At 53.8% G+C, this 161,517-nt stretch carries 122 protein-coding genes and 1 pseudogene; 69 read left to right on the forward strand and 54 right to left on the reverse strand.

Going from position 1 to position 161,517, the window contains the following annotated elements; all coding sequences use genetic code 11:
- The first annotated feature begins 29 nt into the window (after window positions 1–29).
- The 5 genes from KM934_RS00665 to KM934_RS00680 all read left to right on the forward strand — a co-directional run bounded on the left by KM934_RS00665 (window position 30) and on the right by KM934_RS00680 (window position 7,038).
- Window positions 30–461, forward strand: coding sequence for a type II toxin-antitoxin system death-on-curing family toxin (locus tag KM934_RS00665; RefSeq protein ID WP_262898215.1), 432 nt, complete (start codon window positions 30–32; stop codon window positions 459–461).
- Window positions 462–1,136: 675 nt separating this feature from the next.
- Window positions 1,137–2,279 (forward strand): phosphoethanolamine transferase, encoded by a 1,143-nt coding sequence (locus tag KM934_RS00670; RefSeq protein ID WP_215758661.1) that lies wholly within the window; start codon window positions 1,137–1,139, stop codon window positions 2,277–2,279.
- 643 nt (window positions 2,280–2,922) lie between these two features.
- Complete coding sequence (locus KM934_RS00675) at window positions 2,923–3,834, forward strand: MraY family glycosyltransferase (protein ID WP_317192653.1); 912 nt, start codon at window positions 2,923–2,925, stop codon at window positions 3,832–3,834.
- Window positions 3,835–3,843: 9 nt separating this feature from the next.
- The gene (locus tag KM934_RS13105) at window positions 3,844–4,008 is read left to right on the forward strand and encodes a hypothetical protein (RefSeq protein ID WP_252344827.1); all 165 of its coding nucleotides are present in this window, start codon (window positions 3,844–3,846) and stop codon (window positions 4,006–4,008) included.
- 174 nt (window positions 4,009–4,182) lie between these two features.
- Window positions 4,183–7,038 carry a hypothetical protein gene (locus KM934_RS00680; RefSeq protein ID WP_252344828.1) on the forward strand — a complete coding sequence of 952 codons (2,856 nt, stop codon included), beginning with the start codon at window positions 4,183–4,185 and terminating at the stop codon, window positions 7,036–7,038.
- 158 nt (window positions 7,039–7,196) lie between these two features.
- Here the strand turns inward: KM934_RS00680 and crcB are convergent, their stop codons facing one another.
- On the reverse strand, window positions 7,197–7,571 hold the full coding sequence (gene crcB, locus KM934_RS00685; RefSeq protein WP_215758663.1) for a fluoride efflux transporter CrcB: 375 nt from the start codon (window positions 7,569–7,571) through the stop codon (window positions 7,197–7,199).
- A 248-nt stretch (window positions 7,572–7,819) separates the two neighbouring features.
- Between crcB and KM934_RS00690 the strand changes: the two genes are divergently transcribed.
- From KM934_RS00690 to KM934_RS00715, 6 genes are all read left to right on the forward strand, one after another.
- Window positions 7,820–8,068, forward strand: coding sequence for a hypothetical protein (locus tag KM934_RS00690; protein WP_215758664.1), 249 nt, complete (start codon window positions 7,820–7,822; stop codon window positions 8,066–8,068).
- 133 nt (window positions 8,069–8,201) lie between these two features.
- Window positions 8,202–9,164, forward strand: a complete 963-nt coding sequence (locus KM934_RS00695; protein WP_394369474.1) for a porin — start codon at window positions 8,202–8,204, stop codon at window positions 9,162–9,164.
- A gap of 136 nt (window positions 9,165–9,300) precedes the next feature.
- Window positions 9,301–11,553, forward strand: a complete 2,253-nt coding sequence (locus KM934_RS00700) for an inorganic phosphate transporter (protein ID WP_215758668.1) — start codon at window positions 9,301–9,303, stop codon at window positions 11,551–11,553.
- 1,511 nt (window positions 11,554–13,064) lie between these two features.
- Entirely contained in the window at window positions 13,065–13,253 is a 189-nt protein-coding gene (locus KM934_RS00705) for a DUF4250 domain-containing protein (protein WP_215758670.1), read from the forward strand.
- A 190-nt stretch (window positions 13,254–13,443) separates the two neighbouring features.
- Window positions 13,444–15,354, forward strand: a complete 1,911-nt coding sequence (gene glmS / locus KM934_RS00710) for a glutamine--fructose-6-phosphate transaminase (isomerizing) (protein ID WP_215758671.1) — start codon at window positions 13,444–13,446, stop codon at window positions 15,352–15,354.
- A gap of 11 nt (window positions 15,355–15,365) precedes the next feature.
- Window positions 15,366–16,268: a GYF domain-containing protein gene (locus KM934_RS00715; protein ID WP_215758673.1), complete on the forward strand. Its 903-nt coding sequence runs from the start codon at window positions 15,366–15,368 to the stop codon at window positions 16,266–16,268.
- A 23-nt stretch (window positions 16,269–16,291) separates the two neighbouring features.
- On the opposite strand, the gene KM934_RS00720 is transcribed toward KM934_RS00715, so the two are convergent.
- Window positions 16,292–16,537, reverse strand: coding sequence for a hypothetical protein (locus KM934_RS00720; RefSeq protein ID WP_215758674.1), 246 nt, complete (start codon window positions 16,535–16,537; stop codon window positions 16,292–16,294).
- Window positions 16,538–16,790: 253 nt separating this feature from the next.
- Here KM934_RS00720 and KM934_RS00725 point away from each other — a divergent pair, with 253 nt between their 5' ends.
- From KM934_RS00725 to KM934_RS00750, 6 genes are all read left to right on the forward strand, one after another.
- Window positions 16,791–17,087, forward strand: a complete 297-nt coding sequence (locus KM934_RS00725; RefSeq protein WP_215758676.1) for a nucleotidyltransferase family protein — start codon at window positions 16,791–16,793, stop codon at window positions 17,085–17,087.
- 232 nt (window positions 17,088–17,319) lie between these two features.
- Window positions 17,320–17,454 (forward strand): HepT-like ribonuclease domain-containing protein, encoded by a 135-nt coding sequence (locus KM934_RS13305; protein WP_369425856.1) that lies wholly within the window; start codon window positions 17,320–17,322, stop codon window positions 17,452–17,454.
- Between the two features lie 60 nt (window positions 17,455–17,514).
- Window positions 17,515–19,032 carry an alpha-L-fucosidase gene (locus KM934_RS00735; protein ID WP_215758678.1) on the forward strand — a complete coding sequence of 506 codons (1,518 nt, stop codon included), beginning with the start codon at window positions 17,515–17,517 and terminating at the stop codon, window positions 19,030–19,032.
- 69 nt (window positions 19,033–19,101) lie between these two features.
- On the forward strand, window positions 19,102–20,058 hold the full coding sequence (locus tag KM934_RS00740; protein ID WP_215758681.1) for a hypothetical protein: 957 nt from the start codon (window positions 19,102–19,104) through the stop codon (window positions 20,056–20,058).
- Window positions 20,059–20,281: 223 nt separating this feature from the next.
- Window positions 20,282–21,859, forward strand: coding sequence for a sulfatase family protein (locus KM934_RS00745; RefSeq protein WP_215758682.1), 1,578 nt, complete (start codon window positions 20,282–20,284; stop codon window positions 21,857–21,859).
- A 431-nt stretch (window positions 21,860–22,290) separates the two neighbouring features.
- Window positions 22,291–26,421, forward strand: a complete 4,131-nt coding sequence (locus KM934_RS00750) for a hybrid sensor histidine kinase/response regulator transcription factor (RefSeq protein ID WP_215758684.1) — start codon at window positions 22,291–22,293, stop codon at window positions 26,419–26,421.
- Window positions 26,422–27,108: 687 nt separating this feature from the next.
- On the opposite strand, the gene KM934_RS00755 is transcribed toward KM934_RS00750, so the two are convergent.
- Window positions 27,109–30,885 carry an ATP-binding protein gene (locus tag KM934_RS00755; protein WP_215758685.1) on the reverse strand — a complete coding sequence of 1,259 codons (3,777 nt, stop codon included), beginning with the start codon at window positions 30,883–30,885 and terminating at the stop codon, window positions 27,109–27,111.
- Window positions 30,886–31,060: 175 nt separating this feature from the next.
- Entirely contained in the window at window positions 31,061–32,047 is a 987-nt protein-coding gene (locus KM934_RS00760) for a hypothetical protein (RefSeq protein WP_215758687.1), read from the reverse strand.
- A gap of 454 nt (window positions 32,048–32,501) precedes the next feature.
- On the opposite strand from KM934_RS00760, the gene KM934_RS00765 reads away from it, so the two are divergent.
- The 4 genes from KM934_RS00765 to KM934_RS00780 all read left to right on the forward strand — a co-directional run bounded on the left by KM934_RS00765 (window position 32,502) and on the right by KM934_RS00780 (window position 39,253).
- Window positions 32,502–33,689, forward strand: a complete 1,188-nt coding sequence (locus KM934_RS00765) for an ATP-binding protein (RefSeq protein ID WP_215758688.1) — start codon at window positions 32,502–32,504, stop codon at window positions 33,687–33,689.
- A gap of 128 nt (window positions 33,690–33,817) precedes the next feature.
- Complete coding sequence (gene nifJ / locus KM934_RS00770; RefSeq protein ID WP_215758689.1) at window positions 33,818–37,423, forward strand: pyruvate:ferredoxin (flavodoxin) oxidoreductase; 3,606 nt, start codon at window positions 33,818–33,820, stop codon at window positions 37,421–37,423.
- 313 nt (window positions 37,424–37,736) lie between these two features.
- A complete protein-coding gene (locus KM934_RS00775; RefSeq protein ID WP_215758692.1) occupies window positions 37,737–38,549 on the forward strand; it encodes a hypothetical protein in 813 nt (270 codons plus the stop codon).
- A 209-nt stretch (window positions 38,550–38,758) separates the two neighbouring features.
- On the forward strand, window positions 38,759–39,253 hold the full coding sequence (locus KM934_RS00780) for a 3'-5' exonuclease (RefSeq protein ID WP_215758694.1): 495 nt from the start codon (window positions 38,759–38,761) through the stop codon (window positions 39,251–39,253).
- A gap of 220 nt (window positions 39,254–39,473) precedes the next feature.
- Here the strand turns inward: KM934_RS00780 and KM934_RS00785 are convergent, their stop codons facing one another.
- From KM934_RS00785 to ftsY, 13 genes are all read right to left on the reverse strand, one after another.
- Window positions 39,474–39,926: a DUF4293 domain-containing protein gene (locus KM934_RS00785; protein ID WP_215758696.1), complete on the reverse strand. Its 453-nt coding sequence runs from the start codon at window positions 39,924–39,926 to the stop codon at window positions 39,474–39,476.
- Entirely contained in the window at window positions 39,923–40,264 is a 342-nt protein-coding gene (locus KM934_RS00790) for a DNA-directed RNA polymerase subunit omega (RefSeq protein ID WP_215758698.1), read from the reverse strand. The genes KM934_RS00785 and KM934_RS00790 overlap by 4 nt, the downstream gene beginning before the upstream one ends.
- A gap of 52 nt (window positions 40,265–40,316) precedes the next feature.
- Entirely contained in the window at window positions 40,317–41,153 is an 837-nt protein-coding gene (locus tag KM934_RS00795; RefSeq protein WP_215758699.1) for an outer membrane protein assembly factor BamD, read from the reverse strand.
- Window positions 41,154–41,919: 766 nt separating this feature from the next.
- Complete coding sequence (leuB, locus tag KM934_RS00800) at window positions 41,920–42,981, reverse strand: 3-isopropylmalate dehydrogenase (RefSeq protein WP_215758701.1); 1,062 nt, start codon at window positions 42,979–42,981, stop codon at window positions 41,920–41,922.
- Between the two features lie 15 nt (window positions 42,982–42,996).
- Entirely contained in the window at window positions 42,997–44,607 is a 1,611-nt protein-coding gene (locus KM934_RS00805) for an alpha-isopropylmalate synthase regulatory domain-containing protein (RefSeq protein ID WP_252344836.1), read from the reverse strand.
- On the reverse strand, window positions 44,607–45,197 hold the full coding sequence (gene leuD / locus KM934_RS00810; RefSeq protein ID WP_215758703.1) for a 3-isopropylmalate dehydratase small subunit: 591 nt from the start codon (window positions 45,195–45,197) through the stop codon (window positions 44,607–44,609). Before leuD ends, KM934_RS00805 begins: the two co-directional genes overlap by 1 nt.
- Window positions 45,198–45,312: 115 nt before the next feature.
- Window positions 45,313–46,713: a 3-isopropylmalate dehydratase large subunit gene (gene leuC, locus KM934_RS00815; protein WP_215758705.1), complete on the reverse strand. Its 1,401-nt coding sequence runs from the start codon at window positions 46,711–46,713 to the stop codon at window positions 45,313–45,315.
- Between the two features lie 22 nt (window positions 46,714–46,735).
- Window positions 46,736–48,235, reverse strand: coding sequence for a 2-isopropylmalate synthase (locus KM934_RS00820; protein WP_215758706.1), 1,500 nt, complete (start codon window positions 48,233–48,235; stop codon window positions 46,736–46,738).
- 988 nt (window positions 48,236–49,223) lie between these two features.
- Window positions 49,224–50,744, reverse strand: a complete 1,521-nt coding sequence (gene dnaB / locus KM934_RS00825; RefSeq protein ID WP_215758708.1) for a replicative DNA helicase — start codon at window positions 50,742–50,744, stop codon at window positions 49,224–49,226.
- A gap of 84 nt (window positions 50,745–50,828) precedes the next feature.
- The gene (locus KM934_RS13110) at window positions 50,829–52,484 is read right to left on the reverse strand and encodes an HU family DNA-binding protein (protein WP_252344829.1); all 1,656 of its coding nucleotides are present in this window, start codon (window positions 52,482–52,484) and stop codon (window positions 50,829–50,831) included.
- An 11-nt stretch (window positions 52,485–52,495) separates the two neighbouring features.
- Window positions 52,496–52,774, reverse strand: coding sequence for an HU family DNA-binding protein (locus KM934_RS00835; protein WP_215758710.1), 279 nt, complete (start codon window positions 52,772–52,774; stop codon window positions 52,496–52,498).
- Window positions 52,771–54,102 carry a 30S ribosomal protein S12 methylthiotransferase RimO gene (gene rimO / locus KM934_RS00840; protein ID WP_215758712.1) on the reverse strand — a complete coding sequence of 444 codons (1,332 nt, stop codon included), beginning with the start codon at window positions 54,100–54,102 and terminating at the stop codon, window positions 52,771–52,773. The genes KM934_RS00835 and rimO overlap by 4 nt, the downstream gene beginning before the upstream one ends.
- Window positions 54,103–54,110: 8 nt before the next feature.
- Window positions 54,111–55,058, reverse strand: a complete 948-nt coding sequence (ftsY, locus tag KM934_RS00845) for a signal recognition particle-docking protein FtsY (RefSeq protein WP_215758714.1) — start codon at window positions 55,056–55,058, stop codon at window positions 54,111–54,113.
- Between the two features lie 1,067 nt (window positions 55,059–56,125).
- On the opposite strand from ftsY, the gene KM934_RS00850 reads away from it, so the two are divergent.
- The 9 genes from KM934_RS00850 to KM934_RS00890 all read left to right on the forward strand — a co-directional run bounded on the left by KM934_RS00850 (window position 56,126) and on the right by KM934_RS00890 (window position 64,835).
- Window positions 56,126–56,398 carry a co-chaperone GroES gene (locus KM934_RS00850; RefSeq protein ID WP_215758715.1) on the forward strand — a complete coding sequence of 91 codons (273 nt, stop codon included), beginning with the start codon at window positions 56,126–56,128 and terminating at the stop codon, window positions 56,396–56,398.
- Window positions 56,399–56,459: 61 nt separating this feature from the next.
- Window positions 56,460–58,079, forward strand: a complete 1,620-nt coding sequence (groL, locus tag KM934_RS00855; protein WP_215758717.1) for a chaperonin GroEL — start codon at window positions 56,460–56,462, stop codon at window positions 58,077–58,079.
- Between the two features lie 392 nt (window positions 58,080–58,471).
- On the forward strand, window positions 58,472–58,711 hold the full coding sequence (locus tag KM934_RS00860; RefSeq protein WP_215758718.1) for a hypothetical protein: 240 nt from the start codon (window positions 58,472–58,474) through the stop codon (window positions 58,709–58,711).
- Window positions 58,708–59,172: a LexA family protein gene (locus KM934_RS00865; protein ID WP_215758719.1), complete on the forward strand. Its 465-nt coding sequence runs from the start codon at window positions 58,708–58,710 to the stop codon at window positions 59,170–59,172. The genes KM934_RS00860 and KM934_RS00865 overlap by 4 nt, the downstream gene beginning before the upstream one ends.
- Window positions 59,173–59,212: 40 nt before the next feature.
- On the forward strand, window positions 59,213–60,766 hold the full coding sequence (locus KM934_RS00870) for a RapZ C-terminal domain-containing protein (RefSeq protein ID WP_215758720.1): 1,554 nt from the start codon (window positions 59,213–59,215) through the stop codon (window positions 60,764–60,766).
- A 39-nt stretch (window positions 60,767–60,805) separates the two neighbouring features.
- Window positions 60,806–61,636 carry a sugar phosphate nucleotidyltransferase gene (locus KM934_RS00875; protein WP_215758721.1) on the forward strand — a complete coding sequence of 277 codons (831 nt, stop codon included), beginning with the start codon at window positions 60,806–60,808 and terminating at the stop codon, window positions 61,634–61,636.
- Window positions 61,637–61,691: 55 nt separating this feature from the next.
- Window positions 61,692–63,302 (forward strand): glutamine-hydrolyzing GMP synthase, encoded by a 1,611-nt coding sequence (guaA, locus tag KM934_RS00880; RefSeq protein ID WP_215758722.1) that lies wholly within the window; start codon window positions 61,692–61,694, stop codon window positions 63,300–63,302.
- 32 nt (window positions 63,303–63,334) lie between these two features.
- Complete coding sequence (locus KM934_RS00885; RefSeq protein WP_215758723.1) at window positions 63,335–63,484, forward strand: hypothetical protein; 150 nt, start codon at window positions 63,335–63,337, stop codon at window positions 63,482–63,484.
- Between the two features lie 82 nt (window positions 63,485–63,566).
- Window positions 63,567–64,835, forward strand: coding sequence for an acyloxyacyl hydrolase (locus KM934_RS00890; protein WP_252344830.1), 1,269 nt, complete (start codon window positions 63,567–63,569; stop codon window positions 64,833–64,835).
- Window positions 64,836–65,321: 486 nt separating this feature from the next.
- On the opposite strand, the gene mscL is transcribed toward KM934_RS00890, so the two are convergent.
- A complete protein-coding gene (gene mscL, locus KM934_RS00895; protein WP_215758724.1) occupies window positions 65,322–65,747 on the reverse strand; it encodes a large-conductance mechanosensitive channel protein MscL in 426 nt (141 codons plus the stop codon).
- A gap of 419 nt (window positions 65,748–66,166) precedes the next feature.
- Between mscL and gap the strand changes: the two genes are divergently transcribed.
- The 6 genes from gap to KM934_RS00925 all read left to right on the forward strand — a co-directional run bounded on the left by gap (window position 66,167) and on the right by KM934_RS00925 (window position 74,910).
- Window positions 66,167–67,201 carry a type I glyceraldehyde-3-phosphate dehydrogenase gene (gene gap / locus KM934_RS00900; protein ID WP_215758725.1) on the forward strand — a complete coding sequence of 345 codons (1,035 nt, stop codon included), beginning with the start codon at window positions 66,167–66,169 and terminating at the stop codon, window positions 67,199–67,201.
- A gap of 104 nt (window positions 67,202–67,305) precedes the next feature.
- Window positions 67,306–68,226 carry a tRNA (adenosine(37)-N6)-dimethylallyltransferase MiaA gene (miaA, locus tag KM934_RS00905; protein WP_252344831.1) on the forward strand — a complete coding sequence of 307 codons (921 nt, stop codon included), beginning with the start codon at window positions 67,306–67,308 and terminating at the stop codon, window positions 68,224–68,226.
- A 62-nt stretch (window positions 68,227–68,288) separates the two neighbouring features.
- Entirely contained in the window at window positions 68,289–69,221 is a 933-nt protein-coding gene (locus KM934_RS00910; RefSeq protein WP_252344832.1) for a diacylglycerol/lipid kinase family protein, read from the forward strand.
- Window positions 69,222–70,097: 876 nt separating this feature from the next.
- The gene (locus tag KM934_RS00915) at window positions 70,098–72,041 is read left to right on the forward strand and encodes a glycogen debranching enzyme N-terminal domain-containing protein (RefSeq protein WP_215758726.1); all 1,944 of its coding nucleotides are present in this window, start codon (window positions 70,098–70,100) and stop codon (window positions 72,039–72,041) included.
- Window positions 72,042–72,060: 19 nt separating this feature from the next.
- Window positions 72,061–73,329 (forward strand): glycosyltransferase family 4 protein, encoded by a 1,269-nt coding sequence (locus tag KM934_RS00920; protein ID WP_215758727.1) that lies wholly within the window; start codon window positions 72,061–72,063, stop codon window positions 73,327–73,329.
- A 132-nt stretch (window positions 73,330–73,461) separates the two neighbouring features.
- The gene (locus tag KM934_RS00925) at window positions 73,462–74,910 is read left to right on the forward strand and encodes a glycoside hydrolase family 57 protein (RefSeq protein ID WP_215758728.1); all 1,449 of its coding nucleotides are present in this window, start codon (window positions 73,462–73,464) and stop codon (window positions 74,908–74,910) included.
- Between the two features lie 417 nt (window positions 74,911–75,327).
- Here the strand turns inward: KM934_RS00925 and KM934_RS00930 are convergent, their stop codons facing one another.
- Genes KM934_RS00930 through KM934_RS00940 form a run of 3 tightly spaced genes read right to left on the reverse strand, consistent with a single transcriptional unit; the run spans window position 75,328 to window position 79,017 of the window.
- Window positions 75,328–75,876 carry a hypothetical protein gene (locus KM934_RS00930; RefSeq protein WP_215758729.1) on the reverse strand — a complete coding sequence of 183 codons (549 nt, stop codon included), beginning with the start codon at window positions 75,874–75,876 and terminating at the stop codon, window positions 75,328–75,330.
- Window positions 75,877–75,893: 17 nt separating this feature from the next.
- Window positions 75,894–78,104 (reverse strand): hypothetical protein, encoded by a 2,211-nt coding sequence (locus tag KM934_RS00935; protein WP_215758730.1) that lies wholly within the window; start codon window positions 78,102–78,104, stop codon window positions 75,894–75,896.
- Window positions 78,052–79,017: a hypothetical protein gene (locus KM934_RS00940; protein ID WP_215758731.1), complete on the reverse strand. Its 966-nt coding sequence runs from the start codon at window positions 79,015–79,017 to the stop codon at window positions 78,052–78,054. The genes KM934_RS00935 and KM934_RS00940 overlap by 53 nt, the downstream gene beginning before the upstream one ends.
- A gap of 734 nt (window positions 79,018–79,751) precedes the next feature.
- On the opposite strand from KM934_RS00940, the gene KM934_RS00945 reads away from it, so the two are divergent.
- Together KM934_RS00945 and KM934_RS00950 are read left to right on the forward strand one after the other, a co-directional pair.
- Window positions 79,752–81,296, forward strand: coding sequence for a chitobiase/beta-hexosaminidase C-terminal domain-containing protein (locus KM934_RS00945; RefSeq protein WP_215758732.1), 1,545 nt, complete (start codon window positions 79,752–79,754; stop codon window positions 81,294–81,296).
- 270 nt (window positions 81,297–81,566) lie between these two features.
- Window positions 81,567–83,549: a tetratricopeptide repeat protein gene (locus KM934_RS00950; RefSeq protein WP_215758733.1), complete on the forward strand. Its 1,983-nt coding sequence runs from the start codon at window positions 81,567–81,569 to the stop codon at window positions 83,547–83,549.
- Window positions 83,550–83,733: 184 nt separating this feature from the next.
- Here KM934_RS00950 and KM934_RS00955 read toward each other — a convergent pair whose 3' ends face one another.
- The 4 genes from KM934_RS00955 to KM934_RS00970 form a co-directional block, all read right to left on the reverse strand.
- Window positions 83,734–85,020: a serpin family protein gene (locus tag KM934_RS00955; protein ID WP_252344833.1), complete on the reverse strand. Its 1,287-nt coding sequence runs from the start codon at window positions 85,018–85,020 to the stop codon at window positions 83,734–83,736.
- 238 nt (window positions 85,021–85,258) lie between these two features.
- Window positions 85,259–87,040 carry a di-heme oxidoredictase family protein gene (locus KM934_RS00960; RefSeq protein ID WP_215758734.1) on the reverse strand — a complete coding sequence of 594 codons (1,782 nt, stop codon included), beginning with the start codon at window positions 87,038–87,040 and terminating at the stop codon, window positions 85,259–85,261.
- 99 nt (window positions 87,041–87,139) lie between these two features.
- The gene (locus KM934_RS00965; RefSeq protein ID WP_215758735.1) at window positions 87,140–88,492 is read right to left on the reverse strand and encodes an imelysin family protein; all 1,353 of its coding nucleotides are present in this window, start codon (window positions 88,490–88,492) and stop codon (window positions 87,140–87,142) included.
- 45 nt (window positions 88,493–88,537) lie between these two features.
- The gene (locus KM934_RS00970) at window positions 88,538–89,842 is read right to left on the reverse strand and encodes a hypothetical protein (protein WP_394369475.1); all 1,305 of its coding nucleotides are present in this window, start codon (window positions 89,840–89,842) and stop codon (window positions 88,538–88,540) included.
- Between the two features lie 591 nt (window positions 89,843–90,433).
- Between KM934_RS00970 and KM934_RS00975 the strand changes: the two genes are divergently transcribed.
- Both KM934_RS00975 and KM934_RS00980 read left to right on the forward strand, forming a co-directional pair.
- Window positions 90,434–91,390, forward strand: coding sequence for a LuxR C-terminal-related transcriptional regulator (locus KM934_RS00975; RefSeq protein WP_215758737.1), 957 nt, complete (start codon window positions 90,434–90,436; stop codon window positions 91,388–91,390).
- 107 nt (window positions 91,391–91,497) lie between these two features.
- Window positions 91,498–92,088 (forward strand): response regulator transcription factor, encoded by a 591-nt coding sequence (locus KM934_RS00980; protein WP_215758738.1) that lies wholly within the window; start codon window positions 91,498–91,500, stop codon window positions 92,086–92,088.
- Between the two features lie 204 nt (window positions 92,089–92,292).
- On the opposite strand, the gene KM934_RS00985 is transcribed toward KM934_RS00980, so the two are convergent.
- The 3 genes from KM934_RS00985 to kdsA all read right to left on the reverse strand — a co-directional run bounded on the left by KM934_RS00985 (window position 92,293) and on the right by kdsA (window position 95,476).
- A complete protein-coding gene (locus tag KM934_RS00985) occupies window positions 92,293–93,564 on the reverse strand; it encodes a phospholipase D-like domain-containing protein (RefSeq protein WP_215758739.1) in 1,272 nt (423 codons plus the stop codon).
- 60 nt (window positions 93,565–93,624) lie between these two features.
- Window positions 93,625–94,602 (reverse strand): KpsF/GutQ family sugar-phosphate isomerase, encoded by a 978-nt coding sequence (locus KM934_RS00990; protein ID WP_215758799.1) that lies wholly within the window; start codon window positions 94,600–94,602, stop codon window positions 93,625–93,627.
- 118 nt (window positions 94,603–94,720) lie between these two features.
- Window positions 94,721–95,476: a 3-deoxy-8-phosphooctulonate synthase gene (gene kdsA / locus KM934_RS00995; protein WP_215758740.1), complete on the reverse strand. Its 756-nt coding sequence runs from the start codon at window positions 95,474–95,476 to the stop codon at window positions 94,721–94,723.
- Between the two features lie 228 nt (window positions 95,477–95,704).
- Here kdsA and KM934_RS01000 point away from each other — a divergent pair, with 228 nt between their 5' ends.
- Together KM934_RS01000 and KM934_RS13240 are read left to right on the forward strand one after the other, a co-directional pair.
- The gene (locus KM934_RS01000) at window positions 95,705–96,244 is read left to right on the forward strand and encodes an outer membrane beta-barrel protein (RefSeq protein WP_215758741.1); all 540 of its coding nucleotides are present in this window, start codon (window positions 95,705–95,707) and stop codon (window positions 96,242–96,244) included.
- A 264-nt stretch (window positions 96,245–96,508) separates the two neighbouring features.
- The gene (locus KM934_RS13240) at window positions 96,509–96,634 is read left to right on the forward strand and encodes a hypothetical protein (protein WP_262898216.1); all 126 of its coding nucleotides are present in this window, start codon (window positions 96,509–96,511) and stop codon (window positions 96,632–96,634) included.
- Window positions 96,635–96,859: 225 nt separating this feature from the next.
- Here KM934_RS13240 and KM934_RS01005 read toward each other — a convergent pair whose 3' ends face one another.
- Together KM934_RS01005 and KM934_RS01010 are read right to left on the reverse strand one after the other, a co-directional pair.
- Window positions 96,860–99,397: a mechanosensitive ion channel family protein gene (locus tag KM934_RS01005; RefSeq protein ID WP_215758742.1), complete on the reverse strand. Its 2,538-nt coding sequence runs from the start codon at window positions 99,395–99,397 to the stop codon at window positions 96,860–96,862.
- A gap of 163 nt (window positions 99,398–99,560) precedes the next feature.
- On the reverse strand, window positions 99,561–100,472 hold the full coding sequence (locus tag KM934_RS01010) for an AEC family transporter (RefSeq protein WP_252344834.1): 912 nt from the start codon (window positions 100,470–100,472) through the stop codon (window positions 99,561–99,563).
- Between the two features lie 386 nt (window positions 100,473–100,858).
- Here KM934_RS01010 and KM934_RS01015 point away from each other — a divergent pair, with 386 nt between their 5' ends.
- From KM934_RS01015 to KM934_RS01060, 10 genes are read left to right on the forward strand one after another with little or no spacing between them, the layout of a single operon-like run.
- Window positions 100,859–101,224 carry an NADH-quinone oxidoreductase subunit A gene (locus KM934_RS01015; protein WP_215758743.1) on the forward strand — a complete coding sequence of 122 codons (366 nt, stop codon included), beginning with the start codon at window positions 100,859–100,861 and terminating at the stop codon, window positions 101,222–101,224.
- A complete protein-coding gene (locus KM934_RS01020; protein ID WP_215758744.1) occupies window positions 101,215–101,979 on the forward strand; it encodes an NADH-quinone oxidoreductase subunit B in 765 nt (254 codons plus the stop codon). The genes KM934_RS01015 and KM934_RS01020 overlap by 10 nt, the downstream gene beginning before the upstream one ends.
- Window positions 101,980–101,993: 14 nt before the next feature.
- Window positions 101,994–103,568, forward strand: a complete 1,575-nt coding sequence (locus KM934_RS01025) for an NADH-quinone oxidoreductase subunit D-related protein (protein ID WP_215758745.1) — start codon at window positions 101,994–101,996, stop codon at window positions 103,566–103,568.
- 43 nt (window positions 103,569–103,611) lie between these two features.
- Window positions 103,612–104,697 carry an NADH-quinone oxidoreductase subunit NuoH gene (nuoH, locus tag KM934_RS01030; protein ID WP_215758746.1) on the forward strand — a complete coding sequence of 362 codons (1,086 nt, stop codon included), beginning with the start codon at window positions 103,612–103,614 and terminating at the stop codon, window positions 104,695–104,697.
- 41 nt (window positions 104,698–104,738) lie between these two features.
- Entirely contained in the window at window positions 104,739–105,305 is a 567-nt protein-coding gene (locus KM934_RS01035) for a 4Fe-4S dicluster domain-containing protein (RefSeq protein ID WP_215758747.1), read from the forward strand.
- A 6-nt stretch (window positions 105,306–105,311) separates the two neighbouring features.
- Entirely contained in the window at window positions 105,312–105,842 is a 531-nt protein-coding gene (locus KM934_RS01040) for an NADH-quinone oxidoreductase subunit J family protein (protein WP_215758748.1), read from the forward strand.
- On the forward strand, window positions 105,839–106,147 hold the full coding sequence (nuoK, locus tag KM934_RS01045; RefSeq protein ID WP_215758749.1) for an NADH-quinone oxidoreductase subunit NuoK: 309 nt from the start codon (window positions 105,839–105,841) through the stop codon (window positions 106,145–106,147). Before KM934_RS01040 ends, nuoK begins: the two co-directional genes overlap by 4 nt.
- Window positions 106,148–106,156: 9 nt before the next feature.
- Window positions 106,157–108,115: an NADH-quinone oxidoreductase subunit L gene (gene nuoL, locus KM934_RS01050; protein ID WP_215758750.1), complete on the forward strand. Its 1,959-nt coding sequence runs from the start codon at window positions 106,157–106,159 to the stop codon at window positions 108,113–108,115.
- 32 nt (window positions 108,116–108,147) lie between these two features.
- Window positions 108,148–109,671 (forward strand): complex I subunit 4 family protein, encoded by a 1,524-nt coding sequence (locus KM934_RS01055; protein ID WP_215758751.1) that lies wholly within the window; start codon window positions 108,148–108,150, stop codon window positions 109,669–109,671.
- A 31-nt stretch (window positions 109,672–109,702) separates the two neighbouring features.
- Window positions 109,703–111,172 carry an NADH-quinone oxidoreductase subunit N gene (locus KM934_RS01060; RefSeq protein WP_215758801.1) on the forward strand — a complete coding sequence of 490 codons (1,470 nt, stop codon included), beginning with the start codon at window positions 109,703–109,705 and terminating at the stop codon, window positions 111,170–111,172.
- A 694-nt stretch (window positions 111,173–111,866) separates the two neighbouring features.
- Here the strand turns inward: KM934_RS01060 and KM934_RS01065 are convergent.
- A complete protein-coding gene (locus KM934_RS01065; RefSeq protein WP_215758752.1) occupies window positions 111,867–112,268 on the reverse strand; it encodes a hypothetical protein in 402 nt (133 codons plus the stop codon).
- Window positions 112,269–112,669: 401 nt separating this feature from the next.
- On the opposite strand from KM934_RS01065, the gene KM934_RS01070 reads away from it, so the two are divergent.
- The 3 genes from KM934_RS01070 to KM934_RS01080 all read left to right on the forward strand — a co-directional run bounded on the left by KM934_RS01070 (window position 112,670) and on the right by KM934_RS01080 (window position 116,247).
- On the forward strand, window positions 112,670–113,620 hold the full coding sequence (locus KM934_RS01070; protein ID WP_215758753.1) for an alpha/beta hydrolase: 951 nt from the start codon (window positions 112,670–112,672) through the stop codon (window positions 113,618–113,620).
- Window positions 113,621–113,842: 222 nt separating this feature from the next.
- Window positions 113,843–115,624: a translation elongation factor 4 gene (gene lepA / locus KM934_RS01075; RefSeq protein WP_215758754.1), complete on the forward strand. Its 1,782-nt coding sequence runs from the start codon at window positions 113,843–113,845 to the stop codon at window positions 115,622–115,624.
- 32 nt (window positions 115,625–115,656) lie between these two features.
- Window positions 115,657–116,247, forward strand: coding sequence for a Crp/Fnr family transcriptional regulator (locus KM934_RS01080; RefSeq protein WP_215758755.1), 591 nt, complete (start codon window positions 115,657–115,659; stop codon window positions 116,245–116,247).
- Between the two features lie 732 nt (window positions 116,248–116,979).
- On the opposite strand, the gene KM934_RS01085 is transcribed toward KM934_RS01080, so the two are convergent.
- Genes KM934_RS01085 through KM934_RS01110 form a run of 6 tightly spaced genes read right to left on the reverse strand, consistent with a single transcriptional unit; the run spans window position 116,980 to window position 121,721 of the window.
- Window positions 116,980–117,465 (reverse strand): hypothetical protein, encoded by a 486-nt coding sequence (locus KM934_RS01085; protein WP_215758756.1) that lies wholly within the window; start codon window positions 117,463–117,465, stop codon window positions 116,980–116,982.
- A 12-nt stretch (window positions 117,466–117,477) separates the two neighbouring features.
- A complete protein-coding gene (locus tag KM934_RS01090; protein ID WP_215758757.1) occupies window positions 117,478–118,959 on the reverse strand; it encodes an ATP-binding cassette domain-containing protein in 1,482 nt (493 codons plus the stop codon).
- A 1-nt stretch (window position 118,960) separates the two neighbouring features.
- Window positions 118,961–119,533, reverse strand: a complete 573-nt coding sequence (ruvC, locus tag KM934_RS01095) for a crossover junction endodeoxyribonuclease RuvC (protein ID WP_215758758.1) — start codon at window positions 119,531–119,533, stop codon at window positions 118,961–118,963.
- Between the two features lie 18 nt (window positions 119,534–119,551).
- A complete protein-coding gene (locus KM934_RS01100; protein ID WP_215758759.1) occupies window positions 119,552–120,199 on the reverse strand; it encodes an MBL fold metallo-hydrolase in 648 nt (215 codons plus the stop codon).
- 34 nt (window positions 120,200–120,233) lie between these two features.
- On the reverse strand, window positions 120,234–120,854 hold the full coding sequence (gene rsmG / locus KM934_RS01105; RefSeq protein WP_215758760.1) for a 16S rRNA (guanine(527)-N(7))-methyltransferase RsmG: 621 nt from the start codon (window positions 120,852–120,854) through the stop codon (window positions 120,234–120,236).
- Window positions 120,855–120,863: 9 nt separating this feature from the next.
- Window positions 120,864–121,721: an RsiV family protein gene (locus KM934_RS01110; protein ID WP_215758761.1), complete on the reverse strand. Its 858-nt coding sequence runs from the start codon at window positions 121,719–121,721 to the stop codon at window positions 120,864–120,866.
- A 79-nt stretch (window positions 121,722–121,800) separates the two neighbouring features.
- Between KM934_RS01110 and KM934_RS01115 the strand changes: the two genes are divergently transcribed.
- Both KM934_RS01115 and KM934_RS01120 read left to right on the forward strand, forming a co-directional pair.
- Complete coding sequence (locus tag KM934_RS01115) at window positions 121,801–122,436, forward strand: HAD family hydrolase (RefSeq protein ID WP_215758762.1); 636 nt, start codon at window positions 121,801–121,803, stop codon at window positions 122,434–122,436.
- 150 nt (window positions 122,437–122,586) lie between these two features.
- Window positions 122,587–124,119: a carbon-nitrogen hydrolase family protein gene (locus KM934_RS01120; protein ID WP_215758763.1), complete on the forward strand. Its 1,533-nt coding sequence runs from the start codon at window positions 122,587–122,589 to the stop codon at window positions 124,117–124,119.
- Between the two features lie 133 nt (window positions 124,120–124,252).
- Here the strand turns inward: KM934_RS01120 and KM934_RS01125 are convergent, their stop codons facing one another.
- From KM934_RS01125 to KM934_RS01140, 4 genes are all read right to left on the reverse strand, one after another.
- Complete coding sequence (locus tag KM934_RS01125; RefSeq protein ID WP_215758764.1) at window positions 124,253–125,044, reverse strand: hypothetical protein; 792 nt, start codon at window positions 125,042–125,044, stop codon at window positions 124,253–124,255.
- A 19-nt stretch (window positions 125,045–125,063) separates the two neighbouring features.
- Window positions 125,064–126,341 (reverse strand): Na+/H+ antiporter NhaC family protein, encoded by a 1,278-nt coding sequence (locus KM934_RS01130; RefSeq protein WP_215758765.1) that lies wholly within the window; start codon window positions 126,339–126,341, stop codon window positions 125,064–125,066.
- Between the two features lie 189 nt (window positions 126,342–126,530).
- A complete protein-coding gene (locus KM934_RS01135; protein WP_215758766.1) occupies window positions 126,531–128,036 on the reverse strand; it encodes a UxaA family hydrolase in 1,506 nt (501 codons plus the stop codon).
- Window positions 128,037–128,094: 58 nt separating this feature from the next.
- The gene (locus KM934_RS01140; protein WP_215758767.1) at window positions 128,095–129,159 is read right to left on the reverse strand and encodes a LacI family DNA-binding transcriptional regulator; all 1,065 of its coding nucleotides are present in this window, start codon (window positions 129,157–129,159) and stop codon (window positions 128,095–128,097) included.
- Window positions 129,160–129,357: 198 nt separating this feature from the next.
- Here KM934_RS01140 and KM934_RS01145 point away from each other — a divergent pair, with 198 nt between their 5' ends.
- The 5 genes from KM934_RS01145 to KM934_RS01165 all read left to right on the forward strand — a co-directional run bounded on the left by KM934_RS01145 (window position 129,358) and on the right by KM934_RS01165 (window position 136,015).
- Window positions 129,358–130,383: a sugar kinase gene (locus tag KM934_RS01145; protein WP_215758768.1), complete on the forward strand. Its 1,026-nt coding sequence runs from the start codon at window positions 129,358–129,360 to the stop codon at window positions 130,381–130,383.
- A 78-nt stretch (window positions 130,384–130,461) separates the two neighbouring features.
- Window positions 130,462–131,133, forward strand: coding sequence for a bifunctional 4-hydroxy-2-oxoglutarate aldolase/2-dehydro-3-deoxy-phosphogluconate aldolase (locus tag KM934_RS01150; protein ID WP_215758769.1), 672 nt, complete (start codon window positions 130,462–130,464; stop codon window positions 131,131–131,133).
- A 178-nt stretch (window positions 131,134–131,311) separates the two neighbouring features.
- Window positions 131,312–134,656: an ATP-binding protein gene (locus KM934_RS01155; RefSeq protein ID WP_215758770.1), complete on the forward strand. Its 3,345-nt coding sequence runs from the start codon at window positions 131,312–131,314 to the stop codon at window positions 134,654–134,656.
- A gap of 8 nt (window positions 134,657–134,664) precedes the next feature.
- Entirely contained in the window at window positions 134,665–135,390 is a 726-nt protein-coding gene (locus KM934_RS01160; RefSeq protein ID WP_215758771.1) for a DUF5932 domain-containing protein, read from the forward strand.
- Window positions 135,380–136,015, forward strand: a complete 636-nt coding sequence (locus tag KM934_RS01165) for a tellurium resistance protein TerC (RefSeq protein ID WP_215758772.1) — start codon at window positions 135,380–135,382, stop codon at window positions 136,013–136,015. The genes KM934_RS01160 and KM934_RS01165 overlap by 11 nt, the downstream gene beginning before the upstream one ends.
- A gap of 127 nt (window positions 136,016–136,142) precedes the next feature.
- Here the strand turns inward: KM934_RS01165 and KM934_RS01170 are convergent, their stop codons facing one another.
- The 4 genes from KM934_RS01170 to KM934_RS01185 form a co-directional block, all read right to left on the reverse strand.
- A complete protein-coding gene (locus KM934_RS01170) occupies window positions 136,143–137,381 on the reverse strand; it encodes a tetratricopeptide repeat protein (RefSeq protein ID WP_215758773.1) in 1,239 nt (412 codons plus the stop codon).
- Between the two features lie 93 nt (window positions 137,382–137,474).
- On the reverse strand, window positions 137,475–140,129 hold the full coding sequence (gene gyrA, locus KM934_RS01175) for a DNA gyrase subunit A (RefSeq protein WP_215758774.1): 2,655 nt from the start codon (window positions 140,127–140,129) through the stop codon (window positions 137,475–137,477).
- Window positions 140,130–140,344: 215 nt separating this feature from the next.
- Window positions 140,345–141,154, reverse strand: coding sequence for an alpha/beta hydrolase family protein (locus tag KM934_RS01180; RefSeq protein WP_215758775.1), 810 nt, complete (start codon window positions 141,152–141,154; stop codon window positions 140,345–140,347).
- A 111-nt stretch (window positions 141,155–141,265) separates the two neighbouring features.
- Entirely contained in the window at window positions 141,266–143,356 is a 2,091-nt protein-coding gene (locus tag KM934_RS01185) for a family 43 glycosylhydrolase (RefSeq protein WP_215758776.1), read from the reverse strand.
- Between the two features lie 62 nt (window positions 143,357–143,418).
- Here KM934_RS01185 and KM934_RS01190 point away from each other — a divergent pair, with 62 nt between their 5' ends.
- Window positions 143,419–143,679 carry a hypothetical protein gene (locus tag KM934_RS01190; RefSeq protein WP_215758777.1) on the forward strand — a complete coding sequence of 87 codons (261 nt, stop codon included), beginning with the start codon at window positions 143,419–143,421 and terminating at the stop codon, window positions 143,677–143,679.
- A 347-nt stretch (window positions 143,680–144,026) separates the two neighbouring features.
- Here the strand turns inward: KM934_RS01190 and KM934_RS13310 are convergent.
- From KM934_RS13310 to KM934_RS01205, 4 genes and pseudogenes are all read right to left on the reverse strand, one after another.
- Window positions 144,027–144,101, reverse strand: a pseudogene (locus KM934_RS13310) (cell filamentation protein Fic); the annotation flags it as partial.
- Between the two features lie 91 nt (window positions 144,102–144,192).
- Window positions 144,193–145,668: an ATP-binding protein gene (locus KM934_RS01195; RefSeq protein WP_215758778.1), complete on the reverse strand. Its 1,476-nt coding sequence runs from the start codon at window positions 145,666–145,668 to the stop codon at window positions 144,193–144,195.
- Window positions 145,669–145,795: 127 nt separating this feature from the next.
- Window positions 145,796–145,969 carry a hypothetical protein gene (locus tag KM934_RS01200; protein ID WP_215758779.1) on the reverse strand — a complete coding sequence of 58 codons (174 nt, stop codon included), beginning with the start codon at window positions 145,967–145,969 and terminating at the stop codon, window positions 145,796–145,798.
- A gap of 892 nt (window positions 145,970–146,861) precedes the next feature.
- On the reverse strand, window positions 146,862–148,178 hold the full coding sequence (locus KM934_RS01205; RefSeq protein WP_215758780.1) for a DUF4424 domain-containing protein: 1,317 nt from the start codon (window positions 148,176–148,178) through the stop codon (window positions 146,862–146,864).
- 414 nt (window positions 148,179–148,592) lie between these two features.
- Here KM934_RS01205 and KM934_RS01210 point away from each other — a divergent pair, with 414 nt between their 5' ends.
- From KM934_RS01210 to hisS, 5 genes are read left to right on the forward strand one after another with little or no spacing between them, the layout of a single operon-like run.
- Complete coding sequence (locus KM934_RS01210; RefSeq protein WP_215758781.1) at window positions 148,593–149,801, forward strand: replication initiation protein; 1,209 nt, start codon at window positions 148,593–148,595, stop codon at window positions 149,799–149,801.
- A gap of 34 nt (window positions 149,802–149,835) precedes the next feature.
- On the forward strand, window positions 149,836–150,354 hold the full coding sequence (locus KM934_RS01215; protein ID WP_215758782.1) for a DUF4494 domain-containing protein: 519 nt from the start codon (window positions 149,836–149,838) through the stop codon (window positions 150,352–150,354).
- On the forward strand, window positions 150,354–151,028 hold the full coding sequence (locus tag KM934_RS01220) for a YggS family pyridoxal phosphate-dependent enzyme (protein WP_215758783.1): 675 nt from the start codon (window positions 150,354–150,356) through the stop codon (window positions 151,026–151,028). Before KM934_RS01215 ends, KM934_RS01220 begins: the two co-directional genes overlap by 1 nt.
- Window positions 151,029–151,076: 48 nt before the next feature.
- Window positions 151,077–152,354 (forward strand): adenylosuccinate synthase, encoded by a 1,278-nt coding sequence (locus KM934_RS01225; protein ID WP_215758784.1) that lies wholly within the window; start codon window positions 151,077–151,079, stop codon window positions 152,352–152,354.
- Between the two features lie 12 nt (window positions 152,355–152,366).
- On the forward strand, window positions 152,367–153,731 hold the full coding sequence (gene hisS / locus KM934_RS01230; protein WP_215758785.1) for a histidine--tRNA ligase: 1,365 nt from the start codon (window positions 152,367–152,369) through the stop codon (window positions 153,729–153,731).
- Window positions 153,732–153,974: 243 nt separating this feature from the next.
- On the opposite strand, the gene KM934_RS01235 is transcribed toward hisS, so the two are convergent.
- Window positions 153,975–154,238 (reverse strand): GlsB/YeaQ/YmgE family stress response membrane protein, encoded by a 264-nt coding sequence (locus tag KM934_RS01235; protein ID WP_215758786.1) that lies wholly within the window; start codon window positions 154,236–154,238, stop codon window positions 153,975–153,977.
- A 39-nt stretch (window positions 154,239–154,277) separates the two neighbouring features.
- Window positions 154,278–155,201 carry a hypothetical protein gene (locus KM934_RS01240; RefSeq protein WP_215758787.1) on the reverse strand — a complete coding sequence of 308 codons (924 nt, stop codon included), beginning with the start codon at window positions 155,199–155,201 and terminating at the stop codon, window positions 154,278–154,280.
- A 147-nt stretch (window positions 155,202–155,348) separates the two neighbouring features.
- On the opposite strand from KM934_RS01240, the gene KM934_RS01245 reads away from it, so the two are divergent.
- Complete coding sequence (locus KM934_RS01245; protein ID WP_215758788.1) at window positions 155,349–155,633, forward strand: putative quinol monooxygenase; 285 nt, start codon at window positions 155,349–155,351, stop codon at window positions 155,631–155,633.
- Window positions 155,634–155,757: 124 nt separating this feature from the next.
- Here the strand turns inward: KM934_RS01245 and KM934_RS01250 are convergent, their stop codons facing one another.
- Genes KM934_RS01250 through KM934_RS01260 form a run of 3 tightly spaced genes read right to left on the reverse strand, consistent with a single transcriptional unit; the run spans window position 155,758 to window position 161,258 of the window.
- A complete protein-coding gene (locus KM934_RS01250) occupies window positions 155,758–158,565 on the reverse strand; it encodes a hypothetical protein (protein ID WP_215758789.1) in 2,808 nt (935 codons plus the stop codon).
- Window positions 158,566–158,575: 10 nt separating this feature from the next.
- Window positions 158,576–160,666, reverse strand: a complete 2,091-nt coding sequence (locus tag KM934_RS01255; RefSeq protein WP_215758790.1) for a carboxypeptidase-like regulatory domain-containing protein — start codon at window positions 160,664–160,666, stop codon at window positions 158,576–158,578.
- Between the two features lie 37 nt (window positions 160,667–160,703).
- The gene (locus tag KM934_RS01260) at window positions 160,704–161,258 is read right to left on the reverse strand and encodes a DUF3575 domain-containing protein (protein WP_215758791.1); all 555 of its coding nucleotides are present in this window, start codon (window positions 161,256–161,258) and stop codon (window positions 160,704–160,706) included.
- Between the last annotated feature and the right edge of the window lie 259 nt (window positions 161,259–161,517).

Consider the following 161,517-nt stretch of genomic DNA (forward strand, 5'->3'; position numbering starts at 1 on the left):
CAAGATGCCGAAAGAAACGCTGACAAGAGTTGAAAAGAATCCATAAGATCCTAACAATTCACCTGTTTCGGTCTAATGATCGATTGGGGTTGAAGGTTAAGTTTGGTGGAAGCCAATGGTTTGCAAACGAGAAAGACGAGTCGTTCAAGAGTAGTATCGGACAGATTTATCAAACGTTTGATGGGCAGGAACTTTACCCTTCCGTAGAGGAGAAGGCGGCCATGCTGCTTTATCTCGTGGTGAAGAACCATTCGTTCAGCGACGGAAACAAGCGCATTGCGGCCATGCTCTTCCTGTGGTTTCTCAACAACAATCATGTGCTCTATGCCGAAGATGGTCACAAACGCATTGCCGACAACACGCTTGTGGCCCTCACTTTGATGATCGCAGAGAGCCGAACGGAGGAGAAGGACGTCATGGTGAAGGTGGTGGTGAACCTGATCAACAAAGACAACCAATAGGCGTGGACCTTGAAGTGGTAGTATAGATAATCATCATAGCATAGGTAAATGATTTCAAAACAGCGCATAAGCCATTTCTTGCAATCGTTAGGCGGCATTCTGATGCGGCCTATTGGGGAGAGCTTGGCTTTCTTCATCTCCATGTATTTGTTGGGAGTCGTATGTGTGTTGTTTGTCCCTTACGATAGCAGTCGGTTGGTTGGGGTGTTCCAACTCTTTGCCGACCTGTACCTGTTGTGCGCTTTTCTGCTCTTGGTTCCGCAGCGCTTTCGGCCCTTTACGAAAGGTGTGTTATATGCGTTGTTCTACGTTGTTGCCTTGATTGATGCCTTTTGCTATGCCCATCTTGGTACCGCTTTCTGCCCAACGTTTCTGCAACAGGTCATCTATACGAATCCACGCGAATGTTCGGAGTTCCTTTCGCTTATCACGTGGAGCGATCTGTGGTCGCCTTTCGGGTTGGTTCTGACGCTTCTTGGAGCCCACATCCTTTTAGCCATTTGGCCTCGGAAACCCAAATGGATGGGGTTGGCCCAGATGCGGAACCTATGCAAGCCCGTCTGTGCCGTTCCCGTATGTTGCCTTTTCTTTGTAGGATTTTTTGCCACAATCGATAGTCGCGAGTATGTCTTTTATCGTGTAATATGTGGTCTCGACGAACTGAACGTGCAGCGAATGAAGGACTTTGAGCCCAAGACGAAATACTATCTGCCCATCTATCGCTTGGCTTATTCGGTTTCGGAGAATATCCAGCAAGCTGCCATCTGTCGCGATCTTGCGAAGTCGTTGGACAAAGCGGTGGTGACGTCGCGCCTTTCTTCCGGGCCCCATATTGTCCTTATTATTGGTGAGAGTTGCAATAAGCGACATTCCTCGTTGTATGGTTATGACAAGTTGACTACGCCTTGTCAGCAGCGAATGTATGATACCGGACGACTGGCGGTATTCTCCGACGTGGTGAGTCCGTGGAATGTTACATGTGAAGCCTTCCAATCGATCATGACCACCCATTGCATAGGCATGGACGGCACGTGGGCGTCGCAGCCCTTGTTCCCGCACCTGTTTCGTCTGGCAGGCTATCATACGGAGTTCTTCAGTAATCAATATTTGGCCAATACCGTAGGTTTTAGCGCGTTTAAGGAGGAGATCTTTATGAGCAACGCGCGCTTTAGCCATGCCATGTTTGATGTTCGCAACGATTCGCTCCATCGCTTCGACGATGGGTTGATTGACGATTATCGTGCTCTGACGGGTAAGTCGAACAAGCCAAAACTGAGTGTTTTTCATTTCTTAGGGCTCCATTTCGATTTTAGTCAGCGGTATCCGGCCTCACGGGTCGTGTTTGCGGAAACCGATTATAGCCGCAAGGACTTAAACGCCGAACATCTTAAGCTCTTGGCAGATTACGACAACGCCTATCGTTACAACGACTCTATCATAGGCGAGATCGTGAAGATGGTTGATCAGGAGGAGGCGATTGTAGTGTTTCTTTCTGACCATGGCGAGCGCATTTTCGATGACAACACACAGGAATGGGGCCGTACCTTGGAGTGGAGTGCGGCCAATATACGTCAGCAATACGACATCCCGTTTTGGATTTATGTCACCGAGAGGTACAAGTCGTGCCATCCCCGGATGTGGCATGACATACAAGACGCTCGGCGCCGACCCTTCATGACCGACGCGGTTTCGCACGTGTTGTTGCATTTGGCAGGCATTCAAACGCCATGGTATTCGCCCGTTCATGATGTGTTGAGCCGCAAATACAATCCGCAAAGACCACGAATCCTCAATAGGGAACGAAAATATGCTTATTGACAAGGGCGTCTTCGGTGGGAAGAAACCGGACGAACCGGCAATCTGTTAGGTTGGTTTTCCCCTTTAGAACACACCATGTTGCCAATTGGTTAGGTTGGTTTTTCCCTTTGGAACACACCATGTTGTCAATTGGTTAGGTTGGTTTTTCCCTTTGTAATAGTCTCTGGCGTCCGTCGGTTTTAAGGGTTTTGTCATTCGTGGGCCGCGTTTATGCGTCCTTGCGCTTTCCCCATGAAAGTTCCCTTTTTTACAGCCGGAGCCCCCTGGACTTGCCCATCGTTGCTTTTTGTCGCTTTTCTCATTATGTGATCGCACCCAATGTTTTCTGCAATATCATTGTAACTCGCTTGTAACAAGGGCTTAACCGATTGGAACCAACTAGTCGTTGTTAGGTCGAGAAATGTGGAATTATGGAGGACAACGTCGGAATATTTGTTGTTATTACCCTAATATTAATTAATTTTTTGTATCTTTGCGAATATTATCTCACTAAGACAGTCGCATGATAGAACGCTTGATAGATAATTTATGCTATTCCTTAGATGGCATGTTTAGTTACATGACCCCAAGGCTGTGGATGCTTGGCGTTGTGTTACCATTCTTTTTGGCCATGTGCTTTACGGCCCTTGTTCACCCTTTGATCGTGAAAATGGCCGCCAGCCGCAATATGTTTGATGTTCCCGACAGCCGCAAACTGCAGTCGCGTCCGGTGCCTGTGATGGGCGGAATGGCCGTGTTCTTCGGTATCGTGGTGGGCGCGGGAGCCACCAGTGTGTTCTTCAACAGTTACGCCCTTTTCACCTGTATCATTACGCTCACGGTGATGATGTATGTCGGTATGGTCGACGATCTGCTGGGGCTCAGCCCCACTCTCCGTCTCATCATTGAGATATGCTTGGTAGGTTTCATTGTTTACATGGACAAAACCAATATCAATGACATGCACGGGTTGTTTGGTATAGGCAAGCTACCCGTGTATCTCAGTCTGCCGTTGTGTGCCGTTTCGTGCGTGGGTATCATCAATTCCATCAACCTCATCGATGGTGTCGATGGTCTCTCGAGCGGCATCTGCATATTCGCTTGCTTATGTTTCGGCATTGTGTTTTGCTCATCTTATGATGGCACGATGGCCGTCATGGCCTCTCTGGCGGCTGGAGCGTTGGTGCCATTCTTCTTCCACAATGTGTTCGGATTGAAGAGCAAGATGTTTGTTGGCGACTCGGGCACATTGATGTTGGGCATGTTGATGAGCATCTTCTGCATGCGAATGATCGACAACACGTCGCTGGCGGCCTTGAACCACCCGCGCCTTGGCGTTGTGGCATTCTCGTTGAGCGTGCTCTCCGTGCCCGTCTTCGACACCTTGCGCGTTATGTTTGGTCGCATCTTTCGCGGCATATCGCCGTTCCATCCCGACCGAAGCCACCTTCACCACCTGTTCATTGAGTTGGGCTTCTCGCATATTGGCACTTCCGTTTCGGTCATTTCCCTCAATGCGTTCAACGTGTTTTGTTGGCTCCTTTGCTACCTCTTTGGCGGCGATGCCACTGAGTAGTTCATCGTTGTGGTCGTAGTTGGTCTGCTCAACACCATTGGCTTCTACTATTCCGTGCGCAAGATGAACCACCAACGCGCACCCTATCGTGCGCTCCGTTGGCTCGCCCGCAAGAGCCACACGGAAGTGGGGCGCCCCTTCATGACCATGCGCCGACTGATGGACTCAATCTAACTCGTGCGTGACCTTTGCGCTCAGTCGCTTTGGTTGCTGACCAAATGGTGGCATATGCGCTCTCTTTGCGTTAAACTTGTATAATTTTTGGAGCCAGAGATTGACGATTGTTTGCTTTTTGTTCATTATTTATTACTTTAGCGGAATCAAACAATCGTCAATCCCTTTTGCCCTATGAAATGTGCTTTACGATACTTATTGACGGCGCTCCTCTTATGGATGCCGTTGTGTAGTGGCCTTCTTCGTGCCGACAATCTCGATGCGTTGGAGAACCGTCTGCGCCAAAATCAACAGATACAAGAGAAGGTTTACGTCCACACCGACAACACTTGTTACTTCATTGGCGACACCATCTGGTACAAAGCCTACGTGGTTCGCGCCGACAACCTGCACCCCACCGACATGAGCAAGATGCTCTATGTGGAACTGTTGGCCCCCGATGGCGTGGTGGTCGACCGCCAACGCGTGGTGGTAAGCGACAAAAACTACACCTGTGGACAGTTTGCCCTCAAAGACAGCCTGTACAGTGGTTACTACGAGATACGCGCTTACACCCGTTGGATGCTCAATTTCAACGTCAAGTTACGTCCCTATACCCGCGACGATCGCGCCCTGTTCTACAATTATCAGATGGCCGCCGACTATTACCGCGATTGGGAAGACCTGTACAGTCGTGTGGTTCCCGTGTATAGCCGTCCCCGTGAGGCAGGCGACTATGATGGCAAATACATGTACGCCCGCCCCAAGCGTGAGGCTCCGTTTGTAAAGAAAGACAAGCTCCTCTGCAAGTTCTTCCCCGAGGGAGGCACGCTCGTCGAGGGTCTTAAGAGCCGAGTGGCGTTTGAGGTGACCGACCAAGACGGTCAGGCGCTTACCATTGGCGGCACGCTCGACGGCAAAACCAAGTTTAAGCCCACCCACATGGGGCGTGGCACGTTCTACTATACGCCTTCAGATAGCACACATGGGCGGGTGACGTTCCAATGGAAAGGCGACAAATACAACTTCCGATTACCCAAGGCTGAAGAAGCCGGCGCCGTGCTTGAATTGCAAAATCCCGACTTCGACGGTCACACCCAGAGTCCTACGTTCGCCTTGCGCAGCCGTGGTTGCGCACCAGCCGCCTACGCCGTGTTGTGCCGAGGCAAGTTGCTTCAGTTCCAACGCCTGCAGGGCTCCACTACTGTTACGCCCGATGTAAGCCAGTTGCCCACTGGCGTCAACGAGTTGATGATATTCGATGCGGAAGCCAACGTGCTTGCCGACCGTCTCTTCTTCGTGAACCATCACGACATGGGCACGCCGCTGCAGGTAAGCACCGATAAGCTCGACTATAAGCCTTACGAGCCCATCCAGCTCCATATTGCCGCCACCGATGGCACGTCGGGTATGCCCGTTTCCGTGTCTTTGCGCGACACTCGCACCGACGACTCGTCGTACGACGATGGTAACATGCTCACCGACCTGTTGCTTAGCAGCGACCTGAAGGGCTTCATTGCATCGCCCGCCTACTATTTTGCAGGCCACGACGCTGAGCGTCGGCAGGCCCTCGACGTGCTGATGTTGGTGCAGGGATGGCGCAAATATACGCCGCTCGCCACCGATAAGAAACAGGTGGGACTGGGCCAGATGGTGTTTCACCGCCTGCGCTATACGCCAGAGAAGACCCTTACCGTGGAAGGCATCGTTCGCAAGCAGCTCGATGTGCCCATGCTGTTTGTCGATGATGTGCAGGGTCTCAGTTCCGGAACGAGCGTTGCGAGCCTGATGGCCGAGAAGGCCGCCAATGCCGTGAGCCAAGGAAGCATCACCATGAGTGGTTGGAACGCAGGCAACAATGTGGCCGAGGGAAGTCTCGAAGACACCGAGAACTCTCAGCCCGACGGCAGCTCGTCGACCGACGACGCATCTTCCGACGCCAATGCCACGCAAACAGGCACTTCCGAGGGTAGCTACTTGGGCGTCAATCAGCGTTCCATCAAGCACGAGGTGCTCATCGAGGCCGAGGTGGAAAAGGATGGAATGAGCGCCGGCAGTGTGCAGGAGACCCACGACGGAGGCCAATTCCTCTTCCAGATACCCCCATTCTACGATAAGGCCGTGCTGTTCCTCACCGCTTACGACCGTAAGGATTCGCTGAAGCGTTGCCTCACGGCCGGTCAGGATAAGTATCGTTTCGATGAGGAGAGGTACCCCGATTATTATGTCACTCGCCATCTGTTTTATCCCGTTTTTGCCCATCCCTACAACTATTATCAGACCCACCTGCCTGATATTGGCACCTCATTGGTTATCGGTGAGGACAGCATCGACAATAGCTCGTCGGATGGCGCTCGCACGCTTCGCAACATTAGCGTGAAGGCCAAGCGTCGCACCCGTCGCGCCCTCGACTACTCTAAGCCCGCCTATGTGGCCGACGCCTACGACATTTACAATGAGGCTACCGACCGCGGACTGTCGTGGGGTGTGATCAACATGGGCGCTTTTCCACCCACGGCCTGCCAAACCGTCTACGGCAACATGAACCGTTACCGCTCTTACAATGTGGTAGGAAAGCTCGATCGTTACACGTTCTACACCAATTTCATCCCCATGCAGGATATCATCAAGAACCGTTCCGATGCGGCCCTGTTCAAGGACCTGCACCTCAACCGTGTAGACAGCATCAGGTTCTATACCGACTTTGAGCCACGCAACTACACCGATCGTCATACGGAACAGCTCAATCTGGAGGATGTAGTGGTCGTTTATGTGCCCGTTGCCGACGATGGCAAGCGCTTCACCTATCGTGATCGCCGCATCATGTTGGATGGATTCACCTATCCCGAGGAGCATTACAGTCCCGACTATAGTACGCAGAAGCCCGCCGAACCTACCGATTACCGTCGCACACTCTATTGGAACCCCAATGCCGTGCTCGACGAGAATGGTGAGTTTACCGCCACGGTTTACAACAACAGCAAGGACACCCGTGTCAAGGTCTCGGCCGCTGGACAAGCCGCCGACGGCAAGTTCTTCGTGCAAGAGTAGGCTGCGCACCCCGCCCCTCATAACGCCTCACCCATACGGCCGCCGCAATGATTGCAGCGCAAGCCGTATGGCGTGAGGCGTTTGCGTAAATGCGAAGTCGCACCAACAACATGAGGGCTCAACGCGCTTGTGCGAACGAGCCCTTGTAGCTTTACTGTTTAACAACTCTTGGCCAACAAATGGCCGGCCACTACGGCCACAAAGCCCACGGCAACGCTGCCCGCCACGTAGAGCAGCGTGGTGAGCGAGTCGCCTCCTTTGGCAAGCGAAGCGCTTTCGTTCATGAAGGTGGAGAAAGTGGTGAATCCGCCACAGAAGCCTGTGGTGAGCAATAGCTTGGCCGAGGGCGACAACCATCCGCTACCCACATTCAGTCCGGAAAGGAACCCCAGTAGCAGACAGCCCAGCACATTGACGGTGAATGTGCCCAATGGAAAGTTGAGGCTTGCATGCGTGGCAATTAGTTTCGAAACACCGTAACGCATGCCGCCGCCAAAGAAACTGCCCAAACTCACAATCAATAACTCTTTCATATTATTATAATAGGTGTAAACCAACGTTTTCTTTCTTCTTGCAAAATTACGCTTTTTCGTCCACAAGACGTTGCCATAGCCCATGTTTTTGTTTTCCACACGGTTTTGTAACACCTATTTTGGCTCGTAGGGAAGGGCAACAAGCATGCGTTGTGATTGTCATACTATTGTAATATGCCTGCAAAACCCCTGTAACATGATCGTCGTAATTTTGCCACCATATTAAAATATGGAGATCCGTCGACGAGGTGTTTGCCCGTTTGGCCGACAACGGCATACGCCTTGTCGACGAGACGCAGCTCACCGACGACCAGAAGGTTTACCTCCGCCAGTTCTTCTACGACAAGTTGAACGGACTGGTCAACCCCATTGGGCTCAACGAGATCGACAACCTCGGACGCCTTGAGGACAACCGCATCTACCTGTTGGTGGAGCGCAAGGAAGCTGGCGACGACGGCATGACCCGCTACGCCATAGTGAAGACTTCACCCTCATAGCCGACTGTGCGAAGGCCAAGCGCATCATTGTGCCCAATATGGGACTGGCCGATGGAATGATCAATGAAATGATAATAGGATTGAAATGAAAAAGATTGCATTCTTGTTGCTGAGCCTTGTTGCTGCGGCACCTATGGAAGCGCAGAACGTTCGCGTAGGCGGAACGCTGCGAGGCAAGTACGAGTACCAAACCCACGAGAAGGAAGGCCGTTTCGAGGTGCGCACGGCACGTGTCAACGTGTCGGGCGACATCAACCCCATGGTGTCGTACAAGGCCGAGATCGACTTATGCGACGAGGGCAGCATCAAGATGCTCGACGCTTACACCAAGATAAAACCGTGGCGCACGCTCGACTTTACCATTGGTCAGATGCGCGTGCCCTTTACCATCGACGCCCATCGCTCGCCCCACCAGCAGTACTTTGCCAACCGCTCTTTCATCGCCAAACAGGTTGGCAACGTGCGCGATGTGGGTGCGAGCCTGGGCTACACTTTCGGCGTGGGATTCCCGATCATTGTGCAGGCTGGTATGTTCAACGGGTCGGGACTCACCAACCAGAAGGATTTCTGGACCCATCAGGTGAACTTCTCAGCCAAGGCCCAGTTTCTGTTGCCTTTCGGTCTCGACGTGGTGCTCAGCGCCCAGAAGGTGAAACCCGACACCGCCACCGTCATGATGTACGACGCCGGCCTGACCTATCACCGCCGAGGCTTCATCGCCGAGGCCGAGTATCTCTATAAGCATTATGCCGACGGCGCCTTCCATCCGGTGCATGCCTTCAACGGCTTCGTGAGCTACGACATTCCCCTTCGCAAGTGCCTGTTCACCAAGGTGTCGCCCCTGGTGCGCTACGATTATATGAGCGACCACAGCGATGGCAAGCGCTACCTCGACGGCAAGGCCAACACCGACGGCAAGCTCATCATCAACGACTACAAGCGAAGCCGCATCACGGCCGGCGCCACGCTGAGCTTCGACAAGCCGTTTGTCTCGGAGATACGCGTCAACTACGAGAAATACCTCTACCGCCAAGACGCCCTGCCGAAGGTGAGCGAGCGCGATAAGATTGTGGTGGAGTTCATGACCCATTTCTAACACACAGGTCATCCCCAATCGCTTTGGTTAGCGGTTGGGGACTAATTGTAACCATATTGTAACATGGTTGTAAAAACTGTGTAACACGCACAACCTAATTTTGCAACCTGAAAGAACCAATCAAACAAAAGATTCAATGGAAACCATTTATCTTTGCATCGTTATTTTCCTGCTCTGCCTGGCCGTTTTCGACCTTTTTGTGGGTGTGAGCAACGATGCCGTCAACTTCTTGCAGTCGGCGGTGGGTGCCCGTGTGGCCGCCTTTCGCACAGTGTTGATTATTGCCTCCGTGGGTGTGGTGCTCGGGGCGGTGCTCTCCTCGGGCATGATGGATGTGGCGCGCCACGGCATCATGATGCCCGACCGCTACTCGTTCCACGAGGTGATGACCATCTTCTTGGCCGTTATGGTGACCGATGTGATCGTGCTCGACGTGTTCAACACGCTCGGCATGCCCACGTCAACTACCGTTTCGCTTGTGTTCGAGCTTTTGGGTGGTACGGCCATGCTGGCCATGCTCAAGGTAATGGCCGACCCCGACCTCGACTATGGCATGCTGCTCAACTCCAGCAAGGCCCTGCAGGTTATTATAGCCATCTTCGTTTCGGTGGCCATATCGTTTGTCGTGGGTATGGTGGTGATGTGGATCAGTCGTGTGGTGTTTACGTTCAATTACGGCAAACACTCGCGCTACAGCATCGCCATCTTCGGCGGCATAGCCTTCACGGCCCTGAGCTATTTCATCTTTTTGAAGGGTGTGGGCAAGAGTCCCTATCTGAGCGACGGCGTTCGCGACTATATCGACACAAACACAAATATGCTCTTGGTGCTGACGTTCATCGTCTCCACCATCGTGATGGAGGTGCTCCATCTGATGAAGGTCAACATCTTCCGCTTCACGGTGCTCATGGGCACGTTCGCCCTGGCCATGGCTTTCGCCGGCAACGATCTGGTCAACTTCATCGGTGTGCCGTTGGTTGGTCTCGATTCTTACCAGGATTATGTTGCCAACGGCCATGGTGTCGGCATCGATGGCTTTATGATGTCGTCGCTCATGGAGAGCGCAAAGACCCCGCCTTTCTACCTCATGGCCGCCGGAATCATCATGATTGTGGCGATGGCTACCTCTAAGAAGGCCCAGAACGTTATCAAGACGTCGGTCGACCTGGCCCGTCAGGACGAGGGCGATGAGATGTTCGGTTCAAGTCGTGCCGCCCGCGCCATCGTGCGTTTCTGCCAAAGCATGATCGAGATGGTGGTGGCCATCTTCCCCGTAGGCTTGCGTAAGTGGATCAACCGCCGCTTCAATGCCAACGACGTGGAGCTGAAAGACGACAAGGCCGCCTTCGATGTGGTGCGCGCTGCCGTGAACCTCGTCATTGCCTCCATGCTCATCACCTTCGGTACCAACCACCGCTTGCCCCTCTCTACTACCTACGTTACCTTCATGGTGGCCATGGGTACGAGTTTGGCCGACCGCGCCTGGAGCCGCGAGAGCGCCGTGTTCCGCATCACGGGTGTGCTGAGTGTGATTGGTGGATGGTTCCTCACGGCTGGTGTGGCCTTCCTCGCCTGCGCCTTGGTTTGCCTCTGCATGTGGTATGGCGGCATCGCCGTGCAGGTGGCCTTCATCGTGCTGGTTATCTTCTTGCTCATACGCAGCAACCGCCAGTACAAGCGCAAGCAGGAGACGACCAAGAAAGACGACGACAACTTCCGCCTCATGATGCGTACCCGCGACCCCGAACTGGTGTGGGAGATGCTTCGCAACCATGTGCGCAACACGCAGTCGAAGGTGTGCCGTTTGGCCTTGGAGCAATATAACGCTGTGCTCGACGGCTTCAACACCCAGAACGTGAAGATGCTGCGTGGTAGCGACAAGACCCTGCGCCGCGAGCTCGACGTGCTGAAGAAATACCGTCGCCAGGAGTTGCTCGGCTTGAAGCGCTCGCCCATGGAGATTGCCATTGAGCGCAACACGTGGTTCCATGTGGGCATCAACTCCGACCAACAGTATATCTACACCTTGCGCCGCATGATGCTGCCTGTGAAGGAGCATGTGGACAACAACTTCACCCCGGTGCCCGCAGCTTACATCAGCGAGTATGAGCCCGTTCGACGCCGTGTGAACGACCTGATGAAGATGACCTGCGAGGCCATTGAGACCAACCGCTACGAGCAGTATCGCGGTGTGCTGGCTGAGGCCGATGTGTGCAAGGACGACCTCTCGGTCATTCGTAAGATCCACATCAACCGCATGCAGAAGAGTGGCACCAGCAAGATGATGCAGGTCGACATGGTTTACCTGAACCTCTTGCAGGAGACCCAGCAGCTGCTCAGCGTGATGCGCCACCAGTTGCGCTCCGCCAAGAAGTTTATGGAGGATTGATGTAAACCTCAGGACAATGGGTTGAAAGATTCATGAACATGTTTATGAGGATTTAGGATGATAGCTGGTTGCAAACCAGCATGGTGAAGGGCAAGCTACAGAGGTGGTTTGCCCTTTCTGCCGCTTGGGCGATGGGTGGGGTGGGTAGCGTTTCTGAACGTGAGAACTGCCACGGACAACCTTGTGGCCCCTGAAAAAGGTTGGCATGTATCCCCCTTTTTTAACACTTATCCGCCAACAAGGAAGCTCTTGGTTGCAAATACGCGATTCTTGTGTGTTTTATGCAAATGGCTAATAATAAGGCACTTGCGATTACGCGTGGCGTTTCCCCTCCCCCGATTCCACATTTTTTGCCATGAAACATGCCTAACCGAGGTGCGAAACATGGTCTTTCGACGCTCGAAACATGCCCGATCGAGGTGCGAAACATGCCAAACCTCAAGAAGAAACATGCCTAACGGTGAGCCCTGCTCTTAGATTTCATCTCGCCAAACCGTAAAAACGCCATTTGGGTTCTCTATCTCGCGCAAAATCTCCACACAACTTTTTAACCAAAAAACGATACAAAACAGGTTGCCATAGGGATGATGCGCTCATGGGCCTATGGCTTTGTCGTGATGGGGTGGGGGCGATAAGCGAGCGAGGAGGTGGGCCGAGGGCGTTGGGTAAAGGCTTGGATGTTTGTGCAAAAGATGACGTTGGGGCACAAAAAAACTGATTACCGGCATATCTGCCAAGTAATCAGCTTAAAGAGTTTTGGCCCTTAGCCTTTCAAGAAGGCCAACGAGCACCAGCGATGGTTAGGCCTTCTTGGCCTTCTTCTCTGCCAAGGCGGCGCGACGGCTGCTCAGCATCATAGAAACCTTGAGGTCAATCTGGCGACTGCTCAATTCGTTCATCGTTGTCAATTTGTCATTCATACTACAATCTTTTTATCCTTTAATACGTCCGCAAAGTTAATCAGGTGGTGCGATATATCCGTCATCTGAAACGAAAAAAATGGGTTCGCACTTAATTATTTGATATACGTCAATTTTACACTTGATGTAAATCAATTTGGCTATTTGGTGGAGAATTCTTCTTTTTTGTTTCGTTCCGTTGACCCATGTCAAGAAGAACGATCCATGGGAACATTTGCTTGTGGAATGGTTGCGTGGGTCGGAAAGAGTCAGTACCTTTGCAAGGTTAGCTTGAAAGCAACCTGCTGTTAAGGAGTTTTGTCAATGAAGGCAAAAGGTAAGCATGGTTGGCTTTTCTCCAACCGAACAGATGTTTTTATTATAAAGAAAGGTTTCAATATGATGATTTATGTAGGATTCGCCGCCATTGTCATGGCCCTCGTGTGCACCATGGGCATCCTGTGCGGTAAGATTGATCTCGGCAAGTAGGCCGATTTCAATCTTTTTTCGTTTTCTACGGATCTGTTTTTCAGTACGTATCAACATTCCATTCATCAGCGTTCCGATTCCTCATTCTATCGATTCACAACGCATCACTAAAATATTTAAGCTATGGATTATCTTCCTCACGACCCAGCCATTTTGGTTTCGAGCATCAATCTCTATCTCCGTGACGAGATGTACGACACCCTGGAGGCCCTTTGCTACGCTTACGGGCGCGACCCCGAAGAGCTGAAGGCTTATCTGCGCGACAACGGCTATTATTACGACGAGAGCCAACGGCAGTTTAAGGTGGCTTAAGGCGGGGTGCCGCTACACCTTATTATATATGTAACCCTCGCTCCCCCAATGAATCCCCGAAGTGCCCTATGTTCCCCCCCTTGGAGGGGGTTGCGGTTACGTTATGTTAGAAATGTAACAAAAAACATAGCAAAATGTTGGGTTTGCTCAATTACTTTTTGTAATTTTGCCGCCATAATTTTAGTAGATTATGTGTGGAATAGTAGGTTACATAGGGCATCGTGATGCCTTCGACATCTTGGTGAAAGGACTTCATCGTTTGGAATATCGTGGTTACGACTCGTCGGGAGTGGCACTCGTCAATGGTGCCGACGAGTTGCATGTGTATAAGGCAAAGGGTAAGGTGAGCGACCTGGAGCATGCCGCCGAAGGCAAAGACTGCAGCGGCACGGTAGGCATAGCCCACACCCGTTGGGCCACCCATGGTGAGCCGTCGGTGCGCAACGCCCATCCCCATGTTTCCAACTCAGGCAATCTTGTCATCGTTCACAATGGCATCATCGAGAACTTCGCCTTGCTTCGCGACCAGTTGAAGCAGCGTGGGTTCCATTTCAATAGCGACACCGACACCGAGGTGCTCGTCAACCTCATCGAATATGCGCAGCAAACCCACCATTGCAACCTCGCTGAGGCGGTGCGCCATGCCCTGCGCAAGTGTATCGGCGCTTACGCCATAGCCGTGCTCGACCAGCGCGATCCCCGCACCTTGGTGGCCGCACGCAAGGGCTCGCCTATGGTGATTGGCATTGGCGAGAACGATAGCGAGTTTTTCATCGCCTCCGACGCCACTCCCATCGCCGAGTACACGAAGAATGTGGTGTATGTGGATGATGAGCAGATCGCCGTTTGTCATCCCGGTCAGCCACTCGACATAACCGACCTCAGAAACCAGCACGTAGACGTGTCGGTGAAGACCATCGACATGGATCTCGACATGCTCGACAAGGGAGGATTCCCCCATTACATGCTGAAGGAGATATTCGACCAGCCCAATTGCCTGCGCGACTGCATGCGTGGCCGACTCTTCGCCGAGGACGACATGGGTGGCAACGACGCCTACGACCCCTCGACAGGTTACGCCGACCCCAATGTGCACAACGATGTGGTGCTGAGCGCCGTGCGCAACAACCGCGACCGTCTGCTCTCAGCTTCGCGATTCATCATTGTGGCGTGTGGAACGTCGTGGCACGCTGGCCTCATAGGCAAGCAGCTCATTGAGCACTACTGCAAGATTCCGGTGGAGGTCGACTACGCGTCGGAGTTCCGCTATCGCGACCCGGTGATCTATCCCACCGATGTGGTGATAGCCATCTCACAGAGTGGTGAGACCGCCGACACGCTGGCAGCCATCAAACTGGCCAAGGAGAAGGGCGCTTGCATCTTCGGCATCGTCAACGCCGTGGGCTCGAGCATCGCACGCGAGACCGACACGGGCATCTATATCCATGTGGGACCGGAGATTGGCGTGGCTTCCACCAAAGCCTTCACGGGGCAGCTCACATGCCTCATCCTCCTGGCTTTGGCCCTCGGACACACCAAGGGCACCATCGATGAGAAGGAGTATGTGGATATGATTCATGAGCTTAACGCCATCCCCGCCAAGATCGAGGAGGTGCTGAAGCACAATGAGGACATTCGACTCCTGGCGCGTACCTACACCTACGCCACCAATTTCCTCTACCTCGGACGAGGTTGGAACTATCCGGTGGCCCTGGAGGGAGCGCTCAAGCTGAAGGAAATATCATACATCCACGCTGAGGGATACCCCGCAGCCGAGATGAAGCACGGCCCTATCGCTTTGGTCGACAACATGATGCCGTGCCTCTTTGTGGCCACGCACCACAAGGGATACGAGAAGATCATATCGAACATGCAGGAGGTGAAGGCGCGTGGCGGACGCATCATCGCTGTGGTGTCGGCCAACGACGATGAGGTGAGCAAAATTGCCGACGCCGTCATTGAGGTGCCCGACACGTTGGCCCCGCTGGCCCCGCTGCTCTCCGTCATCCCCTTGCAGATGTTGGCTTACCACATCGCCGTGGAGAAAGGACTTAATGTAGACATGCCACGAAACCTCGCCAAGAGTGTCACCGTGGAATAACCGATTCTGTCATGAACTATTTTATCATTGAAAACGATGCTCAGCAAGGACCGTTCTCGGTGGCTGAGCTGAAACTGAAAGGCATTGGTTCAGACACGCTGGTCTGGACTGATGGAATGGCTGAGTGGGCTCCCGCTTGGCAGGTGGAGGAGTTGCGCCCTCTTTTTGAGAACCAGACGGCTGGAGCGTCGGTGCCGCCACCACCTCCCATCTCTTCGGTGGGTGGCTCTCAGGCGCAACCCACCGCGGCGCCTGGCAATGGGGCACAGCAGCCCGCTTCCCGTCGCCGCAACCAGCTTTGGGCATTGGTCGTGCTGCTGATTACCGTCGTGGTGCTGGCCGTGTCGAACCCGTCGGAGCGGGCGCACAAGCGTGCCATCATGAAAAACATTACCAACGGCCTCGAACAAGCCATGGACAATGGCGACAGCGACCCCCTTTCGCAGGGTATCAACCTCTTTGGTAAAGTTGTTGGCAATAGCGTTGCCGAGATGGTGATTGACCAAACGATCGAGTATCACAACTATTTCCTGTTCTCTACCACCACGCTTCAGGTTGGACCGAAGGACATAGGCGTGTCGCTGGGATTCCTCGGCAACGTGTTTACGGCCGATGAGGACAAGGTGGCCAGCGCCATTAAGAAAGCGGTGCTGAAAGGTGCCGGAAGTTTCTCGCTGGGCGATGAGGATGCGTCGGCCGACGACCAGACCGATCCCGACCAGGATGTTCAGGTGCAGCGTAGCGAGAAAGACACCACGATTGTTGATGAGGCTGGTCGCGCCATTGGTCGCGCCGTGGTGAAGCAGGTTACCAAAACCGTGAAGCAGAAGGTGAATGAGAGCACCGACAGCGCCACCTCGAAGGGGGTGGGCCACATCATCGACGAAGTGGAAAAGTTGATTAACGGCAACTAATCTGTCGCTTTCCAGTACCCCTGTCATAAGGAGCCTCGTCCCAAGCGTGATTCGTCGCGTGGGCGAGGCTTCTTGTGTTGCTGGGCGAGGCTTCTTGTGTTGCTGGGCGAGGCTTCTTGTGTTGCTGGGCATGGCTGGCTCGTCGGGGTGCGAAAAGCCTCGGCGTAGCGTGTGGTTTCTGTCTTCTTGCCCGCCCATCGAACGTTTCTTGCCTTGCCGTCGCCCATATATCGACAGTCCTTTGCCTGATATTCTCCTTCCCTTCTCATCCCGTCGTTCTGCCCTTGCGCCTGCTCTTGTTCCGTCCTGGTGCTTTTCTCCTGTTCCGTGGGGATATATGGTCTATAACCCTACGTTCTGCCATTTGGATAGGATAATTGTTCTACGACCATGTTTTTTTCGGTTATCACAACCGAAATGTCAATCCTTTGTCGTACCTTTGCATACGAATAGACCTAAATAAATGACAATAACGCATTGCCCCAATTACCTCTTTAAAGCAGTTTTGCAAAGAATACCTTTATGAAGACCACCAAGGAATACATATCACTGATTGCTTCACATGCCGAAGAGCTGAAAACATTGTTCGGCGTTAAGTCGTTGCGCATATTTGGTTCCGTATCGCGAAATGAGCAAAATGACGGCAGCGACATTGATGTGTGCGTGGATATGGAACCTAAAATTTACATGATGGTTCGTTTGAAGCGCTTTTTGGAAGATCTGCTTCAGTGCTCGGTTGATGTGGTGAGAATCCACAAACACATGAATCCTTTCTTACTTGAGGAAATAAATAAAGATGGTATCTATGTCATTGAATAGAATAAGAGGGCTTTTCAACCAAATCAGGCAAGCAATCCTTCACCTAAAGGAATGGAATCAAGACATACTCAGTTCTGACGACTATTACTGTTCACCCGAGGGAATGAAGGTGCTTGCGGCGAGTTGTATGCTAATAGAAGCTATCGGTGAGAGCGTTAGGCAGATTGATAAAATATCCCAATCGAAGCTACTATGTGAACGTCCCGAAATACCTTGACAAGACGTAATCGGTATTCGTAACCATATTGCGCATGGCTATTTTGACATTGACGGTGATATGGTTTTGGATGTCGTGAAAAACGACTTGGATGATTTGTTGACTGCCGTAGAATATTTCGTCGATAAGTTTCAGGTCGAAGACCAGTAAACATAGTCTCCACTACTACCTAAATTCTGCAACATCATTATCTTCATATATTATCTACCTATGACCAAACCCATTCTGGCCTTTGTGGCCTGCCTACTTTTCCCCATGGCCATCCATGCCCAGTCGACGCCCTTCGACATGACGCCGCAGCAACTGGCTAACCCCGACAATGAGCCGGCTTACGTCTTTCCTGTGCCCACGCGCCGACAGATGAGCTGGCAGGAGACGGAGTTTTATGCCTTCTTCCACTACGGCATGAATACCTACACCAACCGTGAGTGGGGACTGGGAAGTGAGGATGAGCGCACGTTCGCTCCCACCTTGCCACCCAATCCCAAGCAATGGCTCGAGGCCGTGAAGGCCGCTGGCATGAAGGGTGGTATTGCTGTGGTGAAGCATCACGACGGTTTCTGCCTGTGGCCCACGGCTACCACTACCCACTCGGTGGAGTTGGCGGGCAACGAAAACGGCCGACAGACCAATATTCCACGCGACTTTGCCAAGGCGGCACGTCAGCTAAAATTGAAATATGGCTTCTATGTGTCGCCATGGGATCGCCACAACCTGCACTATGGAACCGACCGATATGTCAACGATGTGTTCCTGCGCCAGTGTGCTGAGCTGGCCCAGTATGGCGACGATCAGTTTGAGATGTGGTTCGATGGCGCCAATGGCGGCGACGGATACTATGGCGGACGCAACACCACGCTGAAGGTGGACCGCTCCACGTATTACGACATTCCCAACTTGCGCGACTCCATTCATAAGGTCTGCCCCGATATCATCTTGTGGGGTGTGGGCGGTGAGGCCCGATGGATTGGCAACGAAGAGGGCTGGGCAGGTGAGACAAACTGGTCGGCTGAGGAAGTGGGCTACGCCCCAGAGAACAATGGTATGTACGGCACCGAGGACGGATGGGCCTGGGAGGCGGGCGAAAGCGACGCCAAACTGACCGACCACGGATGGTTCTGGCATAACGGAGAGAAGCCCATGTCGGCCGAACGACTGTTCCGTATGTATCTTGAGACGGTGGGACGCAACTCAACGCTCATCCTCAACTGCCCTCCTGGACCCGACGGACGCCTGCCCGAGGCCGACGTTACGGTGCTGAAGGAGTTTGGAGTGATGCTCAAGAGTCGCTTGGGCAACGACTTGGCGCGCAAGGCCAAGATACAAGCCACCAATACAAGGCAGGCGGGGCGCAAGCGCAACTATGGTGTGAAGCACCTCACCGACGGCAAGACGCTCACCTATTGGGCAACCGACGATGATGTGAAAACGGCTACGCTCACCCTCACCTGGAGCCGCCCGCAGACGGTGCGCTACGTGGATCTCATGGAGCATATACGTCGCGGACAGCGTGTTAGGGCCTTCCACATTGAGGTTTCGACCGATGGACAGCAGTGGAAACGTGTGGCCAACGGCTGCAAGACCACAACCATCGGCTATCGTCGCATAGTGCCTCTCAACGGCAGCACGGCCAAGAGCTACGACCAAGGCTTGACGGTCAAGGCCCTGCGCATCGTCATCGATGATAGCAAGGCGTGCCCGTTGCTGCAGAAGGTGGCCGTTTACTAATCGTGTGTTCGTGCCATTACATGTGTCAATCATCTGTTTACACCCCCTTCGCATACCACATTTCACATCATGAAAAATAGCATATTCCTATTCATATCGTTCCTTTGCGCCATGCCTGCCATGGCCCAGCATATCGGCTTTGAGCAGAAAGATTATCGCGCCATCGGCGTTTACGACCGTTGGGAGGACTCGCCTTTCCGCGATGGAAGGCTCGAAGGTCACACCGCCATCACAACGAACCCCGATCGTCGGGGCAACACCAGCGATAAGGTTGTGGCCTTCAGGCGTTCGCATCTGGCATCTAACATCTATGGTGTGCGCATCGATCTCGCCAAGCCCTTTGCCCTTACGCCCCAAGGAAAGGTAGTTCACGTGCTCGTTAACCGCCCGCAGGGCGGTAGGGTGATGCTCGTGGGACTTGGCAAACGCCACGACCGAGTGGGCCAAACCGCCGATGTGGAGCAGTTCTGGGTCTACTCCACGACCGACGTTCCTCATGGACAGTGGGCCGATGCGGTGTTCCCTATCAAGAGTGCCAATGGCGTAGACATCCACAGTTTGGTGCTGGTGCCCGACGCCGAGTCGACACACACGCTGGCTGCCGACTGGATTGCTTATGTCGACGACATCCTCGTGGACGACAGCAGCGAACCTCGCATCAGTCTTAATAGCGCCAAGGGTGCCGCCGCAGAGGCCGCCGACGCCCAGCAAACCACAGCCAGCGTAACGGCTGCCAGTCGCAATGGTACCGTGGTGGCTGCCGATGGGCAGACGCTCAACAACTTCCTCGCTGAGAAGAACAAGGCTCTTGTCGTGAAGGTTCTGCCTGCCCCCGGCTTCGGCTGCAAGGGCTTGCGCGTGAGGTTTGGTCATAAGCTTGCCGGTCCTCAGAAGGTAGGCGGCCAACAGATGTGGCAAGAGGCGTATATAGGCGATAAGCAATTCAACAACGGCCAGTGTGTGATCCCAGCCGAATACATCGTCGGCGAAGTGGAAATTGAGGGCGACTTCATCTCGGTGAAGTAACCTGTCGGCCCATCGCTCGGCGCCCGACGGTCTGCCGTCTCGGAGGTCTTGCCCAATGGTTTTGTGCGTCTTGTGCGCTCACTCAACGGGGCTTGATTGGGGCCTAAGCGGGGCGCGTTCTCTCAGACAACGCGCCTTGGCTTGTCGCGTCAAACATCAAAAAGAGCATGTCGGGGGTGCTCGATCCTCGGCAAACAACCTATTCTATCACCAACAAATCATTATGAAACATCAAGAAGAGAGCAACGTCCTCTTGGCTTCGGCGTTACTCATGCCGTTGGCACTCACCGCCACGGCAGCGCAAAAGTCGCATCACCAACGCACCGACAAGCCCAACGTCATCTTTATCGTGGCCGACGACCTCGGTTATGGCGACCTTGGATGCTACGGGGCTCAGGGCGTGTCCACGCCTAACGTGGACAAGTTGGCCAAGGAGGGTACGCGCTTCACCGACTGCCATGCCGTGGCGTCGATCAGTACACCATCGCGCTACTCGCTGCTCACGGGCGAATATGCTTGGCGTCGTCCCGACACCGATGTGGCTCCGGGCAATGCGGCAATGATTATCAAGCCCCAACAGCTCACCGTGGCCGACCTTTTCAAGAGTCGCGGCTATGCTACGGCTGCCATAGGAAAGTGGCATCTCGGCTTGGGCGACAAGACCGGCGAGCAGGATTGGAACGCTCCGCTTGCTGCCGGACCGGGCGATCTGGGTTTCGATTACTCGTATCTCATGGCCGCCACGTCGGATCGCGTGCCATGTGTGTTCATCGAGAACGGCATCGTGGCTAACCACGACCCATCGGCTCCCATTGAGGTGAGCTATCGCAAGCCGTTCGAAGGGGTGCCGACAGGGCAGACAAACCCCGAGCTGATGTATAACCTCAAGCCGAGCCATGGCCACAACATGGCTGTGGTAAACGGCATTGGCCGCATCGGATACATGAAGGGCGGTGGCAAGGCCCTGTGGAAGGACGAGAACATTGCCGACTCGATTACGACCCATGCCTTGAACTTCATCAAGCGTCATGCCGACGAACCGTTTATGATGTATCTTTGCACCAACGACGTTCACGTGCCCCGCTTCCCGCATCAGCGCTTCCGCGGCAAGAGCACCATGGGCCTTCGTGGCGACGCCATCGCGCAGTTCGACTGGACGGTGGGGCAGGTTACGAGCCTCTTGAAGAAGCTTGGCCTCGACGAGAACACGCTTGTCATCCTCACCAGCGACAATGGTCCGGTGCTCGATGATGGTTATCAGGACCGCGCTGAGGAACTTCTGGGCAACCATAAGCCCTCGGGACCGTTCCGCTCAGGTAAGTATAGCAGCTTCGAGGGAGGAACGATGGTTCCGTTTATCGCCAGGTGGCCGAAGACCATTGCTGCTGGACAGCAGTCGGATGCGCTCATCAGCCACATCGACCTGATGGCCACCATGGCCAGCCTGTTGAACGTTCCCATCCCACAGCGCGAGGCCGCCGACAGTCGCGACCAACTACAATCGTGGCTTGGCAAGGACAAGGTTGGCCGCGACTATGTGGTGGAACAGAGCACCTCACGTGTGCTGTCGGTCAGAACCAAGCAATGGAAGTACATTGAGCCCAGCAATGGTCCGAAGATGATTACTTGGGGTCCGAAGATCGAGACGGGCAACGACAAGCTACCACAGCTCTACAACCTCAACGGCAATCCGTATGAAACGACCAATGTGGCCGCCGAAAACCCAGAGATCGTGAGCCAGATGCAGGCCATCATCCAAAAGGAACGCACCGCCCACAAGGCGTCTGTCCAAGTGAAATAAGCGCTTCGCCAACATTCGGTAGCGCATTAACCCGACTGCCGCCTCACCCATGCCATCGACAAGATCATGGGCGAGGCGGCTTTGTTTTTGGTAGAATGGTGTTTCCCAATGCAAGAAACGTTGGCAAGAATCAACCACATCCTTATCTTCTTCCCGTTCCGTTACAATGACCGATAGGGACTCGTCGAATGTGGGTGAGAAACGAACCGTTAAACAACGATAATGGTCTTTTGGCATCTTTCTCGACGAAAAAGTGGGGCGTTCATCCCTTTTCATGTAGAAAAATGTGTATATTTGCACCTATGTAGATAGAGAATGGGCGCTTGCGGAATGGGCGCCCAATACATGATTTGGCCATGCGGAATGGCCGTGGCCATATCATCGGTTTGTTGGCCGATGCAGGCTAATCTCCCAAAACGGAACATAACGGAATGAAAACCCTAATAACTCGCAACCCCTTGGGGCGTTGGATGTGCATGCTCATGGCCAGCCTGTTGTTGTGTGTCCTTACGATTCAAGGCCAGTCGTTGGCCCAAATGCGCCTTGTACCTATCGACTTGTCGGAGACCATCCCCGACAACGACATCACCGCACTCTACCAAGACCACGACGGGTTTGTGTGGATTGGCACATCCAACGGCCTTTACCGTTACGACGGCCGTCATGTGCAGTGTTATCGCAACACGCTGCTCTTCCCACACCTGCTTCCCTCCAATGAGATCACCTGTATGCTTGACGATGGCAACAACCGCCTTTGGATTGGCACGCGCCAGGGGGTGTGCCGCATGAACCTGAAGGATGGGAGCACCCAAAGCTATGACTTCAAGGACTTCGCCAATAGCAACATTGTGAAATGTATGCTCTTCACCCGCGACGAGACGCTGTGGATCGGAAGTGAGGGAGGACTCTACCGCTATCAGCCGAAGGACGACACCTTTGTGCTTCAATGCAGCGAAAGGGGCAATGCCAAGGTGCCACAAGCATCCATCACCACGTTGTTTGAGGACCATAAGGGATATGTCTGGATTGGCACGTGGGACCACGGGCTCTACCGTTACAATCCATCCGATAAGAGTTTCTACGCCATGCCCTCGTTTAATCCGCAACAATCGGCTCATGTCGTGTATGAGAGCAATGGGGTGTTGTGGGTTGGAACATGGGGCAGTGGACTCTATAAGATCAGCAATCCTTACGACACCAACAAGCCCCTGAGGCTCACCCAGTACACCTTGGTCAACACAAACGGACGGTTGCAGTCGAATATTATATGGGACATCAACCGTGACCAGAACACGGGACTGCTCTGGGTGGGAACCAACGAAGGCCTTACACTTGTGGAGAATGCCGACCAGCCCCATAGCAACCTGTTGGCCTTGCCGGCTTCCCTGAATCCGGAGCCCGATTATTTTGGCAGGGGTGCCTCATGTTTCTTATGCGACCGCGACAACCAGATGTGGGCGGTTGCAGGTCAGCATGGAATGGTTCTGGCTCAAACCAACCCTTTGTTTTTCAGCCAACGCTTGTTGCCCCCGCGCTATTTGTACAATGATGTCATTACGTGTCTTGAGGTCATGCCCAACGGAAACGTGTGGGTGGGATTGCGACGCAAGGGACTTCTCGTTTATCCTGACAACAAGAAGGACAACTACTCCCTGGTGTCTTTACCGTCGTCCGCCAGTTTCATCAAGCTCCTGACGGCTAACGCCGCCCTTGTGGGAACAGAGTTTGCGGGACTGTATGTCGTTGAGAATGGCAAGATTACGCGGCAATTCAACAAGGATAATTGCCCTTTCATCAAGACGGACAATATCTACTGTCTTGCTTTCGACAAACATTCCAACTGGCTCATAGGCACCTATCAAGGTTTGAGCGTGCGCTTTGCCAATGGAAAGGGGGTACATGTGGAGGGCAAGCAGCTTGGCTTGCTCGCCAATTCTGACATCCGATCCATCACGAGCGCCCCAGACGGAACCATCTGGCTGGGCACTCGCAAAAACGGACTGCTTAGGTTGCGGGGCGACCTAAGCAAACCAAACGACATGACGTTGCGTCAATACACTCGATTGGCCGACACCGAACTGGAGTTGCGCAACGTGTTCAAACTGCTCGTCGACCGCCGCGGACGCCTCTGGGCCTGCACCAAAGAGGCGGGCCTGCTTGTTTACGACGCCAAGAACGACAGGATGATGAGTGCAAGCAGTCGTTATGGAATCCCCGACAAGGAGGTGTATAGCATCGAGGAGAGCGCCAATGGCAACCTCTGGATTTCCATGCGCAACGAACTGATATGCCTGTCGTTTGACGCCGACGGGATGGTGGGTGGCATGCGCACCTACCAGCGCCGCATGGTCATCGGATCGCAATACTTTGGCTACGGGCAGTCGTCGGCCAACAACGCCGACGGCATCGCGTTTGGTTTCAACACCGGATTTGTCTCGTTCCCCGACCTGCTTCCCGCGAGCGAGAGCAATCCCTTCCGCCCCATGATCACCGACATCTTGGTAGACGGCATGCCCATCAGCCTCATGAAAGAGGACGAACGCAACGATGTCAGCCCACTGCTGCCTCCCTACACAGAGACGCTTACACTTGCGCCCATGCAGCGTGAACTGACGCTAAGGTATTCCTCGTTCAACTACAACAGTGAGACCTGTCCGCGTTTCTCTTACCGATTGGAGGGCTACGACGACGATTGGATGTATCCCGACGCCAGTCAGAGCGAGGTGGTGTATAGTAATCTGACACCGGGAAGCTATACCTTCCGCCTGCGCCATACCGACGCATCGGGCAACTGGAGCGCCGACGAGCAGGTTATACACATCCATGTGTTGGCGCCCTTCTACCTGCGCTGGTATGCGTGGGTGGTCTATGTGATCCTGATGGGGTGTGCCATCTACATGGTGGTGCGCTATTTTAAGAACAAGGAAGAAGTGAACCGCCAGTTGCAGTTGGCACACATGGAGCGCCATAACATTGAACAACTGAACCACAAGAAGCTGCAGTTCTTCACCAATATCACCCACGACCTGATGACGCCGCTCACCATCATATCGGCCACTATCAGCCAATTGGTGCAAACCTACCCCGAGGCGAAGGACGATTGCCGAACCATCAATAGCAACGTGAACCGCCTGATGCGCTTGTTGCAGCAAATCCTGGAGTTCCGTAAGACCGAGACGGGCAACCAGCACCTGCGTGTGTCGCAGGGCTCTGTGAGCGATTTTGTGCGCAATGAGGTGGAGAGCATCATGCCCATCACGTACAAAAAGAACATCCGGTTGTCGGTAAACTGCCAGCCCGAACACATTGTGGGCTACTTTGATTGCGACAAGCTCGACAAGATACTCTACAACCTCATTTCGAACGCCACGAAGTATAATCGTGAGGATGGCCACATCGAGGTGTCGCTCACCTGCGACGACGGCCAATGGGCCATCATCCGTGTGAAGGACGATGGCGCGGGCATTGCCGCCGACAAGTTGCCTTCGCTCTTCCAACGGTTCTACGAAGGCGAGCACCGCCGCTTCAACACCTATGGCATGGGCATTGGCCTGTCTCTGGTGAAGGACCTTGTGACGCTTCACCATGGTACGGTTGCGGTGGAGAGCGAGTTGGGAAAGGGCAGCACCTTCACGGTGACGCTCCCCATCAATCGTGATGCCTTTGCGGAGGAAGAGATTGAAGACTCCATGCAGATGATGGTGGCCAACATGAGTACCACTGCCGACACCAAGCCCGTGAGGCCGGCCAACAAGCAGGCACCTACCATTCTCGTTGTGGAGGACAATGAGGAATTGTTGCTCCTGCTCAAGCGCTTGCTCGAAGCCAACTACCAAGTGCTCACCGCCTACAACGGGCGCGAGGCCATCGAGGTGGCCGACAACGAGAAGGTGGACCTCATCCTGACAGATGTCATGATGCCGGTGATGGACGGCATAGAGATGACGCGGGAGCTGCGCAATAGGCCGGACGCCCCCAACTGCCCCATCATTATGCTTACCGCCAAGCACGACGACGAGGCGCGCGCTGAGGCTTACCAGGCAGGTGCCGACGCCTACATCACCAAGCCGTTCAACACGTCGGTGCTGCAGGTGCGCATCAAGAACCTGTTGCAACACAAGGAAAAGGCCGACAAGGAAATCAGCGACAAGCTCTTTGGAGGCATCAAGGATGTGAAGATAGCGGGCTCCGACCAGGAGTTTCTCAATAAATGCATCGAAATGGTGCAGCAGCATCTCGACAACGCCGATTTCGATTTGCCCACCTTCGCTGAACTGATGAACACGAGCAAGTCGACGCTTTACAAGAAGCTGCGCATGATAACGGGCTTGAGTACCTCGGCTTTCATACGCTCCATCCGCATGAAATCGGCCATCGAGTTGCTGCGCAAGAATCCCAATGCCCATGTGTCCGACATAGCCTATGCCGTGGGCTACAACGACCCCAAGTATTTCTCATCGTGTTTTAAGAAAGACTTCGGGTGTCTGCCCACCGAGTATGCCAAGCGCGAGGCGTCGGCTTCATCGCAGGGCGAAACCGAAGATGCGCCCAGCAAAGCCTAATGGCGTTGGCTGAGGCGAATGGTAACGAAGACGCGCCTGTCGTGTTTTTTGGTTAGAAACTTGTGTCGTGATTTTGCGCGAACCATGAAGCCACAATGCCGTTTTGGTGGAATCGGAACGGCCTTTTCGCCCCGACGTTTTGCGAAAAGGCATGTTTCGAGTTGAGGTTTGGCATGTATCGCATCTCGAAAGACCATCGATCGTGTTGCGAAAGACCATCTATCGCACCTCGAAAAGGCATGTTTCGCAGCGTGGAAGATGGAAGACGGAGCGCAGAGAAGATGCGGGTTGTGTTAAGGCGTTGATTGACAGGCGTTTGCAAATATCGCTGAGAATTGCGTATTTGAGGGCGAGGGTGCTTGTCGTTGGGAATAAGTGTTAAAATAAGGAGAGGCCTGTCGGCTGTTTTCAAGGTGCCAAAGCCTGAAGGAATTGGGGGTTGAGGCTGGTTGCCTATCGGCTATGTGATAGGCGCGTGGTTGCGAAGTTTTTGTGCGAAACATACAATAGACCATAAATTAACCATGAACGATTCATCAAAAGAATCCTTTTGCGTCCAAGCGAACACTCTCGTGTGTTCTTGGATAAAGACTGAAATATAGAATCATTCGTGGTTAATTTATGGTCATTTTTGCTGAACGATAAACACCTGTAGTGTATGATAGAGGCATCAATGCCTACACCTTATTAAAAGGTAGGAGGCAAGGGTAGCGCATTTTTCACGTCGGGCGACATGGTGGCAATGGGGAATCCCAGGGTGCGTGCGTCGCGGTCGAGGATGGTCTTGGCCTGCTCGAATACTGAGGCGGGCGCAATTTCGTAACCCAAGGCACACTCGGCAATGCCCTCGTTCACCAGTCGGTCGCCGCGGTTCGACAGTCGGCACTCGGCGATGCGCCCGATGGTGTCGAGGCGCACCATGACACGGCCGCCCGTCTTGCTCTCGCGCGTTACGCTGACAAGGCCGTCGTCGTTGGAGGCGATGGCGGCAAAGAGTAGGCGCGAGCCGGTGTAACGGTTGTAGGTTATGTAGTCGTCAACCTTTATCAGTTCTCTGATGGGCACCTTGCCTATGGTGAAATCCTCGTAGCCCAGTATCAGGTAGTGGTCGCGCAGGTCGTCCTCGTAGACGGGCAGCGTTAGCTCCGAGGTGTCGTCAAAGTCGTAATCGGTAATCTTGCAGAACTTGCCGTTGGGCATAAACTTCAGACATGCCTCGTAAGGCAGGAATCCCTCGGCATATTCCACCAACACGTTCTTGCGCCCACTGCTGGTAAGAATTGTCGGCGCTGTTGGCGCAGGGGCCTCTGGTTGAGGCGCGGCTAACGGCGCTTGTACGGCCGTGGCCGGTTGGGGGGCTTCCTCAGGCTTGGCGATTGGCGTCGTTGGAGCCTCGGTCGTTGGGGTTGTGGCCTGTAGCTCCTTGGCGCGTTGCTCCTGTCGGCGCGCGTTGTACTGCTCAAATTCGACCTTCGTTAGGTGGCGGTTGCCACTGCCGTTGCGGTACACCCACTTGCCGTCGATGTCGACGCCAGGTGCGTAGGCATTGACCGTAACCACCAGCACGTCCTTGCCGCTGGTGTTGTCGGTGTCCCAGGCGGCACTCACAAACGACGCCACACTGTTGCCCCAGGTGAGCGCCACGCCATCGAGCACGGCGCGCTGGTACTTGTCCTTGTCGCCGTGAAACTCCTTGTAGCACAAGTCGTCGTACACACCCACACCCGCACCGCTGTCGTTGGCGCCGATGTAGAGCGTGCCGCCGTCGGTGTTGAGGAATGCTGCGATGACGGTGAGGATGGTGCGCATCTGTCGCGCCATGTCGGGATAAGAGTCGTTGTCGGGTGGATAGACGATGGATGTCTTAAACTCCACCGTTTGCGACTCGATGCCGCCTCCGTATGTCTTCAGGTGCGACTCGTAGCCGTTGAGGCGCAGGGCGTTCTTTATGCGGTTCAAGATGTCGTTGGCCTGCGGCTCCATGTTGTTCTCGCGCAGAATGTTGTAGGCCATGGCGAGCGAGGCCATCTCGCGCGTCAGGCCCTGCGTGGTGGCGCGCAGATGCTGCAACTCATCGTCGTGCACTTGGTAGCCCATGTAGCTGATGATGCGCAACTGCTGTAGTTTGTCGCGCAGGGGCGTGTCCTCGGCGAAGAGTTCGCCGTCCTCGCTCTGCAGACGGTCGAGCTGAGCCGCGTCGACCGTGTCGTTCACGGCAAAGTCGTAAAGCATCTCGATGAGTTGCTTGCGGCCGCGATAGTAGTCGGCGCGCGCCTCGCCATCGGGCATCATCAGGCAGAGCACGCGTGCGTAGGCAATGTAATTGTAGGAGCGCACATAGTCGGCGTCGATGGCCGCCATGCGATCAAGTATGCGAATGAGTTCTTTCACATAGGTGGCGTCGAGCAACTTGGCGTCGCTCTCCACGTCGGTTGCGGTAGGTTGGGTGTCGGGCTGGGGAACGGTGGGCTCGTCGAGGGTTTGGTCGTCGCCCACCGCATATTCGAGGAGCAGCTCGTGGAAGGCCACCATCGGGTTCACCTTCTCGCCGTCGGCGCGGTCGACAATGCGGCAACGAATGTGGAAGGCGTCGTCGGCCTTGCTCTCGTAGATGGCGTTCACCAAGTCGCCACGCTGCAAGTCCTCGTCGAAGGAGCCCGTGAGGCTGACGCTCTCGCCGTAGACGCTGATGGCCGGAACGTAGGGCTTGTTGGATGAGGCGCTACGGGCCGTGCCCAGCGAGCACACCACGGGGTCGCCGGGATTGTAGTTTTCGCACACGAAGTCTTTGATCAGCTCGTTCATCGAGAGGCGGAACAGGCCGTCGCTGTCCTCGTCGACGATGCGTGCTTCGAGCACCAGTGGGTGGCCAGTGGTGCCTTCAAACATCCACAGAGTCACATGGCGCAGGTATCCCACCACGTCGTGCTGGTATAGATAGCCACGCTCCTCGCGTTCGCCCTCGAAGGAGCAGTAGAGCAAGTCGTCGTCGTCCACGCCCTCTTCCACACGTCGGATGCAGACGTTCACCCTGTCGCCCACGCTATGGAGCGACTTTGGCTTGGCTGCTTGGGCAGAGGCTGTGGGGCTGACCGATGAGGCGGCGTTGGCCGTGAAGAGGTCGCGCTCGATGGCTTCCCATAGGCGCTTGCTGTCCTTCACGGTGATGTCGCCCGAGAGCGAGGGCATGGCGCGGCGGTCGGCAATGACCTGCAGATGGCCCCAGAGCGCTATCTGGTCGGGCAGAACCGTCTTGGCTTTCGGGTTGTCGGTCTGTAGGGTGATGCCTTCTGGGCCGACATTGAGGCGCACCTGACCGTCGATGTAGCAACTGTTGGTGCCTATGGGCCATGACGATGCGTTGGCCGGACTGCGTTTCAGGGCATAGGCCACATGGTCGCCAGCCGTTTCGGCCAGCGAGTATTTGGGACGGTAGAATCGGTTGCCCAGCAAACTGTTGATGGCAACATTGAGCAATCCCTTGTTGTTGAAATTGTCGATGTAGGTGGAGAGCACGCAGAGACGTGAGAGGTTCACGCGCTCGTCGAGGGTGGGTGGGGTGGCGTCGTTGGTTTGCTCGCCCAACAACAGGAGTATGCTAAGCGCCTGCATGAGGTTGCGTACGAGGCGGCCGTTCTCGGAACTGCGGTCCACGCGCCCAATGTTCTCGTCGATATACAGTTGCAACGTCCTCAACAGGGTGTTGTTGAAGGGTGGTTTGGTCCAGATGGCAAGTGGCCAGCGGCGCACCACGTCGAACAGACGGCCAATGCAGTTGTCCACAAGTGAGCGGTCGATCAGGAAGAGACAGGCAAGTATCCGGAAGTTGGTGTCGGGTTGATACACGTATCCGGCCTTGTCGAGCTTGTCTAACAATTGGTCAACAAACTGCATGGCGTTGCCCTCGTCGAGCAAGTCGCTGGCGCGAATGTATCCGTCGAGCGTGTCGATGGCCTCGGTGAGACGCTGCTGGTAGGTGTCGCGCTCGGCGGGCGTGCAGAGGCCGAGAAAGTCGGTTTCCTCCATAAAGCGCGTCACGGCCTGCCGAACGGCCGTAAGGTCGCACTCGTCGGCCATGAGCTTGTCGATCCATTGGCGGCAAGCGGCGGTATAGGTGAGGTCCTCCACCTCGCTCATCAGCAATAGCGAGGCAAAGCCAGCGCCGTTCCAGTCGCCCCGAACGGTGTCGAGAAGCGTGTTGATGGCCTCTTCGGAGACTTGGCTGTTGGAGGCGGCAAGGGCTTCTTCCTCGTCGAGCTCAACCTTCGGGCGAAACTGCCCTTTGGCGGTGACTCGGCAACGAATGGCCTGGCCTTTGGTGATGTGGAGGCCGGCGGTGTGCTTCAGATAGACGTGCAGACCTGCGTCGTCGACCAGGTCGCAGAGGTCGTCGTGGAGGGTGTGGACGGTGAACACGTAGGTTTCGCCCACCTCGTAGGGTATCGGTTCGTTTTGTTTAGGCATAGCTGTATGCTTGTTTGCTGTGCTGCGGCATGCGCAATGGGGGAGGAGCGTAGCCGTCAGACTGGTTGGATGTGTATCCTTCTTATTCTGTTAATCTTTGTAAAGTTACAAAGAAATGACACAACACGCCGTATTCTGCCTTAAAATATAGGAATGATTAACACATCGAACCTCATCAGACGAGCAATGCCACGTGGCCCATAGTGGCGCGTAGGTTCATCTCTACGCAGGGGTGCAACAGCAAGGTGTCGTCCTGCCGCACCACCATCATGTCGATGCCCAGCGGTCCGGCGTAGACGTTGCGCAGCGCGTCGCCCAGCAAAAGGCACAGGCGGTCGATGAGGTGGGTCAGCGGTTGGCGGTCGATGTAGGCGCTGAGCAGTTGCCATTTGGCCGATTCGTCGATCACGAGGTTGCCCACATAGGCGCCATGTTCGGTGTAGAAAAGCGAGAGGCCGTTGAAATGGACCGAGCCGTGGCCGTCGCTCGTCAGTTCAACGCCGAAGTCCAACACCTTATTATAATAGGGCTCTATCATCACGGCGCCCTGGTCGGCGATGATGCGGGTGAGCCACCCTTGTGTTGAAGGTGTCAGGTCATGGACCGACAACGGTCTGACTCCGCGCCCGCTGCTGCTCCAAGGTGCCTTCGCCATAACGTTGCTGTGGCGTTGCAAGAGGTTGAGGCAGCTGTCGAGAGTGGTTGCTGCATGGCTCTCGCCAATCGTTCCGGGCGCTTCGCGTAGGGGAGTGAGCAGGTTTTCAGCCGCCCAGGCGCGGTGGCTCATGCGGCGAATGGCATCGAGTTGGACGTCGGTGGGAAGCCATTCGGAGGCCACTCCTATCTCGCGAAGTTCGCGCACGATGGAGCGATCCCACCCCCAAGGGCGTAGGCGAAGCTCGGATGGCGGCACGGAGCGTAACAGTTGGCGCGCCATGTGGCGGTCGGCCAATGTGGCTTGTAGCTCGCGTCCTGTTGCCGCAAAGGCTTCGTGGGCAAAGGAAGCGTCGTCTACCAGCACCACATCGCCCTTTTGGGCCCACAACGCAGGCAGGAAACCAAGGTCGTGGCGCAGCTCGCGAGCGGCTCGTGGGGGTGTCGTCCGGTCGCGGTTGGCCGCCAGCATGATGTCGTGTTCGGGGTTGAAAATATATAAATCCATCGTTTGTCAGGGTTCAATTGGTTAGCGCAAAGTTACGAAAAAAGGGCCAACGGGAGGACGAAAGCGTCAACCTTTTGCGGTAAGAAGCCCATTCTTTTGCGGTAAGAAGTCCTTTCTTTTCTGGGTGCCCTGGCTTTCTTTTGGAGTGCTTGGTGGGTTCTCCGGCATTCGCAGGGTTGGCTTGTCGCCTTTGTTCGTCGATGTTTCTGACGACTTCGAACCATGGCTTACTTCGCATTTTGTGCATCTTTTGCCATGGATGCCTTGTCGAATTGTTTGCATCGCCCCGTTTGCCGACGCTCTCCGCCCCAATGTTGCATAGGAGCGGCTCCTCACGAGCGTTCCAATAAGAATAAAAAATATAAAATGCGAAACTTTTGCAACCTTGACTTTGCAATAATAAAATAAAGTATTATCTTTGCATCGAATTACCGAGCTAATCAAAAAGATCGCTATGGAGGTTTTCTTTCGTACACACGCCTACCTCGTGGAGCATAACAAAGCGACAGTCAAGCGCGTCCTCATGGACGAGATTGACTGGAGTGAACGGCTCATCGGTATTAAGGGAACGCGCGGAGTGGGAAAGACTTCGTTCCTGTTGGAATATGCCAAGGAAAACTATGGCAAGGAAGACCGTAAGTGTCTCTATGTCAACATGAACAACTTCTACTTCCAAGGACGTGGGTTAGCCGATTTCGCCGAGGATTTTGTGAATCAAGGTGGACGGGTGTTACTCATCGACCAAGTGTTCAAACAGCCCAACTGGAGCCGTGAACTGAGGTTGTGTTACGACCGTTTCCCACAACTCAAAATCATCTTCACGGGATCGAGTGTCATGCGATTGAAAGAGGAAAACCCAGAGATTGGCGGCATCGTAAAGAGCTATAACTTGCGCGGTTTCTCGTTTCGCGAGTATCTGAACCTCATGACTGGAGAGAATTTCCAGCCCTATACGCTCGACGAAATCGTAAATAACCACGAGCATATCGTTAAGAAAATCCTGCCCAGTTGTAGTCCGGCTCGCTATTTTGGCGATTATTTGCACCATGGATTCTACCCATTCTTCCTGGAAAACAGTAACTTCTCGGAGAACCTGCTCAAGACTATGAACATGATGACCGAGGTGGACATACTGCTCATCAAGCAGATAGAACTGAAGTATCTCACAAAAATCAAGAAGCTGTTTTACTTGCTCGCTGTCGACGGGCCGCAGGCGCCCAACGTCTCGCAATTGGCTCAGCAGATCGATACCAGCCGCGCCACGGTGATGAACTACATCAAATACCTGGCCGATGCGCGGCTCATCAACATGATTTACTCGCCAGGACAAAGGTTCCCGAAGAAGCCGGCAAAGGTCATGATGCACAACCCCAACCTGATGTACGCCATCTATCCCATCAAGGTCGATGAGCAAGATCTTATGGAGACGTTCTTTGTCAACACCATGTGGAAGGACCATCTCGTCAACCAAGGCACCAAAAACCAGTTCTACCTCATCGACGGAAAGCAGAAATACCGAGTGTGCGACGCCCGAGCCACAGGCAAAGTGAGATACACGGGCGACACCATCTACGCGCGATATAACACGGAGGTGGGCCGCGACAACCAAATACCGCTCTGGCTCTTCGGCTTCCTTTATTAGCAAATGGCTAACAATGGAGTCGCCGAAAACCATAGCTTAGGTTGCCACAAACCACCGACCAACACCCCAACGATACTTTACAATAAAATAAAACGATACATAAACATTAATCATCTATTTTAAGAAAAATGGCAAAAGAAAAGAAATTCATGACATGTGATGGTAACACCGCTGCCGCGCACGTGAGCTACATGTTCACCGAGGTTGCTGGTATCTACCCCATCACCCCGTCTTCTCCTATGGCCGAGCACGTCGACGAATGGGCTGCCAAGGGGCGTAAGAATCTTTTTGGTCAGACTGTCAGCGTACAGGAGATGGAGTCTGAGGGTGGCGCCGCTGGCGCTGTTCACGGCTCACTGCAGGCCGGTGCCTTGACCTCTACGTACACAGCTTCGCAGGGCTTGCTCCTGATGATCCCCAATATGTACAAGATTGCCGGTGAGTTGCTGCCTTGCGTATTCAACGTTTCCGCTCGTACGTTGGCCAGTCACTCACTCTGTATCTTTGGTGACCACCAGGATGTTATGGCTTGCCGCCAGACAGGTTTCGCCATGTTCTGCTCAGGCTCTGTGCAGGAGGTGATGGACCTCTCTGCTGTGCCTTACCTCTCCACGCTCGAGAGCTCAGTGCCTTTCATCAACTTCTTTGATGGTTTCCGCACCTCCCACGAGTATCACAAGGTTGAGGAGATGGACATGGAGGACATCCGCCCGCTCGTTAATCCTGAGTGGATTAAGCGTTTCCGCGACCGTGCCATGTCGCCTGAGCGTCCCGACACACGTGGTACCGCTGAGAACCCTGAGACATTCTTCACACACCGCGAGGCTTGCAACAAGTATTACGAAGCCATCCCCGCCATCGTGGAGAAGCACTTGGCTGAGATTTCAAAGATCACCGGCCGCGAATACCACCTCTTCAACTACTACGGTGCACCCGATGCAGAGCATATCATCGTGCTCATGGGATCGGCTACCGAGGCCGCTCGTGAGGCCATAGACTTCCTCACCAAGCAGGGCAAGAAGGTCGGTATGGTCGCCGTTCACCTCTATCGTCCGTTCAGCGTGGAGGCCATCCGCAAGGCTATCCCCGACACGGTGAAGCGCATTGCCGTGCTCGACCGCACCAAGGAGCCTGGAGCCGATGGCGAGCCTTTGTATCTCGACGTGAAGGCTGCCCTCTACGACGATCCTCGCAAACCGCTGATCGTTGGTGGCCGCTATGGTCTCGGTTCATCAGACACCACACCCGCCAAGATCATCTCTGTGTTCAACAACCTCGATCTTAACACTCCGAAGGATCACTTCACAGTGGGTATCGTAGACGATGTTACGTTTACCAGCCTGCCTGAGGTGGAGGAAATCCCCATGGGTGGTGACTCATTGTTCGAGGCTAAGTTCTTCGGCTTGGGTTCAGACGGTACCGTTGGTGCCAACAAGAACTCGGTGCAGATCATTGGTAACAACACCAACAAATATTGCCAGGCATACTTCTCTTACGACTCTAAGAAGTCGGGAGGTTTCACTTGCTCACACTTGCGTTTCGGCGACGAGCCCATCCACAGCGCATACCAGGTGAACACGCCAAACTTCGTGGCTTGCCACGTACAGGCTTACCTGCACATGTATGATGTGACACGTGGCCTTCGCGACGGTGGTACATTCCTGCTCAACACAATTTTCGATGGCGATGAGCTCGTCAACTTCATCCCCAACAAGGTGAAGCGCTACTTCGCTAAGCACAACATCACGGTGTATTACATCAACGCAACGAAGATTGGACAGGAGATTGGCCTTGGCAACCGCACCAACACCATCCTGCAGTCAGCATTCTTCCGCATCACTAAGGTGATTCCTACTGAGCTCGCTGTGGAGCAGATGAAGAAGTTCATCGTGAAGTCTTACGGCAAGAAGGGTGAGGATGTGGTCAACAAGAACTACGCCGCCGTTGATCGCGGTGGCGAGTATAAGCAGTTGGCTGTTGACCCCGCTTGGGCAAACCTCGCTGATGACGCAGTGGTCGAGGACGACGCTCCCGCATTCGTGAAGGAGATTGTTCGCCCGATGAACGCTCAGGCCGGTGACCTGCTGAAGGTTTCTGACTTCGTTAAGTTCAACACTACTGACGGTACATGGCAGACAGGCACAGCCGCTTACGACAAGCGTGGTGTGGAGGCATTCGTTCCTGTTTGGAATGTGGAGAACTGTATCCAGTGTAACAAGTGTTCGTTCTGCTGTCCTCACGGCTGTATCCGTCCGTTCGTTCTCGACGAGCAGGAGGCTGCTGGCTTTGATGGCGAGACTCAGGACATCTTGGCTCCGAAGGCAATCAAGGGTATGAAGTTCCGTATGGAGGTTTCTGTGCTCGACTGTCTGGGTTGCGGCAACTGTGTTGACGTTTGCCCGGGTAAGAAGAACAAGGAGACAGGCAAGGTTGAGAAGGCCCTGAAGATGGTTCCTTTCAACGTGGACGATCCCGCAATGAAGAAGGAGGTTGACAACTGGACTTACCTCGTGAAGAACGTGAAGTCAAAGCAAGACCTCATCGATATCAAGCAGAGCCCGAAGAACTCTCAGTTCGCCGACACTCTGTTTGAGTTCTCTGGTGCATGCGCTGGTTGCGGTGAGACTCCGTATGTGAAGCTCATTAGCCAGCTTTTCGGTGACCGTGAGATGATTGCCAACGCTACAGGTTGCTCAAGCATCTACTCTGCTTCTGTACCTTCTACTCCTTATTGCAAGAACGACAAGGGTCAGGGTCCTGCCTTCAACAACTCTCTGTTTGAGGACTTCTGTGAGTTTGGTCTGGGTATGTCACTGGCCAACAAGAAGATGAAGGAGCGCATCTGCCAATTGCTCAATGAGGCCAAGGGCAACGAGAATGTTCCTGAGGAGTTCGTAGCAGCCGCCGACAACTGGATGGCCAACATGAACGACGCCGACGGCTCTAAGGCCGCAGCTGCCGAATTGAAGCCGCTGATCGCAGCTGGCGCAGAGAAGGGCTGCCCCATTTGCGCTGAGTTGAAGACCCTCGACCACTACCTCGTGAAGCGTTCACAGTGGATCATCGGTGGTGACGGTGCTTCTTACGATATCGGTTACGGTGGTCTCGACCACGTGCTTTCTACCGGTGAGGACGTGAACATCCTGGTGCTCGATACCGAGGTTTACTCTAACACAGGTGGTCAGTCGTCTAAGTCTACTCCTATCGGTGCCATTGCACAGTTTGCCGCCAGCGGTAAGCGTGTGAGCAAGAAGGACCTCGGTTTGATGGAGACCACTTATGGTTACATCTACGTGGCTCAGATTGCTATGGGTGCCGACAACGCTCAGACCTTGAAGGCTATCCGTGAGGCTGAGGCTTATCCCGGACCATCGCTCGTCATCGCTTACGCTCCCTGTATCAACCACGGTATTAAGGGTACGAAGGAGGAGAAGCGTAACATGGGTCGCTCACAGCACGAGGAGGCTCTGGCCGTTGAGTGCGGTTACTGGCACCTCTGGCGTTTCAATCCTGAGCTCGCCAAGGAGGGCAAGAATCCGTTCCAGCTCGACTCTAAGGCTCCGCAGTGGGATAAGTTCCAGGATTACCTCATGGGCGAGGTTCGCTTCTCTTCATTGAAGAAGGCCGATCCCGAGCACGCAGAGGAGCTCTTCAGCGAGACGGAGAAGAGCGCTAAGCGTCGCTACCAGGCTTACGTCCGCAAGAGCCAGGAGGATTGGACGGAGATTATCTAATCCCATTCCCAGCTAATGTTCTCCCGTCATAGGGAGCAATCATAATGATCCCCGCAAGTGGCTCAAGGTCTGCTTGCGGGGATTTTTTGTTAAATCGACTTAACAAAACACGATGCTACACGCTTTTTCTATTATCTTTGTAAAAGTGCGTGTTCGCATGACGTGATACCAGGGCTGTTTCATGTTATGTTGCGCTGCCATGATTGCAACCCGCTGATAATCTTGCAAAATGACGATGCAACGACATCGCCTTGACCCAATAATTTAAGGAAACCACAAACAACATTTATAACACATTAATCTTAACTACATCATGAAAAAAGGATTTTTAGCCATCGCTGCAGCTGCTGCCCTTGTGCTGAGCAGTTGCGGAGACACCAAAAAGAACGCAGAGGCTGCCGCTGGTGCCGCCGATCAGGCCGCTGCCGTAGAAACTGTTGATACCGCCGCTCTCAGCGACAATACCAATGCAGCCATCGCTACGCTTACCGCCCAGGTGGAGCAGGCTGTGAAGAACAAGGATCCGAAGGTCCTCATCACCTCACTCGCAACGTTGCAGGCCACCTACAAGGCCCTTGTCAATGCCGGTCAATTGGATGAGGCCAAGGCCTACGGCCAGTCGATCAAGAATTTCCTGGCAGAAAATGCCGAGAGCATCAAGACTGTGACAGATGGCAATACCACCATAGCCAACTTGGTGAATGGCATAAAGAACCTGCCTACCACCGCAGAGACCACTGCTGAGCAGGCCAAACAAGCCGTGACTGACGACGCTGTGAACCTTGCCGCTCCTTATATCCAGAAGGCTGCTCAGACTGCCGCTACCGTTGAGGCTGCGAAGGCTGCCTTGCAGAGCGCTCCCGAGGCCGCTAAGAAGATCGTGGAGAATGTGCCCGAGGCTGCCAAGGAAGCAGCCAAGACTGCCGCCACAAAGGCTGTGAACAACGCCAAGGCTGCCGCAGAGAAGAAAGCCAATGAAGAGGTAACCAAGGCGCAGAACAAGGCCAATGAGAAGGTGAACGAGGCAAGAGAGAAGGCTGCCGAAAAGGTGAAAGAAGGACAGAAAAAACTCAACGACAAGGTGAACGAGGCTGCTCACAATGCTTTGAAGAACCTTGGCAAGTAATCGGCGTGTAAGGCGCGATCTCATGTCGCCCTGCTAACCTAAGCGTTGGTGGGGCGATTTGAACCTAAAATGGGCATATGGCCGAAATGGGAATATAACGAGTTTGTTATTGTTTCTTTGCAACCCTTGTCAGTGTTTCTTCCGGCATCGTGCTTCCATTCGCGTTTTGGCATAATGGGATATGCCCTATCATTTAACCCATACAATCGATGAAAGATTTTGCAGCCATAGATTTTGAGACGGCCAACCAGTACCGCAGTAGCGTTTGCAGTGTGGGAGTGGTGATTGTAAGAAACGGCGAGGTGGCCGAGAAGTTCTACAGCCTTATCTACCCCCGCCCAGATTTCTTCACCTATTTGACCACCCAGGTGCATGGTTTGACCATGCTCGATGTGGAGGATGCACGTCCGTTTCCCGATGTGTGGCAGGTTATCGCCCCTAAATTGGAAGGCTTACCCTTGGTGGCCCACAACAGTCCGTTCGATGAGAGTTGCTTGAAGGCTGTATTTAAGGAATATGGCATGGATTACCCCAACTATGAGTTCCATTGTACCTGTCGTGCCTCACGTAGGCAGTTGGCAGGCATATTGCCCAATCATCAGTTGCAAACCGTAGCTCGCTATTGTGGCTACGATCTCACCAACCACCACCACGCCTTGGCCGATGCCGAGGCCTGCGCTGTCATAGCGCTCCACTTGCTCTGAACGTAAGTCTCTGTTTTATGCCAACGTTTGATAGGTTGCGAATGCTATTGTTGACGCAGATGGCTTTGCTTATTTAGTTTGCGCCCACTTGTCGTAAGTACATTTGTGCCAAAAAACAATAGCCCGAACTCTCAGGGTTCGGGCTATCATTCATAACGGTTGTTTTAATATTTTGTGCAAAGAGTTATTGCTTTGCAATGAGCTTGGCGCTTTAGCTCGTTTAGCGAATGCGGTCCATGCTCTTCACGAGACGGTCATCGGCCTTGATGCCACGATGAGCCATCATCAGCAGGATGATGGCGATGAGCGGGAGGCAAGCGCCGAATGCCACATGGAATGTGGCACCGTCGACAGGCAGAGCCACGAAAGCGCAGTAAGCATAGTAAGCATACCACAACAGGCAGAGCACTACGCTCACCGTGCACAAACGCATTTGCAGAGCGCGGCGCTTGAACATAAACACGGTGACGAGCGACAATGCCGCTGTAATCACCAGGTCGGCAAGCAGCAATGGGTAGGCCGTGAAATTCTCTCCTTGGTACAGGCCCAGGTTAAACATCTTGGCCGAAACACCCATTCCCTGAGGCTCCACACTACCAATAGGCATGGCCAGGCAGCTTATGAGCACAGCCACAGCCAACATCAGGTAGAGGGTTTGAATGCGCTGAATCATTGTGCCTCTTCCTCTTGGTTGTCCTGTGAGGGATCGCGCCAATAGATGTTGCCCTCAATAAACTCCTGGGTAGCCAGCAGTGTGGGTTTCGGCAACTTCTCGTAGTAGCGGCTGATCTCGATCTGCTCACGGTTTTCGAACACCTCGTCCAACGAATCGTTGTAAGAAGCAAACTCCTGCAACTTCTTGTTCAGGTCTTGCTTAATCTCCACACCGATTTGGTTGGCGCGCTTGCCGATGATGGCCACGCTCTCATAGATGTTACCAGTGCTCTTCCACAACTCGGGAAGCTCGCGAGTCTCGGTGTTTACCGGAGCTTTTGACTTCTTATAATCCATATCTGATTGAAAAATATTGATTTTTGATATTGCTAATTCTGATGGTTGACGCTTACTCGTCGACGACCGTACTGGTCACCTTCTTGCATTTGTTCACATACTCCTCGGCCAACTTACGCGACTTGGAGTCGGGATATTCGTTGATGAATCCGTAAGCCTCGTCTTCCGCATTTTGGAATCGTTCCACGCGTTTTTCCTCTACGCTCTGCTTGGCCAGTTCATACTTACTCTTCATGATGAGCAACGCAAAGTCCTCGCGCTTGCTTGAGTAGGGGTAGTCTTTCAGGGCGTTCTCTGAGGTGACGATGCATGCCTCGTAGTTGTTTCCACCCTCGGTGCAGTTTCCGAAGTAGGTGCCAAGGTTGTAATAGAGCTGGGCAGAGTAGAGTTCCTTCTCAACCAACTTGTCTTGCAATGCGAACAAGCGGCTTTGAGCCTGCTCCTTCATCTGGGCGTCTGGATAGAGGTCCAGGTAGTCTTGGAAGGCAGCGATGGCCTTAACGGTTTCTGTTTGGTCCAGGCGCGGCTCGGGAGTGCACATGTACAGGCTCTGTCCGGCATAGTAGGACGCCATCTCGGCATATACGCCACGCGGGTACGTTTTTACGTAGCGCTTGAAAGTTTCGGAAGCCGTTTCGTAGTCGCGGTTGCAAAATTCGGCCATGGCCAACATGTATAGGCTCTCCTGAGCATCGGTTGTACCCTTCAGCTGGGTGATAACCTCTTGCAGGATGGTAGTGGCGCGTTGGTACTTGCCATTGGCGAAGCACTCCTTGGCGTACTCGTATTTGTAATGGTAATCGGGGGTTCTATATACCTGATTGAATTCCCTTGCGCAGCTGCTCAAGAGCAACAGGATGGTAAAAGCTACGAGAATGATCTTCTTCATGTTCTGCATTTTGGAATGCAAAAATACAACTATTTCATGGATTTGCCAAGGAGCACTCGCCATTTTTAGCAAAAAATAGGATTTGGTAAGCCCAAATTGCAGTTTTCGCACACAATATTGGCCAAAAGAGCCCTAAAGTCAGTGGTTTAGAGCGTTCATGCATGTCCAGTTGCAGGTTTGTGAACGTTAAGGTAGCCCTTGTTTGATGGCATAGACGATGAGTTGGAACGATGCCAATGTGCGAGCCTTCCTTTTGCAACTCGGAAGGTAGAAATTAGCCAACAACCTATAGACGAATCTACACACTTCTTTTCTACGAGCGAATGTTTGGTTGCAAATACGCGATCCTCGGCGTATTTTTGTAACCTGCTAACAATCAACGTCTTGTGAATTTTGTGTAGCGTTTACCACTCCGTATTTCGCATCAAGCATTGCGATAGATGCCTAACCGAGGTGCCAAACATGCCCAATCGAGTCTCGAAAGACGGTCGATCGAGGGGCGAAACATGCCTTTTCGCAACTCGGAACATGCCTAATCGCAGGAGCTTGCCTCTCGCGTGGCGATAAAATCTCATAAAAATGGCGTTTCGGCTCGCCAGATTGTCGGAAATCGTCGACAAACTTTTTGACCAAAAAACATTACACGGTCAAGAGCGCCGAGTGCTTGTGCGAATCATCAAAGAAGGGAATCGTTCGCTTCCATGGCCCTGTGGGTGATGAAAACGGTCGATTCCCTATCACTATACAGTGAGCGTGTGGCCTGATGTTAGTGACTTGCCACGTAGTTGGTAATCCATTGGCCCACCTCTGTGGTGCCATAATGATTACCGCCTTCAACCTGAATTTCGGGTGTGCGGATGTTCTGCAGCAAACTCTCGTTGCATGCCTCGCGGATGAGTGCGCCTTCGGCCTTCAGACCAAAGTGCTCGAGCATCATGGCGGCTGAGAGGATCTGTGCCAGCGGGTTGGCAAGGTTCTTGCCGGCTGCCTGTGGCCATGATCCGTGCACCGGTTCGAAGAGCGGCGTGTGGTCGCCCAGTGAGGCCGACGGTTGCAGGCCCATAGAGCCCGTGATGGCACTCGTCTCGTCGGTGAGGATGTCGCCAAACGTGTTCTCGGTGACAATGACATCGAAGAAGCGCGGGTCGGTAAGCACGCGCATCGAGCAGTTGTCGATAAACATATAGTCGGTCTGCACATCGGGGTATTGGGGCTCCATTTCCTTCGCAATCTGTCGCCACAGGCGTGAGCTTGCCAGCACATTGGCCTTGTCGACCACCGTGAGGTGGTGGTTGCGGCGCTGCGCTGTTTCGAAGGCCACCTTCAGGATGCGCTCAATCTCGGGGCGCGAGTACACGTCGGTGTCGTAAGCGCGGTCGTTGTCCTGATACTTTTCGCCGAAGTACATGCCACCTGTGAGCTCACGAATCACCATGAAATCGGCACCCTTGATGATGCTCTCCTTCAGTGGCGACATGTGGAGCAGGCAGTCGAACGTGGCCACGGGGCGCACGTTGGCAAACAAGCCAAGCTTCTTGCGCATGGCCAGCAAGCCGGTCTCGGGGCGCACCTTCAGTGTGGGATCGTTGTCGAAACGCGGGTCGCCCACAGCGGCGAAGAGCACAGCGTCGGCGTCCATACACGTCTTAAACGTGTCATCGGGGAATGGGTCTCCGCAAACGTCGATGGCATGTGCGCCACAGATGGCCTCGTGATAGACAAACTCGTGTCCAAACTTCTTGGCAATGGCGTCGAGCACATGGATGGCTTGCGGCATGATCTCTGGTCCGATGCCGTCGCCGGGTAATACTGCGATATTCAGTTTCATGATTTCTTATGTGTTTTATATTTGTTCTTTGGATTGTTGTGGAGCGTGGATTGAGCCTCCTTCCCACAGTTTTTCTTCCTCGTCTTCCACGATATTGAGCATCTTGAACGTGGCTTTGATGGCCGCCTCCGTCTGGTCGGCGTCGAGTCCGTGGGTGCGAATGACGCGTCCTCCGTCGCATTGCCATGTAATGATGGTCTGCACCAATGCGTCGGTGTGGCCTCCGGGCGGAATGGTCACGGTGTAGTTGGCCAATCGTGGGAAGGTGCGGTTGAGGTTCTCCTTATACACCTTGCGCAAGGCTTTCACAAAGGCGTCGTACTGACCGTCGCCGGTAGCGTCGGCCGTATATTCCTCACCGTTGATTTCCACCTTCAGGCTGGCGATGGGTTTCAGCCCATACGACGTGGAGACCATGTAGCTGAGGAGCTTCACCCGTTCCACGGGTGTGTTGTGCTTCAGCACGTCGGCAATGATGTAAGGCAGGTCGTCTTGGGTTACCATCTCCTTACGGTCGCCCAGTTCGGTGATGCGCCGTGTTACGCGTCGTGTCTGTTCGGGCGTCAGTTCCAAGCCCAGTTCCTCCAGGTTCATCTCAATGTTTGCCTTGCCCGAGTTTTTTCCGAGTGCGTATTCGCGCTTGCGGCCAAAGCGTGAGGGCACGAGGTCGTTGCTGTAAAGCTTGTTCTTGTTGTCGCCATCGGCGTGAACACCCGCCACCTGCGTGAAGACATTGCTTCCCACGATGGGTTGGTTGGCCGATATGGCGATGCCGCTGTAGCCTTCCACCAAGCGACTAATCTGGTTGAGTTTGCTCTCGTTGATTGACGTCTTGGCGTGGAAATGGTCCTTCAGGATGGCTTGCACGCTGGCCAGTGGTGCGTTGCCGCATCGTTCGCCCAGGCCGTTCACCGTGACATGCACGCCCTGGCAACCGCTCAACACGGCGGCGAGCGTGTTCGACACCGCCAGGTCGTAATCGTTGTGGGCGTGGAAATCGAATCGCTTGTCGGGGTAGCGGCGGTGCATCTTGCGCACATATTCCACACACTGCAGCGGGTTCATGATGCCCAATGTGTCGGGCAGCATGAAGCGTTGGATGGGTGTGTCCTTCAGGCGGTCCATCATTTGGTACACATATTCGGGCGAATCCTTCATGCCCGAGCTCCAGTCCTCCAGATAGATGTTGACCCGCAGGCCCTGCTGTTCGGCATAGTCGAGCGAGTGGAGGATGTCGGCCAAATGTTCCTCTGGCGCCTTGTGCAACTGGTGTTGGCAATGTTTCAGCGAGCCTTTCACCAACAGGTTGATGACGCGGCAGCCGCAACCTTTGATCCAGTCGATCGACAGTTTGCCGTCGACGAAGCCCAACACCTCGATGCGGTCGATGTAACCCTCACGCTGGGCGTAGTTGCAGATGCGTGTCACGGCCTCGCGCTCGCCCTCGGAAACACGTGCCGAGGCCACCTCTATGCGGTCGACGTTGACATCGTGGAGCAGCGACCGGGCGATGATGAGCTTCTCGTGGGGCAGAAAACTGACGCCGCTGGTCTGCTCACCGTCGCGCAACGTAGAGTCCATGATTTCGATCTGCGGACCGAAAAGTGTTTTTGCTCCTATATCCATCATGCGCGTTGCTTTTCAAAAGCCTCCACCTTGTCGCGGTTGGCAACGAGGAAATCCACGTCGTCGAGGCCGTTCATCAGGCAGTGCTTCTTATAACCATTGATGTCGAAATGTTCCGAATGGCCCGTAGCAAGGTTGGTCACCGTTTGGTTAGGAAGGTCCACGCGCACCTGAGTGCCATGGTCTTTGTCGATGGATGAGAACAGTTCGCTCAGAAACTGCTCGCTCACCACCACCGGAAGCACGAAGTTGTTGAGCTCGTTGTTCTTGTGGATGTCGGCGAAGAAACTGCTGATAACCACCCTGAAACCATAGCCGGCGATGGCCCATGCGGCATGTTCGCGCGACGATCCTGAGCCGAAATTCTTGCCGGCTACGAGGATAACGCCCGAATAAGAAGGGTCGTTGAGCACAAAATCGCTCTTCAAACTGCCGTCCTTATTGTATCTCCAGTCGCGGAAAAGGTTGTCGCCGAAGCCTTCCTTGTCGGTAGCCTTCAGGAAGCGGGCGGGTATGATTTGGTCGGTATCCACATTCTCCAAGGGGAGGGGAATGCAGGATGATGTGATGACATCAAATTTCTGTTTCATCGTTGTGTGTTGTCTTTGTGTGATTATTCGCGTTCAGCGGATGGGCATGGGTGACCCATGCTGCGGTTGTTGGCTATCCGCCGGGATGCCCGTTGGCCGATGCCGCTGCGCGTTGTTATGCCTGAAGAAACTCGCGAGGGTCGCTGATGCGGCCCGTGATGGCGGCTGCGGCTGCCACAAGGGGCGAAGCCAGCACCGTGCGTGCGCCCGGTCCCTGACGGCCCTCGAAGTTGCGGTTCGATGTGGAGACGCTGTATTTGCCAGCTGGCACCTTGTCGTCGTTCATGGCCAAGCATGCCGAGCAGCCCGGTTGGCGTATGGCGAACCCTGCTGCCTCCAGTTGCTTGTCGAGTCCTTCCTCCTGAATCTGCTTCAGAACAGCCCATGAGCCCGGCACCAGCCATGCCACCACGTTGGGCGCTTTCTTATGGCCCTTGACCACAGAGGCGAAGGCGCGGAAGTCCTCTATGCGTCCGTTGGTGCACGCTCCGAGGAACACGTAGTCGATGGGGTGCCCCAAGAGGCGCTCGCCAGGCTCGAAGCCCATGTAGCGCAGGCTCTTGAGGAACGAAGCCTGCTCGCTTTCGGCCACCTCGTCGAGTGTGGGAACTGATCCCGTGATGGCGATGCCCATTCCGGGGTTGGTGCCGTAGGTGATGCGAGGCTCGATGTCGGCTCCGTCGAAAGCCAACTCACAGTCGAACACGGCGTCGTCGCCCGAGCGCAGCTGGCGCCATTGGGCCACGGCCTTGTCCCACGCCTCGCCCTTGGGGGCGTACTTGCGTCCCTTCAGGTAGGCGAAGGTTGTTTCGTCGGGCGCGATGAATCCGCCGCGCGCACCCATCTCTATGGAGAGGTTGCAGAGCGTCAGTCGGCCCTCCATGCTCATGTTCTCAACCACAGGTCCGGCGTATTCCACGAAGTAGCCCGTGGCTCCCGAGGTGGAGAGTTGGGCCATGAGGTAGAGCGCCACGTCCTTGGCCGTTACGCCAGGCTGCAGGGCGCCGTTGATGGTGATGCGCATGCTCTTTGGCTTCTGTTGCAGAATACACTGCGAGGCCAGAACCATTTCGACCTCAGAGGTGCCGATGCCGAATGCCACAGCGCCCACGGCACCGTGGGTAGAGGTGTGCGAGTCGCCACAAACGATGGTCATGCCAGGCAGCGAAAGGCCCGTCTCGGGTCCCACCACGTGGATGACGCCGTTCTCGGGCGTGTTCTTTTTGAATTCCGTCAGGCCAAACTCGGCGCAGTTCTTGTCGAGTGTCTCCACTTGGTGGCGGCCCACGGGGTCGAGTTCAGGCGATCCTTGGTCGTGCGTCATGATGTTGTGGTCGGGCATGCAGAACACCTGTTGCGGTCTGAACACCTGCAGATGGCGGCGGCGTAAGCCGTCGAAGGCCTGAGGCGATGTCACCTCGTGACAATACAGTCGGTCGATGTAGAGTTGCGTGGGGCCTTCTTCCACGACCTGTACTACATGGCTATCCCAAATCTTATCAAATAATGTATTCATAACATAAAAACCTTTCGCTATCTTATTTCCTAAACTTGTTGATACAATCGATGTATGCCTCGACCGATGCCGTTACGATGTCGGTGTTGGCTCCGAAGCCATAGTAGACGCTTCCGGCGTATTCCACTTGCATGTGAACCTTTCCGACGTCGTCCGATCCCTTCGAGATGGCCTGAATGGTAAACTCCTTCAGTGTCATCTGCTTGCGGATGATGCGCTTCAGGGCCTTGATGGCGGCGTCGACCGGACCGTTTCCAGAGCTGCTCTCCTCAAACTTCTGACCGGCGATGTCGAGGCCCACGCTGGCTACGCTCTTCACGCCCTTACCCGTGGTGACCTGCAGATAGTCGAGCTTCACGCTGTGGCTGGCCGCCGTGTCGGCACCTGCGAGCATGAGGATGTCGTCGTCGTTGATCTCTTTTTTCTTGTCGGCCAATTCGAGGAAGGCCTTATAGAGCTTGTCGAGCTTGGCCTCGTCGCGAACGTCCACGCCGTTCACCTCCAGGCGATAACGCAGCGCCGCGCGTCCCGAACGTGCCGTAAGCACGATGGCGTTGTTGTCGAGACCAATGTCCTTCGGGTCGATGATCTCGTAGGTCTGCACGTTCTTCAGCACGCCATCCTGGTGGATGCCGCTCGAATGGGCAAAGGCGTTGCGGCCCACAATGGCCTTGTTGGGTTGCACGGGCATGTTCATCAGCGAACTGACCATGCGCGAAACGGGGTAAATCTTCTGCGTGTTGATGTTGGTGTCGATGTTGATGCCCTTGTGGCACTTTAGGATCATGGCAATCTCCTCGAGCGATGTGTTGCCGGCTCGCTCGCCGATGCCGTTGATGGTTACCTCCACTTGTCGTGCTCCGTTGAGCACACCCTCGAGCGTGTTGGCTGTTGCCATGCCGAGGTCGTTGTGGCAGTGGGTTGAGATGATGGCCTTGTCGATGTTCGACACGTGCTCCATGAGGTATTTAATTTTGGCGCCAAACTCGCTCGGCAGGCAGTAGCCGGTGGTGTCGGGAATGTTTACCACGGTGGCTCCAGCGGCGATAACTGCCTCGACGACACGTGCCAGGTATTCATTGTCGGTACGTCCGGCGTCCTCGGCGTAGAACTCCACATCCTCCACATACTTCTTGGCGTAAGCCGTGGCACGCACGGCGCGCTCCAGGATCTCATCTCGGTTTGAGTTGAACTTATACTTAATGTGGTAGTCGGATGTGCCTATGCCGGTGTGTATGCGCTTGTGTTTGGCATACTGCAGCGACTCAGCGGCCACGTCGATGTCCTTCTCCACGGCGCGGGTCAGTGCGCAAATGGTGGGCCATGTTACCGCTTTCGATATTTCCATAACCGAGTTGTAGTCGCCTGGCGAAGAGATGGGGAAGCCGGCCTCAATGACATCGACACCCAATAGCTCAAGTTGCTTGGCTACCTGAATCTTCTCTACTGTGTTCAACTGGCATCCAGGCACCTGTTCGCCATCGCGAAGGGTGGTGTCGAAAATAAAAAGTCTGTCGCTCATAATTTATTATTTTACTTCGTTTGGGGTCTTTATTGTGTTTGTGTTCGCTCGTGTTTGTGCTCCTATTCGTCAGAACTTGTGTTTGTGTTCGTCTGATTTTGTTCTTCCATACGTCAGAACTTGTGTTTGCGTTCGTTTGGGAGCATGTTCGTTTTAGTTTGTTGTTTTGTTTGTTTCTGTCCTTCCAACTACGAAAAAAGGCCTTCCCACTAATGGAAGTGGAAAGGCCTTGTATTCGTCATATTGCTCACATGCATATACACGCTCTCTCACTTCCGACTGTTTGACGAAGTCGAATACCGAGTAGAATGCTAATAATGCTAATGAACTGGATGGTCATACTTTGTTCTCTTTTTGTTTTATGTGAGCGCAAAGGTAATCATTTCGTTGCTAACAAACAAATAAATTGCAAGAAAAGTTGGTAGTTTTATTGCAAACAATAACTAAACCTTGCGTTTTAGAACGATAATGATACTTTGTCGATATCTTTCAACTCGTAACACTTTTCCTGCCTAAGTAGCCTAAAGTTAGTGGTTTGGCGTGTGTCTCAAGCCCCTTGTGGCATGCTTTAGGCGCGCTCCTCCTTGTCTATAATGGCCCCCCATAACAAATAAAAGCCCGGCGTTTCCATGATCGGAACGCCGGGCAATATGTTGCGTAAAGCTATTCGTTGAATAGAGATTGAACAGCGAATCTTCTTCGTGAGCGCATGTCTTCACCTCTGTAAGCGCCCCTTTCTATCTTCGCAATGGCATCGTTTGCTATCCCTTAGCTTATCGATGGACTGCTGTCAGAGTAGCGTTTGCCTTTCGTTAGCTTATCGATGGACTGCTGTCAGAGTGGTGTTTGCCTTTCGTTAGCTTGTCGATGGACTGCTGTCAGAGTAGCGTTTGCCTTTTGTTTGCGCCGATATCCTTATTTAATAGGGCCACTTTGCTGTTGGGATAGAAGCTGGGTGCAACTGGAATAGAAGCTGGGCGCAATTGGGTTAGAAACTGGGGGCGACTGGGGCGGGGAACGGATCGTCGTCGCCGAGGTCGTCGCTGTTCATGCGAGAGCCGATGTATTCGCCTCCCATGCTGTCTGACAGAGGTGCGGGAGCGGCATCCTCGGGGTTGAGGAAGCGCGTGTATTGGCCTTGGAACGACAACAGAACGTCGCCCGTGGCGCCCTTACGGTGCTTGGCAATGATGATCTGCGCCTTGCCGCGAAGGTCGTGGCCCTTTTCGTCTTGGTAGATGTGGTAATACTCAGGACGGTGCACAAAGAGCACCATATCGGCATCCTGCTCGATAGCTCCCGACTCACGCAAGTCGCTCAACTGTGGTCGCTTGCCTTCCAATCCCTCACGGTTCTCCACCGTACGGTTGAGCTGTGACAGGGCGATGATGGGCACATCGAGCTCCTTGGCCAATCCTTTGAGCGAGCGAGAGATGGTCGACACCTCCTCCTGACGGCTTCCGAAGCGCATGCCATTGGCGTTCATGAGCTGCAGATAGTCGATCATAATGATCTTCACACCTTTCTCGCGAACCAGTCGGCGGGCCTTTGTGCGCAACTCGAAGATCGACATGCCAGGTGTATCGTCCACGTAAAGCGGTGCGCCGGTGAGTCGAGCCATATACTTGTCGAGGCGTTGCCACTCGTCGGGGAAGAGCTGTCCGTTCATGATCTTGCGTCCCTCGATTTCACAAACATTAGAGATGAGACGGTTTACAAGCTGCACGTTGTTCATCTCCAATGAGAAGAAGGCGATGGGCTCCTTGTAATCGACCGCAATGTTCTTGGCGATGGAGAGAGCGAACGAGGTCTTACCCATGGCCGGTCGACCGGCGATGATGACGAGGTCACTCTTCTGCCAACCCGAGGTGATGTTGTCGAGCCCCGTGTATCCCGACGGAATGCCCGTCAGACCACTGGTCTGCGACGATGCCTTCTGCAACATCTCCATGGCCTGTCGCAGCACAGGGTCGATCTGCGTGTAGTCGGTTCGCATGTTCTTCTGCGAGAGTTCGAAGAGGTTGCTCTCCGCTTCCTGCATCAGGTCGTCCACGTCCACCGTCTGGTCGAAGGCCTTCGTCTCGATGACCGAGGCAAAGGAGATGAGCTGGCGGGCCAAGAATTTCTGTTGGAGAATCTTGGCGTGGTATTCGATATGGGCCGACGACGCCACATGAGCCGTGAGGTCCACCACGTAGGTTGGTCCGCCCACGTCGTCGAGTGTGCCCTCTTTCTGCAGTTCGTTGGCCACGGTCATGATGTCGACCGGGTTCTGGGCCATGTTGAGCGTCTGTATGGCTTGGTAAATTTTCTGGTGTCGCGGCTCGTAGAACGTTTCGGGTCGCAGCATCTCCGATACCACGGAGAAGGCGTCCTTGTCGATCATGAGCGCGCCGAGCACCACCTTCTCCACGTCGACCGCTTGCGGCTGCAGATGTCCGTAGGTGGGGTCGATGGGCGCAGGCGTGCGCTTTCGGCGGTTGGCCGAGGTGTTATTTGTTTCTGGCATGGTTGTTTGTGGTGTTGGGCAGATGCGGCACGCCTATTCGATAGACATGCCACCCTGCTGGGTTGGTGGGCCAATGCGCCCGCCTTAGTTTTTCTTTTTCAGTTTGAGTTTGGGGATATTGACCTTGTCGCCCGCCTTCAGCTGCTTGCGACCCGGGTTGACGGCTTCGATGTAACACTCCATGCCCGGTCCGAGTTGGGTGCGGCTGATGCCCGCGAGCGTCTGTCCAGCCTTTGCCGTAACGGTTCGGTCAATACCGATAATGGTGTATGCGCCCGTACGGATGCGTACATCCTTATTATATTTATCTTGCTCCTTGCTGTTGTTCTTGGCCTCAGTAGGCTTGTGTTGTTGTGCCTTTTGCTTTGCAGCGGCTTCATTGGCCTTCTTGGCAGCTTCCTCCTTCTTGGCGCGTTCGGCTTGTTCGGCCCCCCGCTTGGAGGCTTCTTGTTCCACCTGCTTGGCCTTTGCTTGCTCGGCTTCGGCCATTTTCTGGCGAGCCCCCTCGTCCTCTTGCAATTTGCGCGCCGCCTCCAGACTGTCCTTTTTGGCTTGCGCCACAGCCGCAGAGTCGACCGATGCGTTGAGGATGGCTTTTCCTTGCGGTGTTCGCGAGGCAAGAATGGCAGCCGCTTCCAGGTGCTCTATGCGGTGGTCGCGTTGCGAAATCTGCATGGCCAGGTAGAAGATGCCAGCCACACACGCCAGCAACAGGAAAGCCGAAATGCCCAGGAACCTGCGCATGAAACGGTTATGGCGAACCATTTCTCGCTGCATTAGGATGACCTGGTTGCGCGCATCGTCGATCTCACGTTCGGTTTCCGACACGGTTTGCACCATCTCAGCCGTTGTCTTGGTCGACGACGTTGGGCGAGGTTGGTCCTCGTTGGTCTGCTCTGAAGTGGCGTTTGTTGGCGCAGCAGCGTCGTTGATGCTTTCAGAAACTTCATTCTGCTCGTCGTTGGTGGTTTCTTCCGTGGGATGGGAAGGGCCGTTGGCCTCATTGGGAGTGGTTTCCTCAATGGACTCAGAGCCAGGAGCCACAGGCGTGAATGATTCTTCTGGTTTCATAGGCTCGGTTATTTGGATGGGCTCATCGTCGGAGACGACGGTCTCTGCTGCCACAACCGTCTCCTTGGGAGTGCCGCCTTGGTGGGTTGAAGGGTCGTCGATGCCCTCGCCGTATGTGGTTTCGTTTTCGTCGTTCTTAGTCGAAGCCGTTTCGTCTGGCTGCGTTCCCAACACGTTGGTTGCGCCAGACGCAGCTTCGCCCTCAGAGGTTTCCGCCATCTTGTCGTCTTGCTTTGTGGCGTCGGTCGTGATCGGTTCGGTCACCGTTTCGTCGTTGTCGGTCATGATGATGTCTTCGGTTCCTTCCTCCACATTGGCGAAATGCTCATCGATGGCCGTGAAGTCGACCCCGTCGTTGATGGGAACGGTTTCGAATTGCGAGAACGGTCGGTTCACCAACTCACGCATGGCGCTATCGGGAGTGAACGAAACCTTGTCGCGCCCCTCTATGACGATGGGCTCGCCCGTGTTCACATCCACGCTCTTGCGCGAAGCCACGGGCACCACCTTGAATGTGCCCAGGCCCTTGACCTTTACCTGTCGGTCGGTCTCGATGCCCTTGGAGAGCACGTCGAACATCTTCTCCACAAACTGCTCTGCCGCTTCTCGCTCCAGTCCATACTTGTCGACCAGCGCCAGAGAGAGTTCCTTAAATCCTATCTTGCTCATGGTTGGGAATGCTAAGCCTTATTGAGTTTGTCCTTGACCGACTCCTTTGGGCGGAAGTTCAAAACGAGTTTTGGTGGCACCAACATACGTTGTTGCGTGCCGGGATTGACGATGATTCGCTCCAGTCGCTTCTTCACCTCGAACGTTCCGAAGTTGGGAATGAGCACGCTGTTTCCCTCCTCGAAGCTGTTGCCCATCTGTTCGATGACGGCGGCCACCATTTTCTGCGTATCGGTTTGCGTGTAACCCGACTGTTGCGCCAGCTCGGCTATATACTCTCTGTTGTTCATACTTCTCCGTATAAGTCAAATTCGTCACTGTCGGTGATGTGCACCTGGTAGTAGTGTCCGGTGCGCAACGTGCGACCTTCGGCGGGTATGAGCACCTCCGGGTCCACCTCGGGCGAGCAGCTCTCGGTGCGCCCCACGTAGTAGTCGCCCTCCTTTCGGTCGATCACCACGAGTTGCGTGGTTCCCACCTTGGCCGCTTCCAGCTCCTCGCTGATGGTCTGTTGCAACGCCATCAGCTTGTCGAGGCGTTGCTGTTTCACCTCTTCGGGCACATCATCCTCGTAATGCAACTGCGCATAGGTGCCCTCCTCCTCCGAATAGGCGAAGGCCCCCATGCGGTCGAAGCGCTGTGTGCGCACGAAATCCATGAGTTCCTGGAAGTCGTCGTCGGTCTCGCCGGGGAATCCCACCATGAGCGTGGTGCGCAGGGTGATGCCCGGCACCCGCTCGCGGATGGCCTTCAGCAGGGCCAATGTGTCGTCCTTGGTAACGTGGCGGTGCATGCGTTTCAGCACCGAGTCGGAGATATGCTGCAATGCGATGTCGAGGTACTTGCACACGTTGGGCTTCTCGCGCATCACGTCGAGCAGCTCCATGGGGAACTGGTTGGGGTAAGCGTAGTGGAGCCTGATCCACTTCACCCCCTTGATGTCGGCCATTTGGCTCACCAGCTCGGCGATGCGCGTGTGGCCATAGAGGTCTACGCCGTAATAGGTAAGTTCCTGCTCGATGACTTGGAACTCGCTGACGCCCTGCCCAACCAGTTCCCTCACCTCGTCGAGAATGTCCTCGATGGGTCGTGAAACGTGTCGGCCTGTGATGAGGGGGATGGCGCAATAGGCGCAATGGCGGTCGCATCCCTCCGCTATCTTGATGTAGGCGTAGTGGGAAGGCGTAGTCAGCTTGCGAAGGCTGTTGGCGTCGGTGCGTCGGCGTGTGAAACTCTCGTTGCCGGCATCAGTGGTGTCGGCCGGTCCGAGGTCGTTGACCAACTGCTTGAAGTTGAACTTGCCGTAGAACTTATCCACCTCGGGCAGTTCGGCCTCGAGCTCCTTCTGATAGCGCTGCGAGAGGCATCCCATGACATAAAGCTTATTGAGTCGGCCTTCGTTCTTGGCCTCCACAAACTCGAGAATGGTGTTGATGCTCTCCTCGCGTGCGTCCTCGATGAAGCCACACGTGTTGATAACCGCGATCTCTCCTTGCGGACGCTTGGCGTCGTGCACGCAGTGGTAACCGTGGTTCTCAAACAAGCGCATGAGCTGTTCCGAGTCGACGAGGTTCTTGGAGCACCCCATCGTGATGATATCTATCTGATTTTTCTTCACTTTTGGTGTTAGAATAACGAGTCAACGAATTCCTTCTTGTTGAAGAGCTGCAAGTCTTCCATCTTCTCACCCAGTCCGATGTACTTCACGGGCACCTTTAGCTGGTCGCTGATGCCGATGACCACGCCGCCCTTGGCGGTGCCGTCGAGCTTGGTGATGGCCAGCGATGTGATCTGCGTCACGGCCGAGAACTCCTTGGCCTGCTCAAAGGCGTTCTGTCCGGTCGATCCGTCGAGCACCAGCATCACCTCGTCGGGAGCGGAGTCGACCACCTTTTTCATCACGTCCTTGATCTTCTTCAACTCGTTCATGAGGCCCACCTTGTTGTGCAGTCGGCCCGCTGTGTCGATGAGCACCACGTCGGCCCCGTTGGCCTTTGCGCTCTGGAGGGTGTCGAAGGCCACGCTGGCGGGGTCGGCGCCCATCTGCTGCTTCACCACGGGCACACCCACACGGTCGCCCCAGATCTGTATCTGCTCCACGGCGGCGGCGCGGAAGGTGTCGGCCGCTCCGAGGTAAACCTTCTTTCCGGCCTGCTTAAACTGCCATGCCAGTTTGCCGATGGTGGTGGTCTTACCCACACCATTGACGCCCACCACCAGTATTACATACGGCTTGTGGTCGGTGGGAAGGTCCCAGCCCGAAGCGTCGGCGGTGTTGTTCTCCGTGAGCAGCGATGCAATCTCGTCCTTGAGAATGCCGTTGAGCTCCGATGTCGACACATACTTGTCGCGTGCCACGCGCTCCTCGATGCGGCGTATGATTTTGAGCGTGGTGTCCACGCCCACATCGGAGGTGATGAGCACCTCTTCAAGGTTGTCGAGCACCTCGTCGTCGACTTTCGACTTGCCGGCGATGGCGCGGCTGATCTTGGTGAAGACGCTCTGCTTGGTCTTCTCCAACCCTTGGTCAAGGGTCTCTTTCTTTTTCTTGCTGAATAATCCGAAAATTCCCATCTTGATAATTGGTGTGAGCAAATTGATGAATGTGCCGTGGGTGGAGCGCGAGGGGGTGGCTCTCGCTACACCGAAGGGCATATTAATATGCAAAGATACTAAATTTATTCGATGTTGAGGCTATCATTTGTTGCATTTCTGCTATTTTATACCTCATTTATTGCAAACGGGTGGGTATGAGACGGATGGCAAGAGGCATTTTGGGGGGTGGGATGGGGTGTGGGCGACAGGTGCCCATGGTCGTTGGTGAATGGCGATGGGGTGGTGGTTGGAGGAGAGGTAATTATGGGTGAAACAACCTTACAATGTTAGGGTTAACGTGATAGGCGAATGCCTGATGGTTGAAACGATTGGAAGGAATGTGAAAAGTGTGCAGAATTTATTGTCGTTCTCACCCCGTTACTGTATTATAAGGTGGGGCAAGGCGATGCGCGTTGTCAGGGAAAATGGTTAAAAAGTTGTGTCAGAATTTTGCGAGAAATAGAGAACGAAAACGCCGTTTTTGCGAGATGAAAGACTAAAAAATGAGTGAAGAAATTGCGAAAAGGCATCTTTCGAGTTGGGGTTTGGCATGTATTGGGGCTCGGTCGGCCATCTTTCGAGTTGCGATCGGGCATGTTTTGCACCTCGGTTAGGCATCTTTCGCAATGCTTAAAGTGAAATACGGAGTTACGAAAGTTGTGTGAAGTCTGTAAGTTACTGGTTGTTAATAAGTTGCGTAAATGCGCTAAGAATGGCGTATTTCGGCCAAAACATTTTGTCGTTGAAAAGAAATGTGTAGATTGATGTATAGATTGTTGCGTCTTTTGACGAACTAACCCGTCGGGCGCACCTTGTGTCACAACCAGCCCGTGGGTGCAAGGGATGTCGTCAAATATGAGAAACGGTGCTCGTTTCGCGCGCCATTTCGCCCGTTTTTACCTGTCGTGTGCCATATTTGGCAGACCTGAGACTGACAGAATTGTCACGTTGGGCGGCTCTGGCAGATGTGGCACACTTTTCGTAGAGTAAAGGGCGAGCCGAGGGCTCACATGAAAGAAACAACAAATTTAAAATACATTGCAATCATGAAAATCAAACCATTAGCAGACAGAGTGCTGGTACAGGCCGCACCAGCTGAAGAGAAAGTAGGTGGAATCATCATTCCCGACACCGCCAAAGAGAAACCCCAGCGTGGCAAGGTCATTGCCGTTGGCCAGGGTACCAAGGACGAGGCCATGGTGCTTAAGGAGGGCGATGTGGTGCTCTACGGTAAGTATGCCGGCACGGAGCTCGAGAACGAGGGTGAGAAGTATCTCATGATGCGCCAGAGCGATGTGCTCGCCGTGGTGGAAGACTAACATAGGGTGAGAGGAGGATACACCTTATTATATTATACCCAATTAAATATTAGGAACAATTATGGCAAAGATTATCAAATACAATATGGAGGCTCGCGACCTGCTGAAGCAGGGTGTCGACCAGCTCGCTAATGCAGTGAAGGTAACACTCGGCCCGAAGGGTCGCAACGTGGTTATCGAGAAGAAGTTTGGCGCACCCGTCATCACCAAGGATGGTGTGTCGGTGGCCAAGGAGGTGGAGCTCGAGGATAAGTTCGAGAACACCGGTGCTCAGCTCGTGAAGAGCGTGGCTTCGAAGACTGGCGACGACGCCGGTGACGGTACAACCACCGCTACCATTCTGACACAGGCCATCGTGAACGAGGGCTTGAAGAACGTAACGGCTGGCGCCAACCCCATGGACCTGAAGCGCGGTATCGACAAGGCCGTGAACAAGGTGGTCGACTACATCAAGGCCAACGCCGAGGTGGTGGGCGACAACTACGACAAGATTGAGCAGGTGGCTACCGTCAGCGCCAACAACGATCCCGAGATCGGTAAGCTTCTGGCCGATGCCATGCGCAAGGTGTCGAAGGACGGCGTTATCACCGTTGAGGACAGCAAGACCCGCGACACCACCATCGGTGTGACAGAGGGTATGCAGTTTGACCGCGGTTACCTGAGCGGCTACTTCGTAACCGATACCGACAAGATGGAGTGTGTGATGGATGATCCTTACATCCTGCTCTACGATAAGAAGATCTCTAACCTCAAGGAGTTCTTGCCCATCCTGCAGCCCGCTGCAGAGAGTGGCCGTCCTTTGCTCGTCATTGCCGAGGATGTCGACTCAGAGGCACTTACCACATTGGTGGTGAACCGCTTGCGTGGCGGCTTGAAGATCTGCGCCGTCAAGGCTCCTGGCTTCGGCGACCGTCGTAAGGCCATGCTCGAGGATATCGCAGTGCTCACAGGCGGTGTGGTTATCAGCGAGGAGAAGGGCTTGAAGCTTGAGCAGGCTACGCTCGAGATGCTCGGTACAGCCAAGAAGGTGACCGTCGACAAGGAGAACACCACCATCGTGGGTGGCGCTGGCAACAAGGAGAACATTCAGGATCGCGTGCAGCAGATCAAGAACGAGATTGCCAACACCAAGAGCAACTACGACAAGGAGAAGCTGCAGGAGCGTCTGGCTAAGCTCGCCGGCGGTGTGGCTGTGCTCTACGTGGGTGCCAACAGCGAGGTTGAGATGAAGGAGAAGAAGGACCGTGTGGACGACGCCCTCTGCGCTACTCGCGCTGCAACAGAGGAAGGTGTGGTTGTCGGTGGCGGTACCACTTACATCCGCGCACAGAAGGAGTTGGCCGAGCTCAAGGGCGACAACGCCGATGAGCAGACGGGTATCAACATCGTTCGTCGTGCCCTTGAGGAGCCTCTGCGTCAGATTGTGTTCAACGCCGGCGGCGAGGGTGCCGTGGTGGTCGACAAGGTTCGTCAGGGCGAGGGCGACTATGGCTACAATGCTCGCACCGATACCTACCAGGATCTGCGTGCGGCAGGCGTCATCGACCCTGCCAAGGTGGCCCGTGTGGCTTTGGAGAATGCCGCTTCTATCGCCGGCATGTTCCTCACCACAGAGTGCCTCATCGTTGACAAGCCCGAGGAGAAGCCCGCTATGCCCGCTCCCCAGCCCGGCATGATGTAATCGGATAACTGAATGGTGGTGGCTATTTGCCACATGCACATATCAATGAAGGGGTGCGGAACATGGGTTCTGCACCCTTTTTGCATATTTGTCATCAAAGTCTAAGGTTTTGGCAAGAAATATTTGCGAATGTGGAAAAAACTGCTTAACTTTGCACAATTGAAAGAAGATAACAGTAAAAGGGAATAACATATTTTGATTTGTTTTAGTAGATTAGTTTTTAAGTAGTTTGTTTTTGAAAATCGGTTGTCGCGATGACATCCGATTTTTTTGTTTTTATGGCTCCTTTGAAGGTGCGGTCTCGGGCACGCCTTCACCGTTGCCGCGTGCGCCCGTTATGTTTTTTGGGGGGAAAGCGTTGGCGTTTGCTTGAAAAACATTAACTTTGCATTATGAAACCAAAATTTCGCATCGACTGGAAGAAAGCCCTTGTCTTTCTTATTGTCTCAGCAGGCTTGTCTGTGATAACAGGCTCGTTCACGATGTCGCTCGGCATCTTGTTGCTCCTCTTCGTGGCCGACTATCTGTTGGCCGACTGGGCCGATACGCGCAAACGCAAGCGCGAGTGGCGTGAGTTTGAGGAAGAGTTGCGCCGTGAGCGCGAGGCCCGAGAGAAGAAGGAACGCCAATGAAAGAGCTCATCATCTTCTCGGGCGAGTTTAGCGGTGGCTCGCCGTTGCCCTTTGCCTCGGGTGGGGTGAAGGCCGGATTTCCCAGTCCCGCGCAGGACTATATGGCCGAAAGCCTCGACTTCGACAAGGATCTCATAGAGCATCCTGCCGCCACGTTCTATGCGCGTGTGGTGGGCGACTCCATGATCGACGCAGGCATCAACGAGGGCGACATCGTGGTCATCGACAAGGCGCTGGAGCCGGAGCATGGCGATATCGTTGTGGCGTTTATCGATGGCGAGTTTACGCTGAAATTCATCGACCTCAGCCATAAGGACGAAGGATACATCGAGCTCCGGCCCGCCAATAAGAAGTATAGTCCCATCCGCGTTTATTCCACCGATAATTTCAAGGTGTGGGGCGTGTTGGCATGGAGCATCAAGCCCCGCAGAGCCTCCCTGATGAACAGGCTCGCCAAATAAGTCAATCTCCCATTCACCTCACCACATCTTTATCCCCATCATGCAACAACTCGTAAAGCTTTATCAGCAATGGGCCGGAACCGAGCCCGCACACATAGAACAACTGGCCGGAGCCGGCAGCAACCGACAGTATTATCGTATCACCGCCGCCGATGGCGCTACGGTCATTGGCGTTGTGGGCACCAGTCGGGAGGAGAACCACGCCTTCGTGTACCTCGACCGACATTTCGTTCACCACAAGTTGCCTGTGCCTGCCGTGCTTGCTGTGAGCGACGATGAGATGCGCTATCTGCAAACCGACTTGGGGAGCACCTCGCTCTTCGATGCCATACGGGGTGGCAGAGAGGCTGGCGGACGCTACGACTTGGCAGAGCAGACGCTGCTCAAGCGCACCATCCGCGCCTTGCCCGACCTGCAAATTCGTGGCGCCAACGACCTCGACTGGAACCAGTGTTACCCCCAGCCCGTGTTCGACGAGGACAATGTGCTCTTCGACCTCAATTATTTCAAGTACGATTTCCTGAAACTTACAGGGCTCGATTTCCATGAGATGAAGCTCGAGGCCAGTTTCCGCCGCTTCGCCAAGGACCTAACGTCGGAGCCGTCGGCGAGCTTCATGTATCGCGATTTCCAGGCCCGCAACGTCATGCTCGACGCCGAAGGCAACCCCTTCTTCATCGATTTCCAGGGCGGTCGCAAGGGACCTTATTATTATGACCTTGCCTCGTTCCTTTGGCAAGCGTCGGCACGCTACTCGTATAAGTTGCGACGCGAGCTGGTGGCAGAGTACTACAATTCGCTCAAACAATATGTAGAGGTGCCCTCGGTGCGCCATTTCGCCGGTCGGCTGAGCCTTTTCGTGCTCTTCCGCACGTTGCAGGTGCTTGGTGCCTACGGCTTCCGCGGACTCTATGAGCGCAAGCAGCACTTCATCGACAGCATCCCCATGGCCATGGACAACTTGCGTGACCTGCTCAGTTTGAGTGAGGACATGTTGCCCTATCCTTATCTGAGGGAGGTGCTTGCGCGCTTGGCCGACATGCCGCGCTTCGCCCACCGCGAGGAGCCCACGCGTTTGCGCGGCGACGGTTACAAGACCACCGAACACAATATTTATCCCGCCCATCCGCAAGATGGTCCAGCCACGTTCTCCAAATACGACGGCAAGGGCCCGCTTGTGGTGCGTGTCTATAGTTTCTCTTACCGCAAGGGCATTCCCGAAGACCCGTCGGGCAATGGCGGTGGCTATGTTTTCGACTGCCGTTCCACCCACAACCCTGGCCGGTATGAGCCTTACAAGAAGCTCACCGGCCTCGATGAGCCCGTCATTCGCTTCTTGGAGGACGACGGAGAGATATTGGATTTCCTCACCCATGTGTACGCCTTGGCCGACAAGCACGTGGAGCGCTACGTGCAACGCGGCTTCACCAGCCTGATGTTCTGCTTCGGATGCACGGGCGGCCAGCACCGTTCGGTGTATAGTGCGCAGCACCTGGCCGAGCACATCCATGAGAAGTTTGGCGTCGAGGTGCGCGTGTACCACCGTGAGCAAGGCATAGAACAGACCTTTTCTGCGAAGAAAAAGGAAAGCTAAATCTTTGTTGATTAGAAAAGAATAATTAACTTTGCACGTATGAAGCAAGCCATGATATTCGCCGCTGGTTTGGGCACCCGCCTCAAACCCCTCACCGACACCATGCCCAAGGCGTTGGTGCGCGTGGGTGGCGAACCGCTGCTCAAGCGTGTCGTAAGCCGTTTGGGCGCGGCCGGGTTCAACCACTTGGTGGTCAATGTGCATCATTTCGCGTCGCAAATCACCAACTATCTGCAGGCCAACGACAACTTCGGCCTCGACATTCGGGTGAGCGACGAGACCGCCGAATTGCTCGATACAGGGGGCGGGTTGCGTAAGGCGCAGCCTCTCTTCGCGCCACGTTGCCCCATTCTCATCCACAATGTTGATATTCTTAGCAATGTGGACCTCGACAAGTTTTACCGTGCCGATTGGCGTGTCAACTGCCCCGATTGTGGCGTTCCGCACCTCATGGCAGGTGCCCGGCTGCTCGTCAGTTGGCGAAAGACCAAGCGTTACCTGGTCTTCAACGACCAGATGCTACTCGTGGGATGGGTCAACATCGTTACGGGTGAGGTGAAATCGCCGTTCCCCGAGGTGCGCGCCCAACTGCAACAGTTGCTCTATCCGCTGGCCATTGGCGACGAACCGCTCGTCGTGGCCGGACATCTTCACCTCTTTGCCTTCAGTGGCATTCACGCGTTCTCGCCCACGCTCTTCCCACAAATGGTGGGATGGCCCAACAAGTTCCCCATCATGGACTTCTACCTCAAGGCTTGCGCCACAACGCCTATTATGGGTTACGTTAAGCCCGACCTGCGGCTCATGGACGTGGGAAAGATCGACACCCTGAGCGACGCCGACGATTTCGTGAGCACTTTGGTGCCCTAACGCGCAGCCGCAGCTCGTCATTCAACACGAACAACTCACACATTTTTCACAATATATGCAACAGAAGATAATCATCCTCGACTTTGGTTCACAGACCACGCAGCTCATTGGCCGTCGTGTGCGTGAGCTCGACACCTTCTGCGAGATCATGCCCTACAACAAGTTTCCGAAGGACGACCCCTCCGTCATTGGAGTCATCCTCAGCGGATCGCCATACAGCGTTCACGACAAGGAGGCTTTCAAGGTGGACCTGAGCCAGTTTATCGGCAGAATTCCCGTGCTCGGCATTTGCTACGGCGCGCAGTACATCTCTTACGCCAACGGCGGAAAGGTGGAGGCTGCCGACTCGCGCGAGTACGGACGTGCTAACCTTGAGAAGTTCGATAAGCAAAATGCGCTCTTCAAGGGCTTCGTCGACAACTCGCAGGTTTGGATGAGCCACGGCGACACCATCACTGCCATCCCGCAGGACTATGAGTGCATCGCCTCTACGGCCAACGTGAAGTTTGCCGCATATGCCTCAACCAAGCAGCCTGTTTGGGCCGTGCAGTTCCATCCCGAAGTGTTCCACTCTTTGCAGGGAACGCAACTCCTGAAGAACTTCGTGGTCGACATCTGCGGTAGCAAGCAGGACTGGAGCGCCGACTCGTTCGTCGACACCACGGTGAAGGAGCTCAAGGCGCAGCTGGGCGACGACAAGGTGATACTCGGCCTTTCGGGTGGTGTCGACTCAAGCGTGGCCGCTGTGTTGCTCCACAGAGCTATCGGAAAGAACCTCACCTGTATCTTCGTGGACCATGGAATGCTCCGCAAGAACGAGTTCCACGATGTGATGAAGGACTACGAGGGATTGGGGCTCAACGTGATTGGCGTGGACGCTTCAGAGAAGTTCTTTGCCGACCTCGCTGGCGTTACCGACCCTGAGGAGAAGCGTAAGATCATCGGACGCGACTTCGTGGAGGTGTTCAACGCCGAGGCGAAGAAGCAAACGGGTGCCAAATGGCTTGCCCAGGGAACGATCTATCCCGACCGCATCGAGAGTCTCAACATCACCGGCAAGGTCATTAAGAGCCATCATAATGTGGGCGGACTGCCCAAGGAGATGAACCTGCAGCTCTGCGAGCCGTTGAAATGGCTGTTCAAGGACGAGGTGCGCCGCGTGGGCCGTTCGCTCGGTATGCCTGAGCATCTCATCACACGCCACCCGTTCCCGGGTCCGGGTCTTGCCGTTCGTATCCTCGGCGACATCACGCCCGAGAAGGTGCGCATCCTGCAAGATGCCGACGATATCTATATCCGCGGCCTGCGCGAGTACAAGGTGAAGCTCTCGGGCGAGGAGGCTCGTCGTGTGCTGGCTGCCGGCGTGCCCGCCGATATGCAGAATGGCGAGATTGAGGTGTCGCTCTACGACCAGATTTGGCAGGCCGGTACGGTGCTGCTCTCTACCGTTCGCTCGGTAGGAGTGATGGGCGATGAGCGTACCTATGAGCACCCCGTGGCTCTCCGTGCCGTAACATCCACCGATGCCATGACGGCCGATTGGGCCCACCTGCCTTATGACTTCATGGCCAAGGTGTCGAACGAGATCATCAATAAGGTGCGTGGCGTGAACCGCGTGTGCTACGATATCTCTTCAAAGCCGCCTTCAACAATCGAGTGGGAGTAAGTCGCTCGATGCGTCATCAATGTGATTCGACGATGAAGGTTTACACCCACTTTGGCGGCGATGATGAGGGTCGCCGCGACGAACTCATCCGAACCATCGAACATAGTGTGGAGCGCTTGTCGCTCGCTGAGCTCGAAGCGCTCTACTATGACTTGGTGGCGAAGGACTATATACGCAAGTAAGATAACAACAACCGAGCCCCTTCCCAACGAAGGGGCTTTGGTTTCTTCGCCGCTTTAGGCAAGAAGGATAACTAGGGAGTTTTTGAAAGTAAATATGCGCATGCGCTTTTGGCTCTTGGTGTGGTGCCTGTTTGTGATAGGGGGCGTCCGCTGTGTGGCTGGCGACTCGCTCCAATGGCGTCATTGGGGTGGGGGTGTTGCCGTGTTGCCCGGCCGAGCCATTGTGATGGATAGTTACCAAGGCATGTGGCAGAAGGGCCGAAACAACCTGACCGCTGCCCTCGAAGTGGCATACACACCACTGCCGTTGGACAGCGATGCCTTCGCTCGCGACTTCGGTTATCCTACCATCAGCGCCGGTATGCGATACCATTTCGACCACGGGGTAACCATGCACAAGGCACAAGACCCTACGTGGGGTATGGCCCAAGAGGCGGACTACGACTCGCGGATGGGCAATGTGGTGTCGGCTTATGGCACCTTTACGCGCCCCTTCTTCCGCTCACGCCACTGGATGGCCGACTATTCGATCAGCTTCGGAACGAGTTATTCGAGGCGCAAGTACAACAAGGAGAACAATGTCGACAACGAACTCATTGGCTCGCGGTGGCTCATCTACTTCGGCACAGGGCTGCACCTCACGTGGCGCATGGCAGAGAACTGGGGCTTACGGGCCGGCTTAGAGTATTACCACCATAGCAACGGGGCCTTGAATCGCCCCAATAAGGGAGCCAATTTTGTCGCTCCTTCGTTGGGTGTTGTTTACATGCCCTATTATAAAGAGGTTGTCGACGCAAAGTCGTGGGCACCCCGCCAACCCTTCAACCCCTATTGGTACCTGAACCTGACGGCTTCTGTGGGCGCCAAGGCCCTTGAGGAAGACTGGAAGAAAACGCAGATGCAGACGCCGCCTGGCGACCCCAACTACCAAACAGAAGATTTCAAGGTGTATACCACCTATGCCTTGTCGGCCGACGTGATGTGCCGTTACCAACGTCGTTGGGCCTCAGGAGTGGGGGTCGATGCTTTCTATAGCACTTACACATCGCACATCCGAGAGCTCGATCAGGCGGCAGGCTATCATGACAAACAGGTCCCTTGGAGTGTGGGAATATCTGGAAAGCACGAGGTGTTTTGGCATCAATTGTCGCTCAGCATGGCGCTTGGCGTGTATGTTTACCGCCATGTGGGGCATACGGCGAAAGCGTTGGAAAAGCCTTATTATGAACGCATTGGCTTACATTACACCTTCAGGCGCCTGGGCGGTTTGCAGGTGGGAGCCAACGTCAAGGCCCATAAGGTCAAGGCCGACTACACAGAAGTGTCGCTCAGTTGGCCTTTCCGCCTGTAAGAAAGCCTCGAACCCACATCCCTGTTCGTTCGTTTGGACCTACTTTGCAGGTTTTTCCGAAGTGAGAAAATGAAGAGAGCCATTCCTGACCAATGAGGCAGGAATGGCTCTTATAGGTTCCATTTCATGGCACGTTTTCTCGCCATGGCAGAGCTTAAGTGATCTTACCTCTGCTCATCTGGCTTAACGAAAACGTTGAACGTTAATCGCCAGTCGTTCATTAGATGTTAATCCCAATGAGCGTTTGTTTCATGCTGGTTGCGGCGGGTGCGTTGAAAGCGTAGCGAGCTATGGTGGAGCAAGAAGCCGAAAGAAACGTTGGCAAGCGTTGGATAGAATCCGCCGCGTCTAAACAATCCGCCTGTTTTGGCCTGATGCCCGATAGGGGAAGGAGGGCTGGAGAATCAAGCGCGATTGAATCCAACCCTTTTGCAAAGCCTTGTGGCATGGCAACCCACTACGTGAAGAACGTTGTGGGATGGCAATTTATTTCTTCTCCTTCATCAAATCGCGAATCTCGGCGAGCAGCTTCTCCTCGGCAGAGGGTTCCGGGGCAGGTGTGGGAGCAGGCTTCTCTTGCTTTTTGTTAGCCAACTTGTTGATGCCCTTCACCAAGAGGAACACGCAGAACGCGATGATGACGAAGTCGATGAGGTTCTGGATGAAACTGCCATAATTGATGGTGGCGGCCTGCATTTCTATGCCGTCGGCAATCTTCTCAGCCGGAAGCGTTATCTTCAGGTCGGAGAAGTTGACGCCGCCGATGAGCCAACCGATAGGAGGCATGATGAGGTCGTTGACAATGCTCGACACAATTTTTCCGAAAGCGCCGCCGATGATCACACCCACGGCCATGTCGACGGCGTTACCCTTCACTGCGAACGCCTTGAATTCATTGATAAACTTTCCCATAATCAATAAGATTTAAATAATGTTTAAGTGGTTTTTGGAAAGATTTTGGAGGTAACAAGAGTCGTTGACCCCTGTCCCATGAGTGCGCAGTCGACGTCGTGTGGGTGACCGTTCAGATTGTCATGTCGGTGTTACACTTACACGTTTCCGCACACCTGCATATACAACTCCTTGAACTCTCCGTTTCTTTTTTTAATAATTTAATACTTGATTCGTCTGCAAAATTAAAAAATCTTTGTAACTTTGCACGCGAACAGAGGAGAATTTTTACAAAAGTTTATAGCAAACTGCTGTTGAAGTTACCTCTTGTTGAAAAGCCTGAAAGTTCAAACGGTAGAACAAATGCGTTCAAACCGTGGAAAGATAAGGCCCCGTTTCATTGAAGGTCATATTTTTAACAATTCTAAAATATTAGTAAAATGGCAAATGTTAAAGTAGCTATTAATGGTTTCGGTCGTATCGGCCGTCTCGCATTCCGTCAGATGTTTGAGGCAGAGGGTTACGAGGTAGTTGCAATCAACGACCTCACATCTCCTAAGATGTTGGCTCACCTTCTGAAGTATGACACCGCACAGGGTGGTTTCGCTGGCAAGTACGGCGAGGGTAAGCACACTGTTGAGGCAACTGATAACTCTATCATCGTTGATGGTAAGGAGATTACTATCTACGCTAAGCCTAACGCTGCTGAGCTTCCTTGGGGTGAGCTCGACGTTGACGTCGTTCTCGAGTGCACTGGCTTCTACACATCTAAGGAGAAGGCTTCTGCCCACCTCAAAGCTGGCGCTAAGAAGGTTGTGATCTCTGCTCCTGCAGGTAACGATCTTCCCACCATCGTTTACAATACCAACCACAAGACTCTGACAACTGCTGACACTATCATCTCTGCAGCTTCTTGCACAACAAACTGCTTGGCTCCTATGGCTGACACTCTGAACAAGTACGCCGCCATCCAGTCTGGTATCATGTCTACTATCCACGCTTACACAGGCGACCAGATGATTCTGGACGGTCCTCAGCGTAAGGGCGACCTCCGTCGTTCACGTGCAGGTGCTCAGAACATCGTTCCTAACTCAACAGGTGCTGCCAAGGCTATCGGCCTCGTTATCCCTGAGCTGAACGGTAAGCTGATCGGTTCTGCACAGCGCGTTCCGACTCCTACAGGTTCTACCACTATCCTGGTTGCTGTTGTTAAGGGCAAGGATGTTACCGTTGAGGGCATCAACGCTGCCATGAAGGCTGCTTCTAACGAGAGCTTCGGTTACAACGAGGATCCTATCGTTTCTTCTGATATCATCGGCATGCGCTTCGGCTCACTGTTCGACGCTACTCAGACCATGGTCAGCAAGATCGACGACGACACCTATCAGGTGCAGGTTGTGAGCTGGTACGACAACGAGAACTCTTACACTTCTCAGATGGTTCGCACCATCAAGTACTTCGCTGAGATGAAGTAATACCGTAAGGTTTCGAACATATCAAACCGCTCTTCCCGATAAAGGAAGAGCGGTTTTTTGTTATTATTCTTGCTCATTTGCAATAATTTAGCTACATTTGCGGCATGAAGATGATAACCATACTTGGCCCCACGGCATCGGGCAAGACAGCTGTCGCGGCACGATTGGCCCACGACATCGGTGGCGAGATTCTCTCCGCCGACTCTCGTCAGGTGTATCGGGGTATGGACATCGGCACAGGAAAAGACCTGGAGGATTATGTTGTGGAAGGTCAACTGGTGCCTTACCACCTTATAGACATTGTCGATGCGGGAACCAAATACAACCTTTTTCAGTACCAGCAGGATTTCACGGTGGCCTACAACGATATCTGCAGCCGTGGCGTTACTCCCGTTCTATGTGGCGGCACGGGCCTCTACATTGAGGCGGTGCTCAAGGGCTACGCCTTGTCGCCTGTCCCCCAGAACCCCGAGTTGCGCCAAAGCCTTGAGGGAAAGACGCTTCCCGAACTGACCGCCCTGCTCGAAGATTTGAAGAAGAAGGCAGGTTCGGTGATGCACAACGTAACGGATGTGGACTCATGCCAGCGTGCCATTCGCGCCATTGAGATTGAGACCTACAACCTCGAGCATGCTACCGAACTGCGGACCATGCCGCCAATCGATTCGGTGATTGTCGGTCTGAGCGTCGACCGCGACTACCGTCGCAAGAAAATCAGCGACCGTTTGGCCCGTCGCCTTGACGGAGGCATGGTCGACGAGATACGCGGATTGCTGCAAAGGGGCATTCCGCCCGAAGACCTCACATACTACGGTTTGGAATATAAATACGTCACCGAGTATGCGATCGGCAAACTAAGCTACAAGGAAATGTTCCGCCAGTTGGAGATAGCCATCCATCAGTTTGCAAAAAGGCAGATGACGTGGTTCCGCGGAATGGAGCGTCGGGGCCTCACGATCCATTGGATCGACGCCCAACAACCGACAGACAGCATCCTGGCGGACATCAAAGGTCTCATGGCCTGATGCGTTACACCTAATAAATACATGTGGCTCGCCTGTGTGGGAGAGCCGGAAGAGATACAATTATGGAAGATAATCGTTGGGGAATCATTTATTGTCCGAAGTCGGGAATCTTCGGAGGCTCAGCCAAGCGGTGGGCCAAGATAGAGGCGTGCCTGAAGGAAAACGGCATATCCTACGACCATGTCACGAGTGAGAACATGCCAAGTGTGGAGCGCCTGGTGAAGATGTTTGTCAACAACGGCTACCACACCATTGTCATTGTGGGTGGCGACAGCGCGTTGAACGACGCCATCAACTGCCTCATGTGTCATGAGAAGCGCGTGCGCGACACGGTGGCCTTGGGCATCATACCCAATGGCCTGATGAACGATTTCGCACATTTCTGGGAGTTCGACGAGGACAATTACGAGCAAACCATCAAGTGGTTGAAGGAACGCCGTGTGCGTAAGATCGACCTGGGCTGCATTCGTTACACCAACCGCAAGGGTGAGGCGTGCCGTCGCTACTTCCTCAACTGCATCAATGTGGGCCTTATCGCTGCCATCATGAACCTGCGCCGTCAGACGCGTCACCTCTTCGGCTCACGCTCGTTGTCGTTCCTGTTCTCGTTTGTCCTGATGATTTTCCAGCGGCTCGACTACCGCATGAAGATCAAGATCAACACCGATCGCATAGACCGTCGTGTGATGACGATGTGCGTGGGCAACGCCACGGGCTATGGACAAACGCCTAACGCCGTGCCCTACAATGGCTTGCTCGATGTGTCGGTGGTGTATCATCCGGGCGTAACCCAACTCTTCGAGGGCATCTACCTGTTCCTCAAGGGCAAGATACTCAACCACCACTCAGTGCACCCGTACCGCACCCGCGAGGTGGTAGTGGAGCAAGCTGAGCATGCCCTCGTGGGCATCGACGGACGATTGATGCACACCCCCGTCGGTCCGTTTAAGATAACGGTGGAGCAGGAGGTCATCAATTTCCTCATTCCCGATTGATTTCACCTCTTTTTGTAGACGTGTCCCAAGCGGCAAACGGCTTACCGCAACGCCCCGTGCTGCCGTGAGCGCGCTCTTAGGTTGACTTTCCAATCGCTTGATATAGGTGCAAGAATGATTTTGTGATGCCAAATCGTTCTTGCGCTTTCTTTTTGTGGACCATTGGGTAAAAGGCTAACGCCATCGCCCTTTTTGCCGTTTGGGAACAACGTAAGCAACGCCATAGCTTACGTAAGATGGTTGAAAATAGACAACAAACTATAGTGAAAACTACACATTTCTTTTCGATGAGCAAACGATGAGGCGAAAATACGCGATTCTCGTTGTGCTTATGTATTCGCCTGACATTCAGACGGTTATCGTTCGAGTGGCCCGTTTCGGGTTCCCGATTCCGTATTTCTTGTTGCGATACATGCCTTTTCCTATGGCGAAAGATGCCTTTCCGAGCCTCGAAACATGCCCTATCGCAGTGCGAAACATGCCCGATCGCACCTCGATACATGGCTTTTCGCAAAGGCGAAGCCCTTTTTGGGGTCTTCCATAGCTTGAAAATGGCTATTTTGTGCTCTATTTCACCCGAAAATCCAGCACAACTTTTTAACCAAAAAACCTTACAGGTGTCAAATTCCCCCAACGTGTGTCAACCGTTGGAAAGCCGCATGTTGGTCAGCGATTTCATCCTCTTAAAATGCGGTGAGATAAGCATCTGTTTACCCGAACCCTATATTTTTATTCAAAATAACTCGTGTTTTACTTTGCACTTTGTAATAATTTTATTAACTTTGAGCGCAAAAGGAGGCTTGGAGCCCGCTTTCATAAGCTCGCACCTTACCTAATGAATTTATCTAAAACAATATAAAACCTTAATTGAGAACTATGAGTTATCTTAGATTCGAAAGAGCGCTGATGACCAACTTGCAAGACTCGTTGGGGAAGGAAATTCTCCGTACGAATCGGTCGGGTGCTTACTCATGCTCCACGATTGTAGACTGCAACACGCGCAAATACCACGGATTGCTCGTTGTTCCAGTCCCCAGTTTAGACGATGAGAACCACGTTCTTCTGTCGTCGCTCGACTGTTCAGTCATACAGCATGGAGCAGAGTTCAACCTTGGCCTGCATAAGTATCAGGGCAACAATTTCAGTCCTAATGGTCACAAGTACATCCGTGAGTTTGATTGTGACAAAGTGCCCACAACCATTTACCGTGTGGGAGGAGTCGTTTTAAGAAAGGAAGTTGTCTTCCAGCATTTTGAAGACCGCATCTTGATTCGCTATACCCTCGACGACGCTCACTCGGCCACCACGCTTCGTTTCCGTCCCTTCCTCGCTTTCCGCAGTGTGCGCCAGTTTACGCACGAGAACGCAGTGGCAAGTCGCGCCTATAGCGAGGTCGACAATGGTATCAAGACATGCATGTATGCCGGTTATCCCGACCTGTTCATGCAGTTCTCCAAGAAAAACGAATTTGTGTTCCAGCCCGACTGGTACCGTGGCATAGAGTATCCGAAGGAGCAGGAGCGCGGTTACGCCTCTAACGAGGATCTGTACGCCCCTGGTTATTTTGAGATGTCGATCCGCAAGGGCGAGAGCATCGTTTTCGCCGCCTCTACGTCGGCTTCGAAGACCAGTGGACTGAAGAAACTTTTCCAGGAGGAAGTGGACGAGCGCTCGCCCCGCGACAATTTCTTCCATTGCTTGGTCAATGCCGCCCACCAGTTCCATGTGGAGGACAAGAACGGCGACGCGTATATCCTTGCCGGTTATCCTTGGTTCAAGCCTCGTGCGCGCGATACCTTTATCTCATTGCCCGGTCTGACGCTGTCGATCGAGGAGTATGAGTTCTTCGAGGCCGCCATGAAGACCGCCGAAAAGGGCCTGCGCGAGTTTATGGAGCAGAAGCCCCTCACGGTGAAGCTCTACGAGATTGAGCATCCCGACGTGCCGCTGTGGGCCATTTGGGCCATTCAGCAATATGCCAAGGAGGCAGGCGTCGACAAGTGCCTGGAGAAATACGGACAGCTCGTTTGGGACATTCTCCATTTCATCAAGGAACAGCAACATCCCAACCTCACCCTTGAGGACAATGGCCTCGTGAAAACCGATGGCAAGCAGCAGGCTGTTACCTGGATGAACTCAACTGCCAACGGACGCCCCATCGTGCCGCGCTCAGGTTTCGTGGTGGAGATCAACGCCCTGTGGTACAACGCCCTGATGTTTGGCGCCGAGCTGGCAAGCAAGGCTGGCAAGCAAGCCGATGCCGACCGCATGGAGAAAGTGGCCGCGCAGGCCAAGGAGTCGTTTGTGGCTACTTTTGTCAACCCGTTCGGTTATCTCTACGACTATGTGGAGGGCGACCTTCGTGAGCAGAGCGTTCGTCCGAACATGATATTCCCTGTGGCGTTCGATTATTCGCCACTCGATAACGCACAGAAGAAGAGCATCATCGACTTCTGCACCCGTGAGTTGCTCACGCCCAAGGGCATGCGCTCGCTCTCGCCGAAGAGCGGCGGCTACAACCCCATGTACGTCGGACCGCAGACGCAGCGCGACTATGCCTATCATCAGGGCACAGCGTGGCCCTGGCTCTTCGGCTTCTACATGGAGGCCAGCATGAAGCTCTACAAGCGTACGCGCCTGAGCTTCATAGAGCGACAGATGGTGGGCTACGAGGAGGAGATGATGTACCACTGCCTGGGCACGCTCCCCGAGCTGTTCGACGGCAACCCGCCTTTCCACGGACGTGGCGCTATCTCGTTCGCCATGAACGTTGCTGAGATCCTGCGTGCATTGGAACAACTCGAAAAGTATAAATATTAATCATAAGGAGGACACGTCTATGAAAGTCTTAATGTTTGGATGGGAATATCCTCCTCATGTGTATGGAGGTTTAGCCACAGCCAATTTTGGTATATCTGAGGGTCTTCACGCACAGGGCGACGTCGACATAACGCTCTGCTTGCCTAAGCCATGGGGCGACGAGGACCGCACCTACGCGCGCATCGTTCCTATGAACTGTGTGCCCATCGCTTACCGCGACGTCAACTTCGACTACGTAAGCAGTAGGGTGGGCAACCTCATGGATCCCCACGAGTATTACAGATACCGCGACCATATCTATGCCGACTTCAACTTTATGCATGTCAACGACTTGGGTTGCATGGAGTTTGCAGGCGGTTACCCGGGCAATCTGCACGAGGAAATCAACAATTATTCGATCATTGCCGGTGTGGTGGCGCGTAGCGAGGAGTTCGACATCATCCACGCCCACGACTGGCTCACCTATCCCGCAGGCATCCACGCCAAGCAGGTGAGCGGCAAGCCGCTGTGTATCCACGTGCACGCCACCGACTACGACCGTAGCCGTGGCCATGTGAACCCCACCGTCTATTCCATTGAGAAGGACGGCATGGATCATGCCGATTGCATCATGTGTGTTTCTGACCTGACACGCAACACGGTCATCAACCAGTATCATCAGGATCCGCGCAAGGTGTTCACGGTGCACAATGCCGTTTATCCGCTCAACGATGAGTATAACGCCATTCCCCGCCCCGACCACACCAACAAGGAGAAGGTGGTAACCTTCCTCGGTCGACTGACCATGCAGAAGGGCCCCGAGTATTTCGTTGAGGCCGCCAATATGGTGCTCCACCGCACACGCAACATCCGTTTCTGCATGGCGGGATCGGGCGACATGATGGACCAGATGATCTACCTGGCCGCTGAGCGCGGCATTGCCGACCGCTTCCACTTCCCCGGATTCATGCGTGGCAAGCAGGTGTACGAGTGCCTGAAAGACTCTGATGTGTATGTCATGCCTTCGGTGTCGGAGCCGTTTGGCATCTCGCCGCTCGAGGCCATGCAGTGTGGCACGCCCACCATCATATCGAAGCAGAGCGGTTGCGCTGAGATCTTGAACAACTGTATCAAGGTGGACTACTGGGACATCCACGCCCTTGCCGACTCCATCTATAGCATCTGCCACAACGACAGCCTGTTCCACTACCTGCAAGAGGAGGGAAAACGCGAGGTCGACCAGATTACCTGGGAGAAGGTGGGACGCTGGATACGCGAGCTCTACATGCGCACGATGCATTGGATTTGATAAGCCTGGCGTCATCGCTCATCAACAACGATACAACAATTATTAACCTTCATCATTAATCATACAAACGTCTCCGAACCGTTTCGGCCCTTAACCGGTTGCGACGACGGAGCGTAAATCTCACAAAGAACAATGAAAAAAATCTGCTTATATTTTGAGATACATCAGATCGTCCATCTGAAACGTTACCGTTTCTTTGATATCGGTACCGACCATTATTATTACGACGACTACGAGAACGAGCGTAGCGTTAACGACACCGTGGAGCGCTCGTACATGCCCGCCCTCAACACCATCGGCAAGATGATCGAGGAGAACGGCGATTTCTTCAAGGTGGCGTTCTCGCTGTCGGGCGTAGGCATTGAGCAGCTTGAGGTGCATGCGCCTCAGGTGCTCGAGAAGTTGCAGGAGCTCAACCAAACGGGTTGCGTGGAGTTTCTCGCCGAGCCTTACTCTCATGGCTTGAGCTCGCTCAAGGATGAGGAGTGCTTCGCTGCCGAGGTGAAGAAGCAGTGTAAGAAGATTAAGGAATATTTTGGCAAGAAGCCTACCGTGCTGCGCAACTCTTCGCTTATCTACAGCGACGATATTGGTATGCAGGCAGCCCAGATGGGCTTCAAGGGCATGCTTACCGAGGGTGCCAAGCATGTGCTGGGATGGAAGAGCCCCCACTATGTTTACCATTGCCCCATGGCTCCCAACCTCAAGCTTCTGCTGCGCGACATCACGCTCAGCGACGACATCAGCTTGCGTTTCAGCAACACCAGTTGGGAGGGTTATCCGCTCTTTGCTGACAACTACATCGGTCGCATCGCTGAGATGCCCGAGGAGGAGCAGGTGGTCAACATCTTCATGGAGCTGTCGGCACTGGGCATTGCTCAGCCGTTGAGCTCTAATATCCTCGACTTCATTCATGCCCTTCCTGTCTGCGCCAAGCAGAAGGGGGTAGCCTTTGCCACACCGTCGGAGGTGTTCGACTCAACAAACAGTGTGGGCGAGCTGTGCGTGCCCGATACGCTTTCGTGGATGGACGAGGAGCGCGACGTCAGCTGTTGGCTGGGCAACCCCATGCAGCGTGAGGCTTTCGAGAAGCTTTACAGCGTGGCTGAGCGTGTGCGCATTGCCAACGACCCGCGTATCAATGTCGATTGGGATTACCTACAGGCAAGCAACAACTTCCGTTTCATGACCACAAAGCCTTCTAACGTGGGATTGGACCGTGGCATCTACAGCAGTCCGTTCGATGCTTTCACCAACTATATGAATATCTTGGGCGACTTCATCACGCGTGTCAACGATCTCTATCCGCCTGAGATCGACAACGATCAGCTCAACTCGCTGCTCACCACCATCAAGAATGAGGGCGACGAGATCATGATGAAGGACCAGGAAATTCAGCGCCTGCAGGCCAAGATCGAGAAGATTGAGGCTGAGAACGACAAGTTGCGCGAGAAGTATGAGGGTAAGGAGGCTGATGCCCCTGCCAAGAAGACTGCCGCCAAGAAAGAACCTGCCAAGAAGGCTCCCGCCAAGCGCGCTCCGCGCAAGAAGGCTGAGCAGAAGGCCGACGAAGCCCTGTAAGGCTTCTCACCCTTAGTCAGTTCATAGTTTTACAATCATAGGCAAGCCCCGGACGAGGTCGGATCACTCCGATTTCGGCTGGGGCTTTATTGTTTTTTGTCTCATGGGTATGTGGCTTCCTCCATGGGCTTGGGTCATCTGAGTAAGGCAGATCTATCCCAAATCGGTCATTAGATTTTAATTCTTGTTAGCGTTTGTTTCGAGCAGGTTGCGACAGGCGCGGTGAAGCCATAGCGGGCTATGGCGAAATGCGACTGGAAGCAAGATGCCGAAAGAAACGCTGACAAGAGTTGAAAAGAAGCTATAAGATCCTAACCTTTCGCCTGTTTCGGTCTAATGACCGATTTGGGTTTATTTCTTTTGTTTTACGATAGGGTATGTATGTCCTGTGCTTTGGGCATATTGGGGCTGTTGCCTTTACTTCATTTTTGCCATAACTTGGCGCCACGCCGATTTGATGGCGGGCGACATGGGCTTGCGGGCAACGAGTTCAAGGGTTCGCTTTAGTTCATCCAACAGTTCCGGCCAATAGCGCATTTGCATGTAGGCGAGCTTCATGCATTGGCTTCGAATGGCGTAGGGTTGGCGCGCGTCGGTCAGGTGGTCTAAGCAATAGTCGATGAAGTCGGTGCGCACTTGCGATTCCTCGAACGGCTGGCGCAGAAGTAGGCTGAGCGTTAGGCGCAGTTTTGTGGCGTCGCTCGTAGCGAGGCAATGGTCAATAAGGTCGTCGTGCTTGGCGTAGAGCCATTCGTTGTCGGCCTTGGCAAAGTGTTGGAATAGCCAAAGGGCGTTGGTTGCCACGCGACGATCGGTGTCGTTGGTCAACGCGTACAGCTCCTCCTTGAACCGATGGTTGTGATCGCCTTGTGTGATACGACACATCTCTTGTATGTCGTCTTTCGTGAGGCGTACAGTGAGTCGGGGGCGTAGCGTTGTCAGGGAAGGTTCGTCTTGTTGGGCCATGGGACTTAATGCGTTTGTTAGGGTTGATGGTTCATAGCCTGAAAGCGTTGCAACACATCGCATCTTCGTGCGTACTCGTCAATCCGTTCGGGGTGATTTGTGGCGTAATCGTTGAGTTCTGCAAGTGCCTTGTATTGTGCCGACTCGGGCCGATAGTTCATCACCTCGTTCCAATCCTTGTCGTATGTGATGCTCATCCACGAGTTGCCAGGAATGTAGGCGTGGACGAAGGCGAGGGCATACAGCGTGCGGTAACGCATCTGCTCGTCTTGGCTATGCTTGCAAAGGTTCAGGTGTTCGATGGCCTGCTTGGCATAGTCGAGCTCCCATGAGCGGGCGCTGTCGCTCACGCTCTTGTAATGGTGGGTGATCCACCAGCAGTCTCCGTAGCACGATGCTTGGAAATAGCGCACGGCCAATTGGTATGAAAGCTCCTCAAGCGGTTGGCCTTGGCGTGTCAGGGCATACTGGCTTTGCAACCGCATCATCTCTTTGCAAAACTCAAGTTTTTTGTTTGTGGTTACCTCATGATACTCATTGTCGGGCGAATAGTATTCGTTGCTGTTGTAATGGATGGGCTGTCGCTTGAACCATCGCACCACATCATAGTTGGTTTGGGCCTCGTAGATGCTGATCGGTTGGTTCGACATAAATTCCGTGGAGAGCTTCTCAAGGTATGGGATGGCCTTGGCAAACGCCCCCTCAGCCATGTATTTGGTGCCGATAAGGTCGTTGAAATACTGGTCGTCCTTGAAGGCGCGCGCCACGGTGTAGCGCTCCAGGGCGTTGTTGGGCGTGGAGGTGACAAAACGATAATATCCCACCAGTTGGTCGGTTTTCATGGAATCCATCTGGCAGAACACCTCATCCCAAGGGCTGTGCCTCATGTATTGGTATTTACTGTAACCCTTTTGCTCTTCGCGTTTGTAAGCCATGGCGTAATAGGCGCTTTCCTCTTGGCGCATCATGTCGCACAAGGCCAAGGCCATGTAGGGCCTTCCCGCTTTGGCGAAGAGCGGCTCCAATCCCTTGTGCACCACCCGGTCCTTCACGTCGGTGTAGTGGTTGTCGTATGCCATGGTGCTGCGCTCAGCCTTGATCATGCCGTCTAACCATCGCATCTCGCCCAGGAGATATGTTGTGTAGGCATCGTCCAGGCGAGCGCTTCGTGTGGTAACCAGCAGGCGTATGGCCCTGGCGTTGTCGCTCATGCGCTGGGTGCCAGCCGCGTTAAGGGCCTGTTCCGTCTCTTCCATGGCTTGTTGCTGGTTGCCCAACAGGTAATCGGTCATGCCTGCTGCTGTCCACCAAAGGCAGGGCGTGGCGCTCTTGCCTTGCTTGGCCACTGTTTTGGCAAACTCCACAAACGCCAATGCCTCATTGCGGAATATGCATTTCGCGTCGATCTCGTTCAGCCATTCACAGTCGTCGCTGTTCTTTGGTTTCTGGTCGAGCGTCTCCTGCACGTTGTTAACGAAGTCTTGCACGAGGTAGTTGAGCGCTGGCGAGTTGGGGTTTTGCGCATAGACGCTCTTGATGCCCGCCAAATTGCGGTAGTTGCCCATCACCCTTTTAATCGAGTTCATGTCGTTGGTCAAGGCATATTGGTCGCATGCTTCCAGACGTTTGCCGCTTTTGTAGAGCGTCCGGGCGTAGATGTTTTGCATGGCCTCGCGCCAGCACGATTTGCCAAAGCGTTTGACATGTTGGTTCCATAGGTTCGCATTGGCCAAGTCGTAGCCCAAAATCATGTTGGCGCGCATCTGCAGCAAGGTGTATTGTTGTCGCAGTTGGGTGCCACGATACGCCTTGGCCGCATTGAGGATGGCCAGCGCTTTCTGCTTGCGTGTGGCCAACTGCTCCTTGGTGGGATAGCTCCAACGGTCTACGGTGAAGAGGTCGCACACATCGATGTATCGGTTGAGCAACTTCAGGTAGGCTGTCATGGCCTGGTCGCCCTTGGTCTGCGCCACCTTGAGCACCTCGCTACGGTGGTTGTTGTAGAACGTGTAGCCTGTGCGATCGTAGTCGTCGGCCGCTATGCGCCCTTTGCAATAGTCGATCCAATATTGGTTGATGTCGGCAAGATAGGCCGGTCCATCCATTGCGTCGCGCCGAAACACGCTAAACATATACTTGTTGTGCGTGGGACCCTCCGACACACAAGCCTGCATGTTACCTGTTGGAAGAACGGCCAGCAGAACGGCCGCGATGATAAATTTCCTCATAGTTGTTTGTGTTAAACCGTTTCAGATTGTTGTTGCTGAGGTCGAAAACGATGATCTCGTCGTTGGCGTCCGACCGTCGTTTCTCCACCGCCCGAACAGCCTCTCTGATGTCGTCCATTGTGGGTTGGCGCAGGCAGACGCTGTCGGTTGGCAGTTGCGGATAGTCGTCGTCGCTATGGAGGATGCCCACAAACTGCCTTCCGCGGAAGAGAACGCGCCATGCGAACACCGGATAGGCAGTGGATAGCGGCAACTTATAATCGTTGAGGCGGCTCAGGTAGGGTGCCGCGTCGCGCATGTTGAGGATGGGCTTGTGGCAATCGGGGTTGGCCACGTCGCCCGTGTTGTACATCATGAGTACCCCGCGGTCGGCGGGAGGTGGTGCCTGCGACAGTTGATGCAGCCTTATGGTGGACGACAAGCGCATGTTGTGGCTGTGGCATAGCCGGAGCATCTCCGCCATAAAGAGGTTGTAAGCGTGCCGTGTGGAGGCGGTCCAGTCGCAGTCTATCTGCATTTCCTTTACGCCCTCCACGTCGTTTGTGGCATTCATCTGCTTCACTCGCGCTACGATTCGCTGGGCCAATAGCCTGTTGTCGCCGCGCAAACACTCAGGCATGACAAACACCGTAGGCACGATTTCCACATCGTTGGGGGGCAGTGTAAGAAAGCGAAGGGTAGCGTTGGGCATGGGCTGACCGCTCCTGTCGGCCACCACATCGAAGTATCTCACATACATTCGGCTGATGTCGTGGCGGGTCAGGAAGTTGCGCTTGGCGCTGTCGATGTCGAACTGTGTGGCCCAATAGTAAACTGCGCGAACGCTTGGCCGCTTCCCGCTCTTATGGCTGCAGGCCGAAAAGAGTAGGAGTGTGGCCCATAGCCATAGGAATAGGATTGTTGTCTTTCGCATAATGCTTTGCCTTGATGTTATGCGGTGGGTGCTAAGCCACCGTTGGCGCACCTGTTTGCTTGCCTGTTATGTAGCAATGGGTGCCGGGGTGGTTGTGGTTTCTTCATCTCTTGGCAACTTGTGGGGTTATGGAATATAACTAATTTTGTTTCAGTTGACAAAGTTATTGAAGTTTTGCGTCTTGCGCAATACCGAAATACAGATAATTTGTTTTTAGACTGATAATTAACTGTTTTTTTGATAAAAAGCATTAGGTCACGCTAAAAGTCTATTCGACCTAACGCTTTGTTTTTCTTCTTTCTTTCCTCAATCTGATTCGAAATCCAGACCACAGACACCAAACTTGGCAAGAGTGCTTCATTCCGTGAGAGTCAGAAGGTTGTAGATTGCTGATATCGAGAGTCCCTCTCAGCAGACCGCCGTTCCAGTTGCTGAACTCTTACTTTAGATTGTTGCGGTTTTTTATTCGGTTTTACTTGTGGTCTCAACCGTGCCCTATTCATTGGGCAGCGCTGCCCTTGGTTTTCGCAGCCCACGAACTCTACGGACATTCTACTGACCTAAAATATAAATAGGTAGCAATCCATGCAAACGTCAGCGCAAAGGACCATTGAACCCACTTTACCATCAAATCGCAAATTCATAGAAAATTAACATCCAAGTATAGGCAGCTTATCATTATTCTTTGTATCTTTGCATAACAAAAGGCAATATCTAATAATTATTTAATGCTTATGAAGAAAGTTTTACGCATGACACTGGTGCTCATCATGGCACTGGTAGCCAATGTTGCCATGGCTCAAAAGGTGGTGACATTCACAGCGGGTACCGACAAGGGTAGTCAGGGAACCGTATCCGTGGCAGACAATGTTGCGAAGGATGGCATTAGCATCTCTTGTGACAAAGGTGCTTTTGCAGCCAAGCAGTATCGTTTGGGACAGGGGTCAAAAACCACTTTCTCAACAACAACAGGTACCATTACACAGATAGTATTCAACTGCACAGCGAGTGCTGATGCAGAGAAACACGGTCCCAACTGCATCGGAGCAGCTACTGGCAAGTATACCTATGAAGGCATGACAGGCACCTGGACTGGCGCTGCCACGAAAGTGGAGTTTACCGCAAAGGCTCAGCTTCGTGCCAGCTCTATCGAGGTGACCATCGCTCTTGGCGGCGACTTTGTGGCCACTCCTGTCATCTCAGGTGATGCTATCTTCGCCGAGACAACCACAGTGACCATCACGGCTGGCGAGGGTACCACCATCAAGTACACCATCAATGGCGACGATCCCACCGACGACCGTGGCGAGGTGCTCAACTACACCGCTCCTTTCACCATCAACCAAACTACCACCGTGCAGGCTGTGGCTTACAAGGGCGGCAAGGCAAGCGAAGTTGCCACTAAGACCTTCCTGAAAAAGGCACTCAACGGTGAGGGCACAATGGAGAAGCCTTACAACGTGGAGGATGTGATCGCTCTGCAGAAGGCTGGCGTAGCTCCCGCTAAGAACGTGTATGTGGCAGGTATCGTGTCGCAGCCCGCCGAGGCCATTTCGCAGTACAACGACATCAACTTCTACATCTCTGACGACGGCAACACTGAAAATGAGATCATGGCTTACAACAGCAAGTATTTCAAGGAGGCCAACTACACCGACATGAAGCAGGTTCCCGCCAAGGGCGACAAGGTGGTGCTCTGCGGTAAGATCATCGAGTACAACAACATCGTGGAGCTGGGTCGTGGCAACTACCTCGTTTCGCTCAACGGCAAGACCGAGGGCGAGGCTCAGAAGGACACGCTGACATTCACCGCCTCTGAGGCTCTGGCAGCACTCGCTGCCGACAAGCAGCCCCAGGGTGTTTGCTACATCACGGGTACCATCTGCGAGGAGGTCGACACCACAGGCCTTGCCAAATTTGGCAACCTCACTTACAAGATCTCTGACGACGGCACAGCCGCCAACTCACTCATCGTGTTCCGCAGCAAGAGCTTCGATGGCGCCAAGTACACCAAGGACTTCTATCTGAAGAAGGGTGACCAGGTGAAGATTCTGGGCCAGCTCATCAACTACGTCAAGGAGGGTACCACCGAAAAGACTCCCGAGGTGCAGGCCAACAGCAAGTTGATCTCAGTGAACGGCCACACCACTGGTGTGAACCACGTGACCATCGATAAGATGAACGCCAACGCTCCCATGTACAACCTCGCCGGCCAGCGCGTCAGCAAGAACTACAAGGGTGTAGTGATTCAGAACGGCAAGAAGTTCTTCAACAAGTAAACCCCATGGCTCGCGCTGACGGCCAAGCCGCCAACGCCACACCATAACCCCAACAACGCCTGCGCCCCATCCGGTCGCAGGCGTTTGCTTTTTTATGGCATCCGCCACTCCATAGGTCCAACATACCCCCTATAGCCCTACTTGCCTACTGTTGCTCAATTCCCCCAAATCGCCCCTCACCAACAAAAACACGTCCGCTTGCTTTGAATAGTCTTCCTTTTACATTATCTTTGCACTATAACCTAACACACACTTCAACCTCTTTCTACTATGGGCCTGTTCGACAAACTAAAGGGTTTCAACGAAACCGACACGGAGGCTGCTAAGCGGCTTTACGACAAAGCGACATCAGAGTACAAGGCGAAAAACTACTATAGCGCCGTAAGACTCTACGAAATGGCGTGGGACAAAGACCCCGACGTGGGAACATTCTTCAACCTCAGTTGCTGCTATTACTTCGAATGGGGCACTTCCAAGGACGAAAAGCGTTGCTATGAACTGACCCGACACGCAGCCATCAAGGATCATCCAGCAGCCATGAACAACCTTTCGTTCTTTCTGAACACTGGTTATGGTTGTCAAGAAGACAGGGTGGAAGGGCGCAAATGGTTGGAAAGGGCCGCCAACAAAAACGATGTCAGAGCATGCCACACGCTCGCACACAATCTGCACACAGAGGCCAAGGACGATCCGAAGTTGCTCGACAGATGCCACAAACTGATCACACGGTGCGCAACCGAAAACTTCCAAGACTCGCAGGCGAAGGTTAACGAGTGGTTCGGACCCATCAAGGAGGACGAATGGAATGGCATGACCACCGTCGACATGTATAACCGGGGATGCGACTGGATGAACGGCACCAACGGATTCACAAAGAACCTCACCCTCGCCATTCGTTGCTTCGAAGCAGCTGCCGAGCGAAATCATGCGGGTGCCTATTGCAACAAAGGATGGTGCCTGGAGCAAGAGGGCAAGTACGCACTGGCCAACGAGGCTTACCTGAAGGGGGCTAACCTGGGCAACGCCGCGGCCATGGCGAACCTGGCACAAAATCTGCATAACGGAACGGGATGGCCCAAGGACGACACGGCCGCGCGTCACTACCTCACGATGGCGCAAGAGGCAGGGTCGGAAAGGGCCACAACGATGCTGGCGGAGTTCTTCCCTGATCCCAAAGAGGAGCCGCAACCTATATACAGCGAGGATGCATGCGACGACGAGCCCTCCACATACGACATGGATGAGGAGGACGACGAACTCGACTTCGAAGACTGGACAAACGAGGAGAAGGTGGAGTTTATGACCACTAACATGAACTTGTGCGTAAGGATGGATTTTTGGATAGATGAGTATGACGTGCCACAGCTTGCACAAGAGTTGATCGATGCGGAAGAATACGAGTTGGCACGCAAACTGTTGCGCTCTTGCCTGTCGGTTTGCGAATCCTCCGAAAACGAGAACCACATCGACGAGGTGAGGTTCCTGTTGGCGTGGGTCTACTATCTCGACTACGATGGCAATGACGAATACAACGTCCCTTACTATCGCTTGCGCTTGGCCTATGAGCTCATCATGCTACTGGGAGAGAACCCCAAGCTGTTCGGAATACAAAACCAAAATCTCGCCGATTTCTACGACGTATGTTACCATTTCGGTGACGACTATGATCTCCACAACATGCCTGGTTACCACATCTCTACGTGGTACGGACACCAAGCATACAAGTTCTATTCAAAAGCAGCCGACGACGGCTACGGGTACTCCATGCAGATGCAAGCAAAATACTTGATGAAGGAGCCTTCCGTTGTGCCAAGCAACTATCAGAAGGCCGAACAATTGCTGACCGAAGCCGTAAACAATATACAAGCTCTCGCTTTCTACCTGCTCGGCGACCTCTACTATCATAGCAAATACGGAAGAAGAAACGTAGAAAAGGCTAAGGAATGCTACATCAACTTTATAAACGAGGAATATTGCTACGACAGGTATCCCTACGAATACGGACAGGCTTGCCACAACGCAGCATCGATCCTGATCGACTACGACGGCAGCGAAGAGGCATTGCGTCAAGCGCGTAGCATCCTGAGCGAGGGGCGAAGCCACAGATGGTGCTTCGGCGCCGTCGATCGTCTGTACGGCCGCATGCTCTGTGAAGGACTGGGAGGAGAGCGCGATGTGGCGGAAGGAAGAAGATTGATAGCCGAAGCCTGCGACGACAAGGAGGGGGAAGTCCACTTTTGGACAAAATTGTAAGACGCACTTACACCCACGGCACACTTACGCCTATCATCAAAACGCCTGCGACCGATGGAGGGTCGCAGGCGTTCTGCATATATGGCCAAAGGCCAGCGAAAGGCGCATCACAAGGATGGCAAAAGCATATCACAAGGGTGGTTCGAAGGCTTGCCGAAGGCGGTGCCTGGCAAGATGGGAATGCTTACTCCGTGGGGCCGGTGTACTGGCCGATGAAGAAGATGGTGTTGGTGACGCGTTCGGTAATCATATAGATGAACGGGCGGTTGGCGTGGAACACCACGTGGCGGGGCTCATCGGGCTGATACATCGACATCGTCATGATGGCGGCGGTGACGGCGGCGGCCTTGGTTCCCTTCTCGCTCACCTCAATCTTTGCCTTTTGCAGCATGGTCGACACATACATGGGGGCGTCGGTCATATTGCCGAAATTAGCCTGGCCAGCTTGGAATATCGACGGGGCGCCAAGGGCTGAGATGGGCTGGTTGAGCGGGGTCTCGGTGGTGGTGGAGAAGCGGGGCAGCTTCAGATCGACCAAACACTCGGTCATGTTGGCCTGCAGCTCGGCAAAGTTCTTGGCGTTGAGCTGCTGCGCCACCTCGGTGGTCGACTTGCCCTCGGCGGGCAGGATAACGGTCATCGAATAGGTGCCGTTGCCATAAGGAAGGGTCACGGCAGCGTAATCCTTATTGTCGGCATACATGAACTTATGTTCCTGCTGCATCATGTCGACCTTCTTGATGTCGCGGGTGAAACCGCGGAACTCCTCCGTCTTGGTCTGGCTCTTGTCGAACTTGGAAGCCCAAGTGCCGTTGAAGTAGATGGCGTTCATCAGCACTGCGGTGGCATTGGCGTCGAGCTGGTCAACAATCTTGGGAATCATGCCGTTGGTTTGCTTGGCACACCATCCGTTGATCTTGCTCAGGGTCTTGGGCGACGTGAAATCCATGCTCTCCACCTGTGCCTCGAAGAGGGCCTTCATAGCGGTGGCATACTCGTTCTTGAAAGTCACCTGCTTGTTCACGGTGATGCAGTTGGCTATGTTGATCTGGGTACGACGGTCGAGGGCCGACGCATGATTGATAATCGACTTATAGGCGTCGTTGAGCGTCTGCAGCGATGTGCCGTCCTGCCCCAAGGCCTTCATGATCTCGGCCTGCGTGGCGCCTTCGGCACCATTGGCCAGCATGCCCATGAGGTAGGCCACACTGATGGGCGAAAGAACCTTCGAGGCCATACCCTCCTGGGTGCGGAAAAGGTTGAAGGCGAAGTCGTTGGTCTGGGCCACAGCCTTTTGCTCAGCGTCGCTCAGGATGAGGTATTGCTCATCGAGGTTGCTCTCGATCTTGGTTGCATTCATACTGTTATCCGTCTTCTGATGGTTCTTCTGCGTGGCGCACGAGCCAAGCGTGGTAGCGGCCAGGGCTGCCATAACGGCTGCATGGCCCATGTGTACGATACTTTTTTTCATATTATAACTAACTTGGTTTTGTTTACGATCCATACTTTTCAGCTTGTTCAATTACATAAATGCGCAAAAGGTCGAAATATTGCATGGGATGACTAAATATTTTTGCAAAAATCAACGCAAACACAGTTTTTGATTAAAAAAAACTTACACAAAGCAAAACCGTGATGCTCCCATGGCGCATCGGCCAAAGGTTCATCACGGTTGTTGTTATCCTGGATGGAAAAGGGATCGTGCAGGCTTAGATGCTCTGCAGGAACTTAATGACTGCGGCACGATCGGCCTTGCTGGCATTGTAGAAGTTGAGAGCCGAGTGGTAGGCATGGCTCTTCTTGCTATACATGTGCCACAGGATGGCCTCTTCCTCGCTGCGTGCGCGGTTGTCGTGCAGGCGGTCCTCAGCGCCGGTGTTAGAGTATTCCAGTCCACGTCCCCACAGCGGTGTGGTGCGGCACCATGATCCGTGCACATCGTTCTTCATGTAGAGCTTGTGCTGCATGAAGTCGGAGTAGGGATAGATGGTCTGGTTCTTATATTGCGGCAACTTCTTTCCGGCGAGCATCTCCGGCATCCAGTAGTTGTCGTCGGTTGTTTGCCACTTGGCGCGGTGGCAGCTTGCGCATCCCCACTCATTGAAGAGCTTCTTGCCCTGCTGCACATCGGGGTCGTTGAGGTTACGGGCACGAGGAATGGCCAGTCCGCGGTGCCACACCATGAAGGCGTAGAACTGGTCGGCCGACTGCTCCGGCTGGAACTTGAACCAAGGGTTGTTGAACTGGTTGGTGCCAGGGCGCAACAGGTTGTAAACACAAGCCTTGATGCTGTCTACCGATCCGTCGCCATAGTAAGGCGATGTGGGGTCGTTTTGGATCTTGGCGATCACCTCGGTGTCCTCGCTCATGGCCTTGGCCCATGCGTTGGTGGTGTATAGATAGGGGCGGTCGGGGCGCGACACGTTGGGAATGTTCCACACGGCGTTGGCGCCGTTGGCGTCAGACAGCACGGCACGCGTCAGGGCATAGCTGTAACGCTTCAGCGCCTTGGTTTGTCCGCTCACACTCTTCGTGCCGTCGGCATATTGGCCATTGGCCACGCTGTAAAGGCTTCCGAAGGTTGAACCGTTGTAGAACGAGGGGTTGACATACTCGGCTGGGTCGAGGCCCGCACTGACAAAGTAGTTGTAGGTCTTCTTGTATTGCGCCTTGATCGAATCCTCGGGGATGGCGTCGATGAGTCCCACGCCCTGCAGGCCGATGGTGCTCTCGATGCGCACGGCATAGTTGGTGGGCACAGGGTTGGTGCGGAAAGCCGATGGGTCGATGTGGACCTCAGGATACTGCAGCTTAGGCATGGCGGTGCCGTCGGGGTAGGTGAACTTGCCATCCTTCACATGCTGGGCCCACACATCATTCTTGGCTTCGTTGGTGCCCAGCGTGAGCCACTTCATGTGTATGCCCGTCTCCTCGATGGGCGCCTTAAACGGCTTGGCGGCCTGCGTCTGCGGCATGCCCGTCACCTCGGTGATAAATCCGCCATCGTTCGACAAGCCATCGGAGTTGTCGGCATCGGCACCCGTGGGGTGGTAGATGGCCAAGAGGTAACCATTGCCGTTGGCATACTTGGTGGTGTACTGCGGCATCCATTTTCCATGGCCGTAGTTGGGGTGGCAATCGAAGCACGAACGGCGCACGCTGGCCGGGCCGAGACCCTTGAAGGCGCCCGTGTTCACCGTGTACTGTCGCTCCATGATTTGCTCTCCCTGGAAGAAGAGGTCGAAGAAACTCTTGTTGTTGTCGACAGCTGGCGTCTCGTCTGAGAAGGAGCTCGTTCCAATGTTGTTGGTGGTTCCCAGTTCGCCGCCGGGAAGCCATTCGCTCGCTGCGAAGTTGCCCACAGCCTTGCCCACGTAGGCACCGTCATCGATGCCCGGCTTGTCGCCGTTGTTGTCGTCGGTACATGCGGTCATTGTGAGCGCCGCTGTGGCAGCGAGAAGCATAAGCTGCGGATTGAAATGCTTGTTCATAGGTAATGTTTTGTTTTTGGCCGCATAGACGTGGTCACGTACCCTAAGGCAAATGACCACGTCGCGGGAATGATAGTATAATATAAATATTCGGTCGGATTACTTCACCATGATGTTACGGGCACACCATGTGGCAGCCAGGTTGAGCTGGTCGTCGAGCTCCTGAACGGCGTCGATGCAGGTCTTCACCTGGGCGTGAGCAGGATTGTCGATGAAGGCCACACCGCTGTTCTTGGCCGTCTCCAGGCTGCTGATGGCAGCGTTGAGTGCGTTGTTGAGTGCTTCGTACTCAGGATAGTGCTGCTTCATGAAAGCCATGATAGAACCAGCGGCGGGAGTGCTGACGTTCTCGGTGCCGCGCATGCCATAGAGGCTGTTCTTGATAGAGTAGATGTTGTCCTGATAGTCTTGGAACGAACGCTTGCTGTAAGGCGACTCGATGTAATCGCCGGCGTCTTCGCCCTCTTCGCCCACCTCGGGGTGGCCGGTGGCCACGCGGTAAGCCTGGCCGAGCTTCTGGGTGTAGACCTCCTGGCTGATGCTTGAGCATCCGCCCTTGAAGATGTTCTGCAGGTTGACAGGCCATGACACAAACAGGCTGGTGGTCTGGCCTACGCTCTTCACGGCCTCGCTATACGACACGCCGTCCTTGGTAAGACCCTTGTAGCGTGTGCCCTCAATCACCCAGTTGGCCGAGGTGGTGAGATAGTTCTTCAGTGTGGCGTCGGCGGTCCACTCATAGGCCAAGAGCGTTGTCATGTTGTGTAGGTCGCCAGCCACAGCGGCTGCGAAAGCAGCTTCCTGAGTGGTCTTCACGGTGCGCAACTTAGATTGGTTGTCCTGCCAGTCGTCGCCCTCCTGGTTCAAGCCGTCGCCCGTTTCATACTCGGCCATGAAGGCGTCGAGCGTGCGGTTCTGGCCGTTGCGGAAGAGCACAAACTCAAGACCGTGGAAGCCCATGGTAGAATCGAACTGGCCGTTGCTGGTGTAAACAAATCGGGCAGGGTTCTCGCCCGTGATGCCAGCGATGACTGTGGGACTCGTCAGCGCCTCGGCCAACTGCGTCTGGTCGAGTGGCCATGAGTCGATGTGCGGGTCGATATCATCGTTGGAGGCTGCTCCATAGAGGAAAGCCTCGCTCTGCTCCCAATACTTGCGTGCGTTCTTAAACGCCGTGCAGGCAGCGTCGATGTCGGTCTGTGTCAGAGTTCCCGCCAAGCGCTTGGCGTAGAGGTTCTTGCAGGTGTCGTCGAGCGTGGCGGCAGCGGCTTGCAGGTCGCGGTAGGTGGGGTTCACCACATCGTTGACGTATTGGCCCACGATGTTCTCAAGGGTAGAGGCGCTTGCCTCAACGGTGTTGTCCTCGGGATCGTCGCTGCTGCACGATGTGAAGCCCATGCCCATCATGCCAACGGCGGCGAAGAGCAGAGCGTAGTGGAAAATCTTTTTCATGAGTGTTGTGCTTTATTTAATGTTTATGAAAGTTTGTTGTCTTTTTTAGAGGAAGAACCCCTGGTAAGCAATGCCGATATTGACGGCGGGCTCATCGTTGTAGCCGCTCTTCAACTTGCGGTAGTTGTACTCGGCCTTGATGGCAATCTGCGGAATGGGGTAATAGTTGACACCTGCCGCGAAGATGTTTCTGTTGGTCCATTTCTTCGAGGGCGCATTGACGTACGAGTCGTAGTACTCGTAGTGGCCAAAGACATACAGTTTCTTGTTGTCCTGACGCAGTTTGGGAATCTGCGAGAAGATGTCGTATCCCACTTCGACCATTGTAGCGATGGCGTGGCTCCCGAAGTATTTGCCGTTGCCGCGCTCGTAGGGCGTCACACCGCTTTGCGCCGTGTTGGGGTAGGTAAACTGGGTGATGCGGTTGGCGTCGGTGACGTAGCCATAGTCGATGTTGCCGCGTGCAATCCAGTTGTGGGCGTTGTAGGTGAAGTCGAAACTGCCCAGGTATACGCTTCCCTTGATGTTTTTGCTCGAGCCATACTCCATGTCGTGGGGCACGCTGTTGTGCATGGCCTGACCATAGTAGGCGCTCACACCGAGGCGAAGGCCGGGCACGCTGTAGTTGTCGATGCGGGCCATGACGCCATACTTGTTGGCCGGCTCAAACTCGAAGGGGCTATGCGAACCTTTCTGAATCCAGTTGGCGCGGCTGAAGTGGAAGGCGTCCAGTCCGGCGATGAACTGGGCCTCGTAGCGCCAATCCTTGATGCGGCCAAAGACGCTCACACCCGTCTGGTGCCATGTGGACGGTAGGATGGTGTTTTCGCCCTCGGGGCGGTACACGGTGAAGAAGTTGAGAGGCTCGTGGTGGGCGTTGACCAATCCGAAGGGCACCACGATGTGTCCGGCGCGTATGTTGAGTGCGCGGCTGAACGTCTTCTGCAGCCAGAACTGCTCGAGCTCCACCTCGCCACCTTTCTCCTGCTCGTTCTCAAACTCGATGGCCTCGTCGGCCTCATACTCGATGGACGAGCCGGTGCCACCGTGCTCAAACTCAATCTCGCTACCCATCGACCAACCCTTTCCGAAGTCGTAGCCCAGGTAGATGACGGCATGGGGAATGTCGAAACGGCCATGGCTCGGGTCGTTCTTATAGGCCGATGGCTTGGTGTAGCGGTTGCCGTTGTCGCTGTAGAAGTTGCGGCTGAAAGCAGCCTCGCCATAACCGCCTACGCTCAGGCGCTTGCCGCCGGCATGGTTCAGCACCGAGTCGGCAGTGCTCACTTGGGCCTGGGCGACGGTCAGTCCGCCAAGAACCATCATGCCTGTGAGCAATCCTAATTTCATTGTGTTCATATAATTATTGTATTGTTTGTTTTTCCTTCTGTAGGGTGCCACCCCTGACGAAGCCGCGCTTCTTTTCGACTGCAAAAGTACGGATTGTGCTTTTTTTACACAATACCCAAAAAACGTGAAAATGAAATGCTGGCAAAACAGGTGGTAGTCATAATTTGTAATTAGAGGAAAAAGAAAAAGTGCAGATGTTGGGTCGCAATCCCGCTGTCAACCAGCCGTCGACAACCCTATGGGGTGGGTCGCGAAGCCAGTTGTCGGCAAGAGAAGGTTACCGTCACTGCACTTTTTGTCCTTTTCTTTGTTAGTCTCTACCAAATGGAACCAACCCATGTTGGTCTTTCTTTCCACTCATCCAAGGCCGTTCTGATGACACGGCCTTATGGTGTGGCAAGTGGTTTTTGATGGTTGCAAAGTTAGTAAGGTTTGACAGAATCAGCAATACCTATTAGTGGGTAATGAGAGACTATCCCCATAAGTAGGTATTTTGACAAGTTGGAACCAAAAAGTGGTGACAAACTGTTGCTGGTCTCATGAAAAAATAGTTATTTTGCAATCGAAAAGATATTTATCAAGGTGTAGACGATGAAAATTCAGAAGATGTACGAACCCGATGACAAGCTCATCAACATCATCGGCGACAATTATAACATACTGCAGGCCTTGGGCTGCTTTGGCATCAACCTGGGCTTTGGCGACAAGACCGTGCGCGAGGTTTGTGAAGATCAAAAGGTGGACACCTACACCTTTCTGGCCGTGGTGAACTTCAGCGTCAATGGTTATCGCGGATTCGACGACGCCCACCGCCTGTCGGTGCCCACGCTCTTGCAATACCTCAAGGCCAGCCATGCCTATTACATCGATTTTGAATTGCCGTTCATCCGCCGCGAGCTCGAAGAGGCCCTCGATGAGAACGACAACCTGGCCCGACTCATCCTCAAGCTCTATGACGAGTATGCCCATAGCATCGTCAACCACATGCGCTATGAGGAGAAAACGGTGTTCCCCTACGTGGAGAAGTTGGAAGCGGGAGAGGCTCCCAAAAACTACGATATCCACATGTTCTCGAAGCATCATGAGCAAACCGACGTCAAGCTGAGGGAGCTGAAGAACATCATCATCAAGTATCTGCCGTCAGACGGATTGCGTAACAACCAGTTGTCGGCTACGCTCTACGACATTTACAACTGTGAGGACTGGTTGGCTCAGCACGCCCAGGTGGAGGATTACATCTTCATACCCGCCATCCGCGAACTGGAGCGGCGCACCAAGCAAGACGACGTGACGGTGAAAATCTCAAACATGATCAGCCAGAACCCCGACTCGCAAGAGAAGCTGTCGGACCGAGAGAAGGATGTTATTGTGGCCTTGGTGCAAGGCATGAGCAACAAGGAGATAGCCGACCATCTGTGTATCTCCATCAACACCGTGATTACCCATCGTCGCAACATCGCCCGAAAATTGCAGATCCACTCAGCCGCCGGACTCACCATCTACGCCATTGTGAACAACTTGGTGGACATCAGCACGGTGAAGCTATAAGAGCAGGACAACAAAACAGGCATAAAACGAGAGCCCTTATATAATAAAAGGTGAAAGAAAGGGTTGTCATAGAACAGACGTATCATAGTAAAACAAAGAAGTAACGGATGGAACGCCCAAAGATAGCTGTGGTGGATCCCAACACGCTCGCCGTGATGGGACTGCGCCAAATGTTGCAAAACGTAATGCCCATCATGACCGTGGAGGCTTTCGGCTCCTTTGACGATCTGCTGATGCACGACCCCGAGCGGTTCGTGCATTACTTTGTGGCACAAAGCGTGGTGCTCGAGCATCGCCCCTTTTTTCTCGACCGACGCCATAAGACCATTGTCACCACACTCTCGCAAAATCCGCAGACACAGTTGAGCTCGTTCCATAGCCTCTGCATCAACCAACCGGAAGAAGACCTGGTGCGCGATTTGCTCCACCTGGAACAGGGCGCCCATGCGGGTGGTCGCAACCTGCCGCCCATGCCGAAGGCGCTGGCCGAGAAGGTGCTTAGCGACCGCGAGATTGAGGTGTTGAGCCTTGTGGCACAGGGAATGATCAACAAGGAGATTGCCGACCAACTCAACATTGGCCTTACCACCGTGATCAGTCACCGAAAAAACATACAGGAGAAACTCGGCATGAAGAGCGTGTCGGCCCTCACCATCTATGCTGTGATGCACGGATACGTAGACATCAATCATATTTAGTGTTGTTGTTCCCTAACCGCTCGTTGCCCAGATGGAGGACAAGGGCGCATTGCCGATGTGGCCCCATGTGCGCTACCGCTGACCATGACGTGGTATGGGGCACAAAAAAAATAGCCTTTCCCAATGGTTGCGGGAAAGGCCTTATTGTTTGTTGTTGGTGGTGTGATAACGCCAGAAAGGCTTCTCTGCCCTATTGGGGTGCTGTTACAACAAGGGTGCGAGCAGGTGGGCGAACCATCCGCGGAAGCGTTGCCAAGGCGTGCGCCATTGTTTCCATTTCTCAGGAGTGAGTAGGAACGATTGGCTTTTCTCGCTGTCGAAGAGGCGATTGAGCTCGTTGGTGGTGCATGGGTCGATGATGACGGCGTTCTCTTCGTAGTCCCATGAGAGACTGCGGGCGTTGAGGTTGGCCGAGCCCACGGTGCAGAAGCGCCCGTCGACCATGATGACCTTGGTGTGGTGGAAGCCCGGCTTGTACATCCACACGGTGCATCCCCGCTTCATGAGCTTGTGGGCGTTGTAGAAGCCACAGTCGGGTGTGAGCGGGATGTCGCTCCTTATCGATAGCATAATCTCAACCTTTACACCTCGCTTGACGGCGTTACGCAGCGCTTTCTTCACACCATGGTTGAGCGTGAAGTAGGGGTTGATGAGTTTGATGCTGTCCTTCGCCAGGTTGATGGCGTTGGTGTAGAAGTCGCGAATAATCTTGTTGGATGTGTGGGGCTCGCGGTTGATGATGCCCACTTTCTTGTGTCTGGCGGTGCAACAGGTGTCGGGCTTGAGGCCCATGAAGTAGTCGTCGTGACCCAATCCGCGAAAATACTGTGGGCCATGGATGTTTTGCTTCGTAACCTTGTTCCACATGCGGAGGAAGATGGCCTGTAGCGTGTTGACCTCCGCGCCCTGTATGCGGCAGTGCATGTCGTGCCATTCGCCCACTTGGGGTGTGCCGTTGATGTAGTAATCGGCCACGTTCATGCCACCGGTATAGGCTACCAGACCATCGATCACCACAATCTTGCGGTGGTCGCGGCTCCAAATGTCGTTGATGAAAGGAAAGCGAACGGGGTTGAACTCATAAATCTCGATGCCTTTGGCCCGTATGGAGTCGAGATCGGAACGGCGCATGGGCTGATTGTTGCTGATGTTGCCAAAGCCGTCGAAGAGCAGTCGCACTTCTACGCCCTCTTTCACCTTGGGAGCCAGATGGCTGATTAGCAATCGGTTGATGGAGTCGTTACGGAAATTAAAATACTCCATGTGGATGCTCTTGCGGGCTTGGTCGATGGCCTTGAAGAGGTCGTCGAACTTCTCCTGTCCGTTCATGAGCAGCGTTACCTGGTTGTCGTTGGAGAACGTAACGCCCACCTTCTGTAAGTGGGCTACCATCAAAGAATCGCTCGTCTGGGCCTTTGCCGTCGAAGGAACCGACAGGATTAGACCCAGAAGAGCAGTAATGAGAAATGTTGTCATGTATTCTATTTATTCGTTGTTCAGGCCCAACGCTGTGTGCCTGCGCCCCATCGGCCCGTGTTATTGGTTGAGCATTGATGTGGCGTAACTGTCGACAATGCCCAGCAAATGGCGCTTGTCGTCGCATACGAGCACCGAGTGGATCTTGTGGCGGTGCATGATGCGTTCTATCTCAGATATCTTGGTGTTTGTGGAAACGATCTTTGGGTTGCGTGTCATGATGTCGGCAACGGTGCGGTCGAAGAACTCAGCCTGCCAGCGCTCCATGGCGCGTCGGATGTCGCCGTCGGTGATCAGCCCGATGACACAGCCCTTCTCGTCGAGCGACACACCCATGCCGAGCTTGCCTTTCGACACGTGGATGATGGCCTGTCCCAAGTGCATGTCCTGAGGAACGATCGGCAGATCGTCGGTGCGCATTACGTCCTCGGCCGTGGTAAGCAAACGCTTGCCCAGTTCGCCGCCCGGATGGAATTGTGCGAAGTCGCGTGGACGGAAGTCGCGCACCTGCATCAGCGCAATTGCCAAGGCGTCGCCCATGGCCAAGGCGGCAGTGGTCGACGATGTGGGGGCCAGGTTGAGCGGGCACGCCTCGTGGTCGACAAACACCTTGATGTGGACCGTTGAGTATTTGGCCAATAGCGAGTCGGGATTGCGGCTCATGCCGATGATGGGCACGTGCATGTGCAGCAGGATGGGTACAAAGCGCAGCAACTCGTCGGTCTGGCCAGAGTTGCTGAGCGCCAGCACCACGTCGTCGGGGGTCATCACGCCAAGGTCGCCGTGGTAGGCGTCGAGGGGGTTGATGAAGAAGGCGGGCGTTCCTGTCGACGACATGGTGGCCGCAATCTTCTGGCCGATGTTTCCGCTCTTACCTACACCCGTGACGATGACCTTGCCGCGGCAGTGGTAGATGAGGTCGACGGCGCGTGTGAAGTTGTCGTCGAGTTGAGGTATGAGGTCGAGCACTGCTTGCGCCTCATCGCGTAAGCATCGTTCGGCGTATTTGAGCGAAAACGAAATGTTGGCGGCTGGCATGGAAGAATTTTGCATGATGGTGGTAGTATAGATTGGTTTTGTTTCCCACGGAGAAGGCTGTGGGCCTGCCACGTGGGTGGGGGTGTATAATATTAGGTGAATAGGCTGCGCTTTGGTGCTATGCGAGAAGCTCGCGCACCAAATCTTCGAGCTTGCTTAGCTCAAGCATGTTGGCGGCGTCGGACAGGCCCTGGTCGGGGGTGGGGTGCACCTCGAAGAAGTAGCCCGTGGCGCCAAACGCCTTGGCGGCCTTGGCCATGGCCGGAACGAATTTGCGATCGCCCACGGTCTTGCCGTCGCCTGCCGATGGGCGCTGCACGCTATGAGTGCAATCCATGATGACCTGCGGCACAATCTCCTTCATGTCGGGTATGTTGCGGAAGTCGACCACCAGATTGTTGTAGCCAAAACTGTTGCCTCGCTCGGTGAGCCACACCTCGCTGGCGCCGCTGTCCTTGGCTTTCTCCACAGGATAGCGCATGTCGCGTCCAGAGAGGAATTGGGCCTTCTTGATGTTGACCACCTTGCCTGTCTTGGCGGCGGCCACCAGCAGGTCGGTCTGTCGGCACAGGAAAGCGGGGATCTGCAGCACGTCGCACACCTCTCCGGCGGGCTGGGCCTGCCAAGCCTCATGTATGTCGGTGGTGATGCGCAAACCGTACTTGCTCTTTACGTCGGCAAGCATTTGCAGGCCCTTGTCGATGCCAGGGCCGCGGAATGAGTGGATTGATGTGCGGTTGGCCTTGTCGAACGAGGCCTTGAAGATGATATCGGTGCCAAGATGGGCGTTGATGTCAGTCAGTTTGGCGGCTACGGTGTCGAGCAGCTCGGCCGACTCGATGACGCAGGGGCCTGCTATGAATGTTGGTTGCATGTGGTTTCTCCTATTTATTAGATATGCAAAGTTATATAAAAGACCTTGTAAATACGAATGTTTAACAGGATTTTAACCGTTTGGCGTAAAAAGTGGTGTTTTTTTTTGGATGATAAAGGTTTATTCTATACTTTTGCATCTATAATACCTGAAATGAAGGGTCATTTTTGTTGGAAAGAGACTAAGTAAAAGAGAGTTATAGTTTATATTAATCTAAATTTTCAAGTTATGAAAAAGTTATTTATGACTTTGGTAGCCGCTGTCATCGCAGTGAGCGCCAGTGCACAGGTTTACATTGGTGGTAACGCTGGTATTGCCAGCACCAAGATTGGTGACCAGGACAGCAAGACCACTTACAAGGTTCTCCCTGAGATTGGTTATAAGATCAATCAGGACTGGGCAATCGGTACCGTTATCGGTTGGGGCAAGGGTGATCCTGTGACCATCGAGGATGCTGACAAGTGCGTTGGTACTTTCGAGGTGGCTCCCTACGTTCGCTATACTGCCGTTCGCACGAAGATGGTTGACTTCTTCATCGACGGTGGCTTCTCATACAAGCACTACAACGACCGGGCCAACGAGTGGACCGTTGGTTTGAAGCCGGGTGTGGCCCTGAACCTGAACAAGACGGTGAGCATCGTTGCTCATGCAGGTTTCGTTGGCTACAAGACCATCAAGGCTACTTACGACGGTGCTAAGAGCAGCAACGCTTGGGGTGTGGACCTCGACGGCAACAACCTTTCACTGGGTGTGCTCCTGAACTTCTAACAGTGAGTTTTATCTGCCTTCCGCTGCATGTCGGTGGATGGCGATACGCATAATACTGATGTAGGCTTCTGCGCTCCTGGATGGAGCAAGTGGGAGCCTGCATTTTTTCATTATGTATGGGCTGGTTTGATGAGCCATTAGAAGTTTTGCGATAGCCTTTCTGATCTTTCGCCATGTCCTTTTTTTGATGTCGGAAATGGATTATCCTGAGGACAACGACTGGGGGACGGAGCGACAGTACGAATTGACACCATGTTGCTGAGAATGGCTAAAAGTCTGAGTGGCCGCTATTATAACAGTGAGAAAGAAACCTGCTTCGATACGGCAGAGGAGTTTTTTGCCGCCCAAATAGCCTGGGGCTACCTGGCGTTATGGCTCGGTAGTGAGTAAGGCGACTTCCCTGTGATTGGATTGTGATTATGGGTGTTGCGAAGCAAGTTGTGGATTTAGGTTTAATGCGAGAAAGGTTCCGAAGATATCATTGATGTTGATTTGGATGACATTGTTGTGGATATAGGTTTAATGCGAGAAAGGCTCTAAGCGCAAAGGGATACAAAAAGTGATGGGGGTTCTTGCCGATTGGCAGAATCCCCATCACTCGTCATTTGTGTTTTATCAATCCTTTGTGTCGTTTCGCAGTTGCTCCTCAGCCTCTTCCAACGAGTCGGCGTGTTGGATGGGTGAGGTGGGTGAGGGCGGAACGAGGTGGGCCGTATCGGAAACGATGTGGATGTCGCGCTGTGGGAACGGAATCTCAATGTTGTGGTCGTTGAAGGCGTTGTACACGGCTTCCATAATTTCGCCCTCGGCGTCGCTCTGCTTGCGTGAGTCGACCCAAGCCAAGATCTTGAAGTCGACCGAGTTGTCGCCAAAGCCGGCGAGTGTTACCTTGATATACTTGATGTAGCCTGGCTTGTTGAGGGGTGTTACTACCTCGTTTACGATCTGCTTCACCTGGGGAACGCTGGTTCCGTAAGCCACGCCGATGGGAATGATTGATAGCACGTTGCCGTGGTTGCGAGTCAGGTTTTTGTAGTTCTTGGCGAAGAGCTGCGAATTTTGGAAAGCGATAACCGAACCGTCGAGCGCCTCAACGGTGGTGGAGGTGTAGGAGATTGCTTTCACCGTTCCCTTTGTTCCCTCGATGGCGATGTAGTCGCCCACCTTGATGCGGCCGGCCATGAGCGATATGCCGTAGTAGAGGTTCTCCAGGATGTCTTTCATGGCGAAACCGATACCCGTTGACAAACCTGCTGAGATGGCCACGATCCATGAATTGTCGATGTTGAAGATAATCATCGTGATGAGCAACCATGTGCCCCAAATGAGCACCTGGATGAGGTTGCGCCAAATGGCGATGCGGCTCGTTACCGCTTGCGTGCTGGCCTTGCGTTTCTCCTCTTTGGCCTTGCGCGTCTCACGGTTCATGAGGTGGTAGTAAAGCACGTGAATCGATACGCGATTGACGTAGGAGGCTATAAAGAAGAGTGTGGTTGCCTGCACTGCCCTCATGATGCTGAAAGTGAACTTGGTGGTGTCGATGAGGCGACGGTTAAACAATTCCCACGATGTGTCGCTAAGATTGAACACGTCGGCAGCCCAATAGATGCTGATGAGGACAGAAAAGGTAGCCATAATGGGCGCCACAGCCGTGTAGACGAAGCGGAAGAACCATGTGCGGCTCACCGGCGTGTTATCGTCGAAGAAGCGGCGGTTGGGATGACTGCCATAGCGTTTGAGAATGTTGGAGAAACAGTTGATGGTCAGTATGCACGTGAGCTGCATGGTCCACCATATCAGCATCTCCACGGCGAGCAGTGTGTAACCGATGAGCGAGGCTACGTCGCTGGCCAGGAACACAAGAAACGACACCCAAGCATAGAACACATCCGACGAGGGGAGAACAGCCTTGTTCCGTTTGAGCGCTATCCATTGCCATACGGTGCTGCCAAGCAACACGAAAGGTAAGATGATGCTCGTCAGGATGTTTGGAATGAGCACCACGCGGAACGTGATGACGAGGAAGCAGATGGCCATGATGGGCACGTAGATGCGAAGGCCATGCTTGATCTGCTTGCCGTCGAGGCGTATGAGCAGCGACAGCAGGATGACACCCATGAGCCATGCGTATTCGACAAGCAGGCCCGATGCCATGATAAGGAAGTTTTGTGAGATGGAGATGCGTACCACGCCCAGTGTGGCGGCAAAGATGATGACCGTGGCGGCCAGGATGATGCACATGCGTTTCGCCTTGAAGTTTTCCTTGGCCTCGTTGCCACTTGTATCACCAAAGAGCCAGCGCAGCACGAAGTCGGCCTTGTTGTGCCTAACAAGGCGGGTCACCACAAAGCCAATGACCAAGTAGCCTATTGACGCGGCAAGGATGCCGTAGAAGGCGATGATGGCCAGTAGCATGAGTATGATGCGACTGTCCCAGTCCGACTTGAATTTCTTGGTGGGTTTGTATTTCTCGATGACCGTTTCGGTGGTTTCCTTCACTGCACCGTTTAGGTTCTCGATGACCGTAAGGACGTTTTCGCCGCTGTTGGTGAAGATGCTGCTTTGTATCTCCTGATAGCGCTTGTTGGCGTAGTCGTTGAGATTCTTGAGTCGCTGTTCAGTCAGGTTGTAAATGTTGATATACATTTGGTTTTGTGAGCGGTTCTCGTTGAGCGTGCGACGGATGTAGACAGCCAATGTGAGGCACACGTTGCGGTCGATCTTGGCTCTTTCAGAAAGACTGGCCACATACATGTTGCTGAGGTCGGAGATGAGGCTGTCGAAGCGTGCAATCTCCACATTGGCATTCTCCACGTACGATCGGAAGGGCCCCACGGTGTTCTTGAACGTCTTGTATTGTTCGGTAGCCTCATGGCATGCGTACGACAGGTCGAACACGTAGCCGTTCTTCTGCGAATAAAGCATGATGGCATTCTGCTGGCTTTTGTTCATTGTGGCCAGCAGTTGGTTCATTACCTGTTGACTCTGCTCCTTTCGCGCACCCGTCTCGCTTTCGAGCTTTTGGCGGTATTCGGTCAGTTCGATGCGTAGCATGGCCAGCGTGCCGGCCAAGTTGCGTTCCTTGAGCACAGCCTTGCTTGGTAGCACGGCCAACAGGAGCAACAGGGTGATGATGAACGATCTTGTCTTCATGTAAATGGTCTATTTTCTTGCAAAGGTATAAAAATAATTTCACTTACCATTCTGCCTGTACCCACAAAATGATGTGGTTGTTTTCTGTTTCTTGTTATGTCGCAAGAAACAGTGGAACTTGGCGTTTGGCGGGGCGGCTGAAAGGCTTTTCGTGTTGGCCTTCCTATCTGAATAGCAGTGTGACAAGGGGTATGGTGGCAATAGAGGCCACGGTGGTGACAAACGTGATCTCGGTCATTAGCGATGGCTCGCGGCCATACTTCATGCAGAACATTGTGCCAAACGACGCCACTGGCATGGCGATGACCACCGTGTTGATGTTGTTGACAATGTCGCTGACACCGCAAAAACGGAAGAGGGCGTAGATCGATAACGGCACTACCAGCAGTCTGACGGCTGACGACACGTAGACCTTCGGGCTGCCTACAATCTGGCGCAACGGCAGCCGCGCCATTGATGAACCGATGACCATGAGAGCCGCAGGTACGGTGATGGCGCCCACCATGGTGATGGGGCGGCCCACTACATCTGGGGTTCGCACGCCCAACGCCACGAGTAGCGCGGCAAGAAAGGCGGCAATCATTGCTGGCGAGAAAAGCACCTTGGGGTTGAGTTGCTTGATGCTGTATTCGCCCTTGACAAGCATCACGCCCGCGGTGAAAATGAAAAACGTGTTGGGCATGTTGAGCAGGGCGGCGTAGAACACGGCCTCTGGGCCGAAGATGGATGAAACAATGGGATAACCGATGAACCCCACGTTGGCAAACATGAGTGCGAAGCCGATCATGCCCTGCTCGTCGTGATTCTTGCTGATGAGGCGCGGTACCCAGAAACCGAAGATGAGCAATACAAAATAGGTGAGGAAACCTACGCCCAGCAGGGGGAGAATGAGTGTGCGGTCGGGCATGCGGTCGCCCATGACGGATGAGAGTATCAAGGCGGGGCAGGTGACGTCGATGACAATGGCCGATAGTTTCTGGTCGAACTTGTCGCCCATGTAGCTCAGTTTGCACAGAGTGTAACCTAATAATACGATGATGAAGAGAACCACCATCACTTCTATGTTTTCTATCATGTTCTTTTGTTTAGTAGGGGCAGTCTTGTCGGGAAGTGATGCTCGCTGTCGGGATTGCAAAAGTACGTAGATTCGTCGAAAACACCAAATGTTTGAGATTGATTTGTGCTAAGTGTTCATACGTTCGTGATATGGCGTCTTTTGTGTCAGGAAAGGGGGCTTTTGCGTGTATTTCGTTCTTAATGCCTGTATTTGCCTTGGTTTGGTAACGATACGTCGGTTATTGATGACGAATCTTTGCTTGCCCAACTTTGCAGTCTTGAAAAAACATCTTCCTTCAATCCGATATTTTTCGTTAAAAGATGATAATGTTACCGAAAGATTTATTACCTTTGCGGTCGCTTAAGCGTATCTAAACAGATTATCTAAAATAACGTTATATTTTTATGAATTTCACTTTGTTGATTACCGTTGTATTGACGGCATTAACCTTGGTGGCCGGCGCATTCGTCGTAGCCAAGCTTATTGGTCCGCGCTCTTACAATCCGGTAAAAGGTGAGCCCTTCGAGTGCGGTATTCCCACCCGAGGTAGCAGTTGGATGCCCATGAACGTGGGTTACTATCTGTTCGCTATCCTTTTCCTGATGTTCGACATCGAGACCGTTCTGCTCTATCCGTGGGCGGTGGCTGTCAAGCAGTATGTTGCGGCAGGAGTGGGACCCTATGCTCTCGTGAGCATCGGATTCTTCCTGCTTGTTTTGGTATTTGGTCTGGCTTATGCCTGGAGGAAAGGAGCACTCGAATGGAAGTAAGAAAACCACACATCAAGAGCATTCCTTACGACGAGTTTAAGGATAATGAGACCCTGGAGGACATCGCCAGAGAACTGAACGATGGTGGTGTCAATGTGGTGCTTGGCAGTTTGGACCAAGTTATCAACTGGGGACGCAGCAACTCCCTTTGGTCACTGACTTTCGGTACGTCGTGCTGCGGTATTGAGTTTATGGCTGTGGGTTGCGCCCGTTACGATTTCTCGCGCTTCGGTTTCGAGGTGACGCGTAACTCTGCACGTCAGGCCGACCTGATCATGTGCGCCGGTACTATCACTAATAAGATGGCTCCTGTCTTCAAGCGTCTTTATGACGAAATGGCCGAGCCAAAATATGTGGTGGCCGTGGGTGGTTGTACCATCTCGGGCGGCCCGTTCAAGAAGAGCTATAGCGTGGTGCGCGGCATCGACGAGATTGTGCCCGTCGATGTCTATGTGCCGGGTTGCCCTCCCCGTCCCGAGGCCATTCTCTATGGTATGATGCAGTTGCAGCGTAAGGTGAAGGTGGAGAAGTTCTTCGGTGGAGCCAACCACAAGATGACCCACGAGGAGAAGGAAACCAGCATGAGCCTTGGCGGATTGCATGGCATCTCTAACGAGAACCTCTCTGGTGCCAAGATCGGTAACAAGGAGCCTATCATCGTGAAGAAATCGCCCAACAAGGAAACCGTTGAGGCGCTCGGCAAGGAGCTCGACGCTCTGGCTGCCGAGGGTGAGCAGTATAAGGTTAACAAATAAATAAGGTGTAAGAAATGAAACTGAGTAATATAGAATTCGGCTTTGACAACTTCCTCGCAGAAATGAAGAAGTTGAAGACAGAGAAGCATTTCGACTACCTTGTGACGATTGTGGGTGAGGACTTTGGACCCGAGGAGGGGCTGGGCTGCATCTACATCCTTGAGAACACACAGACCCATGAGCGCATCAGTGTGAAGCAGTTGGCTAAGCAGCTGGGCGATGAGTATGTGATACCTTCGATCTATCATGTTTGGGCTTCGTCCGACTTGCTGGAACGTGAGGTTTACGACTTCCTCGGCATTAAGTTCCTCGGTCATCCCGATATGCGCCGCCTCTTTATGCGTAACGACTTTGAGGGTTGGCCTCTCCGTAAGGACTTTGACATGAGTCCCGAGAAGAACCAATTCCCTATGACCGATGAGCCCGAGAGCGACTGGACTTCAGAGTGGAACCTCACCAAGGATGGCGAGTTGGTGGAAACCAAGCACCGCCTGTTCGACGATGACGACTTCGTTATCAACTTTGGCCCTAACCACCCGTCTACTCACGGTGTGCTGCGTTTGCAGACTGTGGTCGATGGTGAGACCATCAAGCATATCTATCCCCATCTCGGTTACATCCACCGTGGTATGGAGAAGATGATGGAGAGCATGACTTATCCTCAGACCTTGGCTTTCACCGATCGTCTCAATTACCTCTGCGCCATGCACCATCGCCATGCGTTGGTGTCTGTCATAGAGGAGGCTATGGGCGTGGAACTGTCAGAACGCATCCAGTACATCCGTACCATTATGGATGAGTTGCAGCGTATCGACAACCACTTGCTCTTCCTCGGAACCTGCGCACAGGACCTCTCGGCTCTTACCGCATTCCTTTATTGCATGCGCGACCGTGAGCATCTGCTCAACGTTATGGAGGAGACCACGGGTGGCCGTCTGATTCAGAACTATTACCGCATTGGCGGTTTGCAGGACGATATCGATCCCAACTTCGTGCAAAACACCAAGGCATTCTGTAATTACATGCGCCCCATGGTGCAGGAATACCTCGATGTCTTTGGTGATAACGTCATCACCCACAAGCGTTTGGAGGGTGTGGGCTACATGAATCTTGAGGATTGCGTCAACTACGGCGTTACAGGTCCAGCAGGTCGTGCCGCTGGATGGCATAACGATGTTCGTAAGAATCATCCGTATGCCGTCTACGATAAGGTCGATTGGAAGGAAATCACTGGCACTGGAGCCGACTCTATGGAGCGTTATATGATCCATATCAAGGAGATTTACCAGAGCCTCGATATCATCATGCAGTTGATCGACAACATCCCCGAGGGTGAGTTCTACATCAAGCAGAAACCTATCATTAAGGTTCCTGAGGGACAGTGGTACACCAGCGTTGAGGGTGGAGCCGGTGAGTTTGGTGTCTATCTCGACAGCCGTGGCGACAAGAGCCCGTACCGTTTGAAGATGCGTCCTATGGGTCTCACCTTCGCAGGTGCGTTCGATAAGATGTTGCGCGGACAGAAAGTGGCCGACCTCATCGCTACAGGTGCCTCGATCGACTTCGTGATCCCCGATCTCGACCGCTAATAATATAATAAGGTAATATAGTAAAAACAAAACATTCGCATCAATGTTTGACTTCCAAATAGTTACAACATGGTTTGACAACCTTCTCCGACAGACCCTTGGCCTCGGTGATTTTTGGTCAATCCTTATCGAATGTGTCATGGTGGGCCTGATCATTCTGACCATCTACGCCCTCATTGCCATGTTCATGATATTCTTTGAGCGTAAGGTCTGCGCCTGGTTCCAGTGTCGCCTTGGCCCTATGCGTGTGGGTCCCTGGGGCGTCTTCCAGGTGTTGGCCGACGTGCTGAAGATGCTCATCAAGGAGATCTTCGGTGTCGACCGTTCCGACAAGTTCCTCTATGCGCTCGCTCCCTGCTTGACCATCGTGGCCAGTGTGGGTACGTTCTCGTTCCTTCCTTGGAACAAGGGTGCGCAGGTTCTCGACTTCAACGTAGGTGTGTTCATGATTACCGCCATCAGTTCTATTGGTGTGCTGGGTGTCATCCTCTCTGGTTGGGGCTCAAATAACAAGTACTCTGTGGTGAGTGCTATGCGTGGTGCCGTACAGATGATCTCTTATGAGATGTCGCTCGGTCTTTGCATGGTGATTGCAGTTGTGCTTTGTGGCACAATGCAGCTTAGTGGTATCGTTGAGGCGCAGACTGGCCCTTGGAAGTGGCTCATCATTCAGGGTCATATTCCTGCCATCGTGGCTTTCTGCATCTTCCTTATCGCTGGTAACGCTGAGGCCAACCGTGGCCCGTTCGACTTGGCTGAGGCCGAGAGTGAGCTGACTGCTGGTTACCATACTGAGTATAGCGGTATGGGCTTTGGTTACTTCTATCTGGCTGAGTATTTGAACCTTGTGGTTATCTCTGGTTTGGCAGCAGCCATCTTCCTCGGCGGTTGGGCTCCGCTCAACATCGGTGTTGACGGCTTCGACGCGGTGATGAACTACATCCCTGGCTTTGTCTGGTTCATTGGTAAGACGCTTGCAGTGATCTGGGTTTTGATGTGGGTTCGTTGGACCTTCCCCCGTCTTCGCATCGACCATATCCTGATACTCGAGTGGAAATACCTCATGCCGCTCACGCTCATCACGCTCGTTGTTATGACGGCTTGTGTGTCCCTCGGCCTGACGTTTTAATTCATGGATCATTAACGTAAACAATAATTAAATCATCAAATATGTCTGAATCATATTTTGGCGGTATTAAGGATGCTGTCAAGACTTTGGCTACCGGCCTGAAGGTGACCATGAAGGAATACTTCACGCCTAAGTCAACAGAGCAGTATCCTGAGAACCGAAAGACCACGTTGCACGTGAGTCCTCGCCACCGCGGACGTCTTGTTTTCAGCCGCGTTGAGAGCCTCGATGACCCGCAGGCCGTAAAACGCGGTCTGAAGGTTGGCGACTACAAGTGCACAGCTTGCACGCTGTGTGAGAAAGCATGTCCCAACGGCACCATTAAGATTGTGTCGCACATGGAGACGGACGAAGAGACAGGGCGCAAGGCAAAGGTGCTCGACGATTACATCTATGATCTTGGCGACTGCATGTTCTGCGAGCTCTGCGTCAATGCATGTAACTTCGGTGCCATTCATTTCACCAACGATTTTGAGAATGCGGTCTTCGACCGTTCCAAACTGGTGTTGCACCTCGACAAGGAGGTCTATGAGGGTGGTTCGTTGCCCAATCTCATTGATGGCGGCGCTCCTCTGACAATTGGAGAGTTTAACACTAAAACCAAATAACCGACTATGGCAAGTTTAGCGCATATCATTATTTTCACCATCTTAGCCGTAGTCATCCTTGGCTCAGCTATCCTGTCGGTGATGAGCAAGAGCATCATGCGATCAGTTACATTCTTGCTGTTCGTGCTCTTCGCTATCGCAGGCATCTATTTCATGTTGGGGTACACCTACCTTGGCGCAGCTCAGATTTCTGTGTACGCCGGTGGTATCACCGTACTTTATGTGTTTGCCATTCAGCTCGTCAGCAAGCGTTCTCTGCAAGGTCTTACCGAGCGCATCAAGCTGTCGCGTGTACTTCAGGGCGCCCTTCTCTCATTGGCCGGACTGGTCACTGTGGGTGTGGTGTTGCTGAAGAACCAGTTCATCGTGAAAGCTGTGGCAGGTTCCATCGAGGAGTATGACATGAGCCAGGTGGCGCAGGCCATCGTTGGTTCTGATAAGTATCAGTATGTTCTGCCGTTCGAGTTCATCTCAGTGTTCCTGCTGGCTTGTATCATCGGTGGTGTCTTAATTGCAAGAAAGGAGGACAAGAAATGATTCCTGTAGAGTTTTATTTGGTGCTTAGCACCCTGTTGTTCTTTATCGGTGTCTTTGGCTTTGTCACCCGTCGCAACCTTGTGGCTATGCTGATCTCCGTCGAGTTGATTCTCAACTCTGTGGACTTGAACTTTGCGGTGTTCAACCGCCTGCTCTTCCCCGGTCAGCTTGAAGGCATGTTCTTCACGTTGTTCTCCATCGGAGTGGCAGCTGCCGAGACAGCCGTGGCTTTGGCCATCATCATTAACGTTTACCGTAACTATCGCAGTGACCAGGTGAACAGTATTGAAAACATGAAATTCTAATATCGCACAATGGAATACAGTTATTCATTTTTAATACTTCTTCTCCCCTTCTTGAGCTTCCTGGTCTTGGGATTGCTCGGTATGAAGATGAAGAAGCCCGTCGCTGGACTCATCGGCACGGCAGTACTGGGTGTGCTGTGGTGCATGAGCCTTTATACGGCTTATAACTATTTCTTCGCTGAGGGACGTGGCGCCGACGGTTTGTTCCCCACGGTGACGGTGTTCAACTTCACTTGGATGAAGTTCACTGAGCTGTTGACCTTCAACATCGGCTTCCGCCTGACACCTATCAGCGTGATGATGCTCATCGTCATTACGACTGTTTCCTTCATGGTTCACATCTATTCGTTTGGCTACATGGCCGAGCGTGACGAGAACTATAAGAAGGAGGAGTATGAGCCTGGTTTCCAGCGTTTCTATGCTTACTTGAGCTTGTTCACCATGTCTATGTTGGGCTTGGTGGTGGCCACTAACATCTTCCAGATGTATCTGTTCTGGGAGCTCGTGGGTGTTTGCTCATACCTGCTCATTGGTTTTTACTATCCCAAGCATGCTGCTGTGCACGCATCCAAGAAGGCATTCATCGTTACGCGTTTCGCCGACTTGTTCTTCCTCATTGGTATCCTGTTCTACAGCTACTATGTTGGAACGTTCAACTATGACCTGACGGCCGATCCTTCTTTGGTGATGAAGTTGCCTGGAGCCGCTTACTTCCTGCCGATGTCGCTCTTCCTGATGTTCATCGGTGGTGCAGGTAAGTCAGCTATGTTCCCCTTGCACATTTGGTTGCCCGATGCCATGGAGGGTCCGACCCCTGTGTCTGCTCTTATCCACGCCGCTACGATGGTTGTGGCAGGTGTCTATCAGGTAGCTGCTTTGATGCCTATTTGGGTGGCTTACGCTCCCAACACCTTGCATTACATCGCTTACATCGCAGCCTTCACCGCTTTCTACGCAGCCGCAGTTGCTTGCTGCCAGAGCGATATTAAGCGTGGCTTGGCTTTCTCAACCATCTCTCAGATTGCTTACATGCTTACTGCCCTGGGTGTGGTGACTGCCATGGAAGGTGAGGGTAGCGTTGGTTACATGGCTTCCCTGTTCCACCTGTTCACCCACGCCATGTTCAAGGCTTTGTTGTTCCTCTGCTCAGGTGCCATTATTGTCATCATCGGCTCCAACTTCAAGGAGTACATGGGAGGATTGCATAAGTACATGCCTATCACCAACATCTGCTTCCTCATTGGTACGATTGCCATCAGTGGATTCTGGCCTTTGGCAGGTTTCTTCTCAAAGGATGAGATTGTAGACGCTTGCTTCCACTTCTCACCGTATCTTGGTTATTTCATGACATTGGTTAGTGGTATGACCGCTTTCTATATGTTCCGTCTTTACTATGTCATCTTCTGGGGTGACAGTTACTACGAGCAGGATCCCGACCACCGTCGCAAGCCCGCCGAGGTTCCCTTCATCATGTGGGGTCCGTTGGTGTTCTTGTCAGTGATCAGCATCTTCGCAGGTTGGATTCCTTTCGGCCACTTTGTGTCATTGGATGGTCACGTTGAGGAGATTGCTTTGCAGCACTTCCATTTCGGAACCACAGCTTGGATGTCTTTGGCTGTTGCAACGATTGGCTTCGCTCTCGCTACTTACATGTACGCACCGAAGCATAATCCGCTGCCCAACAAGTTGGCTACCGCCATGCCTAAGTTGCACAAGGCCGCTCTCAATCGTTTCTACATTGACGATGCTTGGCAGTTCTTCACACACAAGATTGTCTTTGGTTGCTTCTCTATCCCCATTGCATGGTTCGACCGCCACGTTATCGATGGCATGTTCAACTTCTCAGCTTGGGCAACACAAGAGGGTGGTCAGGCCATCCGTCCGTGGCAGAGTGGAGATGTGCGCCAGTATGCCGTTTGGTTCCTCACGGGTTCAGTGGCTCTGACACTTATCCTGCTGTGCATTTAACTAACATCCCAACACCAAACAACTAAAAGAAAATGACATTTTTAACATTATTCGTCGTTATACCCGTCGTGATGTTGCTGGCCTTGTGGCTTGCTCGCAACGACAGTCAGGTTCGTGGCGTGATGGTGGTTGGCTCCACGGCATTGCTTGCTCTTGCCATCTACCTTGTCTTAGCGTTTGTCAATGCGCGTGAGACAATGCCTGCCGAACAATATCCCTTCCTTTTCGGCACGGCAATCCCTTGGTTTGAACCGCTCAACATCTATTATAGAACCGGTGTTGATGGCATCTCTGTGGTTATGTTGCTGCTGAGTTCCATCATCGTCTTCACAGGTACGTTCGCCAGTTGGCAGCAGCACCCCATGCAGAAGGAGTATTTCCTTTGGTTCACCTTACTGTCTGTCGGTGTGTATGGTTTCTTCATCTCTGTCGACTTGTTCACCATGTTCATGTTCTACGAGGTGGCGCTGATTCCTATGTATCTGCTGATTGGCGTCTGGGGTACAGGTCCTAAGGAGTATTCAGCCATGAAGCTGACCCTGATGTTGATGGGTGGTTCAGCCCTTCTGATCATCGGTATCCTTGGTATCTATTTCTTCAATGGTCAGTTTAGCGGTCAGTACACCATGAGTGTTGTTGAGATAGCTCAGCTCCACGCCATTCCCGCCTTCATCCAGAAGATTTTCTTCCCGTTCATCTTCATCGGTTTTGGTATCCTCGGAGCTCTGTTCCCCTTCCACACATGGTCTCCCGATGGTCACGCTTCAGCGCCTACGGCTGTGTCAATGCTGCACGCTGGTGTGCTGATGAAGCTTGGAGGTTATGGTTGCTTCCGTGTGGCTATGTACCTTCTTCCAGAGGCTGCTCAGCAGTTGTCTTGGGTCTTCTTGATCCTCACCACTATCTCTGTGGTCTATGGTGCCCTGTCGGCTTGTGTTCAGACCGACCTGAAATACATCAACGCCTACTCATCTGTGTCACACTGTGGTATGGTGCTCTTCGCCCTGGTCATGATGACTCAGACCGCTTGCACCGGTGCCATTCTTCAGATGCTCTCTCACGGTTTGATGACCGCCCTCTTCTTCGCCGTCATTGGTATGATTTATCACCGTGCTGGTACGCGTGATGTTCGCAAGTTGGGTGGTTTGATGAAGGTTATGCCTTTCCTCGCTGTGGGTTATGTGATTGCCGGTTTGGCCAACCTCGGTCTTCCTGGCTTCTCAGGATTCGTAGCTGAGATGAACATCTTCGTTGGAGCTTTTGAGGTGAACGACACGTTCCACCGCGCTTGCACCATCATTGCTTGTACATCTATCGTCATCACGGCTGTTTACATCCTTCGTGTTGTAGGTAAGATCTGCTACCAAAAGGTTGCCGATGAGTCGTTCTTCAAGTTGACCGATGCCACTTGGGATGAGCGCGTTGCCGTTGGTGGACTGATTCTCTGCGTCGCCGGACTTGGTTTGGCTCCTCTGTGGGCTCAGAACATCATCAACGATGCTGTGGCCCCGATGATTCATCACATCATGGGAACTGGTGCTGTTGCAGGTATGTAATGTATCAATTTTAAATTTGGATATAACAATGATGAATATAGATTATAGTCAGTTCTTAAACATGATCCCCGAGGTGACCTTGATGGCCGCTTTGATGATTGTGTTCATTACAGACCTGTTTACCGCAAAGAAACCCGGCGAAGCACGCAACCGCAACTGGTTCAATCCTCTTGTGTGCGTACTGATGCTGGCCCATATCTTCATTAACATCTGGCCCACTGAGGCTTCCACAGCTTTTGGTGGCATGTATATGACCAATGGCAGCGTGGGTGTCATTAAGACCATCCTCGCCTTCAGTGTGCTCATTGTCTTTGTGCAGTCGCGCGAGTGGTTACAGCGTGAGGACACCAACTTCAAGGAGGGTGAGTTCTATGAGTTGGTTCTCGCTACCCTGTTGGGTATGAATATGATGGTTTCTGCCAATCATTTCCTGCTCTTCTTCCTGGGTCTTGAAATGGCTTCTGTTCCTATGGCTTGCTTGGTTGCGTTCGATAAGTATCGTCACAACTCAGCCGAGGCCGGTGCTAAGTTTATTCTTACCGCCACTTTCTCAAGCGGCGTTATGCTCTATGGCATCAGCTTCTTGTATGCAGCCACTGGCACACTCTACTTCGATGACGTGATGGCTAACATCTCAGCCACTCCTCTTTGCATCCTTGGCATGGTGTTCTTCTTCAGCGGCTTGGGCTTCAAGATTTCCTTGGTTCCCTTCCATTTCTGGACAGCCGACACTTACCAGGGTGCTCCTACCACAGTGACAGGTTATCTCAGCGTTACCTCTAAGGGTGCTGCGGCCTTTGCACTTTGCGCCATTCTGATGAAGGTTTTCGCCCCCATCGTGGAGTATTGGCAGATCATGTTGATGGTTGTCATCGTGTTGTCAATCACCATCGGTAACCTGTTCGCCATCCACCAGAAGGATCTGAAGCGCTTCATGGCCTTCAGTTCTATCTCTCAGGCCGGCTATATCATGCTTGCTGTGGTTGGCAATTCAGCCATGAGCGTCACAGCCCTGTCCTACTACGTGCTCATCTACGTGGTGGCCAACCTCGCTGTGTTCTCTATCATCGCAGCTGTTGAGGAGAATAACGGTGGTGTTGTTAACATGAACGCTTACAATGGCTTCTATAAGACCAATCCCCGTTTGGCCTTCCTTCTGACGTTGGCTCTGTTCTCATTGGGTGGAATTCCTCCGTTCGCAGGCATGTTCTCTAAGTTCTTCGTGTTCATGGCTGCGGCCAATGGCGCACAGGTAACCACGGCTATTGGTGCCACCATCTATGCAGTGGTGTTCATCGCCTTGGTGAATACGGTGATCTCACTGTATTACTATCTGCTCATCGTGAAGGCCATGTTCATCAGCGATAACGAGAATCCATTGCCCACCTTCAAGAGCTCTTACAGCACGAAGATGGCTTTGGCTATCTGCACACTTGGCGTTGTTGCCTTCGGAGTGTGCAGCATCGTTTACAACTGGATTCACGCTGCCTCTGTGATGTAATTCAGGCGTTAGGCACTCTTGGCCAGCCTTGACGGTTTCATTCCGTATATAGGTTGACACTATAAATAGAACAAGCCACTTTGGAGAATTCTTCAAAGTGGCTTGTTGCATGTTAGCCTTTTGGCCATTCGCAACGGCGGAACCATAGGTTGCATAATGGCTTTTCGATGATGAGCGGGTGATGGTAAGTGGTAAGGAGGGTTGCTATATGCACCAAGCCGCTCCGGGCTTTGAGGCGGTAGCGGCTTGGTGCGCTTTTTGAAGGGAGGGGGGTGGCGACAAATATGTCGCCAAAAATGGCTTTCGCGAGACTACTTTTCTTTGCGGTTCGATTATTGCTGTTCTTTATAACCCTTTTCTATGCGGTTCGCTTTATGTAAGGGCTTTCATGAGCCCTCTTTTTGGGTTCTTCCGTTAAATGCGTAGATGAGATATGGAATGGTTGAAAGAGTGAAAGAATCGTAGCGATAGAGCAACGCGCCATGCTGTAAGGGCAAAAGCATAGAATAGAAGGCTGTTGCCTTTACTGGGCGTATGTAAAACCCAATGGCCTCCCTGGGCGATGCGCTGGGCTATGGGCTTTTGTCCCTTCGGGGCGCATATCCACGCTTTTAACGGAAGAACCTCTTTTTGTGGTTTGCTTTTCCTGTGGGTGGGGTAGAGGGTTTGCCGTGCACCTGCTTTGGGGGAGCGTTTAGTGCTTGCCTTTCAGCGTTTGCTCGAAGAGGACCTTTGCGGTTTTGCCTGATCGGAACACATAGTGGAACCTGAAACCTGCATCTTTATACGCCTTGCTTTGCGTGTTCTTGTCAAGGTCGTCTTGCAGCGCCTGCTTCAGACTGGCTTTGTGCTGATTGATGATTTCTGCGTTGTCGGCTTCGTCGCGAAGCGTGTAAAAATAGTGGAACGTCTTGTCGGTTCGTGTAAACGTAATGCTGTCTGTGCGCTGGTTGTCGGTGAAGGGAGTGGGGCAGTAGCGCTCTGTGTAGTCCCTGGCGTCGCGCTCGGCGCGATCCTCCAATGAGTCGTGATGACAAGCGGTGAACAGCGTCACGCTAATGGCTGCCGTGAGAATGGGTATGATGGCCTTTTTCATAATTGGTATTTGCATTTTTATTAGTTTATACGCAGCTTGTGAATGGAAAGACTTAGTGTGTAGTCCTTGCTGCTTGGCGGTTTGTTGAGCGCCATGAGCGCTTGTTCTCAAATGGTCGAGCACCGCCTATCTTTTGCAAAGGTAACAAAACGTTTAGATAAAGCGATATGGAAGGACGGAAAAAGTTGGGATGTTTGAGGAACTTGTTGGTTGTTGCCAATATGTAGCGCATTGAGCAATAGTTAAAAACAAAGAAAATAGCCATTTTTTGTTAACGAATGTCGTTTCAATGTCCTTTTTGCCCTATCTTTGCAAATCCTTGGTCCAAAAGGCTGTTTGAGGATATCGAAGCCCCCATGGCCCTATTGCGTCCATAAAAGAATCAACCATTAGCCTATCCGATGAAAAAGATTATAATACCCCTCTTGGCATTTGTTGTTCTCGTAGCCGTGGTAACGGTTGGCGCGAGTTTCTATATGCTCAATTTCTCCCTCTCGCCTGACCCTAACCGCACCGACCTCGACAGCGCCTATACCTGTTTGTACCAGCGCATGCCCGACATGAAGCCCTGGGTCGACAGCATGCAGTCGCATGGCCTTCTTCGCGACACCTTCCTTAACATGCCATCGGGTGAGCGCCATCATGCCCTATATTTCCGTTCCGACTCCGCCCATGGCCGCACCGCCGTGTTAGTACATGGCTATAAGGATTGCGCCGTGAAGTTTCTCTACCTCGGGCGCATGTACCATCGTGACTTGGGGTATAACGTAGTGATGCCCGACCTTCATGCCCACGGTCTCAGCGAGGGCGACGCCATTGGCATGGGTTGGAACGACCGCCTCGATGTGAAACGCTGGACAGAGATGGCTGCCCAAACTTTCGTCGACTCCACCCATGCGCCCAACATCGTGGTTCACGGCGTTTCGATGGGAGCCGCCACCACCATGTGTCTGTCGGGCGAAGAACTACCCGCATACGTCACCCATTTTGTGGAAGACTGCGGCTACACCAGCGCGTGGGACGAGTTTGCTGTTCAACTCAAAGAGCAGTTCTCGCTTCCCGCTTTCCCCCTGATGTATAGTACCAGTTTGCTGTGCCGGGTGGTCAATGGCTGGAGCTTTGGCGAGGCCTCACCCATGAAGCAGGTGAGTCGTTGCCGTCGCCCCATGTTGTTCATCCATGGCGATGCCGACACGTTTGTGCCCTTCTACATGATGAAGCAACTCTACGATGCCAAGACCCATGGCTACAAGGAACAATGGGTTACACGAGGCGCCCAGCATGCCTGTTCTTATTCCGATTATCCTAAGGAGTACACCGAGCGCGTGCGTCAGTTTCTTGCGAAAGAGTAACCCTATGCGCTCAACGTCGTGCGGTGGTCCATTAGCCACAATGCCCTGTCGTTTTGACCCCAATAACCATAAGACATAACACAAATGTAACCTCGCGCAAAGAAAATAAGCCATCACGTTTCGGCGTGCAACCTTATTTGTGCAGTTGGTTACAAAAATAGTCGAATCGAACGGCTTATGTGAATTCTTTTTATTAACTTTGCACGAAAGAGAATTGATTTCATGGAGAACATCAGAAACTTCTGCATTATTGCCCATATAGACCACGGAAAGTCGACCTTGGCTGACCGTATGTTGGAATATACCAAGACCATCAAGATCACTGAGAACCAGATGCTCGACAACATGGACTTGGAACGCGAGCGTGGTATCACCATCAAGAGCCACGCCATCCAAATGGAATACGAGTATGACCGTAAGAAGTACATGCTCAACTTGATTGATACCCCGGGTCATGTGGACTTCAGTTATGAGGTGTCGCGCTCCATCGCCGCTTGCGAGGGAGCCCTGCTCGTTGTTGACGCCACACAGGGCGTCCAGGCACAAACCATATCCAATCTTTACATGGCTATCGAGCAAGACCTCGAGATCATCCCCGTCATCAATAAGATCGACATGCCCAACGCCATGCCCGATGAGGTGGAGGACGAGATTGTAGACCTCATCGGCTGCGATCCCGAAGACATCATCCGTGCCAGTGCTAAGACCGGCGAGGGCGTTCCCGAGATATTGGAGGCCGTGGTGAAGCGCATCCCTGCGCCGAAATGCGACCCCGCCAAGCCGTTGCAGGCCCTTATCTTCGACTCCATCTTCAATAGCTTCCGCGGAATCATCGTGCTGTGTAAGGTCGAGAATGGTTCCATCAAGCGTGGCGACAAGGTGAAGTTTGTGCAGACCGACATGGAATACACCGCCGATGAGGTGGGTGTGCTGAAACTCGACCTTGAGCCGCGCAATGAGCTCGGCTGTGGCGAGGTGGGCTATGTTATCTCGGGTATCAAGGTGGCCACCGAGGTGAAGGTGGGCGATACCATCACCCATGTCGACGCACCTTGCGAAAAGGCCATCTCCGGCTTCGAGGAGGTCAAGCCCATGGTGTTTGCCGGTGTTTATCCCATCGACCCCAACGACTACGAGAACCTGAGAGCCTCGCTTGAGAAGCTCCAGCTCAACGACGCCTCGCTCACGTTCCAACCCGAGAGCTCACAGGCATTGGGCTTTGGTTTCCGTTGTGGCTTCCTTGGATTGCTCCACATGGAGATTGTGCAGGAACGCCTCGACCGCGAGTTTAATATGGATGTCATCACCACCGTGCCCAACGTGTCGTATATGGTTTACGACAAGCAGGGAGGCTGCAAGGAAGTGCACAACCCCAGTGGTCTTCCCGAGTCTACGCTCATCGACCATATTGAGGAGCCCTATATTCGTGCCACCATCATCACCGGCACCAATTTCATCGGTCCCATCATGCGCCTGTGCTTGGACAAACGCGGCGAGCTGCTCAGTCAGCAGTATGTGTCGGGCAACCGTGTGGAGCTCCATTTCATGATACCGCTGGGCGAGATCGTCATCGATTTCTACGACAAGCTGAAGAGCATCTCCAAGGGCTACGCCTCGTTCGACTATCATATCGACAGCTATCGCCCGTCGAAACTGGCCAAGCTCGACATTCTGCTCAACAGCGAGCCCGTCGACGCCCTCTCCACGCTGACCCACGAGAGCAACGCCGTGACGATGGGTCGCCGCATGTGTGAGAAACTGAAGGAGCTCATCCCGCGCCAACAATTCGACATCGCCATCCAGGCAGCCATTGGCGCTAAGATCATTGCCCGTGAGACGGTGAAGCAGGTGCGCAAAGACGTGTTGGCCAAGTGTTATGGTGGTGACGTTAGCCGTAAGCGTAAGTTGCTTGAGAAACAGAAGAAGGGTAAGAAGCGCATGAAGCAAATTGGTAACGTGCAAGTGCCGCAGAAAGCCTTCTTGGCTGTGCTAAAACTTGATTAAACCTAAAATGATTCTATAATCTGGATAGAAAAATGAAAGAACTACAAAACTCAACGAGAGATATAGCCCGTGAGTTGGCGCGCAAATACAGCACCATGACTCATGAGGAGCTCGATATTTTGGAGAGCATACTCGTACCGCGCAAATGCGCAAAGGGTGAGTTGATTCTGAAGGAAGGCGAGGTTTGTAAGGAATTTCTCTATATCGACAAAGGACTGATCCGTCAGTTCTACATCAAGAAAGACAAGGAGGTAACTGAGCACATGGGTACCGAAGGCAATATCATCATGTGTATTGAAAGCCTCTTCAAGGAGGAGCCCACCAAGTTGCAAGTGGAGGCGCTTGAGCCTTCCTTGCTCTACGCCATTCCTAAGCATCGCTTGGAGCAGGTGGCCTTGCACAATGTGAACATCCAAATCCTCTATCGTAAGATATTGGAGGAAAGCTTGATATTCAGTCAGATACACGCCGACCTGGTGCGTTTTGAGACCGCTCAGAATCGTTATCTGCGCTTGTGCAAATTGTTGCCGCAGGTGGTCCTGCGCGCTCCGCTGAACTATATTGCCAGTTACCTTCAGATGACTCCCGAGACCCTGAGTCGCGTGAGAGCCGCAACGTTGTAGCCTTCCTAACAGAAGAACATTACAAATCCGTACCACATAGAACTTACTATCCTGCAAGGGTAGTAAGTTCTTTTTGCTTTACCTTGAAACAGACAGCCGAATTTATTCAACAATCTATATATAAAACTACACGTTTTTTCTGAACGAACGTGCTTGTGGCTGCAAATAAGCGATTCTCGCTGAGTTTATGCAACAGGTTGATAATCAGAGTTTTGCAGTTTTGTCATACATTCGACGATCCGTCAAAACAACATGAGCCTTGCGAAAAGGCATGTTTCGAGTTTCGATACATGCCCGATCGTCATGCGTAACCTGCCTAACGGTGCCTCGATACATCACCTTTCGCAACTCGATACATGGCCTTTCGCATCTTAACACCTGACCTTTTGTAACGCCACGACGCTTGTTTGTCTCACTCGAAGCAGAAAGTCGGGCTTTTCGCGTTCTATTTCACAAGGCATCGACGATCATCTTTTTAACCAAATATTCAGACAAAATGACACATTAGCCCCAATCGTTAATTAAGACGAAAGTGGTGGATTGTTAGGATCTAATGACCGATTGGGGTTAAATTATAACCCCTGATAGGGGTTGATTAGTGGTGACCATAAAAAAACTTACCATCCCTACAGATGGTAAGCTGATGTGGTTGCGTCCGTTTGCACTATAATGTTGCGAATGGACCTGTTTTCTTTCATGCTGTCGGCCCCAGCCGTTGGGGCTTTGTGGCGATTAGTCCCAGCTCTTGCTGCGAATCTCTGCCAAGGCTTTCACCCAGTCGGTGTCGAGCGAGAAGGGCGTCAGGAAGTTGGTGTTGTCCACGTAGGCGCGGCATAGCTCGTAGTCGGTGTCGCCAAACAAGACGTTGTTCAGACTGGCGGCCTTGAAGCGTGCCACGGCAATCTCCTTCTTGCTGGTACTGTTCTTGGCCTCTGAGAGGCGCTTGAAGTACAGGTTCACAAACTCCGTCATGGCGTAAGTCTGTATGCCCAGTTGCTTCTCGGTGAACGTGTTGTCGTCCTTCGACTTGTATAACATATACTCGATGACATCCCACTTGAATGAAGCCGTCTTGCGTTCCGTCATGGGTTTGTTTTTGTCATACTTAATCGTCTTGAACTCCTCTTGCATTCTCATCACCTCATTGTAGATTTGCTGGGCTTGCGTTCCCAGTGTAAAGGTGCATAACATGGCAAATGTTAGAAGTGCTTTTTTCATTCTTGTTGTTGTTTATTCGTTTCTGATAAGCTTCAGGTGGTGATCTATGCACGCCGGATATTCATCCTTGTAGTGGCTCACCATCATCAGCGTTTTGTTGTTTCTCTTGCAGAAGGTCTCTATCACATCCTTGGCCAGTTGGCGGTTTTGGTTGTCGAGCCCGTGCAGTGGCTCGTCGAGGATGAGCAGCTCTGGGTCCTTGACAAATGCCCTCGCTAATAATATGAGACGTTGCTGACCACTGGAAAGTTTCAGGAAAGTGTGGTTTTCTAATCCTTTTAGACCAAAAATGTCCATCCAGAACCTGCAAACGTCGTATTCCTCTGGGTTCGGCTTAGCGTAGAGTCCGATGGAGTCCTTCAGTCCGCTGGCCACGATCTGTATGGCGGGCAGGTCGCGCTGGTAGGCTCGGTGCATCTCAGGCGACACATATCCAATGTGGCGCTTGATGTCCCAGATGCTCTCGCCCGTTCCGCGCGCCATGCCGAAGAGCGCTATGTCGCAGGCGTAGCTCTGTGGGTTGTCGGCACACACCAGGCTCAGCAATGTCGACTTTCCCGCTCCGTTCTGTCCGCTAAGCACCCAGTGCTCACCATTCATGACCGTCCATGAGAGGTCTTTGAGGATGGTGCGCTGCCCGTAGCGTATGCACACCTTGTTCATCTTCACCACCTCGTGGCTGTGAAACTCGTGCTCCTTGTAGGGCAGGCGCAGTATGGCCTCGGCCTTCTCGTTGTCCAACACGTGTGCAGGGGTGGGCTCGCGATGCGCCAAGTAGTTGGCCAGGCTCACCTTCGGAAGCACCACCATGTTGTTGACCTCCACCACATGGGTGATGAACGTTGGTATGTCGTCGCTCTTCGAGAGCACCAGGATGAGTTGGATGCCCATCTCGGGGAGCGTCGACAGTAGCGTTTGCAACTGTTCGCGCGTCTCCGCGTCGAGACCGATGAACGGGTTGTCCATGATGAGCACCCGTGGGCTCGCCAGCAACACCTCGGTCAGTTTGAGCTTGCGCAGCTCACCGCTCGAAAGCGATATGATGTATTTTCCGAGCGACGCCCTCATGCGAAACAGGTCGTACAATCGGCGTTGCAGAGCCCGGCGTTCCGCCGTGTCGTCGCCAGTGAGGGCGAAAGCCTTCTCCAACCGATCGGCTACGGTAGGGGTCGACGCATCGATCTCCTGTTGGTTCCATCGCTGTTGCAGGTAATAGCTGCGGTCGTTGTCGCCACCATAGGCGTCGCGGAAGGTCACATACTTGATGTTGTCGGCCACCAGCGGCTTGGCGCTTGGCGCAAAGTTGTACTCCGGGTCGCGTCCCAAGAGTGGGTGCCGACCGATGAGAATGTCCACCAACATCGATTTTCCGCCCCCGTTGGGGCCTACGATGGCCATGTTCTCGCCTTCGTCGAGCGTAAAGTTCACAGGCTGAGCCATGCGCCACGCTGGCATTCGTGTTATCCCGTCCGCTATGTTTATGATGTGTTTCATGTTATCCTTGGTTTGCGATGCGCTCCTTGTGGCTACGCACATAGTCTTTCCAACTGTTGTAATGGCGCTCACCCGTGTCGGGTTTCGAGAGTTGCAGGAAGTGGCAGTAAGCCGCGCCCAGCGCGTCGGTGGCGTCCATAAACTTGGGGAGGTCGTCTTTCGAGAACCGCAAGATGCGTTGCAGCATGGCCGCCACTTGCTCCTTCGACGCCTGTCCCTGGCCCGTGATGGCCATTTTTATCTTCATGGGCGCATACTCGTGGATGGGAACGTCGTGGCGTATGGCGGCGGCGATGGCCACCCCTTGCGCCCGTCCCAGTTTCAGCATCGACTGCACGTTCTTTCCGAAGAAAGGCGCCTCAATGGCCATCTCGTCGGGCAGATACTCGTCGATGATGCCCGTCACGCGCTCGAAGATCTTTCCGAGGCGCAGATAGGGGTCGCTCATCTTGTGCAGGTCGATGACACCCATGGTCATCATCTCAGCCTTGCTGCCCCTTACCCGCAGCAAGCCGTAGCCCATGATGTTGGTTCCGGGGTCGATGCCGAGAATGATGCGCTCCGTTTTCTCCATTGCCTATGGGGTTGACGGTTAACGGTCGAGATATGGGTTCGACGCCAACTCACGGCCCACGGTGGTCTCCTCGCCGTGTCCGGGCAAGATGCGCGTGTCGTCGTCGAGTTGGCAAACCATTCGCAGGCTCTGGATAAGCAGGAACATGGATCCGCCAGGCAGGTCGGCGCGCCCCACGCTGTTGCGGAACAACGTGTCGCCCGAGAACGCCACCTTCTCGTCCTTGCACCAGAAGAACACGCTGCCCTGTGAGTGGCCAGGGGTCTCGATCACTTGGAGCGTGTGGGTGCCGAAGGTAATGGTGTCGTTCTCCTCCAGGTAACGGCCCACGGGCGGTTGCTCGTCCTTGGCGAGCTCCTGGCGCATAAACTGCTCGGCCTGCTCAGAGAGGGTGCTGATGAGCGGCTCGTCGTCCTTGTGAAGCTCCACCTTCAGGCCCCAGGTGTCGAACACAAACTTGTTGCCAATGTTGTGGTCCACGTGTCCGTGGGTGGCCAACAGGTGTACGGGGCGCAGGTGGTTGCTCTCTATATAGTTTTTGATGGCTTGGCGCTCAGCCTCAAACTGTGCGCCACAGTCGATGATGACAGCCTCTTGTGTCTCATCGCTCACCACGTAACAGTTCTCTTGTATGACGTTGCATACGAAGCGTTTTATTTGTAGCATAACGTTCTTGTTATTCGTTGGTTATCTCCTTTAATCAAAGCGGAAGGTACAGCACATACTTTTCCTTGAACCACTCGTCGTCGAATAGGTCGGTGATGGGTGTTTGCTGCAAGAGCTTGGCGAAGGGGCGCGTCTCCTCGGCGATGTTTCCGCCTTTGAGAACAAACAGGCCGTTGGGGTAGGCGTTGTGCTGGGTTTTGCTGATGTTCTTGCGAATGATCTTCACCAGGTCGGGCAGCGGCATGACAGCGCGCGACACCACGAAGTCGAACTTGTCTTTCTCCTCCTCGCCACGGCGATGCACAGGCTCCACGTTTTTCAGGCCGATGGCGTCGGCCACCTCCTGCGCCACACGCACCTTCTTGCCCGTTCCGTCGATGAGTCGGAAGTGGCAGTCGGGAAACATGATGGCCAACGGAATGCCCGGGAAGCCGCCTCCCGTTCCGAAATCGAGGATGCGCGTGCCCGGTTTGAAATGGCATGCCTTGGCGATGGCCAATGAGTGGAGCACGTGGTGCACGTAGAGGTTGTCGATGTCCTTGCGCGAGATGACGTTGATCTTGCTGTTCCAGTCGCGATACAAGCCGTCGAGCGCGGCAAACTGGCGCTGCTGCTCGTCGGTGAGATGGGGAAAATAGGATAGGATATGTTGCATGCTTATTGCTTATTTCTTACGGAGCAACTTAGACAGTTGCTTGTTGCTGAAAGTGACACGTATCTCGCCCATGACGTGAGCGGCAATCTCGTCGGGGTTGTAGATGAAGGTGATGCCCTTCTCGTTGATGATGTAGTTGTCGGGGATGTAAGGGCCGGTCCAGGCAAAGACGGTTAGGCTGTCTTGCAGTTGCTTGAGGTTTCTCACCTTAAACTGGCGAGCCAACTTGGCCACGATCATGGAGGTCAGTGGACGCTCATAGCCTGGGCGCAACACGTCGGTCAGATGGACGATGGCTCCTGTGCGCGCATTGAAGTTGCGGGCCCACGTTGCAGCCTGCCCATGTGCGCCACCGCCATAAAAATAGGTGTCGGCCAGGTAGTTGACAATGCTGTCGGCGCCTTGCTCCACGTGGGTGAACACGGTGTAGGAGCGGTTGTAGCTCGGTGCGCTCTCTTGGTCGTCGCGGTAAAGGTCCTTGTAGTCGGCCAAGTACATCTTGAAGAACCCCTCAGCAAACTGATGTGCGCCCTTCGTCATATAAACGGAGGGAGCTTCCGTTTGGGTTTGTGGCGGTGTCACGCCCTCGGCAAAGTCGGGCAGCAGAAGGCCCGACCGCAGCAAACTGTCGTTGAGCAGATTGGCGGCCTTGGCAGCCGCGTCGCTGTTGGATTGCGGCTTGGCGTAGATGAGGTGAAGCGCCAAATGGCCGTTGGGTTGCTCGCTATTGGGATTCAGGCGGACGGTGGAGTCGATGACCAGAGAGTCGAACGACAGCACGGCGCTACCGGAACCCGCGCCCCCTTTGTATTGGCAACTTGCCAACACCATGAGCAACAGCGTCAGGGAGAAAATGATTTTCTTCATGGTCGTAACCTTCTTGTTTGTCTGATTTATGCAAAGTTACGACAATTATTCGTATCTTTGCGGCAAAAATAATTAAATAATGAAAAAGGCAGCATTATTTGACCTCGACGGCGTGGTATTCGATACAGAGCCGCTTTACTCCCAGTTTTGGGGTTCCGTGTTTAAGCGGTATTATCCCGATCAGCCCGGATTGGAGCAGAAAATCAAGGGCTCCACATTGGTGCAAATCTACGATCGCTACTTTGCGGGTCGCCAATCAGACCAAGACAACATCACCAAGGACCTCAATGAGTTTGAGCATAACATGCCGTTTCGGTATATCCCCGGCTTCGAGTCCTTCATCGTGGCGTTGCGTGAGCGGGGTGTGAAGACCGCCGTTGTTACCAGCAGCAATGCAGAGAAGATGGGCAACGTGTATCGCGCCCATCCCGAATTGTCGAGCTATTTCGACGCCGTGCTCACCAGCGAAGAATTTACCCGTAGCAAACCCGATCCTGAGGGCTACCTGAAAGGTGCCGAGAGATTGGGCTTCGATCCCAGCGAGTGTGTGGGATTTGAGGACAGCGTAAACGGCTTGAAGTCGCTCAACGCCGCCAAGGTGTTCACCGTGGGCCTCGACACCACCAACCCCTGTGAGGTGGTGGCGGAGTATGCCGACATCGTGGTTAGCGATTTCGCAACACCAGAGGCCATTATCGCACTCTTCGAAGCGTAGGAATGGTGCAGAAACGCCAATGGTTGGAAAGAAAAAAAATAAGCTTATTAACACCCCGTTTCGGTTTAACGGCCGATCGGGGGTATAACATTCAATCATGCAACCCGTTTCGACCTCATAGCCGATGGGGGTTAATTATTCAGAATAACGATGGAAACTCACAACATCAACAAAGTGGAGCTGCGCAACCTTCAGATGGAGGACTACGATCAGCTTGCCCGTTCGTTCAAGCGCATCTACGGAGATGAGGATGTGTTTTGGACCAAGGCTCAAATCAAGAAACTCATAACCATCTTCCCTGAGGGACAGGTTGTTATTATTGTCGACGATAGAATTGTGGGCTGCGCCCTCTCGATCATCGTCGATTACAACCTGGTGAAGTCGGACCATACCTATGCGCAGGTAACGGGCAACGAGACATTCAACACCCACAACCCCAAGGGCAACATTCTCTATGGCATTGAGGTGTTTATCCATCCCGACTATCGTGGTCTGCGATTGGCGCGCCGTATGTACGAATACCGCAAGGAACTCTGCGAGAAACTCAACCTCAAGGCCATCATGTTTGGAGGACGCATTCCCAATTACCACAAGTATGCCGACAAGATGCGGCCGAAGGAATACATCGAACGTGTGCGCTCGCGTGAGATCTACGACCCGGTGCTCACATTCCAGCTGTCAAACGATTTCCATGTGCGTCGTGTCATGCGCAACTATCTGCCCAACGACGAGGAGTCGAAGCATTGCGCTACGCTGCTCCAATGGGACAATATCTATTACCAACCGCCAACAGACTCGTATGTCGACAAGCGTCCTACGGTGCGTATCGGACTGGTTCAGTGGCAGATGCGCCCCTATCACTCGCTTGATGATTTGTTTGAGCAAGTGGAGTTTTTTGTCGATGCGGTGAGCGATTACAAGAGCGATTTCATTCTCTTCCCCGAATATTTCAACGCCCCATTGATGGCGAAGTTCAACGATATGGGCGAGGCCCAGTCGATTCGCGCCATGGCCCAGTACACCGAGAGCATCCGCGACCGTTTCCGTGAGTTGGCTATCAGTTACAACATCAACATCATCACGGGATCCATGCCTTATCTGAAGGAGGACAATGGCCTCTATAACGTGGGATTCCTCTGCCGTCGCGATGGAACGGTCGAAATGTACGAGAAGATCCACGTTACGCCCGACGAGCAGAAATGTTGGGGATTGTCGGGTGGCTCGAACATCCAAACGTTCGATACCGACTGTGGTAAGATTGGCGTTGTGATATGCTATGATGTGGAGTTCCCGGAGCTATCGCGCCTCATGGCCGACGATGGCATGAAGATTTTGTTTGTGCCTTTCATGACCGACACGCAGAACGCCTACTCGCGTGTGCGAATCTGCGCTCAGGCTCGCGCTATTGAGAACGAGTGTTTTGTGGCCATCGCCGGTAGCGTGGGCAACCTGCCGCGTGTGCACAACATGGATATCCAGTATGCGCAGTCGGCTGTGTTTACGCCGTGCGACTTTGCATTTCCCACCAACGGAAAGCGCTCGGAAGCCACGCCTAACACCGAGATGATTCTCGTGAGCGATGTGGACCTCACGCTTCTCAATGAGATCCATACGTATGGATCGGTTCGCAACCTGCGCGATCGACGTAGCGACCTATATAAGTTGGAAATGAAGAAGAAGTAATAAAGGTAAAAAGCCACCTGCTTGTCCGGTTTGGAAAAGCAGGTGGCTTTGTCTTTATGGGGGTTGGTGTGACGGCCATCGTTTGTTATAGGGCGCCATGAGCCATGCCCGTTGACTATTGTTTGATTGATGTTTACTCCTCAATCTCTTGCAGCGAACGTGCAAAATTGTTGAAGAAATTGCTGACGGTCTCCAACGGGGCGTAGGTGATGTATCGGAGGCTACGCCTGAGGTTGCGCCTGAGAAGGGCCGAGTTGTTTTGCACAAAGCCCGAACTGAGTTGGCGGAAGTGCCACTCTTCGGCCGTGTCGCTGGCGCTGTGGGTCACCGATCGTAGCACGAGCTTGTTGGCTGCTGCCTCCACGTGGCGCACGAAAGGCAACTCGTCTTGCTCAAAATTGAAAACGCTCATGAGCATGGAGCCCTGCAGCTGGGCCATGCGGCGCAACTGAAGCTTGCCCAACCAGGTGTCGAGCTTCACGAAATCCACCTTGTCGCCCTTGTTGCGAAGGTAACTTCCAAGTTCGATGATGCCGCTGAGCATGGTGCCGTGGTTGAGCATCGACGACACGTTTCCCACGATAATCTTTAGCACGTTGAGCGCATCCACATTGGTGTCGATGGCGTGTCGCTCGGCGTTTTCTATGCGGCTCAGTCGAAAGTTGAGGTAATGGTTGCTCAGTCTCGGTTCCTCTTGGTGAGCTGAGTTGTCGGGCGTTTGGTTCGCCAAGTCCTCGGGGATGTTCATCATTTCGTCAAACTGATGGTTCTTGATGCCCTTGAGGGCCGCACGTTCCACATGTTGGGCATGCACCATCTGGTCGAGCCTTCGCCATTTGAAGGCCGACATGGGCTCCATGGGCTCATACTCGTTGAGAGCGCCCGAGCGCAATAGTCGGAAGAAGTTGCGTGTTATGATGTTCATGATCGACCGTTTGCTTTTATCAACTGTATCGTTTGGGGTATCTGAATAGGATCGACGCCAGTGCAGCTACGCCGATGGCCATGGGGTAATACAGATAGGGCAGTATCTGCATGGGGTTGAGATGAGCCAGTCCGGCAGCGAGCAACATCTGCACGCCGTAAGGGATGAGGCCCTGCACGGTGCACGAGAATGTGTCGAGGATGCTGGCACACTTGCGGTTGTCGACACCATAGCGGTCGCCAATGCGCTTGGCAATGGATCCCACGGTGAGGATGGCCACGGTGTTGTTGGCCGTGCACATATTGACGAGGCTCACCAACGCACCAATCGAGAGCTCCGCGCCACGCTTGCCGTGAACGTGCTTGGTGAGCGCTTCGATGATGTAGTCGATGCCGCCATTCTCACGTATGATCTCCAACATGCCGCCCGCCATCATGGCAATGATGATGAGCTCGCCCATGCTGGTGATGCCTTGGCCCATGGCTCCCAGCCAGTCGAAGAAGCCATAGCTGCCCTTGGCCATGCCGATGACGGCACAAAGGACGATGCCGATGACCAGTACCGCCATGACGTTCATGCCGCAGATGGCGGCGACGAGTACGGCCAGGTAGGGCAAAACCTTCACATAGTCGGTGTGGCCCACGCTGGCGGGCGCTTGCATGTCGCTGCCCATGATGGCGTAGACGGCCAGGATGAGCACAGCGGCGGGCACCACGATGAGTGAGTTTACCCGAAACTTGTCGCTCATTCGGCAACCTTGCGTCTGTGTGGCAACGACCGTTGTGTCGGAGATGAACGACAGGTTGTCGCCGAAGTAGGCGCCGCCCACGATGACAGCGGTCATCAGCGGTACGCTTTGTCCTGTGCCATGGGCTATGCCTGCGGCAATGGGCACGAGGGCAACCACTGTACCCACGCTTGTGCCGATAGACAATGAGATGAAGCACGAGGCCACGAAGAGGCCCGGCAGCAACATGCTTGCTGGCAACACGGAGATGGCCAGGTTGACTGTGGAGTCGATGGCGCCCATGCCTTTGGCCGACGCCGCGAAGGCTCCTGCGAGCACATAGATCCACAGCATGAGCATGAGACTGCTCGAACTGGCACCCTTGCTAAATATGTCGATTCGCTTCTTTAGCGGAAAACCGCCTGAGATGGCGATGGCATAGATGCTCGATATGAGAAACACCACCGTCATGGGAACCTTGTAGAAGTCGCCTGCGGCAATGCTCAGCGCCAAATAGAGGGTGATGAAAAGAATGAGTGGCGACAAGGCCAACAGTCCTTTTTTATTCATTTCGCTTGTGTTTGTATTCCCCACTTTTATGTTATTATAGTGTCATTCCTGTTTTTTGTATGTTTCCCTCCAATTCTTATGGCAGTTGCGTTTGCCTACTCTGAGAGCGCCGCGTCTTTTTTGTGGCTTCTTGTTTTGCCTGCTCTGAGAGCACCACATCTTACATGTGGCTTCTTGGCTTGCTTTCGCTTACAGCGTCACGCCATTCTTGAAGATGGCGATCTCGCTATATCCGTTCTGCTCGTTGCGTGTGGGCTGTCCACTGGCAATGTTGATGATTTGACGTGTCAGCTGGTCTACGAGCTCGGGCATGGGCGTTCCTTGAATGAGCGCACCAGCGTTAAAATCGATCCAGTTGGCCTTCCGGGTGGCGAGATGGCTGTTGGTGGCAATCTTCATTGTGGGCACAAATGTGCCGAAGGGCGTGCCTCGGCCTGTGGTGAAGAGTACCAATTGGCATCCCGAAGCGGCTAAGGCTGTGGCGGCCACAAGGTCGTTGCCAGGAGCGGAGAGGAGGTTCAGGCCGTGTTCCGACAGGCGCTCGCCGTATGCCAGCACCCCGCTCACGGCGGCGCGACCGCTCTTCTGGGTGCATCCCAACGCCTTGTCCTCGAGCGTGGAGATGCCTCCCGCCTTGTTTCCGGGCGATGGATTCTCGCCCACGGGTTCGCCATGGGAGAGGAAATATTGCTTAAAGTCGTTGATGAGACTCACGGTTTTCTCAAACAGTTGTGGAGTCTTGCATCGGTTCATGAGAATGGTCTCGGCGCCAAACATCTCGGGCACCTCGGTGAGAATGGTGGTGCCGCCTTGCGATACGAGATGGTCGGAGAACTCGCCGACGAGCGGATTGGCCGTTATGCCACTGAAGCCATCGCTGCCTCCGCACTTCAATCCCACGCGCAACTCGCTGATGGGCACGTCCACTCGGTGGTCTTGGCGCGCCGTTTGGTACAGTTCGCGCAGCAGGTTCATGCCCTCTTCCAATTCGTCGCCGTCGACTTTCTGTGTCACCAACAGCTTGATGCGGTCGTGATCGTAGTTGCCCAGCATCTCCATGAAGGCGTCGGGCTGGTTGTTTTCGCATCCCAACGACAACACCAATACGCCTCCTGCGTTGGGGTGCAAGCAGATGTCGCGCAGTACCTTGCGCGTATTCTCATGGTCGCCACCCAGTTGGGAGCATCCGTAGTTGTGGTGCCAAGCGTGTACGGCATCGATTCCCACCAGTTGAGTTTCCTTGGAAAACATCGCGGCGAGCCGCTCAGCCGTTCCGTTCACACAGCCCACGGTAGGCACAATCCACAGCTCGTTTCTTACGCCCACCTCGCCATTGGCGCGTCGATAGCCCTTAAAGGTGAGTGGCGTGGCGTTGCCGGTAGGCTTGCTAAGCGTGGTGTCGATGGGGTTGTAGGAGTAGGAGAGCGTGCCTGCAAGGTTGGTCTTCAGATTGTTCTCGTTTACCCATTGCCCCGCCTTGAGGTCCATGGCCGCATGGCCGATGGGGTATCCGTATTTTATGATGTCGTCGCCCTGCCGCGTGTCGCTGATAAGGACCTTGTGGCCGGCTGGTGTTTCTTGCGCGACGGTTATCTTCTTGCCGTCGACCTCAATGGTCTCGCCAGCCTGATGGGGGCGTAGGCACACCACGACTGTGTCTTTGGCGTTGATCTTGATGAACGATGCTTCATTCATGTTGCTATGGGTTTGTGTGTGTTGGGAGCACAGTTCCGGGTTGTGTTGTGTGCCGCCGTTAAAGTTGTTCGCGGCGGTAGAAGTCCACATTCTCCTTGGTAAGGAGCTCGATGGGCATGTAATTGACGGGTTCCACCTTCTTCTTCAGTACGATGGCGCGGAAGAGTGCGTTGACGCAGAAGTAGCCTTGCTGGTAAGCGTGCTGGGCGATGAGGAACGACACGCTGCCCAATCGCAGGCATTCGGCGTTCTTTCCCACCATGTCGTAACCCATGATCTGCACATCGCGGCGGTTGGTCCTCAGCAGGAAATCGCCCATGATGTGGGCTCTTGAGCCCAATGTGATGCATTGGTGGATGTGTGGGTGTTGTGCGAAAAAGTTTTCTAACAATTCGTCGTATTCAGCGCGAGTGGCTTCGAAGGGCATCTCCAGTGTGATGATCTCAATGCTGGGGTAATGGTCGCGCATGTAATGGCGGAAGCCAACCTCACGGTTGTCTTGCTGCTTACTCATCATTTGGCCATTCTTCGTGATCTTCATCAGCACAATTTCTTTCTCCTGATTGGCGATGAGCATCAACATGCGAGCGGCGAAATAGCCACTCGAGAACGAATTCTGGCCGAAGAATGCCAACGGGCGAAGGTCGGGCATGTAGGAGTCAAGAAGCACAAAGGGTGTGCCTATCCCGTGGAGCTTGTCGGTGAACTTGCGTGTCACCTCAATATCTGTAGGCACAATGACAAAACCGTCAGGATTGTTTTGCAGGCATTTGTCGGTTACCTCCTCAAACGATCCCTCGTCAAATCGCTTGTAGTATTCTATGTGGGCAGCGATGTGAAAGTCGCGCAGCGCGTTTACGGCCGTCTGAACGCCCTCCTCAATCTCCTCCCAATACGCCAACTGGTCGTGCTTGGGGATAAGCACGTAGAACGTATAAGAGCGGTTGTAAGCCAATGCGGAGGCATACATGTTGGGTTGATAGTTCATCTCCTTGAGCGCCTCTTCCACTTTCTTGCGTGCCGATTCCGACACATTGGGGCGCTCATGGAGCACTCTGTCGACCGTTCCCACCGACACGCCAGCCCTCATGGCGATGTCCTTGATTCTGATTTTCTCTGTCATTATGTAGTTGTTTTTTCTTTTGCAAATGTAGTAATAAAACTTCGATTGTGCGAAAGCACAGAGCGATATTTTCTATTAAAACGGCGATTTTTGGTGAAATGATTCATGTATTTGGAAAATAATGGTTATTTTTGCGAATGAAATAAGTGACACATTATTAAGATATCACAAAATAACAAGACATAAAACAAATCAAGAATGGCTAAAATCGTAACATTAGGCGAGATTATGTTGCGCCTTTCTCCTGAGGGCAACGATCGTTTTATACAGACCGATCACTTCCGCATCATTCCCGGTGGTGGTGAGGCTAACGTAGCGGTGAGCCTGGCCAATTATGGTCATGAGGCTTACTTCGTGTCTAAACTGCCCACCCATGAGATTGGACAGATCGCCGTTAACGCCCTGCGTCGTTATGGCGTTGACACCCGATTTATTGCTCGTGGCGGCGACCGCGTGGGTCTTTATTATGCAGAGACAGGTGCTTCCATGCGTCCGTCGAAGGTGATCTACGACCGTGCGCACAGTTCGATTGCCGAGGCTGACGCCTCAGATTTCGATTTCGACGCCATTATGGAAGGCGCCCAATGGTTCCATTGGAGTGGAATTACTCCCGCCATTTCCGACAAGGCCGCTGAGCTGACACGCCTGGCTTGCGAGGCTGCCAAGCGCCATGGGGTGACCGTTTCGGTCGACCTGAACTTCCGCAAGAAGCTTTGGACCTCAGAAAAGGCCATCTCCGTGATGCGCCCGTTGATGAAATATGTGGACGTGTGCATTGGTAACGAGGAAGATGCTCAGCTCTGCCTGGGCTTCAAACCCGACGCAGACGTGGAAGGCGGCAAGACCGACGCAAGCGGTTATCACAAGATTTTTGAGCAGATGATGAAGGAGTTTGGCTTCAAGTATGTGGTTTCCACCTTGCGTGAGAGCTTCTCTGCCACCCACAATGGCTGGAAAGCCTTGATCTACGACGGCAAGAACTTCTATGAGAGCAAGCACTACGACATCAACCCGATTATCGACCGCGTGGGCGGTGGCGACAGCTTCTCTGGCGGATTGATCCATGGCATGCTGAAGTATGAGGGCGATCAGGCACAGGCGCTCGAGTTTGCCGTGGCAGCATCGGCATTGAAGCACACCATCCCTGGCGACTTCAACTTGGTGAGCGAGGCTGAGGTGCTGAGCTTGGCTGGCGGCAACGCCAATGGTCGCGTGCAGCGATAACATGGCGTGGGGATAGCCATGAATGCTTGTCCCCTCGCTTCACTTCATACAATTACAGACGATTTATCCAATAATATAATGGCAAAATTTAATAAGATTCAGGTTATAACAGCCATGAAAGAGACAGGTATGGTGCCTGTTTTCTACAATAAGGACATCGAACTCTGCAAGAACGTGATCAAGGCTTGCTACGAGGGTGGTGTGCGTGTGTTTGAATTCACCAACCGTGGCGACTTCGCCCATGAGATCTTTGGTGAGCTTGTGAAGTGGGCCGACACCGAGTGCCCCGAGCTCATCCTGGGCGCAGGCACGGTCATCGACGCTCCCACGGCCGCTCTCTATATCCAGTTGGGTGCCAATTTCATTGTGGGTCCCAACTTCGTTCCCGAGATTGCCACCGTTTGCAACCGTCGTTTGGTGCCCTATTCGCCGGGTTGCGGCAGCGTGACGGAGGTGAGCAACGCCCAGGCCATGGGCTGCGACGTCACCAAGGTGTTCCCCGCAGGCAATGTGGGTGGCCCTTCGTTTGTGAAGAATGTATTGGCTCCGCTTCGTTGGTCGAACATTATGGTGACTGGCGCTGTGAGCCCCGACAAGGAGAATCTCACAGAGTGGGTCAAGGCTGGTGTGCTCTGCGTGGGCATGGGCTCTAAGCTCTTCCCGAAGGATGTGGTGGCAGCCGGCAACTGGAAGGCCATCACCGACAAGTGTGTTGAGGCTCTGGGCTACATCAAGGAGGCTCGCGCCTAACAGAGAATTGTGCGTTGTGTCGCTGGCGATTGTGTCGCACAGTTGAGCGAAACAACGTTGATAACATATTGAATAGGCGACGGACAACCCATAGAGAGGTTGTAAGCCTGCCCTGTAACCAATGAGACCGGGGGATGGATAGACGATAGCCTTCCTCCGGTTTATGCTTTTCAAGACCATGCGTTTTAAGTTACTGCCGACCCTTTTGGCCTTTCTGCTGACCATGCTTCTTTCAGCTTGTGGTAGCGGCGACACCGCTCTTGTCGACGAGTTGAACGAGGAGTCGTATGCATGGCACTATCGCAATCTCGACTCCACAAAGGTTTATGCGCAACGAGCCATGCAGTTGGCCGACAGTTACGACGACGGCTACGCTGAGGCCTTGAACAACCTTGCCTTCGTGAGTTTGGCTAAGATGCAATATCGGCAGGCCCAGCGTCAGTTGGAGGATGTGCTGGCGAAGACCGATAACCAAATAGAACAGTTTGTTGCCGACGTCCAACTGATGCGCCTTTGTCAGCGCGAAAGTCGCAACAAGGATTTTTACGACTATCGTGAACGCGCCGAAAGCAGGTTGAAACGCCTTCGCGAGGATGTCAGTATGTTGTCGGCCCATGAGAAACGCCGCTTGATTTACGCTGAGATAGAGTTTCGCATTGTGGCCTCCACCTACTTTTTTTATGTGGGATTGTCCGACCAAGCCATTGGCGCGATTGTCGGAATCGACCCCAACGGTTTCATTCGGCAAGACACGGCGCAGGTGTTGAGCTATCTGTATAACATCGGATCGGGCGGCATTGTGAAGGAACCCACACCCGAGGAGACCGTTCAGACAGAGTTCGAATACCTCATGCGCTGCTACGTAACGGCACGCGAGTTTGAGAGTCCCTACTGGGAGGCGCAGGCGTTGCAGGCCATCAGTGAGCGTTTGCAACAACCTGAGCAGTGCGCGCGGCTCATTGCCGACAATGCGGTCATCATGCAATACATCAATGTCGACGATATGCCCGACTCGTTGTTGGCCGGAAACCTCGCCCAACGGGCCTTGGACCTTTTCACCCGTTATGGCGATGTTTACCAGATGGCGGGTGCCAACCGTACCTTGGCCGAATGTTATTGGCAGATCCACGACTATTCTTCGTCGCTCATTTGCCTCACTCGCGCCTTGCAACAAGACAGCGCCATCAATCAGGCGCCCGACTTGGTGGCTTCTATTCGCGAACAGTTGTGCCTTGTGTATTCGGCTGTTGACGACAAGGTGAACAGCGACCGCAACCGCAATATTTACCTCGACCTGCAAGAGCAGACCCGACAGGACCGCCTGTTGGAGGCCCGTGCCGATAAGTTGCTCAACTCCTCGCGCCAGCTCAACCTCATGTTGTTGGCCGTCATTGCGATGGTGGTGTTGGTCGTGGTGTTGCTTGTTATGTTCGATAGGATGCGCCGCCGTAGCGACGAAAGCTTCTCGCTCGATGCGCTTCTTTCGCCCCTTCGCCAATGGCAAAAGCGCAATGAGCAGCACAATGAGGAGGTGGAAGAGAGTTATGAGGAATTGCATGAACAAATGGAGGTGGAACGCCTGCATTTGCAACAGAATAAACGCCGCAACCTGGAGCAACGTGCCAAGATATTGTTGGTGAACAGCGTTATGCCGTTTATTGATCGCATGGCCAACGAGGTGAAACGTTTGCTCAATCGAACCGATCCCCCCGAGGTTCGCCACCAGCGTTACGAGTATATCACCGAGCTCACCGACACCATCAACGATTACAACAACGTGCTGACCCAATGGATTCAGATGCAGCGCGGCGACATACGCTTGAACATCGAGAGTTTCCCGCTCCAGTCGTTGTTCGACATGGTGGGGCGCAGCAAGATGGGTTTCCAGTTGAAAGGCATCACGCTGAGCGTGGAACCCACCACGGCCGTGGTGAAGGCCGACAAGACGCTTACGCTCTTCATGATCAATACCATTGCCGACAACGCCCGCAAGTTTACGCCCGCCGAAGGACGCGTGACCATTGCGGCGCAAGAGACCGACGCCTATGTGGAGGTGAGCGTTAGCGACACCGGTTGCGGCATGACCGACGAGCAATGTGCCCACATCTTCGACCACACCTATACCGGCGGCCATGGCTTCGGACTGAAGAATTGCTATGGCATCATCGAGAAATACCGCAAGATGAGTCGCATCTTCCAGGTGTGCGCCATCAATGTGGAGAGCACTCCAGGGCGTGGCTCACGCTTCTTCTTCCGTTTGCCCAAGGGCATTGTGCGCCTTCTCGTTATGGCCATGATGCTTGTGGGTGGCCTGTCTGACGCCGTGGCACATCGCGGTCGCTCACACGACATGGCCGTGCGCTACGCCGATAGTGCCTATTTTGCCAACATCAACGGACAGTATGAGCAAACGTTGCGCTTTGCAGACAGTTGCCATCGCTATGTGTCGGAGACCGATACGGCGGTCATTCTCGACATCAGCAACGAGTGTGCCGTGGCTGCGCTCGCCCTCCATCAGTGGGATTTATACCACAAGTACAACGAAGTTTACACACGCTTGTTCCGTGAGGCGTCGTCGGATAGCAGTCTGCCGGAGTATGTGCGCACCATGCAACGAAGCGAGAACAACAAGGTTGTCGCCCTCGTGTTGCTGGTGTTGTTGCTCATCGTCATCTTCCCAGCTTATTATTTCCTCTACTATCGTCACTTGTTGAACTACCAATTCTGCATCGACCGCATCAATGGCATCAACCGATTGCTGCTCGAAGACCACCCCGATGAGCAGAAGCTACGCGGCATTGAGACGTTGGCCGACTTCCGGCAGTTTGACCTGACCGACCAACAGAAGAAGAATCTCACCGACATTGTGGAGAAGATACGCGAGGCGTTGCGCGTGTCGATTGAGCGCACCACGTCGCAACAGGCCACCATCGAACTTGCGGGTGATGAGCTTCGGCGCCTGAAGATGGAGACCGATAGGCTCCATGTGTCGAACAGTGTGCTCGACAACTGCCTCTCCACCTTGAAGCACGAGACCATGTATTACCCCTCTCGCATCCGTCAACTGGTGGATGGAAGCGATGACAACCTGTCTGCCATCGCCGAGGTGGTGGACTATTACCATGCGCTTTACGCCATCCTCTCGCAACAGGCCATGAGGCAGATCGGCGCTATTCGCATTGACTCAGACATGACGAGCTACCTCTTCGAACTTCTGCGCAAGCTCAACAAGAACGAGAAGCCGCCCGTTCGCGTTACGCCACGCGACGCCCGGTATGTGGATGTGGTGGTGGAGATGACCCAACTGAGACTCAATGAGCTGCAAAGTCACGACCTGTTCACGCCCTACACCCTCAATCTCGACTTCTTGCTCTGCCGCCAGATTACGCGCGAGATGGGCGAGGCCACCAACCTTAGGGCCTGTGGCATCACGTCGACGATCGATGCCGATGTAGTGAATATCCACATCGTTATGCCCGCTATCTGCGCCCAACAACTAAAGAAAACGACCCCAAAAACATAAAAGAGAATATGAAAGACTTTAATATCATCATCGTAGAAGATGTGCCCTTGGAGCTTAAAGGCACCGAAGGCATCATTCGCAACGACATTCCCGAGGCCCACATCATCGGCACCGCCGATAGCGAGGCTTCTTTCCGGAAACTTATGAAGCAGCAGTTGCCCGACTTGGTGCTGCTCGATCTTGGCTTGGGCGGTTCCACCACCGTGGGTGTGGAGATATGCCGACAGACCAAGGAGGAACATCCTGAGGTGAAGGTACTTATCTTTACGGGCGAGATATTGAATGAGAAGCTATGGGTTGATGTGCTCGATGCGGGCTGCGATGGCATCATTCTTAAGACGGGCGAACTCCTTACGCGTAGCGATGTGGCCAGCGTGATGGACGGCAAGCAGCTGGTGTTCAACCAACCCATCCTGGAGAAGATCGTGGAGCGCTTCAAGCATAGCGTCGACAACGAACTGTTGCGGCAAGAGGCGTTGGTCAATTATGAGATCGACGAATACGACGAGCGTTTCCTCCGCCATTTGGCGCTGGGCTACACCAAGGAGCAGATTACCAACCTGCGTGGCATGCCTTTTGGCGTGAAGAGCCTTGAGAAGCGACAGAACGAACTGGTTCAGAAGTTGTTCCCCGAAGGCAATGGCGGCATGGGCGTCAACGCCACCCGTTTGGTGGTGAGAGCCTTGGAGTTGCGCATTATCGACATCGACAACCTACAGCCTGATGAGGATTGATGTAGAGAAAACCATCCACCACCTCTCGGTGGTTTGCGCCTTGGCCCAGATCGTTCTCATCCTGGTGTCGTGGCTCTGGTCGGCCGCCGTTCCCGACAGTTCCGTCAACTCGTTGCTGTCGGCCCGTGGTGTGCGTTGGTTTTTCGGTTCGTATGTCGACAACGAAGCCTCGCCCATCCTGGTGTGGCTTGTGCTGTTGGGATTGGCCATAGGTAGCTTGCGGTCGAGCGGCTCGTGCCGTGCAATGCGCCAAGCCTTCCTGCGCCAAGGTCCTCCGCTCACCTCGTTGCAGAAGTTTGCATTTCGGTCGAGCCTCGTCCTTTTCCTGTTGGAGTTGGCCGCCGTGGCCGGTCTGACGATGCTGCCCCACGCCGTGTTGCTCAGCGTGTCGGGCGACTTGTTCCCGAGTAGTTTCTCTGTGGCCATCATTCCCATTGTGGCGTTTGTGTGTGTCACTGTATCCATTTTCTACGGCTTGTTGGCCAACCATTACCATTCGTTTGCCGACATTGGCCGTGGCGTTTGTTCCGAACACAGGCTCTTGGTGGCCTTGCTCTTGCTTTACGTGGTGGCCAGCCAACTTATCAACAGCCTGATCTACGTGTTCGAAATGGCCGAAGCCTAAGGCCCTTGTCGTTCCCAGCAAAATGCCATTCCCCAACAGAGGGAACCTCATAAAACAAAATCGGGTGGTCCGCTCCTTGATGAGCAGACCACCCGATTTATGGTTTTGTAGAATTATATGCTATTGATTAGTTGCTCTTCAGCAACTTCTCCATCTCCAAAGTGCGGGGATCAGAGGCGGCGTACACCAGGTAATAGCACTGGTAGAGCGGATAAGCCCAGTTGGCGCGTTCGCGGTTGGGATCGATCTCCTTGGCACGCTCCAGGTAACCCATAGCCTCCTTGTAGAGAGCCTTCTGAGCGGCGCGGTCGCCATTGACCTGTGCGGCCTTCGAGTTGATGCTATAGCCGAGGTAGGTGAGGATCACAGGGTTGGTGCCGTCGATCTCGATAGCCTTCTTGAAAGCCTCGATACACTCGTCCCAGTTGGGGTTCTCAGCCGTTGTGTTCTGGTTCATCAGACTTTGGCCCTTCAGCGCCCAAGCGGTGTGGTTGTTGGGATCCTTGGCCAGCTTGTCGTCGATGAGCGCCTTCAGCTCAGCGTTCATGTTCAACTCGTTGTACATGTTGCAGAGTGTACCGAAAGCCATCTCGTTGTCCGGCTCACGCTGATAGAGCTCCTTGATGGTGTTCACATACTTCACCGAGTCCTCGTGTGTCTTGAGGTTACGCTGAGCCATGGCATACTTAAAGGTCTGAGCCTTCTCGCGCATAGCCTCGTCCTTCATGGCGATGTCGGCATACTTCTCGGCGCGCTCATACTGCTTGGCCTGGTTGGCAAACTGAGCAGAGTAGTAAGCCACCTGTCCGATGAACTGAGCCTCCTGAGCCTTTGAAGCGGCGAAGATGGGGTTGTCGTCCGAGTCGAGGAATGTACCCCAGTACTTCAACACGCCATCCTGGTCGCCCAAGCCAGCGTAGTGGTTACCAGCGGTAACGAGCTGCATGCGCGTGTTGGCGATGAGCATCTTTAGGTTCTCGGTGTACTTAGGCTTCACGGCGCCCTTTGCATTGGGCTCAGCGTCATACTTCATGCACTCCAAACCGTTCATGGTAGCGTTGTAGGCTGCCTCGTAGAAGCCCAGTGTGTCGTAAGGAGTTTCGGGCTGCTTGGCCACCACGGCAGCCATGTTGGCAGCCTGGATGGCGTTCTCCTTGTCAAACTTCTCCAGGGCGAGCTTGGTGAGGTGGTTGTAAGCCTTAGCCTTCTCCTCAGAGTTGGCCAACTGTCCGAGGTTGGTCTTCAACAGTTGTTCTGCCTCAGGGTAGGTCTTTGCCTTCAGGATGGCCTTCAATGGCTCACTGTCTCCTGCGAATGCAGCCGATGTGCCGAGCATCATCAGTGCTGCGATCATTAACTTTTTCATAGGTTTATCGTTTTAAAAATTATGTTTTCCTTATTGGCTTCCTCTATCGTCAGACGATTCAAGGAAGCCATTTGTTACTTGTTACTTGTGAATTTATTCGTCGGTGTTGCCGTTCTGGTCGTCGCCTTCCATCTCGGGCTCCTGGCTTTCGCCCACCTCGGTGGGTGCGTCCTGAGCGTCGGCAGCGGTTGTCGACTGTGCGAAATGCTCGTTGTTCTCCGAGAACTTCTGGCGGCTCTCAGCTTCAACCATGGCCTCGAGCTCCGAGCTCATCACCTTGCACACACTGGCGATGACGTCGTTCTTCTTGGTGAGGTTGATGAGGCGCACGCCCTGTGTGGCGCGACCCATGATACGCACGTCGGCCACGGCCAGACGAATGACAATGCCACTCTTGTTGATGATCATCAGGTCGTTCTCGTCGGTGACGTTCTTGATGGCCACCAGGCGTCCGGTCTTATCCGTTACGGCCAAGGTCTTCACACCCTTTCCGCCACGGCTTGTCTTGCGGTAGTCCTCCACCTCAGAGCGCTTACCGTAGCCCTCCTCGCTGACCACCATCACCGACTCCTTGCTGGCGTCGTTCACCACGATCATGCCCACCACGGCGTCGTCGCCTCCGTCGAGTCGCATGCCACGCACACCGGTAGCCGTGCGGCCCATGGTGCGAATGTCGGCCTCGTCGAATCTCACGGCACGTCCGTTGCGGTCGGCCAGGATCAGTTCGTTGCGACCGTTGGTCAGGCGTACGTCAACCACCTCGTCGCCCTCGGCGATGTTGATGGCGATCACACCGTTGGTTCTTGGACGTGAGTATTCCTTCAGCGACGTCTTCTTCACCGTACCGTTCTTGGTGGCGAACACCACGTAGTGGCTGTTGACGAACTCCTCGTTCTCCAGGCCACGTCCGCGCAAGCGCAGGAAAGCGTTCACCGAGTCGCCCGGGTCGATGTTGAGCAGGTTCTGTATGGCGCGTCCCTTCGAGGTCTTCTCGCCCTCGGGAATGTCGTAGCAGTGGAGCCAATAGCAGCGACCCTTCTTCGTGAAGAAGAGCATGGTCTGGTGCATGGTGGCGGGATAGATATACTCGGTGAAGTCCTTGTCGCGCGTGTGTGCACCCTTGCTTCCCACGCCGCCACGAGCCTGCTCGCGGAAGTCGCTCAGCGGTGTGCGCTTGATGTAACCCAGGTGGCTCACGGTGATCACCACGGGGTCGTTGGGGTAGAAGTCCTCGGCGTTGAACTCGTGCTCGTCGGGGATGATCTGCGTACGGCGCACGTCGCCATACTGCTGCTTCACGTTCTGCAACTCGTCCTTCATCACCTTCTTGCACAACTCGGGGTCGTCGAGAATCTGCTGCAAGTACTCGATGCGCTTCATCAGTTCCTCATACTCGGCGTGCAACTGCTCCATGCGGAGACCCGTGAGCTGCGACAAGCGCATGTCGACGATGGCCTTCGACTGGATGTTGTCAAGGTTGAAACGCTTCTCCAGGTTGGCCTGAGCCTCTGCCGGTGTCTTGCTGGCTCGGATGATGTGCACCACCTCGTCGATGTTGTCGCACGCGATGATGAGACCTTTGAGGATGTGTGCGCGCTCATGGGCCTTCTTCAGGTCAAACTGTGTGCGGCGGATGGTTACCTCATGACGGTGGTCGATGAAGTAGCCTATGCACTCCTTGAGGTTCAGGAGCTTCGGGCGTAAGAGCGAGTGGTCGTTCTTGTTGGGCACAAGTGCGATGCAGTTGACCGAGAACGAGCTCTGCAAAGCCGTCATCTTAAACAGCTTGTTGAGCACCACCTTGGCGTTGGCGTCGCGCTTCACGTCCACCACGATGCGCATGCCCTGTCGGCCCGTCTCGTCGTTGACGTTCGACACGCCCTCGAGCTTGCCCTCCTTCACCAGTTCGGCGATATACTCGATGAGCTGCTGCTTGTTCACGCCATAGGGAATCTCGTCCACCACGATGCGGTCGCCATGGTCGTCGCTCTCAATCTCGGCCTTGGCGCGCATGATGATGCGTCCGCGTCCGGTCTCGTAGGCCGAGCGCACGCCGTCCAAGCCATAGATGTAAGCGCCTGTGGGGAAGTCGGGCGCGGGGATGTAGCTCATCAGTCCCTCGATGTCGATGTCGGGGTTGTCGATGTAAGCGCAGCATCCGTCGATCACCTCGCCCAGGTTGTGGGTTGGTATGTTGGTGGCCATACCCACAGCAATGCCGTTGCCACCGTTGACCAAGAGGTTCGGAATCATGGTAGGCATCACGGCCGGCTCCTTCAACGTGTCGTCGAAGTTGTTCACCATGTCAACCGTGTCCTTGTCGATATCGTCCATGATGTGTTCGCCCATCTTTGAGAGGCGGCACTCGGTGTAACGCATGGCGGCAGGAGAGTCGCCGTCCACGCTACCAAAGTTACCCTGTCCATCGACCAGCTTGTAGCGCATGTTCCATTCCTGGCCCATTCTTACCAGTGCGCCATACACCGAGCTGTCGCCGTGGGGGTGGTACTTACCCAGCACGTCACCCACCACGCGGGCGCACTTCTTGTAGGGCTTGTCGCTGGTGTTGCCCAAGCCAAGCATTCCATAGAGGATGCGTCGGTGAACGGGTTTGAAACCGTCGCGCACATCGGGAAGGGCACGAGCCACAATGACCGACATCGAATAGTCGATGTAGGACGACTTCATTTCCTCCTCAATGTTGACTTTCATAATCCGATCCTGATCGATCGTTTGATTTTCGTCCATTTCCTATTGAATAATTTATGAGAAATTCGATTTAAGGGCGTTTATTTGCGCTCTACGGCGTTTTGCCCCTTTTTTCAAGGCGTAAAATTACTACATTTTTTCCACATACGCAAATAATAAGACGCCTAAAACGCGATGTGTGGCGCCAAGGGCGCATGTGGGCCGAAAACAAAAGGGCGGCAACCGCTCCGTTGTGAGTGGTTGCCGCCATATGCTTATTGGTTTGATAAGAACTGGCGAACATATTGGTTTGCCATGATGCGTTGCTGTGGGTTGAAGCCGTGGCCCGCCTTGTTGATGATTCTCAGTTGAGCGTTCCTGTAGGTAAGGGCTGCGCGCTTCGAATAGTCGATCGGTACCACGGGGTCGTCGGTGCCGTGGATGATGAGCACCGGTCCACGATACTTCCCGATGGTGTGGTAAACGTCCATGTGGCGCAAATCGAGCATGAACGCCTTGCCCAGTTTCACTCCCCATATCTCCGACACGTCGGGAATGTCGTTGGGTGTGGGGTAGCGTTGGTTCCAGTTGTCGGGTATGCACAAGGCGGGATATATCAGTATGAGACTACTGATTTGCCGCTTTCGCTCGGCGGCTGCCAAGGCCGATACCAGTCCGCCCTGACTCTCACCAATGAGGACGATGCGCTTCTTGTCGATGTCCTGGCATGAGCGGAAATGCCGTATGATGGCTTTCAGCGCCTCTTTCTCGTTGCTGACCGACATCTCCAGGGTGTTGTTGCCCGAGAGGCTGTTGACGGAGCCATTGGGGAAGTCGAAAGTGTAGACGGCGTAGCCCAGCTCGTTGAGCGTCTTGAAGTAGTCGCGCCCGAAATGGTGTGAGCCGTTGAACCCGTGGCTAACGATGGCTATGCCGTGCTTCTTGCCCGTAGTGGGCTTGCTGATGATGCCGTAGATGCTCTTGCCCTCGCCCTTGCCGTAGGGAATCTTCAATACGCTTTCTTGGGCATTGGCCTTCAGCGCCATGAGCAGCGCTGTTAGGGCGATGCAAATAATCTTTTTCATGCTTACTATATTTTTGATGAAGTGGAATCCTTGTCGGTGTTCTCCTTATTATATTATGGATGCTGCGACGGTTCTGAAAGGCCGACGCTCGCTGTTGCTTAGCGCCGAGGGCTATTTCTCCTCTTCCCACACGAAGACCGCACCGTTCTTGCGAGCGGGGTCGGCACCCTTGTAGTCCATCGAGTAGGAGCTGCCCGTGGTGGGACTCTTTCCCACGTAGGTGTGCGTGCGGGTCGACATCAGCATAAACTCGTGGTTCAGATAGTCTTGCCACATAAACTCCTCGGCCTTGGCGGCGTCGTGGGTGAGGCGCACGTCGCCCGGCAGTCCCATGCCGCTCACCCATACGTATCGGCCGTCCTCGCATTGCAGGGCCACCTTTCCGGCACCTCGGTCGATGATGCGGAAGCGCGTCTGTGCCGAGTGGTCGTTGGCGTGGGTGTCGTGCATCAGGCCGTGGCCCAGGGCTTTCATGGGCAGGCGAGTGGCGAGGTTCACGATGCGGAAGGTCTTGTTGTAGGGAATGTTTGTGCTGCGATCGGCCATCGGCTCATCCACGGTAAACTGGTCAAACTCGGCGTAGCCGCCCGTCTTTCCCTTGTGGTTGAAGGCGAAGAGCGCGGCGCGCGAGCCTTGGAAGGTGATGAGCTGGTAGGAGAGCTTCATCTCGGGGCCTACCTGGCGAAAATCCTTGCCGTCGGTGGAGTAGGCGTAGTGGGCCGTGTTGTTGTCGTAGTCGCCCACCAGTTGGAGCCATATCTTCCCGTCCTTGAGGGTGATGGGCGTGTCGATGGTGTCGTTGGTGAGTTGCTCGAAGCACCTCAGCGTGAGCTTGCTGCCGTCCTTCACGATGCCCGTCCACGAACAGGGCACGTTGATGTTGCCCAGTCCGGCCACGTCGCCGTCCTTCATGCCCTTGGTGAAGAGCTGCACCGTGGCCGTGCTCTTCGGTCCTATGACGCGCTGGGTGAGCGTGTTGCGCGCCCACATGAGCTGCTCGGCAGGCAGGGTGTTGAGGCGCAGGCGCCCCTTGCGCAGGCTCCACATGCGGTCGTCGGGGTTGTGGTTCCATTGCCACACCCGTCCGAGCTGCTTGCCGTCGAAGGTCTCGTTGCGGTTGTAGGGCGCGTGGGGAGCAATGTTCTCAGCTCCGGGTATGTGGGGCTTGGTCCATGTGCGCGGCGCACGGCCCAGGTTTCCCTCCAGTCCGAGCATGGGCCATCCGTCCTTCCAGGTGATGGGTGCGAGCGTTACCGTGCGGCCGATGGAGTGGAAATCCATCATGAGCAGGGCATACCAGTCGCCGTTCTGCGTCTGCACGATGCCTCCTTGGTGAATGTTGGTGCAGGCCGTGGCGTTCACGTCCTCGTGGCCTATGCCAAAATGGGAGCCGTCGGGCACAATGCGGCCCTTCACCTGGGTGAGTCCCACGGGGTGGTAGCCAAACGTCTCGTCGGCCGTGATGACGCAGGTTTCGTAAGGACCCCAGATGCTCTTCGAGCGCGAGCAGAGCGTGCGTCCGTTGGGCTGATAGTCGGTCGAGATGAGATAATACATGCCGTTGATCTTATACATGTGGTGGCCCTCGCCCACGGCGCTGCCCTTGGGGATGATCACACGGTCGGTCTCCTCCTTCGGTCCGCTCATGTCGGGCAGGAGCTCAGTGCAATGCACCTCGCCGTAGCCGTGGATGGCGTAGATCTTACCATCATCGTCGAAGAGCACCGAGAGGTCGTAGATGCGGCCCTTCATGTTGTGGTGCTTCCAAGGGCCGTGTATGTCTTTCGAGGTGTAGCATTGCAGACCCTTGCCGTTCACGTTCGAGAAGATGTAAAACTGGCCGTTGGCGTAGCGTATGGCGGGCGCCCAGATGCCCTGTCCGTACACCTCCTTGTGGTTCTTCAGCGAGAAGGCATCGTCGTCGAAGTCGAAGCGGTCGAAGCAATACGACACGTTCTCCCAGTTCACCAAGTCGCGCGAATGCAGAATGACCAGACCGGGCACCGAGTGCATGGTGGTTCCCGCCAAGTAATAGTCGTCGCCCACGCGCAGGATGTCGGGGTCCGAAAACTCATCGTAAAACAAGGGGTTGGTGTAGGTGCCGTTGCCATTGTCGGCCGTCCACGACGTGGGGTTTTGCAGTTGGGCGAAGCCTGGGAGGCTCATAGCCATCATGGCCAGCAGCCATAGCTTTTTCTTCATATCAGTTTGTTCTTAGAATTGGTTTTGGTTGCAAAGATAGTTAAATTATGCGTTCGGCAACTATGATTATTGTACAAAAAACAATAGTTTTTGCTTTTCCATCCTTCTTTTCCGCCCGACACGGAGAAGGGACTTGGTGTGGTTGTCCTGATTTTTGGTGGAAAACTGCGACTTGTTTTTCCGATGAAATAGAAAGCGAAAGCGGCGAGAAGAGCGTTTTTTGTGCCGCAAAAGAGCCTTCGTCCTACGATTTTTGGCTTGCCGATTTGCGGTTAGGCATTTTTCGTGTTGCGAAAGCTAAGCTATCGAGTTGCGAAAGGTAAGCTATCGAGCCACGGTTAGGCATGTATCGCGTTGCGAAAGGCCATCTTTCGCAATGGCTCGTGTAAGACGAGGGGTGGGGAATGATGAGCTATAAATATAACGTGTTGAATATAAGCAACTTGTGTAAATGTGCTGAGAATTGCGTATTTGCGACCCTATGGGCGAGCGTTGGCGTAGAAATGTTAAATTAGGGGGATGCTTGTAGGTTATTTTCAAACCCATTGGTCATTAGATTTGAAAAGAAACTATGACACCCCACGTTTTCCCTATTTCGGTTTAATGACCGATTGGGGTTCAACGCGCAATCGTGGGGCTTCAGCTTCAGCTCAAGCATCTCTTCTTATCCCCATTTGGATAGCATCTCGTCCCATACGGCACGCACTTCGCGGTCGTTGAAGAAACGGATCGAAACCTTCTGCATCTTATTATAGCTCGAATTCATGTTTTATCTATTCATTTATTAAATCTGATTCTTTGGGGTAGGTATGCCTTGGTTGCTGTTATTTACATGTTTATTTCTCTTTAGGCTTAACCTCCCAATGACCGCTATAGCCGCTGCCAACATACACAATATGAGGCATTTTGGCGATGCGACGCTTAATGGTTCTTAATCCCTTTCCCGACAAAGAAGCCAATTCTTCTGTCGTTATTTTAGGATAAACAGCTACTTGGTATTCTATCCATTTATCTAAGTCATCGTCTTGAGTGCCACCTTGAGTGCCACCTTGAGTGCCACCTTGAGTGCCACCTTGAGTGCCATCTTGGGTATCACCTTGAGTATCATCTTTGTTTTCCACAAAGTTTACCTCAATATTTGGATGTGTTTCCTGCCATGCTAATATCATATTAGGAAATGTGACAGTAAACTGGGCACGGTCGGAGAAGAAGGTTGGAAGCATCTTTTCTTCAAAGTAAGGAAGGGCTTTGATTGGATTGATGATTTTTCCCATGCCCGAACCTTTACGCTCCATATAACCCAACTGGGCAAATATGTCGGCAATAACCGGATTGCGTCTTACGGAAGGAATGTCTTCTAAGTTCATCGTTTGAATAAGTCTTCCTTCTGGCATGGAGCCTGGAGAGTAAATCACCATGCGGTCGTCGTACATATCTACATGCACCTCGCTACCTTGAATCAGATAGTCGCGGTGAGCCAAGGCATTCACAACAACTTCCATCACGCAACGTTCCATATATTGAGGAATCTCTATGCGCTGCATCGGCTCTTTGTACCAAAGTGTACGGTTGTTGCGACGGATGAAGGACATGGTGTCTTCGAGAAGGGTTACAAGTCCGCCCGTAATCTCCGCGCCGTCAAGAGCATCAATGCTGCCTCCTGCCTTTGTCTTGCCGTTCCATCTTGTGCAGAACACTCGGCTTTGGCGTAATGGACACTCGTCAGCCATCAACAGACCGGCATAGGTAAGTATTCCCTTATTGTCTACCAAGCCGAACGAGCGGTAGAGTTTTTTATCGAAACTAAGGCCGTTCCAGGCATAGTAGCGGCTACGAAGTTTAGAGAATGCATAATCTTCAAACATTTCATCGCTTGGGCGTGCATCGAATGAAGAGTTGCGACCTCTTAGTACCAAACGCTTATGTTCGGTACTATCAGCTACAACCGATTCGTTGCCAATGCGAACAAAGGTTTCAAGTACGCTGTCGCCAATATAGTAATAAGGAGTATCTTCTCCACCATGCACATGAAGAATGAGCAGTTCCTTGCCTTCTACACACTCTATATTCAAGTCGATTTGTGGCATTGGGTCTATGCGCTCCTTTATTTTCTGACTGACAAATTCGGCATCAGCCTTGGCATTAACCAAACCAATGATGCTATCGTCATCGGAAATACCAAACAATAGGCAACCGCCACCTCCATTGGCAAAGGAGCTAACGCTCTTCAGCCAACTTTTTACTTTCCGGCGTTCCACCTCTTGCTTCTTGTCGTATTCGGTAGTCTCACCTATATGTTTTGCTATGTCCATATTTAAAGGTTTTTACTTTATTACATTCCCAATGTCCACCATTTGTTCTTGGGTTCTTATCTGGGTACTTCTTTCAACTTCTGGGTACTTGTATTGAATCTTATCATGAACCCCAACCAGTCTGTTTTTATTCCTTTACAAGTTCCTTCAATCCCCTTATCGCAAACTTATCGCCTGTGACTTGTTCTACCAACTCGGCGAGTTGGCCGTTAGCCTCAGCCATGTCGTCGTTGATCTGCTTGTAGCTTACGGCGTATTTCTCGCTGAGGGCAAGGGCGGCTGATTCCTCCGGGGCTTCCAACCATTGGTGGTGTACCTACAAAAGTAATGGTTTTCTTGCAAATGATCCTCGGTATTTGCAAATAAAACGCCCAAACGGACGAAAAAACGCAAGGGTAGCCCATCCCAATGGCATTATTGCTGGTGAATGAAGCTTTGCGAGCAACATTGAGAGGGCCGGCACTTGTGCGAGGTCTCAGCCTTAGGGCATTGTGATGCTTGGGGAGAATAAATAGTTCCTTTTCAAGGTGCGATTTCTCGCCATGGCTTACCTCGATCAAGCTCGGTTCTGCTCATTTGGCTTAATGAAATCGCAGGATTTCGTCCTTCGATTTCTCGCCAAGGCATAACAAATCGTTCATAATGGGGAACAATTGTTTCATGGAACGAAACGTTGTTGGTAATGAACGTTTTGTACTTGCGCGTATGTTGGATTATGCATAATTTTGCGCCAGAAAACAACGCAACACACCGCTTGCGAAATATCAATCCAGCGGTAAGCTTTCGGAGCTTGGCTCCGCACCAACGAGATCATAGGTTTATAGGTTAGATAGAATAATTGGTTAATAGGTTATTAGGTAGTTAGATTCAGTTACAGGTAATGTCAATTTCTGTGAGATACGCATTGTCTTCTTGTGAAAGAAGATCGTATGTCAGGCATTGCGACAACTCTCAGTAGGAATTAGTGACTTTTTTAGGTCAACTGATTGTTTTCAGTCCAAGAGGCTGCAAGCTCTTTCTTCCAACATCGGACGATTGGCTTGCAGCTATTTTATGAATTGTATCATCGTCAGGATGATTATCATGAACTTCATCATGAACTTCATGCCATTTCTCACCTTAGTGGTTTTTCAGAGACTCAAGAACCTCCCCACATTCGCAAATAAAAAGCAAAACAGACGAGAAAACCGAGCTCAATAGGAATCGATGGGATCCCAGACCATGAGGTCTTGGCGGACGTATCCGGTGGTGTTGCCTATCCTCAGCTTAAACCATTGCCATGCGTTGCTTCTTCCTTGGCCCTCCACCAGTCCGAGGCACGGGAACACGTCGGGCAACTCGTTGGCGTGGTAGCTTATCTGGCCCACGATGGCACTCTTGGTGGTGGGCCTTTGGCGAACGTTGACGCGGTGGGCCATGGCGTCGTTGATGACGAGGTAGCCCTGACCTTTTTCGGCGGCGTACTCTTCGATGTGGCTCTCGCTTTTCTTTACCAATCCATAGTCTTGCACATCAATGAAATAATTGTCGCCACAGTTGGCGATGTATCTGCTCACTTGCCCTTGTTGGTCCACCACCACCTTGGCCGAGGTTTGGCCGATGGTGGCGATGGTGCCGCGTTCCCATGTGGGCGCCTCGATGCACATGTCGGCGGTGGGCCGGAAATGGGTGGCTTGCCACGTAAGTGTGTCGCCCGCACCGATCCTTGCGAAGATCATGCTTGGGTTCAGATCGTTCGAGAGGTGGTAGATGTCGTTGTGGCGATTGGTGGTGAACGGCGCGTCGCGGAATAGCGAGTCGGCCAGGCAGAAGCTGGTGGGCTCGTCGGCTGTTATGCGCAGCGTGAAATGGTCGATCTGGTGGTTGGCCCATCGTGTGGCTGGCGTGAGCCAATAAGGGATGGTGAACCGCTGTGCCACGTTGTAGCTCATGCGGTAGCGGTAGGTGTGGCGCACGATGTTGCGGCCCGGTTGGAACGTAGCCTTGAAGAAATAGGCGTAGGCGAAAGGAACGATGCTATCGAGCTTGGCGTTATATAACAGGTTGTTAGGCAGGTCGACCAATGGGGGCACCTCCTTGTCGTTCTTCCATTGTGTAAGGTCGAGCGGCGTGAAATCGGCGTTGGCCTTACCGTCGGTGTAGCGCAAGGGCACCAATGCGTTGTCGTAGCTGAGCGGTTGGCCGTTCATGTTGGCGGTGAAATGGTTGATGTAAGGATGGGGGGCTCGAAGGTTCTTGGGCGCGTCGGCGTTGTAAGGTGCGTCGGCTTCGAAGGCCATGGTGACGGTTTTGGATGCGCCGTGGTTCATAAACTCATAATAGACGTCGACGCGAGCGAACCCGTCGTTACCGATGGTGATGGTGAGGATTTCTCGGTCGACCGATATGTCGGTCTCTTGGGTGGGCACCAAGAAGTTGCCGCTGGTGAAGTAGACCCCGTCGTTGGCCGATGCCGTGAGGAGGCTGCATGTCATTAGGAGAAATGATAAGATGAGCTGTTTGTGGTTCATAGGGATGGGGTTTTGTTTCGTCGCTGCTATTGTGTTAGCAAAAATAGCGAATCTTTCTTACAATAGCAACGATTGACCGTAAAAAGATTGCATCCTTCGTGCAAACCCTTACATTTTGAGCCTGCCGACGGACCGAGAGAGCGCTTGGAGTGGGGTTCCCCCTCGGGTGGCTTCTATATTTTGGAGGACACGACGGGTGGCGGTTGAGGGGCGCAGGTTCATAGTGCCATCTTGTGGGCTGTTTCGTGCCGAAAGGGCGATAGGGTGTCGAGTGGGCGTTTTCGGTTGGCCTACTGTTTTTTTGTTGCGAATGGGTTGGAATAATGGTTTAATTTATCGTAATTGCTTGGTAGTGTCGCAAAATAGTCTTAAATTTGTGGGCATTTCTTAGGAAAGCCTGCAAAATTATTACGCATGACAGACGAAAAGGCCATCACCACAACAGGAAAAACCAAGAAAACCAAAGCCACGCGGACGCGCAAGGGCTTTGGCAAAGGTAAGAAGAGAGACATTAAGCGCAACATCTCGTCGGATCTCATCCCCCTTGAGGATGAGACATGGTTGGTGCAACCCCTTGCCGTAACGATGATGCGCCACGACTACTCGCTTATCCAGATTCGCATCTTGGTGGCCATTGTGGAGTTTATGCAGACGAAGCTAAGGAAGTTGCTCAACAAGCAGCGCACCGAGCCTATGATTTTCTCCGACACCGAGCTCGACAACGACGGGCGGTTGGAGATCAAGACCTTGTTTAAGTCGTTGGCCGTAGACCCCAACCATTATCCCCAGTTGCGCCAGAGTTTGAAGATGTTGGCCACCATTCCCGTGGAGATACCCTACAAGACGGCCGATGGCCGCAACTACCTGAAGGTGACCAACCTGTGCGACGTGTATATTCCCGAGGACCCGCGCATCTACGAGAAATACGCGCTCCTGAAGATCGACCGCACGGTGGCTGAGCGCCTGGTGGGCCTCGAGTTTGGCTACCATTACCTTGGCAAGCAGATAGTGTTTGCCTGCCACAACCGCTACTCGCAGCGCATCTACATGTTTATTGAGAGTTGGAAGGACAAGGGTTACCGCAAGATCAACACCTTGGAGTTTCGCAAGATGCTGCGCCTGGAGTCGAACTACAAGAAGTTTAGCGATTTCACGCGCCGCGTGTTGGAGCCCGCCAAGGAAGAGTTGCAAACCATGGCGAAGAACGGCTTTTGCGATTGTTACTTCGACTATGAGAAGGTTTACAACCAAGGCCAGCGTGGTGGCGAGCCCGATGAGCTCGTGTTCCACATCTATCAGCCCAACAACAAGTTTAACGAGAACCTGCAGCACCTCACGCTCCAGCAGCGGCAGGTGTTTGCCGGAACGCTCATGCGCTATTTCGGGTTCGACGCCGCTGTGGCCCAAAAGATGAGCGAGCGCATCACGGCCGACAATTACCAAAGCGCTATGTCGAAGCTTGTTGACCTGCGCACCCGCCTGAAGAGCGACCTCACCATCCACGACCGTGCCGCCTACACCTACCGCACGCTCGACAACCTCATACGAGGTGTGGGCCGCCAGGAGCAGGCAACAGGAACTGCGATGGGCGCGCAAGCGCTTCCCCCAAGCGACAATTCATAAGAAAGTACACAACGAATAAATATTATCCATTATCATGAGATCAAGAACATCCGATTGGTTTGAAACCAAGATTCGTTACGACAAGACTGTTGAGGACGGCTCGCAGAAGCCCGTCACCGAGCAATATGTGGTCGACGCGCTGAGTTTCACCGAGGCCGAGAATGAGGTTATCGAGGAGATGAGCGTATATATCAGCGGCGACTATAAGATTACCAATATCAAGCCTGCCCCTTATCACGAGATATTCTTCAGCGACAAGGCCAACGACGACAAGTGGTACAAGGCCAAGCTGCAATTTATCACCCTCGACGAGAAGACCGAGAAGGAGAAACGCTCAAACGTCAACTACCTCGTGCAGGCCGGCAATTTGCCCATGGCCGTGAAGTATATCGATGAGGTGATGGGCGGCACCATGATCGACTACGACATCGTTTCGATTGCCGAGACACAGATCATGGATGTGTTTGAGCATGGCGCCAAGACCATGAAGCAGAACGAGGTCGACGACAAACCCGAGTACGAACAGGCGGAAACCGGCAAGGAGGCAGAGTGATGAACGTGGATGTTGCTAAAAACTTACAGCAAGTGGTTGGCAACCTGCCCGAAGGTGTCAGCCTTGTGGCCATCAGCAAGTTTCACCCCAAGGAGTATCTTGAGGCGGCCTATGCCGTTGGCCAACGCATTTTTGGCGAGAGCCATGAGCAAGAGCTTAGCAAGAAGGTGGCCGAGCTGCCCAAGGATATCGAGTGGCATTTCATCGGTCATCTGCAGACCAATAAGGTGAAATACATTGCGCCCTACATCAGCATGATCGATGCGGTGGATAGCTTCAAGCTCCTGAAGGAGATCAACAAGCAGGCCGCCAAGCACGATCGCGTTATCAACGTGCTGCTGGAATTGCATATCGCCAAGGAGGAGACGAAGTATGGCTTTACGCCCGACGCCTGCCGCGAGATGCTGAAGGAAGGCCAATGGCGCGAGCTTAACCATGTGCACATCAGCGGCCTGATGATGATGGCAAGCAATGTGGACGATGAGAGCCAGATCAGGAAGGAGATGATGGAGGCCGCCAACTTCTTCGACGAGGTGAAGCGCGATTACTTCGCCGACGACGACCGGTTCTGCGAGCGTTCGTGGGGCATGAGCCACGACTATCAGATAGCCGTGGAATGTCGATCCACTATGGTGCGCGTGGGAACGGCCATCTTCGGGCCACGTGTGTATTAAGAGTGTAACCAAAGAAATAAACAGACATAAAATAAATTTTTCAGGCTTATGAATACAGGAAAAGTTGACGTTCTGCTGGGTCTTCAGTGGGGCGATGAGGGCAAGGGTAAGGTCGTAGACGTGCTTACCCCGCATTATGATGTTGTGGCGCGCTTCCAAGGCGGACCAAACGCTGGACACACCCTGGAGTTCGAGGGACAGAAGTATGTGCTTCGCAGCATACCCTCTGGCATTTTCCAAGGAGGTAAAGTCAACATCATCGGCAATGGCGTGGTGTTGGCTCCCGACTTGTTTATGGATGAGGCGCGTAGCTTGGAGAAGAGCGGCCACGAGTTGCAGAGCCGTTTGCACATCTCTAAGAAGGCTCACCTCATTATGCCTACCCACCGCCTTCTCGACCGTGCCATTGAGGCCACGAAGGGCAAGAACAAGGTTGGAACGACGGGCAAGGGCATTGGCCCGACCTATACCGACAAGGTAAGCCGCACAGGTCTGCGTGTGGGCGACATTCTCGACAATTTTGAGGAGAAGTATGCCAAGCATAAGGCGCTCCACATGACCCGCCTGAAAGAGCTGGGCTGGACCGACTTCGACGGACTGGAGGAGACGGAGAAGAAATGGATGGAAGGCGTGGAGTATCTGCGCGGATTCCATATCGTTGACAGTGAGATTGAGGTCAACAAGCTGCTTCGCGAAGGCAAGTCGATCCTCTGCGAGGGTGCACAGGGCACCATGCTCGATGTTGACTTCGGTAGCTATCCCTTCGTTACATCAAGCAACACCATCTGCGCCGGAGCCTGCACTGGCCTGGGCGTTGGCCCGGGTAAGATTGGCAACGTGTTTGGCATCATGAAGGCCTACTGCACACGCGTGGGCGCTGGACCGTTCCCCACGGAGCTCTTCGATGAGACGGGTACTAAGATTCGTGACCTCGGACATGAATATGGTGCCGTTACCGGTCGTGAGCGTCGTTGCGGATGGGTCGACCTTGTGCAGCTCAAGTATAGCGTTATGCTCAATGGCGTTACCGAGCTCATCATGATGAAGAGCGATGTGCTCGACACCTTCGAGACCGTCAAGGCTTGTGTGGCTTATCGCCTGGCCGATGGAACCGAGACGAGCGACTTCCCCTATGAGATCAATGATGTGACACCTATTTATAAGGAGTTCCCGGGTTGGAAGACCGATATGACCCATTTCACCAGCGAGGACCAGTTCCCACAGCCGTTCAAGGATTATGTGGCTTTCCTTGAGGAGTATCTCGAGACGCCTATCCGCATCATCTCTATCGGTCCGGACCGCGAACAGACGATTGTCAGAAAATAAAGATTGTTTTTTATGGGAAATCAGAAACCGTCCATCCCCAAGGGCACACGCGACTTCGGCCCGGAGGAGATGGCCAAACGCAATTATATCTTCAACACCATCAAGGAGGTTTACGCCTTGTATGGTTTCCAGCAGATTGAGACACCCGCGATGGAGACTCTCAAGACGCTGATGGGAAAATATGGCGAGGAGGGCGACAAGTTGCTCTTCAAGGTGCTCAACTCGGGCGATTACCTGAGCAAGGTGTCGGACGAAGAGCTCGCCGAGCGCAACTGCCTGCGACTGGCTTCGTGCCTCTGCGAGAAGGGCTTGCGTTACGACCTCACGGTGCCGTTCGCTCGCTACGTGGTGATGCACCGCGACGAGTTGCAACTGCCTTTCAAGCGCTATCAGATCCAACCCGTGTGGCGTGCCGACCGTCCGCAGAAGGGCCGCTACCGCGAGTTCTACCAGTGTGACGCCGATGTGGTGGGATCCGACTCGCTCCTCAACGAGGTGGAGCTGATGCAGATCATCGACACCGTGTTCCAACGCTTAGGCATCCGTGTGCAGATCAAGATCAATAACCGTAAGATCCTCACCGGCATTGCCGAGGTGATTGGCGAGGCCGACAAGATTGTGGACATCACCGTGGCCATCGACAAGCTCGACAAGATTGGACTCGACAACGTGAACGAGGAGCTTCGCAACAACGGATTGAGCGAGGAGGCCATCGAGAAGTTGCAGCCCATCATCTCGCTCTCGGGCACCAACGATGAGAAGCTCAATGTCATTGCCGATGTGTTGCAATCGTCGGAGGTGGGTGTGAAGGGTGTGGAGGAGACCCGTTTCATCCTCGACTGCCTCAAGACCTGCGACCTGAAGAACGAGATGCAGCTCGACCTCACGCTGGCGCGTGGCCTGAACTATTACACGGGAGCCATTTTCGAGGTGAAGGCGCTCGATACGCCGATGGGTTCCATCACGGGTGGTGGTCGCTACGACAACCTCACGGGAATCTTCGGTATGCCGGGTCTCTCGGGTGTGGGAATCTCGTTTGGCGCCGACCGCATCTACGATGTGCTCAACACGCTCGACCTCTATCCGAAGGAGGCGGTAACCACCACGGAGCTCTTGTTCATCAATTTCGGTGAGTGCGAAACGGCTTATTGCTTGCCCTTGGTAACCAAGGCTCGCCAGGCTGGCATCCGCACCGAGATGTATCCCGACAAGGCCAAGATGAAGAAGCAGATGAGTTATGCCAACGCCAAGGGCATTGCTTTCGTTGCCTTGGCTGGAGAGAACGAGATGGCGGAAGGCAAGCTGACGCTGAAGAACATGAAGACCGGTGAGCAAAAGCTGGTCAGCATCGATGAGCTCATTCGTGAAGTGAAATAAGCCATCACCCTCCCCAGGCTTCCGTTCTGGGGAGGCGATGGCCTAATCTCAAATAACCCAAGACCATTTTGCGTTGCTATGTGGCAGCGCAGCGTGGATCTTGGGTTATTTGCTATTGCGACCTTACGTTTGCAAGGTCAGTCTCTTATGTTTTGCCGATGTGCCTTAGACAGAATGGCAACTTGCCGTGGCTTCGGTGATGGGCCACGCAGGCGCAAATGATTGATGCGTTATCGGCTCGGCCTACCCAAACAGTTTCCTCCAAATCCATAGCACCACCACGGCGCCCAACAGGCAGAATACGAAGTTGGTGAGGAATCCCTTGCCAAAGAGTTCGATGTTGAGCAGGTGACTGATGAACGTTCCGGCGTAGCTTCCCACTACGCCGACGAATAGGTTCATGCAACAGCCCTTGCCTTCGCCACTCATGATGCGGTTGGCAATGTAACCAATGAAGATGCCCGTGAGGATGGGCCATGCGGTAAAGTCGGCTATGTGTTCTAACATGGTGTTGTGTTTTGTGAATGGGTTGGGGTCCGCTGTTTGTTATCGCCCGATGTTCATGGGGTTGCGGCTTTTGACTTGGTTTTCTATGATGCGCGTGACGGGTGGCACGTCATCAGTGATGCGTTGCCACAGTTGGTAATCGATACAATGGTCTCGTTTGACGGCAACCACAAACTGATTGTCGTCCAACCAATTGGCATTCAGACGTTCCCCCGAAGGTTTCAGCTCTATGTAATTTATTCCATCGGACGCGATGTCGACGATAACTCCCATCGTAAACACCGCATGATTGGGCTTGACCACAACGATGTCTCGGCCGTTGTAGGCAGGCGTCTCGCCTTTCTTTTTCATCACTTCCAGCGCTTTCTTCACGTCGACCATCTCATCGTATATGCCCACGGTGTGCCAATGGCCGTAAAGCGTTCGGCCCTTATCCACCTTTTCCGCAGGTTTCATGATGGCATCAAAGAGCATTTTTCCCTTGTCTGAATATTTGTTGGCCTCGTAAAACTCTGTGCACCAATCGTCTTTGGGGAATAAGAGCGTTGGAAGGGTGCTCCACCATTTCAAGGTGAAATGATTGGCGTCGCTATCGTAGATGCGAGAGGCTGTGGGATTGGCGGGGTCGGGATCTTCGCCTGTGTAGTTGAATACAAAGTGGTCGTTATCGCCAATTTTGAACATTTGGTTACGAATGTTTACCATCAGCGTTATCTCTTCGGTGCAAATCTTGTATTGATCGAAAGGGGCGAGAAGCATGGTTCCCGTATTGTCGATCATCTTGGTCAACTTGTAAACGCCTCGTGGATTGTCGGTTTGGGCGTGAGCGCCCAAGGTGCCGACGGCCAGAAGGATTGCGACAAGCAAGGCCTGACCGATTGCTCGCTGGCTGGATAGTGTGGTGATGCGTTTGGTAAATGAGTGCCAAGATGCGCGGAACAAACGTAAGGTTTTTGTATTCATAGGTGCATGGTAGATGTTAATATGCTTACAAAAATAATAAGTTTTTCCTTCGGTTGCAAGCAAACGGCAATTATTTAACTAAATAGGGTGATGTTTCGTCTCAAATCCGTACCTTTGCGGTCGTTATTAACCCTTAACATTACGGATATGATTAGATTAAATGTGTTTTTCGAAGTGAAGGAAGAAGCCAAGGCCGCCGAGATCTGCGCTTTGTGCAAGGAGCTGGTTGAGAAATCGCTCAACGACGAGGGCAATGTGGCTTACGACTATTTTGTGAGTGGCACACGCAAGGGCGTGATGATGATTTGCGAGACATGGAAGGACGAGGAGGTGCTGAAAGCCCACATGGCCTCTAAGCATTTCACCACCCTTGTGCCCCAAATTGAAGCGCTCACCAAGAACGGCTTGAAGCTCGAGCAGTTTGCTTTCTAAGCCTTCGTGGGGTTACGCCGCGTTACCCCCAACATACAACAATGCCACGAATCTCCGGGAAGAAGCATTAAGGTTGCTTCATCGCCCACGGAGGTTCGTGGCTTCGTCGTGTTATGCGGGTATCTTAGAAGTTGACCTTCGTTCCCAAGCTGAGCTTGAGCTCTCCCTCCACAGGGTGGTTCTTAGGCGTGAGCGCAATCTTCTTGGCGAACACCGTGGCCGACGGCTCCAGGTAAAGCTCCACGTTGGGCGCCACCATCACACCCGCCTGCACGGCACCCATCAGTCCGGGTGCCACCTTCGTGTCGTGGTTCTTCCATGAGGCGATGTTGAGCGATGCGGCGGCTATACCCGTCAGTTGGAACGTATGGTCGGCGGTGCTCTCGCCCGTCACGGCGCTCTTGATGTTCATCATGTAGCCAGCGTGGAGTGAGGTAATGCTCTCGTTGCCCTTACCGTTGCGTTGGATCACCGAGTTGCTCAGTCCGGCATGCACACCATTCACTCCATCGAGCCAACGGCCATAGCTCATGTCGGCCACAAACGACAGGCGCTGACCCAGTCCTCTGCGCTCACCGAAATTCTCTGAGTTGACCCCTGTTCCCAAGCTCACCGACACCACGTTGGGATGCTCTGGAGCCTCGTCGAGGTCGGCGTTCCGATGGCTGCGCTGCAAGCTGTAGTCGAGGCCCACCATCAGTTGTGGCATGATGCGTTGGCGGCGCTTGTTGCTGAATCGGGCCGAGAGGTTGTAGGCCACCTGGGGCTCGGCCACCAAGCTGATGTGGTCGGTGAGGCGCATGGCCAACTGACCGCCCACGTGCACATCGGGAGCAAACGAGTAGTAGTGGTTGCCATAGTCGGCGCCCACGTTGGCACCCACCAACGCTCTCACTGCCAGCGGGCGCGAGGCGTCGTAGCCGTAGGTGTATGCGGTGAGGTCGAGCATGAGGTCGGCGCCAGCCAGCGCCTGAGCGTAACGGCTCTTGCCCTCCTTGCGGCTCACCATGCCTTGCAGGTTGCCGCGCCATGCCATATAGGGCGAGAACCACTGGGTGTAGCCCAGTCGTGCGATGGGCGAGTATTTCTTCCACGTCTTCAGTTGGCCCATACGGTTGGTCATACCTGCGGCCACCGTGAATGAGCTGCGTTTCCAATCGCCATTATCGCGCACTTGGCGCTGGGCCAGGCTACGCTCGTATCCATCCATGTTAAACTGCATGCCCACGTTGACGTTTGCCAGCAGGTCGACACCTGTGGTGCTCAGCGAGGTGGGCATATAACTGCTCGAGTAGGCCATGAGGCGCGGCTCTACGAACAGCGCCATCAGTCGCGACACATGCCATGTGCCACGCAGCGCGGCGTCGACACCCACGTAAGGCATGTCGCTCTTCTCGCGCTTCGAAAGGTTCACACCCATGGCGGCCGTGAAGTCGAAGGCGCGGTTGCGGCGATAGCCATAGAAAGCATTGGTGAGGTTGAGCAGGTAGTCGGCGCCCACGGTGAGATGGGTGTAGCGGTCGTCGTTATCGCTCCATTGCGTCTTGGCCACCTGCGCCCACAAACGGGCACCACTCACGGGCGAGTACCATTTGCCCACGCCTATATAGGCTTGCGGCATGAGGTAGCTGCTCATGTTGGTTAACGGCTTGCGAGCCACCACGACATTGGCGCCAATGGCTCCCTCTACAAATGTGTGGTCGTGCCATCCCAGCGAGTGCCATGTGTCGGTGGGCTTCGCCGTCAGCTTGCGTCCTTGGTAGGTGTAGGTCAGACCGGCCAACACCGAAGGCACCACATCCATCTTCTTGCGGAACGATGTGGTGTGCTGGGCGTAGTTGTCGCTGTAGAAGTCGACCCTCGGCTCCACGGTGAGGCTCAGCTCGCGTGTCATGCGCACGTTGGCCTGCAAGCCAGCGCCCGCTCCGAGCACATGCTTGTGGTCGTGCATCTTGTCGGTGGTGTAGTTGTAGCTCACACCGGCCACCCCGTTCACCCAGAACCAGCGGTCGGGGTTGATGCCTCCAAAGGCGTTGTGCAGGTTGAGCAGGTAGTCGAGCTGTGCGCCCACGGCCTTCACCTTGTTGTCGCCGGGCTGCTTCACCAGGCTTACGTTGCCCGAAAGTCGCAAGGCGTTGTAGTTGTCAAACCATCGGCCCACGCTTCCCGTGAGGCGCGATCCCATGTCGCCCACTAATTTGCCGTCCACATTGGCGAGGAACGCCGGACCAGCGGCCATTCCAACAAACAACCCGTCGATGAAGCGGCGGTACGAGTTGCCCGTGCCCGTGAGGCGCGTCTCGGGCAGGCGGTAGCCCAATCCCACCATCGTGGTGGCCAAGGGGCGATAGCCGTGCCACGTCTCGGCCTGCGAGAGCCGGTCGCTCACGAGGCCAATCTTAGGCTCTATATAAAAATAGGTGAAGGGCGACAATGCCACCTGTCCGCGCAAGCCGATGTGCGCCCCCATGCCATACTCGGCGTTGCCCTCATGGCGCGAGGTGGCCAGGTCGAGGCCCGCTATGCCATAGAGCTCAAAGGCGCGCGCGCTATAGGTGGCGCCACGCTGTCCGAGCGAGGTGATGTTCATCAGGTAATCGATCGACAGGCCAGCATATTTGGCCTTCACGCCCGCCGTGCGCGCGTAGCCCGCGTTCACGCCCAGGCGCCATCCGTGCTCGGGCGTTATCCAATCGCCGAGGTTCACCTGTCCGAATGTGCCCGCCTCGGGATGGCTGTAGCCCATGACGTTGACACCCGCTCCCGCATCCACGAAGAGGTGGTCGAAGAGTTTCTTGTCGGCGTATTGCTTGGCCACACGGGGCCGTTGCAGCATATAGTTGAGCGCACTACCCTTCAGTTGGGCGTGTGCCGTGGCGGCGTAGGCTAAGAGGATTGCTACGGCCGCTATGTTCTTGAGTGATGTTTTCATTGACCTGAAGTTAATGGTTATCCTTACTGTCGAGCAACAAATCGTTCACGTCGCCGTCGGCGTGTGCCACCTGCTTGAGCGACGGGTCCATGTCGAGCGCCTTGCGCAACTCGTCGTAAGCGTCCGACACTTCCTCCAGACGGTTCAGGCAGATGGCCCTCAGATAGTGGGTCAGGGCTTGGTCGTCGGGCAACTGCTTGCTCAGTTTGAGCGCTTCGTCGTTGCGCTTCATGGCCAGCAGCATCACGAGCTCGTTGCGTAGTCCGGTCTTGGCCACCGTTTCGTAGTAGCCGTCGAACCGGCCGTTGAGCACGGCGTTCACGGCCAGCAGCATGTGCGTGGTCTCGTTGTCGGGAACGAAGGCGGAGAGCGAGTCGGCTGCCGTGTAAAGGCCCGCGTTGAGGAGCGCCGTCATCTGGTTGGTGTTGACCACCGCGGGGGCTTTCTTTCCGGCAAACGGGCGCAGCAGGTCGGCGTCGGCGGCCTGCCGGTTGATGAGCAATGCCGAGAGGTCGTTGGCCGCCACCATGAACGACGGGTAGATCTCCAGCGCCTGGCGCAGCATGGTCTCACGTCTCACAGAGTCGGCCTCGGCGCGATAGAGCCGGAAATACTCGTATTTGGTGAGCTGCTTGTAGTCGGCGGCGTAGAGCTGGCGAATCTCGTCGAGCGTGAGCTGGCGGAACACGGAGTAGTTCATTACGTAGCCCACATGGCGCAGGCGCGGCAGATACTTGTCCATGAGCAGCGAGCGGTAGAAGGGCAGCTTGCGCATGCCTCTCGACTGGTCGTCGATGTTGCCCCATCGCTTGGTGATGTTCTCCACCTGCCGGGCCTCGTCGTAGAGGCTGTCGGCGCGCAGCAGGTCGGCCACCTTGCCCCAGGGCGCCACGGCGGCGTTCGAGGCAAACTTCATGCCGCGGCGGGCACGCTCGGGCACGAGCCCCCTGAGATAGTTAACCGCGTAGTCCATGCGCTTCTTGGCCAGTTGGAGGTTGCTGTTGTACCTTCCATCGGGCGATGATGTGCCGTTGATGGTGAGCGATTGCAGCGTGGCGTCCTTGTCGGCGCTGATCTGCTCTATCTGCTCGCGCATCTTGCCGATCTCCGCAATGTTGTTGGGGTCGTTGGGGTCGAAGGCGGCCTTGTTCATGGGGAATCGCAGGTTCACCTCGCCCTTGCTGTCGCGCAACTGCACCTCGGGCTTGGGCCAGTAGGCCGAGTCGTTGAGCTGGCTGGCGGCAAACGAGTAGTCGAGCCAACGCAGGGGGTTGATCGTTCCCTTGGCGATGATGGTTGTGTCGCGGTACACAATGCGGTTGTAGTTCTCAATGGCCATATACACGTTGCAGGTGTAGTCGTCCTTCACGTGCTCCACGTAGGCCGAGTCGGCATAGCCTATGATGTCGTTGGTGCGTCCCTTCTCGCGCTTCTCCTTCGTCTTCACCACCACATATTGTGCCAGCGGGTCGCCCTGTGGGTCGTCCATGCGGTAGTCGTAGAGGCGGTCTTGCGTGCGGTTGTAGGTGCGCGCGTCGTACACCATGGGGCGCATGAGCTGCTCCTCGTGGCGCGTCACGTTGTAGATCACGGGCTGCACCACCAGGCGGTTGTTGTGCGAGAACATCTCGCGCGGCACCCTCACACGGGTCTTCACGTGGAAATAGTTGCCCCTCACCTCGATGTCGGTGGGTTCGGGCTGAATTTTGTCGGTGATGTGCTTGGCGGTCACCACGAGCTCCTCGAGGGCCACGTCGTTTGGCTGCAGTTTCACCTCTATGTATTTATGGCTCGATTTCACCTTCACGTCTTGGCTCTTCACACCCACCATGCTGAACCGGAGGGTGGCTCCCGAGTGTACGTTGATGGCGAAGCGGCCGTCTATGTCGGTGATGGCGAGGGCGCGCCGTGTCTCCGGGTCGGTGATCGACACGCCGAGAAGCGGCTCCTTCGTGTCCTTGTCGGTCACCAGGCCGGTGAGGCGAAACACATCCTGGGCCGAGGCGCCCATGGCCATGAGCAGCAGCACCAGCGTCAGCGCCTGTCGGGCCACACGGCCCAGCGCTGGGGTGCGCAATGAAGTATAGGGTTTCATCATCATACTCGCGTTGGATAATAAAAAAAACAATGCAAAAGTCTTACTTCAGCAGGTACACGAACGTTACGCCTGCCTTCAGCGGCGCCCACGCCCACTTGGTGTTGTTGGCGTGCTCGGGCTCCTCTTCGGCGGCGTCGGCAAACTTCTTCTCGTTGACGCGCACGGCTCCCGCGCCTATGGTGGCCTCGAGGCTCCATCGGCGGCCCAGCACAAAGCTGTAGCCGTAGGTCAGGCCGGCGCCCCATGCGTCGCCCTTGTGGCGGGTGTCGTCGAGGAGCAGGTTATAGTTGGAGGCAACGGCCATCACGCCCACAAAATGCCCAGCCTGCGGACGGGCGCTAAACCAATAGCGCGCCTCGGGGCTGAACTGCAGCCCCTTCGCGTCGACCTTGCCTGCCTTCAGCAAGCTGCCCATGGCCTCGAAGTTGAGCGTCACGTGGCGGTTGATGCGAAACTCGGCGCCCATGTTCGGCGACATGGCTGCCCAGTAGAGGACGTTGGTTTTCAGGCCGATGCGCTGTGCATGGGCCGGCATTGAGCTCATAAGGAACAGGCACACCCCCATGGCCGCCCCTAATAGTGGCTTACTAATCATTTGTACGTTCATAACACAGAATACAATCATTATTGAATGATATGGGTGCAAAGTTACGAAAAATGCCCGAAACGGGAACCTGTTTGCGCCAACAATTCGCCAAAAGGGCAATAATTTAGGATCATCCGACATTTGGAGTAATTTGAAGTGCGTACTACTTCTAATAGCTTTGGCCTCAGACGGCTTTCACAACGAATAGTTAATTTACTAAAGTTTCGGATTTAGGCAGGGTGGGCTGAAGGCCCAACAAGCACATAGC

The sequence above is a fragment of the Hallella faecis genome, assembly GCF_018789675.1.
GTDB lineage: Bacteria > Bacteroidota > Bacteroidia > Bacteroidales > Bacteroidaceae > Prevotella > Prevotella faecis.

What these genes read in the sequence shown, in the direction of transcription:
- KM934_RS00720 (WP_215758674.1), bottom strand. Translation starts at nt 16,537, where the DNA reads ATGAGAAGGGAAGGAGAATATCAGGCAAAGGACTGTCGATATATGGGC.
- KM934_RS00875 (WP_215758721.1), top strand. Translation starts at nt 60,806, where the DNA reads ATGAAGCAAGCCATGATATTCGCCGCTGGTTTGGGCACCCGCCTCAAA.
- KM934_RS00975 (WP_215758737.1), top strand. Translation starts at nt 90,434, where the DNA reads ATGAAAATTCAGAAGATGTACGAACCCGATGACAAGCTCATCAACATC.
- KM934_RS00795 (WP_215758699.1), bottom strand. Translation starts at nt 41,153, where the DNA reads ATGAAGAAGATCATTCTCGTAGCTTTTACCATCCTGTTGCTCTTGAGC.
- KM934_RS00765 (WP_215758688.1), top strand. Translation starts at nt 32,502, where the DNA reads ATGGAGGTTTTCTTTCGTACACACGCCTACCTCGTGGAGCATAACAAA.
- dnaB (WP_215758708.1), bottom strand. Translation starts at nt 50,744, where the DNA reads ATGCCAGAAACAAATAACACCTCGGCCAACCGCCGAAAGCGCACGCCT.
- guaA (WP_215758722.1), top strand. Translation starts at nt 61,692, where the DNA reads ATGCAACAGAAGATAATCATCCTCGACTTTGGTTCACAGACCACGCAG.
- gyrA (WP_215758774.1), bottom strand. Translation starts at nt 140,129, where the DNA reads ATGGACGAAAATCAAACGATCGATCAGGATCGGATTATGAAAGTCAAC.
- KM934_RS00930 (WP_215758729.1), bottom strand. Translation starts at nt 75,876, where the DNA reads ATGGCCCAACAAGACGAACCTTCCCTGACAACGCTACGCCCCCGACTC.
- KM934_RS00850 (WP_215758715.1), top strand. Translation starts at nt 56,126, where the DNA reads ATGAAAATCAAACCATTAGCAGACAGAGTGCTGGTACAGGCCGCACCA.
- KM934_RS00820 (WP_215758706.1), bottom strand. Translation starts at nt 48,235, where the DNA reads ATGAGCGACAGACTTTTTATTTTCGACACCACCCTTCGCGATGGCGAA.
- KM934_RS00755 (WP_215758685.1), bottom strand. Translation starts at nt 30,885, where the DNA reads ATGCCTAAACAAAACGAACCGATACCCTACGAGGTGGGCGAAACCTAC.
- KM934_RS00805 (WP_252344836.1), bottom strand. Translation starts at nt 44,607, where the DNA reads ATGGATATAGGAGCAAAAACACTTTTCGGTCCGCAGATCGAAATCATG.
- crcB (WP_215758663.1), bottom strand. Translation starts at nt 7,571, where the DNA reads ATGAAAGAGTTATTGATTGTGAGTTTGGGCAGTTTCTTTGGCGGCGGC.
- groL (WP_215758717.1), top strand. Translation starts at nt 56,460, where the DNA reads ATGGCAAAGATTATCAAATACAATATGGAGGCTCGCGACCTGCTGAAG.
- KM934_RS01080 (WP_215758755.1), top strand. Translation starts at nt 115,657, where the DNA reads ATGAAAGAACTACAAAACTCAACGAGAGATATAGCCCGTGAGTTGGCG.
- KM934_RS00670 (WP_215758661.1), top strand. Translation starts at nt 1,137, where the DNA reads ATGAAGGACTTTGAGCCCAAGACGAAATACTATCTGCCCATCTATCGC.
- KM934_RS01160 (WP_215758771.1), top strand. Translation starts at nt 134,665, where the DNA reads ATGAAAGACTTTAATATCATCATCGTAGAAGATGTGCCCTTGGAGCTT.
- KM934_RS01085 (WP_215758756.1), bottom strand. Translation starts at nt 117,465, where the DNA reads ATGAAAAAAGCACTTCTAACATTTGCCATGTTATGCACCTTTACACTG.
- KM934_RS00870 (WP_215758720.1), top strand. Translation starts at nt 59,213, where the DNA reads ATGCAACAACTCGTAAAGCTTTATCAGCAATGGGCCGGAACCGAGCCC.
- nifJ (WP_215758689.1), top strand. Translation starts at nt 33,818, where the DNA reads ATGGCAAAAGAAAAGAAATTCATGACATGTGATGGTAACACCGCTGCC.
- KM934_RS00750 (WP_215758684.1), top strand. Translation starts at nt 22,291, where the DNA reads ATGAAAACCCTAATAACTCGCAACCCCTTGGGGCGTTGGATGTGCATG.
- KM934_RS01180 (WP_215758775.1), bottom strand. Translation starts at nt 141,154, where the DNA reads ATGAAAAAGATTATTTGCATCGCCCTAACAGCGCTGCTCATGGCGCTG.
- nuoH (WP_215758746.1), top strand. Translation starts at nt 103,612, where the DNA reads ATGTTTGACTTCCAAATAGTTACAACATGGTTTGACAACCTTCTCCGA.
- KM934_RS13240 (WP_262898216.1), top strand. Translation starts at nt 96,509, where the DNA reads ATGGCTAAAAGTCTGAGTGGCCGCTATTATAACAGTGAGAAAGAAACC.
- KM934_RS00705 (WP_215758670.1), top strand. Translation starts at nt 13,065, where the DNA reads ATGGATTATCTTCCTCACGACCCAGCCATTTTGGTTTCGAGCATCAAT.
- KM934_RS01185 (WP_215758776.1), bottom strand. Translation starts at nt 143,356, where the DNA reads ATGAAGAAAAAGCTATGGCTGCTGGCCATGATGGCTATGAGCCTCCCA.
- KM934_RS01150 (WP_215758769.1), top strand. Translation starts at nt 130,462, where the DNA reads ATGGCAAAATTTAATAAGATTCAGGTTATAACAGCCATGAAAGAGACA.
- KM934_RS00955 (WP_252344833.1), bottom strand. Translation starts at nt 85,020, where the DNA reads ATGAAAAAAAGTATCGTACACATGGGCCATGCAGCCGTTATGGCAGCC.
- KM934_RS01025 (WP_215758745.1), top strand. Translation starts at nt 101,994, where the DNA reads ATGAAACTGAGTAATATAGAATTCGGCTTTGACAACTTCCTCGCAGAA.
- KM934_RS01260 (WP_215758791.1), bottom strand. Translation starts at nt 161,258, where the DNA reads ATGATTAGTAAGCCACTATTAGGGGCGGCCATGGGGGTGTGCCTGTTC.
- KM934_RS00980 (WP_215758738.1), top strand. Translation starts at nt 91,498, where the DNA reads ATGGAACGCCCAAAGATAGCTGTGGTGGATCCCAACACGCTCGCCGTG.
- KM934_RS00785 (WP_215758696.1), bottom strand. Translation starts at nt 39,926, where the DNA reads ATGATTCAGCGCATTCAAACCCTCTACCTGATGTTGGCTGTGGCTGTG.
- KM934_RS00950 (WP_215758733.1), top strand. Translation starts at nt 81,567, where the DNA reads ATGGGCCTGTTCGACAAACTAAAGGGTTTCAACGAAACCGACACGGAG.
- ruvC (WP_215758758.1), bottom strand. Translation starts at nt 119,533, where the DNA reads ATGGAGAAAACGGAGCGCATCATTCTCGGCATCGACCCCGGAACCAAC.
- KM934_RS01240 (WP_215758787.1), bottom strand. Translation starts at nt 155,201, where the DNA reads ATGAATACAAAAACCTTACGTTTGTTCCGCGCATCTTGGCACTCATTT.
- KM934_RS01225 (WP_215758784.1), top strand. Translation starts at nt 151,077, where the DNA reads ATGAATACAGGAAAAGTTGACGTTCTGCTGGGTCTTCAGTGGGGCGAT.
- hisS (WP_215758785.1), top strand. Translation starts at nt 152,367, where the DNA reads ATGGGAAATCAGAAACCGTCCATCCCCAAGGGCACACGCGACTTCGGC.
- KM934_RS01115 (WP_215758762.1), top strand. Translation starts at nt 121,801, where the DNA reads ATGAAAAAGGCAGCATTATTTGACCTCGACGGCGTGGTATTCGATACA.
- KM934_RS01165 (WP_215758772.1), top strand. Translation starts at nt 135,380, where the DNA reads ATGAGGATTGATGTAGAGAAAACCATCCACCACCTCTCGGTGGTTTGC.
- KM934_RS00715 (WP_215758673.1), top strand. Translation starts at nt 15,366, where the DNA reads ATGAACTATTTTATCATTGAAAACGATGCTCAGCAAGGACCGTTCTCG.
- nuoK (WP_215758749.1), top strand. Translation starts at nt 105,839, where the DNA reads ATGATTCCTGTAGAGTTTTATTTGGTGCTTAGCACCCTGTTGTTCTTT.
- miaA (WP_252344831.1), top strand. Translation starts at nt 67,306, where the DNA reads ATGAAGATGATAACCATACTTGGCCCCACGGCATCGGGCAAGACAGCT.
- KM934_RS00885 (WP_215758723.1), top strand. Translation starts at nt 63,335, where the DNA reads ATGAAGGTTTACACCCACTTTGGCGGCGATGATGAGGGTCGCCGCGAC.
- KM934_RS01195 (WP_215758778.1), bottom strand. Translation starts at nt 145,668, where the DNA reads ATGGACATAGCAAAACATATAGGTGAGACTACCGAATACGACAAGAAG.
- KM934_RS01020 (WP_215758744.1), top strand. Translation starts at nt 101,215, where the DNA reads ATGGAAGTAAGAAAACCACACATCAAGAGCATTCCTTACGACGAGTTT.
- KM934_RS00680 (WP_252344828.1), top strand. Translation starts at nt 4,183, where the DNA reads ATGAAATGTGCTTTACGATACTTATTGACGGCGCTCCTCTTATGGATG.
- ftsY (WP_215758714.1), bottom strand. Translation starts at nt 55,058, where the DNA reads ATGGGAATTTTCGGATTATTCAGCAAGAAAAAGAAAGAGACCCTTGAC.
- KM934_RS01130 (WP_215758765.1), bottom strand. Translation starts at nt 126,341, where the DNA reads ATGAATAAAAAAGGACTGTTGGCCTTGTCGCCACTCATTCTTTTCATC.
- KM934_RS00760 (WP_215758687.1), bottom strand. Translation starts at nt 32,047, where the DNA reads ATGGATTTATATATTTTCAACCCCGAACACGACATCATGCTGGCGGCC.
- KM934_RS00835 (WP_215758710.1), bottom strand. Translation starts at nt 52,774, where the DNA reads ATGAACAACAGAGAGTATATAGCCGAGCTGGCGCAACAGTCGGGTTAC.
- KM934_RS01255 (WP_215758790.1), bottom strand. Translation starts at nt 160,666, where the DNA reads ATGATGATGAAACCCTATACTTCATTGCGCACCCCAGCGCTGGGCCGT.
- KM934_RS01010 (WP_252344834.1), bottom strand. Translation starts at nt 100,472, where the DNA reads ATGATAGAAAACATAGAAGTGATGGTGGTTCTCTTCATCATCGTATTA.
- KM934_RS00970 (WP_394369475.1), bottom strand. Translation starts at nt 89,842, where the DNA reads ATGAAATTAGGATTGCTCACAGGCATGATGGTTCTTGGCGGACTGACC.
- KM934_RS00725 (WP_215758676.1), top strand. Translation starts at nt 16,791, where the DNA reads ATGAAGACCACCAAGGAATACATATCACTGATTGCTTCACATGCCGAA.
- KM934_RS00915 (WP_215758726.1), top strand. Translation starts at nt 70,098, where the DNA reads ATGAGTTATCTTAGATTCGAAAGAGCGCTGATGACCAACTTGCAAGAC.
- KM934_RS01070 (WP_215758753.1), top strand. Translation starts at nt 112,670, where the DNA reads ATGAAAAAGATTATAATACCCCTCTTGGCATTTGTTGTTCTCGTAGCC.
- KM934_RS00925 (WP_215758728.1), top strand. Translation starts at nt 73,462, where the DNA reads ATGAAAAAAATCTGCTTATATTTTGAGATACATCAGATCGTCCATCTG.
- KM934_RS01155 (WP_215758770.1), top strand. Translation starts at nt 131,312, where the DNA reads ATGCGTTTTAAGTTACTGCCGACCCTTTTGGCCTTTCTGCTGACCATG.
- KM934_RS00920 (WP_215758727.1), top strand. Translation starts at nt 72,061, where the DNA reads ATGAAAGTCTTAATGTTTGGATGGGAATATCCTCCTCATGTGTATGGA.
- KM934_RS01140 (WP_215758767.1), bottom strand. Translation starts at nt 129,159, where the DNA reads ATGACAGAGAAAATCAGAATCAAGGACATCGCCATGAGGGCTGGCGTG.
- KM934_RS01125 (WP_215758764.1), bottom strand. Translation starts at nt 125,044, where the DNA reads ATGAACATCATAACACGCAACTTCTTCCGACTATTGCGCTCGGGCGCT.
- KM934_RS00990 (WP_215758799.1), bottom strand. Translation starts at nt 94,602, where the DNA reads ATGCCAGCCGCCAACATTTCGTTTTCGCTCAAATACGCCGAACGATGC.
- KM934_RS01205 (WP_215758780.1), bottom strand. Translation starts at nt 148,178, where the DNA reads ATGAACCACAAACAGCTCATCTTATCATTTCTCCTAATGACATGCAGC.
- KM934_RS00740 (WP_215758681.1), top strand. Translation starts at nt 19,102, where the DNA reads ATGAAAAATAGCATATTCCTATTCATATCGTTCCTTTGCGCCATGCCT.
- gap (WP_215758725.1), top strand. Translation starts at nt 66,167, where the DNA reads ATGGCAAATGTTAAAGTAGCTATTAATGGTTTCGGTCGTATCGGCCGT.
- KM934_RS00790 (WP_215758698.1), bottom strand. Translation starts at nt 40,264, where the DNA reads ATGGATTATAAGAAGTCAAAAGCTCCGGTAAACACCGAGACTCGCGAG.
- KM934_RS01135 (WP_215758766.1), bottom strand. Translation starts at nt 128,036, where the DNA reads ATGAATGAAGCATCGTTCATCAAGATCAACGCCAAAGACACAGTCGTG.
- KM934_RS00700 (WP_215758668.1), top strand. Translation starts at nt 9,301, where the DNA reads ATGGAAACCATTTATCTTTGCATCGTTATTTTCCTGCTCTGCCTGGCC.
- leuC (WP_215758705.1), bottom strand. Translation starts at nt 46,713, where the DNA reads ATGAATACATTATTTGATAAGATTTGGGATAGCCATGTAGTACAGGTC.
- glmS (WP_215758671.1), top strand. Translation starts at nt 13,444, where the DNA reads ATGTGTGGAATAGTAGGTTACATAGGGCATCGTGATGCCTTCGACATC.
- KM934_RS01040 (WP_215758748.1), top strand. Translation starts at nt 105,312, where the DNA reads ATGGCAAGTTTAGCGCATATCATTATTTTCACCATCTTAGCCGTAGTC.
- KM934_RS01145 (WP_215758768.1), top strand. Translation starts at nt 129,358, where the DNA reads ATGGCTAAAATCGTAACATTAGGCGAGATTATGTTGCGCCTTTCTCCT.
- KM934_RS01090 (WP_215758757.1), bottom strand. Translation starts at nt 118,959, where the DNA reads ATGAAACACATCATAAACATAGCGGACGGGATAACACGAATGCCAGCG.
- KM934_RS00910 (WP_252344832.1), top strand. Translation starts at nt 68,289, where the DNA reads ATGGAAGATAATCGTTGGGGAATCATTTATTGTCCGAAGTCGGGAATC.
- KM934_RS01210 (WP_215758781.1), top strand. Translation starts at nt 148,593, where the DNA reads ATGACAGACGAAAAGGCCATCACCACAACAGGAAAAACCAAGAAAACC.
- KM934_RS01005 (WP_215758742.1), bottom strand. Translation starts at nt 99,397, where the DNA reads ATGAAGACAAGATCGTTCATCATCACCCTGTTGCTCCTGTTGGCCGTG.
- KM934_RS00860 (WP_215758718.1), top strand. Translation starts at nt 58,472, where the DNA reads ATGAAACCAAAATTTCGCATCGACTGGAAGAAAGCCCTTGTCTTTCTT.
- KM934_RS01170 (WP_215758773.1), bottom strand. Translation starts at nt 137,381, where the DNA reads ATGAAAAAGTTAATGATCGCAGCACTGATGATGCTCGGCACATCGGCT.
- KM934_RS01100 (WP_215758759.1), bottom strand. Translation starts at nt 120,199, where the DNA reads ATGCTACAAATAAAACGCTTCGTATGCAACGTCATACAAGAGAACTGT.
- KM934_RS00935 (WP_215758730.1), bottom strand. Translation starts at nt 78,104, where the DNA reads ATGAGGAAATTTATCATCGCGGCCGTTCTGCTGGCCGTTCTTCCAACA.
- nuoL (WP_215758750.1), top strand. Translation starts at nt 106,157, where the DNA reads ATGGAATACAGTTATTCATTTTTAATACTTCTTCTCCCCTTCTTGAGC.
- kdsA (WP_215758740.1), bottom strand. Translation starts at nt 95,476, where the DNA reads ATGCAACCAACATTCATAGCAGGCCCCTGCGTCATCGAGTCGGCCGAG.
- KM934_RS01215 (WP_215758782.1), top strand. Translation starts at nt 149,836, where the DNA reads ATGAGATCAAGAACATCCGATTGGTTTGAAACCAAGATTCGTTACGAC.
- leuD (WP_215758703.1), bottom strand. Translation starts at nt 45,197, where the DNA reads ATGAAACAGAAATTTGATGTCATCACATCATCCTGCATTCCCCTCCCC.
- mscL (WP_215758724.1), bottom strand. Translation starts at nt 65,747, where the DNA reads ATGGGAAAGTTTATCAATGAATTCAAGGCGTTCGCAGTGAAGGGTAAC.
- KM934_RS00945 (WP_215758732.1), top strand. Translation starts at nt 79,752, where the DNA reads ATGAAGAAAGTTTTACGCATGACACTGGTGCTCATCATGGCACTGGTA.
- KM934_RS01110 (WP_215758761.1), bottom strand. Translation starts at nt 121,721, where the DNA reads ATGAAGAAAATCATTTTCTCCCTGACGCTGTTGCTCATGGTGTTGGCA.
- KM934_RS01220 (WP_215758783.1), top strand. Translation starts at nt 150,354, where the DNA reads ATGAACGTGGATGTTGCTAAAAACTTACAGCAAGTGGTTGGCAACCTG.
- lepA (WP_215758754.1), top strand. Translation starts at nt 113,843, where the DNA reads ATGGAGAACATCAGAAACTTCTGCATTATTGCCCATATAGACCACGGA.
- KM934_RS00865 (WP_215758719.1), top strand. Translation starts at nt 58,708, where the DNA reads ATGAAAGAGCTCATCATCTTCTCGGGCGAGTTTAGCGGTGGCTCGCCG.
- KM934_RS00775 (WP_215758692.1), top strand. Translation starts at nt 37,737, where the DNA reads ATGAAAAAAGGATTTTTAGCCATCGCTGCAGCTGCTGCCCTTGTGCTG.
- KM934_RS00985 (WP_215758739.1), bottom strand. Translation starts at nt 93,564, where the DNA reads ATGACAACATTTCTCATTACTGCTCTTCTGGGTCTAATCCTGTCGGTT.
- KM934_RS00965 (WP_215758735.1), bottom strand. Translation starts at nt 88,492, where the DNA reads ATGAAAAAGATTTTCCACTACGCTCTGCTCTTCGCCGCCGTTGGCATG.
- KM934_RS01190 (WP_215758777.1), top strand. Translation starts at nt 143,419, where the DNA reads ATGATTATTGTACAAAAAACAATAGTTTTTGCTTTTCCATCCTTCTTT.
- KM934_RS01035 (WP_215758747.1), top strand. Translation starts at nt 104,739, where the DNA reads ATGTCTGAATCATATTTTGGCGGTATTAAGGATGCTGTCAAGACTTTG.
- KM934_RS00735 (WP_215758678.1), top strand. Translation starts at nt 17,515, where the DNA reads ATGACCAAACCCATTCTGGCCTTTGTGGCCTGCCTACTTTTCCCCATG.
- KM934_RS00960 (WP_215758734.1), bottom strand. Translation starts at nt 87,040, where the DNA reads ATGAACAAGCATTTCAATCCGCAGCTTATGCTTCTCGCTGCCACAGCG.
- KM934_RS00780 (WP_215758694.1), top strand. Translation starts at nt 38,759, where the DNA reads ATGAAAGATTTTGCAGCCATAGATTTTGAGACGGCCAACCAGTACCGC.
- KM934_RS01235 (WP_215758786.1), bottom strand. Translation starts at nt 154,238, where the DNA reads ATGTTAGAACACATAGCCGACTTTACCGCATGGCCCATCCTCACGGGC.
- KM934_RS01250 (WP_215758789.1), bottom strand. Translation starts at nt 158,565, where the DNA reads ATGAAAACATCACTCAAGAACATAGCGGCCGTAGCAATCCTCTTAGCC.
- KM934_RS01120 (WP_215758763.1), top strand. Translation starts at nt 122,587, where the DNA reads ATGGAAACTCACAACATCAACAAAGTGGAGCTGCGCAACCTTCAGATG.
- KM934_RS01060 (WP_215758801.1), top strand. Translation starts at nt 109,703, where the DNA reads ATGAATATAGATTATAGTCAGTTCTTAAACATGATCCCCGAGGTGACC.
- KM934_RS01055 (WP_215758751.1), top strand. Translation starts at nt 108,148, where the DNA reads ATGACATTTTTAACATTATTCGTCGTTATACCCGTCGTGATGTTGCTG.
- KM934_RS00695 (WP_394369474.1), top strand. Translation starts at nt 8,202, where the DNA reads ATGGAAGCGCAGAACGTTCGCGTAGGCGGAACGCTGCGAGGCAAGTAC.
- rsmG (WP_215758760.1), bottom strand. Translation starts at nt 120,854, where the DNA reads ATGCAACATATCCTATCCTATTTTCCCCATCTCACCGACGAGCAGCAG.
- KM934_RS13110 (WP_252344829.1), bottom strand. Translation starts at nt 52,484, where the DNA reads ATGAGCAAGATAGGATTTAAGGAACTCTCTCTGGCGCTGGTCGACAAG.
- KM934_RS00745 (WP_215758682.1), top strand. Translation starts at nt 20,282, where the DNA reads ATGAAACATCAAGAAGAGAGCAACGTCCTCTTGGCTTCGGCGTTACTC.
- KM934_RS01015 (WP_215758743.1), top strand. Translation starts at nt 100,859, where the DNA reads ATGAATTTCACTTTGTTGATTACCGTTGTATTGACGGCATTAACCTTG.
- KM934_RS00940 (WP_215758731.1), bottom strand. Translation starts at nt 79,017, where the DNA reads ATGCGAAAGACAACAATCCTATTCCTATGGCTATGGGCCACACTCCTA.
- KM934_RS01000 (WP_215758741.1), top strand. Translation starts at nt 95,705, where the DNA reads ATGAAAAAGTTATTTATGACTTTGGTAGCCGCTGTCATCGCAGTGAGC.
- leuB (WP_215758701.1), bottom strand. Translation starts at nt 42,981, where the DNA reads ATGAAACTGAATATCGCAGTATTACCCGGCGACGGCATCGGACCAGAG.
- KM934_RS01065 (WP_215758752.1), bottom strand. Translation starts at nt 112,268, where the DNA reads ATGAAAAAGGCCATCATACCCATTCTCACGGCAGCCATTAGCGTGACG.
- KM934_RS01245 (WP_215758788.1), top strand. Translation starts at nt 155,349, where the DNA reads ATGATTAGATTAAATGTGTTTTTCGAAGTGAAGGAAGAAGCCAAGGCC.